This is a genomic window from Flavobacterium notoginsengisoli, assembly GCF_014207905.1.
In the GTDB taxonomy this organism is placed as follows: Bacteria; Bacteroidota; Bacteroidia; order Flavobacteriales; family Flavobacteriaceae; genus Flavobacterium; species Flavobacterium notoginsengisoli_A.
The window spans coordinates 1,159,078-1,389,763 of sequence record NZ_JACHLB010000001.1 but is presented as its reverse complement, the minus strand read 5'-3'; the positions used below and the strand labels follow the sequence as shown (position 1 = coordinate 1,389,763).

The following is a 230,686-nucleotide window of genomic DNA, read 5'->3' as shown; positions in this document are numbered from 1 at the left end:
GGTTGTATCAATCCGAATAGAATTGCTGTAAATATTACTATCTACACACCACCTGTTGTTACTGACGAAACTTTAACTTTATGTCAATTTGAAACCATAACTCTCGATGCTGGAATTTCTGGAATGAACTATTTATGGTCTAATGGGGCAACAACGCAAACTACCGTTGTAAACGCAGGAGGAACTTATACAGTCAATGTAACAAGTCCAGCTCCTGAAAGCTGTACAAGCAGAAAAACTGTTGTAGTCGAAGAACATAAAATTCCGCAAATAGACCGCGTGAATGTTGAAGGAACAAGAGTGATTATTTTTCCTGTAAAGGCTGAGGAATATTTCGAATATTCTGTCGACGGAATTGAATACCATAATTCGAACATTTTCTTTGATGTTCCTGCTGGATTGCACACTGCATACGTAAAAGAAAAAAGCGGTTGCGGAGAACACACTAAACAATTTGTAGTACTTGTTTTTCCTCCTTTCTTTACTCCAAACAATGACACTTATAATGACGTTTGGGAAGTAAGCGGAATGGAACATTATCCGCAAGCACAAGTAACCATTTATGATCGATACGGAAAATTGATAGCAGTGTTAAGCCAATCTAACATGAGTTGGGATGGTACTTCAAATAAAACTCCTCTTCCCTCTTCAGATTATTGGTATGCTTTAAAAGTAGATGATACAATGCCTATTTTACGAGGGCATTTCACTTTAAAAAGATAGAATTTAATTAGAGAATGTGAAAATTAGACAATTAGATAATTTAAAAACAATTTTCTAATTGACACATTAGCTCAGCTTTTTCTTGATTTCATTCAAAATAAAAATGTAGTCTTCGTGTTTTTTCACAAAATCACGATCAGAAACGTCAATAATTAGAACATTTAAATCTGTTTGCGATTTTATATATTCTAAGTACCCGTTATTAATTTTTTCCAAATAAGAAGCTTCTATATTCTGTTCGTAAGCACGGCCTCGTTTTTTAATGTTCTGCAAAAGACGTTCTGTATTCTGATACAAATAAACATACAAATCTGGCTTAGGCATTTCTTTGTAAATGATATCAAAAAGATTTCTGTACAAACGATATTCATCTTCCTGCAAAGTGATTTTGGCAAAAATCAAAGATTTGAAAATATGATAATCGGCAACAATAAAATCTTTAAACAAGTCAAATTGTGCTAAGTCATCTGATAGTTGCTGGTAACGATCAGCTAAAAAAGACATTTCTAAAGGAAAAGCATATCTGTTTTGATCCTTATAAAATTTAGGCAAAAACGGATTATCAGCAAATCTTTCTAAAACTGTTTTCCCGTTAAAATCTTCTGCAATTTTATGAACTAAAGTAGTTTTTCCTGCACCAATATTTCCTTCAAAAGCAATATAATTAAATTGATTTAACGGGATTTCATCAATCGGTCTTTTCAAATCTTGAACTACCGTACAAACGCTTTCATCAGGAGTAATTGCAATCAATTCTAAAATTGTTTTATGCAGAATAGGATGCTTCCAATTTAATTTCAAATCACGAATTGGCAATAAAACAAAATTTCTGTTTTGCATTAAAGGATGTGGAACTTGCAGTTTTTCTGAATCGATAATTTCATTATCAAAAACAATCAAATCGACATCTATAATCCTAGACTGATACCCTTTTTGATTCGATCGGATTCTGCCAAGTTCTTTTTCAACCTTTAAAACCTGATTCAGAATCTTTTGCGCAGATGAATTTGTGTATAAAAGAAGTGCACAATTATAAAAAGCATCACTTTCAAAACCCCACGCAGGAGTTTCGTAAAGTTTGGAAACTTTTACGACAGACCCAACTTTTTGATGGATTAAATCAATACATTTTTGGATGTTTTCTAATTTGTTGCCTTGGTTGCTGCCTATCGATAAAACGACTTGATGCTGTAATTTCATAATTAATGCAAATTAACTAAAACTATTTTAGAATTAACCAATATATTTGTGAAACGAGGTCTGGTTTAATCAAAAATTTTAGATTTCTAATTTGTAACATTTTACCCCTTTTCACGACTTATTAAAAAAATATACACATGAAGTTTTTAGGAAATGTACTTGCCACCGTTATTGGTATTTTTGTATTTATGATGCTCTTCTTTTTTGGAGTAATTTTTATCGGCGCTCTTTTTGGAGGTGACGATACTGTTTCTGTTAAATCTGATTCGGTTATTGAATTGAACTTAAAAGAAATCAACAACGATTACGCCGGAAAATATAAAGATCCTTGGGTAAGCGTCTTCTCAGACAAAAAAGGAATTGGCTTAACCGATGTAATCAATGCTATTGATGCGGCTAAAACCGATGACAATATCAAAGGTATTTCTATTTTAAATGATGAGTCTTCTTTAGGTCTTGCGCAATACAAAGACTTGAGAAATGCTCTTGAAAGATTCAAAAAATCAGGGAAATTTGTTTGGGCTTACGCGAATACGTATTCGCAAAAAGAATATTATTTAAATTCTGTTGCCAATACTATTTACATCAATCCAGCGGGAGATTTAGACTTTAAAGGTCTTTCTTCTGAAGTAATGTTTTTCAAAGATTTTCAGGATAAATCAGGTATTCATATGGAAGTAATTCGCCATGGAAAATACAAAAGTGCTGTTGAACCTTTCTTAGAAAACAAAATGAGCGACGCCAATAGAGAACAAATGACAGCCCTTTTGAACTCTATCTGGACAACGGTTTCAACCGATATTTCGAAAAGCAGAAATATTCCTTTGCCAAAATTAAACGAAATCGCAAACGGTCTTTTAGCTAGAACTCCAGAAATGGCAAAACAACAGCATTTAGTTGATATTATTGCTTACGAAGATGTTTACCACAATGCAATCAGAAAAGCGTTGAAAGTAAGCGGAGATGAAGATTACAACAAAATCTCTATTTCAGATTATACTCAAAACAATGTTACTACAGCTTTAGCTAACACAGCGACTGATCAAATTGCCATTATTTATGCACAAGGCGAAATTGGCAGTGGTGAAGGCGATGTAAATACAATTGGCGAAGGATCAATGCGTCGTTCTTTGCAGGAAGCAAGAAAAAATGACGATGTAAAAGCAATTGTTCTTCGAATTGACAGTCCAGGAGGAAGTGCTCTAACTTCTGATTTGATTTGGAGAGAAATTGAAATTACCAAAAAAGTAAAGCCTGTTGTGGTTTCTATGGGAAATTATGCCGCTTCTGGAGGTTATTACATTGCTTGTAATGCGAATACAATTTTTGCAGAAAACAATACGATTACAGGTTCTATTGGTGTTTTCGGAATGCTTCCAAACTTTAGTCCGCTTGCTAATAAATTAGGAATCAATTCTGAGCAGGTTAAAACACACGAAAATTCAGCAAATTACAGTCCGTTTGTGCCTGTCGATGAGAAATTCAAAGCTTTTACTCTAGAAGGAGTTGAAAAAATATACCACACCTTTGTTACGCATGTGGCTGAAGGAAGAAAAATGACTTTTGAACAAGTTGATGCAATCGCTCAGGGAAGAGTTTGGTCTGGAACAGAAGCCTTAAAATTAGGTTTAGTAGATAAAATCGGTGGATTGAATGATGCCATTGCAGAAGCTGCTCGAATTGCTAAAATAAAATCATACAGCACTCAAAATTATCCAGAATACGAAAAGACTTTTAATGACTTGATTTCTGGATTGCCTTTTGCAAAATCTAAAGAAGCTTTCTTGAAAGAAGAAATCGGAGAAGAAAATTACCTTCTTATTGAACAGGTAAAGAAATTTCAGAAACAAAATGGTGTTCAAGCCATTATGCCTTTCGGAATCAATATTTATTAATTCAATTAAGAAATGAATAAAATAATTCTTTTTTTGACGGTTTTGTTTTTGAGTGCTTTAAATGCTCAAACCAAAAAAGATTTGACTTTTAAGGAAAATCCAGCGGTACTTAAAATCAATAATGACCAAATATTTGGTACATTGACTACGCCAGATTTAACTGGCAAAGTTCCCGTTGCTTTGATTATTGCTGGATCTGGGCCAACAGACAGAAACGGAAATAATCCGATGATGAAAAACAATTCGTTAAAAATGCTGGCCGAGGCTTTGGCTAAAAACGGAATCGCATCATTACGATATGACAAAAGAGCTATTGGAGAAAGTAAAGCTGCTGGTGGTTCAGAAAGCAGTTTGGTTTTTGAAAATTACATTCAAGACGCAAAAAGCTGGATCAATTATTTAAAGCAAGACAAACGTTTTTCTAAAATTATTATAATTGGTCATAGCGAAGGTTCTTTAATAGGAATGGCAGCCAGTGCAAAAGCAGACAAATTTGTTTCGATTGCGGGTGCAGGGGAACCAGCTGATCAGATTATAAAAACGCAGATTGCTGCAAAAAATATGAAACAATTGGACGACATGACTTTTCCTATTATTGATAGTCTAAAAAATGGATTTGAAGTAAAAAAAGTAGATCCAATGCTGAATGCACTTTTCAGACCAAGCGTGCAACCTTATTTAATTTCATGGTTCAAATACAATCCACAGACAGAAATTGCAAAACTCACCATTCCAATTTTAATTTTACAAGGAAACAATGATTTGCAAATTGCGGTTAAAGATGCCGAAAATTTATCTCAAGCCAATAAAAATGCTGAAAAGGTAATTATTGACAAGATGAATCATATGATGAAAATCATTGATGGCGATCAAAATGCAAATATGGCAAGCTATAATAATGAAACACTTCCACTATCGGAAAGACTCGTAGAGAAAATAGTTTCATTTATTAAGAAATAAATAAAATAAACCAGATCTAAAATCCGTTTGAAACTATTTCAAACGGATTTTTTTATTTAACAAAAACAAGTAATATTCTTACAATTTAAGAAAACTTTATCTTCAAACTTTTGTAAAAAAAACTATTTTTGCAAGGTCGATTTTAAGAAGTTAAACCCTCAAATCTAATTATATGCTAAAGAAAGTTTTAAAAATAAGTGCCATTGTCATTGTGGTACTTGTTGCCGCCTTATTTGCCTTACCTTTTTTATTTAAAGATCAGATCAAAGCGAAAATTGTCGAAGCCATTAACGAAAGTGTTGATGCTAAAGTAAGTTTTACAGATGCTGATTTAAGTTTGTTTAAGAATTTCCCAAATGCAACTGTTGGGATTGAAAAATTGGTTATCATAAACAAAGCGCCTTTCGAAGGTGATACTTTGGTTTCGCTTGGCGAATTAAACTTAAAAATGAGCGTTAAAGAACTTTTTAAAGGAAAAGAAGAACCATTAAACATTCAAGGAATTAGTTCAACAAACGGATTAATAAATATCATCTTCAACAAAGATGGTGTCGGAAATTTTGACATTGCATTAAAAGATAAAAAAGAAGATAAGAAAGACGAAGCAAGTAAACCGCTTTCTTTAAAAATCCAAAACTATAAAATCGAGAATTTCACTTTTAGATATATCGATCAAGGTTCTAAAATCAAAATGGTAATTGACAGTTTAAATCATGAAGGAACTGGAGATTTCACCAATTCAAAATTAGATTTGAACACCAAAACGACTGCTAAAGTTTCATTAGACATGGACAAAATGAATTACATGAAAAATGTAAAACTGACTTTAGACGCCATTCTTGGAATTGATTTAGACAAAAGCAAATATACTTTTAAAGAAAATAAAGCTTTAATTAATCAATTGCCTTTGGAGTTTGACGGATTCATTCAAATGGCTGAAAACAAACAGATTTACGATTTGAAATTTAAAACTCCAACTTCTTCTTTTACTAACTTTTTGGGTTTAATTCCTTCTGCGTATGCTTCTAGTTTAGACGGTGTAAAAACGACAGGAGATTTTACTGTAAACGGTTTTGCCAAAGGAGAATTGACTGAGACTACAGTTCCGAAATTTAATGTAGAAATTGCATCAAACAATGCTTCTTTCCAATATCCGAATCTTCCAAAATCGGTTCAAAACATTGTTATTGATACGAAAATCATCAACGAAACTGGAATTTTAAATGATACTTATGTGAATCTAGATAAGTTATCTTTTAGAATTGATCAGGATGTTTTTAACGCTAAAGCGAATATCAAAAACATTACTGTAAATCCGATCATCGATGCAGCATTGAAAGGAACAATCAACTTGGCTAATCTTTCAAAAGCATATCCAATTAAAATGGATAAGCCTTTGGCAGGTATTTTAAAAGCCGATGTTACTACCAATTTTGATATGGCTTCTGTTGAGAAAAGTCAATACCAAAACATAAAAAATGCCGGTACAATGAGTTTGTCAGGATTTAAATATACTGATGAAAATAATAAATCGATGAATATCAGCACCGCTTTAGTTGAGTTCAATCCTAGCAGAATCAACTTAAAACAGTTTGATGCTACAACTGGAAAAAGTGATATTAGTATTAATGGAGTCTTGGAGAACTTCTATGGTTTTATGTTTAAAAAACAAGAACTTAGAGGAAACTTCAACATGAGTTCTAACCAATTGGCAGTTGATGATTTTATGACTGCCGGAGAACCTGCAAAAGCTGAAACTAAAACTGCCGCAAAACCAGCAGAAGCAATGAAAATTCCAGCTTTCTTAAATTGTACTTTAAATGCGAAAGCAACAACAGTTTTATACGACAATTTAAAACTAAAAGATGTTTCTGGAAAACTGCTTATTAAAGATGAAAAAGCAACTTTAGAAAACTTCAAAACGAATATTTTTGGAGGATCTATTGGACTTAACGGAGCAGTTTCTACAAAAGAAAAAGTACCAACTTTTGATATGAATTTAGGTTTCAATCAAGTTGATATTGCGCAGACTTTTACTCAATTGGATATGATGAAAAAAATCGCTCCGATTGCTGGAATTATAAACGGAAAATTGAATTCTACAATTAAATTGAATGGAAATTTGGATGCTAAAGAATTAACTCCAGATTTGAAATCTATTTCTGGAGATTTGATCGGACAATTGCTTTCTACAACTGTAAATTCTCAAAATTCAACTTTACTTAAAGCCTTAAGTTCTAATGTAAAATTTGTTGATTTAAACAAAGTAAATCTAAACGATATTAAAGCAGCTTTGACTTTTGATAATGGAAAAGTAAACATCAAACCTTTTGATATTAAATACCAAGACATTAAAGTAACTGTTGGTGGAACTCACGGTTTTGATCAAACGATGAATTATAATTTAAAATTTGATGTTCCTGCTAAATATTTAGGAACAGAAGCAAATAATTTGATAGCTAAATTATCTCCTGCGGACGCAGCAAAACTGGATAATATTCCGATTAATGCAACTTTAACTGGAAACTTCTCGAATCCTAAAATAAGTACAGATATGAAAACTGCTGTAAATAATTTAACCACACAATTGGTTAATCAGCAGAAAGAAAAACTGACTCAAAAGGGAACTTCGGCACTTACTGATTTAATCAACAAAAACACAAAAGCGAAAGATACAACTCAAGCTGCAAAAGCAGAAAAAGAGCAAAAAACTCAAGAAGTTACCAAAAAAGCAAGTGACTTATTAAATGGTCTTTTTAAGAAAAAGAATCCGTAATTTTTTAAGATCCTAAGGTTCTAAGATACTGAGATTCTAAGTTTTTTAAGCCAAATTAATTGATGAGTAAGCTTCGGAGAAGCAAAATATTTATAGAATAAATAATATACATGTACAATATAAAGCTCCAGCGGAGCGGTACATAATTTTTGATCTATAAATATTTTACCCCGCTGGGGCTTTTTGAAAATCAATATTGTACGAATAAAAAAATCCTGTTCTTTCGAACAGGATTTTCTTTTTATTTATAATTTGAATTCTACTTTTTTAGAACTTCTTTTATCGCTTTTATAAAATCTGGAATACCTAAAACGTTGGTATCTAAACCTACGCTTCCATTTCCGTAAGGTTCGTATTTTTTCATGTTGGAACCTGAAAACAAACCTAAAGTTGGAGCTTTTGAAGCGCTTGACAAATGCATAATTCCACTATCTGCACCAACAAAAACATCTACGTTTGCTAAAACAGAACCAATTTCGCGAACATCTTTACTGTAAAAAGTTGGTGCTTCAAAATTGATTTGAGAAACATTTTCAACTGGTAAAACTTCAAAGATATTTTCGTTTGGAAATTCGTTTTTCAATGCGGTATAAAACTCTGCCCACCAATCAGTACTGTAGCATTTTTCTCCAGTTGCAAAGGTAAATATCGCTATTGTTTTTTTGTTTGGTTCAATGATTTTATCTAAAATTTGTTTGCCAGTTGCTATTTCTTTTTCAGACAATTTTAAATCTAAAAGCGCAATGGGTTCATTTTTATCTTCAAGACCAACTTGGCTTAAAAAATATCTAAAATTATAAACTGGATATTTTGCAATATGTTCGTAATCTTTATGCTGTAAAGCAACACCTTCAGGTAAGTTTCCAAAGAACTTATACTTAGCTGTAGAAAACTTCACGCCAAGTCTTCCTGAAGAAGAATTCTGATCTACATTTATAGCTAGATCATATTTTTGTTTTCTAATTAAAGTCCAAACCTTAAAGTATTTTACCAATTCTTTAAAAGGTTTTTTAGGGAGTGGAATAATTTTATCTACGTTATCGTAATTTTCAAAAACAATTGGAGCAAGAAAACCTTTTACAAAAATATCAATTTTGCATCCAGGAAAAGTTTTAGTTACTTCTTCTACCAAAGGAGTAATCAAAAGCATATTTCCCAATCTGCCGTTCGGTCTGCATATCAAAACTTTTTTAATCTTGCTTTTATCGATTGGTTCGATATTTCTAATGTCTAAATTTCCAACATTCTTGGTTAAATTCTGCATTAGAGAACGCCTTAAAGCGTTGACCTTTTTTTTACTACTCATGTGGTATTTGTTTTGTACTAATTGTTTTTGGAGCTATAATTTGCTTTAGCATTCCAAAGCTATAATTATTCATCAATTAATTAACACAAAACCATGAAATAAATTGTAATTTTTAAATTAAAATAATTTTAATCTAAAAAAAGATAACAATTTAGTAATAAAACCTTACACGCTTATCGTAACTACATATCCTTCGGAACCACGAACATTAAATACAGTTCCGTTTTCAAAAAGTAAATATTGCCCTTTAATTCCAGTTAATTTTCCGCTGAAAGAAGGAGTTTTGTCCAAATTTAAACTGTTTACTTTTGAAGGGTAACTCAAAACTGGATATTGTAAATCGTACAAATCATTTTTTTGAGAGTAAAAATAGTCTTTAACTTCTGATGGAATTAGACTTTCGATTTTAGCTTTTTCTGCAACTAAATCAAAAACTGAAATGTCGTTCTGCAACATTTTTCTCCAATTGGTTTTGTCTGTATAATGATCTTTTAAAGCTACCTCAGTAATTCCTGCCAAATATCGATTTGGAACCTCAACAACAGCAATTGCCTGCGAAGCGCCTTGATCGATCCAACGTGTTGGAACTTGTGTTTTACGAGTTACTCCCACTTTTATTTCGCATGCGGCTGCCAAATAAACAATATGCGGCTGCAATTGAACTTTAGATTCATAATCTAAATCTCTATCAGCAATTCCCAAATGTGCTGTACTCAATTCTGGTCGCATAATCCAATCGCCAACGGCTGGACTAGAGTAAAAGCAATCATAACAAAAACCTTGTCGGTATATTTTTTTCTTTTTACCGCAGTTCAAACACTGATAGCCAATAAAATTAATTTCAATCTCTTTATCTAACAATTGATTGACATTTAAAAAACTATCTTCGAAAACCAAATAATATTGAATTGGACTTCCAAGTTCGGTTTGCATTTTTGTCAGGACACCTTGATATTGCATTCGTATTTTTATTTATTATTGCTGATTTAGACCAATCAAAGAATTAAAATTTTTAGTGTTAAAATTCGACTTATTAGCTAGAATAATTGTTCTAAATCGGATTGTTTTTTACAAAAAAATGTTATTTTTGATATGAAGACAAAGTTACTATTTGTCTCTCGAAATTCAAATTTTATGTTTTTTGTTTTTACGTTAATCGCGTAACTCAAAACCTAAAATCAGTTAACTAAAAACCAAATTCATGCCTTTATCCATAATCAATTCGTTTGCATCTTGGGTTCTTAAACAGAGAATTCATCAAATAGAGCTTTTTTTAAAATACCCAAATGAAGTTCAAGAAGAATTATTGCACAACTTATTGACGGCATCAGAAAATACAATTATCGGAAAACAATATGATTTTGCGAGCATTAATTCCTATCAGACTTTTTCAGAAAGAGTTCCAATCTCGACTTATGAAGAATTACAGCCATTAATTGAACGCACTCGTCTGGGCGAACAAAACGTTTTTTGGGAAACGCCAATTAAATGGTTTGCAAAATCGAGCGGAACCACAAACGCAAAAAGTAAATTTATTCCGGTAAGTAATGAAGCTTTAGAAGATTGTCATTATAAAGGAAGTAAAGATTTATTATGTCTTTATTTGAATAATAATGAAGATTCTGAATTATTTTTGGGAAAAAGTCTTCGCTTGGGCGGAAGCTCGCAGATTTACGAAAACAACAATACTTTCTTTGGAGATTTGTCGGCAATTTTGATTGAAAACATGCCTATTTGGGCAGAATTCAGCAGCACTCCAAGCAGTAAAACTTCGTTAATGAGCGAATGGGAAACCAAAATTGCAGCGATTATTAACGAAACTAAAAATGAAAATGTAACTAGCTTTGCAGGCGTTCCGTCTTGGATGTTGGTTTTAATGAATAAAGTTTTAGAAAATACAGGCAAACAAAACTTATTGGAATTGTGGCCAAATCTTGAAGTTTATTTTCATGGAGGAGTGAGTTTTTCTCCTTATAAAGAACAGTACAAAAAAATTCTGCCAAGTTCAGATTTCAAATATTATGAAATTTACAATGCTTCTGAAGGCTTTTTTGCCATTCAGGATTTGAATTATTCTAGTGATTTATTGTTAATGCTAGACTATGGAATTTTCTACGAATTTATTCCAATGGATACTTATGGAACTCCAGATCAAAAAGTAGTTCGTTTGGCAGATGTCGAATTAAATAAAAATTACGCTATTGTAATCACGACAAATTCTGGTTTATGGCGTTATTTAATTGGTGATACTGTTCGTTTTACATCTTTGAATCCGTATCGAATTCGAGTTACAGGAAGAACCAAACATCATATTAATGTTTTTGGGGAAGAATTAATGGTAGAAAATACCGATCAAGCCATTGCAAAAGCGTGCCAGGTAACACAAACTGAAGTAATTGATTATACGGTTGCTCCTATTTTTATGCAAGACAAAGAAAAAGGTGCACATGAATGGATGATCGAATTCAAGAAAAAACCTGCTGATGTTGGTCTTTTTCAAAAGGTTTTAGATGAAACATTACAAACTTTAAATTCTGATTACGAAGCGAAGCGCTACAACAATATGACTTTAAATCCTTTGGTGATTAATGTTGCTAGAGAAAATCTTTTTTATGACTGGCTAAAAGAAAGAGACAAATTGGGAGGTCAGCATAAGATTCCGAGACTTTCGAACCAGAGAGATTATTTAGAGCAGTTGAAAGAAATGTGTTAAAACTTCCAATACTAAAACTTAATGAATAAACTGTTTGTCTTTTTTTTATTAGTTACTTTTCAAGCATTTTCCCAAAGCAAAAAGGAATGTATTAATGTGATGACTAGCTATGTTAAAAACTACAATACACCAGAATATTCATTTGACTTCGTTGATGACAAACTAAATCCAACTTTAACAAAGGTTCAAACTATAGTTTGTAAAACTAAGGATAAAGAACTTTTAGAAAAATTTCTAGAAATGATTCTAAAAACTTCTGGTTCAGCAAATGAACATCCGGCTGATGTTTTCGGACAAATATTTATTTGCAATCCAGAAATTGTAGAAGAACAATTAAAAGGAAAATTTAAAAACGAAATAATTTTTGACAATCTCAAATTAGGCTTTTTAAACAATACGTTCGATTGGCCTGCAAGCGACAAAAAGAAAAGCTTACAAAACAGAATGAACAAACTAATAAATCAAAAATGAAAACCACCAAATTCAGCGAAATGAGTACAGAAGAACTCATTAAAAATCAGAAAACATTAAAAAGGGTAAATACTATCTTTGCTGTTGTATTATTTATGCTGTTTGCTCTTAATATTTTCATTGTTTTTATGAAAGGATTTAGCGCGATGAATGTTGTTCCGATTGCTTTGTTGCCTATTCTCTTTTTAAATATGAGTAATTTAAAGGAGATTAAGAAGGAATTGGAATCGAGAAAATAACGATGAATAATATTCAATATCCATACTATGCTCTCAAATTATGGATTGATTCATTCATTTTTCTACTTATTTTTAGCGGGATGATAATATTGTTTCTTTTAGCGGACAATCAGCCTTTAGGAATTATTGCAGCACTCATTCTATTAACAATAACAGGTAGACATTTTAGAAAAACAACCAAAAATTTATATCGAAATTTAAAAAAACGACCTGCATTAGAATTGACAGAAGGATATTTATTTGATCACATCAACAATATCAAAATTTACTGGCACAATATTGATAAATTAGGTATAATTACAATTAAAGGAAATACATATGTAAATTTTGTATTGAGAGATAAAACAGAATACTCTAAACAATTAGACGGTTTTCTTTCAAAAATTCTCTTCAAACTTCCTGATCCAGAAGAATTATCTACAAAAATTGAAATAAGCTTAGTTAAAGGGAGAAATGAGGATATCTATAATTCTATTTACAAATTTAGAGAGGCTAAAAAACTCTATAATTTTTAAAACGATAATTCCACTAAACCCGCATGAGGGATAGAAGTGGAAATCCTTTTGTGCCGGGGTTCGGCACAAAAGATTGCAACGGATAGCCCGACCCGCCTTTTTCTGGCGGGACATGCCCAAATAAAAAAACCTCAGCTCTTAATTGAAAGACTGAGGTTTTGTTTTTTAAAAGTTATGTATGTCATTTCGACGAAAGGAGAAATCTCCACAAGTAGCTCCGCAACGAAAAACCAATCTTTGTCGAGTTTCTTGCGAAGATTTCTCCTTCGTCGAAATGACAAAAATGATGTAAAATTGACTTTCTACATCATATCAATATATCGATCGTGATATCCTAAAAGATATAAAACACCGTCAAGTCCTAAACTTGAAATAGAAGTTGAAGCGCTTTCTTTTACTTTTGGTTTGGCGTGGAAAGCGATTCCTAAACCTGCTAAGTTCAACATTGGCAGATCGTTTGCTCCGTCACCAACTGCAATAGTTTGGTTGATGTGAATACCTTCTTTTTCTGCAATTGCCTTTAAGTATTCTGCTTTTTTCTGACCGTCAACAATATCACCGATATATTTTCCAGTTAGTTTACCGTCTTTTATTTCTAATTGATTCGCGTGAACGTAATCTATTCCTAATTCTTTTTGAAGGTATTCTCCAAAATAAGTAAATCCTCCAGAAAGAATTGCGGTTTTATATCCGTAATATTTTAGAGCTTTCATTAAACGATGCGCTCCTTGCGTAATTGGCAAATTGATAGCAACGTTTTGCAAAACTTCTTCACTTAAACCTTCTAACAAAGCCATACGTTTTTTGAAACTTTCGTTGAAATCAATTTCTCCGTTCATTGCAGATTCTGTAATGGCACGTACTTGATCGCCTACTCCATTTAATTCTGCTAGTTCGTCAATAACTTCTGTTTGGATTAAAGTAGAATCCATATCGAAACAAACCAAACGGCGGTTTCTTCTATAAATATTATCTTCTTGGAAAGAAATATCAACATTAAGCGTTCTGGAAATTTCCATGAAACTTGCCGTCATGATGATCTTGTTTACAATTTCGCCTGTTACAGACAATTGAATACAAGAACGCGGATATTCTTCTTTTTCAACAACAGAAGTTCTTCCCGTTAATCGGATAATCGAATCGATATTCAGGTTTTGATCTGACATTATTTGGGTTACGGCAGACAATTGAGAAGCTGCTAGTTTTTCGCCCAAGATATTAATGATGTAACGTTGTTTAGATTGCGATTTTACCCACTTTTCGTAGTCTTCAATAGAAATCGGAATGAATTTCACTTTGATTTCTAATTCGTAAGCTTTAAACAAAAGATCTTTTAAAACAGGTGCAGAAGAAGATCCAGCTTCAATTTCGAACAAAATTCCTAAAGAAAGCGTATCATGAATATCGGCTTGACCGATATCTAATATATTTGCATCGTAAGCTGCTAAAACAGCTGTTAAGCCTGCTGTAACTCCGATTTTATCGTGTCCAGAAACTTTTAATAAAATTATCTCTTTGTCTTCTGCTGCCATTTTATCTTTCTTGATTTTTGAAGCGACAAAAATCGGCAATCTCTTGTTTATAAAAAAGAATAATCATTGTTTTTTTAAAACGAAAAAGCACATTTTCATGTGCTTTTTTGAGTAATTTAACAATTATGCTTTACTATTGAAAGAACTTAACTTTTAAATTATTTCATTGGTTCATTTTTATCGAAACTTACCATCCAGTTTACTCCGAATTTGTCTTTAAACATTCCGAAATAAGAACCCCAGAAAGTATCGTCCATCGCCATTTCTACATGTCCTCCAGCCGAAAGTCCACTAAAGATTTTATCTGCTTCTTCTCTACTTTCTGTGTTTATAGAAATAGAAAAATTATCTCCAAAACCTACATCTCCGTATCTCGGATGACTGTCACTTCCCATTAAAATAGTATTTCCAATTGGAAGCGAAACGTGCATTATGCGATTTAATGCTTCTTCAGAAAGCACTTCTCCTTCTTCTGCCGGAGCATCTTTATATTTTCCCATATATGGAAAATCTCCACCAAAAACTGATTTATAAAACAGGAATGCTTCTTCGCAAGTTCCGTTAAACATTAAATATGGATTTATTGCTGCCATTTTTTTAATTATTAATTGTTAATTATAAATTATTAATGTCTTTGACACTCTATTCCTCAGACAATTGCTTGATTATTTCTAAGCTTTTGGGAAAAGCTTCTTTAAAATAATCGATATGTTTTTCCATTACATCAACCTCAGCTTGAAGATCAACTTGGTCTCCTTTTTGAGTCAAGCGATAGGTTTCCATTGCGCCAACCCATTTCTGAGTTTCTTCGTTTGGCGGAACTTCTTTAAAGTCTTTGAGTTCTCCCATATGCTTAAAAGCCATATACTCATTTGGAATTTTAGTTTCTATTATACTATTCATTCCTTCTCCGGTTGGACCCAAAAAATAAATTTTATCTCCTTCGTTCCAAGTCGTTTCTACATAACTTCCTTCACAAAAAGCGCTTGTCCACTTTCTGTAAGTTTCATCATCCCATAAAACCTTCCAAATCTTTTCTTTAGAAGCTTTTATATCTATATTAAATACTAATTTTTCCATTTTAACTCGGTAATTTACTAAAGTCCATAAATAAAACATTCCAACGATGACCATCCAAATCGGCAAAACCGCAACCATACATCCAGCCTTGACTTTCAGCAGGAGGCGCAAAAACAGTTCCGCCAGCTTCTTTAACTTTTTCTGCTAATTCGTCTACTTCTTCTCTGCTTTCTGCATCAATCGAAATCAGTACTTCAGAACTTGATTCCGTATCTGTAATACCATTTTGTGAAAAGCTAGAAAAAAGCATTTCTTCAAAAAGCATTACCACAAAATGCCCTTCACCTACAACCATACACGTCGAACTTGGCGTGTCGTGCTGTTCATTAAACGAAAAACCAATTTTCCAGAAAAAATCTTTCGCTTTTGCTACATCCTTTACAGGAAGATTCAACCATATTTGTTTTGTCATTTTTTGTTTTTTTTTGTTGGGTTAGATATTTAGTTTTTTCTTTTTTAAACCATATAAGTAATGTAAGTTATTTTAAGTTTTTAATCTTTGAACCTTAGTTATTCTCAACGTAACTTTTAAAATTATCTAGAATTGCCTGCCATCCTGCACGTTGCATTTCTTCTGGATTTTGTGATTCTGGATCGAATTTTTCAATTATCTCAACGCCTTCAGGAGTTTCATTAAACGTGATTTCGGTTTTTCTTCCGTCTCCCATTGTATAATTAATTGCTTGATTTTCTTTCACCAAAGTATATTCTCCTCCAAAATCAAAACTCATGCTTCCGTCTTTTGCAGCCATCGTTGTTGAGAATTTCCCTCCTTCTCTTAAATCATTTTCTGCTCGAGGCGAATGCCATTCTGGAGATGCAAATGCCCATTTTGTGATATGTTCAGGTTTATTCCAGAATTCCCAAACTTTGTCTATTGAAGCGTTTATAGTACTTTTTATTGTTATCATATTATATTTTTAATGGTTACTCTTTTTCAAATTTTACATTTCATTTGGATTATCTGGAATTTGACTTTCATCCATATGAAAAACTTCCCAATGGTGCCCGTCTACATCTAAAAATGTTTTTTGATACATCCATCCATAATCTTGTGACTGCAAATAATCTGTTCCACCAGCTTTAACTGCTTTCTCCATCATTTCATCTACCTGCTCTCTTGTATCTACAGAAATAGCCACAAGAGCTTCACTAGATTTTTTAGGATCGCAAAGCTCCTTTTTTGTAAAAGTTTTATAAAACTCTTCTACCAAAAGCATTACAAATATATTTTCGTCAATAACAATGCAAGCTCCCTTTTCGTTTGTGAATTGTCGATTGGTTGGAAAACCAAGTTCGTTATAAAAAGACACCGCTTTGTTTAAATCTTTTACGGCAAGATTTAAGAAGATTTTTGTTTTCATCTTTATAAAATTACGAATTAATTAAAACAAATTTAATTTTTTAAGATTAGTTTAAAACGACAATAAAAGTCATTTTTAGGGGCATTTAAGACAAAATGATTATTTTTGTTAGGCAGTAAATCTTCAAAAACAATCAAAATCATGAGCAAGAAATTAGGATTAATCGTGCCTCACGACTACAAATTATTAAGTATTGCAGCTATTTTAGAAGTGTTCGAAACAACCAATAAATTGACTTCTGGAAATGAAAAGCCATTCGAAATCATGATTTTTCAATCTAAAGAACAATCGGATCAAGGAAATATATTTGGCTATAATTCTAACGAAATTGAAACCTCTGATATTGTTTTAGATCTCATTTTGATACCCGCTTTTACTACCGACAATATGAGTGAAATGATAAAGAAAAACCGAAATTTCATTCCGTGGTTACAAAAACAGCACAAAGCTGGAGCCGAGTTAGCTAGTTTCTGTACGGGAGCCTTTTTGTTTGCTGCATCAGGTTTATTAAATGAGAAATTGGCAACTACACACGTTGACGCGTGCAGCGCTTTTACCAAAGCATTTCCGATGGTCAAATTAAAAGCAGAAGAAACCTTAACTGCCGACGGGAGTTTGTATACTAGCGGTGGCTCAACCTCAACTTTTCACTTATTGATTCTATTAGTTCAAAAATTCTGTGGCAACGAAATGGCAGTTAATATTGCCAAAATATTCTCTATTGATTTAAACCGCTATAAGCAAAGTTATTTTAGCACTTTCAGACCCAATCATTTGCACAATGATTCTTTGGTTGCTATGCTACAGCAAAAAATAGAAAGTCAGTATCATTCTATAGAAAAACTGGAAGAAATTACTAAAGATATTCCAACGAGCGCTAGAAATATGACACGCCGTTTTAAACAAGTGACAGGAATTCCGCCAATCGAATATCTTCAAAATATAAGAGTTGAAAGTTCGAAGAAATATTTGGAACAAACTCAACTTTCGATTTCAGAAATTATAGAAAAAACGGGATATAATGACCCAAAAGCTTTTAGAAAAGTATTTTATAAAATGGTTGGAATGAAACCAATTGAGTACAGAGAAAAATTTAGAGTGCAGTAGTTTTATCGTAGAGACGCACCGCAGTGCGTCTAACAATTGATTTTAAAATAATTCAAGGTTTAATAATCCACATTAAAACCTTTTTGTTTGTTTTTAAAAGTTCGTCGATTTCTTTCATGCTTTCGTTTGAAACCGCCGGACAGCCCCAACCTTCTGGTGTTCCTTCTGGATAAACTTCATTATCTGAAATAGCGTCCCAAGAATGCAGAACGATGGCTCGACTTCTTGCATTAGAATTTGTTTTGTCTTTTCCTTGCAAAATATAATTGACTTTTATTCCCCATTGACTCACGCCACGATCTAAAACAACATATTTCCCAACCGAAGAACAATGCGAATCAAATTCATTACTAATTTGAGGTTTTTCTTTAGAAGAAGTTCTTCCCCATTGATTATCGCCACAACCATGACTTACCATATAAGATTTAGAAACTGCATTCTTTTTAAAATCGTAAACAAAAAACCTTTTTAGGCCAGAATGCAATCCTAAATCTATTAGAATAAATTTCTTTGTATTGAGATTGTTTGTTTTGCAGTATTGTTGTGCTTCTTTATAATAATTATTGTAATTGATTTCAATTCGAGGTTTTTCTTCTGAAACTGTTTCGGTTTTATTTTGAGAAACAGTTGCAACTTTATTTTCTTTATTACAAGAAAAAATCAGAGCAAGACCAATTATAAAAAGCATTTTTTTCATGTTTAAATTTACATAAAAAGATGAACGAAAATTGAACTTAAAAAGTATAAAAAAAAACCTGCTCAAAAATGAACAGGTTTTAGAAATATACTTTTCAATCTTTAAGAAGCAATTTCCATACGCTTCAATAAGTTTTTACTTAAAGTATGTTCTGCATATTCTTTGTCGATTGTCAAAGTCGTGTCATCTGAAGTTGGCAGTTCATACATTGCATCAGTTAAGATAGCTTCACATAAAGAACGCAATCCACGAGCACCTAGTTTGTATTCTAAAGCTTTGTCTACAATAAAATCTAAAGCTTCGTCTGTAATTGTAAATTCAACATCATCCATTAAAAATAATTTCTGATATTGTTTTATCAAAGCATTTTTAGGTTGTGTTAAAATGGCACGAAGTGTTTCTTTATCCAAAGGATCCATGTGCGTTAAAACTGGTAAACGACCAATAATTTCTGGAATCAATCCGAAATCTTTAATGTCTTTTGGGATAATGTATTGAAGCAAATTATCTTTATCAATATTATCCACATTTTTAGAAGTCGAATAACCAACTGCCTGACGGTTTAAACGTTTTGAAATAATACGTTCTACTCCATCAAAAGCTCCTCCTGCAATAAACAAGATATTTTGAGTATTTACCTCAACAAATTTTTGGTCTGGATGTTTACGCCCTCCTTTTGGCGGTACGTTTACCACTGTTCCTTCCAATAATTTCAATAACGCTTGCTGAACACCTTCTCCAGAAACGTCTCGCGTTATAGATGGGTTATCGCTTTTACGGGCAATTTTATCAATTTCGTCAATAAATACAATTCCTCTTTCGGCTTTAGCTACATCGTAATCTGCAGCTTGCAAAAGACGAGTTAAAATACTTTCAACATCTTCTCCTACATATCCAGCTTCTGTTAATACTGTTGCATCAACAATAGCCAAAGGAACGTCTAACATTTTTGCAATAGTTTTTGCTACCAATGTTTTTCCTGTTCCAGTTTGACCAACCATGATGATGTTACTTTTTTCAATCTCAACTTCATCGTCTAATTGCTGTTGCATTAAACGTTTGTAGTGATTGTAAACGGCAACTGACATCACTTTTTTAGTCTGGTCCTGACCAATAACATATTGATCTAAGAAAGCTCTAATTTCTTTTGGCTTCTTTAAAATTAAATCACCAACTAATTTTGTACTTCCGCTAGATTTTAATTCTTCTAAAACAATTCCGTGCGCTTGTTCAATACATTTATCACAAATGTGTGCATTGATACCAGCTATTAATAAATTAGTTTCTGGCTTCTTTCTTCCACAAAACGAACATTCTAATACTACTTTTGCCATTCTTTATTTAAGTTACTAAGCTGCAAAGATACTAAGTTTCTAAGCTTTTCAATCTAAAACTTAAAAACTTAACTTCTTTACAGCTTAATATTTTAGTTTTTGTTTCAAGTTTCAAGTTTCAGGTTGGCACGTTATCTACGCAACTTGAAACCTGAAACTTGAAACAATTTAAACTTTAAAAATTATCCTCTTCTCAAAACTTCATCAATCATTCCGTATTCTTTTGCTTCGTCAGCAATCATCCAGTAATCACGCTCACTGTCTTTGTGAACTCTTTCGAAAGACTGTCCAGAATGGTGCGAAATGATGTTGTATAATTCATCTTTTAATTTCAACATTTCACGTAAGTTGATTTCCATATCTGTTGCAACACCTTGTGCTCCTCCAGATGGCTGGTGAATCATTACTCTTGAGTGAGGCAATGCAGAACGTTTTCCTGCTGCTCCAGCACATAAAAGAACTGCTCCCATAGAAGCTGCCATTCCTGTACAAATTGTAGCAACATCTGGTTTGATATACTGCATAGTGTCATAAATTCCTAAACCAGCATAAACGCTTCCTCCTGGAGAGTTTAAATAAATTTGAATATCTTTTGATGCATCAGCACTTTCTAAGAACAATAATTGCGCCTGTACAACATTTGCAATCTGGTCATCGATACCTGTTCCTAAAAAGATAATTCTGTCCATCATTAATCTTGAGAAAACGTCTAAAATCGAAACATTTAATTGACGTTCTTCGATAATATTTGGAGTTAAATTCGTCGGCGTCATTGCGCTGATGATTTTATCATAATATAGACTATTTACTCCGTGGTGCTTTGTAGCAAAATTTTTGAATTCTTTACCGTAGTTCATATTTTTAGTTTAAAGTTGAAAAGTCTAAAGTCAGCAAGTGACTTAAACAAATTTAACAAAGTTCGTACCTTTTTACAAAGGATGCCAATTTGTCTTCTTTTTTTAAGATGTTAAGATTCTAAGGTACTAAGATTCTAAGTTTTTTTAAACTTAGAAACGTTTATTTACTTGAAACTTGGAACAAAAAAAAGAACGTCAATAGAAGAAAAACTTCCATTGACGTTCAAATATAATTATTTTTATCTTTCAGTTTCTGTAATAAAATCTTAATTTTTAAAAAGTATACTTCTTAACTTTTGACTTTATAACTTTCAACTTTCAGACTTAAATTTATTCTCCGTAAGACGCAGCGATAAATTCTTCGTAAGTAACCTCTTTAGTTGTTGGGTTAGCTTTTTCTTTGAAGATATCTAACATCTTAGCTGCTACAACTTGCTCAGAAAGTCTTTTTACTTCTTCTTGGTTAGATAAAACTCTAGCCACGATTCCTTGAACTTCTTCGTCAGTTGGGTTTGTTTGACCAAATTGAGCCATTTGTTGTCTGATAGCGTTTGAAGTAAACTCTTTCAAATCTTCAAATGTAATTTGGATATTGCTTTGTGCTAATGCTTTTCCTTCGATTAATTGGAAACGTAAACCTTTTTCAGATCTTGCGTATTCAACCTCTGCTTCTTCAGCAGTTAATTTTTTCTCTCCAACAGTTTGTAACCATTTTTTCAAGAATTCAGCTGGTAAATCGAATTTTGTGTTTTCGATTAAGAAATCTTGAACGTCTAGTAATAATTTTTGGTCTGCTTGTTGTGCGAATTGAGATTCAGCATCTTCTTTAATTTTAGATTTTAAATCTTCTAAAGAAGCTACTTTTCCTTCACCAAAAAGTTTATCAAATAACTCTTGGTTTAATTCAGCTGGCTCAGATCCGTTGATTGCTTCGATAGTGAAGTTTACTTCAACATCTAAACCGTGAACACCTTCGTGACCAACTTTTAAATAATCCATTAATTGGTGATCGTCTTCAAATAAACCTTTTGTGCTTACCGTAACAACATCTCCAACTTTTTTACCTGTGAATTGTTTTTGAGCTTTTTTGCTGAATGCATCAACAGCAATTGTAGTTGTATTGTTGATTCCGTTTGCTTCGCTAGAGAAAGTTCCAGTTAAGTCAGATTTAGCATCAGAAACTTCTTGTGGAATTGCTTTTCCAAATTGTTTTTGGATACGCTCTACTTGTCCGTCGATTAATTTATCGTCTGCAGTAACGATATATTTTACGATATTATTTTTAGCTTCAAGATCAATTTCGAAGTTTGGCACTAAACCAATTTCGTATTCGAAAGTTAATTCTTCAGCATCCCAGTTAAAATCTTCGTTTACTTTTGCAAGAGGAGTTCCTAAAAGGTTTAATCTTTCAGATTGAATATAACGCTCTAAAGCCAAATCAACTACTTTTTTGATCTCTTCTTGCTTAATAGCTTTTCCGTATTGTTTTTCAACAAGATCTTTAGGCACAGCCCCTTTTCTAAATCCTTTTACTTGCGCTAAAGGCATTTTTTCGTTAATTCTTTTTGCTACTTGACCTTTATAATCCATGTGAACAACGTTCATCACAATTGTCTCGTTAACAGCGTCTATTGCTACTCTTTTAATATCCATCTTCTTCTTTAATTTACATAATAAAATTGGGTTGCAAAATTATAAAATTTTTGCAACCCAACCAAGTTTTTAATCTATTGTATTTGAAGCAGTTTTAATCTGCTCTATTTACTTTATTTATCGTCTCCAAGAATTTTGTAAGTGATCGATTGTAGAATCGATAAAATAACACTAAAAATCAATGCCGTCCAGAACGAATCGACAACAAAACCTCCAACGATCTTAGTGCACAACAAAATAATTATAGCGTTGATTACTAACAAAAATAATCCAAGTGTTATAAACGTAACCGGCAAGGTAAGCAACACTAAAATTGGCTTTATAAAAATATTCAGCAATCCTAAAACTACTGCCACGATTACCGCAGTACCAAAACTTGCAACATGAACTCCAGTCAAAATGTGAGATAACAATAGAACCAAAGCAGCGGTAACAAGAAGTCTAAGTAATAAATTCATAATTATTCAGGTTTTAATTTTATTTAAAAATACTAATTTTTTTATCAAATCTGATTATTCTTTTAAAAACTCCGTTGTCATCTCAAAAAACATTTTAGGGTTTTCTGCATGAAGCCAATGACCAGCGTTTGGAATTGTTTCTAATTTTAAATTCGGAAAATGTTTGCGAATTTCATCTAAATCTGAATCCTGAATATAACCCGAATTTCCTCCGCGAATAAACAATGTTGATTTATCAAAAACTAAATTATCGGGAAGAGGTTTTCCTATCGCATCCAAATTATTATTGAAAGCTTCTAAATTAAATCGAAAAGCCAATTGTCCCGGTTCTTTCCAATATAAATTCTTCAACAAAAACTGACGCGTTCCAAAATCAGAAACATATTGCGATACTATTTCTTCAACATCATTTCGGCTTGGTTTTACAGAAAAATCAACAGCATTTAATCCTGCCAAAATATCTTGATGATGCTGTTTGTAAAATCTCGGACCAATATCTGCTACAATTAATTTATCTACAATTTCTGGATGTGTCGTTGCGAAAAGCATTGCCACTTTCCCTCCCATCGAATGTCCTAACATATCAATTCTAGTCAAATTATTAGCTTGGCAATATTCATAAACATCCTGAACCATTGCTTCATAACTCCATTCGTCTGAATGAAAACTGCGCCCGTGATTTCTTAAATCTAAAATATGAACCTGAAATCCAGCTTCCACATATTGACCTGCTAAAGTTTTCCAGTTATCTGACATTCCAAGAAAGCCGTGCATGATGACAAAAGGTTTTCCTTCGCCTTCTATTTTTGAATAAAGCATATTTTATTTTTTATTTGAAAGAATTACTTCAATTTATTTAAATACATATTGACCACATTATCCAAACCAAGGTAAAGTGCTTCTGCAATTAAAGCGTGTCCGATTGAAACCTCTAATAATCCTGGAATATTTTGTTTGAAAAACTGAATATTATCTAAACTTAAATCATGGCCCGCATTAATTCCTAATTCTAATTCATTAGCCAAAATCGCAGCTTTAGTGTAAGGTTCGATTCCTTTTTCGTTACCTAAACCATATTGATGCGCAAAAGATTCTGTATATAACTCAATTCTATCAGTTCCCGTTTTTTTTGCTCCTTCGATCATTTCTAAAACAGGATCAACAAAAATCGAAGTTCTGATTCCGTTTCTCTGAAATTCCTGAATTACTTCTGTCAAATATTCTTGATTTTTAATCGTATCCCAACCTGCAGAAGAAGTAATAGCGCCAATTGCATCTGGAACCAAAGTAACCTGATCTGGCTTGCATTCTAAAACTAAATCAATAAAATTATGCTGAGGATTTCCTTCAATATTATATTCTGTTGTAACAATTGCTTTTAAATCTCGCGCATCCTGATAGCGAATATGGCGCTCGTCTGGACGCGGGTGAATCGTAATTCCTTGCCCACCAAAACGCTGAATATCTGCAGCTACTTTTAATAAATCTGGAACATTTCCTCCACGAGCATTTCTAAGGGTTGCAATTTTATTGATATTTACACTTAACTTTGTCATATAAATAGATAATTAATTCTAGTAACATTATATTTGTTACGACAAAAATACAAAGTAAAACAGAGCGGTTTTCGGTATTTTTTGATTATTTTGCATCTAAATATCTTCAATTGATTTATGACAGAAATTACAAACTATATCACAAACGATTTCAGAGCGATTGATAGTCAGGAAACGATAGCATCGATTCAGGACTTTTTTATCGATGTAAATTTTTCTCATTTCCCGATTTTAGAAGATGGGATTTTTATCGGAAGTATTTCTTCTGATGACGTAGAAACATTTGATGTCGACAAAAAAGCGATTGACTATAAATATACTTTAGAACGTTTTTTTGCTAGAAAATCTATGATTTGGTTAGACGTTTTGGAAGTTTTTTCAAAAAATCATACCAATACAATTCCAGTTCTTGACGAAAATAATACTTATATAGGTTATTACGAAATGGAAGACATCATGAAATTTTTTCAGGAAACTCCATTTTTAAAAGAACCAGGCGCTATTATAATTGTTCAAAAGGGTCTTTTGGATTATTCTATGAGCGAAGTAACTCAAATTGTAGAAAGCAATAATGGTAAAGTTTTGGGCTGTTTTGTATCTGAAGCTGATACCGAAAATGTTCAGATTACCATAAAAATTGGTTTAGGCGCAATAAATGAAATTATTCAGACCTACAGAAGATATGGATACGAAATTATTTCAGAACATCAAGAAGACACTTATATCAATAGTTTAAAAGAGCGTTCAGATTATTTAGACAAATACCTTAATATTTAATTAGATAATTAGTTAATATGTCAATTAGAAAATTTCTATTTTAACTGGCATTGTCTAATTTTCAAATTGCCACATTATCTAATTTAGTAAAGAATGAAAATAGCCATTTACGGACAATATTATCAAAATAGTACGGAACCAATTATAAAAGACATTTTCAAGTTTTTCAATTCCAATAACGTAGAAATGGTAATTGAAGAGAACTTTCTAAAAATGCTTTATGAAAAACAGCTTGTCAAAAAAGAATACAAAACATTTCCTTCTAATTCTGCTTTAGACAACAGTTTCGAAATGCTTATTAGTATTGGAGGTGATGGCACGATTTTGAGAGCCGCTGCTTTTGTTCGTAATTCTGGAGTTCCTTTATTAGGTATAAATGCAGGAAGACTGGGATTTCTTGCCAAAGTGCAAAAAGAAAACATCGACATTTTACTCCAGTATGTTATTGATCAAAATTACACTACGTCTGAGCGTACTTTATTAGGACTAACTGCCGACCCTAAAAATGATGCTTTTGAAGAACTAAATTTTGCAATGAACGAAGTTACCGTAAGTAGAAAAGATACCACTTCGATGATTACTGTAGAAACGTATTTAAATAACGAATATCTCAATTCATATTGGGCAGACGGATTAATTATCTCTACGCCAACTGGTTCTACAGGATATTCTTTAAGTTGCGGCGGACCTATTTTAACTCCAGATGTAAAAAGTTTGGTAATCACGCCAATTGCCCCACATAATTTGACCGCCAGACCACTTGTTATTCCAGACGATACAGAAATTACTTTGCGCGTCACGGGGAGAGAAGATCAATATTTAGTTTCGCTCGACTCTAGGATTTCCTCAGTTAAAAACGAATCTGTTTTAAAAATTAAAAAAACAGATTATAAAATTAAAATGGTCGAAATACCAGGCGAAACTTTCCTAAAAACTTTAAGAAATAAATTGCTCTGGGGAGAGGATAAAAGAAATTAAAATCTTTTCTGAACACCCACTATACGATAATAGCACATTTTCTCGTTCTGCTTGTAGTGAATCATCATTAAATGGCTCTAAATCATATTATAAATTGAAAAAAAAGCACATTTAACCAAAGGAACTTTGATTCGTATTGATAATTATTATATTTGCACGCAATTTTGAATTAAATGAAGAAAATTTTTAATTTATTGTTATGTTTTTTCCCCTTTATTACACTTAATGCTCAAATTAACGAGATAGGTGTTTTTCTTGGTGGAAGTAACTTTGTTGGTGATGTTGGAAAGACAACTTACATTGCCCCAGAAAAACTAGCTTTTGGTGTTCTTTACAAATGGAATAGAAGTCCGAGACACTCTTGGCGTTTCTCTTACACACAATCAAATGTTAGTGGAAATGATTTTAAATCAGACGAAACAGGAAGAAATCAAAGAGGTCGTCGTTTTGATAATGATATAAAAGAACTTTCTGCAGGATTAGAATTTAACTTTTTCGATTTTAATCTACATGATTATCATCCAAAAATAACACCTTATATATTTTCGGGATTAAATTTCTTTCTCTACGACAATCTATATCGCTATGACTCAGCTCCAGACGTAATATATTCTCAAAAAAATGTGCACTCATTTGCTATACCTATTATATTAGGCATAAAATCGAATATAACGCCTCGTCTTATTTTAGCCGCTGAAGCTGGAGTTCGTTATACTTTTACCGATAATATCGACGGAAGCAATCCTAATACAAGTAATACGGATATTTTAAAATTTGGAAATTTAAATAATAATGACTGGTATGTTTTTTCGGGTGTTACCTTAACTTATACCTTTGGAAAAAAACCTTGCTATTGCGCAGAATAAAATGAATTTAGTAGAATCAATAGATCACACAAACTTACCTAAACACCTAGCCATTATAATGGACGGTAACGGACGATGGGCAAAACAGCAAGGCTTTTTGCGCGCGTTTGGCCATGAAAATGGAACAAAATCCGTAAAAGAAATAATCAAAACCACGGCAAAACTGGGAATTGAATATTTAACCCTATACGCTTTTTCTACAGAAAACTGGAATCGCCCAAAATTAGAAGTTCAGGCATTGATGAAAATATTGATTAATTCATTAAAAAAAGAACTAACTACGCTTCAAGAAAACAATATAAGACTAAATGCAATTGGAAATCTTGAGAAATTGCCAAAAACAGCCCAAAAAGAACTTTTGGATGTTATGGAAAAGACCAAAAACAATACGAGATTAACACTAACACTGGCTTTAAGTTACGGATCACGAGAAGAATTGGTAAATGCCGTAAAAATCATCAGCGATAAAGTTAAAAATAATATAATTTCAATAGACACTATTGACGATTCAATTATAAATGAGCATCTTTACACGCAAAATTTACCAGACGTAGATTTATTAATACGAACAAGTGGAGAACATAGAATAAGTAATTTTTTGCTTTGGCAGATCGCTTACGCAGAATTGTATTTTACTAATGTCTTGTGGCCAGACTTTAAAGACCAAGATTTATATGAGGCTATTATTAGTTATCAAAAAAGAGAACGTAGATTTGGAAAAACCAGTGAACAAATTAAATAATTTTTTAGTGTTGCAAAAAAAAATACAAATAGTCCTTACCCTTTTACTTTTGGGTAGTTTTTCACAAATTAAAGCACAAGAGAGAGTTCCTTTTGATCAAGGGAAAAAATATATTCTAGCCAAAGTTTCTGTTGTTGGTAAAATAAGCTTCAACGAGCAAACAGTTGTAACCTTTTCTGGACTTCAGAAAGGTCAGGAAATCACAGTTCCTGGAGAAGAAATTAGTAGTGCAATTAAAAAATTAGGAAAGTTAGGCCTATTTGACGAAATCTCTTTTTACGTTAATAAGGTAGAAAATGATAGTATCTATTTAGACTTAGATATTGTTGAGCTTCCTAAATTAAACGAAGTTAAAATCGTTGGTGTCAAGAAAAGCAAAATTGAAGGCTTAATTAAAGATAACAACCTGACTAAGAACAAAATTGTCAACGAAAACTTAATTACTACGACAAAAAATTACATAGAAAACAAATATAAAAAAGAAGGTTTTTATAACACAAAAGTTACTATAACAAATACTCCCGATACTATAGCTGGAAATCAAGTTAATATGCTTGTCAGGATAGATAAAGGAGACAAAGTTAAAATTAGCAGTATTGATTTCACTGGAAATAAACAACTTACAGGCACTCAATTGCGCGCTGCAATGAAAGATACGAAGCAGAAAAACTTTATTCGTGTATTCAAAGCCTCTAAATTTATTCCAGAAAAATACAAAACTGACTTAGAGAAAGTTATTGCTGCCTATAAAGAAAAAGGATATCGAGATGCACGTATTATCTACGATTCTGTTAAATATAATAAGCAAAAAAACACACTTGCAATTAAAATTAATGTAGAAGAAGGAAACAAATACTACTTCGGAAATATTAAATTCTTAGGAAATACCGTTTATTCAGATCAGCTTTTAAGCCGTTATTTAGGCATTAAAAAAGGAGAAACGTATAATGGAGTTTTATTAGAAAAAAGAATTGCTGACAAGTCAAAACCAGACGCAGAAGACATTACCAACTTATACCAAAACAACGGTTATTTGTTCTCAAACATTAACGCTGTAGAGGTAAAAACGGTTAATGATACTATCGATTTTGAGATTAGAGTTACAGAAGGTCCGATTGCTTATTTCAACAAAATTACTGTTGTTGGAAATGACAAAACAAATGACCATGTTATCTATCGTGAGTTAAGAACAAAACCGGGAGAAAAATATAGTAAAGAACAATTGGTAAGAACTATTCGTGAGATTGGACAATTAGGTTTCTTTGATCCTGAGGCAATTGATCCAAAATTCAAAAATGTTGATGCTGGAGCAGGAACTGTTGATATCGAATATAATGTTGTAGAAAAGGGATCTAGCCAGGTCGAGCTTCAAGGAGGTTACGGTGGTGGAGGGTTCATCGGAACATTAGGACTTTCGTTTAACAACTTCTCCGCAAGAAAACTATTTGATAAGGAAGCTTATAAACCTTTACCAATGGGAGACGGACAAAAAGTAGCACTTCGTTTACAAGGAAGTACCTATTTCCAAACGTATAGTTTATCGTTCTCAGAGCCTTGGTTTGGAGGAAAAAAACCAGTACAATTTAGCTCATCTATTTCATACAGTAAGCAATTTCTTAACAATTACATTACCAGAACTGTTGATAAAAGCAAAAGTTTTAATATTTTTACAGTACAAGTTGGTTTAGCTAAAAGGTTAACTGTTCCTGATGATTACTTCGTATTATCACAATCTGTAAGTTATCAGCATTATGATTTGAACAATTATAATACAGGTTTATTTACATTTGGTAATGGTGCATCAAGAAACTTAGCGTACACTATTGGGCTTTCAAGAAGTAACAAAGGGGTAAATCCAATATTCCCTACTTATGGTTCTGAATTCAGTATTTCTGCTAAGGTTACTCCGCCTTATTCATTGTTTAACGGAATTGATTACGGCGATTTGCAAAACCAAAAAGAGTACAAAACACAATATACTGGAACGTCAACTACCACTGGTATTGACGGACAGGCAATAAATCCAGGCGATTACACTAAGACTGAAACTGTAAACGGTCAATCTGGAACTGTAAGTGTAGGATCTGATTACGCAAGTGCAGACACAGACGTAGCAAAAGTCGATCAAAAGAAATACAATTGGCTGGAGTATTATAAAATTAAGTTTAAAGGAGACTGGTATACTAAAGTATATGGAAAATTGGTCTTAAGAACGCTAACAGAATTTGGATTCTTAGGAGCTTACAATCAAGAAAGAGGTGTAATTCCTTTTGAGCGTTTTTACTTAGGAGGAGATGGTATGGCAAACTACTCAATGGATGGTAGAGAAACTATTCAGTTGCGAGGTTATCCAAACAACTCTTTAACGCCAGTGAATACAGCAGGAGATGCAATTGGGGCAACTATTTACAACAAGTTCTCAATGGAGCTTCGTTACCCAATTACATTAAAAGCGTCGGCTTCTATTTATGCTTTAACATTCTTAGAGGCAGGTTCATCATATGCTAATTTTAAAGATTATAACCCGTTTGATCTAAATCGTTCTGCTGGTGCTGGTTTACGTGTATTCATGCCTGCATTTGGATTATTAGGAATTGACTTTGGTTACGGATTTGATGCGCTTCCAGGACAAACAAAAGCTAACGGTTGGGAAACACACTTTATCATTGGACAACAATTTTAAAGAAATTACGTTTGGTTAAAAATCATCAAATAAAGTTATGTTATGAGAAAACAATTTTTATTTATATTTTTAGCCTTGATTGTAGCAAATACAAGTCAAGCGCAAGGTAAGACGACTAGAATTGGCTACATCGACATGGAATATATTTTAGAAAATGTTTCCGATTATAAAGAAGCTAAATCACAATTAGAGCAAAAAGCTCAAAAGTGGAAACAAGAAGTTGAGGCTAAAAAATTAAATATAAATTCATTAAAGGAAAGTTTAAAGACTGAAAAAGCTTTACTTACCAAAGAATTAATAGAAGAAAGAGAAACTGAGATTAAGTTTCTTGAACAAGAAATGATTGACTATCAGCAGAAACAATTTGGTTCTGATGGTAATTTGATGAGACAAAAAGCAGCTTTAGCAAAACCAATTCAAGATCAGGTTTTTACCGCCGTTCAAGATATTGCAGAAGCTAAAAATTATGATTTTATTTTTGATAAGTCATCAGATTTAACAATGCTTTTTAGCAATAAAAGATTTGATATTAGCGATCAGGTTTTAAGAGTTATAAATCGTTCTGAAAAACGTGAACAGCTTACAAAAAAACAATTAAAAGATCAGGAAGCTAAAGAAAATCTTGAAAATGCAATTGATGAAAATCCAGCAATGGCAGAACGTCAAAAAGCACTTGATGAGAAAAAAGCGGCTAGAGAGAAATTAATTCAGGATAGAAAGTTAGAGCAGGAAGCTAAGAGAAAGGAATATGAAGACAGAAGAAATGCTTTAGCAGCTGAAAGAGAAGCTAAAAAAAATGGCACGGTTTCTGGAACAGCTAAAACAGCAACAGAAACTCAAACCAATACAGAAGCTGCAAAAACAAGCACCACTGCTAAGCCTGCAGCAACCGGAACTGAGCAAACGCCAACCGCTGAGCCAACAATGACAAAAGCAGAAGAAAGACAGATGCTTTACGAACAGCGTAAAAAAGAGTTGGAAGAGAAAAGAAAGAAAATTTTAGAAGAAAGAGAAGCGGCTAAAAAAGCAAAAGAAGCCGAAACACAAAAAACAAATACGACCAATAATTAATTAATATTTTAAAAATGATGAAACAAATCAAAACTTTACTAATTGCTGCAATTCTTATTTTAGGAGCAAGTAACACAATGAACGCGCAAGCGAAGGTAGCTCATGTTGATGTAAGCGAGATCATGTCGAAAATGCCTGCTATGCTAGATGCTCAAAATCAACTGCAAAAATTAAGTGGTACATATGATGCTGAATACAAAAAAATGGTTGACGAGTACCAAGTAAAAATCAAAAAATACGAAGCTGAAGCTGCAACTGTAACTGATGCTGTAAACGGAGATCGTTCTAAAGAAGTTCAAGATATGCAAAAAAGAATTGTTGACTACAGAGACAATGCACAAAAAGAACTACAACAAAAAGAAACTGATATCGTAAAACCTTTAATGGAAAAAGTAAGAGCTTCTATCCAAAAAGTTGGAAAAGCTAAAGGTTTCCAATACGTTTTAGATGGTTCTACTTTATTATTAGCTGATGGTCCAAACATTACTGCTGATGTGAAAAAAGATTTAGGATTCTAAGAAATTCAATCCTCTAAATTAAACTGCTCAATTTTATAATTCGAGCAGTTTTTTTTTACAAAAAATTAAAATTATTCTACTCCATTATTTCTAGATTTGAATTAAATTAGAGTAAAAAATTATATTAAATTTGCTTTATGACAAACAACAATCCTATAGGCGTTTTTGATTCTGGAATTGGAGGAACTTCCATTTGGAGCGCTATTCATGACTTACTTCCTAACGAAAAAACGATTTATCTGGCTGACAGCAAAAATGCTCCTTATGGCCAAAAAAGTAAAGATGAAATTGTTGCCTTGAGTAAAAAAAATGTAGAGTTTTTACTCGATAATAATTGCAAATTAATTGTTGTTGCTTGTAATACTGCTACAACAAATGCAATACGAGAACTACGCGCTGATTACGACATTCCTTTTGTTGGAATTGAACCTGCTATAAAACCTGCAGCAAACAATTCGCAAACTCAAGTAATTGGAATTCTAGCCACAAAAGGAACTTTAAACAGTGAGTTGTTTAACAAAACTGCAGAAATGTTTCAAAACACCACAATTATTGAGCAGGTTGGTTATGGACTTGTACAGTTAATTGAAGATGGAAATCTGTATTCTCCAGAAATGACTCAACTGCTAGAATCTTATTTACAGCCAATGATTGATGCAAATATCGATTATCTTGTTTTAGGTTGTAGCCATTATCCGTATCTAATTCCGCAGATAAAAAAAATTCTCCCAGATCATATTAAAATAATAGATTCAGGAGAAGCTGTTGCTAGACAAACTAAAAATTTGCTTCGTGATAAAGTCGGATTTACAGATAGTTTAGAAAATGATCCCGTTTTCTATGTCAATTCTAATCCTGCTGTTTTAGAATCAATTTTAGATTATAAATATCCCGTTATCCAAAAAGACTTTTAAAGTATTATTCAATCTTTCGCTTGACGAACCAAATTCCGTCTAAAGATAAATTGAGTGATATTTTATGATAATTCTCTTTTATTAAATCATTTGCAATTCTTCCTTTTTGTCCATAAGAATAAGAAATATTTAAAGAAGAGAAAGTGTTCTCGATTGGTAAATTAAGTCCAATAGAAAAAGAAGCATTATTGATACGTTCTTTATTTATTTCAAGATATCCTGTATCGTAACTTATACCAGCAGCATACCCTACTCTATCCCAATATTTTCGGATATTTTTCTTAGCACTATAGGTAAACCCAAGTGCAAAACGATCCTGGTTTACAAAATTTCCGTATAGTTCAGACTGTTTGGTGTCGCTCCAGAAACTTTTCTCATAATCTAAAGTAGCATTCAAATTGTTTTTGAATCTTTTGCTAACTCCAACACCAATTTCAAGAGGCATATAGTAGTCGTCTGTATCTGAAGGCTGTTCAGATTCGATTGTTGTTTCAACTTCATCGGCAATACTGGTTACCGTTTGAATTTTTGATGCCTTTACTCTTGTTGGAGCTTTAAAAGTTGATGCAATTGTAAGTGTAGAATCTATTTTAAATTGCGCTCCTAATGTAGCGCGAACACCACTGTAGTTTGTTTTTTTATTTACTGTTGTAATCGCATCTGAAATTAAAAAAGCACGTTGATCAACTGTGTTTCCAAAAAGTGCCGTTGCAGTTACTCCTAAACTTAATTTTTTTCCAAATCGATAACCGTAGGAGAAATCTAAATTATTTAATCCGCCCGATCCTTGTGCGCTCACATAATAATAATCCTGACTATCAGCGATTGGCAATTTTAAATTTGAAATTTTAAAAACAGAGCTAGAATAAGGCTGAAGCGAAAAACTGAATCCCGAATTTTTAGTTACAGGAAATGCCAAAGCGATATGTGAAAATTGAAAATTATTTCGACTCTCTGTTCTTGAACTACTTTGATAAGTTGTCGCAATTGCTTTTCCTCCAATATCAAAAAGAAAATGATTTTGGTACATAAATCCAAGCGATGCTGGATTCAGATTATTAATAAAACTATCCGAAGGCAATGCCATACCAGAAGAACTGGTTGAAGACAAATAACCAAAATTAGAATCGTACAAACTTCCAACTCCATATAAAGAATAAGGCGAACTGGAAATACTTTGAGAAAACGAAGTCAGCGACATCAAAATGAAGCAGCTCCATAAAGCAATTTTATTTTTCATTTAATATGAGATGTAATAAATTTTCAGCTGAATTTTATTGTTCAAATGTTTTTGATCGCCTAAAACAATTCTATTGACTGATTTAGAAATTGATGGCAAGGTTAATATGAGCGAAGACCTTGAATCTGATTGTTTCAGCATTTCTTTCTGCAGAAAATTTCCGATCGGAATTGTGTATCCGATGTTTTCATTAAACTCGTCACTTTTTTTATTTAATATTCCATAAACTGTAGAATTCGCAGAGTTTACCAATGTCGAGCTTATCCTATTCAAATTATCACCGACATAAACACTTAAAGAATCTGCCAGAGGATATTTCTCGGAATAGGAATTATTTACAGGCTTCAGAACCAATTGCGCATCAACGATAGCTCCATTTGTAGCAATATTTTTGAATTGTTTAATATTCGGAAATTCAATTTTACAAGCTACACCAGTTCCAGATTGAATAAATCCTTGATTATTGGTTAATTTGCTGGATAACTTGCTGCTGGAGACGGGGAGATTTTGAAGAATTGTTCCGGTCCTATCCAAAGAAATCGAATTAAACTGTTTTGCCACATCTGCAATGGTAAAATCAATTATATAAGGCTCTTCATCTGCTTCTGCCTGATACTTTGAATAATACATTCTAACTTTACTTGTAGAAACATTAAAACCAATTACATTGGCAGAATTAGATGTGTCGGGAACTAAAACCAATCCTTTTAGATATTCGGTAAAACTGTCAAAATCTGTAATTTCTCTTTTCTTGATTTTTTGAAAAAGAGCCGACCCAAATTCATCATTCATTCTAATATTAATAGAATCTTTTTCTGTAGGTCTAGGCTTAAAAGATATAGTTCCTAAACTCTGAGAATCGTATGCTAAAGTTGAATTATTGTAAAAATTACTATCATCGGTATTGGGCTTAACTTTTTGAGTTAATCGATGAATATTGAAAGTTTGTACTCTAGTCGTATCTCCGTAATAATAATTATCATATTTCAGAATCATCGAAATTGAGTCGAAAACATAATTTACTGCTTGTGTATCTGAACCAGTATTATTTAGGGCATAAGTAGTTGTTGAAAGCTGAAAATAACTATCAGATTTTACTTTACCAAAAACAGGATCATCATAATTTCCGATTAAAATTCTTGATCGGTTTGATGTTACAAGCGAATCAAAATTAATAGTTGACATTTCTACTGTAACGGTATCAATCATAATAACTTTATTACTTAAGGCCAAATAATCTGAGCCAACAGTAAACTCACCTGTATCCGTATCTGTACCACATGAAAATAGTGTTAGTACAAAAAGCAATATCAATATAAACTTCTGCATAATTTATTTTTTGAGCAAATATAAAATGCAAGCTTTGGTGGCACACTATAACATATACTACCGCCCTTTTTCTCGCTATAAACCGCACAAAATTATCTATGAGCTCTATTGGCTTGCAGAAATTTAATTCAACCTTAAAAAAGCCGATTTTGTCTATCAAAACACGTCATATATATATCTTCTTTTTTTTAAGACGGTCATCCGCCTAATTTTGAGCCAATAAAATAAATAATGAAAGTACGGTTTTTAATTTGTTCTCTTTTTTTGGTTTGTATTGTAAGTACGAAAGCTCAAGAAAATTTTGCCGCTTATGCGAATATCAAAATCGAGCCAACTGAAAAAATAAATTTCAGCGAAACCAACATTGGTGTTTTCTATCAGAAAAAGCTAGGGACAAAAAACAAAATCTCGAATACACTAGAATATTCTAGTCTGAAAGCAAATTATGATTTAAATCAATATGATTTTTATGAAGATCAGGAACGATTCAATCAGATTCAAAACAACTTTCAATATTCGAATCAAATATTAGAAAAAACAAAACTGGGAATCTCGGTTATACCAACAGTAAATTTTCAGGAGAATTTAAATTTTGAAGACATAACCGTCTTAGGAAATCTAGAAGTCGAACAACAATTAAGTTCTAAAATAATGGTAATACTTGGTGCTGGACGAACAACCGTTTTTGGTGCACCAAAAGTCACTCCAATTATTGCTTTTAATTATAATATGAATGAGAAAACAAATTTTAGAATTGGATTTCCAGATTCGAGAATTTCTTACTCAAATAATGACCGAAATAAGTTCAGTTTAACAAATAGTTTTAATGGTAATTTTTATCATTTAGACGAAACAAATAAAGCTGAAAAAGCTGCTCTGTCGCAAATGACATCGGCGTTAGAATACGAAAGAAATGTCTGCAATAATTGGTTTTTGAATTTTAAAGCTGGTTATGATTTTAATAAAAAATACAATTTGTTAGACAGTAGCGACCATAAAGTTTATGACTATAATACTGGAAATGGTTACGTTTTAGGAATAGGGATCAAATACAAACAATAAATATTAAATACACTATGATTAATCTAAAAAAAGGAATTTTATTCACAGCGCTTTTTTCGTGCCTCTTTTTTGTAAGCTGCAGCAATGATGACGATGACGATGATTTAATTGGGAACTGGATAAAAAAATCAGCTTTTGATGGCCCAGCAAGATCTAGTGCTACAAGTTTTGTTATTGGAGACTACGCTTACATTGTTGGCGGTTATACCGGAGATGTCTATTTAAAAGATTTATGGGTTTATAATTCAAATGGAGATTACTGGGAACAAAAAGCAGATTTTGCCGGTGTAGGAAGAAGTTCTGCATCTAGTTTTGCTTTAAACGAAAAAGGCTACGTTGGACTTGGTTATGATGGAACAAATAAATTGAAAGATTTCTTTCAATATGATCCAACTTCTAACAGCTGGACACAAAAAACAGATTTTGGAGGAACAGCTCGTTATGCTGCTGTTGGTTTTCAAGTTGGAGGAAAAGCTTATTTTGGAACAGGTTATGACGGAAATTACCTGAAAGATTTCTATCAATACGATGATCAGGCAAATACTTGGACTCTTGTAAATGGTTTTAGCGGAAACAAAAGACGTAACGCTACCGTTTTTGTAATTGCAGACAAAGCATATTTGGTAACTGGAGTAAACAACGGAACTTATCAAGAAGATTTCTGGGAATTTGATCCTTCAAATGATACTTGGACAAGAAAAAGAGATGTTGATAAAGATACAGACGACGATTACACTTATAACGACGAATATGCAATCGTACGTGCAAATGCTTCAAGTTTTTCTATGAGCGGTTTAGGTTATATTGTCGGTGGAGAAAATATCAAAACAGTTTGGGAATATAATCCAACAACTGATTTATGGGTAGAAAGAACCCCAATGGAAGGTGCAACAAGAACTGACGCTGTTGGTTTTGCAATCAACAATCGTGGTTTTTATATGTTAGGAAGAGTTGGTTCTACTTACTTTGATGATGCATGGGAATTTAAACCATTAGAAGAGCAAAATGACGATGACAACTAAAATTAAACAATTCTTCTGGACTAACATCCAGAAGAATTTACTGCTTTTTGTTATACTGCTTTCTTTTGCCGCTTGCACAAAAAAGGAAGTCTTAACAACGGCAGTTTTTAAAACAAATTCAGGATGGGGATACACCATTGCTTACAAAGAAAAAGTACTGATTAAACAGTCAGTCATTCCAGTAATAACTGATAATAAAAGTTTTGAGACCGAAAACGATGCTCTAAAAGTCGCCGATTTTGTAAAACAAAAACTCAAAAAAAACTTATCTCCAACGGTAACCAAAAATGACTTAATTTTATTAAAAATAAAATTCTAAATGCAGATCGATACCATTAAAAATACTGGCTACAACAAAATCTTATTTCATTGTGCTATATGGATTTTCTTTATTTTGACTTCGTTAATTCAATTTTACGAAAGTCCTTTTAAAATAAATAATGACTTTTATGCTCAATGGTTTACAGGGATTCTATTGTTTTATCTCAACTATTTTTATTTGGTTCCTTCTTATTTGCTGCAAAAAAAATATTGGCTCTATTTTACTTTTGCCCTTCTTCTGATTGCCGTTTTTATGATTGTTAGAATGAATTATTTCATGCCTGAATTTAGACATTTAAGGCCTGGAAACATGATGCCCCCAAGAATAATGCACGACATGCATTTTGTTCCAGGAGGTGGCAGAACGCATCATAGATTTGAAATGAGACAGCCTTTTTTCTTCAAAATTGCTCCGTCGTTTTTCTATATTTTGATTATTACTATTTCTGCCATTATTAGAACACTAACTGAATTTTATAACAATCAACAAAATAAACTGATTGCCGAAACACACAGAACAAATACCGAATTGATTTATCTGCGAAAACAAACCAATCCGCATTTTTTATTCAATTCTTTAAACAGTATTTATTCTTTGGCTCACAAAAAATCTGATTTGGTCCCTGATGCCATCGTGACCTTATCTGAACTTATGCGCTATATGCTGTATGAAACAGATAACAAAACGGTGGCTTTAGAAAAAGAGGTCAATTATATTCAGAATTATATCGAGTTGCAAAAACTGCGATTAAACAACATTGAAGACATTATCATCAATGTACATGGCGATACTAAAAACAAATTTATCGAACCATTATTGCTGATTTCTTTTGTCGAAAATGCTTTCAAATACGGAACCGACTATAAAGGCGCTGCTCACGTAAAAATTAAAATTCTGATTACCGATAACAATCTCGATTTCTGGATTGAAAATTCTATCGAAAATTATGTAAAAGATCCCGAAAACTCAGGAATTGGATTGGTCAATATTCAAAACCGTCTTGATTTGCTTTATCCAAATGCGCATGAATTAACTATTAATCAAGACAGCAATTATTACCGAGTTCATTTGAATTTAAAATTAGACGAAATCAAAACTTCAATACATTAATAAAAACGAATTATAATTCTTTGGTAAAAAACTACTGCTGTTAACGTATAATTTTAATTAGCTGAACCAGTATTTTATGAAAATTTTAAAACTTAATTTACTGGTTTCAAATTACTTTTGAATGCCGAAACAAAATTATAAACCTAATTCTGAAAAAATGAAATGTGTAATTATTGATGATGAACCTCTAGCGGTAGAATTATTGCAGGATTTTGTCAAAAAAGTAGACTCATTAGAACTGATCAATTCTTTTAATAATGCGATTGATGCAGTTTCATTTATCAATCAGAATAATGTTGATTTAATTTTTCTAGACATCCAGATGCCTCATTTTTCTGGAATTGATTTTCTAAACACCATTGAAAAAAAGCCTTTAGTAATTTTTACAACTGCTTATTCTGATTATGCCGTTGAAGGATTTAATCTTGGTGCGGTTGATTATTTGGTAAAACCAATTCCTTTTCATCGTTTTTTAAAAGCGGTTGTTAGAGCACAGCAAATTCTTCAGCCAGTAGCTATTCAAACAAATGCTGAGAACACAAATACACCAGAAATTGAACAAGATTTCATGTTTGTTAGAGCCGAATATGAAAACGTAAAATTAAACTTTGCAGATATTCTCTTTATCGAAGGATTAAAGGATTATGTAAAAATTTATACCACAGATAATAAATTTACTCTAACACTAATAAGTTTGATTAAACTTGAAAACTTACTTTCAAATAAGGGTTTTGCCAGAATTCACAGATCATACATTATCAATATCAAACATGTAAAATCTATTCAAAAAAATAAGGTTTTAATAAGCGATAAGAGAATTCCAATTAGCGAAAGCTACAAGAGCACTTTCTTCGAAAAAATAAATCTATAATTTTTTTAAATTCCAATAAAAAAAAATTCCAAATTCCAAGACTGAGCTCTTTCGGAATTTGGAATTTTTATTTTTGAAATTTTGTTATAATTATTCTTCGTTTTTAAACCAACTCGAATACATTACATAATTATTTGAAATACGCTCAATTTCTCCCGCAAAATCAGACTGATCAATATCTTTCACTTTTTTCGCTGGAACACCCGCATAAATACTTCCTGAAGACACTACAGTGTTTTGTGTTACCACGGCTCCAGCTGCAATAATAGCATTACTTTCAACAACACAATTATCCATAACAATTGCGCCCATTCCAATCAAAACATTATCGTGAATTGTGCAACCGTGTACAATTGCATTATGTCCGATTGAAACATTATTTCCTATAATAGTGGGATGTTTTTGATATGTGCAATGAATAATTGCACCGTCTTGAATGTTTACTTTATTTCCGATTTTAATAAAATGAACATCACCTCGAATAACTGCATTAAACCACACGCTGCAATTTTCTCCAAAGCTTACATCTCCAACTATTGTTGCATTTTCGGCAACATAACAATCTTCTGGAATTGAAGGTGATTTTCCGTTTACAGATTTAATCAGCATAAAATAAAATTTAATTAATTGCCGGACAGTTACAGTCGTAACGTGCTTTTCTACAGAATAAATTAACTCCTAAGGTAATTTGGTGATAGCCTCCTGTGTCAAATTTCACATCTCCTGTTACTTGAGAATAAGTATAAGCAAACATAAAGTTCTTAAAGTTTACTCCGACAATCGGCGTAAAATATTGCAATTTTTGAGATGCGACTCCCGTTCCCGAAAGATATTGTGCACCATCGAAACTTCTTCTATAAGATAATGCCGCCCATAAACTTCCAAAATCCATGTTTTTGTAGGCTTTCATATTCAAATCGAGTGTTTTCTCTTTTGTTTGGTCAAATAATTGAAAAAGAATAGAAGGCTCCCAAGTCCAATTATCATTTTTACCAAAAACATAACCTGCACTCAATAAAAACTTTCTCAGATTATCACTTTCATAATCTGTATATAATTCTCTTCTGGTTTCTAATAATCCCTGAACGGTTGCGTGAGCATAAAAATCCAGATAGTTATAAGAAGCTCCAACATCTACGTTAAAATAAGAATCTTTTTGAATTGAACCGAAAACAGTAGGATCAAAAGTTCCTCCGAATTTAGTTTCATCCAATTGATTTTGTATCAACCCTCCGCTAATTCCAAAAGACAACTGATTTAAATCGACTTCATCTCTAGAAAACATAATATGATGGGCGTAAGTTAGTTTTACACCTTTTTGAGAATGGTACCCATTTTTATCATTAAAAACAATTATACCAGCTCCAGAACGTTCACCCAGTCTTCCGTTAAAACTTAAAGTCTGCAAAGTTGGCGCATCTTCTTGCCCAAACCATTGCTTTCTTGCTGTCAATCTGATTTTAGCACAGTTAGCTGCACCAGCCATTGACGGGTGAATTAAATAATAATTATCAGACAAATAATCTGAATAAACAGGTATTCCTTCTTGAGAATAAGAATAAAAAGTCGTAATGAGAAAAATTAATAAAACCCTGATTTTAAATTTCATAAAGGCAATTTTGTATCCATATAATTTTCACTCCTGCAATTTAACACGATTTCTTTGAGAAGAGTCTTAATTATTTCATTAAAAAATCAAATATAGTTATTAGTAGAAAATAACTTTAGTAAATTTGCAAAAAATATACAATCATGACAAAAATCACTATAAAAGAGACTCAAAATCCGACTATTTTAAAGTTTGAGTTTGAAGACTTTATTACACAGAATCAAAATTTTGAATTCAAAAACATTGATGAAGCTCAAGCTTCTCCTTTAGCTCAGCAATTATTTTACTTACCATTTGTTAAAACTGTTTATATTTCAGGAAATTTTATTGCTATCGAAAGATATAGCATTGTAGATTGGGACGACGTTAAAGATGCTGTAGCAGAGCAAATTAGTGCTTTTGTTGAAAAAGGTGGCGTAATCATTAAAGTTGACGAAAATAAAGCTAAAAAGCAGCCTATTACTGTTTATGGAGAAACTACTCCAAATCCTTCTGCATTAAAATTTGTTGTAAGCAGAATGCTGACTCGCAACGCTGTAGAATACAAAAATATCGACCAAACGGCTTCTTCTCCATTGGCTCAGGAATTATTTAAATTTCCTTATGTAAAAGAAATTTTCATTGACGAAAACTATATTTCTGTCACTAAATATGAAATCAATGACTGGTCTGAAATTACTTTAGAATTAAGAACATTCATTAAGCAATTTATCGAAAATGGAGGAACAGTTTTAGACGAAAGTCTAATTCAAACTGCTACCAAAAATGAAGCTACAAAAGACGAAGCTTTCGACAAATTAGATGTTACTTCTCAGCAAATCATTAATATTTTAGAAGAATATGTAAAACCAGCTGTAGCTGCAGATGGTGGAAACATTGCTTTTGAATCTTATAATGAAGAAGACAAAACGGTAAAAGTACTTTTACAAGGTGCTTGCAGCGGTTGTCCTTCTTCAACTTTCACTTTAAAAAGCGGAATCGAAAATATGTTGAAAAGCATGTTGAATGATGAGGCTATAAAGGTTGAAGCTTCTAATGCTTAATTTTTATAAAAGATAATATTTTAAAAAAGCGTCTCAATGAGACGCTTTTTTATTTTTAATCGCTTAATATCAATTATTTAAAAATAAAAAAACGACAAATTCTATAAAATTAATTAATATTGTAATCTTAACCAATTAATTAAAAACCATGGGATTATCTTCATTTTTTAAAAATTTATTTGGCTCAACAAAAGAGTCTGCCACAGAATTGGCTAATAGTGCTGAAAGTACTTTAGAACATGCAAAAGAAGCCGCTGCGCCTTATATTGAAAAAGCAGAAACTTTTGCAGAAGAAGCTATCGAAAAAGTAAAAGAAGTTTCAGAACCAATTATTGACAGTGCTGCAGAATATGCTGAAAAAGCAAAAGAAACTGTAACAGAATACGCTGAAAAAGCGACTGAAGCAGTAAGCGACGTTATTGATTCTGTAAAAGAAAAAGCAGCCGCTTTAACCAGTGACGACAGTCCAGAAGTTATAACAGAAAATGTAGTTGATGTAAGTGAAATTAGTGACGAAGAAGACGGTAAAGCCTAAACATCATTTTCTAATAATGTAAATATTTCTATATTTGCAGTACCAATTTACCTTCTCTTTGAGAAGGTTTTTTTATTTTAAAAATCATGAACCTTAGCCCAGAACAAGTCAGTAAATACATCTCTAGATTTATTGACATTTTAGTTGATTATTCACCAAAATTAATTTCTGCATTTTTAATCTTATTTGTCGGTCTTTATGCCATCAGATTGATTAATAGAATCATCAAGAAAATAATGATTCAGCGAAATTTAGACCCAACATTAACAAAATTCCTCTCCGATATTTTGTTATGGGCCTTAAGAATCTTATTGTTTGTAACCTTTATTTCTAAGTTAGGTATTGAAACTTCTTCTTTTGTAGCCATCTTAGGAGCAATGGGACTTGCAGTTGGTTTATCATTGCAAGGGTCTCTTTCTAACTTTGCTGGCGGAATGCTGATTATTGTTTTTAAGCCATTTAAAGTTGGAGATACAATAGAAGCGCAAGGAGTAATTGCAACAGTTTTGGAAATTCAGATTTTTGTAACCAAAATGCTTACTGCAAATAACCAAACAGTATTTGTTCCAAACGGTTCACTTTCTAACGGAAATATTATTAATTATTCAATGCAGGGAGAAAGAAGAGCAGATTTAACTTTTGCTATTTCTTATGATTCTGATATTAAAAAAGCAAAGGAAATACTTTTAGATGTTCTGAATAAAAACCCAAAAGTATTAAAGAAGCCTGCTCCAGAAGTTTTTGTAAAAAACCTATCTGCTAGTTCTATCGATTTTGCAGTTCGTCCATGGGCAAAAAATGCCAATTATGGATCTGTTTTTTCTGAAACCTTAGAGAATTGTAAAATAGCATTAGACGAAGCCGGAATCGCAATCCAACCGTACACAATACAGAAATAATTATTGCTTTTTTGGAGGAGCAATCATAAAATCTTTTAAATAATAAGGCTCAAAATAAGCGACATCTACAGTGTCGCTTTTTTGATATTTATCATAACTGATTTTACTCATCGCTTGTGCTGAAGGATATTTTACATCTTCTAAAAAGACAAAATTATCCTTCGTTAAAACAGCTTTACATTTGTCGGCACAATCTCCAACAAAGTAAAGCTTGTCATTATATTCTTGAAATGAATTTTCGTCAATAATCTCCGCTTTAATACCTCTGTCAATTGTCAAATCTGAATTGAAAATGGCACTGTAGACTTCCATTCTGCGTGCATCTAACATCGGAATAATTTTTCCATCGGTAACTTCTGCCTGAGAAGCTAAAGTTTGAAGTGTATCTACAGCAATTAAAGGAATGTTTAAAGCGTAACATAAACCTTTTGCCGCCGAAACACCAATTCTCAACCCAGTGTAAGATCCTGGCCCTTGACTAACAGCAATTGCCACCAGATCCTGAACCGAAATTTCTGCTTTTGCAATTACTTCTTCAATAAAAACATGAAGTTTTTCTGCATGCGAATATCCTTCGTCTGCAAGTTCGTTGCAAGCAATTGTTTTTCCATCTTTTGCGACAGACACAGAACAATTTTTAGTAGCCGTTTCGATGTTGAGAATAAAAGACAAGGTATTAAATTTTAAATATTATTGAATTCTTTTTATTATTTTTTAGGAGCTTCTGCTTTCTTAATTTTTACTTTATCTCCAGAATTAAGATCTTTAGAAACAGTTGTATATGGTCCCGTAATAACTACATCTCCTGCTTTTAATCCAGACATTACTTCAATATTAGTATCGTCTTGAATTCCTGTTTTAATTATTCTTATTTGAGCTTTATCACCCACTTTTACAAAAACGCATTCGAATTTTTTATCATTCTTTGGAGCTGTTTTTTTCTCTTCGTCTGGAGACTCCATTTTAATTTCTTTTACAGCTGCCGTATCAGATTTTACTACAACAGAACTAATTGGCACAGCTAAAACATTTGCTTTTGTTGTTGTAATAATATCAACTGTTGCCGTCATTCCTGGTCTAAATGGAGAATAAGTGCTTGGTTTTCCTTCTAAAAGATCTTGATAAGATTCTTTTAAAATACGAACTTTTACTTTGAAATTAGTTACCTGATCTGAAGTAAGTGTTGTACTAGCAGAGTTAGAAATACTAGTTACAATTCCTTTAAACTTCTTTTTTAAATAGGCATCAACTTCAACATTTGCTTCGTCACCTATTTTAATCTTTACAATATCATTTTCATTTACATCTACTTCAACCTCCATATTGTTAAGATTTGCCACACGCAAAAGTTCTGTTCCCGCCATTTGTTGCGTTCCCAAAACTCTTTCACCTAATTCTACATTCAAAACAGAAATTGTTCCGTCTGCTGGAGAATAAATGGTAGTTCTGCCTAAGTTATCCTTAGCTTCTGTAACAGATGCTGAAGCACTTTGAACATTGTAATAAGCACTTTGTTTTGTGGCTTTGGCAACTTCATAAGTAGAAACCGCTTTGTCCCAATCAGATTTTGATATTACACCTTTGTCGTACAATACTTTATTACGGTCGTAATTTGCTTTTGCTTCTTTAAAACTTGCATCAGATTGCGTTAGACTAGCTTTTGTTCCAGCTAAATTTGCAACAGATCGATCTAAACCTGAGGTATATAAGTCTGGATTTATTTTTACCAATAATTCTCCTTTTTTAACAACCTGTCCTTCTTTTACATTTAATGCTATGATTTCGCCCGAAACCATCGAAGCAATTTTCACTTCAATTTCTGGCTGAATTTTACCTGTTGCCGAAACAGTTTCAACAATTGTTGAAGCCATTACTTTTGAGGTTTCTACTTCTTTTCCTTCATCCTTATTTCCTATTACTCCCGCTTTTGAAAGACCGATTAAAGCTATAATGAGCACTAATGCACCACCTACTAAGAAATAAATTGTTTTTTTTGACATAATAGATTATTTTGTAATAATTGGAACAATTGGAATTCCGAAATAAAATTCAAGTATTTTAATTTTAAACATGTAATCGTATTTTGTTCGAATTACATCAGATTGTGCATTAGTCAATAACGTTTGAGCTTGCGTGAAATCAAATGCATTCATCAAGCCTACATCATATTTTTCTTTAGCAAAATTGTAAGCTTGCTGTCTAGCTTCTAAAGTAACTGTCGCCGCTTCAAAAGTATTTAAAGCTCCTCTTGCATCTGTAAAAGCCGTATAAACGTTACGTTGCAAATCTAAACTTTTTTGTTCTAAATCTATTTTAGATTTTTCTAAACTTACCTTGTTACGCTCGACATTGTTTCTTGCTGAGAAACCATTGAAAATTGGCACAGAAAGCTGGAAACCAAAAGACTGTCCTTTATTATCGTTAAACTGATCAAGTATCGGATCTGCTTTTCCTAACACAGGAACATAATTATCTTGCAAAACAGCCTGATTAGTTCCCTGTACATAACCAATTTGTGATGTTGGGTTTGCAGTATTTGGAACCGATCCTCTTATAACATCAGAATAACTTGCTCTGGTATTAAAGCTGTAAAAAGCACTCAAAGTTGGCTGGTAAGCACCTTTTGCAATTGCTACATTTTTTTCAGCAATTTCTAGATTAGCCTGAGCTAATTTCAATTCTGTTCTGGTCTCTTTGGCTTTGTTGTAAATTTCAACAGGAGATTGAGCTAAAATATTGTTTTCATCTTTAACATTTGTATCATCAACTACATCAAAATCAGCAAACTCTTTTAATTGTAAAAGTTGTGCTAAACTCAATTTTGAAATCAATAAATTATTTTCTGAAACAGCAATATTTTGTTTGTCTGTTGCAACGGTTGCTTTTAAATCGAACAAATCTCCACGAGGAATTGTTCCTGCTTTTACCATTTCTTCAGAACGGGCAAAACGTTTCTCGTCAATAAGCAATTGTTCTTTTTTTACTTTTAAGTCTTCTTTATTAGACAAAATCTGCAAAAATGCACTTGCTACATTCAAAGAAATATCTTCTTGCATTTTCAACAATTGATATTGCGAAGCAACAATAGACAATTTAGCTTTTCTGTAAGCATTTTGATTTTGAAGTCCTTTGTAGATATCAACTCCAGCACTCACTCCAAGTGAAGAATATTGTGTAGTTGAGTTACGCAAAATACCTGTAGTAACATCCTGGTTCAAACCAATATTCCAAGAGTGAGAAGCGTTTCCATTAACAGATGGAAGATAATTTCCTAATGCCGCTTTTTTATCAATGGAAGTGTTTTTTAAATCTAACTCCGATTGTTTAATCGTAATATTATTTTCTAATGCGTAGCGAACACATTCCTCCAAAGTCCATTGTTTTGATTGCGCTTGGCTAGTTAATCCGAAGCCGAATAACATTGCAAAAACTAGACTATTATATTTATTTATTTTCATATTTTTTTAATGAAAGCGCAGTAAACCGAACCACGCAAATTTAACATTTTTTAAAACCAAAAAACCCTTTAAACTTTCAAATTAGCTTATTTTTTTTCTTTGTCCGTTTCGTTAATTAAGCCTTGATTCCAGATTTTTATTTTATCTGTATCTTTTAAACCGCTTTTAACTTGAACATAGATTCCGTCACTAACTCCAAGAACCAAATCTCTTCTTTGAAATTTTTGCGGAGCCGTTTCAATTTCCACATAAGGCTTTTGTGTTTTTTTGTCAAATTGAACCAATGATTCTTTAATAGCCAGAATTTTATCTGCTTTTTCTAAAATAATAGAAGCATTTGCACTCAATCCAGCTCTAATAAAAGTATCGTCTCTATTAATCATTTGTGCTTTTATTTCGAACTGAATTGCGCCATTTTCGGTTACTCCTTTTGGTGCAATGTAATTTAAAACTGCTTCAAATTTTTTGTTTTCGATAGCTCCAATCGTAATTTCAATTGGCATTTTCTCTTTGATTTTTCCAACTTCAGACTCATCGATTTTTCCAATAAAAATCATTCTTCCAACATCTGCAACACTTGCAATTGTTGTTCCTTCGTTAAAGTTATTACTTTCAATCACTTGATTTCCAACTTTTACCGGAACGTCCAAAACCATTCCGTTTACTGTTGAACGAATCAACGTATTGGCATAATTTCCTAATGAAGAAGTTGTTCCTGTTTTCACAATATCCAAACTTTGTTTTGCTGCCAAATAAGTTTGTTTCGCTTGATTGTAAGCAACTTGCGCGGCATCAAAATCGTTTGCAGAAATAACATCTTTTTCAAACAATGTCTTTTGTCTCTTATACAGTTTTTCTTGATTATCTAAAGCTATTTTTGCCGTTGTAACCTGATTCTGAGTACTGCTTACATTAGAAACATTTGCTACAACCCTAATTTTAGCAATCATATCACCAGCTTTGATTTTTTCACCAGCTTTGATATATACTTCTTCAATAATTCCTGAAATGTTTGGTTTGATTAAAACCTCTTCATCAGGCTGAATATTTCCTGTCGCAATGGTATTCTTTACGATAGTTTTAATTTCTGCTTTCTCCGTTTTAAATACAACTGGCGGTTCTTGATTTTTAGCATACAAATAATAAAGTGCGCCAAAAAATACAATTGCAATAAATATTAAAATGGTTACCGTTACTCCTTTTTTCATTTGTTTTTGGTTTAATCGATTTTATTTTGATTGATAATTTTATTCTGTTCTTAAAGCGTCTACTGGCTTCACATTAATTGCCGTTTGAGCTGGAATAAATCCTGCAAGCAAACCTGAACCAACCAATATTAATAAAGCCACAAATACTACTCTTAAATCTACACTCGGATTGGCAAACATGGTGTTTCCGTCGGAGGGCATTGAATCTAAAGCCATATTTAAAAGTGCTATAATTCCTGTGGCGACGGCTATTCCGAGCATTCCAGAAATGATGGTTAAAAATATAGATTCTGATAATATTTGTGCTCTAATATTTCCTGGTGTTGCTCCTAAAGCTCTTCTAATTCCGATTTCCTTTGTTCGTTCTTTAACAACAATAAGCATAATGTTAGAAATTCCGATTACTCCAGAAATCAAAACTAAAGTTCCAACAAAATAAGCAATCACTTTTAGGATATTAAATAGACTTTGTACTTTATTAAATTGCTCATACAAATCAAAATTTCCGACTGCACGTTCATCTGTCGGATTAACTGAGTGTAAAGCTTTTATAATCTCTAAAATTTTTGGCTTTAATTCTGTTATAGAAGATTCGTCTTTTGCTGTTAATGCCATCCAACCAACTTTATCTCCATAGTTAAAAGCCTGCTGAAAAGTAGTAAAGGGAATAAAGATATTCTTTTGTTCTTGTTCGGCATTTCCTCCCTGCTGCTTGGATTTATAAACTCCAACTACCATAAAGTTAATCCCATTAATCTTTATATAAGTCCCTACTGCTTCTTCTTCTTTTCCGTAAAGTTCGCTGATAACACCTTTTCCAATTACCGCAACTTTTCTGCGTTCATTAATATCTTGCTGATTTACAAAACGCCCTTTAATGATATCCATTGGCTGCTGTTTGATCAGTTCAGGATAATCTCCATAAATTGTAAAAGCTGAAGTTTTAGTCCCTCTTACAACATTATTTGTCCCGTTAAAATCTCCAAGCTGATTTCGTGGCGAAACATACAACAAATCTGGAATGGCTTGTTTTAACGCTGCTACATCACTATTCCTAAAATCATAACGACGTGTTTTTGGCAAACCTTTATACGCTTTTGATGTCGTTTGACTCCACATAAACATCGTATTTGTTGCTATTCCATCAAAACCTTTTTTCACACCATTTTCTAGACCATTTCCGGCAGCAAGTAATATTACCAAAATAAAAATACCCCAAAACACTCCAAAAGCAGTCAGTATCGTTCTGAATACATTTGCTGTTAAAGCCTGTAAAATTTCGTCCCAATTATCTTTACTAAACATAATTATTCGTCTCTAAGTGCTACAATAGGTTTAATTTTGGCTGCTCTGTAAGCTGGAAAAAATCCAGCCATTGCTCCTGCAAAAACAAGCAAGATTAAAGTGGTCAATGCCACACTAAAATCTACTTCTGGATTTCTAAAGAATTCACTTTGAACCATTGGCCCAACAAATTCTAACAAAAGTAAGCTACCTAATAAACCAACAAAACCAGCAATTGTTGTAATAAATATTGATTCGTGAAGAATCATTGAAATGATTGAAAATGGCGAAGCTCCAAGCGCTTTTCTAATTCCAATTTCTTTCGTACGTTCTTTCACTATAATAAGCATAATATTACTTACACCCACAACTCCAGCGATAATGGTACAAATACCAACCCACCAGAAAAACAATCTGATATACAAATTCAAGTCATAAAATTGTTTAGCATCTTTAACCGAATTATAAGCACCTATCCCACTATCATCTTCAGGAGCAACCATATTTTTGCTTTTCAGCAGATTTTTCAAATCTTGGGTAAACTTTTCAGATTGCGCTAATGCTTCATCGTAGTTATCTGTCTTTTTTAATGTAAAAAACAGATTGCTAATTTTATCGCCTGCACCAAAAGTTTTCTGAACAGTGGTTAACGGCAAATAAGCACGAGTTTCTTCTCTTTCTCCTCCCGGATCGGTAAAAACTCCAATTACTTTAAAACTAATATTGTTGATTAAAATTTCTTCACCAATAGCATTTTTATCTTTAAGCAAATCGGTTTTTAATTTCATCCCAATAACAGCAACTTTTGCATTACTTTCAATGTCTTTAGCATTTACATAACGCCCTTGAACTATGGTTAAGTTTTCAATTCCGCCATAATCCGGATTCACTCCTCGATACTGATAATTGCCAGATTCTTTTCCGTAAGCAAAAGACTGTCCCCAATAATTCTGTGTCGAAGCTCTTAAATCTAATTTGTCTTCAAATTTTTGAACAGATTGATCGTAATCGCTATTTCGAAATTGAATTTGACGACCAGGATTTAATCCTTTATATTCTTTAGTTGTTGTTCCCGACCAAACCTCAATAATTCCAGCAGCATCACGTTCAAATTGTTTTTCAATTCCGTTCTGGAGACCTTTACCCGCTCCGAGTAAAATCACCAAAATAAAAATTCCCGAAGCCACAGAAATTCCGGTCAAGAATGTTCTTAAACGGTTCTTAGAAATAGCTTCAAATATTTCCTGCCAACGTTCGATATTAAACATAAGACGAAGCTCTAACTTGTTCTACTTTTTTATCGTCAATAATTAGTCCGTCTTTTAGGACCACGTTTCTTTTGCACATTGCGGCAATATCAGGTTCATGTGTAACAATTAGGATTGTTTTTCCTTCATCATTAATTCCTTGAATAAGTTCCATTACTTCATAAGAAGTTTTCGTGTCAAGCGCACCTGTTGGCTCATCCGCCAATAAAACTTTCGGATTTGAAGCAAGTGCTCTAGCTATAGCTACACGTTGTTTCTGTCCTCCAGAAAGCTCACTTGGCAAATGATGCGAATGGCTTCCTAAACCTACTTTTTCTAAATATTTCATTGCAATTTCATAACGCTCTTTCCTTTTTATACCTTGATAGTATAAAGGCATTGCAACGTTATCCAAAGCACTTTTATAATTAATTAAATTAAAAGATTGAAAAACGAAACCTAAGAATTTGTTTCGATATCTTGATGCGATGGTTTCGTTTAATTTTTTAATTGGTGTTTTATCCAAAATATAACTTCCAGAATCTGCCTCATCCAAAATTCCTAAGATATTTAGAAGCGTCGACTTACCAGAACCAGACGAACCCATGATTGCAACTAATTCACCTTCTTCAATATTAAAATTAATACCTTTTAATACATGCAGTTCAGAACTTCCCATTTTGTAGGACTTGTGTAAATCTTTAATTTCAATCATGGTATTGTTAAATTTTTAGACAATAATAACATTTTTATTAAGTAATTTATGATAATAAAAAGTTAATACTTTCGTTACATTTTTGTATAAGACTTCAATCTTTACTAATTGTTACACTTTTTTAAGAAAATATGATTGTTTTTGTAATTTTACTCCAGTATTAAAAATTCATATTAATGAAACTTACTTCGATCATTTCAGTATTTACTGCTCTTATCCTATTTGCAGGCTGTTCATCTTCTCAAAAATTAGAAACATTAAAACCAGAACCAGACGATGCAAGTCCACTGATTTACGATATCACTCCTTCCTTTATCAATCTACCTATTACGATAAAACTAACCGATATTGAAAACCAAACCAATGCCGTTTTAAATGGATTGATTTACGAAGATAATACAATCGATGATGATGATATCGAAATGAAAATCTGGAAACAGGCTCCTATTAAGATTCAAAACGATCCTTCAAATCCAGATAAAAAACTTAAAACAATTTTACCGCTTAAAGCGAACATCAAATATCGTATTGGCACAAAAAAATTAGGTGTGGAATTATATGATATTAGAGAATTTAATCTAAACGGAACCATTACATTGTCTAGCGAAGCTGCCTTGACAAATTGGAAACTTACCACCAAAACTGAATTTAAATCTTTAGATTGGAGCGAAAGTCCAACAATGACCGTTTTTGGTAAAAATATGCCAATTACTTACCTAATAAATCCTGCTATTTCTATTTTTAAAAGTAAATTGGAAAAGAAAATAGATGAAGCCATTGAAAAATCAATGGATTTTAAACCGAATGTTCTTCAAGCTGTTGAAAAAATCTGCACGCCTTTTCAAATGAGCGATACTTATGAGAGCTGGCTTCGAATTGTTCCTATCGAAATTTACTCAACCAACGCTAAACTTAAAAATGATTCCTTTTTATTAGATATGGGAATGAAATGCAATATGGAAACAATTGTTGGCAAACAGCCAGAATCGAAGTTTAATGCCAATAAAATTGTTTTAAAGCCTGTTGCAAAAATTCCAAACCAAATCTCTGCTAATATTGCCGCAATTTCGAGTTATGTTGATGCTTCAAAAATTATGACCAAAAATTTTGCCGGTCAAGAATTTGGATCTGGAAGCAAAAAAGTTACTGTAAAAAATGTATCTATCTGGCACAAAGACGGCAAAATGGTAATTGCATTAGATGTTTTAGGTTCTATAAATGGAACACTTTATCTGAATGGATTTCCACAATACAATCCTAAGACCAAAGAAATTTATTTCGACAAATTAGATTATGTATTAGATACCAAAAGCAAACTAATGAGAACTGCAAATTGGCTTGCTCAAGGATATGTTTTAAGAAAAATGGAGGAAAGCTGTCGATATTCTATTCAGCCAAATTTAGAAGAAGGCAAAAAAAGTATGGCTAGTTATTTAAAGAACTATTCTCCAATGCCTGGTGTTTTTGTAAATGGAAAAATGGAAGATATTCAGTTTGATAAAATCCAGCTAACGAATCAAGCTATAATCGCTTTTATCAAGATAAACGGAACTGTAAATGTTTCTGTGAATGGATTAAAATAAAAAAAGCAGTCTAAAATTTAGACTGCTTTTTTACTTTTAGATTTATACATTTTATAAATCAAATAACCGATTATTACTACCAATAAATAAGGAATTACCATTAAATAAACAATTCCATCATTTACTGCTTCTGCTTTTTTAGCATTTGAATCTCCAGATAAAGCTGCACGACACATGGCGCACTGGGCATTCATTGAAATTCCAATAAAGAAAAAACAAATTCCAAAAAAGAAAGTTTGAAACTTTAATTTAGAACTTCGACCTATATTTTGTTTATTAATTAGCATAATAAGGAGAAATCATTAAAAATACCACAACACCTGTCACAGCAACATAAAGCCAGATTGGAAAAGTGATTTTAGCTATTTTTCTATGTTTATCAAATCGCTGTCCAAGAGCTCTCACGTAAGTAATTAAAACAAGAGGAATAATTGCTATTGAAAGCAAAATATGCGTAATCAGAATAACAAAATATACCAATCGAAGCGATCCCACTTTAGCGCTTTCTAAAACATCCAAAACACCATCATGATTAGAATCTCCAAATTTAGTAGAATCTGCAGTCATGTGATACGCAACATACATAACTAAAAACGCAACAGACAATGCAATTGCAAAAGTCATTAATCTTTCATGAAGTTTTTGTTTGCCATTTTTAATTGCTAAAACAGCCCAAACCAAAACCACAGCCGTGATTCCATTTGTAGTAGCGTAAATGGGAGGTAAAAATGACAATGGCTCAACATCGAATCCAAAATCCTTAAGCTTAACTCCAAATAAAATTGCAACAACAACCGGAATTACAATTGAAACTGCAACGATTAATTTATTATATTTTTTTTCTAAAGAATTATCTTCCATCACTTATTCTGCTAATAAAATTTTAATGTCTTCCTGAATATCGCGTACTCCTTTTTTATCTAAACCGTCATAATAAATATTCGGATTCCCAAATTCGTCTTTTCTACAGCGAATATTTCCATTTTTATCAATCAAAGCAAACAAACCTGAATGTTCAAATCCACCGCTTACTTTATCATTTGCACCTGCATATAAATTGAATCCTTTGTTAGAAAGATCCATAATTACATCTCTATCGCCTGTTAAGAAATTCCAGTTTGAAGATTTTACACCAAGTAATTTTGCATGATCTTTTAAAACTTGTGGCGTATCATGTTTTGGGTCAATTGTCACAGAAACAATACCAAAGTTAGGATTTCCGAAAAATGTCTTTTCAATTTCTAACATACTCATATTCATCTTTGGACAAATTGAAGGACAAGTTGTAAAGAAAAATTCTAATACGTAAACTTTACCTTTGTAGTTTTCATTAGAAATCTTTTGATTGTCTTGATTAGTCAATTCAAATTTTGGAGCTGGACCAATCGTTAAAAGCTTTGTATCTTTTGAAGTTTTAGCTCCAACATTATCCAAGCGATTTCCTTTAACAACATCACCGTTTTTAACTCGGTCAACAATTTTAGGAATTGCGTAAATCCCAAAAATCAAAATGACAAAAGAGATTCCGATATATGATTTATTCTTAAACATTATAAATGAATTTTAAAGTTGCTTTGTAGCGTTATGATTTTTCTTTAAAGCTGCACGGTATTCATAAAGAATTATTTTAAAATCATCCAGCATTTCATTACTCAACTCTGATGGATGAAAAGTATCATAGCCTTCTTTATATTCTTCTTTATCTTTTCTCCCTCTCAGATTACGTTCTTTATCGATGATATAAACATTTGACGTACCAAGATGTTGATCTAATTTTTCTTTTAAGTGAAGCTGATCATAAAACTTTTGAATTTCTTCATTCGATGCAAATACGAAATTCCAGTTTTTAACATCCGTAAAAGGAGATAATGCATCAACGATTTTCTGAGCTTCATTTTCTGTTCCAAGCGGACAAAGAACTACAAATTGAAGATCTTCAAAACCATTATAGCGTTTATATATTTTTTCGTTTAAGTTGAAATAATTCCCTCGATTTTCTAAAATATTTGAACCTGCAAAACCAAGAACAGTAATTTTTTTATCCAATAAGACTTTTTTTCCATTTAGGGATTTCCAATTTCCAAAGTCGGCAACTTTTGGAGTTATTACAGGAAGTGTTGTAAAACTATTTACACCAGAAGCAAAAAATAAATACGCTACAATTGGAAGAACAAAAAGTATAAATAGAACTATATTTTTTTTCATTGTTTTAACGGAAATAATTGAGGTACAAAAATAAAAAAATCCCGATGTTATCGGGACTCTTTTCGAATTAATATCATGTTAAAAATTCCATTTAATAGTAGAATCTTTAAAAACCCCATAAATATAATGTCCTTCTGTTAACAGAATAAACAATAAATATAAAACTAGGAAGATAACAGGAGAAACTACAGACCATCTAAGGCTGCTTTTTTCACCTTCCATGTGCATAAATGCCCATACAATATAGTATGCTTTGAAAACTGTTAGGATATAGAAAATCCAGTTCAATAAATTCAAACCTATAAAATGCGTAAACTCTAATGATTCAGGCTTGTAGATACCTAAAATAACTTCTACTGTAGTTACTACTGAAAGTAATCCAAAAACAAACCAGATTCTTTTTGTATTTGATACGTGCTCGTGTGACATAATAATTAAATTCTAAAATTAAACTAGGTAGAAAACTGTAAATACAAATACCCAAACTAAATCTACGAAGTGCCAGTATAAACCAACTTTCTCTACCATTTCGTAGCTTCTTCTCTTCTCGTAAGTACCTAATAATACATTAAAGAAAATGATGATATTAATGATAACTCCTGAAAATACGTGGAATCCGTGGAAACCAGTAATAAAGAAGAAGAAATCAGCAAATAATTTATTACCGTATTCGTTTCTAATCAAGTTAGCTCCTTCTACAACATATTTAGCGCTCGCTAAGTGTGTTTCAGATTCTTCTCTAGACAAAACTGTTTTTTTCTTTTTATCTGTAAGTTTTTCTGTTCTGATTAATAATTCAGGATGAGCTTTAAATCCAGCTTGAACTTCAGCAACTGTATAAGTTGGAAGTGATTGAGCATCTTCCATAAACCAAGTAGAGTGGCTTCTAGTTAAAGCTTCTCTTTGTTCTGGCAATTTAACTGCAAAATCAGCTAAAGCAACTCTTTTTCCGTCTTTATCAACAAATTGAAGTAAACTTCCTCCAACAGTTTCAACTGCTCCATATTCTCCTTTAATGAAGTTTTTCCATTCCCAAGCTTGAGAACCAACGAAAATAAGACCTCCAATAATAGTTAAGAACATATAAATAGCAACTTTTGTCTTTTTCAATTGGTGTCCTGCATCAACAGCTAAAACCATTGTTACAGATGAAAAGATCAAAATAAAAGTCATTAATGCTACATAATACATTGGAGCCGCAACACCATGCATAAATGGAAAGTGAGTAAACACTTCATCAGCCAAAGGCCAAGTTTCAATAAATTTAAATCTAGAAAAACCGTAAGCTCCTAGAAATCCAGAGAATGTTAAGGCATCTGATACGATAAAAAACCACATCATCATTTTACCATAACTTGATCCTAGTGGCTGGATCTCATGACCGCCTCCCCAAGTTTTTTCGTCGTTGTTTGCAGTAGTAACTGTCGCTCCCATAAAAGATATTCGTTAAAAAGTTCCCAAATTTACGTTTTTTTCTTATTTAAAGAAAAATAAAAATAAAAATAAATACACCCACAATAAGTCTAAAAAGTGCCAATACATCGCACCTAGTTCTATACCAAGAGTTTGAGTCGAATTGTATTTTTGTTTAAAATGATTATAAATTATAATTAAAAGTGAAATTAATCCGCCAGCTAAGTGCAACAAGTGTGTAACCGTTACTACGTAAAGGAAAGTTGTAGTAATTGAACTACCTTGTCCTGTAAAATAATACCCTTGTCCAATGATTTGTTCAAATCCTTGAAATTGAAGTATCACAAACAGAATCCCTAAAGCCAAAGTTCCTAAAAGCAAACTTGTTACTGCGCTTCTATTATCTTTCTGAATGGCTTTTTTTGCCAAATGGAAAGTAACACTACAAGCAATAATCACAGCTGTACTCCAATAAAATGCAGAAGGAAGCTCAAAATTCTTCAACCAGTCTGCTCTTGACTTACTTACTACAAATGCGCTTGTTAATCCAGCAAACATCATAGTCATACTAACCATTGCAAAAAGGAGAATCAGTTTTGCTGATTTTGATTTTCTTGCTTTTTCTTCAGTTGTTGTTATCGTCATTTCCATAACTATCTTAAAAATTTATCTACAATATATACAATCTGCAAAAGCGAAATATAAGAAACACTTACCAACATTAGTGTTCTCGCTGCTTTTGCGGTTCTTAATTGATACAATTTTACAGCATAAAATAGCATCCAAATTCCTAAAAGAAAGACTAAAACTGCTGCAATTGGCGAAATAAGCAATTGTCCCGTAAAACCTAACACTGGTAAAAGTGATGCTATTATCAGCCAAACTGTATACAAAATAACCTGCAATGCAGTTCCTTTATCTTTTCTTCCAGTTGGCAACATAAAAATCCCTGCTTTCTCATAGTCTTCATACAAAAACCATCCAATGGACCAAAAATGTGGAAACTGCCAAAAAAATTGAATTAAAAAGAGTGTTCCTGCTTCAATACCAAATTCTCCTGTAGCAGCAACCCAGCCTAACATGAACGGAATTGCACCAGGAAACGCACCAACAAAAACAGATAACGAAGTAACTGTTTTCAATGGTGTATAAACACTTGTGTACAAGAATATGGAAATAGCAGCAAACATTGCTGACTTTGCATTTATTGTATAAAGTAATGCTATACCAATAATAGTCAGTAGACTAGCCACTAGCAATGCTATTTTAGGACTCATACGTCCTGATGGAACTGGACGATTTTTAGTACGATCCATTAAAGAATCAATATCTTTCTCAATTACCTGATTAAAAGCATTTGATGCTCCAACCATACAATATCCTCCAATAGACAAAACAATCAAAACAGTCCAACTAAATGGATGTTCAGAATCAACACCTAGTAAATATCCTGCTATAGATGAGAACAAAACACTAATAGCCAAGCCGGCTTTAGTAATCTCTTTAAAGTCTAGAAATATTGATTTGATTGATAATGTATTTTTTGCAGCGTTCAATATCGTTGATATTTTTGTATTTTTTTTTGAGTGGTGCAAATGTACAAATTAGATTGTAGAATTTAGACCTATAATTTTAGATTTTTTTCAATAAAACCTTTACAAACCAAGATCTCAACATTCTTTAACACTATTATTTCGAAAAATCTTATTAAAAATCCTAGTAATCAAAATACCAATTAAAAATATCTGATCTCAAACCGATACTAAACCATGTTGTACTTTGTTTAAATGTAGATGCAGTTTCTTGTGTAGGATCAAAATTTCTATAAATAAGACTTCCAAATAATTTCAAATTAGTCATCGGATTAATCAAATAACCTCCCTGAATATCTGCAATAAAAACACTTGTTTTATTTCCCTGCCCAACTTTTACACCAGTATCGTATGGACGGTTTTCATCATAACTTTTATAAATATTTCCACCATAATTATAAGAATCCTCAGCCGTATCAAAATCCAAACCTCTAGTTCCCATTGTGAATTTTGCATCTCCAAAAATTCTACCTTTATGATAGCGTCCAATTAAAATAAGCTCTTTAAAATTACCACCCCACTGATGCCCAACACTTTGATTATTATGCCCATAATTAGTAATCACTGCGCTATGCGAATAAACATAAGGTCTCACATGATTAAACTCCACTTGAATTAATAAATCTTTCACATCAAATGCATTAAAGTATTTTGCCCCAAGCTGAAATCCAAATTTATTTTTCCAGCTCTTATTTCCAGCTCCAACATCAGAAACCGAAAATTCGTCGATCAAAAATTGCGAATATAAATTGATACTGTTGTTCCACTTATATTTTCCTGTAATTCCCAAAAGAGCATTTCCGCTTCTAGAAGAAGAACCGAATTCTACTGCACGGTAAAAAATAATCGGATTTACAAAATTGATATCAAAACCTCTATTATTTGTATCAGTCCAAACTACCGATTCAAAGAAACCTAAATTCAATCTATTCGAAACATTCCAGCTTAAATAATGATTCGCCATAAATTTAGTTGCATATGTTCTATCAACAGTTACATCTGGACGAACATCTTTCAACCACATATAGGTATTAGTATATTTTATCTTCCAAAATTTGGTGTTAATTTTAAAGTAAGGATACGGACTTGCTCCATCTCCCTCTAAAAGAGAACGATAACCGTCTCCAATAAAATTCCTTCCGTAGCCCAATTGCAAATCAAAGATTTTACTTGGCGTGTATGTTATGTTAGCTTCCGCTAAAGGAAAATCATAAGCATCTGTTTTAAAACCTTTTGCAATTCCAATTCCTGGAATTATTGCAGGGTTTCCTCCAGAAGGCTTTATAGATTCTGCATAATCATTAAAATAACCTGCAAATCTTCCTTGGCTTTCAAAAAATGTTGTTGTAAAATTAATTTGTTTACCTAATCCCCCTCTAAAATTCAATGCTCTTGTATTGACGTAAGTATAAGATGCATCAATATCTGAAGCTTTACCCAATTGCAAATCAACAATTGGATTTAAAGAAAACCAATATCCTTCGCCTTGGATCTGAACCATGTTTTCATTCCACCATTTTCTCCCCAACCAACTCGAAACATTTTTCTGCAGAGATTGATTAACTGCTTTCAAATTATAATATTTCGAAACCTCTTCATAAGTATATGGCTTCGAAGCAGTATGATTATTACTTCCAACCTGATTCATTGCACCATCAAATTGGGCGTAATAGCTATGTGAAAATGGAATATTTAAATGACTATCAAATTCTGGATTATTATATTTTTTATAAACAATACTGTCCAATTCTGTCATTGGTTTTTCAATTGGTTTCAAAATCTCTGCCGCCGCCAAAGCTTCGGCAGCAATTTGTTCTGAACTTTTTAAAGGTATGTCAATTGAAATAGTGTATTTGGAATAGGTTGGTTTTCCATTATAAGTTGATGGCTTAATTTTTGGAAACTTTCCAAAAACACGTTTTGCTTCTTCTGATAATTCTTCGCTTGCAGCTGAAACATAAATTACCTTAAACTCACCTGTCGCATCAACCTCGAAAAGAACTTTTACTTCTCCTTTATATTTTTTTTCCTTTAAATTTTCAGGAATTTGAAAATTACTAAAAACAAAATCTTGAACTTCTTTATAGAAACAATTCTCTAATTTTTTGCCATCTAAATTTTCACAATTTAGAAAAACAGGAAACATCTCAGCAGTAAAACTCGGCCGAATTGAAGAATCGCCATTTTGTTGTGCGGAAACATTTAAAAACAAAAAAATTAAACCAAGGGATAGAAAAAACTTATTCACTAAAATACCGGTATTTATTTAATATTGATTTGGGGAAATTTGTCCGTTTGCAATTGCTTTTGCAGCCGAAGTGCCAATTCGCTGCACTCCTAAATTAATCATTTCTACTGCTTCTTCAAACGAACGGACACCACCTGCTGCTTTTACAGGCAAAGGCGATGCATTTTCAAGCATAATAATTATAGACGACGCCGTTGCTCCATTCGGCTGTCCATTTTCTGTTTTGTAAAATCCGGTTGACGATTTAACAAACACAGAAGAAAAATCTTCTTCATCAAAATGAGACACCACGACATTTTTAATCAAAGCAGATAATTGTATGATTTCTTTATCAGTTAAAGCGGCTACTTCAATAATCCATTTTACTGTTTTATTATGAGCCAAACCAATCTGGGTTCCAATTAAGATTTCGTTTTTTACCAAATCTATTTCTCCATTTTTAAAAGCTTCGTAATTACAAACAAAATCTAAATCATCAGCTCCATTTGTAATGGCTTCATTCGCTTCTTTTATCTTGGTTTCTAAGTTTGATTTTCCTTCTGGAAAATCGATTACAGTTCCAACTAACAAAATAGATTTCGCTTCTGCAATCATTTCTTTAGCCATTGCTACAAATTCTGGACGAATCATAACCAATTTAAATTCTTCTTTAATTGCTTCAACGATTACATTTTTAACCACCAAAGCATTTTCTGCATCTGACAAACCTGCCTGAGATGCTGTTTTTAAATACGTAGAATCTAAATATTGTTTTACATTCATAATGATTGAAATTGCAGAAAACCAGCACAAAAGTACATTTTATATTCAAAAAACACAGCTTTTAAAAGGTTGAATTTGCTGTATAAAAAAACCCACCGAAGTGGGTTTTGTATCATATCCTATTGATTTGTCTTCTAAACGCAATTGCCGAAAAAACAGCTACAACCGCGCCAAGTGCATTTGCTAAAATGTCAGAAACATCAGCAGCCCTTGTAACAGTAATGGCATTCTGCAAAATTTCAATTGTAATTCCGAAAAAAACAGAAAAAATAAAGGAAATTAAATACGCTTTAAAATCTTCTGATTCTTTCCCTTTCAATTCTTTTTTGAAAAACAAAATCCAAGAAATTGTAAATCCAAAATGAAAGCAGAAATGTACAATTTTATCAATACTTGGAAAATTAACTACCGGAATATTGCCAGAATCTGTTAGACAAAAATACGCAATAATTCCAGAGCAGATAATTGCCCAAATTAACAGCAGTTGTTTAGGCACCGATCAAATCTTTATAAGCTTCATCAGATAATAACGAATCAATTTCTGATGCATCAGCAATTTTAATTTTAATCATCCATCCTGCTCCGTAAGGATCAGAATTTACAGTTTCTGGAGCACTTTCTAAATCTTCATTAAAAGCAATGATTTCACCTGTTAATGGTAAAAATAAATCTGAAACTGTTTTTACAGCTTCAACAGTTCCAAAAACCTCATCTTTTGAAAGTGTCTGATCTAAAGTTTCTACCTCAACATACACGATATCCCCTAACTCTTTTTGTGCAAAATGAGTAATTCCTACAGTCGCAACATCTCCTTCGATGCTAACCCATTCGTGATCTTTTGTGTACTTTAAATTTGCTGGTATGCTCATAATAGTATGTTTGAAAATTGATAATTTAAAATTTAAGCCACAAATGTAATAATCTTCTAATGAAATCTAGTTTAGAAACCAAAAATTAATTTCCAAAATTATAACGAAGTGTGAAACCTGATCTGATATTCGTTAAAGGAAATGAAGTTGAAATAACTGCTTTCGAAAACGAATGATCATAATAAAATATTGCCGTCAAGTTTTTACTGAAAGCATAATCAGCTGTTAACTTTAATGTCCAAATATTCTGTCCTGCCGCTAGCTGATTATTATCGTAATCTAAATAACGAACCAAGGTTTCATTATTTCTAAATGAAAAATCTGCTTTTATATTAATATCACTTTTGATAATTCCTGTTGGATTATCTGCAAGTCGCGAGGAAATAATTACATCCTTAAAACGATATCCTAACCCAACTACATACTCTATTCCTTTTACTTCTGTCAATAAATTATTATCAAAACTCATTGATAAAGCTCGGTCTTTCTTAATTTCAGTCAACAGTCGAAGCGAGCTTTTCAACTCAAAATCAACTCTAATAAGTGGACTAAACTGTTCTACCAAGTTGACATTCGACATTACTGTTTTATTGTAGAAATTTGAATTTACGTCTTGTCCGTTTGGATTTTCAAGATAATCAAAATTCGACCTAAACTGGCTAACTGTGTAAGAAGCTCTATAATTGTGTTGCAAAGAAAAACGCTTAAAGTGATCTTTAAAATACTTATAACGCATTAATCCATTATATTTTATCGACCAATTTGGAATAGGGAAATTCCTAAAAATGCCTGTTGACACATTGGAAGCGTCACCTCCTGTATAAGCCGCTAAAAATGCAGGAAGCAGTACCGCCTGATTACTTTTGCTATAACCAATTGGATAACCATCATTAGCCTGAATTAATTTTCTTTCGGTATTATTAGGATTCGCAATATTATCTACTGGCACTGAAGTGTCTTCTGGAGGCAGGGTCGAGGCATCGTATCTCGGAATTGGCATTCCTGGCCCATAATGTTCTTCAGCCAAACGATTTGCGATTACTAAACGATTATTCCTAAAATCATCAAAAGCTGCCGATTGCATCTCATTACTAGTTGAAAAAGCTGTTTTTATTAATACTGTCGAAATAGAGAACATCCCATACGTATAAGGAGACAACGGTTGATAACTCAAATTTCCGATAGTATCTCTAACAACACTATATTGTTCTGAAGAATTTTGCGAATAAGAACGATCCATTGACAAATCAACTTTCAAATCAGGAAGAACATCAAGATTAGCAGTTACTTTTAAAAGCTTACTATTTACTTGCGAGAAGTTTTGATTAAAATTTTGATAATCGGTCAACCAGCCATTTTTAGCAGCTTCGTAACGAATATCATCTTGACTACCAAAAACAAATCCTAACGATGGTTTAGACGTTCCAAAGAAACCAACTCCTGGTATATAACCTGGTAAAACCGTTCCGCTGTTTTCAGTATAATTAATTTGAACATTTTTAACACTAGTCAAAACTCCAATTAAACCATCATAAAAAGGGCTTTTGCTTACAGTTGGTTTAGCCGTGTTTACAATTTTCTCTCCTGGTTTTGGCGGTGCAACTGGCTTTGCCTTAGCAGGTTTACCTCCAGGTGTTAAACCTAAATATTTATAAAGCAAATTCATGTTTAACGTTGCCGCAAACGTGTTTGAATTGGCATTCTGAATCGTATTACCTAAATTCCACGTTGTATCATCTTCTACATATTGAGAAAATGCGGTAGAAGATCGCTGCCAGTTATAATCTGCAGTATACGAATAGTTTGCTTTTATAAAACTAAAAATTGGAATTTTATTAATTGGAATATCATAATTTACAATCAACTGTTGCAAATGCTGATTTGGCGTTCCGATATCAAAATAGTCGTCCCAAATATTAAAATCTTCTTTAGGCGTGTTGTCATCATTCAAAAAGTTTCTCACAATATTATTGGAAGCGGCAGTATAATTTAATTTCAATGATTTTGTCAAATTAAATCCAAAACCGTATTGATAATTAAATGCAAAATTCCTTCTATAAAGCGGGTCTAAACCAATTCCTTCTACAGACTCAACCTGTCTGTATTGCTGGCGATTACTTTGTCTTAAAATATTACTGTTAAAAGAAATATTGGATGGTAAATAATTAAAATTTAAATCACTTAACATTTTCCAATAATCACTTTTTTTCATGAATTGGTTGTTTTTAAACGGAACAACTTCTTTAGGCTGGAAAGTATAAGCATAATTAACAGCCGTATTTGATTGTTCATCGTTATAATTTTCCACCTCGTAATCATGTCGTTCTACTTGATTGTAAGATTGTGAGAACGTAAAATTCTCCACATCATAAACGTGAGGTTTTTGTTCTAATGCTCTATCTTTTCGTACTCCGATAAAGTTAATACTCTTACGTTTTGTGTAATCTACAGCACGAGTTCTAATATTATCTTTTTCAGCTGGATCCGTAGTTTCAGCAATTAATTGGCTAAGTTTAATATCTTGATTGAATGGATCATATTCTGGCGTAATAACTTCCTCTCCAATAGCATAATTAAACGGAAGATTAATTCCCCATTTTTTAGGAAGTAATTTTCCTAAATTCATGTTAGTAACAATATTATATTGTTGAATATCTTCTCTATCTCTTTCATTTGCACCTTGTTCCAGAGAACCAAAACCTATTGTGCTCTTTTTTCCAGAAGCAGATAACGTTGCAAAATCAGCCATATTGGTATCTATATTCAATAGAGCCGCCATACCACCTTTGTTCTCAAGATCAGACATACGAAGCTCATTGAACCAAACCTCTCCTTTTATGTTTTTATGTTCAGCTGTACTTTTTACACCGACCATTAAGTTTCGGACCAAACCAAAATTAGGATTTCCTTTTATACCTAATCTCAATTTAGTATCACCATCACCGTCACTTGCATCAGGATCATCATCAGGGTAATAAATACCATTAATATCTCTTTTTGAAGAAGTAGGATCTATCGTCATGGCCTTAATTTTCATTGCTGTTAACAAAGACAATGCAAGATCAATATTATTTTGATCCAACCAAACCTGATCTGGACTAATTGTACAAGATCCACCAGTTGGTGTTACTTTTAATGGAATTTCAATTTGATAGAAATTTTGTGTAAAATCGTTACCGAAACGAATAAATCCAACCATTTCATCATTTTCAAGCTGAGTTTCATAAGGAAGTGATTCTGCATGTAGGAACATTTTCAGTTTCTTGTACTGACGCATATCTACACTCACATTTTTGAAAACAGCTCTCGAGTCACGATATTCTAATCCTGTACCACCAATTCTTACTGCTAAAGATTGTTCATTTTGATTAATAATCGTATTATTATTGTAAAGTTGCTCTCTTTGAACTCCCGGCGGGATAACATAATTTACTGGACATTTTGTTCCATTCTCTTGAATATTAACTGCTGCCACATCAAATTCTGTTCCGTCATCATCAGGAGTTGTATCGTTTGCATCTAGTGTTCCTGTATATCTTCTCCACTCTCCTCGTACCAAATCTAAAGCTCCAAAACGAACCGTCATTTGATCATTAAATCCAGTCATGAACATTCTCATAAAACGAATCGATCTAAAATCGGTAATATTACCAATCGTATTTTTAGGCTGAGAAACTGGAATTTTAAATTGAATCCATCTTGCACGCGTAGTCGATCCGTTTGGCAATTCAACATTTCCGATATCTTCTGGTTCACGAATGTCAGTAATGTAGTTTTCTCCAATCTGCATTCCCGGTCTCATTTCAATGCTATATTCATAATAAGCATTAATAGTACTCATGGTGTTGTCACGATTGATATCTTCAACATCAGGAAGCGTCGTAGAACCGCGATTTGGATCATCTACACTAACTGCTGAGTTATTTTCTGTACCGTTGTAATTTTTATAACGATTTAGAACACCTCCGTCAGTATTTAAATAATACGTATAGTCATCTGCAGCTGGGTCATTTTCAGCAGCATAGTTCGTGTAAACCGCACCTTCTCTAGAACTTGGAAGACCATCTAAACCAACATCTTGATTTTTACGATTTTCCGGATTGGTATCAAATGCATAAATCAAAGATTGAGATGCTGGAACATCTCCCCATTGTGGTTGCGGATTTACCATAATTTGACCTGGCCCTAATCCGTTTTCATATTGCTTTCTTTCGTCTTTTAATATATCTTCCGAAATTTCTCCTAGGTTAAAATAGATTTTTCCTGTATTACTTGCTTGTGCTTCTCCATTTCCTACGTACGGGTCAAGCACCCAAAACTGAATATATTCTACGTTTCCTTGTTCAAAATTTGTTGAATTCAAAGCACGCATAATACCTCCAAAATTTGTAGAAGGATTGGTTAATGAAAAGTCCGGATTATTATTGTAAGGTCCTCTATCTGATGGATAGTATGATAAATCAAGTGTATTTATAACTTGAATTTGTCCTTGAGCGATATCTGTATTCGGATAAAGTTCTCTACTGTAAATTCTTCTTGTTGTATTGAACGACAAATCATCATTTGAAATCCCTGATGGTTTCGATGTGTAAAAGATAGGGTCAATAGTATACCAAGCTAATTTTGCACGTTTAAACCCGTATGCTAATGTATTTGAACCTGCGTTAAAAGTATTATCTGTTGCTGAATTGATAAACGGTGTTGAAGCCAAACTCCAAGCATAAGCAGATCGCATATCTATTGTTGTTTGCGAACCTTCAAAGTCGTCTATGTAAATAGTTGCTTCTCCTTCAAAATCACTAGCTTTTGGGGCGTCTGGTTTTAAAAAGGCAACCTCTCCTCGAATAGAAAGATTAGAAGGAACATCGGTATCGATGTTTGGAAGTTTATTAGCCAATCTTGTCAAAAATGGAACTTCGGTTGCATAATTTCCGTTGAAACCAAAAATAGTATTGTTTACAGATTCTTGTCCGTAACTAGATTTTTGTGTAAAAGGACGTTCTGTCATTTTTAAGAAAGTTCCTCCGACAACGAATTTATCTGAAATTTTATGTTCAACATTTAATCCCATAAATCTTCTGGTCTGCTGTCCGAAGATTGAATTGTTTTCTAAAGAAACTTCAATTGGTGTATTTGAAGCTTGAAGTGAAGCATCTAGAATCTGAACTCTTCCTAATTGATAATCGACACTATAGTCAATTCCTTCAACTAAAACTCTTCCCGCAGCTGTAACAACGACAGATCCTTGAGGAACGTTAAATGCTCCGATAGGAATACCGTTACTACCCGAAGATTTGTATTTTCCTCTTAATAAGAATTTATTTTTATCACTATCTTGTAAAGCACCTGCTTGTGTGCTTCTATACATAGTTCGGAATACATATTTACGCTGATTTGCATTATATGTCGCTGGATCGTTATAGTTTTCTCCTGATCCTGTATTTAATTTTCTAAATAAAAGCTCTCCAAAAGGTTCTTTCGTCGTGAAAATGATTCGGGCATTTTGAACGTCTACAGTTACTCCAGGAACATAATCGAAGAAACCATCTCCTCCAGTCTGTGGATCATTGTTATAATTTAAACGATCTAAATTAAACACATTTAATAAAGGTGTATTTTCTACCACATCATTTGGAGCAGGGTTTGGCGGAAAAGTACTTCCTGTTGCAGGCGTGATATAATTTATTGGTGAAGGATCTGTATAAAGAATGTTTAGTCTAAAATCTTCTTGCTTAATTTGATAAGCTTGTGGAATTTGATAAACGTTTTTCATCATCAAATTCCAAACTGGATTGTTAACGTTTGTCAAACTGCTTTTCAGCATTTTTAAAACTAAACTTTGCGTAACAATTGCTTGATTTCCGTTAGTATTATTTCCTGTAACTAACGTTGCATCTACACCATCACTTCCAAATTCTCCAACTTGGTATACTTTACCTCCAACAGTATATTCAAAAGCAACTGCCAAAATTTCGTCATTTGCTAAACGTTGCTGTAACGAGATATATCCTAATTGTGGATTAAAAGTATATTCTTGAGTGGTTAATTTTCTAGCATTTTCTAAGATTGAATAATCCGTACCTTCTGCTACGTTTGCATTATTAAATCCTGTTTTTGCTGTAACAATTTCTCTAATATTATTATTCAGATAACTGTCTCCTTTGCCAATTGACGCAGGATCATATTTATTATTTGTATTATCTGTTGGAGAATCTAGAGTATTAGGATTAAAAAATCCTGTTGGATTAGTAATTACAACTACTTCATTATCGGGAACTCCTGAAATCTGAGCTTCTCCCAAATCCTGAAGTGCGATAATATTTCTTAAATTGTTATTATTAGTAGTAACTCTGTTTTGCTTATTGGTTACCCAAACTTCAATTCTAGTTACCTGAACTCGGCTATCGATTAAAGGATAATTTCGTAAAGACGCATCATACTTATTTCTAAAATATTGAGACAAGAAGAAATGTCGATCATTATCATAATCTAAAGCAAACAAATCAAAGTTTTGAACTGTTCCTCCACTTTCTGCGACTATACTTTTGGTTTGAGATTTCTGTTCTGAGAAAACTCCCGTAATTGTTGTTTTACCAAATTGCAATTGTGTCTTAACTCCAAATAAACTTTGTGCACCTCGAATCAAGGTACTATTTAATGGCATGCTAACATTACCAACCTCAACTTTCTGAACAATATCATCTTCTGAAGGCGTATAAGCAAGTTTAAATAAGTTTTGAAAAGCAAATGTTGATTGGGTATCGTAATTGGCATTAACTTCAAGACGAGTTCCAATTTTACCCATCAAACTCATACTGATTCTTTGATCGAAGTCGAAAGTAAGACTAGATCTATTTCTTGGAGAGAAAGAAGGATTGTCTTGTTTTGTATACCTTAAACCTAAGTCCATTTCAACTGATCCTGTAGGTTTTACATCTATGGTATTACTTCCAAAGATGCTTTCAAACAAACTTGAATTTACATAATATCTTGGAAGCAAATCTTTCTTGGCCGCTTCTGCGCCAGTTTTTTTACCATCGATTGCATCAGATTTTTTTCTAAAATAATTCCTTCTAGATTCTTTTAGAAGTAGATCTTCATATTCTCTTGGAGTTAAAATCAGCGGATAGTTTATAGAAACGCCCTCTGCCGAATTGGTGTAAATATAACGATCGGTAATAGGATCATATCGGTAAGCCGACATTACACTTGGAGGATCTTCAAGCTCAATTTTACCAACTGAAAACTGAGTTTTAGTTGTATCTTGAGTTGGCGGATTTACCTGCGCACGCAAAACTGTACCACAGAGCAAAACCAGCAACAAAATACAAATTTTACGCATAGAATTCTTTTATATAAAATGAATTTATAAGCTTTTTAAAGCCTTTTTGATGATTGTTTCTACAGTAGCTTCTGGATCTTCTTTTACAATCTTTTCAACTACTTTTTCAGAAGCTTTTCGAACAAAACCTAATACTTCTAGAGCAGATAACGCTTCATCTCGATTTCTATTGTTTTGAACAGCAAAAACTTCGTCCAAATCATATAATTTAACAACTTTATCCTTTAAATCAAGTATAACTCTTTGTGCTGTTTTGTTCCCTATCCCTTTGATAGACTGTATTAAACCAACATCTCCAGATGCAATGGCATTAATAATTTGTTTTGGTTCTATCGACGAAAGCATCGTTCGAGCTATTCCTGCTCCAATTCCTGAAACGGAAATTAGCATTCTGAAAATTTCTCTTTCTGATTTTTCGGCAAAACCATATAAAGTATGCGCATCTTCTTTAATTTGAAGATGCGTATACAGTTTTATATTTTCAGAATTTGGAATTAAGGAGAAGGTATGCAGGGATATATTTACCTGATAACCAACACCTCCACAATCAATTACAACCTCTGTAGGATTTTTTTCTACTAATTTGCCTTGCAAATGTGCTATCATAAATGTAATTTCTTAGTATCAAATATAACAAAAATGCCATAAAACTACGACAAATTTGCCCAATCCTTTTAGAACGCTTATTGTGCTATTTTATTCTTTTTACTTTCTTTTTCTTGCGCATCAATTACTGCAATGGCAGCCATATTGACCATTTCTTCTACGCTTGCACCTAATTGGAAAATGTGAACTGGTTTCCCCATACCCATCATAATTGGTCCAATAGAATTCACTTTGTACAATTCTTTTAACAATTTGTAAGTGATATTTGCAGATTCAAGATTAGGAAAAATCAAAGTATTTACTTTTTTACCAGCCAGTTTTGAGAATGGGAATTTCTCTTCAAGCATTTCTTGATTTAAAGCAAAATCTGCCTGAATCTCTCCATCAACAATCATTTCTGGGTGATTTTTGTGTAAATAAGCAACTGCTTCTCTAACTTTTGAAGCGCTTTCGCTAGTTGAAGAACCAAAGTTTGAGAAAGAAACCATTGCAATAACAGGCTCAATTCCGAACATTCTTGCCGTTTTAGAAGTCATAATTGCAATATTAACCAAATCTTGTGCAGATGGATTAATGTTGATTGCAGTGTCTGATAAAAACATTGGCCCGCGTGAAGTTAGCATCATGTTTGCCGTTGCAATAAGAGATGCATTTTGTGCCTTCGGAATTAATTGCATCATCGGTTTCACAACAGAAGGATAACTCCTTGAATGTCCAGTAACAACAGCATCTGCTTCGCCTTCATTAACCATCATAGCTGCAAAATAGTTTCTTTCGCGCATGAACTTTTCGGCATCTAATTTAGAAACTCCTCTTCGTCCTCTTGTTTCCCAAAATGATTTTGCAAATCGGTTACGTCTTTCTGCTTCTTCATCAGTTTTAGGATCAATGATTTCAAGGTCTGCATCAAAACCTAACTCTTCTTTTAGTTCTAAAATCTGCTCTTTGTTTCCTAATAAAATTGGGAATCCAATTCCATCTTCATAAACAATTTGAGCTGCTTTTAATACATTTAATTGGTCTGCTTCTGCAAAAACAATTTTCTTTGGATCTAATTTTGCACGGTTTGTAATTAAACGCACCATTTTATTATCATTACCCATGCGCTCACGAAGTTTATCTTCATAAGCAACCCAGTCTGTAATAGGATTTTTTGCTACTCCAGATTCCATTGCAGCTTTTGCAACTGCAGGTGCCACAACGGTAATCAATCTAGGATCGAATGGTTTTGGAATAATATATTCTTGTCCGAAACCTAATTTTGTAGCTCCGTAAGCAACGTTAACCTGCTCTGGAACTGGTTCTTTTGCTAAAATGGCCAAAGCTTTTACAGCCGCCATTTTCATTTCTTCGTTAATTTTTCTTGCTCTAACGTCTAACGCTCCTCTAAAAATATATGGAAAACCTAAAACGTTGTTTACCTGATTAGGAAAATCTGAACGTCCTGTCGCCATAATAACATCTTTACGAGTTTCGACAGCAAGATTATAATCGATTTCTGGATTTGGATTTGCCATTGCAAAAACAATTGGGCTTTTTTCCATAGAAAGCAACATTTCTGGAGAAAGAATATTTCCCGAAGAAAGTCCGATGAAAACATCTGCTCCTTTTACAGCTTCTGCCAAATCTATTTTTGCGCCATCAATTGCATATTTCAATTGAAGATCTGAAAGCGAAGGATTATCTTTTGTTAAAAGTCCTTTACTATTAAACATTAAAATGTTTTCAACTTTTACTCCTAAAGAAACATATAAATCTGTACAAGCAATTGCTGCCGATCCTGCTCCTGAAACTACCATTTTTACATCTTCGGCTTTTTTTCCTGCCAATTCTAATGCATTGATTAAAGCTGCAGAAGAAATAATTGCTGTTCCATGCTGGTCATCGTGCATTACTGGAATATCCAATTCTTCGATTAATCTTCTTTCTATTTCAAAAGATTCAGGAGCTTTGATATCCTCAAGATTGATTCCACCAAAAGTTGGAGCAATATTTTTTACAGTTTGAATAAATTCTTCAACATTTTTAGTATCTACTTCAATGTCGAAAACATCAATATCAGAGAAAATTTTAAACAATAAACCTTTTCCTTCCATAACAGGTTTTCCTGCTTCTGGACCAATATCTCCAAGTCCTAAAACTGCTGTACCGTTTGAAATTACGGCTACTAAATTTCCTTTTGCTGTATATTTATAAACGTCTTCAATGTTTTCTGCAATTGCTAAACATGGTTCTGCAACTCCTGGCGAATAAGCCAATGATAAGTCTCTCTGGGTTGCATATTTTTTTGTTGGAACTACCTGAATTTTTCCTGGAGTCGGTTCTGAATGGTACAGTAACGCTTCTCTTTTTTTACTCTCTTTATTCATTATTTTAGCTTTTATTCTAGCTTACAAAGATATAAGTCTTGTTGGAAAAAGGAGTCTTTTTAATACTTTCTTTTCTGAAAATCCATTTTCAGAAATAAAAAAAGTCCAATAGAAATTGGACTCGTTTTAAATTTTTATTGTTTTTATTTCCTTTTTATTGAGAAATATAAGAATTCAAATGCTGAATAGTATCTTTTTGAGTTTCTATAATCGCCTTAACTACATCGCTGATTGAAATTATTCCAACAACTGTTTCATCTTCTACAACTGGCAGGTGTCGTATTCTTTTTTCACTCATCAATTGCATACAATCTTCAAGATTATCTGAAAGTTTTACTGTAAAAACATTACTTTCCATAATCTCATTTACCAAAGTTTCTTTAGAAGATTTATCCTTTAGGACAATTTTACGGGCATAGTCTCTTTCGGACAATATTCCCTTTAAAACTCCATTATCAATAATTAAAATTGCTCCAATATTCTTTTCTCCCATTACCTTTAAGGCATCATAAACCGTTAAATTAGAGAAAATCGAATAGACATTTCTTCCTTTTGCTTTAAGTATTTGATCTACAGTCATAATGAAAAATTTTTAGATTTATAAAGTTAAAACAAAAACAAACACAATCGGCAACGAAATCGATTTTTTAAAACACAACTAATTCATTTTAAACATAATACATCAAAATTCAAAATTTCAAAATTATAACGTAAAGAATGATTTTTTTTAGAATTGTTTTTTGATGAAAATTTGATTTTTTAACGTTTACAAATATTTCAATACCAATTAGTTGAAGTTGTTTATTGGAGAGATATTTTTCTATAAATATTAAAAAAATAAAAACCCTTTTCTGATTATTAAGAAAAGGGTTTTAAAATTTTATAAAAAGTGCATTTTACATGGCAACAATGATAAACTCACTTCGTCTATTTTGCATATGTTCTTTTTCGGTACATTTCACACCATCTGCACATTTATTTACTAATTGTGTTTCTCCATAACCTTTGGCAGTTAATCTGTCTTCACTAATTCCTTTTTGCACTAGCCATTTTTTTGTTGACAACGCTCTCATGTCCGAAAGAATTTGATTGCTTTCTGAAGAAGAACGACTGTCTGTATGAGAACGAATATCAAGTTTCATGTCTGGATATTCTTTTAAAAGATTCACCACTTTCATCAATTGAGGCTCTGAAGTCTTTTTTATGGTCGCTTTTCCTAAATCAAAAAAGTTCATCGGAAGGTTTAAAAGTTTTGCGACATCAACCCCAACTTTCATAGAAGCAAGTTTTACTGGACTAATAGCAACTTTTTTAATTGCAACCGTTTTTGCTGTTAAAGGAACAAATACTTTATTTAATGCAATCATTAAAGTGGTTTGTTGATCTCTTAAAATATTTACAGAAACTTCTTTGGCATTGTAATCTGTTTTTGAAGTTCGAATAGTATATTTTTTACCACATTTTACAGCTGGGAAAACATAATTTCCTTTTTCGTCTGTCGTGATTGTACCAACTGGATCAAATTTTTCGTTGAATAAAGTTAAAGCTGTATTGGCAAGGACTGCATTTGATTCTGAATCGGTTACTGTACCGCTTAAATTCTGTTCGCAAATTAATCTTCTCGTTTCTGTAAATCTATAAATATCATCTAAACCTAAACTGTTTTGTCTGTTTGAAGAAAAATAACCGCTTCTGGTTCTGCTATCAATACTGAAAGCAAAATCATCTTGTTTACTATTTACAGGTTCACCAACGTTTAAAACTTCATCATAAGTTCCGTTTGCTTTTATTCTTGAAGCAAAAATATCCAGACCGCCTAAACCAGGACGCCCGTCTGAAGCAAAATAAAGTTCATTATCTCCAGAAATAAAAGGAAATGTTTCTCTACCTTCTGTATTAATTTCTGGTCCTAAATTTTCTGGTGTTCCAAAAGAACCATCTTCATTAATTGCCACTTTATAAATATCTGATTGACCTAATGTTCCTGGCATATCAGAAGCGAAATACAAGAATTTTTCATCCATGCTTAAAGCAGGATGTGCAGTACTATATTGATCGCTGTTAAAAGGAAGTTCTCTAATGTTCTTCCATTCATCATCAATCAAATCTGCTTTGTATAATTTTAAAAGCGTAACATTTTTATCATTTTGTCCTCTTTTTCCATCCGTGAAATTATTTCTTGTGAAATACATTGTTCTTCCATCTTTTGTAAAAATTGGAGTAGACTCATTGAATTTATCTTTTTTCCTTTTTATAAAAAGTTCCGGTTTTCCAATACTTCCGTCTGGCATTAAAACTGCACTGTATAATCTCGAGAAAGATCTGTTTGTCCATTGAAAATTAGCTTTAACAACTCCTCCTGTATCGCGAGCAGAAGTAAAAATTATTTTGTTGTTATAAACTGTACTTCCATAATCTGAAAAACGAGAATTAACTCCTGCATCTGCTATTTGGAATCTTCCAGAATTTTCTTTTATTATTTCCAGATAATTTTTATCATTTCTAATTAGATCCGATCTTTTTTCTGTTGCAGCTTTTTTATTGAATTTTTCTAAAACTTCATCCGATTTACGATAATTACCCGCAGATTTTAAACATTGTGCATAACGGTAAAAATATTCTGCTTCTTGGTCTTCATTAATTAAAAATAATTGTTCATACCATTTTAAGGCACTTGTCAATTCTCCATTAAAATAATACGAATTTGCCAGACGCTTTACGACTCCTTCGTTATTACTTTCTTTTTCTATTACACTTTCATATGCTTTTATGGCATCCGCGTAAGCGTATTCCTCATATTTTTTATCTGCATATTTTACATTCATATTTGTAAATGGATTTTGAGCATTTACATTTAGAAAGAAGCTACACAGCAAAACGATTAAAATTATTTTTTTAAGTTTCATAGTTTTTATTAAAAGAATCTTGGAGATATCATTTTATTATAATTATTGAAGAAATCGAATCTTAAGAAGATTTCATGAGATCCAGAATTGTACTTTCTCAATTGAGTTGTTTCATGATCGTAACCATATCCTAAATACATTCCTTTTGTCACTTGAAATCCTGCCATCGCACTTACAGAAGCACTCCAACGATAAGCAAGACCTAAAACAAATTTATCATTGAACATGAAATTACCTGAAACATCAACTTGCAATGGAGCTCCTTCAACCATTTTAGTCATTAAGGCTGGTTTGAACTTTACATACTCTAAACGATCTAGATTAAATACGTAACCAGCTATTAAATAATAATTGATTTTTTCTTTAAAAATGGCCACATCTTCAGCATCGTAACGGTTTGTTTCGATAAAATTTGGAACAGATAATCCGACGTAAGCACGGTCTGAATGAAAATAAATTCCGGCACCTACATTTGGCGAGAACTTATTTTTCAGGTTTTGAAACATTTCATCATTTTGATCTTCCATACTCAATTTATTAACATCTAAGTTGAATAGGTTTGCAGTTCCTTTAATACCAAAAGACAAATTCCATGATTCTGAAGTTGGAATTGTATACGATAAATCTGCCGACAAAGTATTTTCATTCGTTGGTCCGATTTGGTCGTTTACCAAAGATACCCCAAGACCTAAATCGCTATTGTTTAAAGGTGTATTTACAGAAAAAGTACTTGTTTTAGGCGCTCCTTCTAATCCAATCCATTGAGTACGATACAATCCGAAAACGCTCATAACTCCTCTTGAACCTGCGTAAGCTGGATTGACTTCGATTGTGTTGTACATATATTGCGTAAACTGTGCATCTTGCTGCGCATTTGACACAATCGAAAAAAACATAAAAAATATGATTAATTTTTTCATTTTTAAAGCTTTAAAAACGGCCTAGCTTTACTAAGCCGTAATCTATATTATTTGTTGATGTATAAGTAACCTGATTCCTGATGTGGCGCTTTAGCATTGTCTTCATATTTCAGGATGTAGAAATAAGTTCCTACTGGCAGTCCATCTGTTTGTTTAATTGTTGAACGTCCGTTAGAATATCCAACAAAAACTCTATCGTTGTTATTATATCCGTCTACACTGAAAACCAATACTCCCCAACGGTTATAAATTTCTACTGTATTATTTGGATAACATTCGATACCTCTAATATAGAATCTCGTATTCTTGTCGTCTCCATTTGGCGAGAAAGCTTTGAATACTTTGATTGCACATCCATCTAATTCTACTACAGTTGGATTATCAGCCGTATTACTTGAATGATCTGATAAATCTTCTACAACAATTCCTTTATCGCTGCTTCCTTGTGCAGTAGCTTGATTTGTTACTTTAGTAAGATTGATATCTTCTTGCGTTATTTTGTAAACTGCTGAGAAATTAGAGCTGTTTGCTTCTCCAACTTCCAAAGTAATTGCTTGTCCAGAAACCACTACTCCTGTTAATGGATCTTTTACTATTACATTTTTAAGCGGAACGTTTCCTGTATTGGTTACTGTAAACGTATACGTAATTGTTTCTCCTGCATTGGCAAAACCACTGTTATTCTCATCATTAAATTCTGCCTTTTTGATAATTGCAATTGCTGGAACTTCAACAAAAACATTTAGAATCGCTGTTGAACAATTTGCTGCATTTGCTTTTTCACAAACTTGATAAGTAATTGAATAATTTCCTCCAGGCGTGTTTGGCTTAACATTTACTGTTCCGTCTGCATTCCATTCAAAATAAGTATTGTTTCCTAATGGTTTGATTGTTACATCCGCTGGATTAATCGGCTGTCCGTTTATTAGATCATTATCTAAAACATTAACAAATTCTAATGCACCGTTAATTCCGTCAGCTGTAACATTATTGTCATCTACTAATGTAATTGCATTTGATGTTGGAGGCGCAGGATCAACACTATTCAACACTGTTACTTTAACTACAGCCTGACTGCAATTTGATGTATTTGCTTTTTCGCAAATTGAATAAGTTAATTCATAAATTCCGTTTGGAGTATTTGCTACAACTGATACTGATCCGTCTGCGTTTAAAACTAAATTTGGATTTGCAACAATGGTAGCTAAAACAACATTTGAAGAAGTTGGTTTCACTCCATTTAATTTATCATTATCTAAAACATTGATTCCGGTATCAGTACCTTTTTTAGCGTCAATTGGTCCTGCAACATCATTATTAGCCTGAATCGTAAATGTTGGATTCGGATTACATCCCGAAGTCGCTGCTGGGTAGGCAACAGAAACAGTTACTGTTGGATTTAATGAAAATTCCATTTTTACTCCGTTTCTAGTTCCTTCAAATCCATCAGTTCCCAATATCCATTGTCCATTATTTAGAACCCATCCCGGCCAATCTACTCCATTTCCATTTCCGTCTACAACAGCACCAGGCCAAATTAGATTTCCGCTCAAATCTAAATTAGATTGTGTTGCTACAACATTATTTGAGCTGTCAATCCATTTTACTGTTAATTTATTATTTGTTGTAAAATTATCTGGTGTAACTGTGTAGTTAACATAAGGAACATTATTTGAACAATAGCTATTAGCAGTTACAGTCATTTTTGGCTCCGTTACCGTTACTTTTACAATATTTGAATTACAGTTTGATGGATTTAATTTTTCACAAATTGTGTATGTTAATTCATAATCTCCTGCAGGTGCATTAGGTGCAAGTATTGCATTTCCGTTTGCATCAACTGTTAAATATCCTTTTGGATCTGCTGTTGTTACTGTAAGATTTACATCTGACGGCACTAATGCATTCCCATCTTTAGTATCGTTTGCAAATACATTAATTAATGTTTGAGAAACATTTACTCCAACCGCAGATGGAACAATATCTTGATTTGCAACAAGATTTCCTCCTGTAACTGGCACAACTATAGTAACCGAATCACAATTTGATGGATTTGTATTTTCGCAGATGCTGTACTCCACATTATAATTTCCTGCCGGCGTATTTGGCGCAACCGAAATCGTATAATCTGGGTTTAATACCAATCCAGCTGGAAGTGTTCCAACAATATTGAATGTAACTTCTCCCGGAGCTGTTCCTACAACTACTGGATTTCCATTTAGTTTATCGTTTGTAATTAATGATATTGTTGTTCCTCCAATATTTCCATTAATTGGAGTTATTGTATCTTCAACTGCATCAATAATTGGCATATCAACAATTACTCTTACTGTATTTGAACTACAATTGCTTGGATTTAATTTCTCACAAATTGTGTATGTTAATTCATAATCTCCCGCTGGTGCGTTAGCTGCTAGAATAGCATTTCCGTTTGCATCAACTGTTAAATATCCTTTTGGATCTGCTGTTGTTACTGTAAGATTTACATCTGACGGCACTAAAGCATTTCCGTTTTTAGTATCATTCGCAAAAACATTGATTAATGTCTGCGGTGCATTTGATGCTATAATTGATGGAATAAAATCTGTATTTGCAACCAATGTTCCATTATTTACTGCAACTTTTGAAATTGCAGTATCACAGTTTGAAGGATTATCGATTTCACAGATACTATATTCAATATTGTAAATTCCTGACGGAGTATTTGCTGCAACAGTTACTGTTCCGTCTGCATTTAATGTCAATCCTGATGGAATATTTACAGCTGTTAGTTTTACTTGACCTGAAACTGTACCAATAACTACTGGATTTCCGTTTAAGGTATCATTATCTATTACCGAATTTGTCGTCGTTCCTCCTACGCTTCCATTGATTGATGGCGATAAAGTTTCTGCTATTGCATTGATAATAAAGGCATCAACCGTTACTCTAACTGTATTTGAGCTACAGTTTCCTGGATTTAATTTTTCACAGATTGTATATGTCAATTCATAGTCTCCTATAGGTGCGTTAGCTCCTAAAGTAACTGTTCCGTCTGGATTCAAGACTAAATATCCTTTTGGATCTGGCGTTGAAGTTGTCAGTGTTACATCTGAAGAATTTAATGGCTGTCCGTTTTTAGTGTCATTATCAAACACACTGCCTGTTAATGTCTGAGGTGCATTTGACGGTTTAACAGAAGGAAGAACATCTGAATTTGCAACTAGAGTTCCATTGTTTACTGCAACTTTTGAAATTGCAGTATCACAATTTGAAGGATTTGTAATTTCACAAATACTATACTCAATATTATAAATTCCTGATGGAGTATTAGCTGCTACAGTTATTGTTCCGTCTGCATTTAATGTTAATCCAACTGGAACATTTACAGCTGTTAATTTTACTTGACCATCTAGTGTACCAATAACAACTGGATTTCCATTTAAGGTATCGTTATCTATTACCGAATTTGCAGTGGTTCCTCCTATACTACCATTGATTGATGGTGTTAACGTTTCTACAACTGCATCGATAATTGGCAAATCAACAGTCACTTTAACGGTGTTTGAACTACAGTTCCCTATATTCAATTTCTCGCAGATTTCATAAGTAACCTCATAATCTCCTGCCGGTGCATTAGGCGCTAATATTGCATTTCCGTTTGCATCAACTGTTAAATAGCCTTTTGGATCTGCTGCAGTCACTGTAAGATTTACATCTGATGGCACCAAAGCATTTCCATTTTTAGTGTCATTTGCAAAAACATTGATTAATGTCTGCGGTGCATTTGTGCTAACTACTGAAGGTACAGAATCTGCATTTGCCACTAAGTTTGCCGCAGTCACAGGTACAACTATTGTAACTGAATCGCAATTTAATGGGTTTGTATTTTCGCAGATGCGGTATTCTACATTATAATTACCTGCCGGTGTATTTGGCGCAACCGTAATGGTATTATCTGGATTTAATGTCAATCCAGCTGGAAGTGTTCCAACAATATTGAACGTAACTTCTCCTGGAGCTGTTCCGACAACTACTGGATTTCCATTTAATTTATCGTTTGCAGTTAATGCAATTGTTGTTCCTCCTATATTTCCATTAATTGGAGTTATCGTATCTACAACAGCATCTATAACTGGTGCTGTAACTGTAACCTGCACTTTATTGGTGCTGCAGTTTCCTGGATTCAGCAGCTCGCAGATTTCATAAGTCACTTCATAATTACCTGCCGGTGCGTTAGGTGCTAATATTGCATTTCCGCTTGCATCAATTGTCACATAGCCTTTTGGATCTGTGCCAGGAGTCAGCTTAACTTCTGACGGATCTAATTTTACTGCGTTTTTAGTGTCATTATCAAAAACATTGATAAGCGTCTGAGGTGCATTTGCTCCAACTACAGAACCTGCATTGTCCAAGTTCGCCGCTAAAACTGCCGCTGTTACCGTAACTGTTGAAGTCACTGTTGAGCAGTTTCCTGCATTTACGTTATCGCAGATTGTATATTCAACATCGTAGCTTCCTTCTTTTACGCCTTTGCCAACCGTTACCGTTCCGTCTGAATTTACCGTTAGACCAGCTGGTGCCGTTCCCGTTAGGGTAACTTCTCCAGGAGCTGTCCCGATAACCGCCTGAACTCCGTTTAGCTTGTCAGATGCGATTAGCGATGAAGTTGTTCCGCCGATGCTTCCGTTAATTGGGCCTAAATTTTCTTTCACTGCAAGGATTACTGGTGCTGTAACCGTAACCTGCACTTTATTGGTGCTGCAGTTTCCTGGATTCAAAAGCTCGCAGATTTCATAAGTCACCTCATAATATCCTGCCGGTGCGTTAGATGCTAATATTGCATTTCCGCTTGCATCAATTGTCACATAGCCTTTCGGATCTGTGCCAGGAGTCAGCTTAACTTCTGATGGATCTAATTTTACTGCGTTTTTAGTGTCATTATCAAAAACATTGATAAGCGTCTGAGGTGCATTTCCTCCAACTACAGAACCTGCATTGTCCAAGTTTGCCGCTAAAACCGCTGCTGTTACCGTAACTGTTGAAGTCACTGTTGAGCAGTTTCCTGCATTTACGTTATCGCAGATTGTATATTCAACATCGTAGCTTCCTTCTTTTACATCTTTGCCAACCGTTACTGTTCCGTCTGAATTTACCGTTAGACCAGCTGGAGCTGTTCCCGTTAGGGTAACTTCTCCAGGAGCCGTTCCGATAACTGCCTGAACTCCGTTTAGCTTGTCAGATGTGATTAGCGATGAAGTTGTTCCTCCAATGCTTCCGTTGATTGGACCTAAGTTTTCTTTCACTGCAAGGATTGCTGGTGCTGTAACCGTAACCTGCACTTTATTGGTGCTGCAGTTTCCTGGATTCAACAGCTCGCAGATTTCATAAGTCACCTCATAATTTCCTGCCGGTGCGTTAGATGCTAATATTGCATTTCCGCTTGCATCAATTGTCACATAGCCTTTCGGATCTGTGCCAGGAGTCAGCTTAACTTCTGATGGATCTAATTTTACTGCGTTTTTAGTGTCATTATCAAAAACATTAATAAGCGTCTGAGGTGCATTTCCTCCAACTACAGAACCTGCATTGTCCAAGTTCGCCACTAAAACTGCCGCTGTTACCGTAACTGTTGAAGTCACTGTTGAGCAGTTTCCTGCATTTACGTTATCGCAGATTGTATATTCAACATCGTAGCTTCCTTCTTTTACCCCTTTTCCAACCGTTACTGTTCCATCTGAATTTACCGTTAGACCAGCTGGAGCCGTTCCTGTTAGGGTAACTTCTCCAGGAGCTGTTCCGATAACCGCCTGAACTCCGTTTAGCTTGTCAGATGCGATTAGCGATGAAGTTGTTCCGCCGATGCTTCCGTTAATTGGGCCTAAATTTTCTTTCACTGCAAGGATTACTGGTGCTGTAACTTTTACTTCTACCGTTGCAGAATTACAATTTGAAGTATTTGCAACTTCACAAATTTTATAATCAAATGAATAAGTTCCTACAGGTGTGTTTGGTTTAACTTTAACTTCTCCTGTTGCAGTATCAAAAGTTAAAACTGAAGGTAAAGTCGAATCTAAACTTAAAATAACTTCATTTCTTACTACTGCATTACAATTAAGCGAATCGTTTGCTAAAACATTTGAAACAGCTGTTCCTCCCTCATACCCATTAATTGAAACTGCATCTTTATTAGCAATAATTGGACCTACAACTTTTACTGTTTGAGTACAAGTTTGAGTGTTTCCTGCTGCATCTGTAGCTGTCCAAGTTACTGTTGTGTTTCCGATTGGAAAACTTGATGGCGCATTGTTTGTTACCGTAACTACTCCACTGCAATTGTCTGATGTAACTGGAGTCCCTAAAGTTACACCAGTTGCTGTACATGAATTTGCATCAGTAGAAACTACAACTGTCGCAGGACAAATAATAGATGGCTTTTGAGTATCATTTACTGTTACTGTCTGTGTACAAGTTTGAGTATTTCCAGCCGCATCTGTAGCTATCCAAGTTACTGTTGTATTTCCAATTGGGAAACTTGAAGGCGCATTATTTGTTACCGTAACTGTTCCGCTACAATTATCAGATGTCACAGGAGTTCCTAGAGTTACTCCTGTCGCTGTACATGAATTTGCATCCGCAGAAACTACAACTGTTGCTGGACAAGTTATTGATGGTTTTTGAGTATCTTTAATAATTACTTTTTGAGTTGCAGTTTCAATGTTTCCATTTCCATCATTGAAACTCCAATTAATAGTATAATTTCCTTGTGCAGAATAAGTCAATGGATCGCTAGTTGTTCCTGTTACAGTCCCTGTACAATTATCTGTTGTTGTAGGAGCTGTTACTGTTGCTGAACATTCTGCTGTAATATCTGCTAAAACTGGTTTTGCAGGTTTTTCAGTATCACTCACTTTTACTGTTGAAGCAGCTGAAGTAGCTTCACATCCTGTAGAAGTATTAGTAACTTTTACTTTATAATCACCATCAGAGTTTACCACTAATGATGATGATGTTTGACCAGAAATTACAACATTATTTTTATACCAAACATAGCTTGGTGAACTTGCATTCGTTGTCGTAGTTAAAGTAGTTGTTAAACAAGCTGTTAATGTGCCTCCAATTGAAATTGTTGGATTTGGATTAGTTGTAATATTAACTACATTACTTTTCACAGTACAATTTGCAGCGTTGGTTGCGATTACATAATAACCGTTTCCTGCATTAAGATTTGTCCAAGTTAATGCAGATCCGTTACCAGATTTGGCACTTTGAATAGCAACATCATTCGAATCAAACAACTGATAATTTACATTATTTACTGAAGTCGATGAAGAAATACTTCCGTTACCACCAGGTGAAACGCAAATTACGCTTCCTGTTAATGCAAGTGCTGTTGGATTTAAAGTTGTCGCAACATTAGCTGTATTACTTGTAGAAGAACATGTAGTTGTTGCATTTGTTCCAATTACATAATAATTAGTCCCAGCAGCAAGATTAGTCCATGTCAAAGCTGATCCGTTACCTGATTTTGCAGATTGAACTGCTACATTGCTTGAATTATATAATTGATAATTTATTCCGTTTGCTGATGTTGAAGAAGTGATCGTTCCGTTTCCTCCTGGCGAAACACAAATGGTGCTTCCTGTTAAAACAAGAGCATCAGGATTTGGATTGGTTGCTACATTTACTGTAGCGCTTGTAGAAGAACATGTAGTTGTTGCATTTCTACCGATAACATAATAACCATTTCCTGCAACAAGATTAGTCCATGTCAATGCAGATCCGTTACCTGATTTTGCAGATTGAACCGCTAAATTACTTGAATTATATAATTGATAATTTATTCCATTTGCTGATGTTGAAGAAGTGATCGTTCCATTTCCTCCTGGTGAAACACAAATTGTACTTCCTGTTAAAGTAAGTACAGCAGGCAAAGCATTTACAGTTACCAAAACAGCATCAGAAAAAACCGCAGAACAATCTCCATTCTGAACAATTGCTCTGAAATAAGTATTTGCTGTTAAGTTTCCTATATTCGCGCTTGTTAATGTTGTTGAAGCAACATTAATATCAGTTCGAGTTGAAAAACCTGAATCTGTCGATTTCTGCCATCTTAAAACAGAACCGTTATTACCGCTAAGCACTAAATTAGCTGGAGAAGTTCCAGAACAAATTGCTGCTACTGATGCAATTGTTCCTCCAACTGAAGCAGCATTTATACTTAATGTAACATCTTTATTAACTGTACTCGTACAGCTTGGTGTTGCGCTTGTTGTAGTAACAGTTGTTACTCTTAATGTTTTACCGTTATTCGCTGCTGTTAAAACTACAGTTTCGAAAAATCCATCTCCAGAAGCATCAGATGTAACACCAGAAACTGATGGTTGTGCAACCCCGTCGATAGAATATGCAATAGTAGACGTAGTGTTTGGTAATAATCCTTTTAAATTGATTCTTGCAGGAGCTCCCTCACAAGTTGTTGCAAATTGTGAAATCGTTCCCAAACTTGGAACTGGACTTATTGTAATTAAAACTGACGTTGAGTTTGCTGCCGTACATGATCCACTTTTTACAACTGCTCTATAATATGTATTTGCAGTAAGTGCTCCCATTTGAGCACTTGTCAAAGTAGCATTTGTAGCACCATTAATATCTGTAAATAAACTATTATTTGTTGATGATTGCCATTGAATTGTTCCTGTATATCCAGTTAAAGTCAAATCTTGAGGAGAAGTTCCAGAACAAATAGTTTGTGCAGAAGAAACCGTTCCTGCCACTGATCCATTCCCTACAGTTACTGTTATTACATTAGAAGCAGTTGGTCCAACTCCACATGAATTGTAAGACCAAACTTTAAAATAATAAGTCTGTCCTGAAGTTAATCCAGTAACATCTACTGAAGTTGAAGAAGAACCTAAATTTCTTCCATCAAAATTTCCTACGTGAGTATTAAAAGTTGAACTGCTAGAAACAGATAATCCATAAGATGTTGCATTTGCTACAGCATTCCAATTTGCTGTAAAACTGTTACATGTTATCGCTGTTGCTGCTGTTGCAGTTGGTGTACTAGCCTGGCCAAAAACAATCGAAACGACATTACTCACATCTTTACAAGTTGCAGAAGAAACCACTCTTCTATAATAAGCTGTAGTACTTGTGCTTGGTGGATCGTAGCTTACAGCTGTTGCTCCCGAAATAGGGCTAAAGTCAATATTATTAGTACTAACCTCCCATTGATAAGTCAACGTTGAAGCTCCTCCACTACTAGTTGAACCGCCTGTTGCAGTTGAACCTGTAATAACGCCCGGATCATTCGGTGCTGTACAAAAAGAACTTGTGGAAGGTGCTGTAATTGTATTATTAGCAATAGCCGTATAAGTATTATATGTTATTGTTGATGAATTAGATGTCTTATCGTAAGTATCATTAAAAGTATAATTTATCTGAACTGGACCTACAACAGTATTGTTTAGCGGAGTAAAAGTGACAGCACCAGTAGAAGAATTATAAGTAAAAGTCCCCTTGTCTGCAACTGTCTTTGAAGTTTGAATTCCAGCCACAGCAGGATCTAAATCAACTGTCGATTTATTAATTGTACCTAAAGTATTTACAGATCCATTATCATTTGCAGTAATATCTCCAGAAGTTGCCGCTAATCCTATACAGCCAGTAAAAGTATCTGCATTAGCAACAGGAGTTAAAAGCGTAGATTTATCAACTGTAATGTTTAGATTTCGGATTTCATGAAAATTATTAGATCCCCCTGTCGAAGAAGAAATTGCAAATTTTAGATTAGAGGGTGCTTCTGTTTTATACTCGTAATTATTTATTATTAGCTCTCTTACAGTGCCGTGTGTTAAGTAAACATCAATAAAAAAACCACCTCCTGATCGTGGTTTTAAAACAACTTCCATTTTTCTAAAACCGGATTTAGAATTGTCCGTAGCATTTCTATCCCCACCTGCAACATTAAAAGAACTTGCTAAATCTGTTGTTTTCACCGAAATTAAATGCGGATACCCAGATGTACCCGTTCCAGCACCTCTTAAAGTAACATTACTAGGCATAACACCTCCTGGCGCTCCACCACTTTTCCCTTCATTATTGGCAGAAAAATTTCCATATTCGTCAATTCCGATACCCAGATACCCTTTAGAAAAACCTGTTTCTGAATTTCGTTGTGCATAACCCAAAGATCCTCCAAAAGCACCTACTGCAACGGGAGAAGCCGTTGCATCAAACAAAATAAAAGCAATACCATCGGCACCGTTTCCACTATGGGTATAGTATTCAAATGTAATAGTCATTCCATACGCAGATGGAAAAGAATACATATCCGAATAAACAATTCCTTTCTGGCTGCCTTGTCTGTTGGTTAATCGCAAATATCCAGAACCATTTGCATCATTATAGCCATCTCTTAAACCAGCTCCACCAGTTAAAAATGCAACTGGTTCACCTCCAAACAAAACACCTGGAGCCGTTGAATTTTTAAATGATTGTGAATAAGGAAATTGGGCCCTAGTTTGAGCCGTGATAAAAAATAATGAAATAACAAAAAACAGTTTAAATAAATTAAACCTTTTAAAAGTAAAGTTACGCATAGACAACTTGAGTTTGTGGAACAGAAAAACAATACACTAAAAAATGGATGATCATTTTTAGCGTATTGGTGAAATACGAAAAATTGAAATAATTGGTTTTCGAAAAATCATTAAAAATCTTGGAATGATTTCTAAATGAACATTGTAGCGCTTGGACCATAGTCATGATAGGTTCAATACACAAAATCGTGTTTTAAGTTTATAAAAATGTAGTTTTGGAAGGACGAAAGTAAATAAATGATGAAGCATCAAATACATTACTCGATAAACTGCACATAAACTCGTCAAAAAGCAATATTTAACAACTGTTGAGTGTTAATTATAACAAAAAAAGATAATAATTTGATAATAAAAAGGTTAGTAGACGTTAAAGAATTGCAAATAAATCATTTCTTACAGAAAATATTGACAATTATTTAATAAATTGTAAGAATTAAAAAATAATCTTTTATTTACAGAAAAAATATTAAATCAATGAATATCAAATAGTTAGTTTTTAAAATATTTTTTAAAAGTATTATTCCAAAAATTTGATATTTCGTTTTAATCCGTCGAATTTTGTTCTTTTAATTGGAGAATTTTTGAAAACAAGTTTAAAGGTTTCTTCTGTTATTTCAATCCAATCTTTTTTACTAAAAGAAAGCAATTCAGGATTAGGATTAAACAACGGTTCTGAATGAGGTTTAGAAAATCTATTCCATGGACAAACATCTTGACAAGTATCGCAGCCAAACATCCATTCATCAAATTTTCCTTTCATTTCATAAGGAAGATTTTCTTTTAATTCGATGGTATAATAAGAAATGCATTTGCTGCCATCAACAATATAAGGCGCAACAATCGCCTGCGTAGGACAAGCGTCTATACAAGCTGTACAAGAACCACAATGGTCTGTAACTGCATGATCATATTCTAAGTCTAAATCTATAATAAGTTCGGCTATGAAGTAAAAAGAACCGACTTTTTGGGTTATTAAATTACTATTTTTTCCGATCCATCCCAGACCGCTTTTTGCTGCCCAAGCCTTATCTAAAACAGGCGCTGAATCAACAAAAGCACGACCAGAAACGTCTCCTATATTTTCTTGAATAGAATGTAGAAACTCTTTTAATTTATCCTTAATAACAAAATGATAATCCTGCCCATAAGCATATTTTGAAATCTTAAAGCTTTCATCATTTTGCTTAACTTCTGGAAAATAGTTTAACAAAAGTGAAACCACACTCTTCCCATCCTCTACTAACAACGTTGGGTCTAATCGTTTATCAAAATGGTTTTCCATATAAGCCATTTGTCCATTCCGATTATTTTTTAACCAGTTTTCTAGTCTTGGTGCTTCCTTTTCGAGAAATCCAGCCTTCGATATTCCACAAGATAAAAAACCAAGTCTTTTGGCTTCTTCCTTTATAAATTTTGAATATTTTTCTTTAGAATTAATCATTATCTTTCAGAAAACACGACTTTAACACCAACAGGTTTTAAGGTAATTAGAGGATTAAAATTGACCTCTGTACTCACAGATTTAATTTTGTATTTTTTAATAATATATGCAATAGCAAGGCCCATTTCGTAAATAGCAAAACCTGCTCCAATACACATTCTTGGTCCAGCTCCAAATGGGTAAAAATATTGCATAGAATGCTTTTTCTCTTCTCCTAAAAAACGCTCAGGATTAAAAATATCGGGATTGTCCCAATACTTTGGATTACGATGCAATTCATAAAAAGAAACACCTATTAGAGTTCCACTTTTTATATTGAACTGCCCCAAACTATCATCTTCAACATTCTGTCTATCTGTAATCCAAGCAGGTGGATATAATCTCATAGATTCATTTAAAACAGCATTGGTATACACCATTTTTTGGAGTTGCTCTATGACATCATCAGTTTGTTCTTCAATTTTACTAATTTCATCAAACACTTTTTGTTGAACATCAGGATGGTTTCCTAATAAGTGCAATGTAAATGTTAAAGCATTTGCTGTAGTTTCATGACCAGCAATAAAAAGAATTTTTATCTCATCAATCAATTGCTCAACAGACATTCCTTCACCAGTATCCTCATAACGAGTTTCAAGTAGCATATTAAGCAAATCATTAATCTCTACTTTTGAAGCGACACGTTCATCAATAATTTCTCTGATAATCCGATTGTTTTCTTCTGCAAGTCCAAGATGCTTCTTGACCTGACCACTTATTGAAAACCACCACGCTTTATGAGGAAGTCTAATTTCTTTTATTAAAAAATTTTGAACTGTTTCAATGATATATTTTATTCTATCTAGTTTTTCTTCTGCTATAGAAAACTGAAACAAAGATTTAGCCACAACATTAAATGCCAATTCACTCATTACAGGAAAAAGATCAATTTCTTTATCAATTTCCACATCATCTAACTCAGCTATAATTGTCGACTTCATGTTCTCGACCAACTGATTCATTTTTTGTTTGTGAAAAGCTGGCTGAATAAGTCTTCTCTGTTTTAACCAAAATTCACCATCAACTGTCAAAAGGCCTTTTCCTAAATATTTAGAAAGATAAACAGATTGAAATTTAGATTTATAATAGTTTTTTTGATTTTTCTGCAATATATATTGAGCCACATTATTATCTCTAGATAGGATAATATGCTGTGATTTTCCAATTCTTATTGAAAAAGAATCGCCAAAAATTTCAAAATATCTTTTATGGTAAGGTATCGGATTTTTACGTACACCTTCTGCATCAACAAAAAATCTAAGAATAGAAAGTTTTGGGGGATAATTATATTTTTCTTGGGTAGACATGAAATCGTAAACTAAAACAAACCACCTTGAATATTAGTATTAATTTTCCCTAGATGTTTATAAGCCTTATCTGTCACTTCTCTACCGCGAGGTGTCCTCATAATGAAACCTTCTTGAATCAAAAATGGTTCGTAAACTTCTTCAATTGTTTCACTGCTCTCGCTGACAGCAGTAGCCAAAGTAGAAAGACCAACAGGACCACCTTTAAATTTATTAATAATCGTTAATAAAATTTTATTATCCATCTCGTCAAGTCCATGCGCGTCAACATTTAATGCTTTCAAAGCATATCTAGATATTTCTAAATCGATAGTTCCGTTTCCTTTAATTTGTGCAAAGTCACGAACTCTACGAAGTAAAGCATTTGCGATACGAGGTGTTCCTCTACTACGACCCGCAATTTCAATTGCAGCATCCAATGCAATTGGCATTTTTAGTATTGAGGCACTTCTTTCAACGATAGTTGTTAAAAGTTCGGTTGTATAATATTGTAATCGTGAAGAAATTCCAAAACGTGCACGCATCGGTGCTGTTAATAATCCAGATCTAGTTGTTGCACCAATCAATGTAAACGGATTCAAATTGATTTGAACAGTCCTTGCATTTGGACCAGATTCTATCATAATATCTATTTTGAAATCTTCCATTGCAGAATATAGATATTCTTCTACTACTGGACTAAGACGATGAATTTCATCAATAAACAAAACATCTCTTTCATCCAGATTAGTTAATAAACCAGCCAAATCACCAGGCTTATCTAAAACAGGACCTGAAGTAATTTTAATACCAACTTGTAATTCATTGGCAAGGATATTTGCTAATGTTGTTTTCCCTAAACCTGGAGGCCCATGAAATAAAGCATGATCAAGTGCTTCACCTCTTTGATTAGCGGCGGCAACAAATACTTTTAAATTTTCTAAAACTTGATCTTGTCCTGCAAAATCATCAAATGATAGCGGACGCAGTCTTTTCTCAAGATCTAATTCTTCCGAATTATACCCTTTTGTAGTAGGATCTAGATTTTCATTCATCTTACAAAGATATAGAAACTAATTAGTTTTGTAAAATTGTAAAACTGAAGGTTTAAAATTTTAACTAATAAAAAAGACCGTCATCTCTGACGGTCTCTTAAAATATTTTTAGTGGTGTAAAACTTCTTCACCTTCTTTCATTGGTACATTTTGAGGAACAAAATCTACATCATGATTTGGGTTACTATAGTCATACGGCCAACGGTATACGTGAGGAATTTCTCCTGGCCAGTTTCCGTGAATATGCTCAACTGGAGTAGTCCACTCTAAAGTTGTAGATTTCCAAGGATTCTGAGTTGCTTTTTTACCGTAGAAAATACTACTAAAGAAGTTATATAAGAACACTAATTGGAATGCACCTCCCACAAGAGCGAATGTTGTAATTAAAACATTCACATTTTGTAAATCATCAAATAATGGGAAGTTAGTATTTGTATAGTAACGTCTTGGTAAACCAGCTAATCCGATAAAGTGCATTGGGAAGAAAACTCCATAAGCACAAACTGCTGTAATCCAGAAGTGAATATAACCTAAGTTTTTGTTTAACATTCTTCCATACATTTTAGGGAACCAGTGGTAAATACCAGCAAACATTCCATAAAGTGCAGAGATACCCATTACTAAGTGAAAGTGAGCAATTACAAAGTAAGTATCGTGAACGTTAATATCTAAAGTACTATCTCCTAAAATGATTCCCGTTAAACCTCCAGTGATGAAAGTTGAAACCATTCCGATAGAGAATAACATTGCAGGGTTGAATTGTAAGTTACCTTTCCATAAAGTTGTAATCCAGTTGAATGCTTTTACAGCAGATGGAATTGCAATCAATAAAGTTGTAAAAGTAAATACAGATCCTAAGAAAGGATTCATCCCAGAAATAAACATGTGGTGACCCCATACAATAGTAGATAAGAACGCAATTGCAAGAACCGACATAATCATCGCTCTGTATCCAAAAATTGGTTTACGAGCATTCGTAGCCATAATTTCAGAAACAAGACCCATCGCTGGTAAGATTACAATATAAACCTCAGGGTGACCTAAGAACCAGAATAAGTGCTCAAACAATACAGGAGAACCTCCTTGGTAGTGTAAAACCTCTCCAGCAATATAGATATCAGACAAGAAGAATGAAGTACCAAAACTTCTATCAAAAATCAATAACAAAGCTGCAGATAACAATACTGGGAACGAGATAACACCGATAATCGCTGTTACAAAAAATGTCCAGATTGTAAGTGGAAGTCTAGTCATAGACATTCCTTTAGTTCTTAAATTAATTACAGTAACGATATAATTTAAAGATCCCATCAAAGAAGACGCGATGAAGATTGCCATAGATACCAACCATAAAGTCATACCTGTTCCAGATCCTGGAATTGCTTGTGGTAATGCACTTAACGGAGGATAAATTGTCCATCCCGCAGATGCTGGTCCAGACTCAACAAATAAAGAACATACCATGATAACTGCTGATAAGAAAAATAACCAGTATGAAATCATATTCATAAATCCTGAAGCCATATCTCGTGCTCCAATTTGAAGAGGAATAAGTAAATTACTAAAAGTACCACTCAAACCTGCCGTTAGTACAAAGAATACCATTATGGTACCGTGAATTGTTACTAAAGCTAAATAAATATCATTTGCCATTACACCATCAGGTGCAAATTTATCTCCTAATAAAACATTAAATATCTTAAAAGACTCTTCTGGCCACGCTAATTGCATTCTAAAAAGCAAAGACATTGCGATACCAATGATTCCCATAATAATACCAGTAATCAAGTATTGTTTAGCAATCATTTTATGATCAATACTAAAAATATATTTAGTAATGAACGTATCTTTATGATGATGTTCGTGCTCGTGATCGTGTCCGTGATCGTGATCGTGCGCTTCTGCTGACATATATGTGTACTTTAAATTTTCTAAATTATATTATTTCATTGCAACTTTAGCTACCGCCGCTTTTACAGTATCAACAACTGCTTTCACAGTATCAATTACTTTAGTAGCACTATCTGTAGCTGGTGCAGTTCCTTCAGCTGGTTTTTCAGCCGCCGCAGCTGCTTTAATATCTTGAGCTAAAGTTGTTTTCTCACTTAACCATTTTTTATAATCCTCAGGAGTATCAACAACAACTTTCATTTGCATATTGTAGTGAGAAGCTCCACAGATTTTATTACATAATAATAAGTAATCAAATGTATAAGGATCTAAAGCTGTACCACCTTTTTTAACTAACTCAACGCTTTTTTCAGCTCTAAGTTTATTAATATGTGCAACTTTTTCAACCATAAATGGTAATTCTCTATATTCTGCTGTAGTATAAGTTGGAACAAAAGCAAATTCAGTAACCATACCTGGCACACAGTTCATTTGAGCTCTAAAGTGAGGGAAATATGCTGAGTGCAAAACGTCTTGAGAACGCATTTTAAAATGAACTTTTTTCCCTTTAGGTATATGTAATTCAGAAACTACAATATCATCTTGAGAGTTTTTATCAGACATATCAACACCTAAAGTATTAACACCTTCAATTAATCTCACGTTTGCTTTACCTAACGTATTATCAGCTCCCGCATATCTTGCAGTCCATTTAAACTGTTGAGCATATAATTCAATTTCAATAACATCTTCATCTTTATCAACAAACATAATGTTATTCCAAGCGTACAATCCATAAAGAATTAAACATGCTAAAACTACAGAAGGAATAATACTCCAGATAGCTTCTAATTTATTACTATCAGCAAAGAATAAAGCCTTTCTGTCTTTATGTCCTCTATTTTTAAAAGAAAACCAATATAATAAACCTTGCGTAATAACTTGAACAGTAAAAATTAAAACCCAAGTAATATTCATTAAATTATCTACTAAAAGTCCATGCTCTGACGCAGGAGTATGAAGTGCTAAATTACCCCATTTTAGTAAACCATAAATAGTAAATATATAAATGAAAGCTAAAAAGCCAAACATAATATATCCCTGAACGTTATTGTCATTATCTGATGCAACCTGAGAATCGTCCGAAGATGCTCCTACTTGCGTAAGATCAAAAATCTTGGTCAATTGCCATAATGCAACTGCTAATAAAACTAAAACTATAATTACCAACAAACTTGTCATCTGTTTACTTCTTTAAATATTAATAATGAAAATGTTTACTTTCTTCAATGAAAGGATTTCTTTTTGCAAGCAAAGGAGATTTAGTTAATGCAGTAAATACAACAAATATAAATAGACCTAAGAAGAAAAGAATCGATGCAATTTCAGGAACTCCAATAAACCACTTATCTCCAACTGTTCCAGGCATAATCATATTAAAGAAATCAACATAATGACCTAATAATATTACAATACCTGCCATTACAACAACCCAGTTAAGACGTTTGAAATCAGTATTAATTAATATTAATAATGGGAAAACAAAGTTCATAACAACCGCTCCAAAGAAAGGAAGGTTATATAATTGAATTCTTGTTACAAAATAAGTTACCTCTTCTGGAATATTAGCGTACCAGATAAGCATAAATTGAGAAAACCATAAATAAGTCCAGAACACACTAATACCAAACATGAATTTAGCTAAATCATGAATATGGCTATTATTTACATATTCTAAATATCCTTTAGATTTTAAATAGATAGTAACTAATGCAATAGTAGTAATACCACTTACGAAGAAAGATGCAAATACATACCAAGCGAACAAAGTACTGAACCAGTGAGGATCGAAAGACATAATCCAATCCCAAGCCATAATTGATTCAGAAACGATAAAGAATACTAAGAATCCTGCAGAAGCTTTGAAATTCTTTTTGTAGTAAAGATCATCATTTGCTTCATCTTGAGCTAAACAGTTTTTTCTAGAAAAATGACGGTAAATATTCCATCCTAATAGAAAGATAAAAGCTCTTATAATCCAGAAAGGGAAATTTAAATATCCAGATTTTCCAGCAATAATTTCATCATAATTAGGGCTACCAGGTTTTGTAACACCTTCACCTAACCAAACAAAAATATGATTAAAATGTAATCCACATAATACTAAAATCACAAAGAAAATTACAGAACCTGCTGGTAAATAAGCAGTAATACCTTGCATAACTCTAAACAAAACTGGAGACCAACCTGCCTGAGCCACTTGTTGGATAGCATAAAAAGCTAAAACTCCCATAGAAAGTAGTAAAAAGAAAATACAAGCTACATATACTGCAGACCAAGGTTTGTTTTGCAATTGGTGCAATACATGTTCTAAATGTTTTTCGTGCTCATTTGCACCAGAAACTTCAGCATGTCCTGCTGCTTTGTGAGCGTCATGCGACGCTTCAGCAGCTTCATGATGACCTGCTTCTTTGTGAGATGCCTCCGCTTTTTCTTCATGTGCAGCACCATGAGAACCATGTTCATCTGCAGCTAGTATTTTTTCAACTTCTTGAATATCTTTTGGTGCACTTAAAAAACCATACCCAATTCCTAATAAACCAACGGCCATTAAGATGATAGAAAAAGTTTTTAATTTACTTGAAAATGTATACATATCTATTACGATCAGTTTGTTCAACAATTATAATTGGCTTTTTAGTTTCAGAACATAGTCAGCAACTAACCAACGTTCGTGAGCACTTAATTGATTTGCATGTGAACCCATTGCATTTAAACCATAAGTCTCAACGTGAAAGATACTTCCTTCAGTGATTTCTCTGTCTTTATAGCTAGGTACTCCAAGAAATTTTTCTCTTTCAACCAATTTACCTTTACCATTACCAGTTGCACCATGGCAGCTGATACAGTAAATTTCGAAAAGTTCTTTTCCTTTTCCAGAATTTCTTTCAATAGAATCCAAAGGAGATTTTAAATTAGCTTTCGCTAATTCGTAACCTGCTGTTGAATTTTCATATTCATAAGGTTCAAAACCTCTATTAATAGTTCCTGCAACAGGAAGCTGTCCTTCTTTTCCTCCTTTAAATATATTTGCTTCTGTATATGGCTCATAAGCCACAGACTCATACATATTTGGGAAATACTGATAGTTCGGTGCCGAATTATTGTGGCAAGATGAAACTAAAATAGTTATACCAACTAAAAGTGTTATTTTATATATCCTTTTCATAGCTACAATTAATTCTTTTCTATTACTTTAACTTCAACAGCTCCAGTTCCTTCAAAGAAAGAAACTAATTCTGTTTCGTTATCATTCACTGCCACTTCCATTAGGAAATGATCATCTGTTGTTCTTACATCTGGATTTTCAGCTTCTTTAAATGGCCATAATCTACTTCTCATGTAAAAAGTAATTACCATTAAGTGGGCTGCAAAAAATACAGTCATCTCAAACATAATTGGCACAAAAGAAGGCATGTTTTGTATAAAACTAAAACTTGGTTTACCTCCAATATCTTGTGGCCAATCGTGAATCATGATATAAGACATCATTGTTGTTGCAACAGAGATACCAACACATCCGTATAAAAAAGCACATATTGCTAATCTTGTTGGTGCTAATCCCATGGCTTTATCCAATCCGTGAACCGGAAATGGAGTAAAAACCTCTTCAATATGATGATGAGCAGCTCTAGTTTTCTTTACTGCATTCATCAAAACGTCATCGTCATTATAAATGGCGTATATAACTTTATTACTCATGATGTGAATCTTTACTGTTTGCTCTTTCTCTAATATAATTATCTCCAGTTCCTTTCAAAATTGTTTTAACCTCTGCCTGAGCAATTACAGGGAATGTTCTAGAGTATAATAAAAACAATACGAAGAAGAAACCAATTGTTCCAATGAAAATTCCAATATCAACAAATGTTGGTGAGAACATTGTCCAAGAAGATGGAAGGTAATCTCTATGTAAAGAAGTAACAATAATTACAAATCTTTCGAACCACATACCGATGTTTACAACAATCGAAATGATGAATGAGAACATGATACTTGTTCTTAATTTTTTGAACCACATGAACTGAGGAGAGAACACGTTACATGTCATCATCGACCAATATGCCCACCAGTAAGGTCCAGTAGCTCTATTTAAGAATGCATATTGCTCATATTCTACTCCTGAATACCAAGCTACGAATAACTCAGTGATATAAGCCACACCTACAATAGATCCAGTAATCATGATAATGATGTTCATTAACTCGATATGTTGTAATGTGATATAAGCTTCAAGATTAGATACTTTTCTCATAACGATCAACAATGTATTTACCATCGCGAATCCAGAGAAAACCGCTCCAGCAACGAAGTACGGAGGGAAAATTGTTGTATGCCATCCAGGAATTACAGAAGTAGCAAAGTCCATAGATACAATTGTGTGTACAGAAAGTACAAGTGGAGTTGCTAAACCAGCTAATACTAAAGATACTTCTTCAAAACGTTGCCAATCTTTTGCTCTACCGCTCCATCCAAAACTTAAGATAGAATAAACTCTCTTGTTAAATGGAGTAATAGCTCTGTCACGTAACATTGCGAAGTCAGGTAATAAACCAGTCCACCAGAAAACTAATGATACTGAAAGATAAGTTGAAATCGCGAATACGTCCCAAAGTAATGGTGAGTTAAAGTTTACCCAAAGAGATCCAAACTGGTTTGGAATAGGTAATACCCAGTATGCTAACCATGGACGTCCCATGTGAATAATTGGAAATAGACCTGCTTGTACTACTGAGAAGATAGTCATTGCTTCTGCAGAACGGTTAATAGCCATTCTCCAACGCTGACGGAAAAGTAATAATACCGCAGAAATTAATGTTCCGGCGTGACCAATACCTACCCACCAAACGAAGTTAGTGATATCCCAAGCCCAACCAACTGTTTTATTTAATCCCCATGTTCCGATACCGGTAGATACGGTGTAAATTATACAACCTAACCCCCAAAGGAAGGCTACTAATGCGATTGTAAATACAATCCACCATTGTTTATTTGCAGGTCCTTCAACAGGCGCTGCCACATCTACAGTTACATCGTGATATGATTTATCACCTATAACTAAAGGTTTTCTAATGGGTGCTTCGTAATGAGACGACATAATCCTTTATATTGTTTCTTAATTAATAATTTTTCTAAGTATTTCTAACTTTTACATGATAGAAAACATTTGGTTTTGTACCCACATGCTCTAATAAGTGATATGCTCTTTCGCTTTCAGCAAGTTTAGCAACTTCACTTTCTTTATCATTTACATCTCCAAAGACCATAGCTCCAGAAGAACAAGCAGCAGAACAAGCACAAGCATTGTTGAACTCATCTTTTGCCACTACTCTACCTTCACGTTTTGCTTGAAGAATTACAGCTTGAGTACTTTGGATACAGAAAGAACATTTTTCCATAACACCACGAGAACGAACATTTACGTCTGGGTTTAATACCATACGTCCTAAATCGTCATTCATATGATAATCGAATTCACTATTCTTGTTATATAAGAACCAGTTGAAACGACGTACTTTATAAGGACAGTTGTTTGCACAGTAACGAGTACCAACACATCTGTTGTAAGCCATGTGGTTTTGACCTTGACGACCGTGAGATGTAGCAGCTACAGGACAAACTGTTTCACAAGGAGCGTGGTTACAGTGCTGACACATTACCGGTTGGAAAGCTACCTGTGGATTATCTCCAGGTTTTTCCATTTCATTAAATGTAGATAATGAACTAGATAAACCAGCAATTCCTTCTTTTCTTTCATTATCACCTTCAAAAGTGCTTTCAGAAGAATAATATCTATCAATACGCAACCAGTGCATGTCACGGCTTCTTCTAACTTCTGCTTTACCTACAACTGGAACGTTGTTTTCAGCGTGACAAGCGATAACACAAGCACCACATCCAGTACAAGCATTTAAGTCGATTGAAAGATTAAAGTGGTGACCAGTTGTACGATCAAATGATTCCCAAAGATCAACTGTTGTCGCTTCCACTTCCTGGTGATCTAAAGATACCATTGGTTTTTCATTCCAATGTTCAGCATCTTCAGTATTAAATATTTTTAAAGTAGTTTCTTTAATGATATCTCCTCTACCCATTAAAGTTTTCTGGCCTTGAACACAAGCAAACTCATGTTCTCCACCAGCTTTAACAATAGAAACAGATTGAACACCATTAAATCCTTTATATAAAGCGTAAGCATTTAAACCTACTTGCATTTCTTCTTTTAGAGAAGCTTTACGTCCATAACCAACAGCTAAACCAATAGTTCCAACTGCTTGACCTGGTTGAACGATAACTGGAACGTTTTCTAATTTAACGCCATCAGCTGTAGTAATTGTAGCATAACTTCCATTTAAACCACCATTTGCAACAATTTCATTTGATAGTCCAAGTTTTTTAGCATCAGCATTTGAAACTGTTACATAGTTATCCCAAGAAACTCTTGTAATTGGATCAGGGAATTCTTGTAACCATGGATTGTTTGCATGTTGTCCATCTCCTAAACCTGTTTTAGTGTACAATACTAATTCGTATTCTCCAGCAGCTTTTGATTTTGCAACTGCATTTGCAGCAGAAGCAGCATCAATAGCACCTCCAGATAAAGCAACAGATCCAAGAACAGCTACACCATCATGCAATACTTTATTCCAAGAAGATCCTGCAGTGTAAGCTCCAGAATTAACTTTTAAATAATCATAAAAAGTACCAGCAGTACCGTTTAATGACAATAAAACATCTTGAAATTGTTTCGTATTGAAAATTGGACGAATAGTTGGCTGTGTTAAACTGTAAGTTCCACTTGTTATCTCCACATCACCCCAAGATTCTAAATAATGAGGAGCTGGAGCAGCAACAGTAACAATTGATGCAGTCTCATCTTCTTTTAATGCAAAAGCAACAGAAGTTTTAACTTTTTTCAATCCAGAAACAAAAGCAGCAGAATCAGCTAATGTATAAACTGGATTTACACCGCTCATAATTAAAGTATGAACACTTCCTGCATTCAAATCTTTAACTAACTGTGCAACAACAGCGTTAGAACCTTTTCTAATTTGTCTTGCTCCAGCAGTACTAAAAGCTTCACTAGCCAATATTTGATTGATAGCTAAAACTAATAATTGAGCATTTTTATCTTCAATTCCAGATACTAAAACTCCTTTTGATCCAGCAGCTTTAAGCTGTTGTGCAGCTTTTACTACTTCAGCTTTAGCGTTTCCTTCTAAAGCAACAGGAATAGAAGCACCTGCAATAATGTTATAAATTTGAACTAAAGCTTGTTTTTGAGCAGCTGTAGTCATTGGAACACGCTTATCAGCAGCGGCTCCAGATAATGTCATGTTTGATTCAAACTGGAAATGACGAGACATTTTTCCGTTTTGAGGAATACGTCCTTTTGCATATCCAGAATCATATCCACCACCTTGCCAGTCTCCTAAGAAATCAGCTCCAACAGATACAATTAAAGAAGCTTTTGAAAAATCGTAATCAACTAAAGCTCTTTGTCCGTATACAGCTTCAAAAGCATCTAAAGCTTCAGATGAAGAAACCGCATCATAAACAACGTGTTTAGCATTTGGATTTTTAGCAATAAACTCAGCAATTAATTTCTCTGTAGATGGACTTGCTAAAGTATTAGTTAACAATACAACTTGACCTCCTTTAGCTTTTGCATCAGCTAAACTTGATTTGATTTTTAAATCAACAGCAGACCAAGTAGAATTTTTACCATCTACTTTTGGCTCTTTCAAACGACCACTATCATACAATCCTAAGATAGACGCATGAATTCTCGCGTTTGCAGCAAATTTAGCTCCTGCAATTGTATTGTTTTCAATTTTAATTGGACGACCCTCACGAGTTTTTACCAAAAGGTTTGCAAAATCAAAACCATCAAAAACGGTAGTTGCATAATAATCTGCAACACCAGGAATGATTTGCTCTGGTTGTAATACATAAGGGATAGACTTGTAAACCGGACCTTCGCAAGCAGCTAAAGTAACAGCTGCAGTACTAAATCCTACGTACTTTAAAAAGTCACGACGTGAAGTTCCAGATGTAGATAAAGCCTCAGCGTTACCTAAAAACTCATCAGTAGGAATTTCTTCAACAAACTCGTTATTTCTAAGCGCCTCAACAATAGAGCTATTTTCTAGCTCCTCAACACTTTTCCAGTATTTTTTGTTTGATGACATTGTATATATATATTAAAATCTTAATAAATCGATTAATAGTGGCATTTACCGCATTCTAAACCTCCCATTTGCGCTGCAGTTAATTTCTCTACACCGTATTTTTTAGAAAGTTCAGCATGAATCTTATCATAGTAAGCATTACCTTCCATCTTAACATCTGTTTTTCTATGGCAATCAACACACCATCCCATTGTTAATTTAGAATATTGCTTCATGATTTCGAATTCCTGTACCGGACCATGACAAGTTTGACATTCAATTCCAGCAACAGAAACGTGTTGTGAGTGATTGAAGTAAACAAAGTCAGGAAGATTGTGAATACGAACCCATTTTACTGGCATTGTTTTTCCAGTATAAGCCTGTTTAGCCTTGTCCCATCCAACAGCATCATATAATTTTTGGATTTGCGCATCGTAGAAAGCTTTACTGTACTCTGGAGTAGCAGTTGTTTCAGCAACCTCAGAAATATTCTTATGACAGTTCATACAAACATTTAAAGAAGGAATACCAGCTGTTTTACTTACACGAGCAGCAGAGTGGCAATACTTACAATTGATTTCGTTATCACCAGCGTGAATTTTATGAGAATAGTGAATTGGCTGAATTGGCTCATAATTTTGATCCACACCTACTTGCATTAAGTAACCGTATACAAAATAACCACTTGCCAAAAGCAAAAAGATAGAAGTAACTAAAACCAAAAATTGATTTTTAACAAAAGCTTTCCAAATTGGATTTCTCGCTTCTTTTGGAGCAACTTCGACACCGTTTTTATTTGCCACTTTAGTTAATACTTTGTTCACCATGAACAACATAACTACTAAAATAGCCATTACAAGAGCAAGAGCTCCTAGAATAATATTATTTGAAATTCCACCACCTTGAACATCTGTACCTGGAGGAGTTGCAGCAGTACCAGTACTTGGAACTGGATCTTTCTTCACTTCAGAAGTATAAGCTATAATGTTATCAATATCACCTTCAGATAACTGAGGAAAAGAAGTCATAACAGATTTGTTATTTTCCTCGAAAAGTTTAACAGCAACAGGATCACCTGACTTAATCATGTCAGAACTGTTATGCACCCACTTGTAAATCCAAGCCATATCATGCTTAGCAGCAACACCCCTTAAAGCAGGACCTGTTGACTTAGCATCTAATTTGTGACATGCAGCGCAATTTGCATTAAAAAGTTCTTTCCCTTTTACTGGATCACCGCCTCCCGCAGCTGGAGCAGCAGCCGCAGCTTCAGGCGCCGCCGGAGCAGCAGCATCTTGAGCAAATGAAGTTAGGGAGAAAATTAACGTCAGCGATAAGCCAAACAGCAATTTTCTTGAGATCGAATTATGGTTACCCACCTTTTTCATATAGTATAAATAATTGTCTACTAATTTTTGGTATGATTTTTTCTGTATTAAAACAGTAAAAACACACACCCTCTTTTAAAACTTGCACAAAAATACGACTTATGAACTATTCTCAAAACCTTAAAATACCCTTAAATATCAATTTATATCAATTCTAAATAATATTAAAATTTTACACTCAAACTTTAAATAGTATTTTTGCATAAAAACCATCACATTATGAGAATTTTAAGTCCTTCAAAAAAAATGTTATTAGCAATTACAACGATTGCTTTTGCACACAATATTAACGCACAAGACCAAAATTTAACATTGAATCAAGACCCTAAATTTGAGCAGTTGTTAAATGAGAAGCGTAAAATTAACACGTCAATAAATACAAACGATACTTATAGAATCCAAATCTTCAGTGGCAAAAGCGACGAAGCAAAAAAAACACTTTCAGATTTTAAAAGAGAAAATTCTAATATCGACGGAACAATAATTTTTAACACGCCAAATTATAAAGTAATAGTTGGCAATTTTAAAACCCGAATTGAGGCAGAAAGAAATTTAGCAGAAATTAAAAAACGATATAAAACTGTTTTCCTTCTTAAACCAGGAAAATAAGAAGTTCTAAAGAACAAAAAAAGCGGGAAACTATCCCGCTTTTTTATTTTTAAAATATACCTGAAGTAACTAATTAACAACCTTTATACCGCTCGCCATAAATCGTATTTCTTCTTTTGGCGTTTTGATTGCATCTATTTCTGCTTTTGATTTTTTAGCATCTTTTGCATAATGTTTTAACTCTTCAACAGAAGTAACTTTTTTCTCCGCTACACCCTCCAAAACAATATTTTTTCCTTTCGCAGCGGTAGGTACAAAAAAAGCATAATCTTTCATCTTAACAAAGAAAGAAGAACCATCTTCTGTCTTAAGACTTACCCAACAACCTCTTTTTGGACACACACCTGTCACCTCGCCTTTTACAATGACATTTTCAATCTTATTATCCTTTTTCAATTTATCATCTAGCTCACGAACCGAAATAGCATTACCCACAGAAGATACCGAAACATCCGTTCCATAATAATCCCCCACCAAAGCATCTCCTTTAGGTGGAGCAGGTTTTTCCACATCTTCTTGACCAAAACAAAAAGAAGAAAAACTTAAAAGCAAAACAACTGAATATATTCCTAATTTCATCTTATATTAATTTAGTTATATCAAAAATAAGATTAAAAGCCCAAAGTAATCACTCCAAACAAATTCTTTAACAAAAAAAGAGTCCCAATTTTCATTGGGACTCTTTATATACTTATTGAATTTTATTTCAATTTCTTTTTAATTGCTACTTCGTGGTAAGCCTCAATAACATCGTTAATCTCGATATCATTAAATCCTTTAATTTGAATACCACAATCATAACCTTTCGTCACCTCTTTTACATCGTCTTTGAAACGTTTTAAAGCAACAAGTTCTCCAGTATGAACTACAACTCCATCTCTAATAACTCTAATCTTAGATGTTCTTAAGATTTTACCATCTGTAACCATACATCCAGCGATAGATCCAACTTTAGAAATTTTGAAAATCTCACGGATTTCAGCATTTCCTAACACCTCTTCTTTCATCTCTGGAGCCAACATTCCTTCCATTGCATCTTTTAAGTCATCAATAGCTGCATAGATAATAGAATAGTAGCGGATATCGATTTCTTCTTTATCTGCAAGTTGTCTTGCATTTCCAGCTGGACGAACGTTAAATCCAATAATGATTGCATCTGACGCAGAAGCCAAGTTTACATCGGTTTCTGTAATCGCACCAACTCCTTTATGAATGATATTAATTTGAACTTCTTCAGTAGAAAGTTTAGAGAACGAATCTGATAATGCTTCAACAGATCCATCAACGTCTCCTTTAAGAATTACATTTAATTCTTTAAACTGACCAAGAGCTATACGACGACCGATTTCATCAAGAGTAATATGTCTTTGTGTACGAACTGACTGTTCACGCATTAATTGAGAACGCTTAGAAGCAATTTGTTTTGCTTCTTTTTCATCTTCAAAAACGTTGAATTTATCACCTGCTGTTGCTGCTCCATCCAAACCTAAAACCGATACTGGAGTCGAAGGACCAGCTGTTAAAACTGTATGCCCTCTTTCATCATGCATCGCTTTAACTTTTCCATGGTGTTTTCCAGCAAGCATGTAATCTCCAATTTTCAATGTTCCTTGTTGAACTAAAATTGTAGAAACATAACCTTTTCCTTTATCAAGGAAAGCCTCTACAACAGTTCCTTGAGCCGCTTTATTTGGATTTGCTTTCAAATCTAAGATTTCAGCTTCTAATAAAACTTTTTCCAGCAATTCTTTAACTCCTGTTCCAACTTTTGCAGAAATATCATGTGATTGAATTTTTCCACCCCAATCTTCAACAAGTAAATTCATACCAGCCAAACGCTCTTTAATTTTATCAACATTAGCATTTGGTTTATCAATTTTATTGATTGCAAATATAATTGGCACTCCCGCAGCTTGTGCGTGAGAAATCGCCTCTTTAGTTTGTGGCATGATATCATCATCCGCCGCTACAACGATAATAGCAATATCCGTAACTTGAGCTCCACGTGCACGCATCGCGGTAAACGCCTCGTGACCCGGTGTATCTAAGAATGCAATTTTTTGTCCATTATCTAAAGTTACTCCATAAGCTCCAATGTGCTGTGTAATACCTCCCGACTCACCAGCAATAACATTTTCTTTACGAATATAATCCAGTAAAGATGTTTTACCGTGATCGACGTGACCCATTACAGTAACGATCGGCGCTCTAGTAACTAAATCTTCTTCTTTATCTTCAACTACCTCGATAGCTTCTTCAATATCAACTGTGATAAATTCAACTTCATAACCGAATTCGTCAGCCACAATTGTTAGAGTTTCAGCATCTAGACGTTGGTTCATGGTAACCATGATTCCAAGAGACATACAAGTTCCAATTACTTTAGTAATCGGCACATCCATCATAATTGCGATTTCACCTACTGTAACGAATTCCGTAACTTTAATTGTTTTACTTCCTTCATCAAGAGCTCTTTGCTCATCATCAGATTTCTGACGGTGTGTTTCTCTTTTATCTCTTCTATATTTTGCCGCTTTAGATTTACCTCCTTTACCTTGAAGTTTTTCAAGAGTTTCTCTAATTTGGTTTTTTACTTCTTCTTCTGTCGGCTCAACTTTAGCTACGATTGCCGGACGGTTTCCTTTTACAAAACCTGGTCTCTGACTTCTGTTAGCATTAAAACCTCCTCCATTATTATTTGGCGTAATTTTGTTTGGATTTGGCGTTCCAGGAGCATTATTATTACCTGTTGCAGGTTTTGGTGCTCCAGGCGTACCAGGTTTAGGAGCAATTCTTTTACGCTTGTTTTTATTTGCGTTATTACCACCTACCCCAGGAGCTCCAGGCTTATTATTTTGAGCTGCTTTAGGATCTTCTTTCTTTTTCTTAGGCTTATTAAATTGAGACAAATCAATTGTCTGCCCAGTAAGAGTAGTTCCTGAAAGCTTTTGATATTGTGTTGTGATAGTTTCTTCTGAAGTATTTGGATCTGTAGACACAATAGGCTCTTGTGCTACTTTAGAAGATTCAGCTTTAACCTCTTTTTTCTCAGTAATAACAGGCTCTTCTTTTTTAGTCTCAGAAACTGGCGGAGTTACAACTGGCTCCGGTTTTACTGTTTCATTTTGAACAGGTTTTTCTGGCTGCACAGGTGCAACAACAGCTTTTGGCTCTTCAGCTTTAACTGTTTCCTCAGAAGGAGTAATCGCAGGTTTTTTTGGATTTAAGTCAATTTTTCCAACTTGCACAGGCCCTGAAACAACCGCTCTCGCTTTAATTATTTCTTGCTGTTTTTGACGCTCTTCTTCTTGTCTGCGTTTGTCTTCAATCTCTTTCTCACGTTCTACACGTAATGCTTCTTTTTCTTTTCTTTTCTCTTCTCCAACCTCTTTAGAAGCCTCTTTATTCCCCTTATCGCCCGCAAATTGGCTTTGAAGGATATTAAATTCGCTATCAGAAATTTTTGCATTTGGATTTGCATCAATAGCAATTCCTTTATCTTTTAGATAATCTACAGCTCTTTCTAACGAAATATTTAATTCCCTTAAAACCTTGTTTATTCTTATTACTCTCTCTTCAGACATATAACCTTTTTATTATTACCTTTTTCGTTGTGTTGTTAGAGCAGATGTTCAGCTATTGACTAACTATCAAACTCTTCTTTTAGTATTTTCATAACATCTAGAATAGTTTCCTCTTCTAAATCTGTTCTTCTTACTAAATCTTCTACATCGTGTTTCAAGATACTTTTTGCAGTATCCAAACCGATTTTTGCAAACTCTTCAATTACCCACTCTTCGATCTCATCTGAGAACTCTGTTAATTCAACATCGTCTTCATCTGCAACAGTACCGGCAACATCTCCTTCACGAATAACATCTAACTCATAACCTGTCAATTGACCAGCTAATTTGATATTGTGACCACCTCTACCGATTGCTTTAGAAACCTCTTCTAATTTCAAGAATACTTCAGCACGTTTGTTATCTTCATCAATTTTGATTGAAGAAACTTTAGCAGGGCTTAAAGCTCTTGTAATAAATAATTGAATATTGTTTGTATAATTGATTACATCAATATTTTCATTTCCTAATTCGCGTACAATTCCGTGAATACGAGAACCTTTCATTCCCACACAAGCTCCAACTGGATCAATTCTATCATCATAAGAATCTACAGCTACTTTTGCTTTTTCACCTGGAATACGAACGACATTTTTAACTGTAATTAGTCCGTCGAAAACCTCTGGAATTTCTTGTTCAAATAATTTTTCTAAAAACTTCTCAGAAGTTCTAGACATGATAATTTGAGGTTTATTTCCTTTTAATTCTACGCTTTCAATAATTCCACGTACATTATCTCCTTTACGGAAGAAATCTGACGGAATTTGTTTTTCTTTTGGAAGTACAATTTCGTTTCCTTCGTCATCTACTAAGATAACTACTCTCGGACGTACGTGATGTACTTCTGCTGTATAAATATCACCGATAATATCTTTAAATTGTTTGTAAAGATTAGTATTATCGTGTTCGTGAATTTTAGATATTAAGTTTTGACGAAGTGCCAAAATAGCTCTTCTTCCTAAATCAATCAATTTAACTTCTTCAGAGACTTCTTCGCCAATTTCAAAATCCGCCTCAATCATTCTTGCTTCGGTCAAGGTAATTTCTTCGTTTTCAAAATCCAGATCTTCATCAGCAACGATTACTCTTCTTCTCCATATCTCCATATCTCCTTTATCAGGATTTATAATAATATCGAAGTTATCATCAGATCCGTATTTTTTCTTCAATGCATTTCTAAACACATCCTCTAAAATTGCCATAAGCGTTACACGATCAATAAGTTTATTATCTTTAAACTCTGAGAATGAATCGATTAATGCTAAATTTTCCATGCGAATTCTTTAATTAAAATTAAAATGTTACTGTAACAACTGCCTCTTTAATTTCTGTATAAGGTATTTGTTGCTCCTTTTGAACTGTTTCTTTTCCTTTTCCTACTTTTTTCGGTTCCCTTGCTTTCCAAGACAAAATTATAAAAACATCGTTAGCTTCTATCAATTCTGCTTCAATTTTTTCAGTATTTGTAGTAACAATCAGCGTTCTACCAATATTTTTCTTGTATTGTCTTATCAATTTCAAAGGCGACCCTATTCCAACTGACGCTACTTCAAGCGAAAAATCCTGTTCTTCACGATCTAGATTATTCTCGATTGCGCGACTAATATCGATACAATCCTGCAGTGCCACTCCATTATCTCCGTCTAAACCAACACTAATTTTGAAAGAATCCGAAACTGCCAAATCAATCAAAAAGATTGATGGCTTTTCCAGAAGAGCTTCTGTAATTAATCCGTTTACTTTTTCTTTGAATGTCATAATTTTATAAAAAGAGGGGACACTTAGTCCCCTCATTATTTAGATTTTAATAAATAACTGTGCAAATATAGTGTTTTTTTTATAAATCAAATAAATTGATTGCTCTAAAAATATTTCTTACCTTTATAAGAGCATTAAAATAGAGAATTATTCATATAATTAACTTCAAAATTATGAAACGAATTTTAGTACCTACCGACTTCTCAGAACATGCAGAAGATGCTTTAAAAGTTGCCTCCCAAATTGCAAAAAAAAATAATTCTGAGATCATCATACTACACATGCTCGAATTACCGCATCAATCCAACGATGCCATCATGGGCGGAATCAGTATTCCTGAAACTATGCTTTTCATGAAAAAAGCAAACGAAATGCTAGACGAAGTTTCTTCAAGATCTTACCTTGACGGAATATCGATAACCGAAGTTGTAAAAATGGACAAACCAATACACGGCATTACACAAATAAGCAAAGATTATGAAGTCGATCTAATCATAATGGGATCACATGGATCTTCTGGCATTGAGGAATTGTTAATTGGCTCTAATACTGAAAAAGTTGTTCGAAATTCTGAAATTCCCGTTTTAATCATCAAGAAAAACATTTCAAATTTCGACGCTGCTAATATTGTTTTTGCATCTGATTTTTCAGAAGAAGCAAAAAAACCTTTTGAAAAACTTTTAAACTTCACCAAATTATTTGATTCAAAACTACACTTAGTAAACATTTGCACACCAAACAGTTTCAAACCTACTCACATTGCCGAAAAAGCAATGAATGATTTTGCATCTCATTTCAACATTAGCAATTACACTACTCAAATTTATAACGACACTAATATTGAAAAAGGAATTATTAATTTTTCTAATAAAATAAATGCTGACATCATTGGAATGTGCACACACGGCAGAACCGGATTCGCTCATTTCTTTAACGGAAGCATAAGTGAAGGATTAGTTAATCATGCCGTTAGACCGGTTATCACACTAAAGATATAAGAGCTATACAATTATAACACAAATAAAAAGCTTCTCAAACGAGAGGCTTTTTTTATTAGCAAAATGAGCTTTTCAACAAAGTAAAATTGAGCTTTTCAACAAAGTCAAACCTCCATTTATTAAAGAAATTTGTCAAATAAAAATTCATTAAAACTTACAACATGAAAACAATAGACAAAATTTACATTAATGGAGAGTTTGTTACTCCAAAAGGAACAGAATATTTTGACCTTATCAGCCCCACAACAAATAAAAAATTAGGAAAAGTACTTTTAGGAAACACTGAAGACACTCAAAAAGCAATTGACGCAGCCAAAATCGCTTTTAAAACTTTTTCAAAAACTACAGCAGAAGAAAGAATTCAATTTCTTAAAAACATCAAAACAGCAATTGAAAAAAGAAAAGATGATTTTATAAATGTTGTAACAGAAGAATACGGAGGAACATTTCAATTCGCATCCAATAGCTTCATTTACATGCAAAAGAGTTTTGACTCTGCGATTCAACTACTAGAAACTTACGATTTCACCAAAACAATGGGAGAATCAGAAGTTCAAATGACTCCAATTGGCGTTGTCGGAATCATTATTCCTTGGAATTCTAGCAATGGTTTTATCTGCAGTAAACTTTCAACCGCAATTGCCGCTGGATGTACAGTTGTAATTAAACCAAGCGAAATGAGTGCTCAACAAACACAATTAATCACAGAATGCTTACATGAAGCCAATCTTCCAAAAGGCGTTTTTAATATTGTAAATGGTTTAGGCGAAGTAGTCGGCAGCGAAATAAGCCGCAATCCCGATATTGCCAAAATATCATTTACAGGCTCAACAAACGTTGGAAAAATCATTGCGAAAGAAGCCGTGAACACGATGAAACGTGTCACACTGGAACTTGGAGGAAAATCTCCGAATATTATTTTAGATGATACTGACTTTTCTAAAGCAATTCCACTTGCAGTTATCGCCGCATTTATGAATAGCGGACAAGCTTGTATTGCAGGAACAAGATTATTAGTTCCAGAAAACAAATTAGAAGAAACCAAAACCATCATTAAAGAAGTCCTTTCAAATACAATTGTAGGCGACCCAAGAAATCCAAACACCGCAGTCGGACCAATGGTAAGCGCAAAACAATTTAATCGCGTTCAAGATTATATTAAAATTGGAATTAACGAAGGTGCAGAAATTTTAACCGGCGGATTAGGAAAACCAGAAGGTTTAGAAAAGGGAAATTTCGTAAAACCAACCGTTTTCATCAATGTAAATAACAAAATGAGAATTGCTCAAGAAGAAATATTTGGACCTGTTTTATCCATCATTACCTACAAAACAGAAGAAGAAGCAATTGAAATTGCCAACGACACTACATACGGACTACAAGCCTATGTAAGCTCTGCCGACGCGGAAAGAGCTCACCGTGTCTCTTCACAAATTAATGCAGGAAGAGTTCAAATAAATGGAATTAGTCACGATCCGATGGCTCCTTTTGGAGGATTTAAACAATCTGGAATTGGCCGTGAATTTGGAGAATTAGGGCTTGAAGCTTATTTAGAACCTAAAGCGTTAATTCAACAAAAATAATTCTGTAGATACGGAAGTCTTTTCTCAAAAAGATTTTCCGGATCTTTTAGTAACTTTACGATATGAGTACAAAAACCAATACAAAACCAAAAATTCTTTACTCCTGCTACTATTCTCGCAGCCGAGAAGGAGAACATTTTATACCTGAACATGTTTTTAGTTACCAGATTTCTGGAGAAATGATTGCTTCTGACAACAAAAACACTTTTCATTCCAAACCAGGAGATTTTCGTTTTAGCAGAAGAAATCATTTAGCAAAATTTACTAAAATACCGCCTGATGGAGGAGAATTTAAAACCATTTCTCTTTTTTTAGATCAAGAAATTCTACGCGAAATCAGTAAAGAATACAACTATACCGCCAGCAAAAAGACCGATTCCGAAGCAATGTTTTCTTTATCTCCGAATCCGCTTTACCATTCTTTCATGGAATCGCTATTATCTTATCTCGAAGTTGAACAGGAAAGCAACGAAGCTTTATTTAATTTAAAAATAAAAGAAGCCGTCCATCTTTTATTAAAAGTCAATCCAGAGCTAAAAGACATTTTATTTGATTTTAATGAGCCCGGCAAAATTGATTTGGAAGCTTTTATGAACAAAAATTTTCATTTCAATGTACAAATGCATCGATTTGCCTATTTAACAGGTCGAAGCTTAGCCACATTCAAAAGAGATTTTCAGAAAGTGTTTCAGGAAACTCCAGGAAAATGGCTTTTAAACAAAAGACTGCAAGAAGCATATTATTTAATCAGCCAAGGAAAACTACCTTCCGAAGTCTACATAGGAGTCGGCTTTGAAGACTTATCTCATTTTTCATTTTCATTTAAAAAGAAATTCGGAATCGTTCCTTCTTCTTTAAATCAAAAATACGTTTCCCGTGGTTGAAACCACGGGCCATATTTAAAACACAAAATCAACAAAGTCCATAATTGACAAAGCTTTGCGAACTTCACGTTCTTATTAGACAAACTTCTTTGATTATACCTTAGCGTTCTTTGCGTTAAAAAAAGAAAATACATCTGAATTCAGAGCATAAAAAAAGCCTCTCATTTCTGAGAGGCTTTTTATGTTGGTCTACTAGGACTCGAACCTAGAAAGACGGCACCAAAAACCGTAGTGTTACCATTACACCATAGACCAGCAGTGCTGTAAAGCGGGTGCAAAATTAAAACTTTATTTAGTTTATGCAAATTTTAAAACAACTTTTTTTGCATAAAAAAAAGTCTCTCATTTCTGAGAGACTTTTTATGTTGGTCTACTAGGACTCGAACCTAGAAAGACGGCACCAAAAACCGTAGTGTTACCATTACACCATAGACCAGCAGTGCTGTAAAGCGAGTGCAAATTTAAGGCTTTATTTAGTTTTCGCAAACTTTTTAACTAAAAAAAATCACTTTTTTAGTTTTTTTTCATTTCAAAACTTTTCGTAACCTCAGAAGCAACTCATACACAACAAATTACTTTTTAAATATAGTTTTATAGAATTTTTTGTTAATGCTCGATTCTTTACATAAAAAAACATTTTCTTTGTAGGATAGAAAACTTTCAAATTTTTAACACCTAAATATGGCACAATTCAATTTCAATAAATGGAATACAATTATTGGTTGGTTTGCATTTGCAATCGCTTTAATTACCTACACATTAACAGTTGAACCTACAATGAGCTTTTGGGATTGCGGAGAATATATTGCTACCGCAGCCAAACTTGAAGTAGGTCACCCACCGGGAGCTCCACTTTTTCAAATGATGGGTGCATTTTTCGCAATGTTTGCAATAGATGCTCAACATGTTGCTCTTATGGTTAATATGATGTCTGTTTTTTCTAGCGCATTTACCATATTATTTATGTTCTGGTCTTCTTCTATGATTTTGAAAAAGATTGTAGCTCGTTTTGCAGAGATTGACCAAAATAACTCGATTGTTATCTTGGGAAGTTCATTTGTTGGTGCTTTGGCCTATACATTTTCTGACAGCTTCTGGTTTAACGCAGTTGAAGCCGAAGTTTATGCAATGGCATCTTTATTAATTGCATTGCTTTTCTGGCTTGGTTTACGTTGGGAGCAAGATATGGACAAACCAAAAGGAAATAAATGGCTTCTTATTATTTCTTTGGTTGTGGGACTTTCATTTGGAGTTCACTTTATGGCTCTTTTAACCATTCCATCAATTGGTTTTTTATACTATTTCAAACACTATGAAAAAGTTACAATAAAGAATTTTATAATTGCTAACCTTGTTGTTGTTGGAATTCTATTGTTCATTTTCATTTTACTTCTTCCTTTAACCATGGCATTTTTCGGAAAAACTGAAATATTCATGGTAAATAGCATGGGATTACCTTTTAATTCAGGAACTATATTTGTTGCTTTAGTATTTATTGCTTTCTTCTATTTTGGATTAAAATACACCAAACAAAAAGGCTTAATATTTTACAACACTATTATATTATGTATTTTATTCATTCTGATTGGTTTCTCAACTTGGTTAATGCTACCAGTTCGTGCAAATGCCAATACAGTTATTAACGAAAATAAACCTTCGGATGCTTCAGAAGTTTTAGCTTATTATAATCGTGAACAATATGGTGCAAATCCATTATTTTATGGACCACAATATACTGAGGTTTATGCAGGACTTGATGCAAAAACGCCATATTTAGACAAAAAACCAAACTACGAAAGAGATTATAAAACTGGCAAATACGTTATTACCAATAACTATAAAAATGCAGAGCAGAATTCTGATGACAACCAAAAGACATTTTTGCCTCGCTTATGGAGCACTGAAACAGCTCATATTCAGAACTACATCAACTTTACAAATCCTCCTAAATTCAAAATCAACCCAAATTATGATTATGATGAAGAATTGGCAAAATATGGAATTGACGCAAGCCAATTAAGTGAAGACGAGTACAATAAAGCGACTGCTCAATTGCGTAATGAAGTTGAAAAAACGGTTTCAGAATTCAGAAAAGCATACGCTCAAAAACAAATTGATAACGAAGGTTATGTTAAATTTTTAAGCAGTTATAAAGATTATTTAATTATCGAAAAGCCTTCTGCTGCAGATAATTTTGGTTTTATGTTTGAATATCAATTCGGTTACATGTACTGGAGATATTTGATGTGGAATTTTGTTGGGCGTCAGAACGATATTCAAGGTAAATATGACAATCTAGACGGAAACTGGATCAGCGGCATCAAGGCTTTAGATTCAATTCATTTAGGTTCTCAAGATAATTTGCCATCAGATGTATTAAACAACAAAGGAAGAAATGCATATTATTTCCTTCCATTTATTTTAGGTTTAATTGGTTTAATGTATCACGCCAATAAAGACCTTAAAAGCTTCTATGTACTTTTGGCTTTATTTTTATTCACAGGAATCGCATTAAAAATATACCTTAACGAAAGACCTTTTGAGCCTCGTGAAAGAGACTACGCACTTGTAGGTTCCTTCTACGTCTTTGCAATCTGGATTGGTTTTGGAGTTTATTCTTTATATGAAAGCTTCCAAAAATATGTCGCTCCAAAAATTGCTGGACCAGTTATTATTGCAGGAAGTTTATTAGCTGCTCCTGTTCTTATGGCTTCTCAAAACTGGGATGATCACGATAGATCTGGCAGATACACGGCTGTTGCAATGGCAAAAGCTTATTTAAGCTCTTGTGACAAAGACGCTATTCTTTTTACAATTGGAGATAATGACACGTTCCCGCTTTGGTATGCACAGGAAATTGAGCATTTTAGAACTGATGTTAAGATTGTAAATACTAGTTTATTTATGACTGATTGGTATATCGATCAGATGAAAGCGAAATCATACGAATCTAATCCACTTCCTATTTCTTTTGAACATAAACAGTATGTTGGAGATAATTTGGATTACACAGCTTATATTCAGAAAATTGATACTCGTTGGAACATCAAAGATTTTATCGATTTTATTAAAAACCCAAAATCGACAGTTGGTTTACAAAATGGGCAAACTATTCACTTTTATCCAACAAATAAAATTAGAGTGAATGTTGACAAAAACGTTATCATTCAAAACAAAATTGTTAATCCTAAATACAACGATTCTATTGTTCCTTATTTAGATATTGATATTAAAGGAAGTGCTTTATACAAAAACCGTTTGATGATGTTGGATATCTTGGCTAATAATAATTGGAAAAGACCGATTTATTTTAGCGGAGGTGCATTTGACGATGAAGATTATTTATGGTTAAAAGACTATTTACAGTTAGATGGAATGGTTTACAAACTGGTTCCTGTAAAAACTACTCCTTCTAAAGATGGAGGTCCGTTAGATATGGGACAAATTGATTCTGAAAAAATGTACAATATTGTAATGAAATGGGATTGGGGAAATAGCAATGGCAACATCTATCACGATCCAGAAACAAGAAGAAACAGTATTACGTACCGTACCAATCTTTCTAGATTAATGAATCAACTTATTGAAGAAGGTAAAATCGACAAAGCTAAAAACGTAATTAATTTAGCGATGACAAAACTGCCTTTAGACAAATATGGCTATTATTCTCTAGTTGAACCTTTTGCGGATGGATATTACAAAGTTGGAGAAACTGCTAAAGCTCAAGATTTGTTAAACAAATTAGTTAAGAAGTATAACGAAAACCTAAACTATTACGGCACGCTAACTCCTTCTGATCAATCTGATTTGGCAATTGATATTATCACAGATATTGAGCGCTACAGAAGTTTATTGCACGTAATGCAAGAAAACAAAGACAATGCTTTTTACAACAAACACAAAGCAACATTTAATACTTATGTAAATGTTTTTGAGCGTTTTGGACGTGAAAAAGAATAATATACGAAATTTTTAACAATTAAAAAAATGCAGCACTGTTTGATAAATAGCGCTGCATTTTTTAATTTTATACATATAATTAAACTCAACTCAAGATGGGCTTTTATTGGGTAAAAACGAATTCATTCATTAAAAGGGTATTTTCTAAATATTGTTGGGACATTCCTAACAACGAAAAGAAAATATACCTAACATTTGATGATGGCCCAACTCCAGAAATCACAGATTGGGTTTTATCAGAATTGAAAAAATTTGATGCAAAAGCTACCTTTTTCTGCATCGGAAAAAACATTAAAGCCAATTTGGCCTTATTCGAAAAACTAATTACAGAAGGCCACTCTATTGGCAACCACACAATGAATCATGTTAATGGATGGAAAATCCACACGAATGATTATATCGAAAACGTAAAAAACTGCGCTGAAGTTCTAGACGAACAAGAAAAAGCACCACGCCGTTTATTATTTCGTCCTCCGTATGGAAAAATCAAAAAAGCACAATCTAAAGTCCTTAGAAAATTAGGCTATAAAATAGTAATGTGGGATGTTTTGAGCGCTGATTTTGATCAAAGCATCACCCCTGAAAAATGTCTGGAAAATGTAACCAAAAATGTAAAATCAGGCAGTGTAATTGTTTTTCATGACAGTATCAAGGCTTCTCCAAATTTGAGATTTGCTTTACCTAGAACGCTTCATTTTTTAAAAGAAAATGGATATAAGTTTGACATTATTCATTAAATAACATCACAAAGAGAAGTTATTTAAACGTTGAATTGATCTTGAACAATTCCGATTATAGTATTCGCGTCAAGTTCTCCAGATTGTCTCCAGATCATTTGTCCATCTTTATAAATCATTAAAGTTGGAAGTCCCTTTATACGAAGTGCTTCTGCCAGTTCCTGATTTTTATCTACATCAATTTTGATCACTTTGGCTTTATCGCCAAGCGCAGCCGCAACATCCTTAATTACAGGATGCATAGAAACTGAAGATTCATTCCAATCGGTGTAAAAATCAATTAACACTGGAACTTGAGCATTTATTAGTTCTCCAAATTTTGACATAAAACCAAAAATTTTAAGTTTTTAAATCTATTAATAGAATTAAATATAATACAAATTTAGCATTTTTAACGAATTAAGCGACATTACGGCCCTTTTTTAGTTCAATAACCGTTATTTCTGGCATAATTCCAACGCGCCCTGGATAAGCATGAAAACCAAATCCGCGGTTAACATAAACGTATCTTCCGAGGTTTTCGTACAATCCTGCCCATTGTTTATAGATATATTGCGCTAAACTCCATTTGAAATATCCTGGAATTTCGATTCCGAATTGCATTCCGTGTGTATGTCCTGCAAAAGTCAGATGAAAATTCTTTGGGTGTTCTTTAATTTCAGCATCCCAATGACTTGGATCATGGCTCATCAAAATTTTAAAATCATCTTGATGCACATTTTCTGAGGCTTTGTTTAAATCTCCAGCTTTCTTAAAATTTACACCCCAGTTTTCTACTCCAATAAGAGCGATTTTATCTGCGCCTTTTTGAATATACGTATGTTCATTCAACATTAATTTGAAACCAATCTGGTCATATAAATTTTTAATAGCCTTAAAATTTTCATCTTTTTCTTTTTCAGAAGGCCAAGTTACATATTCGCCGTAATCGTGATTTCCTAAAACGGCAAACTTTCCGTATTTATAATCTTTTATTCTATTGAAAGTTTCTAGCCAAGGATGCATTTCTTTAGCATGTGTATTTACAATATCTCCTGTAAACAAAATCAAATCCGAATCCTGCTGGTTTATCAGATCAATCGCGTAATTTATTTTTTCATGATTATCAAAACTGCCACTATGAACATCTGAAATTTGGGTAATTTTGAAACCATCAAAAGCATCTGGAAGATCAGGAAAAAATATAGTCTGTTTAAAAACCTTGAAATTATATTTTCCTTCAAAAATTCCATAAATCAAGGATAGAAAAGGAATCGCCGCCAAGCCCAAAGCAATCTGACTTACAAATTTTCTTCTATCTGGCATCATTTCTTTTCTTGGAGTATTATAAATGAAATAATTTAAAATACTTGCCCCTATTCTAAAAATATCCTCACCAAACATCACCAACGTAAGTACGATTTTGGGTACGTAAACCAGCAACATTAAACCCATAGTAAACATGGTCTGTTTGGTTTGTCCAACAGATCGGTCAAATTGCGTAAAAGAATATATGATAAAAAGTAAAAGCAGTAAGCTTATAACTTGATAACTTATTAAAGCCCATCTTACTTTAATTAAAGTTCGGAAAGCTTGATAAGAATAGAACTCAATAAATAAAAAAAGAGCGCATAGAATTACAAAACGAAGGATCATTTGTTATAGTTTTAAGCAAAAGTAACAAAGAAAGAAAATGCTTTTGCTTTTCATTATAAAAAATTTAACGCTATTAAATAGAAAAAGCCGAAAGAAGACTCTTTCGGCTTTTTCACCTACCAACCTTTTTAAAACTATTTAATCTTCAGCATTTATGCTATTTTATTTTGCTTTTGGAGCTTCTGCTTTTACAGCTTCTGCTTTTTTCTCTCCTTTAGCTTTTTTATTTCCTTTTTTATCGTGTTTAGCCACTTTTACTTCTTTTGCTGGCGCTGCCGCTGGAGTTGTTTGTGCGTTTACCATTGAGAATGTTCCTAGAACTGCTACTGCTAAAATTGCTAATTTTTTCATGACTTTAAATTTTATTGATTATTATTATTTCATTATTTATAAGTCAAAGATATAATCGCAAAATGAAGACAAAATGAAGAAAAAGTCTTACAGGAAATTTTAACTTTTAATTAGCTTTTGAAACCATAGTACAAAAGAAGTTCCTTTTCCTATTTCAGATTCTACTTTAATTTCAATATGATGGAAAGAAGCAATACTCTGAGCAATTGCAAGCCCTAATCCCTGCCCTTCTTGATCGGAATTAATTCTGGCAAATCTGCTAAATATTTTTTCTAATTGCGATTCGTCCATTCCGATTCCAGAATCTTTTACTTGTATAAAATAATGTTCATCCACAAAACCATCTTCTATAATGATATTCCCGTTAGGTTTATTGTATTTTATGGCATTTGTAACCAAATTATAAATCAAAATATGAATTAACGTTTTGTTTCCTAAAAAGATAAAACTGTTTTCCATTTTATTCACAAACTGAATTTCTCTGTCATCAATACGATCTTGAAGATCTTCTTGTAAATCGACAACAATTTCCCGAAGATTTATTTCCTCATTGGCTTCATATTGATTATTGTCTATTCTAGAAATCAGCAATAAATTATTAATGATTTTTTTCAGCATATCTAAGGTCTTGAGCGAACCTGCTATTTTATCGAAAGCATTATCGTCTAAAGATTCGTTTTGCAATAAATTTTCTAGTTTATTCTTTAGAAGTGCAATTGGCGTTAGAAGTTCGTGCGAAACATTAGAAATAAACTGTTTTTCTTTTTTGAAAACCTCTGCAATACGATCCATCATTTGGTTTAAAACAAAGTCCAATTCTCTAAAATCGCGAGAAGCGGCTTTTATTGGAGTATGGTCAAATGTTTCTGGTTCGTTTACACGCCTGATTTTGGTATCAATAATTTTATAAAATGGCTTAAGAAGATATTCTATATAAAAAGTGTCTGCTAAAAATGTTATTAGTAGAATTACAACAAAAACAATGAGGATAAAAAAGCGAATGACAAAAGTCAAATCATTTACTTCGCTTAAACTACTTCCAATTTCAAGCTGATAATCTTCTCCTTCATAAGTAAAATGATGTTTCAGAATTCGATATTCACTTTCTTCATTTTCAATTTTACGATACTCGTTTGTAAAAGTTGTTTTCTTCTGACGAGGTTTTATTGGAACACGCGATAAAACCAGAAATTCACTATGAAGAGTTGAGAACTCAGAGAAAGTTTCAGTTGAATCATCTGGATTTTCTATGAAATCGTTGATTTCTTCCTGATTAAGATGTTCAATAAATTTCTTCTTTTTTTCGAGAAGACTATTATTAATATGATGATACACGACATTTTGAACTAAAATCGGCAACATCAGCCACAAAATCACAATGACCAACAATCTTGTCAGTGCGTTAAAAATGGCTAATTGATGTTTTATTTTCACAAGACTATTTTATTCGTTTATACGATAACCAACATTTCGAACCGTTTCAAACCAGTCTATAGGTGCATGTTTATCTAATTTTTTTCTAAGATTTCGAACGTGAACATCGATAAAATTAGAATCGGAATTGACTTCTAGAATATCTCCCCAAATATGTTCTGTAAGCTGAAGACGCGTAATTACACGATTTTTATTCAAAACCAAATATTGAAAAATATCAAATTCTTTTTTGGTTAAATTAATTGGCTGTTCATTAAAACTCACTTTATAATCTTGAAGCTGCAAAACAAAACCATTAATCGTAAGATTGTTCAAAGTAAAACCGTGTATTCTTCTGATAACGGCAAATAATCTGGCACTAAGTTCAGTTAAAGCAAAAGGTTTGGTCAAATAATCGTCGGCGCCAAGATGAAGACCGTTAATTCTGTCGTCTAATTCGCCTCTTGCCGTTAGTACGATAACCGCCATTTTCGATTTTGTTTTTCTAACGGTTTGCAAAACCTCAAATCCATCGCCGTCAGGAAGTCCTAAATCTAGAAGCATTGCATCATAATCGTTACTATTAAATTCTTCTAAAGCATCGGCACAGGTATGCGCAATTTTACAGATATATCCAGCATTACACAAAAAATCATAAACTTCTACTGCGAGTTCTCGATTATCTTCTACAATTAAAATATTCATAACCAAACGTGTTTAAGCACAATTAAAAGTAATCATTTATAAAAAGCCAAATTGTGCGTTATTAAAATATTAACGAAAAAAGCTGACAAATTTCTTTATCAGCTTTTCGCATCTGCATTCTTCATAATTATCCTTCCTGTTTTGCTTTCTTAATACTCTTCAGAAAACAAAACAAAAAACATACTATTTATTCATTTTTGCAGTTTCTGTTTTTGGGGCTTCTGTTTTAGCTTCTGTTTTTTCTGATTTGGCTTTTTTAGAAGATTTGTGTTTAGGATGTTTAGTTGCTTTTACTTCTTTTGCTGCAACTTCTTTTCCTGTTTTTGCTGGAAATGCCTGAACCATTGCACTTGTTCCTAAAACTGCTACTAGTAACATTAATAAATTTCTCATGATTTCTAAGATTTAAGAATTAATAACCTTTTAATTTATAGGTCAAAATTACCTTCGTAAAATGAAGAAAAAATGAAGAAAACACCATTATTAAAGACTTTAACTTGATATTAACGCTTTGTCTTTTTTCTACCATATAAGTTATATAAGTTCATTTAAATATTGAGCGTATAAAATTTAGACGCACTGCGGTGCGTCTCTAAAATGTGCGCCTCCACTAAAATGAACTCATATAACTTATATGGTAAAATTTTTCTTTTTTGATTAATTTTTCAAACCTCAATTGTTTATTTTTACAGACTAATATTTTTTATATGTCGACTCAAAAACGCCTTTTTCTTCTAGATGCTTATGCATTAATTTTTCGTGGTTATTATGCATTTATAAAAAACCCGAGAATCAATTCTAAAGGAATGGATACATCTGCAATTATGGGTTTTATGAACTCGCTTTTGGATGTAATTAAAAGAGAAAAACCAGATCATTTGGCCGTAGCTTTTGATAAAGGCGGAAGCCATGTAAGAACCGAAATGTTTGTTGAATACAAAGCCAATCGCGATGCAACTCCAGAAGCTATCAAGATTGCAGTTCCTTATATTCAAGAATTATTAAGAGCCATGCATATTCCGATTATTGAAGTGGAAGGTTGTGAAGCTGATGACTTAATTGGAACCATCGCAAAACAAGCCGAAAAACAGAATTACAAAGTTTTTATGGTAACTCCTGATAAGGATTTTGCGCAATTGGTTTCTGAGAATATTTTCATGTACAAACCTGCCCGTATGGGTAACGGAATCGAAATTTGGGGAATTCCTGAAGTTCTAGCAAAATTTGAAATCGAAAGACCTGAACAAGTAATCGATTTTCTTGGAATGATGGGCGATGCTGTCGATAATATTCCAGGTTTGCCAGGAGTTGGTGAAGTTACTGCTAAAAAATTCCTGAAAGAATATGGCACTATGGAAAACCTTTTAGCCAATACGGACAAACTAAAAGGCAAAATGAAAGAAAACATTGAAGCCAATAAAGAAAAAGGTATTTTATCTAAAAAACTAGCAACCATTATCTGTGATTGCGATGTTACTTTTAATGAAGACGATTACGAACTTTCTCGTCCAGATATTGAAAAAACAGATGCTATTTTTCAAGAATTGGAATTTAGAAGAATGGCTGAACAATTTGATAATCTGTTTAAAACAGATGGAACTCAAACTACTGCTCCAGAAGTTTCAGACGCAAAATTATACAAGAAACCACAGCCGAAGAATGAAGATCAATTTGATCTTTTTGGCGGAGGAAATACAAATGGAGAAAATGCGGAAATTGAAAGGACTTCATTCTATAATACTTTAGAAAACACAGCGCATTCTTATCAGACCGTTCAAGGTGATTTAGGAGTTAGATTGCTTTTACAAAATTTAGAAAAACAGACCTCTGTTTGTTTTGATACTGAAACAACAGGAATTGATGCGCTCCATGCAGAATTGGTCGGAATGTCTTTTTCTTATGAAAAAGGAAAAGCTTTCTATGTTCCGTTTCCAGAAAGTCAGGAAGAAGCTCAAACTTTGATTAATAAATTTGTTCCATTTTTTGAAAATGAAAACATTGAGAAAATTGGACAAAATTTAAAATACGATTTAAAAATCCTTTCTAATTATGGCGTAACCGTAAAAGGAAAGCTTTTTGACACCATGATTGCGCATTATTTGATTAATCCAGATATGCGTCATAATATGGATATTTTGGCAGAAACATATTTGAAATATTCTCCAAAATCTATTGAAACTTTAATTGGTAAAAAAGGAAAAAATCAGCTTTCTATGCGGGATGTTCCTTTAGAAGACATTAAAGAATATGCTGCCGAAGATGCCGATATTACTTTACAATTAAAAGAAATCTTTACAAACGAATTAGACAAAACCGAAACCAAAAAGCTTTTCGACGAAATCGAAATTCCGTTAGTAAGCGTTTTAGCCGATATGGAAACGGAAGGTATTCGTTTAGATGTTGATTTCTTGAAAGCAATGTCTTCGGAAATGGAAGTTGAAATCAAATCTTTAGAAGAAAAAATATACGAAACTGCGGGCGAGAAATTCAATTTGGCTTCTCCAAAACAATTAGGAGATATTTTATTCGAAAAACTAAAAATTGGCGGAGCAAAACAGAAGAAAACCAAAACGGGTCAGTACGCAACTGGCGAAGAAGTTTTGACTTATTTGGCAAATGACAATCCGATTGTAAAACAGATTTTAGATTGGCGCCAAATGGTAAAACTGCAAAGCACTTATATTTTGGCTTTACCAGAACAAGTTGATAAAAAAACACAGCGCGTTCATACCGATTATATGCAGACGGTTGCTGCGACTGGGCGTTTAAGTTCTAATAATCCGAACTTGCAAAATATTCCGATTCGTACCGAAAGAGGTCGTCAAATTCGTAAAGCTTTTGTGGCTCGCGATGAAAATTACACTTTAATTTCTGCCGATTATTCGCAAATTGAATTACGAATTATTGCCGCTTTAAGTGGCGAAGAAAATATGATTAAAGCTTTCCAAGACGGAGAAGACATTCACAAAGCTACAGCTGCAAAAGTTTTTAATGTGGCGCTAGAAGAAGTTTCTCGTGAACAAAGAAGCAACGCTAAAACCGTAAACTTCGGAATCATATATGGTGTTTCTGCTTTCGGTTTAAGTAGTCAAACTTCGCTATCAAGAAGCGAAAGTGCCGCTTTGATTGATGCTTACTACAAAACATATCCAAGATTAAAATCATACATTTCTGAGCAAGTCGAATTTGCTCGTGAAAAAGGTTATGTACAAACTATTTTAGGCCGTCGTCGTTATTTAAAAGACATTAATTCTGCAAACGCGGTTGTAAGAAGTGCTGCCGAACGAAATGCTGTAAACGCACCAATTCAAGGAAGTGCTGCCGATGTGATTAAAATAGCGATGATTAACATTCATAAAAAACTTCGTGACGAAAACTGGAAATCTAAAATGCTGCTTCAGGTGCATGATGAGCTTGTGTTCGATGTTCATAAAGATGAACTCGAAAAAATCCAGCCTATGATTAAACACGAAATGGAAAATGCCTTTAAAATGTCAGTTCCGTTGGAAGTTGAATTAGGAATGGGTAAAGATTGGTTAGAAGCGCATTGATAGAATTTTAGATTTTAAAATTATAAAAAGCAAGAATGATAGATAACTTCAAACCTCCTATAAAAAGCAGAACAACAGAGGAACTTTTAAATATCGTTGGTTCTCCAAAAAAATGGAATCGTGACGCCGTTTATTTAGCAAAACATGAATTAGCCAATAGAAATGTTGATACTTCAGAAATAGAAAATGCAATTAAAGCTGCTGAAAAAGAAGAAGCAGAAGAAATTTTAAGAAAGGCAAATAAGAGTTACCAAATCTCAGATTTCGTACTCACACCCAAAAGCACATTGCTTGAACTGCTATTTACATGGGAACTAAAAAAAGATGGCTACATTCTAAAAGCTAAACAACAAAAAACATTTAGAATCACACTTATAATTGTCATTCTTTTTGTTTATCTAATTAAATTTATACAAGAAAGCTAAACAAAAAACCCATCAATTATGATGGGTTTTTCTTTTATTTAAACTTTTCTAGTAGACTCTCTTTCTTTCAATTTTGTTTTAATAACAATTGTTTCATATTCTGAAACCGTTCCTTCCGGTTCTTCTAATCTTTCAATTAATCTTTTTGCCGCTACTTCTCCAATTTCAACTCCATGCTGACTTACTGTTGTCAAACTTGGCGATAAACGTCTTGAAGCTAAAATTCCGTCTGCGAAACCAATAATAGATATGTCTTCTGGAACTCTGTATCCTTTTTTCAAACTCACTCTTAAAGCAGCCACAGAGTCATTTTCATCCAAAGCAAAAATTCCGTCAATTTTATGATCAAAAATCCCTTCGATTTTAGCTTTCATATCTTCTTCAGAATCGGTACGAAGAATAATTTTTTCGTTTACAGGAATATTATTGTCTTTTAAAGCTTTCAAATACCCTTCTGTTCTCAATCTTCCGACACTAATATTATCTACAGAAGAAATCAACGCAATATTTTTACATCCTAAATCAATTAAATGTTGAGTAGAATTTATAGCAGAATCAAAATCATCAACTACAACTTTATCACAATCTACTTCATCTGCAATACGATCGAACATTACAATTGGCGTTCCATCATTAATTATTTCAGAAAAATGATTGTAATCTTGAAGTTTTTGCGCTTCTTGAGAAACTGACAAAATGAATCCGTCAATTGTTCCGTTACTTAACATTTCTAACGTATGAACTTCTTTTTCTAGAGATTCATTCGAAATACACGTAATTACATTATATCCTTTTTTATCAGCAACTTTCTCAATACCGCTAAAAACTTTCGCAAAGAAAGAATTTAAAATATTAGGAATAATTACTCCAATCGTTTTTGTTTTACGATTCTTTAAATTAAGACCAATAACATTCGGCTTATAATTTTTGAGTTTGGCATACTCTTTAATCTTAACCTTCGTTTGCTCACTAATTTCCGGGCTGTCATTCAGAGCTTTAGACACTGTTGACACAGAAACACCTAGTTCTTTCGCAATTTGTTTTAGAGTTGCTTTAGCTTTCATCTATACAAAGTTTATGTAATTAATACAAATATAGTAGAATTACCGAAAATAAAACAAAAAACAACTATCAGTCTTTCAAATTATGCCCTCTATTCGAAATAAAATCAAAAAAGCAGATTTTTCTGAAACCGCATCTCCTAAAATTTCGTTAATAACTAAATACCTAAGAACTAAACCAGTGTTGTTAACTATTAAAAAACTTACATTATGAAAAACGAAGTTAAAATTCAGGAAGTTAACCCTTCCCTGGATAGCAGAAGGAGCTTTCTTAAGCTCAGCGGACTAACATTAGTTACCGCAGGTTTAGTTTTAGCTGGATGCAGCGACAATGACAACGATGATAATACAGAAGACACTTCTCTTCCAGGAATTAGAAATGGTGTCTTCGATTTAGGTTCTGGAGATTTTGGCGTTTTAACTTACGCATACGCTCTTGAACAATTAGAAGCCGACTTTTATACCAAAGTTGTTAATGCCAGTAGTTTTAATACTGTTTTCAGCAGCCTTGAACGCGAAGTTCTAACCGACTTGTACCACCACGAAGTCGTTCACAGAGATTTTTTTAAAGCTGCTTTAAATCGAGCACTTCCAGATCCTAGCTCACAATTACTTCCTTCTTTAGCTTTTAATTATGGTTCTTTAAACTTTAATAGTCGTACCGAAGTTCTTGCTACTGCAAAAGCATTAGAAGATACTGGAGTCGCTGCTTATAATGGTGCAGGAAAATTAATTAAAACAGCTGACTATCTATTATTAGCAGGAAAAATTGTTTCTGTAGAAGCAAGACACGCTGCTGCTATACGAAGTTTGATTAATCCGAATTCTAAGGATTTTGCCGGAGATGATATTGTAAATATGTCAACAGGTTTAGACGATGCAAAAGATCCGTCTAAAATACTGCCGATTGCTGCTGGTTTTATTACCACAAAATTCACAGCTAAATACTTGCCTTAATCTTAACCGCTAAAACTTAGAAATTATGAACATTTTAAAATTTATAGAATCCTTTACTGATGACAATTTAATGAATAGTACTGGTTCTCGAAGAGACAGTTTTTCACAGTTTGGGAATATTGGAAAAAATTTAGCCTTAGCTTCAATTCCTTTCGGATTGTCGGCTCTTACCAATAAAGCTTTCGCTAAAGACATAACCGCCACGCCAGCAACTCCTATAGGGGCTTTGCAATTTGCCTTGACTTTAGAATATCTTGAAAATGAATTTTACGCGATGGCTTTAGATTCAGGCGTTATTCCAGCTTCTGAAAATGGTGGACGCGATTTAAAAGTATTCCAGCAAATTGCGGCACACGAATCAGATCACGTAAAATTCTTAATTGCAGGCTTAGGAGGTTCAGCAAGCGCTAACTTTGTACCAAAACCAACTTTTGACTTTACTGTTGGAGGTGCATTTAACCCTTTTGGAGATTACCCAACGTTTTTGGCTTTAGCACAAGCTTTTGAAGACACAGGAGTAAGAGCCTATAAAGGACAAGCGGCCAACTTGATTACAACACCCGATTTATTAACTGCTGCATTGCAAATTCACTCTGTTGAAGCACGTCACGCTTCTGAAGTTAGAAGATTGCGAGGTTTAAAAGGATGGATATCCAACTCAGAAAGAGGCGCAGGTATGCCAGCGGCAACACAAGCTGTTTATGATGGTGAAGGTGTAACTGTTCAGGCAGGATTCAATACTGCGACCGCTTTTGGTGCTGCGGCAGGCTCCGAAGCTTATGATGAACCACTTACGACACAACAAGTAGTTGATATTGCCAATATATTTATTGTATAGTCACTTTTTTTGTAAATATTTAACCGTCTTCACTTTATTGTGGAGACGGTTTTTTTATTCATCAAATAATTAAAAAACAGAACCCCTGATTTTCAGCAGATAAAATATTCTTTCAGGTATTTGGTTTTAAAATAATTAATTGTACTTTTGCATCCCCTTTATTGGGGATGGAATGTTTAATTAAAATAATATTATGGACGCATTAAGCTACAAAACAGTTTCAGCTAGCAAAGCCACTGTAACTAAAGAGTGGATTGTTGTTGACGCTGAAGGTCATAACTTAGGACGTCTTGCTTCTAAAGTTGCAATGATCTTAAGAGGTAAGTACAAGCCAAGTTACACACCGCACGTTGACTGTGGAGATAACGTAATTGTTATCAACTCAGAAAAAATTAACCTTACAGGTACAAAAATGAATGACAAAATTTACATGCGTCATACAGGTTACCCAGGAGGACAAAGAACTTTAACTGCTAAAGTATTACAAGCTAAAAATCCAGCTGCATTAGTAGAAAAAGCTGTAAAAGGTATGTTACCTAAAAACAAATTAGGTGCTGAACTTTTTAGAAATCTAAATGTTGTTGTAGGAGCTGAGCACAAACACGGAGCTCAAAAACCTAGAACTGTTAACCTAAATGATCTTAAGTAATGGGAGTTATTCACAAAATCGGTAGAAGAAAAACCGCTGTTGCACGTGTATACGTTTCTGAGGGAACTGGAAACATCACTGTAAACAAAAAAGAATTCGCAACTTACTTTCCAACTGCAACTTTACAATACAAAGTTTTACAACCGCTTTCTATGACAGAAAACGCTAGTAACTTTGACGTAAAAGTAAACGTTTACGGAGGTGGTACAACTGGTCAGGCAGAAGCTGTAAGAATGGCATTAGCACGCGTAATGTGTGAAGTTAACGCTGAAAACAGAGCTATCCTTAAACCAGAAGGTTTATTAACAAGAGACCCAAGAATGGTTGAACGTAAGAAATTCGGTCAGAAGAAAGCTCGTAAGAGATTCCAATTCTCTAAACGTTAATATTACCTGTCTTGTTCAGATGGGACAAGACATTATCAATTATTTATTGAAATTAAAAAACACAGTTATTGTTGCTCTCCTATCGAGGTAGGATATAGTTTAGCATCTAAATGTATAAAGCCAGAGAAATCGCCATTTATACATTGCTAATCAACAGAACGTAAACTAGTACAAAAATGGCAAACAAAATAGAAGTAAAAGAATTACTAGAAGCAGGTGTTCACTTCGGACACATGACTAGAAAATGGGATCCAAACATGGCTCCTTACATTTATATGGAGCGTAATGGTATTCACATTATCAATCTATATAAAACTGCAGCTAAAATTGAAGAAGCTAACGAAGCTTTGAAAAAAATCGCTGCATCAGGTAGAAAAATCTTATTCGTAGCTACCAAAAAACAAGCTAAAGACATCGTTGCTGATAAAGCAAAAGCTGCAAACATGCCTTACATCACTGAAAGATGGCCAGGTGGAATGCTAACTAACTTCGTAACTATCAGAAAGGCAGTTAAAAAAATGTCTTCTATCGATAAAATGAAGAAAGATGGTACTTTCAACACACTTTCTAAAAAAGAGCGTTTACAAGTTGATCGTCTTAGAGCTAAATTAGAGAAAAACTTAGGTTCAATTGCTGATATGTCTAGACTACCTGCAGCATTGTTCGTAGTAGATATCAAAGCTGAACACATCGCAATAAAAGAAGCTCAAAAATTAAACATTCCAGTTTTCGCAATGGTTGATACGAATTCTGACCCAAGAGAGGTTGATTACGTGATTCCTGCAAATGATGACGCTTCTAAATCAATTGACAAAATTTTATCTTTAGTAACTACTGCTGTAATCGAAGGTCTATCTGACAGAGGTGCAGAAAAAGAAGTTGAAGCTGCTGAAGAAGCTCCTGCTGTTGAAGCTGAAGCTGCTCCTGCAACTGAAGAATAAATCAAAATTTAAATTCCAAATTTTAAATTCCAAAATCCAACCAGAATTAAAAACGTTATGTTGATAATTTATTAAAATTGGAGTTTGGGATTTAAAAGCTGGAATTTTTTACTTTTAAACACATTAAAACTTAAAATATTATGGCAACAATTACTGCTGCAGACGTAAATAAATTAAGACAATCTACAGGTGCTGGAATGATGGACTGTAAAAAAGCCCTAGTTGAAGCTGAAGGAGATTTCGACAAAGCGATCCAAATCCTTAGAGAAAAAGGACAAAAAGTTGCTGCTAACCGTTCTGACCGTGAGTCTTCTGAAGGAGCTGCTGTTTCTTTTATCAATGCAGATAACACTAAAGGAGCTATCCTTACTTTAAACTGCGAAACTGACTTCGTAGGTAAAAATGAAGCGTTCGTTGCTTTAGCTAAAGATTTAGTTGAAAAAGCGATCAACTTCTCTACTAAAGAAGAATTATTAGCTTCTGATTTCAATGGAATTACAGTTGCTGAGAAATTAATCGAGCAAACTGGTGTTATCGGTGAGAAAATCGAAATCGGTGGTTTCGAAATTTTAGAAGGTGCTTTCGTCGGATCTTATGTTCACGTTAACAAAATTGCTGCTTTAACTGCAATTTCTGCTCCAGTTGCAAACGCTGAAGCTTTAACAAAAGATATCTCTATGCAAGTTGCTTCTATGGGAGCTGACACATTATCTTACAAAGATTTTGATCCTGCTTTCGTTGAGTCTGAACTTGCTGCTCGTATTGCTGTAATCGAAAAAGACAATGAAGAAGCAAAACGTTTAGGAAAAACTTTAAAAAATGTTCCTAAATACATCTCTTTCTCTCAATTAACTCCTGAAGTTATCAAACAAGCAGAAGAAGATGCTAAAGCTGAATTAAAAGCTGAAGGAAAACCAGAGCAAATCTGGGACAAAATTCTTCCAGGAAAAGTTCAACGTTTCATTTCTGATAACACTACTTTAGATCAAGAGAAAGCTCTTTTAGATCAAAACTTCATCAAAGATGATAGTAAAAAAGTTGGTGATTATGTTAAAGGATTCAACGTTGAAATCACTGGTTTCAAAAGAGTAACTTTAGGTTAATCTAAATTTCCAATATAACAAAAGCCCGAATATTAATTTATTCGGGCTTTTTTATTGATTTTCGATATAAAAAACTGGACTGAAGTCCAGCTCTACAATATAATTTGTTCCTTTCAGAACTACTAATGAGCTTCTAGCTTAAATACATTTCAATAAAAAAAACCTCGAATAAATAATTATCCGAGGTTTTTGATCAGATTTTCATCTTACTATTTTTTATCCTTAATAGGGAAATTCCTTGCACGCATTAAAGCATCAGATTTTGGAGCTCTTCCTCTAAAATTCTCATATGCTTTTTCCTGATCGATAGTGTTTCCTACACTAAAAACAGTTTCATAAAGTCTTTTAGCCACTTCTTTATCATAAGGTCCTTTTCCTTCTGTAAAAGCTTCCCATGCATCTGCATTGATAACATCTGCCCATAAGTAGCTATAATAACCCGCAGCATAACCATCACTTGAGAAAATATGTCCAAATTGTGGAATACGGTGACGCATTACGATTTCTGAAGGCATATGAAGCGCATCTAAAGTTTCTTTTTCAAATTTATGAGGATCAATAGGCTGTGTAGCTAAATGAAGCTTCATATCAACTAAAGAGCTTGAAATGGTTTCTACAGTAGAAAAACCTTCTCCAAAATTTGATGCTTTTTCAATTCTGTCAACTAAAGCTTGAGGCAATGGCTGATTTGTTTTATAATGTAACGCAAATTTATTTAACACTTCCGGAGTTGACAACCAGTGCTCCAATAACTGAGATGGAAACTCAACATAATCTCTAGCTACAGAAGTTCCTGCTAAACTTGGGTAAGTCACATTGGAACATAAGCCATGCAGTGCGTGTCCAAATTCGTGGAATAAAGTCGAAGCATCTTCCCAAGAAATTAAAATTGGTTCTCCTGGAGCTCCTTTAACAAAATTACAGTTGTTAGAAACAATTGTCAAAACATCTCCTTCAAGTCTCTGTTGATTACGGTATGCATTCATCCATGCACCAGAACGTTTTCCCGCACGAGCATAAGGATCAAAATACCAAAGTCCGACTGTTTTACCAGTTACTTTATTACTCACTTCCCAAACACGAACATCAGGATGGTAAACCGGAACATTTGTAACTTGTTTAAAGTCTAAATTGAACAATTCTCCTGCAACCCAGAACATTCCTTCACGAAGTTTCTCTAATTGCAAATAAGGTTTAACCTCATTTTGATCTAAATCGTATTTTGCTTTTCTAACCTTTTCAGCATAGAAACGATAATCCCAAGGTTGAATTTTGAATTTCCCTCCTTCTGCATCAACGATTTTTTGCATTTCAGCAACATCTTGGTGCACTTTTTCTACCGAAGGCTCCCAAACAGACATCATCAAATCTAAAGTTTTCTGCGGATCTTTTGCCATTTTGTTAGACAAACTCCAATCTGCAAACGTTGGATAACCCAAAAGTTTTGCTTTTTTAGCTCTTAATTCTAAAATAGAAACTAAAGTTGCGTTATTATCATTAGCGTTTCCATTATCTCCACGCTTTACAAAAATATCAAACGCTTTTTCTCTTAAATCTCTACGGGTAGAAAAAGTCAAAAAAGGCTCAATTGACGAACGAGTATTCGCAATGCATCCCATTGCATCTAGTTTTCTTTCTTTAGCTTCAGCAATTGCAGCGTTTTTAACCTCAGTTGGTAAACCATCAAAATCACTTTCCGTTTTTAATGCTAAATATTGATTATGCTCTTCTGCCAATAAATTTTGACTGAAACGAGTAAAAAGCGATGCCAATTCTTTATTAATAGCAGCAACTTTTGCTTTGTCTGTGTCGTTTAATTTTGCTCCCTGGCGCACAAAATTAGTGTAGTAAAGCCAGATTAAACGCTGTTGTTCTCCAGTAAGCTTGTTTTTATCTTTTGAATTATAAACAGCTTCGATTCTAGTAAATAATTTTTTATTCTGATTGATTTTGTCGCTAAATTCAGAAAATTTAGGCGACATTTCTCTATCAATCGCACTGAATTCAGGACTACTTAAGTTAGATCTATAAATCCCGTAAACCGTCATAATTCTTTCGATTGTACTTCCTGAACGCTCTAAAGCAACAATTGTATTATCGAAAGTTGCTGGTTTTGTACTATTGGCAATAGCATCTACTTCATTAAGTTTTTCCTGAATTGCAAATTCAATTGCTGGTTTAAAATCTGATACTTTATACTCATTGAAAGCTGGAACACCTCCGTAAGGTCCTGTCCATTTCTTCAGCAGAGGATTATCAGAATTTGTTTGTGCGTTAGACGCAAAAAAAGTTGTACTCATGATAAAAATTGATAATATTTTTTTCATTCTCATTAAGTTGATTTAATAATAGAACTAGTAATTGTTCCAAAAATAACTAAAAAGAAAACTAAAGGATAATTTTTAACTATTAACTTGACCAAAGTGCAAATTCAAAAAACCACTTTCAGTTAAAAAGGAAATAGTTTAAATTTGAAACATCAATTATTAAATAAACATGTTTAAGACCAGAAAAGAGATTGTTTTTGTAATTCTAGCAGGAATATTTATCACCAATGCTGTTGTAGCAGAACTAATTGGAGGAAAATTAATTCAGATTGGACCTTTTGTAATGAGCATAGGAATTTTACCTTGGCCAATTGTATTTTTAACAACAGATTTAATCAATGAATACTTTGGAGAAAAAGGAGTAAAAAAACTTTCTTTTATAACTGCTTGTTTGATTGCTTATGCTTTTCTGATTTTGTTTATGGCCATTACAATTCCTGCTGCAAAAGGAATTAGCCCTGTAAACGACGAACAATTTCAAGCGGTATTCGGACAAAGTATGTGGATCATTGTGGGAAGTTTAATTGCTTTTATGGCATCTCAGCTCATTGATGTTTGGATTTTTTGGTTTTTCAAGAACAGAACAGGTGAAAAGAAAATTTGGCTTAGAGCGACAGGTTCTACTGTAATTTCGCAATTATTTGATTCGTTCATTGTACTTGGAATTGCTTTTTGGCTTCCAGGAAAAATAGATTTTGATACGTTTATTTCTTCAGGTTTAATCGGATACACTTTTAAATTGGCAATTGCAATTTTGTTGACTCCAGCTATTTACTTAGGGCATCATTTAATTAAAAAATATTTGGATAAAGACAATTTGCAAAAAAACGAGGACCATTTACAATAATGAAAAATTACAAAATATACTTTTTAGTAATTACTACAGGTTGTATTATAGGCTGTTCCAAAAATGCTAAAAAACAAATGTTAGAAGTTACGGATAAGATTTCTAACCAAATTGAAACGATTTCAGAAAACACTATTGAAACTGTAAAACAATATAAAAACACAATTGTAGATAAAATTACTACAGAAGAAATTCAAACCGAAAGCATAACAACCTTAAGTGATAGCATTGCAAAACCTGAAGTCGAAAATGATAAGTTTTTAGGAATTACTTCTTTTAAAAAATTTATGTCGGAATGGAAAACTGGCGAAACTTTAACTCAAAAAGATCTTATAGAAAATCATGATGTTCCTGCCGATGGAATAAAGCTCATCAAAAGCATTACCAAAACTGCTGAGGATGAAATTGAAATAAAATGGAAATCTACTTGGTTTATTGAAACAATTTCTGATGCTAAATTTAAAGATGCCAAAATAAAATTCAAATTTGAAGCCAATAAAATGTACACTTCTGGAAATGCTATTGGAATTAAATACAAAAAGAAAATTTATACCGATTTGATCATAATTGGAACAAAAGCTTACATACCAAGCGTAAAGGGTTATCACTGGAAAATTGGAAAATAAACAAATTTTTCAACATAACTTATTAAATGGTTAAATACACAAAATCAATAACTGAATATCAACAATACAAATAAAAGTAAAAATAAACCTACATTTTTATTTTTTTAACATGTAAATACTTTGTATTTTAGCAACTTGTTTAACAATAAATTTATAAGTAAAATCAAAAAGTTAGCTCTTTTATTTGTTTCAGTTGGTTTATTACTTTCATCATGCAGTAGTAATGATAATGACGAAAATAGCTCTGAAACAAAAGCATCAATCATTGGCAAGTGGGAACTCACAAAACATGGAAACATTTTAAATGGTTCTGAACTTCTTTTAACAATAAGTCCAGATGGCGGATGCAGTAATGACCAAATTGAATTTTTAGAAAATGGAAATTACAAAGAATTACAATATGAATATGCTAATTCAAAATGTAAGGAATACAATAACGACGGAACATGGTCAAAATCAGATAATATCTTAAAAACTAAAGATATACTAAACAATGAATTTACTTATGAGATTTTAAAATTAAATGAAACAACGTTAAGATTAAAAATCACTAAAGGAAATGATAATAGTATTTATGCCCTAACTGAGTTTACAAGAAAGTAAATTATTACAATTAATTATATTAAGTCTCACTTCATTTTGAAATGAGACTTTTTTTTATACTTTTAAGTTGACCAAAAATAATAAAATGGAACCAATAAGATGTGGCTGGTGTTCAGCTAGTGATTTGTACAAAAAATATCATGACGAAGAATGGGGAACTCCAGTCTACGACGACCCTACCATTTTCGAATTTTTAATATTGGAAACTTTTCAAGCAGGTTTAAGTTGGATTACCATTTTAAATAAAAGAGAAAATTTCAAAGCTGCTTTTGACAACTTCGACTATAAAAAAGTTGCCAACTATTCTGAAGATAAAATCGAAGAATTGCTGCAAAATACAGGAATAATTCGTAACAAACTTAAAATAAGATCAGCAGTTACAAACGCTCAGGCTTTTATGAAAATACAAGAAGAGTTTGGAACTTTCTCTCAATACATTTGGAAATTTGTTGACGGAAAACCAATTGACAACAATCCAAAAACATTAAAAGACGTACCTGCCACTACTCCAATTTCTGACGCAATCAGCAAAGATTTAAAAAAACGCGGATTTAAATTTGTAGGTTCAACCGTTATTTACGCTCACATGCAAGCAACAGGAATGGTCAATGATCATGTCGAAAACTGCTTTACTCGGGCTAAGTAGTTTTCAGTCTCAGTCTCAGTTTTCAGTCTCAATTTTCAGTTTTCAAAACTTGAAACATGAAACTTTAAACTTTTAAACAAATTTTTTATTACATTTGCTTCACACTTTAGGGGTGTCTACAAACATGTAGGCTGAGATTTTACCCTCTGAACCTGATCTAGTTCATACTAGCGTAGGGAAAAGTAAGATGACTTCTTAAACGCATTTCTATGCGTTATTGTAGCCATTCCTATCGTGTATCTATACACAAAAACTAAAAGGAATGGAACTAAAAATCAATCAACAAACAAAAAAAATCAATGCCGAATCGCTAAGCATTCAGTCATTGCTCGATCTCGAAATTCCGCACAAACAAAACGGAATCGCCGTTGCTGTTAACAATACTGTTGTTCCAAAAACCAATTGGAACGAATTCCTCATACAAGAAACTGACGAAATTCTGATTATTTCCGCTACTCAAGGCGGTTAATTTTTGAAATTCCAAAAAAGAAAATTCCAAATTCCAATTCATACAAATTGAGAATAGATTCGCTGCAGTCCATAACCTGAAACTTCAAACCTGAAACAAAATCAACAAAAATGAAAGAAGAACAAATATCCAGAACTCCATTTCCAAATTCTAAAAAGGTTTATATCGATGGAGAAATTCATCCCATAAAAGTGGCGATGCGAGAAATTGCATTAAGCGATACCAAACTTTCAAACGGCGGAATTGAAAAAAATACTCCCGTAACTGTTTATGATACCTCCGGTGCATATACTGATCCAAATATTGAAATTAATATTAGAAAAGGATTGCCACGCCTACGCGAAAGTTGGATTCTTGACCGAAATGATGTTGAAATCTTAGAAGAAATAACTTCCGATTACGGACAAAGCCGATTAAAAGATGAAAGTCTGAATCATTTACGATTTGAATATTTACATCAACCAAAACGTGCCAAAAAAGGCGCCAACGTAACTCAGTTATATTACGCCAAACAGGGAATAATTACTCCAGAAATGGAATATATCGCAATCCGTGAAAACCAAAGAATTGAACTTTTAAATGAACAAACTAAAGCTATGCAATGTCAACATGGCGGAAATAGTTTTGGTGCCAATACACCAAAAAACAAAATCACTCCTGAATTTGTACGTTCTGAGGTTGCTTGCGGAAGAGCCATTATTCCAAACAATATCAACCATCCAGAAAGTGAACCTATGATTGTCGGTCGTAATTTCTTGGTAAAAATTAATGCTAATATTGGAAATAGCGCGGTGACTTCGAGCATTGAAGAGGAAGTTGAAAAAGCCGTTTGGGCTTGCCGTTGGGGTGCCGACACCATTATGGATCTTTCTACAGGAAAAAATATTCATGAAACCAGAGAATGGATTATTCGAAACTCTCCAGTTCCAATTGGAACCGTTCCGATTTATCAGGCTTTGGAAAAAGTAAAAGGAATTGCCGAAGATTTAACTTGGGAAATTTTCCGTGATACTTTAATTGAACAAGCCGAACAAGGTGTTTCATACTTTACAATTCACGCTGGAGTTTTACTTCGCTATATTCATCTAACTGCTAATCGTGTTACAGGAATCGTTTCTAGAGGCGGATCAATCATGGCAAAATGGTGTTTATTTCATCATAAAGAAAACTTTTTATACACTCATTTTGAAGAAATCTGCGAAATCATGAAACAATACGATGTCGCTTTTTCTCTTGGAGATGGCTTGCGTCCAGGTTCGATTGCTGATGCTAATGACGCTGCTCAATTTGCTGAATTAGAAACTTTAGGCGAATTGACTAAAATTGCTTGGAAACATGATGTTCAAGTTTTTATCGAAGGTCCTGGTCACGTACCAATGCACATGATTAAAGAAAACATGGACAAACAATTAGAACATTGCCATGAAGCGCCATTTTACACTTTAGGCCCATTAACAACAGATATTGCGCCAGGTTATGACCATATTACTTCTGCAATTGGTGCCGCGATGATTGGATGGTACGGATGCGCCATGTTATGTTATGTAACTCCAAAAGAGCATTTAGGTTTACCAAATAAAAAAGACGTTAAAGACGGCGTCATCACTTATAAAATCTCTGCTCATGCAGCCGACTTGGCAAAAGGTCATCCGGGAGCACAATATCGCGATAATGCATTGAGCAAAGCACGTTTTGAATTTCGTTGGGAAGATCAATTCAACTTGGCCTTAGATCCAGATACTGCAAGAGAATTTCACGACGAAACTCTTCCTGCTGACGGCGCAAAAGTCGCACACTTTTGTTCGATGTGCGGGCCTAAATTCTGCTCTATGAAAATATCACAAGAAATTAGAGATGTCGCTGCTGCAGAAAAAGGAATGCAGGAGAAGTCGGAAGAATTTATTGAACAAGGGAAAGAGATTTATATTTAAGTAAAAAGATAATAGAATCAAGAAGAAAGATATGATTGTGATTACAAATCCTTTTTTTATTGAAGATGAAATTCAAATTCTTCACTCTTTATTAGAAGAAGGTTTGTCGTTACTTCATATTCGGAAACCTGATTTTTCTGAACTGGAAATGGCGCAATTTCTTCATCAAATTAAATTAGAATTTCGAGATAAAATGGTTTTGCACAATCATCATGAATTAGCAGAAGATTTTGGAATTAATAGATTTCATTTTTCTGAAAAAGAAAGAATAAACGATACAGATTATCCTGCAAGGTTTTCAAAACCTTGTAGGTCTAAATCGACTTCAACACATTCTATAAAAGATTTTAATTCTTTAGAAAATAATTTTGATTATGCATTCTTAAGTCCAGTTTTTAAAAGTATTTCAAAAGAAAATTATTCGCCTAAAAAAGACCTTTTCAAAGAAATAAAATCAAGAACAAATTATAAAACAAAAATTGTCGCTTTAGGTGGAATTCATTCAGAAAACATTCAAAAAACACTCGAAAATGGTTTTGATGATATTGCACTTCTTGGAGCTGTTTGGAATAATAAAAATCCTTTAAAAGAATTTAAATCATGTCAGAAGATCGTCCTTTCGCACTTACAATCGCAGGTTTAGACCCATCTGGTGGAGCTGGTATTTTAGCCGACATTAAAACCTTTGAACAGCATAAAGTGAGTGGTTTTGCTATTTCAACCGCAAATACCATTCAAACTGAGAATAAATTTTATGAGATTCAATGGACAGATCTAAGTTTTGTTATTCGTTCCATCGAAACACTTTTTTTAAATTATAAAATAAGTGTAGTTAAAATCGGAATTCTGCCTTCTTTACATGATTTGAATCGAATTGTTTCAACTGTAAAACTTTTTTCTCCTTCAACGAAAATTGTTTGGGATCCTGTTTTAAAATCTACTACTAAATTTGAATTTCTTAACATTAAAGATTATCTGGATTTGAATAAAATCATATCCAAAATTGATTTGATTACGCCCAATTATAATGAAATCGAAATACTTTTTCCTGGAATTATTTCAAAAGATTATTTAAAAGAAAATAAAATCTCAACGAATATTCTTTTAAAAGGCGGACATAATACAAGCGCTCTTGGTACAGATCTTTTATTTCTAAAAGATAAAATTGTGGAGTTGCTTCCATCGAATAAAATATGTTTTGAAAAACATGGTTCCGGCTGTGTTCTTTCATCAGCAATCGCTTCCAATTTAGCTCTGGACCAGACCTTAACTGAAGCTTGCAAAAATGCTAAAAACTACATCGAAAACTATCTTAATTCAACCTCAACCTTAATTGGATACCATTATGTATAACAAACTGCAATACATCTCGCAAGGCAATACTATTGAAGAACAATTGTATAATATTCATCAAGCTCTTGATGCTGGATGCAACTGGGTGCAAATGCGTTTTAAAGACCAATCGTTCAAAGACACTTTTACTTTGGCGGAAGGAGTAAAATCTTTATGCGAAGAATATCTGGCTAATTTTATTGTAAACGACGATTTACATCTTGCCGAACAAATTGCGGCAGATGGTGTCCATCTAGGATTAACCGATACCAAAATTGACGAAGCAAGAGCGATTTTAGGCACAACAAAAATTATTGGAGGAACGGCAAATACATTTGAAGATATCGAAAATCATGTAAAAAATGGTTGCGATTATATTGGTTTAGGGCCTTTTAGATTTACTGCGACTAAAGAAAAACTGAGTCCGATTTTGGGTTTATCCGGTTATTTTGACATTCTACAGAAAATGAAAAAGAATAAAATTGAAATTCCTGTTTATGCCATAGGAGGCATCACTTTAAGAGATGTTAGTCCACTCATGGAAACTGGAATTTACGGAATTGCCATTTCAGGAATTATTACAGAAAGTACCGAAAAGGAAATATTAATTCAACAATTAAACGAAAAATTATATGCAAAAGCCATTGTTTAATATTGGAGATAAGAGCCTCAAATCTCGTTTGTTTTTAGGAACGGGCAAATTTGGTTCTAATAGAGAAATGGAAGAGGCTATTTTGGCTTCGGAAAGCGAATTGGTAACAGTTGCTTTAAAACGTATTGATTTGGAAACTGATACAGATGCTATTTTATCACATTTGAAACATCCAAACATCAATTTACTACCTAATACATCTGGAGCTAGAAATGCTAAAGAGGCCGTTTTTGCAGCACAATTGGCTCGCGAAGCTTTAGAAACCAATTGGGTAAAACTAGAGATTCATCCAGATCCAAAATATTTAATGCCCGATCCAATTGAAACTTTAAAAGCGACAGAAGAATTAGCAAAACTTGGTTTTATTGTTCTGCCTTACATTCACGCTGATCCAGTTTTATGCAAACATCTTGAAAGCGCTGGAACAGCTGCCGTTATGCCTTTGGGTTCTCCAATCGGAAGCAATAAAGGCTTAAAAACCATTGATTTTCTTGAACTAATAATTGAACAAAGTAATGTTCCCGTTATTGTAGACGCAGGAATCGGAGCGCCATCAGATGCCGCTAAAGCAATGGAAATAGGCGCCGATGCTGTTTTGGTTAATACTGCAATAGCTGTCGCAGGAAATCCGAAATTAATGGCTGAGGCTTTTAAAGAAGCTGTTATTGCTGGAAGAAAAGCTTTTCAAGCCCGAATTGCTAATCAGCAGAACTTTGCTTCGGCTTCTAGCCCATTGACTTCTTTTCTGTATGATTAATTTTAAACGCAAAGTTCGCAAGGTTTTTTCGCAAAGCACGCAAAGCTTGGCGAACTTTTAAAGCAAAAAAAAAAGAACTCAAAGCTTAGCGTCCTTTGCGTATTCTTAGCGCACTTTGCGCTAAAAAAACAAAAACAAATGAACACATTCAAATCAACTTTTGAACAATATAACTGGGATGACATTCAAACCAAAATATACCAAACAACATCAAAAGATGTCGAACGAACTTTGGCCAAAACCAAATATAATCTCGACGATTTTTTGATTTTGATCTCTCCTATTGCTCAAAATTATTTAGAACAAATGGCACAAAAATGCCATGAAATTACCAAGAAACGTTTCGGAAAAACAATCCAAATGTACGCTCCATTGTATTTAAGCAACGAATGCCAAAACATCTGCACGTACTGCGGATTTAGTTTAGATAATAAAATCAAAAGGAAAACATTAACAGATTCAGAAATAAAACTAGAAGCTGAAGCTTTAAAAAATATCGGTTTTGATCATGTTTTGCTTGTTACAGGCGAAGCGAATTATACAGTAAACATCAACTATTTTTTGAATGCGATTAACTTGATTAAAAACGATTTCTCGATTATTTCCGTTGAAGTCCAACCACTTTCTTTAGAAGATTATGAACGTTTACATAATGCTGGAGTTTATTCTGTTTTAGTTTATCAGGAAACTTATCATCAGGAAGTTTACAAAAAATACCATACTAAAGGTAAAAAATCAAATTTCGATTATAGATTAGAAACTCCAGACAGAATCGGCACAGCCGGAATTCATAAAATTGGTTTGGGCGTTTTATTGGGTTTGGAAGATTGGCGAACCGACAGTTTTTTTAATGCCTTGCATTTAGATTATCTTCAAAAAAAATATTGGCAGACTAAATATTCGGTTTCTTTTCCTCGTCTTCGCCCTGCTGAAGGCATAATCGAACCTAATTTTATTATGGACGATAAAGACCTAACACAATTAATTTGCGCTTACAGATTGTGGAATGAAGATTTAGAAATTTCAATTTCAACTCGTGAAAACGAAAAATTCAGAAACAATATAATTCCAATTGGTGTTACAAGCATGAGCGCAGGCTCTAAAACAAATCCGGGCGGTTATGTTGTCGATCCGCAATCTTTAGAACAATTCGAGATCAGCGACGAACGTTCGGCAGAAGAAATTTCAAAAATCATTAGAAATAAAGGCTACGAACCCGTTTGGAAAGATTGGGACAAAAGTTTTGGTACAAATTACAATATTTTAAATCCCAAATTCCAATCTAAAATCTAAAATCATCAATCTAAAATTAAAAAATGAGCATTATTCAAGAATTTCTGCGTTACGGCAGACAAACTATTCTTCCCGAAATTGGCGATGAAGGTCAGGAAAAACTAAAAAAAGCAAAGGTTTTAGTGATTGGAGCTGGCGGTTTAGGTTGTCCGATTTTACAATATATTGCTACTGCTGGAGTTGGTTTTATCGGAATTATGGATTTTGACACCATTGAAATTCATAATCTGCATAGACAGATTTTATATACTGAAGATGAGATTGGAAAACCTAAAGCTATTGTCGCACAAAAAGTAGTTTCAAAACTAAATCCGTTGATTGAAGCTGTTGCCATTAATGAAAAACTGACGACAGAAAACGCTTCGGAAATTATAGAACAATTTGATATTGTTGTAGACGGTTCCGATAATTTTTCGACCCGTTATTTGGTAAATGATACCTGTGTTAAATTAAAAAAGACTTTAGTTTATGGAAGTATTTTAAGATTTGAAGGACAAATAGCAGTTTTCAATCATAACGGAAGTAAAAATCTTCGCGATTTATTTCCAGAAATGCCAGATCCTAAAGATGTTCCTAATTGCAATCTGAATGGCGTTTTAGGAACTTTACCTGGAATTATCGGAAATATGATGGCACACGAAACACTGAAATTGATTCTAGAATTGCCTTCATTAAAAAATGAATTGGTAATTTTTAATACTTTAAATTGGAACTTCACAAAATTGAATTTCTAAAAAACTAATTCATCGCCCACACTAATAATCCCTGAATTTAAACTCACAATATTAGTCCCAAATAAAACCGAATTATCTACATTTCTGTATTTACTTAAAGTTTTAAGAGGTTCTTTTTTTACAATTCCTTTTTGCGGATCATTATTAACCATAATACATCTTCCGCAGGGCTTTATATTTTTAAATTGAACTTCTCCAATCTTGAAAGTTTTAAAATCATCTTCTTCGTGAGCATTTTTTGTACTTACAACAATATTTGGACGAAACCTCTTAATTGTGATTTTTTCTTCTAGCTTTTCATTCAAAAAATCAAGACTTTCTGTTCCGATTAATAAATACGGATATCCGTCGGCAAGGCTAACATTGAAGGTTTCTTTTAATTTAGAACTTTCATGTTTTCTGTCGCCATTTTTAATGATTTTCACGAGTTTACATTCAAAACCTAACTTATCGCTAAACCATTTTGATGAATTTTTATTGACTTCGAAAACTTCACTTTTATCGTCCCAAACTTGCGAATCGATTGATTTTTCAAGATGTTCACTAATTAAAAATTCGTGAGTTTCGTCTTCAAAAACAATTTTAATTTTATCTCCTGAAATTTCAGGATAAAACTGACTCATTTTTGGATATTCTCTTTGAGTTACATGTACATTTTCAGCGTTAATAAGCATCCAGCGACGGTCATTTTCAAATCCCATTTCTTCTGCATTGGCACTTTTTAAACTAATGCCTGCCAAACTTTTTACTGGATAAATATAAATTTCTTTTACATTGTAAACTGTGCTCATTTTCATTTACTTTTTAAAATGGACATAAACTCTTCGCGATCAATTTCACGACAACCTAAACTCTCTAAATGAGGATTATAAACCTGACAGTCTAGTAATTTGTACTTTTCTTTTTGCAAATATAAAGCTAAAGCGATAAAAGCAACCTTTGATGCATTTGAAACTTTAGAAAACATACTTTCTCCGCAAAATATATTTCCTTTTCCTAAATCAATTCCGTACAAACCACCAACCAAAGTTTCGTCTTGCCAAACCTCAACAGATTTAGCAATTCCTTCTTCATTTAATTTGCAATAAGCGTCAATCATTTCATTAGAAATCCAAGTTCCATTTTGTCCATCGCGTTTTATTTGTTGGCAATTAGAAATGACTTCTTTAAAATTTTTATTATAAGTAACTTTAAACATTCTTCTATTGAGAATATTTCTCATGCTTTTTGATATTACTAATTCATCAAAAAACAATACCATTCTTGGATCTGGTGCCCACCAAAGAATTGGTTCTCCTTCATTAAACCAAGGAAAAATACCACTTTTGTAAGCCAATTGTAAACGCTCTGAACTTAAATCGCCTCCAATTGCCAAGACACCTTCTTCGTCCGCTTCGGTAACAGGCGGAAAAAATAAATCGTTAAACAGGTAATACATCTTTCTAAAATAATCGATATCAAAAAGTTGAAATAAAAAATTCCAAACTCCAAATTCAGTCGAATGAATTGGAATTTGGAATTTAAAATATTGTAATTTCTAAATTCTTAGAACGGTAAATCGTCTGGTTCGTCTTCGCTTACATTTGTTGCAGGAGCAAAAGTTTGTGCAGTTGGCATTGGCGGTGCTTGAGTTGGCGCTTCGTTACCTACTCTTTCGATTCTCCAACCTTGAATACTATTGAAATATCTTGTTTCTCCTTGTGGATTAACCCACTCTCTTCCTCTTAAATTGATAGAAACTTTTACCGGCTCTCCTTGCTTATAGCTGCTTAATAAATCGCATTTATCTTGTGTAAATTCGATTAAAATATGCTGTGGATACTGCTCATCTGTAGTAACAACCAATTCTCTTTTTTTGAATGATGCACTAACTTGCTGCTCTGGGTTAACCACTTTTACTTTTCCTATAACTTCCATCTTCGTTTATATTAATTATTGTTTCTATTCTTTTTATTTTTTTGCTAAAAGCACTTTCCAAGCCGATTCTACATCACCACTATCTAAGTACTTTTTTGCTTCTAAGTGCACTTTTTTCTGGTCATCAGAGCTTAAAACTCCTTTTACTGAAAAATTTTCCTTCACAAATATACTAACTTCTTCTTTTGTAGGCAAGACTTCAATATTGCCTAATTTTCCTAAATCATTTCCATCAAAAACGTCACTTTGTTTTACAAAATCTGGAATTGCATCTACACCTACTCCTAATGTTGTCAAGGGTTTTGCTACTTCAAAAAGCCCTTGATTGGATCTAGAATACCAATCTTTTCCTAATCTTGAAACCAAATCAATTTTATGCTGATCTATTGCTCCATTTTCGTCTAAAATTGATTCATCGATATGTATTTTTACAACTTCACACAAAATCAAATTTCCTGCTCCTCCTTCAGTTCCTAACGGAATAATTTGCGTTATCTTGCATTCAAACTGAACTGGAGATTCTTTTACTCGATAAGGTTTTACAATATCTGAAGGAATTTGTGTTAAACCAGCTTTTATAAATTCATTTACACCTTCTGCATATTCTGTACTTGCTAATGAAGTTTGCTGAACTATATCGTAATTTACAACATTAATTACAACTTCTCTAGTTTCTTCAGCATTAATCAAAGTGTGTTTTATCGTATTGTCTCGAACACGTCTTGAAGGTGAAAAAACCAAAATTGGCGGATTGGAACTAAATACGTTAAAAAAACTGAAAGGCGACAAATTCGGAATTCCTTTTTTACTTATTGTACTTGCAAAAGCTATTGGCCTTGGACCTACAGCACTTTGTAAATAACCTTGTAATTTTACTGTTGGTATCTCCTTCGGATTGATGCTAATCATAAATTTATCTTTTTAACCAAACCTCATTTTGGTACTTGCAAAAGTATTGAAATCGTTTAACTAGAAGAAATACTTTTGGAGATAAAAACTAAAAATCTTTCAGTATACGCAAAATATAAAATGTGTATATTTCGTTATATTTATACTTCAAAATAATTGATATGTCTTTTTCTGAAAGAACAAATACAACCCGCTGGATTATTATTTCGGTTTGCTTTATTATCATTTCTCTAATTCTTTGGAACACTTACACTTTCTTCCAAATATTTAAAATTGAGGAGCGTTTAAAGATGAAGCTTTTTGTAAATGCTCAAATTACGCTTGTAAATGCTAACGAAAACACCGATGTAGAGCTACCTCTTCAAATTTTCAGCAATAATACTACAATTCCGGGTATTATAATGCTGTATGATAAAGTGGTGAGCGCAAAAAATGTTCCTGACGAAGTGCTTAATGACAAGAAAAAAAGAACGGCTTTTTTGAATAAGTTAAAGGGAGAAAATGAACCTATTACTTTTGAATATGCGCCTGGAAAATATCAGACATTATATTATGGAAATTCAGAATTACTCAATAAACTTAAGTATTATCCGATTGCTTTAGCACTTATTATTTTCTTATGTATTGCCCTGATTTATAATTTTTATAAAAGCACAAAAATGGCGACTCAAAATAAACTTTGGGCAGGAATGGCAAAAGAAACGGCTCATCAAATCGGAACTCCTTTGTCTTCTCTAATTGGTTGGGTCGAGATTTTAAAAACAGAAGAAATCGATCCGTCCATTTCTATAGAAATAGAAAAAGATATTGAGCGCCTGCAAACTATTACAGATCGTTTTTCTAAAATTGGTTCTGTGCCTGTTTTAGGAATTTATGATATTGTTGAAGAAACCAAAAATGCATACGAGTATCTTCAATCTCGATTTTCTAAACAAGTTGCTTTTTCGTTTAAAGCTCCAGAAAATCCAATTTTAGGCATGATTAATCCGACTTTGCATAGCTGGACTATCGAAAATTTGGTTAAAAATGCCATTGATGCGATGAAAGGAAAAGGAACCTTAGATCTTCAAATTGAACAAGACACTCATCATGTAAAAATCAATATTAAAGATTCTGGAACCGGGATTTCTAAAAAACAATTTAAAACCATTTTCGAACCTGGTTTTACCACCAAAAAACGCGGCTGGGGACTAGGACTTTCTCTAACTAAAAGAATTGTAGAAGAATATCACAACGGAAAAATTAAGGTTTTGAATTCAGAAATTGGCAAAGGAACTACGTTTCAGATTTTATTAAATAAAAAAGTGCAGTAAATAATTTTACTGCACTTTTTTATTTATTTTGTCAGACTGAGCGAAGTCGAAGTCTTTATAAATTCGCTTGAATATCTTTTGCTAAAGCTTCAAATTCTTCTTTAGAAAGAGATACTTTATCAATAAAACGCATTTCATCCATATGGTTTAAAGGAATCAAATGTACGTGTGCGTGTGGCACTTCAAGTCCAACAACAGCAATTCCGACTCTTTTGCATGGAACTGTTTTTTCTAAAGCTGCAGCAACTTTTTTAGAAAACTTCATTAAACCTAAATACAGCTCTTCATCCATATCAAAAATCTTATCGATTTCTTGTTTCGGAATACAAAGTGTATGTCCTTTCGCGTTTGGATTTACATCTAAAAATGCTAAAAATTTATCGTCTTCAGCAATTTTATAAGCAGGAATTTCTCCGTTTACTATTTTAGTGAATATTGATGCCATTTTTGTTTATTTGTTTAATCGTTGATTCGTTTAACCGATTAAACAATTAACCGATTAAACAAAAGAAAATTTAGTCTCTCGAAATTTCAAGAATTTCAAATTTCAAAACTCCATTTGGAACTGTAATTTCTGCTACTTCCCCAACAGATTTTCCAAGTAAACCTTTTCCGATAGGAGATGTTACAGAGATTTTTCCTGTTTTTAAATCTGCTTCGCTTTCTGCTACAAGAGTATATTTCATCTCCATTCCGTTACTTTGATTTTTGATTTTCACATTAGATAAAACCAAAACTTTAGAAACGTCTAATTGAGATTCATCAATTAATCGTGCATTTGCATAAACTTCTTCTAGTTTAGCAATTCTCATTTCTAATAAACCCTGTGCTTCTTTTGCTGCATCATATTCCGCATTTTCAGATAAATCTCCTTTATCTCTTGCGTCTGCAATATCTTGAGATGCTTTTGGACGCATTACACTTTTTAAATGCTCCAACTCATCTTTTAATTTTTTTAATCCTTCAGCTGTATAATAAGATACTTTACTCATAACTTCATCGTTTATATAAATACAAAAAATCCCATCGCGACGGGATTTTCTTACCACAAATATACTATTATTTTTAATAGTACATAATTATATGTTAATCATATAGATTTCAAATCTAAATAAATTATTTTTGTTTTAACTAAATCGTATTCAAATAATGAAAAAAATCTGGTTCTTTATCGCTTTTACCGCTGTTTTATTCTCTTGCAGCGACAACAACAGGAGTAACAATAATCCGTACATTCCGAATTATGCTATAAACGTATATCTGGATAGCAATCTTCCAACATATAACAATTTGAAATTTGTAAGTAATCCTGTGTATGTTGCCAACTATGGAGCAAAAGGAATTATTGTAATGAAAACTGGTGAAGGAACTTACACCGCTTTTGATGCCGCATGTCCAAATCAGGCAATTACATCTTGTGCAGCCATGACCATTAGTGGTATTTACGCAGTGTGTTCTTGCGATAAAGTGCAATATAATTTATTTACAGGATTGGGAGGAAAAGAATATCCGATGAAACAGTATCGCGCAGAAGGATCTGGAACTGTGATTCATGTTTACAATTAAAATAAAAAAAAAGCCTGAAAATAGAACTTTCAGGCTTTTTTTATAGGTTTAATTTTATTTAGAACTTCAAACTCAATCCAATCAAGAAATTCCTTCCTGCTTGCGGATAATAGTATGGATAAATATCATACATTGCTCCGTTTGAAATGTATTTTTTATTGAAAATATTATTCACTAAAGCAGTAACTGTAATTGATTTAAATATTGATTTCGGTTTTATCTCATAAGAAGCATTCAAATCGTTTACAAAGTAATCTGCCAATTTTGCTGCGGGAAGCTCAATATTATTCATGAATTGTTCTCCTACATACTTTTGTAGCAATGACAGATATAATCCTTCAATTGGTTTGTAAACAATTACGTTTCCAGCAATAATTTCTGGAGAATAGGCAATTTTTGTTGTTCCGTAATATTCGCCATCAACTGCTAAATCTACATTTTTATTGCTACTTAAAGTAAAGTTTGGTCTAAAAAAGATCTTATCTGTAATAGCAATTGTCGCATCAATTTCGACACCTAAACGATAACTTTTTTCTGAATTGGCACGAATCGGATTTCCAACATCATCTAATGTTCCCGTTAAAATTAATTGATCTTTGTAGGCCATATAATATACATTAGAATTCAATTGTACGATTTCTGAATTGAATCTCCAGCCTAATTCATAATCATTTAATTTTTCTGGTTTCACATTTCCGCCTTCATAATCAGTTCTGTTTGGTTCGCGATTAGCTCTTGCGTATGAAAAGTACAAAGTGCTTTTTTCACTAAAAGCATAGTTCAGACCAGCTTTCGGATTAAAGAAATTGAAATTATCATTTACTAAACCAGTATCTGCACTATTGGCTTTGTAATGTACATTTCTGTATTGCAAATCGCCGTACAAACTCAATTGTTCTGTTAATTGATAATTGGCTTTTGCGAAAATATTACCATCAGTTTTTGTTGAGAAATCATCATAGTAGTGATCTCCTAATTCTGATGTTGAAGCATATCTCGCCCAAATTACTTTTCCAAAATGATCGCCTTCGTATTTATTCCATCCTCCACCTAAGATAACATCTAAACCATCTGTTACATATTTTGCAGAAAAAGTAGTTCCGTAAAAATCGTTGTCTAACCATTTTTGACGTATCAAATCTGTTGTCGTTATTGTTCCAACAGGAGCTAAAGCATATTCAGACATTTCCGCGTCTTCTTTGTAATTTTCAAAATAGCCTTTTCCTTTTGTATAATGAAGTGCAAAATTTGTGCTCCATTTATCAGAAATCGATTCGCTCCAATGTAATTGATAATGATCTTGGTTGTAATTATCGGTTTCATTATCATAATAACGTTTAACACCAAATTCATCCGTGTATTCTCCTGCTGAATTATATCTGCGATTTTCGCTTAATTTTTCGCTATCAATTCCGTTCCAAGATTGATATGTTTTCTGAGTTCCACCAAAAACCAAAGCCTTAATCAAAGTTGTTTTTCCAACATAAGTTCCTTGCAAGAAATACGATTTTAAATCTGCGCTACCACGATCGATATAACCATCTGTTTTTATGGCAGACAAACGACCAGCAATTTCAAAATGATCGTTTAATAAACCAGTACTAAATTTTACTGTATTTTTTAATGTATTGAATGATCCAGCAGAACTTGAGATCTCCCCTGTTGCTTTTCTAGCATAACTATCTGTCAGCATATTTAAACTTGCTCCAAAAGCACCAGCTCCGTTTGTAGAAGTTCCTACACCACGCTGCAATTGAAGGCTTTCTACAGAAGAAGCAAAATCGGGCATGTTTACCCAAAAAGTTCCCTGACTTTCGGCATCGTTGTATGGAATTCCGTTTATGGTAACATTTACACGTGTAGCATCGCTTCCACGTACACGGATTCCTGTATAACCAACACCATTTCCAGCATCGGAAGTTGTTACTACAGATGGAAGATAGTTCATTAAGACTGGAATGTCTTGACCTAAATTTCTGTATTTAATTTCCTTTTTATCCATATTACTAAAACTCACTGGAGTTTTTGAAGTAACACGAACCGCCGAAACTAATACCTCGTCAAGAGAATTTACTTTTGTAGAATCTTTCTGTTGCTGTGCAAAAGAGCAAAGAGCAAAGAATAGAGAAAATGTAGAAAAGACAAATTTGGTTCCGACTTTCTTTTGAGCCTTTGAACCTTTGAACCTTAGTACCTCAGTACCTAAAAAAAAAGTTTTCATTCGTAAAGAATTACGAATAAAAGGGGGAATTATTCTTTTGTTAAATTAATAAATGTGTTTCACGACAAAATAAAGTGTGCACGCTCGATAGTGTCGTTTTTCCCTTAGCAACATTACTCGCTCAGGTTCTTTGGGTATGATCTCAGCTCGTTATTTAGAGCACCCCTTTGAGACAGTGCAAATTTAGTGTTAAAAATTTCAAAAATCAATAGTAACGTCAAAAATCAAAACTCGCAAGTGATTTTTATTATTTTTACTTATAAATTAAGATACTTATATCTGCTTTTTGCAATATAAAGCTTTCGCATTAAATCCTTATATTCATAAATTTCGAAGGAATTAATTTTTACTTTTTTACCTGAAAACAACTGAATTACAGCTTCTTTCCCTTCATGAACATTATAAACAGTTCCGTTTACATTTGGTTTAACTTTATAATCTTTCTCCAAAATTTTATCAATATCTCCTAAGCAAATTGTTTTTTTCAGAAAGAAAAAAGGATATTTAATAATAAGATTAGATGATGTTAGAATTACAATTTTCATTTTTAAAGCTAATGATAAAGACCACAAACAGAAGAAAATGAGTATCGTAAAAAAGGTATAATATAAAACTTCAGCTGTTTTTAAATCTACTGTTGTTGTTGCACGCAACCCTTTAGATCTAGAATTATATAATAAAAAGATTATCCAGCCAAAAAAGGCACCTCCAATAATTCCCCAAAATATTGACATAAAATTTGGCAAAGTTTTAAATAACACTTTTTTCGATTTTGGATTCATTTACTTGAAATATTAAAAAAATGTTTTTTTTAAACTATTTATACTCTCTTCTTAAACAACAAAATCAATCCAAATTTGGCTTTTTACGAGATTGTTTCAAGTCCGAAACATTCTTTTTATCCTTAATTCTTTTTTTAATTACCGATTTTGGAACTTTTGTAGCCTTCCTAACTTTTGGAACATATAATCCTTTTTTGATTATTTCTAAAAATCTTTTAATAACAATTTCTTTGTTTTTAAGCTGGCTTCGATCTTCGTCACAGTTTAAAATTAGAATATTTTCAGAAGTTAATCTTGTCAATAGATTTTCTTTTAAGAGTAATTTTTCTTCATCAGACAATGCTTGAGAAGCATTCAAATCAAAATTCAAAACAATTTTTGACGAAACTTTATTTACGTTTTGCCCACCAGCTCCACTACTTCGAACAGCCTTAAAACTTAATTCTGATATGATTTTTTCTACATTCATATTATTGTGGCTGATGCGCCGCTTTCAATAAATCATTTACCGTTTTTACTGGATTAAAAGTAATTAAAGGAACCGCAACAAAAGCAGTAAGCCAATTTGCCATAGAACCGTTCCATAGTCCAGGCAATTCGTAACTTCTTACGGTATTTCCGTCAACACTTTTTTCTACAATAAATCCAGCATTTTGATCTACAAAACGTAATAAATCGAATTTTTCGTTTTTATAGTTTTTCGTTCCACAAACTAAATCAACTGGATTAAAATGCGTAGCTGCCTCCAAAACTGCAAGCTGTTTTTTATTAACTAAATCTACTTGGGAAGTTTCTACAATTTGCAATGAGGCATTTCCTTTATCGTTAATTACCCAAAAAGGGCCTCCGCCTGGTTCTCCTTCATTTTTTACCATTCCGCAAACTCGAATTGGTCGATCCAATAACTCTTTTATTTTGATTATTTTATTTTCGAATGTAAACTTATTAAAGTCGTCATTCATTGCAATACTCAACTTTTCCTTTAGAAAAACAAGAATCTCTTCTAATTGATTCTCTTTAATTTCATTGCGATCTATAGATTCCAAACATGAGAAAACCCATTCTTGTATTTCAATTAAAACACCTCCTAGTGCTTTTTTATAAAGTGTAATTTCATCAATATGATTTTGAATTACATTATCAATATTTTTAATAAAAATAAGATCAGCATCGAGATTATTCAGGTTTTGAATTAAAGCGCCGTGTCCGCCTGGTCTAAAAATTAGATTACCATTTTTATCTTTTACTAGTTGATTTTTTGCGTCAATAGTAATAGAATCTGTACTTTTATTTTGATATGAATATCCTATATTAATGGTAATTCCCGAAGGTTTTTCTACCTTATCTTTAACTTCAAGAACTGCTTTTTCAAACAAATCTTGATGTATTTCTGAAACCGTAAAATGCAAATGAGATAGATTTTTTGATGACGCATAATGTACACATTCATTCAAATGTTCTTCAATCGGATTAGCAATATGAGTTTTATATAAATGAAACGGCAAAACTGCCTTTGGCTTATTTGCTGAATTAAAATAATCTGGAGATAGTAACAGTTTTATAAAATAATAGTTTTTATAATCTCTTTCTAAACTCTCAAAATCAGGATAAATTGCTCTAAGTTTTTGATCAACTTCTTTGAAAAAAGGAAACTTCTCCATTCCAACAATAAAAATGGCAAGTTCTTTATCATTTTTTCTGTTGATGTAAGCATTTATAGTTTCTTTTTCGATATCAAAATCATTTAGGAAAGCACTCAAAAACTTGTACATTCTGGTAGCAGCGCCAGAAGCGGGAACAAATTTCTTGATTTTAAACTTATCTTTCTGACTATCAAAAATCAATGCTTTTTCTCGAAATTCATTTTCAGAAAAACTTAGAATTCCATCATTAATAGTTGCGGGTCTAATTAAATTACTTTTAGAAATTCCTTTTTTAAAGCTTTCCAATTGTTTTAAAACCGTCTTAAAAGAAATTCCTTGATTGTAAATCTGTACAAAATCTTCAGACGAAAAATCATTCTCTTTAGCCAAAGCCAAATCATTTACAATTGAAACTGCTGTTTTTAAACGGCATTCTTTGTCTCCCGAAAGTGTTATAAAAGGCTTTTTAGTATCTATTAAAGTTTGTTTAAAAACAGAAAAAACTGTTTCTCTTCCGTTTGGAGTATCTCGAATATCATCTTTTTCCCAAGGAACATCAATGTCTGTCAAAAAGAATAAATCGTATTCATGTTTTAATGCTGCTTCATTTAAAAGAGGATCACAAAAACCATAATACATTTCAGAAAAAACTTTGGTTACCATTAAGTTGGTATCGCAAAACAAATATTTATTTGCTTTTTCAAGCTTTTCATTTTCTAGTGCCGTTTGACCGTAGGCAATTGGCATCATATCTTCAGCTACACAGATATGCTTATTTTCTTCCCACTTTTCTTGCAGATAATCGCGTGCAAACTCAGGAACCCATTCGGTTTCGTAGTAATCTGCGAGCTGTTTTGCTAATGTAGTTTTACCTGTACTCTCAGGACCAAATAAAGCAATTTTTATGATAGTTGTTTTTTGCTGTCTAAGATCTTTCTCCATTCTATATAAGCTGAAATAGCCAAAATTGTAAAAATTAAATATTGAAGTGACAGCATCCCTAAACCACGATAAGCATAGAGAGGTACAACAATAATATCACCAATAATCCAAAGTGTCCAGTTTTCTATTTTTTTTCTGGCCATGTACCACATTCCTGCGAAAAAAATTCCTGACGAAATCATATCAACATAGTTGTCTTTATGAATTTCGTAATCAAAATATTTATAAATCCCGAAAACTACAAAAACGGTTACAATAAACAGTAAGATTCCAATTATTTTTTCATTAAAAGTTGTACGAGTAATTGGAAGGTTATCTTCAACCGTTCCACCTTTTGCCCAAACGTACCAACCATAAATGCTCATTATCGAAAAATATCCGTTTATAATCATATCGCCAATATAGCCTGCTATATAGAGCAGATATACCGAGATTACCGTCGCGATCAATCCGGTTGGGTACACCCAAATGTTTTCTTTTTTAGCAAACCAAACGCTTAAAATTCCAAAAACAAAGACTAAAAACTCTAAAGCAATATGCCATAAAGGTGCGTTTTTATAACTATTCAGAAAAAAATCGATCATTTTGTGGTATTTAAAGGCGTTGAGATTTTATTTATAAATCAAAAAAATGACTGTTATTTTCGAAAGCAGTTCCAATAACAACTAAGTCTGCACCGGCGGCGTACGCTTTTTGAATTCCGTGCAAATCTACAATTCCTCCGCCAACAATTACAGGAATTCTGACATTTTGCGCAACTAATTTGATCATTTCTGTCGGAACGGGATGTTTGGCTCCGCTTCCAGCTTCCAAATAAATCAATTGATTTCCTAACAATTCTCCAGCCTGAGCAGTTGCCAGAACTAAATCAAGATTTTCTCTGCTTAAAGGTTTGGTTTTACTTACCCTTGCTACTGCGGTTTCGTTTCCGCTTTCTATCAAAATATAGCCTGTTGAAATGACTTCTAAATTTGTTTTCTTAAGAATTGGTGCTGCTTGAACTTGATATTCTATTAAATAATCTGGATTTCTACCAGATAATAATGATAAAAACAAAATACCATCTGCTTTTGGGGAAATTTGCGAAGGATCTCCAGGGAATAAAATAACTGGAAGATTCGTTTTTTGCTTTAATATCTCAATCAAATCTTCCAAGATTGTATTACGAACAATACTTCCTCCAACAAAAATATGAGTTGCCGGAGACTGATTGATTTTTTCAATTAGCTGCTCTAAATTTTTCAATTCAATTTTATCAGGATCTAAAAGTATTGCCAATAGTTTTTGACCACTATTTTTAGCCTCTAAAATTTGTTGTCGTATAGTGAGTATTTGTTCTTGCATCTTAGGTGTAAAAGTAAAAGTTTTTTAATCTCGTAAAACTATTTTGAATGAATTATATTTGTATTGCGTTTTTTGATAACGTAAATGACACATTATGATTACAGTCGAATTAATAGAAAAATATGGTGCGATTAAAAAAACGTTCGACAAAAATGATCTTGTTTTTGAAGAAGGAAATCTCCCATTGAACTATTATCAAATTATTTCGGGCGAAATCAAAATGAGCAATTATAATGATGATGGCCGTGAATTTATTCAGGGAATATTTTATAGCGGACAATCTTTTGGCGAACCACCATTATTTCTAAATCAAAAATATCCTGCCAACGCCATTGCCGTAGAAAATGCTGAAATTTTTATTCTTCCAAAAGAAAACTTCATGAAACTTTTAGAAGAAAATCCGAAGGTGAGCATTAAAATTATTGAAAATCTTGCACAGCGGCTGTATTACAAATCGGTTATGGCGGCAGAAATATCTACACAAGAACCCGAACATCGGGTATTAAAATTAATTGATCATGGAATTGCTTACTTCAATTTCCAAAAAGACCAAAATGGCTATCTGATTAATTTTACCAGACAGCAAATTGGAGATTTGACTGGTTTACGGGTAGAAACGGTTATTAGAACCATAAAAACTTTGGAGAAAAAAGGCGAATTGAAGATTATTAATCGAAAAGTATATAGATAAAAAAGTTCTTGTTTTATGATTTTAATCATAAAATGCAGTTGAAATGTGGGTGTACCTTTGTCATATAAAAATCTGAATATCATGACACTATATCAAACAACATTCGACATTTTCAATAGAAATTATATGGGTTCTGCTGCAATGGCAGTAATTGGACAAAGCTGTTTAGGAGGCGCTGCAGCAATGTACGTTTTGGCTAACGGAACTTCAATTCCGCAAATGATTCAACTCGCAATCATTGTTTTAACTTGTATCTTTGTAAACACTTCAATTTTGGCACAAATGAAACATAAAGTAGTTTTTAACCTTTTACTTTTAAGTTCAATTTTAAGTGTAGTTTTCATTCTATTAAACACTTTAATTCTGTGAAAAAGCAAATAGAAAATAGAGCTGACGTAGCATTTTTAGTCCATCAGTTCTACGATAAAATAAGAGCCGATGAAGAAATCGGCTTTTATTTTAATGAAATGATTTCTGATTGGGATACACATCTAGAAAAACTAACTGATTTTTGGGAAACCAACCTTTTTGGCGTGCGCAAATACAAAGGAAATCCGCATGCCGTACACAATGAAGTAGACGCTCATTTTGACGAAAAAATAACGGCAAATGAGTTCGGAATCTGGCTAAATCATTGGTTTCAAACTATTGAAGAATATTTTGAAGGCGAAAATGCTGAAATTTTAAAACGTCGCGCTCGTAAAATGAGTACTTTTTTATTTATGAGCATGTTTCAGCACAGGCAAAAAGAAAGTGAGATTTAATATTTTTAGTCAAAGTATGTCATTTCGAGGAACGAGAAATCACACCAGAAGCTCTGCGCAAAGTGAATCGTCAATCTTTGTCGATTTACGACTGTGACTGAAAACTGAGACTGTCAACTATAAATTATTTCTCAAAAGCATACACTAAAGTAAAAGTTCCATCATAATTATCCGATTTGATTTCTTGATAATGTACATCAAAATCTTTAATCAGATCATCAAAATGAAGACTTGCCTGCGTTTGGGTTTCATATAAAGAAAAGTTGTTTACATTAATGTGATCTTTAAAACTTATTCCTTTTTCATTTCTTATTTTAAAGATTGCTTCTTTAGCTCCCCAGATAACGGTAAGTTTTTTTATGTATTCTTCGATAAATTTCGGTTCTAAATAATTGCATTCGTAATCTGTAAATTTATCTGCAATTCTCTGAATTTTATCGCGTTGCAATTCCATATCAATTCCGACCTTTTCATGGCTGATAATTATAGCTGCAAAATGATACGAATGTGTAATTGAGATATGATTATGACAATCAAAATAAGGTTTTCCAAACTCATCATAATGCAGATCTTTATCGGTAAAACCCATTTCCTGAATTAGCATGCGAACACTCAAAAAAGCACGCTGATGCATTTGAGATTTCATTCCGTCTAGTCTGCGCTGTGTTTTTTCTTTCAAGGTCACGCTACTATACAACTCGTCAAAGGATTCTGTTATTTCCCAAATTAAGATTTTAGTAGTTTCGTTGAATTGTATGGTTTGAAATAGAGGCATTTTATAATTGTGAATTGTAAATGGTTAATTGTAAGTTTATGGATGGTAAATTTTAAACCATATAAGTTATTTAAGATGATATAACTGTTGGGTTAAAAAACACATTAGTAAATATAAGCAATTCATAACAAAGGTAATAGTTTCAGAATCTTTTTCAAATGAACTTATATTACTTATATCATTCAAAACGATTCTTAGAGTAACATTCTAGGGATTAAGAAATTAAAGATTTCACAAATCTTATAGAAATTAGTAAAATTCAAAAGCTATTCCTTAAATTTGCAAAAAAATTACAATTATACAAATATACTATAAATGAGTACAACGACTACGCCTTATGTGGCTTACAAAGTAAAAGACATTTCTCTGGCAGCTTGGGGAAGAAAAGAAATTGAACTAGCTGAAGCTGAAATGCCAGGTTTAATGGCACTTCGCGCTGAGTACAAAGACGAACAACCATTAAAAGGTGCTCGTATTGCTGGATGTTTACACATGACAATCCAGACTGCTGTTTTGATCGAAACTTTAATTGCTCTTGGTGCTGAAGTTACTTGGTCTTCTTGTAACATTTTCTCTACTCAAGATCAGGCTGCTGCTGCTATTGCTGCTGCTGGAATTTCAGTTTATGCTTGGAAAGGTCTTGACGAAGAATCATTTGACTGGTGTATTGAGCAAACTTTATTCTTTGGTGAAGACAGAAAACCATTGAACATGATCTTAGATGACGGTGGAGATTTAACTAACATGGTTATTGATCGTTACCCAGAATTAGTTGCAGGAATTAAAGGTCTTTCTGAAGAAACTACAACTGGTGTTCACAGACTTTACGAAAGAGTAAAAGCTGGAACTTTACCAATGCCTGCAATCAATATTAATGACTCTGTTACTAAATCTAAATTTGACAACAAATACGGATGTAAAGAATCTGCTGTAGATGCTGTACGTCGTGCAACTGACTTAATGTTAGCTGGAAAAAGAGTAGTTGTTTGTGGATACGGTGACGTTGGAAAAGGAACTGCTGCTTCTTTCAGAGGTGCTGGTTCTATCGTAACAGTTACTGAAATCGATCCAATTTGTGCTTTACAAGCTGCAATGGACGGTTATGAAGTTAAAAAATTAAACACTGTAATTGCTAATGCTGATATCATCATCACAACTACAGGAAACAAAGATATCGTTCTTGGAGAGCACTTCGAGCAAATGAAAGACAAAACTGTTGTTTGTAACATCGGACACTTCGATAACGAAATCGACATGGCTTGGTTAAACAAAAACCACGGTGCTTCTAAAATCGAAATCAAACCTCAGGTTGACAAATACAACATCAACGGAAAAGATATCATCATCTTGGCCGAAGGTCGTTTAGTAAACCTTGGTTGTGCTACAGGTCACCCAAGTTTTGTAATGAGTAACTCATTTACAAACCAAACTTTAGCTCAAATCGAATTATGGAACAACAGCGCAGCTTACAAAAATGAAGTTTACATGTTACCAAAACATTTAGATGAAAAAGTTGCTGCTTTACACTTAGCTAAATTAGGCGTTGAACTTGAAGTTTTAAGAGAAGATCAAGCTGCTTACATTGGTGTTGAAGTTCAAGGTCCATTCAAACCAGAATACTACAGATACTAATCTAATTTTAGATTTAAGATTGTAGATTTCTGATTTTTAGAAATACATTTCAAACCCTACAGGTTTATAACCTGTAGGGTTTTTTATTGCAATAAATAGTTGTAAATTAAATAAATCAATTTTATTTTTGTAAGAAAATTATTTTTAATTAAGCGCTTATGATTTCAACAAAAGATTTAAGATTAATGCCTAAAAAAGATGATCTACAACAGATCTGTAAAGCAATTTCTGTTTTAGATGCTATTTTTTGGGCTGAATGGGACGGGAGGTTTTACTCATACAACTCAAAATGGTTTGAGAATGAAGAGTTTTTCGAAATGAGAGATGGATGTGGAGATCAAATGATGATTCTTTTTCTTAAAAACAATTGCGTAATAAACGGACTTGCACACGAGTTTTATTCTGGAAGTTCAACAAAAAAAGACTTAACGCAAGGAATGCCAGAAATATATAATGAATTTATTTTCGGAGAACCAGTGTCATCAACTGGAACAAATTTTTGTTTATGGATAAACAATGATGGAGAGTGGCAAAAAGGAAAAATTGATACAAGTAATGATGGCTCAGAAGAACTTTTAAATATTTTTGATGGAAATCCTCAAACTTACATTGATTGGGCAATAGATTATTTTTTTGATGGGACTCAAGATGAAGATGAAGAAGAGGATGATTACAGAGCTAAACCTACTTCATTAGAACCTGTATTTGAAATTTATAAAGGAAAAAAATTAACTAAAGAAATGGTTTTATTACTTGATAAGAATTTCGATGACTGGAAAAGACTTGAAGAAGATCTTAAGGAAATTGATTAAGATTATAATTTTAATTAAAGTTAAATTATAAGAATCTATATTCAAACCTGATAGGGTTTAAAACCTGTCGGGTTTTCTTTTTTAAAGAATATTTCATTTTAAAAAACGTTGTGTATCTTTAAAGTAAAAATATTCTTTATGAATCGTCTTCTTTTTGTTTTCACTTTTCTATTCCTGAATTTTTCTGTATTTGCTCAAAACAATGATATCTGGACTTCATTTCCAAACAAAGACACAACACTTATTGGGTTTAAAGACAAAAATGGAGTAATCAAAATAGAACCTAAATTTACAGGTTTTACAACGGCACAGAAATTCGAAAATATTATTGCTGTTACAGAAGAAAAAAATGGAAAGTGGGAAAGCTATTATTTAACTAAATCTGGAAAAATAGTTGGGCGCGATAGTCTATATATTTTTGACAATGGCCCTGATTGTGAAAACGAAGGTTTTATAAGATTTACAGATCGTAAAACCGATAAAATGGGAATGTTTAATGCTGAAGGAAAAATAATTATTCCAGCGGAATACAGTAATCTGACCAAAGCCAAAAACGGAATGTTCATCGGATTAAAAGATGCTAAAAAAGAAACAGATGGAGAACATTCTTTCTGGAAAGGCGGAAAAGAATTCTTAGTTGATATTCATAATAAAATCTTAGTTGAAAATTTCGCTCACAATGATGATTTGAACTTTTATTCTTTAGAAAAATCAAAAGAACCAAGTAAAGATCCCATAAGAGATAATTTTCTGGGAGTAGATGGACAATATTATTCGTTTATCAATTTTGACAAAGAGTTTAAAGAATGGCTTAAAAACACCTTTTTTAAAAACTTATCCAAAGCCAATTTAGAAAAACATTCTTTTGATAAAATAACCTTTTGGAAAGAACCAAACGGATGGATAAGCGAGCCTAAAACTAAATTCATCAATCAGAATTATACTTATCTGAAATTAAAACTGGAAGAACTCAAAAATCCGAAAACGGATTATTTCATTACTTCAGACGGATTGAATCAGTTTATTTTTGAAACAGAAGAATACGATGTTTATTTCAACAATTGCAACGAATCTAAAGACTGGATTTATCCCGTAAAAAGCATCATTATCAACCCAAAAAACAAAGTCGATTTCAAGCAAGATCATTTGCAGTTTCTACGAACCGAAAACGGCTATAAATTGATCAGCGTTTCTGCTGCAAAAGATAATCTTAAATAATTTTTCTCTTTTCAATAAAAGCTAACTTTGTAAAAAAGTTAGTCATGAAGAATTTTTTGTTTTTATTCATTGCCATTGTATTCGAAATCATCGCCACAACAGCATTAAAAAAGTCTGAAGAATTTACCAAACTGCTTCCAAGCATTATTACAATTATTGGTTATTGCGGTGCATTTTATTGTTTAAGTTTCGCCATTAGAACTATTCCTGTTGGGTTTGCATACGCCATTTGGTCGGGAGTTGGTATCGTTTTAATAACTGCAATTGGAGCAATTTTCTTTAAAGAAATTCCAGATTTACCTGCTATTATCGGACTGAGTTTAATTATAATTGGAGTTGTTGTAATTAACGTTTTTTCTAAAACTACAGCACATTAAGAAATAATGCCACGAAGGCGCAAAGACACAAAGTTTTTTTAATCTTATGGACTTATACTTTACTTAGAGTTACAATATTTTAAAAAAAACTTTGTGTCTTCGTGCCTTTGCGGCAAAAAAACAAAGCAAGTTTCGGATTTTATTCCCGCCAAAACCAATCGATCTTTGTCTTATAAAATTGAATGAAGATGAACACACAGGAAACCATCAATTATAATCGCATTGCAGAGGCTATCGATTATATCAAAGCGAACTTTAAAGATCAGCCTAATCTCGACGAAGTGGCCGAAAAAGTGCATTTGAGTCCGTTTCACTTTCAGAGACTTTTTAGCGATTGGGCAGGAACAAGTCCGAAGAAATTTTTGCAGTATACGAGTTTAGAACACGCTAAAAAATTGCTTAAAGAAAATCAGGCAACTATTTCTGAAACTGCTTACGAAACTGGACTTTCAGGTACAAGCAGACTTCACGATTTATTTGTAAATATCGAAGGCATGACACCAGCAGAATATAAAAACGGCGGAAAAAATCTGGCTATAAATTACAGTTTTGCCGAAAGTCCGTTTGGAAATATTATTGTTGCTTCTACTCAAAAAGGCGTTTGTTTTATGGCTTTCGCCGAAGACGAAGCAAACGGATTTTCTGCTTTAAAAGAAAAATTTCCAAATGCTGACTTTTCAAGAAAATTAGATTTAGTACAACAAAATGCCTTGTTTATTTTTCAAAATGACTGGAGCAAATTATCTGAAATTAAACTTCACTTAAAAGGAACCGATTTCCAGCTAAAGGTTTGGGAAACACTTTTAAAAATCCCTATGGGACAACTTTCTACATACGGAACAATTGCACAACAAATTGAAAAACCTAATGCTTCCAGAGCAGTTGGAACTGCAATTGGAAGTAATCCAGTTGCTTTCTTAATTCCATGCCACCGCGTTATTCAATCTTCTGGAGTTTTTGGCGGTTACATGTGGGGAAATACACGTAAAACAGCTATAATTGGCTGGGAAGGCGCGCAAACAAATCTTCAATTATAATTTATACACAAGTCACATCTGTAGAGACGCACCGCAGTGCGTATACGCAAAGATTATCGACAAAGAAATCCTTTGTTATAAATACAAGACGTTAGACGCACTGCGGTGCGTCTCTACAGATAAACGGTATGAATTATTTATCATTTTTTTTTATTCCTCTAAAAAAATATTATGCAAAATATACAATCCAGAATTGCTTCTCAAAACTGGGAAAGCATCACCGAATCTATGCACGAAAATGGATTCGCTATAATTCCAAATATTCTCAATAACGAAGAATGTGAAGACTTAAAATTCGATTACGATAATCCAATGATATATCGAAAAACAGTTGTAATGGAACGTTATCGATTTGGTTTAGGCGAATACAAATATTTCAATTATCCTCTTCCCGATTTAATTCAGAACATACGGACTTCGATTTATCCAAAACTGGCTCCAATTGCAAATGCATGGATGAAAGCACTAAATATCAATACTTCTTTTCCAAATGAACATCCAGCATTATTGAAGCAATGCCAAGATAACAATCAGCTTAAAGCCACGGTTTTAATTCTAAAATACGGCAAAAGCGGTTTCAATACTTTACATCAGGATTTATATGGCGATGTTTATTTTCCGATTCAAATCGTTCTTTTCCTTTCTCAACCTGATGAAGATTTTACGGGTGGCGAATTCGTATTAACACAACAAACTCCGAGAGCGCAATCTAAAGCTATTGTTTTAAAACCTAAAAAAGGAGATGTTTTAGTTTTTACAACTAATTTCAGACCAATAAAAGGAACGAAAGGTTATTATCGGGTCAATATGAAACATGGCGTGAGTGAGGTTCATTCTGGTGAAAGATATACATTGGGAATAATTTTTCATGATGCCTTATCATAATATAAACGTATAGCAAATCTGTAGAGACGCACCACAATGCGTCTAACGTTATGTTATAATCTATGAGGAACATCTTTGTGTAGACGCACTGCGGTGCGTCTCTACAGAATAAAACATCTAAAAAAATAAATGATAAAACATTGTGAAATTTCAGATTCAGAACTGCGTAATAAAATTAAAAAAGGCGAAATTTGTTTCGGTGGCAACCAAAAATTAAAAATCTACGGAACACTGAAATGTTCTTCTGGAAAAAGAATGAAACGAGAAAATCGTGTTTTCTTTTCTTCAGAAAATGAAGCTAAACAAAGTGGTTTCAGACCTTGCGGACATTGCATGAAACCCGAATATTTAAAATGGAAAAATGGACTTATTTAATCCTCATACAGACGAAAATACCAACTTACTTCCGCAAGACGGAACTGTAAATTACTACGGAAAATTGTTTTCGAGAGAAGAAGCTGATTCCTATCGTGATACTTTATTGGAAACAATTGAATGGAAAAATGACGAAGCCATCATCTTTGGAAAATTAATTTTAACCAAACGAAAAGTAGCTTGGTATGGCGAAAGAGAATTTGAATATACTTATTCCAATACCACAAAAAAAGCGCTTCCGTGGACTCCAGAATTATTAAAATTAAAATCGATTATTGAAGAAAAAACAGGAGAAACATTCAATTCTTGTCTTCTCAATTTGTATCATTCTGGCGAAGAAGGAATGGCTTGGCACAGTGATGGAGAAAAGGATTTAAAGAAAAATGGAGCTATTGGCTCACTAAGTTTTGGTGCCGAACGTAAATTTGCTTTCAAACATAAAGAATCTAAAGAAAAGGTTGCTCTAATTTTAGAACACGGCAGTTTATTAGTCATGAAAGATGAAACACAAACGTACTGGCTTCATCGTTTACCGCCTACAAAAACTACTCAAAAACCACGAGTAAACTTGACTTTTAGAACTATTGTGAAATAAAATTTACTTCTTTTTTGATGCAACATTTTCATACGAACGAATTAATGCATCTTCAAACATTTCTAGTCTAACTCTCGCCAATTCTACGATGGTCCAGCCTTGTTTTCCCCATTTATTTGGGATTGGATAAAAAATCTTTTCGCTTGACGAACAAAAAACAGACTGATCTATTTCGTTTAATTTTAAAACTGCATGATTATTCTTTTCATCAAAAGTGGCAAAAATTTTCTTTTTGATTCGAAAAGAAGTTTTCTCAAAATGAGGTTCTTCTATAGCATCAGGAAATGATAATGCTAAATTTCTAAAGGTTTCAATTGAAATCATATCTCCAATTTTTAAAGTTCAACCTTAAATTTACCAACCTTGATTTAGTCCATTTTTTAAAACCTCATCATATTTTTCTTTATCAAAAGAATACAGATTTGGTGCTTTGTGCGCTACATTACTTTTCTTTTCGTCCAGTTTGGTAAGAATTCCAATATTGGTTATTTTTCTTAAAAAATTTCGACGATCTAGTTTTTTGTCCAAAATAGTCTCATATAATTTCTGAAGCTCCGGAATTGTAAATTTCTCTGGAAGCAAATTATAACCAATTGGCATTAAATTTAATTCTATTCTCAAAGTATCGAGAGCTTTATCTAAAATTTCTCTATGATCTAAAATCAATTCGGGAACTTCTTTGTGATCAATCCATTCTACGACTTCATTTCTCCCTAAAAGGTTTGGAAGAATCTTCGAAAAATCGACCAATGCATAATATCCAATTGTAACAAAACGACGAGTTAGCCATTTTGCTTTTTCTTCTTCGATTTGAAAATATTCTAAAGCTTTCTTGTCAAAATGCTGATGATTACGATTTACTTTACCAAAGGTTGCAAATTGCCTCAAAAATACACCTTCAACGCCTGTTCTACTATTCAATACTGTAATAGCTGCCGTGTCTATATCTTGATCTACGGGAATAAATCCGCCAGGTAAAGACCACTTATTGGCTCTTTCTACTTTTATCAATAAAACTTTAAGCTGATTGTCGTGAAAACCAAAAATCACACAATCTATTGAAAGTCCAGGTTGGTAATTTTCGCTGTTATCTATAATGTCTTTTAACATTCAATTGAGTATAAATCCTTCTTAATAACCTCGCAATTTACTTCATTTTTAGAAATTCGAATCATTTTTCAAAAATTTATAGAAGTGTGTAAATCACAATTTAACTAAAATTTAAAGTCAAATTTAAAAAAAATAATTACATTGCGTCATAATAACACATTAATCATTTTAATTGTTATTTTTTGATTAAAAACCAAGAAAAATAATACAAGCTGGTCCATTTTTCTTCAAAGTGAGTGTAGAAAGTAAAAATGTAGAAGTTATGATTACCAATTCATTAAAAAACATCAATAAAAAAATTAGAACTAAAATCTGGACTTCTTTCGGATTTGTTTCTAAGACCTATCTTTTGGAAGCGTCTTTAAAATATAGCGCAGAACAAGAAAGAATTTTCAACGAAATGTTTGCTGAAACTGACGCCAAAAATAAAAAGGCAAAACAAGAAGCTTTTGACAAAGCCTTGTATGCCTCTTATAAAGGAATTGGCGCTATGGATTTTGTAAATACTGTTTTAAAATAACCTGTTACCCTGTTAATAATTTATAATGTGGCCTCACTTTTTTAGTGAGGCTTTTTTTGTTCAAATTATTATATAAAAAAAGGGACTTTAAAAGTCCCTTTTTTTTTTTAATTTGCTGTTAATTCAAAATCTGATCTTAGTTTAATATCTGCTGATGAAGTTCCGATCATTACTTCGAAATCTCCAGGTTCAGCAACCCATTCTAATTTATTATTGTAGAAAGACAATTTTTCTTTGTCAATTGTAAATTCGATTGTTTTAGATTCTCCTGCATTTAATTTCACTTTTTGGAAATCTTTCAATTCTAAAACTGGTCTTACTACAGATCCAAACTTATCTTTCAAATACAACTGAACTACTTCTTCTCCAGCTACTTTTCCAGTATTTTTCAATTGGAAAGAAACTTTAATAGTCTCATTGCTTTTTATTTTAGTCGAAGATAATTTCAATCCTGAATAATCAAAAGTTGTGTAGCTTAATCCGTATCCAAAAGGAAATTTAGGCGAATTTTTTAAATCAATATAAGCTGAAACATAGTTGGTAGAATTTTCATCTTTTGCTGGTCTTCCTGTGCTAAAGTGATTGTAATAAATTGGCACTTGACCTACTTCTCTTGGGAAAGTCATTGGCAATTTTCCAGATGGATTGTAATCTCCAAAAAGAACATTGGCAATTGCATTTCCAGCTTCAGTTCCTAACCACCAAGTGTATAGAACTGCAGGAACATTGTCGGCTGTCCAATTGAAAACAAGTGGTCTTCCAGCATTTATTAAAACTACAACTGGTTTTCCTGTTGCTTGAATCGCTTTTACTAAATCTTCTTGAACGCCTGGTAAATGAATATCGCTTCGGCTTTTTGCCTCACCGCTCATATCGTGTCTTTCTCCAATACTTAAGATAACAACGTCAGCTTGTTTAGCGGTTGCAACTGCTTCTGCAAAACCATCTTTATTATCGCCCGTAACATCACATCCTTTTGCGTACAATAACTTGGTGTTTTTGCCTACTTTGTTTTGTAAACCGTCCCATTGCGAAACTACCCATTTATCATAATTCACTTCTGGTAATTCTACAGCCCAAAATCCCATATTGGCTTTGTATTCTTTTACCATTGGCCCAATAAAAGCAATTGTTTTAGTACTTTTTGAAAGTGGCAAAGTTTGGTTTTCATTTTTCAATAAAACAATACTTTTTTCAGCCATTTCAAGTGCTGCTTTTCTGTGTTCAGGATTTGATAAAGCTTTCTCTTCTCTCTTCGGATCTGAATATTTGTATGGATCATCAAATAAGCCTAATTCATATTTTTTGCGAAGAATACGTCTTACGGCATCATCAACCAAATCAATAGAAACTCTGCCTTCTTTTACTAATTGCGCTAAGTTGTAACGATATGCATTGCTTTCCATATCCATATCACTTCCAGCTGTAATCGCTGAATAAGCTGCTTCTTTAAGATCTTTAGAATAACCATGAGCAACCATTTCTCCGATTGATCCCCAATCTGAAACTACGAAACCTTGAAAGTTCCATTTTCCTTTTAAAATATCTCTTTGTAAATGTGCGTTTCCAGTTGCTGGAATTCCGTTTATATCATTAAATGAGTTCATGAAAGTTGCAGCTCCAGCGTCTAAAGCGGCTTTAAAAGGAGGCAAATATGTTTCTAAAAGCATTCTTTCGCTCATATCTACAGAGTTGTAATCTCTTCCTCCAACTCCAGCTCCATAAGCTGCAAAGTGTTTTACACAAGCCATAACTGAGTTTAAGTCTCCCAATTTAGCTCCTTGAAAACCTTTTACTCTTGCATAAGCAATTTTAGAACCTAAGTAAGTGTCTTCTCCTGCTCCTTCCATAACGCGCCCCCAACGTGGATCACGACCAATATCAACCATTGGCGCAAATGTCCAATGAATACCGCTTGCTGCCGCCTCTGTAGCAGCAACTCTTGCTCCTAATTCGATAGCGGCTAAATCCCAACTTGCTGCTTCTGCAAGGGGAAGAGGAAAAGTAGTTTTAAATCCGTGAATAACGTCTTGACCAAACAACAAAGGAATTTTAAGTCTTGACTGCATCGCCAATTCTTGATATCCTCTAGTATATTTTGTTCCGATTACATTTAGCATCGAACCAATTAAACCTTGTTTGATTTCGTTTTGTTTGTTCGGATTAATTGTAATTGGCCCAGTTGCTTGATTGTCGCCAGTGTACTGAGTTAACTGACCAATTTTTTCTTCAATTGTCATTTTCTTCAACAAATCATTGACTTTCTGATCTATTGACTGCTGCTGCGCCGAGGCGAAAAGCGAAAGCATAAACAGCGTAATTGTGGTTACTCTTTTCATAGTTTAAGTTTTTACCAAACGTAAGTTGCAACTGCCCCAGCGTTTAGCGTGGTTGTGGTTTGTTGTTGGTTGTATTTAATATTAAAAGTTTCCGGAGCAGCTCCGTCATTTTCTACGATTAAAACGATTTGTCCAGATGGTGTTTTAAATGCCGCATTATATAAATTTCCACTTATATTACTTGCTATTCTTACTGAACCTTCTGGAACAAATTTAGAAGCATGTCCGATAATATAATATCCCACTTCTCTTTTGATATTTTGATTTTGATCGATCATCAAAGCACCTTTGCAAGTTGAACATCCTCCTGGCGTAAAAGGTTTGTAATTTTCATCATTTGCTAACCCCCATGAAAGTGCGTTTTTACTCCAATTACGCATTGAACCAATTACTACATTTTTTACACTCCATTTCAAATCGGTTTCAAAATTAGTTCCTGTTCCTGTATATTGTTCGGTAAAATACAAATCTTTATCGGGAAATGCATTATGAACTGTCGTTAAAGCGCTAATATCTCCTTCATATAAGTGAAAAGCAGAACCTGTTACATATGGATTTGCTTTAGGATCTTTTAAAATCGTTAGCGGATATTCTGGTTTATTACAGTTGTGGTCGTAAACTATAATTTTGGTTTTAATTTTTGCTTTCGCGAAAGCGGGACCTAAATGATTCCCAATAAAATCTGCCTGCTGTTCTGCCAACATTAATAAACTCGGGTTATTTCCTGGGTGTAAAGGCTCATTTTGTGGTGTAATCGCGTCGATAACAATTCCGTGCGATTTCATTGCTTGAATATATTTCACAAAATATTGCGCATATACTTCATAATATTTTGGTTGTAAGCTTCCGCCTTTTGAGCTTCCGTTGTCTTTCATCCAAACTGGAGGCGACCAAGGAGAACCCATTATTTTAATCTTCGGATTTATGGCTAAAATTTCTTTTAAAACCGGAATTACATCGTTTAAATCTGGACCAAGATTAAAGTGCTCCAAATTCATATCGGTTTGTCCTTCTGGCATATCATCATACGAAAAAACTTTTTCATTCAAATCAGATGCTCCAATACTTATTCTTAAATAACTTAACCCAATTGCATCATTTTTTCTAGAAAACAATTCCTGAAGCAATGCTTCTCTTTTTGGTTTGTCTAATTTTATGATTGCTTGAGCGCTTCCTCCTGTTAAAGAAAATCCGAAACCTTCTATGGTTTGGAATTTTTCTGCTGGATTTATTTCAATAGTCTGATTTGAGTTTGTTTCTGAACTAAAAGCTAAATCAGTTTGTTTTTTAAGTTTTGAAGTTTCATCTGTAGTGGTAATCCAAGATGCTACTTTTCCAGAATTAGCTGTTGCATTTTTTGAAGATCCGCAATTTAACTGCATTGCAATAAGAGGCAATAAAAGCAGAATTTGAAGTTTTTTGTTGATGTTTTTCATTTAATCTATTTCTATTAAAACAGGCAAATGATCCGATGGATATTTTAAATCTTTAGAATCACTTAGCACTGCATGTTTTTGAATTGTGAGTCCGCTATTTTTTGATACAAAAATGTAATCCAATAATAATGTTACGGGCTCATTATGTTTAAAATCATTGAACGTTCCTGATGGACCAAAAGGTTTTTCTTTAGAAACATCTTTGGTGTCATTCATCACTTTTTTGATTTCAGCAATTTGTTTTGTTTCTGGTTCTGAGTTAAAATCTCCCATTAAAAAAACAGGATATTTTTTTGTATTTAATGCCTCGATTTTAGATAAAACAAGTTCTACACCTTTTACTCTGGCTACTTCTCCCATGTGATCTAAATGAAGATTAAAAACCCAAAACGTTTTTTTAGTTTTTAAATCTTTAAAAAGTCCGTAAGTACAAACTCTGTTGCAAGCCGCGTCCCAACCTCTTGAAACTACGTCTGGCGTTTCAGACAGCCAAAATGTATTAGATTTTTCTACTTTAAAACGGTCTTTTTTGTAATAAATACAACTTGCTTCTCCCAATCCTCCTTCTTCTCTTCCTATACCAAATCTGTTATAATTTGGCAAAGCCGATGCAATATCTGTTACCTGATTTGGCGTTGCTTCCTGTACTCCAAAAATATCTGGACTGTAAAATTGAATTTGGGAATTAAAATAATCCTTTCGTTTTGGCCATGCATTTTCTCCGTCAGATGCTACATCTAGACGAATATTGTAAGTCATAATTTTTAGGTTTTGACCATAAAATGTATTTCCTGCTAAAAGGAATAGGAATGCTAAAACAAGTTTGTTTATCTTTTTCATGTTAAAAAATTTTAATCCGTAAAGCTAGTTTTTCCTAGACTTTACAGAAAAAAATCTATTTAAAAGTTATGTTAATTAATCTATTGGAAGTGATTATTTTTAAACACATAGAAACATAGTTCTGTAACCGTTGAAAGTCATTTCATTTGCATTAATAAACATAGCAAACTATGTGTTAGAAACTAGTTTCTTTTTATTTTCTATTTCAGATAAAGAAATAACTATGTTTCTATGTATTTATTTTTTAATCACAACAAACAAATCGTTAATTATATACTCTTACATAATCAACTTCATAAGTAGCGCTTTTAAAATTTGGATCTACTGCTCCACCAAAATTTCCTCCCATTGCAAAGTTGATAATAACGAAGAAATTGTTGTTAAAAGGAGTTGTACTTGAGTTTTTATAAGTATAAAACAAGTTATCGTCTACAAAAAATTTGATGCTTTCTGCGCTCCATTCTGCTGCATAAATATGAAATTCTGTTGTTGAATTTGGAGCTGTCGTTGTTTTGGTATCTGGTGTATTTCCCGAACGTCCTGGAGAATGTAGTGAAGAATGAATTACGTTTGGATTATTCCCTACAGATTCTAAAATATCAATTTCTCCACAACCTGGCCACGGTACCGTATCGATATTTGCACCTAGAAGCCAAAATGCTGGCCAAGTTCCACCTCCAACTGGAAGTTTTGCACGAACTTCGGCTCTTCCGTATTTAAACGAAAATTTACCTTTTGTCAGCATTCTTGTCGAAGTGTACTGGCTTCCTTGATAGTTTTCTTTGATTGCCGTAATCTTCAAAAGACCACCTTCAATTTTTACATTTTCAGAACGATTTGTATAATATTGCAATTCATTATTTCCCCAGCCATTACCGTTTCCTAAATCGTAACCCCATTTTGAAGCATCTGGAGCACCGTCAACGTTGAATTCGTCTGACCAGATCACTTTTCTTGCAACAAAAATGTTTACAGTTGTTGAAGTACTGATGAATTTTGAGCCATTGTATGCCGAAACAAGAACTGGATAAGAACTAGTTCCAGACGCTGTAAATTCATATGTAAAATCTCCAGAAGTACTTTCTTTAAGTTCGTTATTAATAAGCACTTTATATTGCGTTGCATTGCTCGCGCTGATGGTTAACTTTACTTTTCCGCTTCCATCTCCATTCGGATTTTCTGCTGTTTTACCTACAACATCAACTTGAACAGAAAGATTGGTTGGGGCAGCATTTGTTGGTATATCTTCACCTGCATCATTACTGCTACTACAAGATTGAAAAACAAACAATAGGATGAGTGTAAATACACCTGCCCTATTTACAAGATTAATCATTTTCATCGTTTATTAATTTAAGTGGTTGAGTTAGTAAACTGATTATCAATATAGATATTTTTCTTCTATTTTTTGATTTTGTTTAAAACAAAATCAAAATAGTTCAAATTAAAGCCGCATTTTTTGAATACGGCTTTAAATATATTTTGTTCTTTCCTTATGAAATTTATTTCCAAGTGTAAGTTCCAACAGATCCAGCTTCTAAAGAAGTCGCAACCCATTTTCCATCATATTTAATGTTGAAAGTTTGAGTTGAATTTCCATCATTTTCTACAATTAAAACTTTAGAACCTGACGGTGTGATAAAAGCTACGTTCTGTAAATCTCCGCCAGAATTACTTTGAATTCTAACTGAGCCCATCGGAACGAATTTAGAAGCGTGCGCAATAATGTAATAAGCAACATTACGCTGATAGCTATCTGTTGAAGTTATTGTAATTGCACCTTTACACATCGTACATCCTCCATCTGTGTGAGGTCCGAAATTTGCATTATTGGCTACATTCCACTCTAACGCATTTTTACTGTAATTTCTAGTTGAACCGATAATTACATTTCTTACATGCCATTTTAAATCGCCACCAAATTGACCTTCAGATGAAGTCCATTGTTCTGTAAAATATACATTTTTAGCAGGATATGCATTGTAAACATTTGTCAATGCACTAATATCTCCGGCATATAAATGAAAAGCCGATCCGTCAACAAAAGGATATGCATCAACATCTGCCAAAACGGCTTTAGGATAATTGGGATTATCGCAATTGTGGTCGTAAGCAATAATTTTCACGTTTAGATTTGCTGCTTTGAAAGCTGGCCCTAAACTGTTTTTAATAAAACTTGCCTGATCTGCAGCAGACATATACATACTTGGATTGTTTCCATCGTGCAAAGGTTCGTTTTGAGGAGTTAAAGCATCAATTGTAATTCCAGCTGCTTTCATTTCCTGAATATATTTCACCAAATATTTAGCATATACATTATAATATTCTGCTTTCAATTTTCCTCCTTTAAAACTAGCTACATCTTTCATCCAAACTGGAGCAGTCCAAGGTGTTGCCAAGATTAAAATTTTAGGATTAATTGCAATGATTTCTTTTAGCATCGCAATTAGATCTTTATTTTTTTCTAAACTAAATTTAGCTAAGTTCAAATCTGTTTCTCCAGCTGCAAGATCGTTATAAGTAAAAGGTGCCGCATCAAGATCTGATGCTCCAACGCTAATTCTTAAATAACTTACTCCAATTGAATTTTCTCCAGTACCAAAAAGTTCCTGCAAAAGAGCAGTTCTTCTTGTTGCATTTAATTGATTGATTACTTCGACACTTCCTCCAGTTAAAGTGTATCCAAAACCGTCAATAGTTTGGAATTTTTGAGAAGCGTTAACTTCAATATTTGTATTAGAATTCACTGTTGTTCCAAATCCTAAAACTCCAGTTTGTTTGGCAAGTAAAGCACTTAAATCACCTTTTGTAAGCCAAAAATCAACATCGTTGGTTGTTGCTGGCGGATTTACAACTGGAGGGTTTACAACCGGAGGATTGTTTTCTACAGCATCATTTGATGAAGAACATTTTACTTGAGCCAAAACAGCTGTCATAAAGAAAAATGCTTTTATGGTATTATTTAAAGTCAATTTCATTTTTAGTGGTTTTTAGTTAGTTGCACAATTAATACACAATAGTCTGTATGGCATGTGGCGGAATAGTAATTGTATTTTTTGAATTTTGAATTTCTAAAGCATAAACAATCTCATTTTCAGATTGGTTCATAACAATAGTAATCAATTGTCCGTCTGCGTTCTTGAAAGAAGTGCTTATCAAAGATTTATCACTTATAGTTTCTATAATTCTTTTGGCATTAGGTCTAATGAACTTTGAAAAATGTCCGATATAATAATACATTGGTGTATAAATTAATTCGTCTTTTGTAGTGTCTGCGTGAATAGGCGCAAAACAGAAATTCCCAACATGATTAGGCCCTCCATTCTGATCTAGAAGAATATTCCAATCTGTCCAAGCAACTGTTCCGTTATTAAAATCATTAATCATGTTGATTCCATAACGCTCTGCATTGCCCCAGAATTGATATTTTGAAGCATCAAATTTTTCGATGCAGCCTTCTGTAAAAATTAAATTTTTGTTTGGAAATGCTTCGTGAACTTTTCCAACAGACTCAAATTGTGGCGGACCACCATTCCAAGTTTCGTACCAGTGAAATCCAATTCCCCAAGCATATTTTGAAACTTCAGGATCTGAGAAAACAAGATTCGCACGTTTTTCCAGCATATCTCCTCTGTTATGATCCCAAATAATAACATTTTTAGATCCTAATCCTTCTTTTTCTAAAGTTGGCCCTAAATGATTTTTAAGAAAATCTCTTTCTGCCTCTGGTGTATAGATACAAGATTCCCAGCTTTGTCTTGCCATAGGTTCATTCTGCACTGTTAATCCCCAGATTGGAATACCTTCTTTTTCGTATGCTTTTATAAATTTTGTGTAATACAATGCCCAAGTAGCAGCAAACTCCGGCAACAAAACGCCGCCGTGCAAAATATCATTATTGTCTTTCATGAAAGCTGGGGGACTCCATGGACTGGCAAATAATGTTAGCTTTCCGCCGGCAGTTTTGATTGCTTTTTTGATTAACGGAATTCTATATTTTCGATCGTGGTTTATATTGAAAGTTTTTAATTCTTTGTCACCTTCAGAAATATAAGTGTAACTATCACTGCTAAAATCGCAACTGTGAATGTTTGTTCTGGCTAAAGAATAACCGATTCCTTTGTTTTTATCGTAATAAGCATTTAAAAATTCCTGCTGTTTTTTAGGTGAAAGTTTAGCAAAAACTTCAGCACTTGCATCTGTGATTGCTCCTCCAATACCCAAAAAAGTCTGATCTGTTTTTTCAGTATTTACAATAATAGATACTGTGGCTTTTTGTTGTGTTGTGTTTTTGTTTGAAATAAAATCATTTGACAATGACAATTTCAAATTGGTTTTTTCGGCAGTAGTAAAAACTTTTATTTTATTGTTTTTTTGTGAAGAAGCATTGTTTGTTTGAGCCGTTGCTTTTGAGGTAAAACAGCTTAATTGCATCAAGATAAAGGCTGATAGAAATATTTGAGTGGTTCTTTTCATATTACTTAAAAAAACAGTTTAAAATTTAAAAGTAAAGAGAAGACTAAAATGGATGATTCAAATTAGTCCTCAACCTTACTTTCCTACAAAATATTAATAAACAAGCGTCTGTATAGCATGCGCTGGAATTTTAACTACCGATTTTTCAGCTCCAATAATCAAATTATAAGTAAGTTCATTGGCTGACTGATTCATAACAATTGTTGCCATTGTTCCGTCAGTATTTAAGAATGATGTACTTAATAAGGCACTTCTGCTAACAGCAGTACTCACGCGAACAGCATTTAAATGAATGAACTTTGAAAAATGTCCGATGTAATAAAAAGATGGCGTATAAATTAATTCGCCAGTTGTTGTATCGGCATGAATAGGTGCAAAACAGAAATTTCCAACGTGATTAGGTCCTCCGTTTTGGTCCAAAAGAATATTCCAGTCCGTCCAAGCAACTGTTCCGTTGTTAAAATCGTGAATCATATTGGTTCCGTAACGTTCTGCATTACCCCAAAATTGATATTTAGCGGCGTCAAATTTTTCGATACATCCTTCAGTAAACATCAGTTTTTTGTCTGGATATGCTTCATTTACTTTACCAACGTTATCAAACATTGGTGCGCCTCCAGACCAAGTTTCGTACCAGTGAAATCCCATTCCCCAAACATATTTTGCTGCTTCAGGATCTGAGTAAATTACATTGGCACGGTAATTCATTAAATCACGGTTATGATCCCAAACGATAATTTTTTTATCGCCTAAGTTTTCTTTTTTCAAAGTTGGCCCTAGATAGTTTTTGATGAAATCTCTTTCGGCTTCAGCCGTATAAATACAAGATTCCCATGTTTGGGTTGCCATTGGTTCGTTTTGAGTAGAAGTTCCCCAAATTGGAATTCCCTCTTTTTCGTAAGCCTTAATAAACTTAGCATAAAAATTAGCCCAAGTTTGATAGTATTCAGGAAGTAAAGTTCCTCCTTTTAATACATTTTTATTGCTCTTCATAAATGCATTTGGAGACCAAGGCGCAACATAAGTTGTCAATTTTCCTCCCGCTTTCTGAATAGCTTGTTTTATTAAAGGAATTCGATATTGTCTATCGTGATCAATAGAAAAAGTTTTCAAATCTTTATCTCCTTCTTCGATATAAGAATAGCTTCCACTGCTAAAATCAGAGCTTTGAATCGTTGTTCTTAGCAAAGAATAGCCAATTCCTTTTTGCTGATCGTAATAGGCATTTAAAAATTCTGCTTGTTTTTCTTTTGAAAGTTTAGCAAATATTTCGGCACTTGCGTCTGTAATAGCGCCTCCAATTCCCATAAAAGTCTGAAACTTTTTAGCTGGTTCTACAAAAACTGAAAATTCAGTTTCCAAAGGTTGTTTTGCTGCAGAAAAAGTCAAATTATCTGTAGATGTTAATCTCAATTTTGAGTTTTCTGCTGTGGTATAAACGGTTATTTTTTTGCCACTAGTTGTAAATTCTTTTTTTGTTTTTGGCTGTTGTGCAATAGCTGCAACGGAAAACAAAAGGCATAAAATCTTTAGACTATTTTTTTTCATTCGCTTCCAATTATTATTGTTTTAATTGAAGTTTTGGAGAAATCTAAAAACTGGTTTTCCACCTTTTAAAGAATTTAAAAAATAGCCCATACTCATAATGATTATGGGCTATTTACAACCAAACTTAAACTTAAACTTAACTTAACTCTTTATTTTCCTCGGAATTCAATTTTTGAAACTGTGATTCCGTCTTTTGTAAACTTATTACCACCACAACGGATAAGTAAATAGATTTTTCCTGTTTCTGTGAATTTAACTGTGTTTGAAACTGTTCCTGTTTTGTCGTTTTTAACACATCCAACAACAGAAAGCATTCCAGAGAAACCTGTTTTTGCACAGCCATCCCAAGTACTTAATCCCATAACTTTGTTGTCTTTGTATTCAACACCAGATGCAGGGAATGATTTACCAGCATATACTTCAAACCAAGTTTCATCAGATCCGCTTGGAGAAGAAACTTTCATATCTATTGTATACTCTTTGTCTTTTACAACATCAATTGCTTGATAAATTCCTTCTTGAGCCCATCCTCCAGGAGAATGAAGTGTAGCGCTGTTATTTGCATAAGACCAAAAAGCAGCACCAGTAGGGCTAAGATTTAAAACTGTCCATTTTGCTTGATCTGCAGCAGTTGCAAAAGAACCACCTTGAACTAAATTTCCTTTTAAAGGATCTGAAGTCGCAACCACAACATCTTTCGAAGCAGTACCTGTAGCACCTCCAGCACCAATCGCAGTATGTGTAATTGTATAAGTACCTGCATCTGGAAGCGAAATTTCTTCTTCCATTTTTCCTGCATAAGCACCTGCTCCTTTATCCCAAATTGATTTTAAAACTCCTTTTGGCTGAGCCACTAACTTATAAGTATTTACTTTTCCTTCAACTGGAGTAATCGTAAACGATGCATCAACAGTTGCTGGGGTTAATCCATTATTATCAATGGAATCATCTGGTTGACAACTCGTAACACTTAATACTGCTGTCATAAAAAACAATGCTAAAAACCCTTGTTTTTTCATTAAATTTATTTTCATATGATATTGTATTAACTGATTAGTAATTAGGATTTTGAACTAGTTTTGTGTTTTCTAAATCTTTTTGTGGAATTGGCCAAATTTCATTTTTACCAGCCACAAATCCGCTAGAAGCAAGTACAGAAGCTGCTTTTCCAGTTCTAACTAAGTCGAACCAACGATGTCCTTCTCCTGCCAATTCTAATCTTCTTTCGTTAGCAATAGCATCTAATGAAACTGGTACAGAAGCCAATCCAACTCTAGCTCTTACCGCATCTAATAAAGCTTGCGCTCTAGCACCTGTTCCGCCTAAAGCTTCTGCTTCCATTAAGTATGTATCAGCTAAACGAATAGCATAAGTATCTTGTTTGTAATTTAAAGCTGCTGCTCCTCCACCTTGAGAAGTATCACCATTTAAAGGCATAAATTTCTTTAAGAAATATCCTGTATCTTGATCTCCAGGAGCATAATCCGCAACACCTGAAGCTTTTAAAGCAAGCAAATCAACAATTGTAGCATCAAAACGCGGATCACCTTTTAGAGCATTGTATAAACTAGGAGTTACTGGATTAAAACTCCATCCTGAGATATAGTCTACAGCTGCTCCCGTTTTTTTAGTATATCCTCTTGGACCAACCATGATGTTAACAGAGTTTCCTTCGTCGTTTCCTCCGCCCCAGAATCCCCAGTCTGCATTACTTTTATCAGTATGCATAATTTCGATAATTGCTTCTGAGTTGAATTTGTTGCTGATAACCCATAAATCTGCAAAGTTGCTAAGCAGTTTATATCCGTACATGCTAGTTCCTCCTGGAGTACCGTTCACATCTGCAAATTCAGCAGCAGCAAGAGAATTTTTTCCTTCGTATAAATAAACTTTACCAAGTAATGCCTGTACAGCTCCTTTAGAAAAACGTCCTCCTTCAGTTGCAACATCAACTGTGTTTGGCAGAACTGCTTTTGCTTCAATTAAATCTTTCTCAATTTGTGCATAAACTTCTTCTGGCTTAGATTGCGTGATTGTGTAAGTTTCAGCTGGTGAAAGTGGCGCTGTAATTAATGGCAAGTTTCTAAAAGTTCTTACTAATTCAAAATAGTAATATCCGCGCATTGCTTTAGCTTCTGCCGCAAAACGAACTTTTTTTGCTTCATCCATTTTTACACCTGGAAGTTTTGCCAATAAAATGTTTGCTCTTGCGATACCTTGAAAGAAATCTCCCCAGAAACTTCTAGGCATATTAATTTTATCAATAGTATAATTATCAAAAGCATGGATTCCGGCTCCATCTCCAGGTCCTCCACCTCCGGCATAGAAATCATCTGAACCTGCATTCATCATACAGATCATGTTTTCGAAACCTTTAGATTGTTTTCCCATGACATCATAAACAGCAACTAAACCAGAAAAAGCTTCTTTTTCATCTTTATAATAGTTGTCTACTAATGGTAGTCCTTTTGGGTCTACTGTTAAAAAGTCTTCACCGCAAGAAGAGCCAAGAAGCAATAATCCTGCTGCGACGAATGAATATCTTATATTTTTAATTTTCATGATTCTTAATTTTAAAATTGTAAATTAACCCCTAACATTAGTGTTCTAGCTTGTGGATAATATCCTTTATCAATACCTAAAACTCCTCCTCCAATTTCTGGATCATAACCAGAATATTTTGTAAATGTCAATAAATTTTCTCCTGTCATGTAAAGTCTTACTTTAGAAAGACCTCCTTTTGAAATAACATCACTTGGCAAGCTATATCCAATTTGAACTGTTTTGATTCTCCAGTAATCTCCATCTTCTAAATAAAAATCTGATGGATTAGAGAAGTTTTTGTTATTATCTACAGAAGATAAAATTGGATAAGAATTAGTAGATCCTTCACCTGTCCAACGTCCTAATGCAGATGTTTGATAGTTTGCATCTGTGATATCAAGACGACGTAATCCTTGGAAAATTTTGTTTCCAATTGCTCCTTGAGTAAAGATTAATAAATCAAAGTTTTTGTAATCTAAATTAATCGTGAAACCATAAGTGTATTTTGGAAGTGGGCTTCCTAGGAAAGTCTTGTCATCATCATCAATTTTACCATCTCCATTATTATCTTTCCATCTGAAATCACCAGGTCTTGCATTTGGTTGGATTAAACCTCCTGCTGCATTTGTATAAGCATTAATTTCTGCTTGATTTTGAAAAATACCTTGTGTTGTATATCCATAAAATGAATTATAAGATTGTCCAACTTGTGTTCTAGTTACTGCACCCATATTTTGGAAAGAAGCATCTCCAGAAATAAACTGAATTCCTCTTCCTAAATTGGTAACTTCATTTTCTAAGTAAGAAATGTTTCCGCTTACGTTTAAGTTTACTTGACCGATTTTTTTGCGGTAAGATAATTCTACGTCAACACCTTTATTTTGCATATCTGCAATGTTTGCAGAAGGTCTTCCTGAGCTACCTACGTGACCAGGCAAATCGACATCTTGTAAGATACCTATAGATTTTTTAACATAAAAATCTGTAGTTAAAGACAAATCATTGAAGAATGTAACATCAAATGCTACGTTTGCTTGTCTAGTTTCTTCCCATTTCAAATCTGGGTTAGCAGGAGCATTCGGGCTATTTCCAATTACAACAGAACCTTGATTTCCGATTGTATAATTTCTACCTGATCCAATTGTAGGTAAGAATTTGAAATCTCCAATAGCATCACTACCTGTAATACCATAACCTCCTCTAAATTTCAATTGTGTTACCACTTTATTTTCTGGCCAGAAGTTTTCTTTAGTTGGTACCCAACCTAAAGAGAACGATGGGAAAACTCCGTATTTGTTGTTTTGACCAAAACGAGAAGAACCATCACGACGTACGATACCAGTAAGTAGGTATTTTTCTTTGTAATCATAGTTTAATCTAGAAAACAATGACGTTACTTTATGCTCGTATCCGTTGTATGCAGAAGCAGTAATATCATCTGTTACAGCACCTGAATTAAATGTTGCTTCGTCAAAATTAGTTGCTGGAAGGTTTTTGTAAGTTACAGTAGATCCAGAAGTAATATTATCAACATAAGCTCCTTGTCCAACTAAGATCGAGAAGTTATGATCACCGATTTGTTTTGTATAAGAAAGTGTGTTTTCAATATTCCATCCAAAACCTTTGTTTGAGTTTCTTGTTAAACTATTGTTTGGATTAATAGTAGAAGAGTTGAAGTAATATACTGGAGTAAAACTTTCAGCTCCCCAATAAGCTAATTTACCTCCTAAAGTAGTTCTAAATTTTAAACCTTTTATAGCTTCTAATTCTAAATATGCATTTCCAACAAAATTGTCAGACCATCCATAATTTCCTAATCTTGTTTGAATATAAGCTAATGGGTTGCTCATCTCTTGAGTTACTTTTGTAGAAATTCCGTAAGGATTTCCATTTGCATCTCTTAAAACATAAGGCAATGTATATGGTGATTGATTTGCGACAGTTGGATCTGTAACAATAGCCGGTGTAGTTGGATCTAAATTGATAGCAGAACTTAAAGGTCCACCATATTCGTTATTTGTATTTCCAATACCTACATTTTTCTCATGAGAATAACCTAAAGTCTGACCAAAAGTTAATCCTTTTACAATTTTATGAGTAGAGTTTAAACGAATGTTTTTTCTGTTGTAGTTAGAAATTTGCGGTGCTACAATACCTTCTTGATCTAACAATCCTAAAGAAACATAGAATGTAGAAACATCATTTCCACCAGACAAGCTTAACTCATGACCTGTTCTTTGAGCATGATCGTTAAAAATTTGATCTTGCCAATTTGTACCTACGCCATAAGAAGATGGATTTTGGTAAGGAAGTGTGTACGGTTTGCTTGGATCTGGCGTATAACCGTTTGCATATCTTTCATTCATTAAAGTAGCATATTCTGTAGCATTTAATAAATCAAGTTTTCTCGCTGCTTCAGAAAAACCAGTGTATCCGTTATAGTTTACACTCATTTTACCAGATCTACCTTTTTTAGTAGTAATAAGAATAACCCCAGCTGCTGCTCTAGCTCCGTAGATTGCTTGAGATGCCGCATCTTTTAAAACCTCCATAGAGGCAATGTCTGATTGATTTAAAAAACCAATTCCTCCCGAGTCAACAATTACACCGTCAACAACCCATAATGGTTCGTTGTTACCGAAAGATGTAATACCCCTAACTCTAATTGTAGAAGAAGATCCAGGTTGTCCTGCATTAGCTGCAATTGTAACCCCAGAAACTCTACCTTGAAGAGATTGCTCTACCCTTGTTATTGGTAAATCTTCAAGATCTGAAGCTTTTACACTAGAAATTGCTCCAGTAACAACAGATTTCTTTTGAGTACCATATCCAACAACGACAACCTCATTTAAAGATTGTGATTCTGGTTTTAATTGAATTGCAATTTTAGTTCTTCCGTTTACAGCTTCAGTTACTGTGGTATAACCAATAAACGTAATTGTTAAAGTTCCGTTTGAAGGCACTTGGATCTGAAATTTTCCGTCGAAGTCAGAAGCCGTTGATTTAGTAGTACCTTTTAATAAAACAGTTGCACCTGGAACAGGCATTCCACTTTCATCATTAATTATTCCATTTACTGTGACATCCTGAGCCACAGCTATAACCGAGAATAATAAAGATGAAATACAAAAAACAAGTAATTTTGTTAATTTCATTTTTCTAAAAATTTTGGTTAATTAATTAGTAATTTGATGCAATACTAAAACTAAATTTTTACTTTTCGCATTTAAAAATCCATACAAAAACACATCAAATTAAAAATTTTAATATTATAAAAACACATCAAAAAATACACAATTAACTGATTTTAAAAGATTTAAAAAAATAAATAATAGTACTAAAGAAAAGTTAATTACAAAAATAAACACTACATCAAAAAAATAAGTTTGTAAATTATTAAGAATCGACCAAACTACAACGTGATAGTAGCGCTACACATACTGTAATCATTTATTATACAAAGGATTACTTATATTTTATCTAAAAAATGGTCATATTGACCAAAACCAAGAATATCATATTTTTATACATTTTTTTTTACATTATTCTCAAACAAAAACATTGAAAGAAAATACTTATTTTACAAAAATTTAAGAGAATTAACTTACTTTTTATTAGTGTAATTGGCAAATTTCACGGTTATTTCAACTGCTGAAAAAGCTAAAAAGCTGGTATTTTAATTATTTCTTAGAATTTTAGAAGATTAAATTGGTAAATGGATGCTATAGCGGAATCGTAGTGACTTAATTTTCGTTTTACTGATAGCAAAGTTTGTTAAAGCACAATAATAGCATTCGAGAGAAAAAACAAAGTCCTTAAAGACTTTATGGCATTAAAATTAGAAACAAGGCGTTGAGAATCTCATATTTAAAAATTGCATTGGCCAAACTCCAAATATTGGCTTAAAATAGCATCCTAAAAAGCATCGGCATTCTATAAAGCATATATTTAAGGATGTTTTTAAAGAGTTTTGCCACACAAATGAAGCAGAATAGAGAAAATACCGTGTAAAAGCCTAAAGAGGCTAATTAAACAATAAATAAGTTTATAAAGACATTAGAAAGAAGTAGATATAAATAGACTTAGAATCTATATAAAAACAATAGCCCATAATCGAAATTATGGGCTATCCAGGCAATAAACTTAACTTAAACTAACCATAGTTTAAATCTTATAGATATTTCATCACATATAATGAAATAAAAAATGTTTGAAAATTCGAAAAAGGAATGTTTTAATCTTCCTTTTTCGAAAATAACTAACATGAAATTATGGTTGAGGAACGAATACAAATGTCCAACCTGTTCCGTATGTCTCACTATTATTTAAATACAATACCATTTTATTAGCCTCAAGACTAACAATAGTGTAAACACCATCTTTGTTACCTGCAGCAGATCCTAACATTGTTGAATTGAATATTGTCAATTGTTTGTTTTTAATATCCAATTTAAATGTTCCTTTTTTCGGAGTTGCAGTTGCTGTTTCGTAATGATTATAGTTAGCAGCTCCATTCAGGTCAAAATGCATTTGACCTTTTGCATCACTTGGCGCACAGCAATCACCGGCATTCCACCAAGCTGTCATAGCACTTTCAGCACTTCCATTCGGAGACATAAACCACCAAAATCTTCCTGATCCTTGCTCTCCATCAAATACCCAAGTTTTACCAGCTACTGTATTAGTTCCTACTAAATCGTACCAATCTTGATCTAAAGGTGTATCTAATTGATTGATCTGAACATCTATAGTTTTAGTAAAAAACTCAGCGCCTAAACTTCCAACAAAAGTAAATGTAGCTTTACCAGGAATAGGATAAACAAAAGTTACTTCGTTTGTCAGTGCTTTATCCAATCCATAATCCCAATACCCAGTTATTCCTGGAGTATTCATACTAAGAGTGATTTTATTTCCTCCCGGTGTGCTTTGAGTTGCGACTAATTCAACTCCAGCAACATCAGTAGAATTCTCTAAATGCTTTTCATCAACTATCGGATCACATGCTGAGAAAGTCAGCATAAAAAGAGCCAATAGAAGGTATATTATTTTATTGATTTTCATAGTTATCTATATTAATATTGTTAAATTTTACCAACCTGGATTTTGTGTATAAACTCCATTAGATAATCTAAGCTCCGTTTCAGGAAGCGAAACCAAACCTTTAGTTTCTGGTCTGTATTTTACACTGTAATTTGCTGAAGTACCAGAATTTCTAACTGGAATAGTGCTATTAAATGCATTATCAACATCTCCCCAACGAATTAAATCAAACCAATGTAAACCTTCAAAAGCAAATTCGTGTAAACGCTCGTCTTTAATTGCTTCTAATGAATATCCAACCGGCCCTAGTTTTGCTCTAGCTCTAACAGCATTTAAACCTCCAGCTGTTTTAGTAATTTCCGAATGCATCAATAAAACATCTGCATAACGCATGTATATAAAGTCTTGCGCATGCATTAACTGCATATCACCATTTGACCAGTTATACAATTGAACAAACATACCTTGAGTTGCCCCACCAGCATTAGGATATTGTAGTGAAATATATTTTTTATTAAAATATCCTGTTTCGTGATCTCCTTTATCACCAGCATAACCAGCTGTTCCTACATCTGCTTTACCAACTTCAAGGATCGAACCTCTTTTTCTTGGATCAAGTTCTGACCAGTTACTGTATAAACTTGGATTTACAGTACACCAACCCCATCCTTCTCCAAATGGCACTAATGAATTACCACGTAATGCAGAAAACAGACACAATCTATTAGTATAAATATTACCATTCGTCCAGCCCCAATCTCCAAAAGAAAAACGCTGTACAAACATAGACTCATAATTACCTGTACCAAAAGTAGGTGCTGCTCCATCTTGGCCAACCCAAGATAAACCTTCAGTAGCTGCCCATGGTAAAACATTATTTCCAGATGCTTTATTCACATAAGAATAAGGCCAAAGATTTCTAAAATCTGACGCTAAAGCATGACCACTATTAGTCATACAATCAGTTAAATAACTTGCCACTTGAGTTGCATTAAGACTTCCTCCTTCTGCTAAAGGCAATTCTTCAGTAGCTTGTTTTTCCATATTTGTCATGTAACCTGTATAGAATAAAAATACACGTCCCATGTAAGCTTCTGCAACCCATTTGTTTGCATGTCCATATCTTGATGTAGGAATACTTGGAAATGGAGTTGCCGGCATTGTTTCAATTGCCTTTTTTAAGTCTGATGCAATCTGAGCAAATGTTTCGCTATATGTATTTCTTGGTCCATCTTTTTTTCCATCAATACTTGTAATCAAAGGCACTCCTCCGAAGAATTTACCTAATCTGAAGTAGAAAAATGCTCTCATAAAATAAGCTTCACCAATGGCTTGCTGCTTAAACTGATCTGCTTCAGCTGGAGTATTAAAATAACTAGTAAAATCTGCTAAAGGTGTTTTTTCGATAATAGCATTTGCTCTCGCAATACCTCTGTAAGATTGAACCCATAAATCTAGATAAGTATCATCTACCGGATCTTCAAAATTATCAACCCATTTTGCTGTTTTATCATCAGGACCTCCGCCCCCTAACATCATATTATCCATTAGGTTGGCAGCAATCTGCTCTTCACTATGTACGTTATTTGTATAAATAGCATTATAAACCCCAGCAGTTGCTTCTTCAATGTCTTTAGGCGTCTTATAGAAAGTCGATAAACTCTTTTCTGTTAAGTTATCGGTATCAAGATAGTCATTACAGCTTGATACAATAAGCACAGACGAAATTGCTAATAAATATTTTATTTTTTTCATTGTAATTGTCTTTATATTAAAAATCTGCACTTAAACCAAACATCACCGTTCTAGCTTGTGGATACAAACCTAAATCAATTCCTGAAGCCCATGGAGTATTTGTATTATCTCCTGACCAACGAACTTCTGGATCCATACCATCATATTTGGTAAATGTGTATAAGTTATTTACAGCAACATAAAACTTAAGATTAGAGATAAATTTGAAGTCTTTTAATACTTCGCTGAAGTTATAACCTACCGTTAAGTTGTTTATTCTTAAGTAATCAGCATTCTGCATAAAAATGTCAGATACAAGTTGCGTATTTCTGTTAGAAGCCGCTCCTAATCTAGGCATTTTATCAGATGTACCTTCTCCATGCCAACGATTAAACACATCAGAAGTATAATTCTGAGCAGGGCTATCAGCAAAAGATCTGTATGACTGCATAACTTGCATACCGAATTTACCTGCCATAGTAGTGTTTAAGTAAACATTTTTATATTCAAAATTCAATTGGATACCTAATTCATAATCAGGATTCGGATTTCCAATATAAGTTTTATCATCTTCGTCAATAACGCCATCATTATTTAAATCTACAAAACGCACATCTCCAGGACGTTGGTCAGAAAAATAAGGTTGTCCACTCGGACCTACATATTCATCAACTTCTTTTTGATTCTGTAAGATACCTGCCGTTTTAAATCCGTAGAAATAACCTAATGGAAGACCTACCATACCTCTAGAAATTTCTCCTGTTCCTTGTGATAATACATTTGAAGGACCATGAAGTATTCCGTCAGCATTAGCAATTCTAGTAACTTTGTTTTTATTGAAAGCTCCACTTACAGTTGCACCGTATTTAAATCCTCCAATTTTATCGCTCCAGTTTACAGAAAACTCAAAACCTTTATTTTCGATATCTCCACCATTGATATATGCAGGTGCAGCTCCATCTGTTCCTCTACCAGCGGCTAAAACCAACCAGTCTTTTGTAGTTTTATTGTACCAGTCCAAAGTAATGTTTAATCTTGAATTCAATAAACTTGCATCAAGACCAAAATCTAACTGTTCTGATGTTTCCCAAGTTAAATCTGGGTTAGTTACCCTAGCTGGGTAAGCTGTTGTTCCAGAAACTGGTTTTGTATCTCCAAAAAAGTATCCAGGAAAAACATAAGAGATATTAGATGAATAATAGAAGTTAGGAATATCTTGATTACCATTTTGCCCCCAGCTTCCTCTTAATTTTAATGAATTAAGCCATGAACTAGTGTTATTCATGAAGTCTTCTTTAGTAATTACCCAACCTGCTGAAACAGAAGGGAAATAACCCCATCTTTTACCATCTGCGAAGTTAGAAGAACCGTCAGAACGTATTGTAGCAGAAAGCAGGTATTTTTCTTTGTAATCATATTGCGCTCTAGCAAAGTATGACATAATACCACCACCTCCAGCAGAAGTATCCATTCCGTTTGTGCTAAGATCATTGAATGTCTTTGGCGTAGTGTTATTTAAGTAAGCATATTTCGGATCTTCTCCAAAATTCAAATTATTTCTTGAACCACTAACGCTATTATTTACTAAGTATTGAACTAGCTCAGTTCCTACTACAGCAGAAATATTGTGGTTTCCAAATTGTTTTTTGTACGAAGCCGTATTAGTCCAAGTTGAGTTTGCACCAATATAAGAATATTGAGAAGCTCCATTAATAAGTTTAGTATAAAGCACTCCTAATCCGTATGTTGGGCTCATAGATCTACCGTATCCAAACCAAGAGTCAATTCCATAAACCGTTTTAAATTTCAAATCTTTAATAGGTTCAACTTCTAAAAATGCATTTCCAATTATTCTATTATCTTTTGGATAGTTGTAATTACTTCTGTAATACATTATAGCCAATGGATTTGTTTGTCCTGTAGAAATTCCATCCAAAGTTGGAGTAAATCCAAATTTATCAATGTTTCTATCAATAGAAGTTTGCCAGTAAGCTGGTTGTAATGGATTCGCAGTTAATGCATTGTGCAAATCGTTTCCATAGATATTACCGTTTGAAACTCCTCTGTTTTCAGAATTAGTATAAGTAACATTCTCTCCAACAGTAATAATAGCGTGACTTTCATTTTTCTTCAATACCATTTGAGTATTTAATCTTGTAGTCAGCCTTTTAAAGCTAGCATCCACTATATCACCTCCAATAATACCTGTTTGATCAAAATAAGAAACCCCTAATGAGTAAGTGATATCTTCGCTTCCACCAGTAATATTAAGAGAGTGATTCATGATAGGAGCATTTTTTTTGCTCATTTCATTAACCCAGTTTGTACCAGTCCATCCATTTTGCAATTTTTCCCAAACTTCATTACCTAATTGCGTTCCAGCACCAGGAAATTGATTATTTAACCATGAATTGTTAGTTAAAACTGCTTTCCAATCTTGGCGTGGCATTCCATCATTTACTCTTCCCTCATCAATAATGTACATGTATTCTTGCGCATTTAAAGGATCAAGGTTTTTGTATGTATTCTGAATACCATAGTAGCTGTCATAAGTAATTCTAGCAGCTCTACCTTTTTTTCCTTTAATGGTAGTAACCAATACAACTCCATTAGCAGCTCTAGATCCGTAGATTGCAGCAGAAGCAGCATCTTTTAATACGTCAATGGATTCAATATCTGAAGGGCTTAAATAGTCAATATTACCAACAGAAACACCGTCTACGATATACAAAGGATTTGAGTTTCCATTCGTACCCAATCCACGAATAGTTACCTTAGTACCGGCTCCAGGCGAACCATTTGTTCTTGTAATACTAATACCAGGAGCAATACCTTGAAGCGCTTCCATCGCAGATCCAGTGTTTAACTCCTTAATCGTTTCTCCCTTAAGATTTGTAGAAGCACCGGTGATAAGACCCTTTTTCTGAGTACCATACCCCACTACAACAACTTCATTCAAGTTTTGAGAAGTTGTACCAAGAACAACGCTCATTTTTGTTCTCCCGTTAATAGCCTCATTTAGTGTATTAAACCCAACAAAACTAATAACTAAAGTACCATTTGAAGGGGCACTGATCTGAAATTTCCCATCAAAATCAGAAGCGGTAGCTTTATTGGTTCCTTTAACTAAAATTGTTGCCCCTGGGACGGGTAACCCACTTTCGTCACTAACGATTCCAGTTACCGTTACATCCTGAGCAAATGCGACAACTGAAAACAATAAAGACGAAACACAAAAAATAAGTAATTTTGTCAATTTCATTTTTCTAAAAATTTTGGTTAATTAATTAGTAATTTAATGCAATTATAATGTTAAATTTTAAGTATAGAGAATTAAAATTCTTTACAAAAACACTTCAAGTTAAATTTTAACACCCTACAAAAACACAACATTTTTTTTTTAATTAACTGATTTATTGTATTTTAGATTTGAGAAAATTTTGTTATAAAAATGTTAATTAAAAAAAACGTATATTACATTAGTTTAACAACAACTAAAACGTTGTAAATTAAAAATAATTTAAAAAAAGAGATTTAAACCGATTGAAAAATCAACAATTTAAATAGAGAATAAAGCATTTTTACTAAAAATACATTTAAAATTTTATGAAATTCACAGTTAGAACTTTTACAATAATATTCGTATTTTTCTTACACATAAAAGGATTTAGTCAAGTAAAAAATATTGGAATTCCAGATATTAAAAATTACAAAAGATCAGAATATAAAGGTGGAACTCAAAACTGGAGCATAGATCAAGATAAAAATGGAAATATTTACTTTGCTAACAATAGCGGTCTAATACAATTTGATGGTTCCAATTGGCATAAATACTCACTCCCAAACAAATCTGAGATACGAAGCTTAAAAATAGATGCTATAGGAAGGATATTTGTAGGTGGAAATAACGAATTTGGATATTTTAAAACGAATGAAAAAGGAATCTTAAAATACCATTCTTTATACAACCTATTAAGTCCTATTGATAAAGAAAACATTAATTTAATCTGGAGAATTCATATTTTTAATGGAGAAATCATATTCCAATCTTTCAGCAAGGTTTTTTTTCTAAAAAATGAAAAGGTTACTACATTAACGGCTCCTCACAAGTTTCAGTTTTCATTTTTAGTAAACAACCGACTTTATTTTCAAGATAAAACTTTAGGATTGCTCGAATACAGAAACAGAAAACTTACCACAATAAAAGGAACGACTATTTTTAATGACAAAGAAATCTGGTCTCTTTTTCCTTTGCCAAATAATCGCATATTATATGCAACTCTAGAAAAGGGATTGTTTGTTTCAGAAAACGGAATCATAAAACCTTGGGCAACTGAGGCCAATGATTTTATCAAAAAAAACACATCTCTTGGAGGATCAATGATCAAAAACAAATTTATCATCCTAAATTCTGTATTAGATGGCGCAATAATCTGTGATTTGAACGGAAAAATAATTCAGCATTTAAACAGACAAAAAGGCATTCAAAATAATACAATTTTAGCCTCATTTATTGATAACAAAAACAATATCTGGCTTGGTCTTGACAATGGTATCACTTTCATAAATGAAAATTCACCTTTTTCTTATTTTGATTATAGCTACAATATTGGAACAGTTTATGCCTCAACAACACATAATGGAAATCTATATGTTGCAACCAACCAAGGATTATTTTACCATCCTTGGGGACAATCTTTTAAAGACAGTCCTTTCTCAAGAGTCGAAGGAACGATTTCTCAAGTTTGGAATATTCAAGTTTTAAACGATGTACTAATTTGTGCAAGTAATAGTGGTGCATTGGTGATACAAAACAATAGGGTTTCGAAAATTTTAGACACAAAAGGATATTTTGGTTTTAAAAAAATTCCCGATCACGAAAACTATATTATAGGAGAAAGTTATAACGGATTTTCAGTATTTAAAAAATCTGCATCAGGATACGATTACCTACATCAAGTAAAAGGTTTTGACGAAACAACCAATAATTTTTCTGTCGAAATAGATGAAAATTATTTATGGCTTAAGAAAAACCCTTTCTTATATCAGGTTAAATTATCAGAAGATTTATTACGCTTTGATTTTATAAAAAAACACGTCAATATATCTGACAAGTATAAAGGAATTAATAGTTTACAAACAATTAATAACAAAGTATATATTCAAGTTCAAAATCATTTCTTTAGATATTCCGTAGAACAAGAGACTTTCTTTGAAGACAAAAAGATCACTAAATTATTCGAGGGAATTCCAACTATAAATACTTTAATTGAAGATCCATCTGGTAGTTTATGGTACGCATTTAATGAATCTTTAGGAGTTTTAGCCAAAAATAAAAATGGAACTTATACTAAAAAACAAGCTATATTTTCAAATTTATCTGGAAACCTCGTAAACAATTATATTTCTGTAAACGCTATTGATCCTCAAAATATATTTATAGGATTAACAGACCGTTTAACTCATTATAATTCTACCATTCCAAACACTTTCATGACAAAACCGAAAGCTTTTATCGAGAGCTTTTCGTATCCAGGCGATACTATTCTAACTGGAAATCTGCCTAAAAACGTAGATTCTTATACTATTCCGTACAAATATAATCGCGTCAAATTTACGTTTGCATCGCCAACCTACGAAAATCAAGAAAATGTAATGTATTCGTATAAACTGGAGCCGTTTGAAGAGAATTGGCGTGGCTGGTCTCAGACGGCTATAAAAGAATATACCAATCTTAGAGAAGGCAATTACGTTATGAAATTAAAGGCCCGAAATAGCTATGGCATAGAATCTAATATTACTGAAGTGGAATTTACAGTGTCTCCACCTTGGTACAGGCATTTTCTAGCTTATCTATTTTACTTAATCCTAGTTTTATTGGGTGCATATTTAATATCTATTCGAATTAAACTAAAGATTAGAAAAAACAGATATTACGAAACAATCGAACAAAGAAGACTATATCTCGAAAGAGAATCTAAAATTAGACACGAACAGCATGATTTGGAGAAAGAAATTGAAAAATTGAAAAATGACAAACTTCAGATCAAAATATTAGCAAAAGATAAAGAGCTAGTAAACAACTCCTTACAAGTTGTAAAAAAGAATAAGATTTTAAATGGTATTATACATAAATTAAAAGATATCGATACTAATATATTAGACGATAATACTAAATCTGAGTTTAGCAAACTCCATAAGAGTATTGTAAAAGAGGTAAATACAGACAAAAGCTGGAAAGATCTTGAAAAACACATCAAGAATGTCCATTTTGAGTTTTTAAAACGATTAAAAGGGCAATATCCAACGATCTCGCCAAGAGAATTGGATTTATCGACTTATTTACTAATGAATATGTCGACAAAGGAAATAGCAGAAATCATGAACATCTCAACTGGAGGTGTTGAGCTTGCTCGTTATCGTCTGAGAAAAAAATTAGGACTGAATAAAAAAGAAAATCTAATTGGTTTTTTAATGACCATCTAAAAGAAAAAAGCATCAGCCGTGGCTGATGCTTTTTTTATGAAATATACTCTAAGGAACGTTCCAAAGCCATTCCTCGTGATCCTTTAATCAGTATTGTGTTTGAATTAAATTCGTAGTTTTTAAGGTATTCTGCAAACAAATCAAAGGTTTCAAAAAACTGAACGTTTTCGTTTGAGATTTTATTCGCATAAAAAGATTTTCCAATCAAAAAGCACAATGCTTGCTTTTGATCAACTAAAGAATCAACTAAAACTTTATGTTCATAAAGGCTTTCGTCACCTAATTCGAACATATCGCCCAGAATCATAATTTTATTCTTTTTATCCAATTGAAGAAAATTAGTAATAGCCACAGCCATACTGCTTGGATTGGCATTATAAGCATCTAAAATAATCTCATTTGAGCCTTTTTGCATCATTTGAGATCTATTATTAGCTGGAATATAATTTTCAATAGCGCTCTTTATATCACTTTCCTGAACTTGAAAATATTTACCTATAGCAACTGCTGCATTAATGTTATTTGAATTGTAAAGTCCTATTAAATGAGATTCTATCTGAAAGTCATTATAATTAATAATTACAAACGGATTTGCCTCAATCCGCTGAATATTTAAATCCGCATTTTGATTATTAACTCCAAATGTAAAAGATTTGATGCCTTTAGATTTCTCAACTTGAATTGGGTCTTCAAGATTAACAAAAACAGTTTTCTGATTTGCAGAAAGATATTGATACATTTCGCTTTTTCCAGCAATAACTCCTTCAACCCCGCCAAAACCCTCTAAATGAGCCTTCCCAAAGTTGGTAATATAACCATAATCTGGCTGTGCAATCTGGCAAAGAAATTCGATTTCTTTTTGATGATTGGCCCCCATTTCAACAATTCCGATTTCCGTTTCTTTTGTAAAAGAAAGCAACGTCAATGGTACACCAATATGATTATTTAAATTTCCAATTGTTGCTTTAGTCTTAAACTTTTTCGATAATACAACATTAATTAATTCTTTGGTAGTTGTTTTTCCGTTACTTCCAGTTAAGGCTACGATTGGCAATGCCAAATGAGAACGATGAAATTTCGCCAGTTCTTGAAGCGTTTCTAAGCTATTTTCAACCAAGATAGTCCTTTCATCAATAAAGTAAGATTCATTATCTATAACAACAAATAAAGCACCTAAATCTAAAGCTTCTTTAGCAAATGTATTAGCATCAAAATTTTCGCCTTTAATTGCAAAAAACATCGAATTCTTTTCAATCTTTCTGGTATCAATAGAAAGCGAACTGCATTGTAAAAACAGGTTATGAATGTCTTGAATATTCATTTATAATTTTTTTAATAGATGATAAAAGTAGAAAAAAAACAATAAAAAAATTCCAAATTCCAGACTGAATATTCAGCTTTTGGAATTTGGAATTTTCTATGTTAGAATTTCTAAAGATTAGTTTCTAGGTGATTTTCTTTTTTCAGCTTTAGAACCTACTCTAGACATTGCACATCTAAATCCGATATAATCAGTTGCCATATCTTGAGGGAAATATCTTCTTTGAGCTGGATCTAACCAGTAAGCTCTATCTCTCCAAGAACCTCCTTTATAAACTCTTACTTTATCATCGATTAAAGTAGTACGTTTACTAGAGTTGTCATATTTTCTAATCATTTTTCCTAAACTATCTGTTGTAACATTATGTTTAGGAGAGTTGTACATTGCTTGATCAGCTTTAGTTCCAGACTCAGAGTCACCAAAATCAAAATATCTAGAAGATTGTTTATCACCATCTCTGTAATTGATATTGTTACTTGTACTGAAATTAGTTCTCAAATATGTTTCTTGATCATCAACTGGCACTTGAGCGATTTCTCCTGGAAGATTTCTCGCAATCACTTTACCATTACTTAAAGTATCATATTTAATAGTAGAAGTTGTAACAATTTCTACTTTACCGTCTTTACCAATTTTGTTTTTAGCATATTGATTTCCTCTGTAGTAGTTAAAATCATTTGCTTCATTATCAATAATAGGTCTGTAAACATCGGCAACCCATTCTGCAACGTTACCTGCCATATCGTATAATCCGAAATCGTTAGGTGCATAGCTTTTTACAGAGTTTGTAATATCTGCTCCGTCATCTGACCATCCTGCAATTCCACCGTAATCACCGTTTCCTTGTTTAAAGTTAGCCAATTGATCTCCTCTATTTTTACGTTTTGCTGAACGAGTATAATCTCCAGACCAAGGATATTTCTTTTGTCCTTTGTAGATGTTATATTCTCTTTGTCCAACATCTGCAGCTGCTGCATATTCCCATTCTGCTTCTGTAGGAAGTCTGTATTCTGGCAAGATGATTCCTGAAGAACGTTGTGCATAAACATTTTTCTCTTCCGGCACAACACCATCTTTACCTGCTTTAGGTCTTCTTCCAGTTTGGTTTTTCTTCAACACGATTTCTTCGCTACCACCACGTGATGTGCTAGGAGACATTAAGTAACCTTCTGTGTTGAATGCATTATCTGCACTAACTTCGTTAGTTTTAGCTCCTTTTTTAAGATAACCATTTTTTTCTAAAACAGCCTCGTTAACACGGTCTGTTCTCCATTTACTAAATTCAACTGCTTGAATCCAGTTAACACCTACTACTGGGTAGTTAGCATAAGATGGGTGTCTTAAATAGTTATTTGTCATCGTTTCGTTATATCCTAAACGATTTCTCCAAACAAGGGTGTCTGGCGATGCTCCTTCGTAAATATTCTTGTAATTTTCTTCTGTCGGTGGAAAAACTTTCTTCAACCACTCTAGGTATTCTAAGTACATACCGTTTGTAACTTCGGTTTCATCCATATAGAATGATTGAACGTGTTGTTGGGTTGGCGTGTTATTCCAATCGTGCATAACATCATCCTGTACTTTACCCATTGTAAACGTACCTCCTTCAACAAAAACCAAACCAGGACCAGCCTGTTGTTTTTTACCTGCATTTCTAGCAGCAGTTCCATTCTGACTATCTACATCCCAACCAGTTGCTCTAGAAGCGTGAGTGGAACTCGATTTTTTGCTACAACTAGCCGTGCCCAACATCAATACCATTGACATCATTAATTGCAAGGCTACAATTTTGTTTACTTTCATACTCATTCTTAGGTGATAAATTTAGGTGTTGCAATATAATAATTAACATTTAATTAGCAACATCCGTTCTCATAATTTTATTTCACTGTTTTTTTACCAGAAAATAACCTATAGTTACGAACGCAAAAATATACTTTTTATTATTACTATAACATGAAATACTATATTTTTACTTACTAAAATATTTTTAAATTAAACCCGTATTTTTGAAGCATGAAACGAGCCTTACAAATATATCTTTTTTTACTACCATTTCTCTGTGTTTCTCAGATAAATGGGACCTTCACAATAGATTGGCAAGGCAAAAAAGAGATGAATTACGGGGAGCAAAAACTCATCATTCCTTATTTTTCTGGCAATAGTTTTCGTTTCGACACAGCTAAGAAAAGCATAACATTAATGCTTAATTTGAACCAATCTCTGTTTTCTAGTTCAAATTCAATACAAATAACAAATGTCTTTTATGAGCAAATTTCTGCAGCTGATTTGGGTGATTTAATCCAAAATAACATCCCAGAAAAGCCAAATGAATCGCTAAAAGTAGTTAGCTCACGTGGAAATCAACAATCTTTTTTAATTCTTTCTCCAATTATTAAAGACGGAAACGGGTTCAAAAAAATTAAATCTTTTTCATATTCTTCTACTGGCTCAACTTCAAAAACTAATAATTCGACACTTACTCAAAAAAACGCCATAATTTCAAATTCTGTATTAGCTTCTGGAGATTGGTATCGTTTTTATGTAGAAAAATCTGGGGTTTACAAAATCTCCAGATCTTTTTTACAAAGCCTTGGTTTTGACCCTTCTAAAGTTGACCCAAGAAGAATTAAAATCTACGGAAATGGAGGAAGAATGCTTCCATTGGCAAATAATATCTATTATCCTGAAGATTTAATTGAAAATGCCATTCAGATTTCTGGAGAAAATGACGGCGTTTTTAACAACGAAGATTTCATCCTTTTTTACGCCGAGGGAGTTGACAATTGGAACACCGAAAGTCAAACCAATATCAATTTATACAGCACAAAATCATATTATTACATTACAAGCGTAGGGAATGAAGGAAAACGAATTCCGAATCTAATTCAACCTACGGGAAATGCAACTTTAGAACTCAACACGTTTGATGACTATCAATCGCATGAAACCGACTTAACAAACATTGCACATTTAGGAAGACAATGGCTCGGAGAATCATTTGACATTAATCAAGAACAGGAATTTTCGTTTAGTTTTCCAAATTTAGAAACTTCTGTTCCCGTTAAAATCGAAATAAATGCCGCTTCTGCCGCTTACACCCCTACTTCATTTACCATTTCTTCCAACGGACAAAACATTGGAAACATCTCTTTTAATGCTTTAATCACCAATTCGGACACTAAATATTACAACGGAAAATTACCTGCAAACACCACTTTTACAGGAACCGACAATATTAAAATCAAACTGAACTACAACAATAATGGCGTTCCTGGATCAAGAGGCTACCTTGATTACATTAATTTAATTGCAAAACGAAGGTTATTAGGCACAGGAAAACAATTTAAATTCCAGTACGACTTAGCTGGCTCCACAATTGGCATTGTAAATTACACGATTGGAAACGCCGCAGCTATTTCGCAAATTTGGGATATTACAGACATATATAATGTATCAAAAATAGACAACGCTGGACAATCTTCTTTTAGTTTTAAAGCAACTCTTGGCGAAGTCAGAAAATATATAGCAGTTGATGCGGCAGATTACTACACACCTTTAAAGGAAAGTCAGTCAAAAATTGCTAATCAAAACCTTAAAGGCACACTATTAAAAAACAACCAAAATAGTTTTCAAGATGTTGATTATGTCATTATAACACCAAAATCATTAAGTTCTCAGGCCGAAAAATTAGCTACTTTTCACCGCACGAATTCTAATTTAGTTGTAAAAGTAATTGCTTTAGAAAACATCTATCAAGAATTCTCTTCAGGCAAACAAGACATTAGCGCTATTAGAAACTGCATTAAATACATTTATGAAAATGCATCTTCACCAGACAAAAGATTAAAATACATCAATCTTTTTGGAGATGCTTCATATGATTATAAAGATCGCGTTACAAATAACACCAACATTGTTCCTATTTATCATTCTTTAAACAGTAACACCGTTGGCGAATCTTCTTTTGCATCTGATGATTTTTTTGGATTAATGGATGCTGATGAAGGAAACATCATTTCTTTTTTCGGAGGAATAGATATCGCCGTAGGAAGAATGCTGGTTTCGGACAATGCGCAGGCAAGCGAAATGGTCAATAAAGTACTAGAATATCACGACATTAAATCTTACGGAAACTGGCGAAATAATTTTGTCTTAATAAGCGACGATTCTGACCAAAGTTCAGATGCAAGCTTACAATCGCGTCAAAATGCTTTGGCAGATGTTATTGCTACAGAAAAACCATTTTTCAATATTGATAAAATATTTTTAGACGCATACACACAAGAAGCTTCTGCGGGAGGCTCTCGCTATCCTAAGGCAAGAACAGACATCTTTGATGCTTTTGAAAAAGGCGCTTTAGTTTTTAATTATTTAGGGCACGGAGGCGAAGACGGCTTAGCAAGTGAACGAATTTGGGAAAAATCGGATGGACAGAATTTAAATAATCAATATAAATATCCATTATTTATAACTATAACCTGCGAATTCTCACGCTTTGACGACCCAACACGACCGACAGCTGGCGAATACACTTTTTGGAACCCAAAAGGAGGTGCTATTTCGATGCTAACAACAATCCGTTCGATTGGACAGTTTAATGCTGAGAATTTTAATGACAGCTTAAGCAAAAACTTGCTGTCTTATGGTTCAAACCAATATAATACAATTGCAGAAACATTGCGAATTTCAAAAAACGAAAACCCAAGTTCTTCTAGCAACGTAATCTTTTATCTAGGCGACCCAGCATTAATGCTCGCAATTCCTAAGCCTCGAATTAATTTAACAAAAGTAAATGATATTGCTATTTCGCAACCAATTCCTGATTTTAAATCACTTTCAAAAATTAAAATTTCAGGAGAAATAACAGATGAAAACAACGCTCTTTTAAGCAATTACAATGGAGAATTAGCCACCGCTATTTTCGATAAGATGATTACATCTTCTACTTTAAACAATGACGGAAATAGTCCTGTTATGCAATTTAAGACTTTAGGAGAAACCATTTTTAGAGGAAATGCTTCTGTAACAAACGGACAATTTGAATTTAGTTTTGTCGTTCCGAGAGACATTAGGATCCCTGTTGATAATGGACGAATTAGTTTTTACTCCAAGAAAAATGAGGCTTTAGAAAATCAAACAGGTTACAATAACGTAATTAAAATTGGAGGAATTAACGAAAATGCGCCTCAGGACAATATAAGTCCAAAAGTTAAGTTATATATGAACGACGAAACTTTTGTATCTGGAGGCATCACAAACGAATCTCCATTCCTTTTAGCTTTCTTAGAAGATGAAAACGGAATTAACACAGCAAGCGGAATCGGGCATGATATTGTAGCAATTTTGGATGGTGACGTAAGTAATCCTTATATTTTAAATGATTATTACCAGACAAAATTAGACGATTACACCAACGGAAATTTACGTTTTCCGTTTAGAAATTTAGCTCCGGGATTACACACTATAAGCTTTACAGCTTGGGATGTTTACAATAACCCTGTAACAAGCGAAATTCAGTTTACAGTTGTAGGAGACGACTCATTAACACTGTCACACGTTCTTAATTACCCAAATCCTTTTTCAACCTACACTCAATTTTGGTTTTCTCACAATAGACCATATGAACCGCTAGACGTACAGGTTCAAGTAATGACTATAACAGGAAAAGTAGTTTGGACCAAAAACCAGACCATCACGACGGAAGGATTTTTATCGCGAGATATAACATGGGACGGAAAAGATGATTTTGGAGACAGAATCGGAAAAGGAGTTTACATTTATAAACTTACTGTAAAATCCAATTTAACAAATAAAAAAGCAGAAAAATACGAAAAGCTTGTCATCCTATAATATTATATATATTTGCACCACCAAAAAAAAAATTTAGTCCCACCAATGAAAAAAACATCACTTTTATTAATCTGTTTTTTTGTTCTTTGCAGTTTACAAGCGCAAGAATCAAGACCTATCGTTACTGGAGTCCCGTTTTTAATGGTCGCAGCAGACGCTAGAGCAGCAGGTTTAGGCGACCAAGGTGTCGCTACTTCTGCAGACGTTTTCTCACAACAATGGAATCCTGCAAAGTATGCGTTTTCAGAAGACGCTCAAGGCCTTTCTATCAGTTACACTCCGTATTTGACAGATCTTGCCAATGACATCTCTTTAGGTCAGCTAACCTATTACAACAAAATCAACGAAAAAAGTGCTTTTGCTACTAGTTTTCGTTATTTCGGTTTTGGAGGAATTGAATTAAGATACACAGGAGATCCAAATGAAGCAGTAAGAGAAGTTAGTCCAAATGAATTTGCACTAGATGGATCTTACTCTTTAAAATTAAGCGAGAAATTCTCAATGGCAGTTGGAGCTCGTTTTATCAACTCTAATTTAAAAGTCGCATCTGAAGAAGTAGATGCAAGAGCAGCAAAATCTTTCGCAGTCGATGTTGCAGCTTTTTACCAATCTGAAGAAATTGCTTATCAAGATTTTAATGGAAGATGGAGAGCGGGAGTTAACTTTCAGAATTTAGGTCCAAAAATAAGCTACGACAATGATGATATGAGTTCTAATTTTTTACCTGCTAATTTAAGAGTGGGTGGAGGATTTGATTTCATTTTCGACGAATACAACAAACTTACTGTAAGTGCTGAACTTACAAAACTTTTAGTTCCAACCCCTCCAGGTATCGGAACCCCAGTTGACGGAAATGGAGATGGTGATTATGATGATCCAGAAGACATTTCGCAACAGCAAGCAACCAATAATGGATACCAAAAATACAATGACATTGGTTGGTTCGAAGGAATATTTAAATCATTTGGAGATGCACCAGGCGGATTCAAAGAAGAAATGAAAGAGGTTACATACAGCCTTGGAGCCGAATACATGTATCAAGATTCGTTCGCAATGCGTTTAGGTTATTACCACGAAAGCCCTGAAAAAGGAGCAAAACAATTTTTCTCTTTAGGAGCAGGATTTAAATATAATATCATGAAAATTGATGTTTCTTACCTGTTCTCAGCATCGAAAATAAAAAATCCTTTAGAAAACACGCTTCGTTTCTCTTTAACGTTTAACTTTGGAGATAAATACGAAACGTACTAAAGACCGAGATAAAATAAAAACAACTTAATCCAAATTCCTAAATAATGGGAATTTGGATTTTTTTTCCTCAATAAAAAATGAAAGAAATAAGCATAACAACTTCATTTACAATATTTGAAAACCTAAATGAACTTCCAAGCGATATTCAAGAGTTAATGAATCAAGCTGTTGAAATCAGAAAAAAAGCCTACGCTCCTTATTCTAAGTTTAAAGTTGGAGCCGCTTTACTTCTAGACAATGGAAAAGTTATATTAGGTTCTAATCAAGAAAATGCCGCTTATCCTTCTGGGCTTTGCGCGGAAAGAACAGCAATATTTTACGCTGGAAGTGCTTATCCTGAAGCAAAAATCTTAAAAATGGCTATTACAGCAGCCTCAGACACCAATCAAACTACTGCTCCTATCCCGCCTTGTGGTTCTTGCCGACAATCGATTGCAGAATATGAGATAAAACAAGAAACACCTATTGAAATTTATTTTATGGGCGAAATTGGCGAAGTTTATAAATCGTCATCATTAAAAAATTTGCTCCCATTAATGTTTGATAAAAAGTTCTTGTAAAAAAAAAGCCAAAAAGTATCGTTTAAATTTTAGTTCTTAAATGTAATGTCTTATTTTTGCATCCCGAGCTTTCGGGCGCAAATTTGTGGGAGGAAACTATTTTGCGTTACAGGCAACAATAATCGATAACACAAACAACTTTAGCAAAAGAAAGAATTCAGATGAAAGAAGTTACAAAAGAGGTATATTTAAAGTGGTATGAAGACATGCTACTTTGGAGAAAGTTTGAAGACAAACTTGCAGCATTATACATTCAACAAAAAGTTAGAGGTTTTCTACACTTATATAATGGTCAGGAAGCTGTATTAGCGGGTGCACTGCACGCTATGGACTTGACTAAAGACAAAATGATTACTGCTTACAGAAACCACGTTCAGCCAATCGGTATGGGCGTTGATCCAAGAAATGTAATGGCTGAGCTTTTAGGAAAAGCAACAGGAACTTCTAAAGGTATGGGAGGTTCTATGCACATTTTCTCTAAAGAGCACGGTTTTTACGGTGGTCACGGAATTGTAGGTGCTCAAATTCCTGTGGGAGCTGGTATTGCTTTCGCAGACAAATATTTCAACACTGGTGGTGTTACCATGACTTACTTTGGTGATGGAGCTGCTAGACAAGGTTCTCTTCACGAAGCTTTCAACATGGCTATGTTATGGAAACTTCCAGTTGTATTTATCGTTGAAAACAACGGTTATGCAATGGGAACTTCTGTAGAAAGAACAGCAAACCACACTGACATCTGGAAATTAGGTTTAGGTTATGAAATGCCTTGTGGACCTGTTGACGGAATGAACCCAGTAAAAGTTGCCGAAGCAATGCACGAAGCTATCGAAAGAGCACGTCGCGGAGACGGACCAACTTTCCTTGAAATGAAAACGTACCGTTACAGAGGACACTCTATGTCTGATGCACAATTATACCGTTCTAAAGAAGAGGTTGAAGAGTACAAAAAAATCGACCCAATTACACAAGTACTTGATGTAATTATGGATCAAAAATATGCTACTGCAGAAGAAATCGAAGTAATTGACCAAAGAGTTAAAGACTTAGTTGAAGAATGTGCGAAATTCGCTGAAGAATCTCCATATCCAGACTTACAACAATTATACGATGTAGTATACGCACAAGAAGACTATCCATTTACACCTCATAAATTATAAGAATTATGGCAATTAAAGTAACAATGCCTCGTTTGAGCGATACAATGACGGAAGGAACGGTAGCAACTTGGCTTAAAAAAGTAGGCGACAAAGTAAGCGAAGGTGATATCTTAGCTGAAATCGAAACAGACAAAGCAACAATGGAGTTCGAATCTTTTAACGAAGGAACTCTTTTACATATCGGAATTCAAGAAGGAGAAACTGCTCCTGTTGATTCATTATTAGCAATCATTGGTAAAGAAGGAGAAGATATCTCTGCTCTTTTAGCTGGTGGTGATGCTCCTGCTGCCGAAGCTCCAAAAGCGGATGCTCCAGCTGCTGAAGCAAAAACTGAAACTGCTGCTCCTGCAAAAGCAGCTGAATTACCAAAAGGTGTTATAGTAGTAACTATGCCACGTTTAAGTGATACAATGACTGAAGGTACAGTAGCAACTTGGTTGAAAAAAGTGGGCGATACTGTAGCGGAAGGAGATATTTTAGCAGAAATTGAAACAGACAAAGCAACTATGGAGTTTGAGTCTTTCAATGCTGGAACATTATTATACATCGGAATTCAAGAAGGAAGCACTGCTCCTGTTGATAGTTTATTAGCTATCATCGGACCTGCAGGAACTGACATTTCTGGAGTTGCTGATAACTTTACTGCTGGTGGCGCCGCAACTGCAAGTGCTCCTGCTGCTGAAGAAACAAAAGCTGCTGCTCCTGCTGCTGCACAAGCTACAGAAGCTGTTGCTGAAACTTCTTCAAACGGAGGAAGAATTTTAGCTTCTCCATTAGCTAAGAAAATCGCTTCTGACAAAGGAATCTCTTTAAATCAAGTTAAAGGAACTGGAGAAAATGGACGTATCGTAAAAAGCGATATCGAAAACTTTACTCCATCTGCTCAAGCACAAACTGCTGCTTCTGCTCCTGCTGCTAAACAAGAAGCATCTGCTCCTGCCGCACCAAAAGTATTCGTTCCTGCTGGTGAAGTTTACACAGAAGAGATTAAAAACTCTCAAATGCGTAAAATCATTGCAAAACGTCTTTCTGAATCTTTATTCACTGCTCCTCACTACAACTTAGTGATCGAAGTAAGCATGGACGAAGCAATGCAAGCTAGAGCTGCTATAAACAGCGTTCCGGATACAAAAGTATCTTTCAACGATATGGTAATCAAAGCTTGTGCTTTAGCATTGAAAAAGCATCCAAAAATAAACTCTACTTGGAAAGAAGATGCTATCATCATCAACCACCACGTAAATATTGGTGTTGCCGTAGCAGTTGAAGACGGATTAGTAGTTCCTGTATTGAAATTTACTGATGCTATGAGCTTATCTCAAATTGGCGGTTCAGTTAGAGATCTTGCCGGAAGAGCTAAAAACAAAAAATTGGGACCACAAGAAATGGAAGGAAGTACTTTTACAGTATCTAACCTTGGTATGTTTGGTATTACTGAATTCAATTCTATCATCAACCAGCCAAACTCTGCAATCCTTTCTGTAGGTGCAATCGTTGAGAAACCAGTAGTTAAAAACGGCCAAATCGTAGTTGGAAACACAATGATGCTATCATTAGCTTGTGACCACAGAACAATTGACGGTGCAACTGGCGCTCAGTTCTTACAAACATTAAAACAATACATCGAAAGCCCAGTTACAATGTTGGCGTAATCGTTGTTAATTTTATAATTAAATCCCGTTTTGTTTATTCAAAACGGGATTTTTTGTTTAATTTTCATCCTCAAATTCAAAACCTCACAAAATGAAGAAACTAATTCTTGTCGCTTTATTTCTGACAGCAATTGCTTGCCAGAAAAAAGAGCAAACAGAAAAAGCAGTAGCTGTTACAGACGAACACAGCTATTCTAAACCCGAACTTGCCGTTGCAAAACATCTTGACCTTGATATCAAAGTTGATTTTGATACGCAAACTATTTCAGGAAAAGCATCTTGGACAATTGACAATATCAGTAAAGGAAATGAAATTATTTTCGACGAAAACACTTTAAATATTACCAAAGTTACACTTGGCGATGATGAAAAAGAAACCAAATTTGAGCTTGGAAAAGACGTTGAATTTCACGGAAAACCACTTCATATTACTATCGAGCCAAATACGACCAAAGTAAACATTTACTACAGTACTACTAAAGATGCCGTAGCTTTACAATGGCTGAAACCAGAACAAACAGCCGACAAAAAGAAACCTTTCTTATTTTCTCAAGGAGAAAGTGTTTGGTCAAGAACTTGGATTCCTTGTCAGGATTCGCCGGGAATTCGTTTTACTTATAATGCAAAAGTTACAGTTCCTAAAGATTTATTAGCGGTTATGAGCGCTGTAAATCCGCAGAAGAAAAATGATACCGGAGTTTATACTTTTAAACAAGACAAAGCGATTCCTTCTTATTTAATGGCAATTGCGGTTGGAGATATCGAATTTCAAGCAATTGACAACAGAACAGGAGTTTATGCTGAACCATCAGTTTTAAAAAGTGCCGCTTATGAATTTGCTGAATTAGGAAAAATGGTAAATGCGGCGGAAAAATTATACGGCCCATACAGATGGGGACGCTATGATGTTTTGGTTTTACCTCCAAGTTTCCCTTATGGCGGAATGGAGAATCCGAACTTGACTTTCTTAACTCCGGGAGTAATTGCTGGAGATCGTTCGCTGACAAGCTTGTTAGCCCACGAATTAGGACACAGCTGGAGCGGAAATTTAGTTACAAATGCTACTTGGGACGATATTTGGCTAAACGAAGGTTTTACAACTTATGTCGAACACAGAATTGGCGAGGCTATTTTTGGAAAGAAAGAATTTGATATGCAGAATGTTATCACCAACAAAGAATTGACTGATAATGTTGCGGAATATGGAGACACAAATCCAGATACAAGATTAAAAGTGAGTTTAACTGGCAGAAATCCTGACGACGGAATCAGTCAAATTCCTTATGTGAAAGGATATGCTTTTTTAAGAGTTATTGAAAATGCTGTCGGACGCGATAAATTCGATCCGTTTATTAAGAATTATTTTGATTCTCATGCTTTCCAATCTATCACAACAGAAGATTTTGTAAAGTATTTAAATGATAATCTTATCAAAGGAGACAAAGCTTTAGCTGATAAAATCCAATTAGACAACTGGATTTACAAACCAGGAATTCCGTCGAATATTCTTCCGGTAAGTTCTCCAGAATTTGATGCAATTGACGCAATTCAAAAAAGCTGGAGAGAAACTGGAGTTGCAGGTTTGAGCAAAAAAATCACAACTACTGCCGAAAAACAGCATTTTATTGATCATTTGCCAACTGATATTACAGCGAAAGAAATGGAAGCGATTGACAAAGAATTCAACTTTACAAAAGGCGGCAATTTCATCATTAAACGTCAATGGTTTGTACAGGCAATTCGTCATCAGTATAAAGTTGCTGATCCTGCGATTGAGCAATTCTTAATTGGAATCAGTAGAACAGGTTCTGTTATGATGCTTTATAAAGAAATGGCTAAAACTCCGGAAGGGAAGGTTTGGGCTAAAAAAGTATTTGATAAAGCGAAATCTGGTTATCATGCGACTACTATCCAGGCTGTTGAAGGGGTTTTGAAATAAACTTTTCAAGAATATAATTTTAAAATAGGTTGTTCCCAAAAGGAACAACCTATTTTTTTTCGTTTTGTTTGTCATTTCGATGGAGGAGACTCGAGCGATAGTGAACAGGCGAAGCAAATCGCACTAGAAATTCCGCAAAACAATCAACACAATCTTGTCATTTCGAGGAACGAGAAATCTCCACAAGTAGCTCGGCAAAGATTGGCGATTCTGATTGCGGAGTTACTTTCGGAGATTTCTCGTTCCTCGAAATGACAAACTGGAAGGAAAATTAGACAGAACAACTCCAATCTTTGCCGAGCTACTTGCGAAGATTTCTCCTCCGTCGAAATGACAAACTAAACGAAAACATTCTTTTGAAAACGAGTGCCCTAGCCCAGATTGAAGTGGAAAGCCCGGAACTGCAAACCTTGATTTTTCTTGCCAGAAAACAGCGACCAACGGAAGCTCGTTTTATGGCTTAGAAAAATCAAGGTTTGCAGTGAGGACTTGAAACGGAAAGCTGGATTAGCTCCTGAAAAAAATACCAGGGAAAATTGTCCATCACATAGCGTGCTTTCTCCATGTTTTAAAATCTGTAATCGTTGCAACTTTGTAATGTCAAAAGACAACAACTCATAATAACATTAAAAATTAAATACAATGGCACGATTAACAGCATTAAACCTAGAAGAAGTAACAGGAAAAACTAAAGATTTATTCAACGCAGTTCAGGCAAAATTAGGCGTTGTACCAAACATGATGAGAACAATGGGAAATTCTCCAGCGGTTTTGGAAGGATATTTGAATTTGAGTGGCGCTTTGAGCCACGGAAAATTAAGCGCTAAAACAGGAGAATTAATTGCCTTGGCAGTTTCAGAAAGCAACTCTTGTGATTACTGTTTAGCAGCTCACACTTTTATTGGAGAAAAATTATTAAAAGCAGATCCAGTAGCTTTACACGCAGCAAGAACAGGAAATTCTACTGATGCAAAGACAGAAGCGATTTTACAATTAGCAAAAACATTAATCAGTAAAGGAGGCTTAGTAAATGACGAAGATGTAAACAAAGCTAAAAACGCTGGAGTTTCTGATGCAGAAATTGCCGAAACTGTTGCACATACAGCTTTGAACGTATTAACAAACTACTTTAACAATTTAGCGAATACTGAAATTGATTTTCCTGCAGTATAATTAAACAGCACTTTCACAATAACAAAAAACAATGTATAAAGATAGCTCTGAATTTATTTGAGAGCTATCTTTATATTTCCAAAAATGAAATAAATTTATGAGTTCTCAAAATGTTTTCACTTTAATCAATCCGCAGAATGGGAATTTGGCTTTTAAAATTCTTCCTTTTGATGATAACAGCCACTTTGACCATTTACAGCGCAATAATTACTACTCTTTAATTTGGGTAACAAAAGGAAAAGGCAAAGTAAAAGCCGATTTTGCAGAGCATCATTTTGAAGAAAACTCACTTCTTGCCTTTTCTCCTTATCAACCGTTTATGCTTTGTGTGAATGAGTCGATTGAAGGAATTGCAATTCATTTTCATCCTGATTTTTATTGCATTCATATGCATCAAAAAGAGGTTTCCTGCAATGGCGTTTTGTTCAATAATATTTATCAGCCACCGTATGTTCAGGTTACAGAACAAGCAGAACAGACTTTTAAAATGGTGATTGAACAAATGAAAGCTGAAATTCAGAATGCTGAATTGGCGCAGTACGAATTATTGATTTCATATTTAAAAATCTTTTTAATCACAGCTTCAAGATTAAAAACAGAACAATTGGAAGAAATGAAATCGGTTCCAGATTCTAAAGAACCTTTGATTCTCCAAAATCTAAAAGATGCTATAGAGCTTAATTTCAAAACCAAACATTCGGCTGGAAATTATGCTGATTTATTGAATATTTCTCCAAAAGCATTAGCGAAATTGTCTAAGAATTATTTCAATAAAACTTTAACCGATTTGATTTCGGAAAGAATTATTATTGAAGCCAAAAGAGAACTTTATTTGACCAACAAAACGGTAAAAGAAATTGCGTACGAATTAGGTTATGATGACGAACATTATTTCAGTCGTTTCTTTAAAACGAATGCCGATGTTTCTCCTCAAATGTATCGCGAAACTGTTGGTTTTGGTAAAATGGACACTTAGTTTAGAGTTTTCAGTTTTCAGTCACAGTTTTCAGCAATTACAGACCTGAAAACTGTGACTGAAAACTGTGACTATTTATTTTTCGCTTCAATCCATTTTGACATATACATCGTGCTTTTAAAAGCGTGATGCTGAAGCATATTTCCCATAAAATTATGTAAACGATGACTTTCAGAATCTATCAAAAGTGAATTTACCACTGAAATCAATTGAGCTGAATAATTGCTTTTTTGATAGCATCCATTAATAATTGTAATTCCGTTTTTCTGGGCTTGTTTCCAAAGATTCTCATCTTGATATAATGCAATTGCTTTTTTTGAGAATTCCTCTGGATTATCTTCAATAAAACCATTCCAAGGTAAATTGGCATGCATGGCTTCTGAACCAATCGATGTTGTCGCGCTCGGCGTTCCGCATTGCATGGCTTCTAATAATTTTCCTTTCAGACCCGCTCCAAAACGAATTGGCGCCAAAACAATTCTTGATTTTTTTACAATTTCATTGGCATCTTCAGCTCTTCCCATAATAAAAAAGCCATTTTTCGGCTGATGCAATTGCAATACTTTTTGTGAAGGATATGCGCCATAAACTTCTAAAACGGCTTCTGGAAAATTCTTTTTTAACGAAGGCCAAACGGCTTCTTTTAAATATTGAACCGTATTCCAATTCGGTTCATGAAGAAAATTTCCGATGAAAACAAAATTTTTTCGCTCTTCAAAAGAAGGTAATTTCTGCAACTCTTCTTCATCCATTTTTTCAACTAAAAAAGGAAGATAAAACAGTAAAGTTTCATTGATTTTGAAAACATTTTTTAGAATATCCATTTCAAATTCAGAAATAATTAAAGACACATCGCAACGTAAAATACTGGCGATTTCTCGTTTTGCAACTTCTTCAGATAACAAATCAATAAGTTCAAAATTTATGTTTTCTTTAAACGCTTTTTGTCGCGCTGTTCGCAGACAATGCAAATCTTCCGTATCAAGAATTCTTATTGCTTTGGGGCAGTTTTCAATCACTCTCCATCCAAATTGTTCTTCGATCATAAAGCGATCAAATAAGACAACATCTGGATTTAATTCTTTTATAAAGCCATCAAAACTCGAAGAATTCAGTTCGATGTTTCTTTTTATTACTCCAAATTCAGCTAAATCAACCATAAAATCGCTATCCTGAGCCGCGCTCGCAAATGTAATTTCAAATCCATTTTCTTTGAAAATAGAAATCAACTGCATCATTCTTCCGCCTGCCGCAGAAGACTTTGGCTCGGGCCAGACAAACCCAATAATTAAAAGTTTTTTTAGCTGATTCATTCTAATTGGTTTCAACTTACAAAATAATGCTTTTTTCCGCGGATTTGCACCCAATTTCCTGAAATTCGGTCGTAAAAAAACACTAATTTTGCAAAATCTAAATGCCTGGAAATTATGTTAGGATTAAAATTAGCTACAGACCCTCGCTGGGTAAATATCGTTGAATCAAATATCGAAGAAATTTTAACGGATCACGCCTGGTGTGAACAAAAAGCGGCTTCAAATGCCATTAGCATCGTTACTTACAATTCTGAAATTGAAGAATTGGTAACAGAAATGTTAGTTATTGCTAGAGAAGAACTGGAACATTTTCAAATGGTTCACGACATTATAAAACAGCGCGGACTTACTTTAGGGCGTGAGCGTAAAGACCATTATGTAAATGAACTTTTTAAATTCATGAAAAAAGACGGAAGCCGAAGAGATGCGCTTTGCGACAGATTATTATTTTCTGCTATGATTGAAGCGAGAAGTTGTGAGCGTTTTAAAGTGCTTTCTGAAAATATTCAGGATAAGGAATTGGCTAAATTCTACCGCGATTTAATGATTTCTGAGGCTGGTCATTATACAACATTTTTAGGATTCGCCAGAAAATATCAAGACAATATCGATATTGATAAAAGATGGAAAGAATGGATTGAATATGAAGGTTCCATCATTACCAATTATGGTAAAAATGAAACCGTACACGGCTAATTTATACTCGTTTTTTGACTTTATTTTTATACTCTAATACAACAATTCGTTATGCAAAAAAGTAAATCCAGATCAATCGTATTTAAAATTGCGAAGTATTTCGGAATCACTTTCGCTGTTCTTTTAGGATTACTATTTTTAACGCCTATCGTTTTTGAAGATCAGATTAAGGAACAGATTAAAAAAACTGCTAATGAAAGATTAAGTGCAGAGCTTAATTATTCTGATGTTTCTGTTTCGTTTTTCCGCCATTTTCCTTCGCTAACGCTTACACTAGACAATTTAAGTCTTAATGGTTCGGCTCCGTATAAAAACGAAAAATTTATTACTGCAAAAGAGGTTTCTTTTGGGATTAACGTTGCTAGTTTGATTTTCAGCAAGTCGGTAAAAATTGATCAGATTTATTTGTCTGATTCTTTTATCAATGTAAAAGTGAATCCAAACGGAGAAGCCAATTACAATATTTACAAATCGCAGGAACAGGCTTCAAAATCGAAAGACAGCAGTGATACCGCATTAAAACTAGAACGAATTGAAATCTTAAACAGTAAAATTGTTTACGACGATAAATCGACAAAAGTGCATTTTGATGCCTTTGGATTTAATTATTTAGGAAAAGGAGATTTAAACAAAGCTGTTTTTGATTTGTATTCTAAAGCTAAAATCGAAAAATTAAATATCGTTTATGAGGACGAACCTTATTTAATGAACAAAAAAATTGATGCCGATTTGATTACAAAAGTAAACATCAACTCGCTTTCGTTCTTTTTCCAGCAGAACAATTTAAAAATCAATCAGCTTTTGGTAGATTTTAAAGGAAAATTTGACATCCTGAAAGATGGTTACAATATGGATTTTGTAATTAAATCGGATAACAGCAAATTGTACGACGTTTTTACAGCTTTCCCGCCAAAATACATTACCTGGCTGGCTCAAACTGAATTAAAAGGAAACACCAATCTTCTTTTTACTTTAAAGGGAAAATATATTGCATCGCAAAATATAGCTCCGGATTTAAATTTGGACGTAAAAATAAACGACGGATTTGTCAATTATAACAAAAGCGCCTTTCCGGTTTCTAACCTTAATTTAGACATTAAAACTAAAGTTCCGTCTTTAAATCCGGACTTAGTAATTGTTGATGCTCAAAATTTATCTTTAAACATTAATCAGGATTATTTGAAATCGAAGTTTATGGTTAAAGGTGTAAATACTCCGGATATCAACGGTGATTTTAAAGCTAAAATTGATCTTGAAAAACTAGTGAATGCTCTGGGAATTCCAGATATAAAACTAAAAGGATCTTTAGCCAGCGACATCAAAACAAACGGAGTTTTTGACCAAAAGAATAAACGTTTTCCTGTAACCAATGGTACAATCAACTTGGAAAATGGATATTTAAAAACACCTTATTATCCAAATCCGATTACGAATATCATAATCAAATCTAAAATTGAGAATCAAAAAGGAACTTTCCAGGATTTGAAAGTCAATTTAAAACCAACTCAATTTACTTTTGAAGGAAAACCAGTTTTTGTTGAAGCTGACTTAAGCAATTTTGATGATTTAACTTATGATGTAAAAGCAAAGGGTGAATTGGATGTTAATCGAATTTACAAAGTTTTCTCACAGAAAGGACTTGATCTGGATGGTTTCGTAAAAGCCGACGTCGTTTTAAAAGGAAAACAAAGCGATGCCGAAAAAGGACATTACAGCAAATTGCACAATAAAGGAACACTTGAACTGAGAAATATCGGTATCACATCTGAATATCTACCTAAAAAATTCATCATAAAAGAAGGAATTTTCAAAATCAATCAGGATAAAATGTATTTCAATAACTTTTTAGCCTCATACGGCCAATCTGATTTTACAATGAATGGCTATCTTCAAAATGTCTTTAATTACGCAACAACAAATACAGGCGTTTTAAGAGGTTCTTTCAAATCTGCATCACGCTATATTAATGTTGATGAATTTATGTCAGAAACAAGTTCTGAAACTTCTGTAACACAAACTTCAACCCCGAAAACGGAAACAAAACCAGAAAACACACAAACTGGAGTAATTATCATTCCAACAAATTTAAATCTGAACTTTACTGCTAACGCTCAAAAAGTAAATTTTGACAAATTAAAACTTCAAAACGCTGTTGGAAATTTAAGCATGAAAAAAGGCAAACTAACAATGCAGAATACAGGTTTCGACCTTATTGGTTGCAAAGTTACAATGAATGCCAATTATCAAGCTGTAACAACTAAAAAAGCTAATTTTGATTATGCTATCAAGGCAACTGATTTTGATATTAAAAGAGCATATAACGAAATTGACGTTTTCAGAAAAATGGCCAGTGCAGCCGAAAAAGCACAAGGAATTGTTTCTTTGGATTATCAGCTAAAAGGCCGCTTAAATGCTAATATGGAGCCTGTTTACCCTTCACTTGTGGGAGGCGGAACACTTTCTGTAAAAGATGTGAAAGTTCGCGGATTGAAAATGTTTAATGCCGTAAGCAAGCAGACAAATTCGGAATCTATGAAAAATCCAGATCTTTCGAAAGTAGATATAAAAACTACAGTTAAAAACAATATTATAACTGTAGACCGTTTTAAATTTAAATTTGCAGGCTTCAGGCCTAGAATTGAAGGAACAACTAGCCTTGATGGAAAACTGAACTTAAAAATGCGTTTAGGATTGCCTCCATTTGGGATTTTCGGAATTCCGTTAACAGTTACCGGAACTCAAGATAATCCTAAGGTAAAAGTTGGACGTAAGACCGAGGATTTGAAAGAAACTGAAGATACTGAGGAATAAAATTTCAAACTAAAAACTCCAAATTACAAATTCCAAATCGTGTTTCAACATATAACCTTTGTCAAAGTTTTAAACTTTGACAAAGGTTTTTTTTTGCACAATCTGTCATGGCGAGGAACGAGGCAACCTCACTAATAAAAAGACCTCTAATTTGATTAGAATGTGAGATTGCTTCGTTTCTCGCAAAGATCAATCTTTATGGAGCTTCTTGTGAAGATCCCTCGTTCCTCGGGACGACAATATTGTGATTATCCCTTCTTAAAATTTTAAACTATAATAAAAAACAAAAAACCCGATCTTTTCAGAACGGGTTTTTTATAAAAAGTAATCTATGATTATTATGCCTCGAATGGGATAATAGATACATAAGATTTGTTATCTCTTTTCTTTTGGAACTTAACAACTCCTGCTACTCTTGCGTGTAGTGTGTGATCTTTACTGATGTAAACATTTTCACCTGGATTGTGTTTTGAACCTCTTTGTCTAACGATGATGTTCCCAGCAATAGCAGCTTGTCCACCATAAATCTTAACGCCTAGACGTTTTGATTCTGATTCTCTACCATTCTTCGAACTACCGACACCTTTCTTGTGAGCCATGACGTATGAGTTTAAATATTGTTATTATTCTTTAGTAGCTTCTTTTTTTGCTTTTGGAGCTGCCTTTTTTGCTTTTGGAGCTTCTACTTCTTCAGTAGCTGCTTCTTCTGCTACAACCGCTTTTTTAGCTGCTGCTTTTTTAGTTCCTCCTGCTGCAGTAATACCTTCAATTACAATTTGTGTAAGATATTGTCTGTGACCATTTCTCTTTTTGTATCCTTTTCTTCTTTTCTTTTTGAAAACGATAACTTTATCACCTTTTAAGTGTTGTAACACTTTAGCTTCTACTGAAGCACCTTCTATAGCTGGGGCGCCTAAAGTTACATTTCCGTTATCATCTAATAAAAGAACTTTGTCAAAAGAAACTTTTGAACCTTCTTCGTTAGCTAAACGGTGAACATAAACCTTTAAGTCTTTGCTTACTTTAAATTGTTGCCCTGCTATCTCTACGATTGCATACATATCAAATTGATTTATTGAATTTTAAGGTTGCAAATATACAACTAATAATTTACTATGCAACCTATAGCTGCAAAAATATTTTATCCATAAAAAATACTGGTTTTCAAGCCTTTTATCATAATATTTCCGTTTTATTTAAAGTAAAAGATTGTTAAAATAATCGGAATTTGAAAACAAAACTGCAATACGTAATTAAAAAAAACTATTTTTGATGTAACTAAAATCAACTCTGACCTACCTACTCTTTGTTTGATATATAAAATTATTAATCTTTATGAAAAAATCAATAATGATGTTAAGTGCTGCATTAATGCTTGGCGGAGTAGCTCATGCTCAAAAAGTAGCTTTTGAAGAATACAATTTAGATAATGGCCTGCATGTCATTTTGCACAATGACCCATCGGCACCCGTTGTTATTACATCTGTAATGTATCACGTCGGATCAAAAGACGAACGCCCAGACAGAACGGGATTTGCACACTTTTTTGAACATTTATTATTTGAAGGAACACAAAATATAAAGCGTGGCGAATGGATGAAAATAGTTACTGCAAACGGGGGTGTTAATAATGCAAATACTTCTGATGATAGAACCTATTATTACGAAGTTTTCCCTTCCAACAGTTTAGAGCTTGGTTTATGGATGGAATCAGAAAGGCTAATGCATCCTATTATTAACAAGGTTGGTGTTGACACTCAAAATGAAGTTGTAAAAGAAGAAAAGAGAATGCGTTATGACAACCAACCATATGGAAATATCCTGGCAGAGGTTAAGAAAAACATGTTCAAAAATCATCCGTACAGATGGACAACTATCGGATCTATGAAAGATTTGGACGCGGCAACTTTAGAAGAATTTCAAGCTTTCAATAAAAAATTCTATACTCCAAACAATGCGGTTTTAGTTGTTGCTGGAGATTTTGACAAAGCAAAAACCAAAGAATGGATTCAGAAGTATTTTGGACCAATTCCAAGAGGCGAAGAAGTTAAAAAACAAACTTTTACTGAGGAACCAATCACACAGACGATTAAAGCAACTTATGAAGACCCAAACATTCAGATTCCTATGGTTGTGGCTTCATACAGAACACCTTCTATGAAAACTAGAGATGCGAGAGTTTTAGATTTAATTTCTTCTTATTTGAGCGATGGAAAAAGTTCTAAACTTTACAAAAAAATCGTTGACGATAAAAAAATGGCCTTACAAATCGGTGCGGTAGGTTTTAGCCAAGAAGATTACGGAACCTATATATTATACGGATTGCCAATGGCTCCAAATACAACAGCCGATATTTTAAAAGAAATGGATGAAGAGATCGTAAAAATTCAAACTGATCTAATTTCCGAAAAAGATTACGAAAAACTACAAAACAAATTCGATAATAATTATGTGAATGCAAATTCAAGTGTAGAAGGAATTGCAGAAAACCTAGCTTCATATTATTTGCTTTACGGAGATGTTAATTTAATCAACACCGAAATAGACATTTATCATTCTATTACAAGAGAAGAAATTAGGGAAGTTGCCAAGAAATACCTTAATCCGAATCAGCGCTTAATTTTAGATTACATTCCTACCAACAAATCTCAAAACTAAGAATATCGAATCATGAAAACAATATATACTTTTTTAATCCTTTTATTCGTAACTGGAATTATGCAAGCACAAGATCGTCCACAACCCAAACCAGGAAATGCCCCAGTAGTCAACATCAAAAAACCGCAGACTTTCGTTTTATCAAACGGAATGAAGGTTTTAGTTGTTGAAAACCATAAATTACCTAGAGTAAGCTTTACTTTAACTTTAGATAACGCACCATTTACTGAAGGCAACAAAAAAGGAGTTGACGAATTAACAAGCAGTTTAATCGGAAACGGAACAAAAAAAACAACCAAAGAAGCTTTTAATGAAGAAATTGATTTTTACGGAGCTAATATCAACTTTACTTCGCAAGGAGCTTACGCAAGTGCGTTATCAAAATATTCTGGACGAGTTTTAGAACTTTTAGCAGAAGGTGCTTTGCAACCAAATTTTACTCAAACAGAATTTGACAAAGAAAAAGCAAAACTTTTAGAAGGTTTAAAAGCTGACGAAAAAAGCGTTCCTGCAATCTCAAACAGAGTTGTTGATGTTTTAGCATTCGGAAAAAATCACCCGACAGGAGAATATCTTTCGGAAGAAACGGTAAAAAATGTAACATTAGAAGATGTTCAAAACAATTACAAAACGTATTTTGTTCCAGAAAATGCCTATTTAGTTGTTATCGGTGATGTAAAATTTAAGGAAGTAAAAAGTTCTGTAGAAAAATTATTCAAAGACTGGAAAAAACAAGCCGCTCCTAAAAACAGCTACCCAGATCCTGTGAATGTTGCAAACCTTCAAATTGATTTTGTTGATGTTCCAAATGCAGTTCAATCTGAAATTTCGTTAGTAAATACAGTTAATTTAAAAATGAGCGATCCTGATTTCTTCCCTGCCGTAATTGCTAATCAAATTTTAGGAGGAGATTTCAACAGCTATTTAAACATGAATTTACGTGAACAGCACGCTTGGACTTACGGAGCAAACTCAAGCATTGGAAGCGGAAAATATGTAACAAAATTTAAGGCTTCTTCTGCCGTAAGAAATACTGTTACAGATAGCGCTGTTGTTCAGTTTATAAAAGAGATCAAACGCATTCGTACAGAAAGAGTTGATCCAGAAGTTTTACGAAATGTAAAAGCAGGTTATATCGGAAGATTTGTAATGCAGGTTGAAAAACCACAGGCTGTAGCACGTTATGCCTTAAACATTGAAACAGAAAAACTTCCAGCTGATTTCTACGAAAAATATATTCAAACAATCAACAACGTTACAGCAGACGATATTTATCGCGTTGCAAACAAATATTTCCTTTTGGACAATATGCGAATTGTAATAGTTGGAAAAGGTTCTGATGTTATTTCTAGTCTAGAAAAACTAAATATTCCTATTTCTTATTTCGATAAATTCGGAAACCCAGTCGAAAAACCTTCTACAAAAAAAGAAGCTCCAAAGGATATAACTGCAAAAACGGTTTTCGAAAACTACATCAAAGCAATTGGTGGAGAAAAAGCTGTTACCGCAGTTAAAACACTTTACATGGATGGTTCAACAACTATTCCGCAAGCTCCTACTCCATTGACTTTTACATCTAAATTAGATTCTAAAGGAAAAATGATGGTTTCTCTTTCTATGGGAACTATGAATTTAATGAAACAAGTTGTAAATGAAAAAGGAGCTTACGTAGAACAGCAAGGTCAAAGAAAAAATCTTGAAGGCGCAGATTTAGCAGAAATGAAAGCCAACGCAACTCCATTTGAAGAATTACAGCTGGCTAAAAGAGCAGATTTAAAAGTTGAAGGAATAGAACCTATTAACGGAAATGATGCTTATGTAATTAAAGATGGCAAAACAACTTACTATTACGACGTTAAATCTGGTTTAAAAACAGCAGAATCTAAAGTTCGCGAACAGGGCGGAAAATCAACTACACAAATCACTAATTTTGGTGATTATAAAGAAGTAAAAGGCGTTAAAGTTCCTTTTAATCTAGTTCAGAATGTTGGTTTTGAATTAGACATCAAAATGTCTGATATTAAGATTAATGAAGGAGTTTCTGAGAAAGATTTTTTGTAGAAGATACTAAGGTTCTGAGATACTAAGATACTAAGATTTTTGAAGGCTTTGTCAAAGTTTAAAACTTTGACAAAGCTTTTTTTTATTTCATAACTTTTTTTGTCAGGCTGAGCGAAGTCGAAGCCCCGTTTCAATTAGCACTCCCTTTGACTTTGCTCAGGGTGACATGTATCATACTTTATTTCTTAGCCGACAAATAAACACCAATCAAAATAACAAAAGCTCCAACAGACTGAATTGGCGTAAGCATTTCATTATCCAAAAGTCCCCAAAAGAATGCCACAATCGGAATTAAATACGTTACCGATGTTGCAAATACAGGTGATGAAATTTGAATTAATTTAAAGAAAAGCACATTTGCGATTCCCGTCCCTAAAACCCCTAAAATCATTACAAATAAAATAGAATGCTGGGTTTCTTCGGCATGAAAAGTTTGACTAATATTTGTTGTGCTCAAAACCATTAAAGCCGGCAAGAATAAAACAGCAAAATTTCCTGTTGTAATGCTAAGTGAGTTTAAGTCATGCAAGTATTTTTTAATTAAATTTACATTGATGGCATAACTAAGCGTTGCAATTACTACTAAAAGAACATATAAATAATTTTGAGTGCCAGAAGTAGAATCTCCGCTTAAAACCAAAAGCAAACAACCAATCAAACCAATAAAAACGCCAAAAACTTGACGCTTCTGAAATTGAATACCAAATGCGACAATTCCTAAAACTAATGTATTTAAAGGTGTAAGCGAATTTAAAATTGCTACAATTGAGCTATTAACTTGAGTTTCGGCAATGGCAAAAAGATAGGCTGGCATAAAAGTTCCGAAAAACGAGGTGATTGCAACATATTTCCATTGGCGACGGGAAATTTTTCTTAAACTATTAAATCCCACTATTAACAAAAACAACGCCGCAAAGATGATTCTGAATGATCCGACCTGAATAGCAGTTAACCCAACCAATCCTTTTTTTATCAAAATAAAAGAACTTCCCCAAATTAGAGAAAGAATTGTTAAATAAATCCACTTTAGCTGTTTTGTTTCCATAAATTGCATTTTACTGCAAATTTGTAATTATTTTGCGAACTGACCGCTGTCTTTTTACTAATTTTGCAAGAAAGAAATCGCAATTTAAAATTTATATATAATGAAAATTTCAAAAATATTAATCTCTGCCACAATCGCTGGTTTAGTATTTGTTGGCTGTAAAAAAGAAGAAGACAAAAGCCTTCAGGTTGTAAATGCAGAAAAAAGTGCTCCAAAAGAACACAAACCAATTGCTGCTGAAAACCTACAAACTGCAAGTTTTACAATCGAAGGAATGACTTGTGCTGTTGGATGCGCTAAAACAATCGAAGAAGAATTAGCAAATCTTGACGGAGTTGAAAAAGCAACAGTTGATTTTGACAAAAAAACAGCAACGGTAAGTTTTGACAAAACAATCCAAAACTCAGAATCTTTGACAAAAGTGGTTCAAGAAACTGGAGACGGAAAAACATATAAAGTTTCGAATTTTAAGTCTTAACTTTAAAACTTAGTCATAAAAAAAGGAATCCAATTGGATTCCTTTTTTTATTTCCATTTCAATGTTTCCATTAAACGCTGCATATCATTTTTCACATAACTTGCCGCCGGCATAATCGAATCAAAATTTGGTTTTGCATAAAAATATACAGAACCTATTAAAAAGTGTTTCGTACTGTCTGTAACGTAAAATTGTGAATTCGTAGCTGCATTTCCATCAACTTGATAAAACATTCCGTAAACCTTTTTCTGCGGATTTAAATACGGTTGTTCTAAAATATCATCAGCTTTGATAACGTGCTCGTAAGTCAGTTTTTGAGCATCTCGCAATAACTTATCAATATTATTATTTACGGGTTTATACGTCAAATAGATTGTGGCTTTCATTTTAGGATAATTAATTGCAAATCCGCATTCTTTTTCTCCTTTAATAATTGCCGATTCATTCATTTCAAAAGTGAAAGGACAATTGTTTTCAAAATTCACATATTTTGCTTCTGGATAATCTAATCTTAGATAACTTGCCGGTTTTGGCAAAACATCATTTTTACAGCTTATAACTGTAAGTGCAAGCAAAATTGCAGCTATTGAAAGTATTCTATTTAACATTCTAATTTATGGTTACTTTTATTTGTTTTACACGCTTTTTGTCAACGGTTTCAACGGTGAAAATACAGTTTTCAAAAGGCACTTTCTGATCTTTTTTCGGAAAATTACCTAAAATCTCCAAAATAAATCCAGCTAATGTTTCGGCTTCTCCTTTATGAGATTCAAAAACATCTTCATCAACATCTACAATTCTGTAGAAATCTTTAAGGTTAATTTTTCCCTCAAAAAGGAAATTATTTTCGTCAATCTGTGAGAAATTCAGGTTTTCATCGTCAAACTCATCACTTATATCGCCCACAATTTCTTCAATTACATCTTCTAAGGAAACCAATCCTGAAGTTCCGCCATATTCATCAACTACAATTGCTAAGTGGCTTTTTAAACTTTGAAAATCCTTCAACAGATTATCCAGCTTTTTATTCTCAGGAACAAAGAACGCTTCTCTTATCAAAGATGCCCAATCAAATTCTTCTTTATCAATATGAGGCAATAAATCTTTCACAAAAAGAACTCCTTCAATCTGATCAATGTTATCACGATAAACTGGAATTCTAGAAAAACCTGTTTCAATTATTTTAGGATAAATCTCAGCAAAAGTCTCTGATATTTCTAATGCAAAAATATCAATTCTTGGGCTCATTACTTGCTTTGTGTCGGTATTTCCGAAAGAAACAATTCCTTCTAAAATTTTTTGTTCTTCTGTAGAAGTCCCTTCAGAATCTGTCAATTCCAAAGCCTGAGACAGCTGATTGATTGAGAAATTATTCTTTTGTTTTCCTAATTTATCTTGCAAATATAGAGTAAGCGCTCGCATTGGCAAACTTATTGGCGAAAGTACTTTATCTAAAAACGCTAATGGATAAGCAACTCCTTTTGCAAAACGCACACTATTTCGGCTTGCGTAAACTTTCGGAAGCACTTCGCCAAATAGCAATATTAGAAAAGTGACTAAGATAACTTCTAATGTAAACTTTAAAGCGACAGAACTAACATTGGCAAAAATATTTGGCCCCATGTAAGCAAACAAGATAACAACGCCAATGTTGAAAAAATTATTTGCAACCAGTAAAGTTGCCAGAAGTTTTTTAGGTTTATCTAATAAATTGGATATAATTTTTCCTTTAGCCAAATTATCATTTAAAGTATCATCGATATCTTTTTGAGATAAAGAAAAAAGAGCAACTTCAGCACCTGAAACGATAGCTGAGAGAAATAACAAAATAAAGATTGAGACGGAACCAATTATAAAATTAGCGTCAAAATTTGTAGTAAAAAGTAAACTGGGCTCTGGGTCCAAATTGCATAAAATTAGTTAAACATCTTAGAAAGGCAAGTCATTAATAGGAAGCCCCTCATTTGCAGCATCAAAGTTAGTGTTTTTTGCTGGTTCTGTATCTTGATTTTGTCTGGTATGTGCAGTTTCTTTTTTGGTAGTCAAGAAAGTAAACTCTGTCACCTGAATTTCTGTTGTATATTTTGTTGTACCATCTTCAGCCTGCCATTGACGAGATTTTATTCTTCCTTCAACATAAATTTTATCTCCTTTCGAAAGATATTTTTCGCAGATTTCTGCTGCTTTATTACGAACAACCAAATTATGCCATTCGGTCGAAGTAATTTTTTCGTTGGTTGTTTTGTTGATATAAACTTCATTAGTAGCCAGCTGAAACCGTCCGATACAGTTTCCTCCATCAAAATAATGCATCTTTACATCATCTCCCAAATGGCCAATAAGCATCACTTTATTTAATGTTCCGTTCATAGTTTAGGTGGTATTTCTACCAAAGATACATTTTTTTAGCAATTTATTTCTTGCTTTTCTATAAAATTATAAATCACGATAGGAAAAGGAAAAGTCTTCAGTTTTTCAGTATCGATTCCGTTTTCGATTTTCTCTTTTATTTTTATTTTCCAGAACTGTATATGTAGGTGCTGGTGCGAAAGTTTATGCACAACTGTAGATTCTTGACAATCTTCTATACCTATTATAGTATAGTTCGTAAAAATTTCTTCTTTTGCTTTTTTTGAAACTATTTCAAAATCGACGATAGATTCTGTTTCTAAAAGTGGAAATTCATAAAGATTATGCCAGATTCCTTTTGCCGTTCTTTTATGTATTATTGTATTTCCTGAAGCATCTTCTAGAATCAGATAATTAAAATAGCGATTGGTTACTTTTATCTTTTTAGATTTTATAGGAAGTATATTTACTTTACCTTTTTGCAATGCTGCACAACTTTCATTAAAATCACAAATAGAACAATCTGGACTTTTAGGCACGCACTGCAAAGCACCAAATTCCATTATAGCCTGATTAAAAATCGCTGGATTATCTTTTGGCATTAATTCTTGAGCCAAAGCCGCAAACTCTTTTTTAGTAGCAGGCAGCGCAATATCAGATTCAATATCAAAATAACGCGATAATACTCGAAATACATTTCCGTCGACAACCGGAACCACTTCATTATAAGAAAAAGAAGCAATTGCAGCCGCCGTGTACTCACCAACTCCTTTAAGTTTTAAAAGTTCCTTGTATGAATTTGGAAAAACACCATTTAGATCATTACTTATAAATTGAGCCGTTTTATGAAGATTTCGAGCCCTTGAATAATACCCCAAACCTTGCCAAAGTTTTAAAATTTTCTCTTCTGAAGCATCTGCTAAATGTTTTACAGTAGGAAATTCCTTAGTAAAAGAGAAAAAATAAGGCATTCCTTGCGCAACTCTTGTCTGCTGAAGCATAATTTCTGAGAGCCAAATCTGGTACGGATCGACTGTTTTTCGCCACGGCAAATCACGCTTGTTTCGTAAATACCATTTTATCAATATGTTATGAAAATCCATTGCAAAATACTTAGAATACAAAAGTAAATGTTTATGTAATTAAAATTTAACGAATTAGCTTGATTAATTATTTTTTTAATTCCTATATTTGCAAACTCAAAAAAATAGTACACCATTTATAAAATAAAATAGGAAAGAAAATGACGAAAGCAGATATCGTAGCGAAAATTTCAGAGAAATTAGGTCTTGAAAAAGGAGACGTTCAAGCAACAGTTGAAACTTTTATGGAAGAAGTTAAAACTTCTTTAGAAACTGGAGACAATGTATACCTAAGAGGTTTTGGTAGTTTTATCGTAAAAACTAGAGCTGAAAAGACTGGAAGAAACATTTCTAAAAACACTACAATTAAAATTCCAGCACACAACATTCCTGCGTTTAAACCTGCAAAAGTTTTTGTAGAAGGAGTTAAAACAAACAACGAAGCAAAATAATATTAATTAACATAAATCAGACACGATATGCCAAGTGGTAAAAAAAGAAAGAGACATAAGGTAGCGACTCACAAACGTAAGAAAAGAGCGAGAGCTAACCGTCACAAAAAGAAAAAGTAGTTTTAAACTACTTTTTTCTTTTTAAACGTTCATTGAAATTTGGGAAATTTCAAAAATTCCAAAAAAGAAAATCCAAAATCCAGAAATTAAGGCTTCAATGCCGATTTTGATTGGAATTTGGAATTTAAAAATTGAAATTTAACTTTTCCCTCCGGGTTAATACCTGTTAAAAATATTGTTTAATCCATCTGTAGATAAGATTTTAGATTTTAGATTTCAGATTTTAGATTTTTATAAGTCTATATTCTTTTTTCTTTCTTCTATTTTCTGAAAAAACAGATAAAAATTTACAGTGTGAATAAAGAATTAATCATTAGATCTAGTTCTGAAGCAGTAGATTTTGCCTTATTAAAAGATGGAAAACTAATTGAATTACACAAAGAAGAAGAAAAAAGCAACTTTCAGGTTGGTGATATTTTTATTGCCAAAATCAGAAAACCAGTTGCTGGACTTAACGCTGCTTTTGTGAATGTAGGTTTCGAAAAAGATGCCTTTTTACATTATCACGATTTGGGTCCAAATCTAGCTTCTCAGCTGAAATTCATAAAACTTGTAAGCGCAGGTAAATTAAAAGATTTCTCCCTAAAAACCTTTCAGTTTGAGAAAGAGATTGACAAAGATGGCATCATTACTGATATTTTAAGTGCCAATCAATCTGTCTTAGTTCAAGTAGTTAAAGAACCTATATCGACCAAAGGCCCAAGAATAAGTGCTGAGCTTTCTCTTGCCGGAAGATTTATCGTTCTAGTTCCTTTTTCTGATCGTGTTTCTATTTCTCAAAAAATAGAAGACAAAAAAGAAAAGGATCGTCTAAAAAAACTTGTTCTATCGATCAAACCTAAAGGATTTGGTGTTATTGTTCGTACAGTAGCCGAAGGCAAAAACGTAGCCGAATTAGAAAAAGATTTGCAGAACCTGCTTGGCAGATGGTCTGCAATGTGTAAAAAATTACCAACTGCTCATCATCCATCAAAAGTATTAGGAGAGCTTAACAGAGCTTCTTCGATATTAAGAGATGTATTCAACGATACCTTCAGCGGTATTCAAATAGATGATGAAGAGTTGTACCATCAAACGAAGGAATATCTGCAAGAAATTGCACCTTCAAAACAATCAATTGTCAAGTTTTATCAATCAAATGACACTCCGATTTTTGAGAAATACAATATAGAGAGACAAATCAAAACTTCATTTGGCCGAACTGTTTCCATGAGCAAAGGTGCTTACCTAATCATAGAACACACTGAAGCGTTGCACGTTATAGACGTAAACAGCGGAAACCGTTCCAACAAGGCGACCAACCAAGAAGACACAGCCATGGAAGTAAATATGATTGCCGCAGCAGAAATCGCAAGACAATTACGTCTTCGAGATATGGGCGGAATCATAGTAGTTGATTTTATCGATATGTCTAATCCTGAAAACAGGAAAGTTTTGTTCGACTTCTTGCGAGAAGAAATGAGCGACGATAAAGCAAAGCATAAAATATTACCGCCAAGTAAATTTGGACTTGTCCAGATTACTAGACAGCGCGTAAGACCAGAAGTTAATATCAAAACCAGAGAAGAAGATCCTGACAAAATTAATGGCGAAATTGAAGCGCCAATATTAATAATTGACAAGATCGCCGCTGATTTAGAAAGACTTTTAAAAACCCACAATAAAGTTGTGCTTAACACACATCCGTTTGTGGCTGCATACCTCAGCAAAGGTTTTCCATCATTACGTTCAAAATGGTTTTTTGAACATAAGAAATGGGTGAAAATCATACCTCGTGACGCTTACACGTACTTAGAATACCATTTCTACGATAAAAAGGGAAATGTTATTACAGAATAAAAAACAAAACCGCCTTTCGAAAGATTGGCGGTTTTTTTATGGCTTTTTTTAGCTATTTTTTTTCCGCCACGAATTCACGAATTTTTTTCAAATGTTTCTGAAAACCGATGTCACCTACTCACAAAATCAAAGTTTTGGAATTTGGGATTTAAAAAATTGGAATTTGCTTTTAAAATTTATTCCCTCACAATTTCAATTTTTCTTCTAATTTCATTTCCGGAAGCATCTACAACTGTAATATAATGCGTTCCTGTAGTTGGAGTTATAGGTAGTTCATGAAAAGTTTTGGTAGTTGCTTTGTAGACATCATCTATATACCAAAATAATTCTTTATCTCTTTCAGAATAAGCTACTTTTAAAATTACAGGCTGAACGTTACTATTGAAATCTTTCGTCAAATAAATTTTGCTGTTTGCCTTCGGATAAATAAAATCCATTGTTGTAGTCTGTGTTCCTTCACAACCTTCTTTAAACGGAGGCAATGGTAAATATTCTATATGCTGGCTTTTGTAATACCAAGCCATAACAGGAGGCAGTACAAACCAGTTTTTGGTTACTATGTTATCTATATTTTCACAACTGCTGTTAACCTGAAACTGCTCCGTTTTATCTAAATGAATCGTTCTATGATACGGACAAACTTTAGTCGATTTTCCCTTTTTAGTAACCCATTGTTTTATTTTCGGGCAATTGTCTTTTGCTAAATATCCACTTAATCGGCAAACCTCAACTTCTGCTAAATCTTTGTAAGGTGTATCAAACCATCTTTGTCTTGGCAGTAAATTAAAAACATCAAATAAGATTGGTGCGGCACTAGTTACACCTGTTAAAGTTGGTCTTCCCTCTCCTGTTGCATTTCCTACCCAAATTCCAACCACATATCTTGAATTGGTTCCAATTGCCCATGCGTCGCGATTTCCGAAACTTGTTCCAGTTTTCCACGCAATTTTCAATGAACTATCATAAAATTTCCACGCTTCGTCTCCTTCAGGTCTGTTAACCTCTTCCATCGCGTTGTAAGTCAGCCAAATTGACCCAGCACCCAAAATATTCTTCTGATCGGTTTCGGAGCCAAAATCAGGTTTGAAATCATTTTTGTAATTGAGTTCTGTAAACTCATTTGTTCTGTATTTCGCCTGATGTTTTGTAAAATAATTTAAGGTTGAAGATAAATTAGCATAGGTTCTGCATAAATCCCAAAGATTACTTTCGGCACCTCCTAAAATAAGCGACAAACCATAATGATCAGGTGTTTTGTTAATGTTCTTTAACTTGAATTTCTGCAATTCTTCATAAAATTTATTTACAGTAAATTCCTGAAGCATTAAAACTGCCGGAATGTTTAGCGAACGAGATAAAGCACGATGCGCAGGAACCGCTCCGTCAAAAGTCAAATTAAAATTCTGCGGTGTATAACCCGAAATTTGTGTGGGAATATCTGCCACTAATGTATTCGGTAATAGTTCGCCATCATCCAACATTGCCCCATATAAAAGCGGTTTCAAAATACTTCCCGTACTTCTTGGCGCATCAATAATATCGACATCTTTTTGGTGATCTTTATCTGTGGGAGAATTGCCAACATAACTCATCACATTTCTGTTCTGAACATCAATTACCAAAATGGCCAGATTATGTACTTCATTCTGCTTGTATTGATTGTAATAATACCTCGCAATCTGATTGACACGATTTTGCAAAGCGTAATCAATCGTGGTTTTTACTCTCGTTCCTTCTTCATTTTTTGCTACTCTCTGCAACAAATGTGGTGCAATCTGTGGCAAATCATACGGTTTTTGAGGCAGAGGTTCTTCTATTGAAAGCTCATAAGTCTGCTTATCAATAATACCTTCCTGATGTAGTTTTAATAAAAGTCGGTTTCGTTTATTCAGTAATTTTATTTGATTTTTTCCCGGATAAATTAAACTTGGTGCATTAGGCAAAACCGCCAAAACTGCATTTTCTGCCCAAGATAATTGATTGGATCGCACTCCAAAATAGCGCCACGAAGCCATTTCCAATCCAACAACGTTTCCTCCAAATGGTGCATGTGCAGCGTACATTTCAAGAATTTCGTTTTTAGAATAACCTAATTCTAATCTTGTCGCCAGAATGATTTCGATTATTTTTTCAAAATAAGTTCTGTTTTTTCCTTTTCGGGAAAGTCGAATAACCTGTTGTGTCAATGTACTTCCGCCTCGAACTACTTTTCCTGCTTTTCTATTTTGTTTAAAAGCATTGATCATTGCTCCCGGATTAAATCCCGGATGTTTGTAGAAATACTCGTCTTCAAAATACACAATGCATTTTTTGAATTTGTCTGGAACGCTATCCTGAGCAGGAAAACGCCATTGTCCGTCGTGGGCAATTTTAGCTCCAAGCAATTCTCCTTCTTTACTTTCAATAACAGTTGAATATGGTTCTTTGAATAAAGTTCGGGGTATCGAAAAATAGTAAATCAGCAAGAGCAAAAATGCAATTGCTGATTTTATTTTGTTTCTTTTTATCCAGTTTATAATGCGTTGAAGAAACGCTTTTAATTTATTTTTCAATGCTAATTATTTTACCGCAAAGGCGCAAAGATTTACGCAAAGTTCGCAAAGTTTTTTTGCCACAGATTACACGGATTAAAAGGATTTTTTTTCATTCGCCACGAATTCACAAATTAATTTGTCATAATTTAAATTCGTGAATTCGTGGCTAACAATTTTACTTCACAACCTCAACCCAGAATCCTTTTGTTCTAGCTAAGAAAGTATTATCATACATTGCTTCACATTGTAAGCCAGGTAAATAATAATTTCCTAAATACGATGCGTTCAACAATATTCTGAAAACTTTTGTTTCTCTGCTTGCCAGACTAAAATAGAAATTTGTTCTGTCGTCACGAATATCAATATAATCGGCAATATTGTTTACAGCGTCTCCGTAATCTGTAAAACGGGTATTTACAATTTCGAATCCTGAAGGCAGAATCTGAGATAAAGCAACATTCTGAACCCTTTCATTACGCTGGTTTTTAATCGTAACCTCAGCGATAAATTCAGTTCCCTGATTTATTTTGGACACATTGATTACGCTACCTTTTCTATTTTTGAATACAATACTTGCCGAAACATCATTTTGTGTTGCGTTTTCTTGTCCGACTGGAAGAATTCCTGTGTTCAGCACACGAACATAAACCGTATTATTTTTATTGTTTTTCAACGTAATACTGTTTGTCCCACTTGCAGCAGATAAACTGCGGTCAGCAACTGTTTTTTGAGTGTTTATACTTTCTCCTTTACCATTTTTACTGAACTGGATATTGATTCCTTTTGGTCCGTTGTTTATCGCAAATTTCGACATTGCATATAAACAATAAGCTGTTGTCTGCGTACTCATCCATTGATTAGCCGACATTTCTTTGGCCAGTTTTGAAGCCATTACAAATGCTTTTTGTTGTTGACCTAAAAGCAACATCGTCTCCAAAGCCATTGCTCTGTTTCTTTCGCTTGAACCATAATAGTAATAATTATAACCATCAGAGCCATCGATATTGGTGCGCAGCAATAAATTCTGTCCAGCCGATTTTTGACCTGCCAAAACATAAGCCGCTGCTAAGCGAAGCATACTTTCGTTTGAAATACCTTTTGTTTCTCTCAATCTGTTCATCGATGATAAATCGGCATTTCCTGCTAAAGCCAAAGTATATAATCGATAGGCTTGTGCTAGATCATTTCCGTATTTTGGTTCAAAACGCCATTGTTTTGCTTCTTTTTGCTGATATGACAACCATTTTGATTTGAAATTAATTGGCAGTACATATCCTTTTTTCTCTGCTTCAATTAAGAAATGTCCAGCATACGAAGTTCCCCAATCGTCTGGAACTGCATTTCCTTGCCAGTAAGGCAATCCGCCATTTGATAATTGGAAATTTCCTAATCTCGCGATTCCGGCTGCGATATTTTTCTGAATTAAATCTTTGCGTTTCGCATCAATATCAGCAACATCACTTAAGAACAATTGCGGGAAAACAGAAGAAGTTGTCTGTTCTACACAACCATGCGGGTACTGAATCAAAAACTGTAGTCTTCCATTCAGATTCATCGAAGGCATAGACGAAACTTCCAGTCTAGCTTTATTACTTCCTGCCACACCAAAGGTTTTCCAGGAAAGTGTCTTAGAACTGTTTGGCCCTAAAACCACATCAGTAAAAGTACTTGTAACCGGATTTGGATTAGTCATATCAATTTCAACATCATACGTTGATTTCTCACTTCCTGATGTTGCGACAACCTGTACTTTTGCAATTCCAGTTGTGGCACCTACTACCAAATTAAAATAAGCCATTTTTTCATCAGGCTGTGCAAAATTCAGTTTCTGAACGGCACTTCCTGCCACTTTCAATCCGTTGCTTGTTTTTAGCTGAATCGTTACATTTTTAATTTTGCTTTCAGTTGCAAAAACCGTAACCGGAAGTGTCACTTTTTCTGATGGCGAAATTTTTCTTGGCAACGAAGCCAATACCATCAATGGACTCTTAACCTGCGTTGCTTTTTCTGCACTTCCGTAAGCACTTGTAGCTGCATCTCCAGCAACCACCATAGTTCGAACAGATCCAATATATTTTGGAAGTTTTAATTGATGCGCCTTTGTTTCTCCTTTTCCTAATTTAAATGGCCCATAATACAATACCACTGGTTTAAAGCGGTTGGCTTTTTTCGCTTTTCCTCCACCTAAATCCTGATCTCCTCCAATACTGAAAATCTGATTTATTTTTCCGCCATATGCACCAATAACGTCATCGTAAACATCCCAAGTTTTTACGCCCAAAGCTTCACGAACATAGAAACTGTCCCATACATTTGGTGTTTTGAAACGGGTTAAATCTAGAAGTCCTTCATCGACAACTGCGATTGTGTATGTCATTTCTTTCCCTGATTTCTCTCCAACTTTAACAGTAAAAGGTTGTTCTGGCCTCAATACGTCTGGC

191 protein-coding genes, 2 tRNA genes and 1 riboswitch (2 of these 194 running past the window's edge) are annotated in these 230,686 nt (G+C 33.4%); of the genes, 82 read left to right on the top strand and 111 right to left on the bottom strand.

What is annotated here, in order from left to right:
* Window positions 1–723: the 3' portion of a T9SS type B sorting domain-containing protein gene (locus HNP35_RS05925; RefSeq protein ID WP_246453338.1), read on the top strand. It extends 2,247 nt beyond the left edge of the window; 723 of the gene's 2,970 nt are visible here — the last part of the coding sequence; its start codon lies beyond the left edge, outside the window; it ends in the stop codon at window positions 721–723.
* Between the two features lie 66 nt (window positions 724–789).
* On the opposite strand, the gene folK is transcribed toward HNP35_RS05925, so the two are convergent.
* On the bottom strand, window positions 790–1,923 hold the full coding sequence (folK, locus tag HNP35_RS05920; protein ID WP_184157760.1) for a 2-amino-4-hydroxy-6-hydroxymethyldihydropteridine diphosphokinase: 1,134 nt from the start codon (window positions 1,921–1,923) through the stop codon (window positions 790–792).
* Between the two features lie 137 nt (window positions 1,924–2,060).
* On the opposite strand from folK, the gene sppA reads away from it, so the two are divergent.
* The 3 genes from sppA (at window position 2,061) to HNP35_RS05905 (ending at window position 7,554) form a co-directional block, all read left to right on the top strand.
* The gene (sppA, locus tag HNP35_RS05915; protein WP_184157761.1) at window positions 2,061–3,818 is read left to right on the top strand and encodes a signal peptide peptidase SppA; all 1,758 of its coding nucleotides are present in this window, start codon (window positions 2,061–2,063) and stop codon (window positions 3,816–3,818) included.
* A gap of 12 nt (window positions 3,819–3,830) precedes the next feature.
* Window positions 3,831–4,778 (top strand): alpha/beta hydrolase family protein, encoded by a 948-nt coding sequence (locus HNP35_RS05910; RefSeq protein ID WP_184157762.1) that lies wholly within the window; start codon window positions 3,831–3,833, stop codon window positions 4,776–4,778.
* Between the two features lie 172 nt (window positions 4,779–4,950).
* Window positions 4,951–7,554, top strand: a complete 2,604-nt coding sequence (locus tag HNP35_RS05905) for an AsmA-like C-terminal region-containing protein (protein ID WP_184157763.1) — start codon at window positions 4,951–4,953, stop codon at window positions 7,552–7,554.
* Window positions 7,555–7,813: 259 nt separating this feature from the next.
* Here HNP35_RS05905 and HNP35_RS05900 read toward each other — a convergent pair whose 3' ends face one another.
* Window positions 7,814–8,860 carry a glycosyltransferase family 9 protein gene (locus HNP35_RS05900; RefSeq protein WP_184157764.1) on the bottom strand — a complete coding sequence of 349 codons (1,047 nt, stop codon included), beginning with the start codon at window positions 8,858–8,860 and terminating at the stop codon, window positions 7,814–7,816.
* A 165-nt stretch (window positions 8,861–9,025) separates the two neighbouring features.
* Window positions 9,026–9,820 carry a DUF2797 domain-containing protein gene (locus tag HNP35_RS05895; protein ID WP_184157765.1) on the bottom strand — a complete coding sequence of 265 codons (795 nt, stop codon included), beginning with the start codon at window positions 9,818–9,820 and terminating at the stop codon, window positions 9,026–9,028.
* Between the two features lie 241 nt (window positions 9,821–10,061).
* Between HNP35_RS05895 and HNP35_RS05890 the strand changes: the two genes are divergently transcribed.
* The 4 genes from HNP35_RS05890 to HNP35_RS05875 are packed head-to-tail and all read left to right on the top strand — an operon-like array spanning window position 10,062 to window position 12,798.
* Entirely contained in the window at window positions 10,062–11,573 is a 1,512-nt protein-coding gene (locus tag HNP35_RS05890; protein ID WP_184157766.1) for a GH3 auxin-responsive promoter family protein, read from the top strand.
* Between the two features lie 21 nt (window positions 11,574–11,594).
* Window positions 11,595–12,044 (top strand): hypothetical protein, encoded by a 450-nt coding sequence (locus HNP35_RS05885; RefSeq protein WP_184157767.1) that lies wholly within the window; start codon window positions 11,595–11,597, stop codon window positions 12,042–12,044.
* On the top strand, window positions 12,041–12,283 hold the full coding sequence (locus HNP35_RS05880) for a redox-active disulfide protein 2 (protein ID WP_184157768.1): 243 nt from the start codon (window positions 12,041–12,043) through the stop codon (window positions 12,281–12,283). The genes HNP35_RS05885 and HNP35_RS05880 overlap by 4 nt, the downstream gene beginning before the upstream one ends.
* Window positions 12,284–12,285: 2 nt before the next feature.
* A complete protein-coding gene (locus HNP35_RS05875; RefSeq protein WP_184157769.1) occupies window positions 12,286–12,798 on the top strand; it encodes a hypothetical protein in 513 nt (170 codons plus the stop codon).
* A gap of 302 nt (window positions 12,799–13,100) precedes the next feature.
* Here the strand turns inward: HNP35_RS05875 and serB are convergent, their stop codons facing one another.
* The 6 genes from serB to HNP35_RS05845 all read right to left on the bottom strand — a co-directional run bounded on the left by serB (window position 13,101) and on the right by HNP35_RS05845 (window position 16,774).
* Complete coding sequence (serB, locus tag HNP35_RS05870) at window positions 13,101–14,330, bottom strand: phosphoserine phosphatase SerB (RefSeq protein ID WP_184157770.1); 1,230 nt, start codon at window positions 14,328–14,330, stop codon at window positions 13,101–13,103.
* Between the two features lie 158 nt (window positions 14,331–14,488).
* Window positions 14,489–14,923, bottom strand: a complete 435-nt coding sequence (locus tag HNP35_RS05865) for a VOC family protein (RefSeq protein WP_184157771.1) — start codon at window positions 14,921–14,923, stop codon at window positions 14,489–14,491.
* A gap of 49 nt (window positions 14,924–14,972) precedes the next feature.
* Window positions 14,973–15,410, bottom strand: a complete 438-nt coding sequence (locus HNP35_RS05860; RefSeq protein WP_184157772.1) for an SRPBCC domain-containing protein — start codon at window positions 15,408–15,410, stop codon at window positions 14,973–14,975.
* A 1-nt stretch (window position 15,411) separates the two neighbouring features.
* A complete protein-coding gene (locus tag HNP35_RS05855) occupies window positions 15,412–15,822 on the bottom strand; it encodes a VOC family protein (RefSeq protein WP_184157773.1) in 411 nt (136 codons plus the stop codon).
* Between the two features lie 94 nt (window positions 15,823–15,916).
* Complete coding sequence (locus HNP35_RS05850) at window positions 15,917–16,321, bottom strand: SRPBCC family protein (protein ID WP_184157774.1); 405 nt, start codon at window positions 16,319–16,321, stop codon at window positions 15,917–15,919.
* 33 nt (window positions 16,322–16,354) lie between these two features.
* Complete coding sequence (locus HNP35_RS05845; protein ID WP_184157775.1) at window positions 16,355–16,774, bottom strand: VOC family protein; 420 nt, start codon at window positions 16,772–16,774, stop codon at window positions 16,355–16,357.
* 141 nt (window positions 16,775–16,915) lie between these two features.
* On the opposite strand from HNP35_RS05845, the gene HNP35_RS05840 reads away from it, so the two are divergent.
* Window positions 16,916–17,881 carry a GlxA family transcriptional regulator gene (locus HNP35_RS05840; protein ID WP_184157776.1) on the top strand — a complete coding sequence of 322 codons (966 nt, stop codon included), beginning with the start codon at window positions 16,916–16,918 and terminating at the stop codon, window positions 17,879–17,881.
* Between the two features lie 52 nt (window positions 17,882–17,933).
* Here the strand turns inward: HNP35_RS05840 and HNP35_RS05835 are convergent, their stop codons facing one another.
* The 7 genes from HNP35_RS05835 to HNP35_RS05805 all read right to left on the bottom strand — a co-directional run bounded on the left by HNP35_RS05835 (window position 17,934) and on the right by HNP35_RS05805 (window position 24,436).
* Window positions 17,934–18,569 (bottom strand): murein L,D-transpeptidase catalytic domain-containing protein, encoded by a 636-nt coding sequence (locus tag HNP35_RS05835; RefSeq protein WP_246453336.1) that lies wholly within the window; start codon window positions 18,567–18,569, stop codon window positions 17,934–17,936.
* 110 nt (window positions 18,570–18,679) lie between these two features.
* The gene (clpX, locus tag HNP35_RS05830) at window positions 18,680–19,912 is read right to left on the bottom strand and encodes an ATP-dependent Clp protease ATP-binding subunit ClpX (RefSeq protein WP_184157778.1); all 1,233 of its coding nucleotides are present in this window, start codon (window positions 19,910–19,912) and stop codon (window positions 18,680–18,682) included.
* Between the two features lie 182 nt (window positions 19,913–20,094).
* A complete protein-coding gene (clpP, locus tag HNP35_RS05825; RefSeq protein ID WP_184157779.1) occupies window positions 20,095–20,769 on the bottom strand; it encodes an ATP-dependent Clp endopeptidase proteolytic subunit ClpP in 675 nt (224 codons plus the stop codon).
* 330 nt (window positions 20,770–21,099) lie between these two features.
* Window positions 21,100–22,422 (bottom strand): trigger factor, encoded by a 1,323-nt coding sequence (locus tag HNP35_RS05820; RefSeq protein ID WP_184157780.1) that lies wholly within the window; start codon window positions 22,420–22,422, stop codon window positions 21,100–21,102.
* Between the two features lie 113 nt (window positions 22,423–22,535).
* Window positions 22,536–22,880 carry a phage holin family protein gene (locus HNP35_RS05815; RefSeq protein WP_184157781.1) on the bottom strand — a complete coding sequence of 115 codons (345 nt, stop codon included), beginning with the start codon at window positions 22,878–22,880 and terminating at the stop codon, window positions 22,536–22,538.
* Window positions 22,881–22,934: 54 nt separating this feature from the next.
* The gene (locus HNP35_RS05810; protein WP_184157782.1) at window positions 22,935–23,699 is read right to left on the bottom strand and encodes an alpha/beta fold hydrolase; all 765 of its coding nucleotides are present in this window, start codon (window positions 23,697–23,699) and stop codon (window positions 22,935–22,937) included.
* 23 nt (window positions 23,700–23,722) lie between these two features.
* Window positions 23,723–24,436 (bottom strand): pyridoxine 5'-phosphate synthase, encoded by a 714-nt coding sequence (locus HNP35_RS05805; protein ID WP_184157783.1) that lies wholly within the window; start codon window positions 24,434–24,436, stop codon window positions 23,723–23,725.
* 117 nt (window positions 24,437–24,553) lie between these two features.
* Between HNP35_RS05805 and HNP35_RS05800 the strand changes: the two genes are divergently transcribed.
* The 8 genes from HNP35_RS05800 (at window position 24,554) to murI (ending at window position 32,985) form a co-directional block, all read left to right on the top strand.
* A complete protein-coding gene (locus HNP35_RS05800) occupies window positions 24,554–25,213 on the top strand; it encodes a CBS domain-containing protein (RefSeq protein ID WP_184157784.1) in 660 nt (219 codons plus the stop codon).
* Window positions 25,214–25,306: 93 nt separating this feature from the next.
* Window positions 25,307–26,191 carry an NAD kinase gene (locus HNP35_RS05795; protein ID WP_184157785.1) on the top strand — a complete coding sequence of 295 codons (885 nt, stop codon included), beginning with the start codon at window positions 25,307–25,309 and terminating at the stop codon, window positions 26,189–26,191.
* Between the two features lie 173 nt (window positions 26,192–26,364).
* Window positions 26,365–27,057, top strand: coding sequence for a DUF6089 family protein (locus HNP35_RS05790; RefSeq protein WP_184157786.1), 693 nt, complete (start codon window positions 26,365–26,367; stop codon window positions 27,055–27,057).
* Between the two features lies 1 nt (window position 27,058).
* Window positions 27,059–27,799, top strand: a complete 741-nt coding sequence (locus HNP35_RS05785; protein ID WP_184159693.1) for an isoprenyl transferase — start codon at window positions 27,059–27,061, stop codon at window positions 27,797–27,799.
* Window positions 27,732–30,482, top strand: coding sequence for a BamA/OMP85 family outer membrane protein (locus HNP35_RS05780; RefSeq protein ID WP_184157787.1), 2,751 nt, complete (start codon window positions 27,732–27,734; stop codon window positions 30,480–30,482). The genes HNP35_RS05785 and HNP35_RS05780 overlap by 68 nt, the downstream gene beginning before the upstream one ends.
* A gap of 42 nt (window positions 30,483–30,524) precedes the next feature.
* On the top strand, window positions 30,525–31,553 hold the full coding sequence (locus HNP35_RS05775) for an OmpH family outer membrane protein (protein WP_184157788.1): 1,029 nt from the start codon (window positions 30,525–30,527) through the stop codon (window positions 31,551–31,553).
* Window positions 31,554–31,567: 14 nt separating this feature from the next.
* Window positions 31,568–32,071 (top strand): OmpH family outer membrane protein, encoded by a 504-nt coding sequence (locus tag HNP35_RS05770; protein WP_230712146.1) that lies wholly within the window; start codon window positions 31,568–31,570, stop codon window positions 32,069–32,071.
* Between the two features lie 137 nt (window positions 32,072–32,208).
* A complete protein-coding gene (murI, locus tag HNP35_RS05765) occupies window positions 32,209–32,985 on the top strand; it encodes a glutamate racemase (RefSeq protein ID WP_184157789.1) in 777 nt (258 codons plus the stop codon).
* Window positions 32,986–32,989: 4 nt separating this feature from the next.
* Here the strand turns inward: murI and HNP35_RS05760 are convergent, their stop codons facing one another.
* Both HNP35_RS05760 and HNP35_RS05755 read right to left on the bottom strand, forming a co-directional pair.
* Window positions 32,990–34,225, bottom strand: coding sequence for an aromatic hydrocarbon degradation protein (locus HNP35_RS05760; protein WP_184157790.1), 1,236 nt, complete (start codon window positions 34,223–34,225; stop codon window positions 32,990–32,992).
* Window positions 34,226–35,554 carry a DUF4270 family protein gene (locus HNP35_RS05755; protein ID WP_184157791.1) on the bottom strand — a complete coding sequence of 443 codons (1,329 nt, stop codon included), beginning with the start codon at window positions 35,552–35,554 and terminating at the stop codon, window positions 34,226–34,228.
* 231 nt (window positions 35,555–35,785) lie between these two features.
* Between HNP35_RS05755 and HNP35_RS05750 the strand changes: the two genes are divergently transcribed.
* The 5 genes from HNP35_RS05750 to HNP35_RS05730 all read left to right on the top strand — a co-directional run bounded on the left by HNP35_RS05750 (window position 35,786) and on the right by HNP35_RS05730 (window position 39,941).
* Window positions 35,786–36,616 (top strand): DUF6268 family outer membrane beta-barrel protein, encoded by an 831-nt coding sequence (locus HNP35_RS05750; protein ID WP_184157792.1) that lies wholly within the window; start codon window positions 35,786–35,788, stop codon window positions 36,614–36,616.
* Between the two features lie 14 nt (window positions 36,617–36,630).
* The gene (locus HNP35_RS05745; protein WP_184157793.1) at window positions 36,631–37,638 is read left to right on the top strand and encodes a Kelch repeat-containing protein; all 1,008 of its coding nucleotides are present in this window, start codon (window positions 36,631–36,633) and stop codon (window positions 37,636–37,638) included.
* Window positions 37,628–37,957 (top strand): DUF4907 domain-containing protein, encoded by a 330-nt coding sequence (locus tag HNP35_RS05740; RefSeq protein WP_246453334.1) that lies wholly within the window; start codon window positions 37,628–37,630, stop codon window positions 37,955–37,957. Before HNP35_RS05745 ends, HNP35_RS05740 begins: the two co-directional genes overlap by 11 nt.
* A complete protein-coding gene (locus HNP35_RS05735; RefSeq protein WP_184157795.1) occupies window positions 37,958–39,070 on the top strand; it encodes a sensor histidine kinase in 1,113 nt (370 codons plus the stop codon). It abuts the gene before it with no gap.
* Between the two features lie 157 nt (window positions 39,071–39,227).
* Window positions 39,228–39,941 (top strand): LytR/AlgR family response regulator transcription factor, encoded by a 714-nt coding sequence (locus HNP35_RS05730; RefSeq protein ID WP_184159697.1) that lies wholly within the window; start codon window positions 39,228–39,230, stop codon window positions 39,939–39,941.
* Between the two features lie 90 nt (window positions 39,942–40,031).
* Here HNP35_RS05730 and HNP35_RS05725 read toward each other — a convergent pair whose 3' ends face one another.
* Window positions 40,032–40,550, bottom strand: coding sequence for a gamma carbonic anhydrase family protein (locus tag HNP35_RS05725; RefSeq protein WP_184157796.1), 519 nt, complete (start codon window positions 40,548–40,550; stop codon window positions 40,032–40,034).
* A 10-nt stretch (window positions 40,551–40,560) separates the two neighbouring features.
* Window positions 40,561–41,550 (bottom strand): PorP/SprF family type IX secretion system membrane protein, encoded by a 990-nt coding sequence (locus tag HNP35_RS05720; protein WP_184157797.1) that lies wholly within the window; start codon window positions 41,548–41,550, stop codon window positions 40,561–40,563.
* Window positions 41,551–41,693: 143 nt separating this feature from the next.
* Here HNP35_RS05720 and HNP35_RS05715 point away from each other — a divergent pair, with 143 nt between their 5' ends.
* The 3 genes from HNP35_RS05715 (at window position 41,694) to HNP35_RS05705 (ending at window position 44,027) form a co-directional block, all read left to right on the top strand.
* The gene (locus HNP35_RS05715) at window positions 41,694–42,593 is read left to right on the top strand and encodes a NifU family protein (RefSeq protein ID WP_184157798.1); all 900 of its coding nucleotides are present in this window, start codon (window positions 41,694–41,696) and stop codon (window positions 42,591–42,593) included.
* A 148-nt stretch (window positions 42,594–42,741) separates the two neighbouring features.
* Complete coding sequence (locus HNP35_RS05710) at window positions 42,742–43,128, top strand: YtxH domain-containing protein (protein WP_184157799.1); 387 nt, start codon at window positions 42,742–42,744, stop codon at window positions 43,126–43,128.
* An 86-nt stretch (window positions 43,129–43,214) separates the two neighbouring features.
* Complete coding sequence (locus tag HNP35_RS05705; protein WP_184157800.1) at window positions 43,215–44,027, top strand: mechanosensitive ion channel family protein; 813 nt, start codon at window positions 43,215–43,217, stop codon at window positions 44,025–44,027.
* Here HNP35_RS05705 and tsaB read toward each other — a convergent pair whose 3' ends face one another.
* The 7 genes from tsaB to HNP35_RS05670 all read right to left on the bottom strand — a co-directional run bounded on the left by tsaB (window position 44,028) and on the right by HNP35_RS05670 (window position 51,939).
* Window positions 44,028–44,699, bottom strand: a complete 672-nt coding sequence (tsaB, locus tag HNP35_RS05700; protein ID WP_184157801.1) for a tRNA (adenosine(37)-N6)-threonylcarbamoyltransferase complex dimerization subunit type 1 TsaB — start codon at window positions 44,697–44,699, stop codon at window positions 44,028–44,030.
* 35 nt (window positions 44,700–44,734) lie between these two features.
* A complete protein-coding gene (locus tag HNP35_RS05695; RefSeq protein ID WP_184157802.1) occupies window positions 44,735–46,027 on the bottom strand; it encodes an efflux RND transporter periplasmic adaptor subunit in 1,293 nt (430 codons plus the stop codon).
* Between the two features lie 6 nt (window positions 46,028–46,033).
* Window positions 46,034–47,485 (bottom strand): TolC family protein, encoded by a 1,452-nt coding sequence (locus tag HNP35_RS05690; RefSeq protein ID WP_184157803.1) that lies wholly within the window; start codon window positions 47,483–47,485, stop codon window positions 46,034–46,036.
* Window positions 47,486–47,571: 86 nt separating this feature from the next.
* The gene (locus HNP35_RS05685) at window positions 47,572–48,693 is read right to left on the bottom strand and encodes an efflux RND transporter periplasmic adaptor subunit (protein ID WP_184157804.1); all 1,122 of its coding nucleotides are present in this window, start codon (window positions 48,691–48,693) and stop codon (window positions 47,572–47,574) included.
* A gap of 39 nt (window positions 48,694–48,732) precedes the next feature.
* Entirely contained in the window at window positions 48,733–49,998 is a 1,266-nt protein-coding gene (locus HNP35_RS05680) for an ABC transporter permease (protein ID WP_184157805.1), read from the bottom strand.
* Window positions 49,999–50,000: 2 nt separating this feature from the next.
* Complete coding sequence (locus tag HNP35_RS05675; RefSeq protein WP_184157806.1) at window positions 50,001–51,245, bottom strand: ABC transporter permease; 1,245 nt, start codon at window positions 51,243–51,245, stop codon at window positions 50,001–50,003.
* Window positions 51,238–51,939 carry an ABC transporter ATP-binding protein gene (locus tag HNP35_RS05670; protein ID WP_184157807.1) on the bottom strand — a complete coding sequence of 234 codons (702 nt, stop codon included), beginning with the start codon at window positions 51,937–51,939 and terminating at the stop codon, window positions 51,238–51,240. Before HNP35_RS05670 ends, HNP35_RS05675 begins: the two co-directional genes overlap by 8 nt.
* 176 nt (window positions 51,940–52,115) lie before the next feature.
* Here HNP35_RS05670 and HNP35_RS05665 point away from each other — a divergent pair, with 176 nt between their 5' ends.
* A complete protein-coding gene (locus HNP35_RS05665; RefSeq protein ID WP_184157808.1) occupies window positions 52,116–53,522 on the top strand; it encodes a DUF4403 family protein in 1,407 nt (468 codons plus the stop codon).
* A 17-nt stretch (window positions 53,523–53,539) separates the two neighbouring features.
* Here the strand turns inward: HNP35_RS05665 and HNP35_RS05660 are convergent, their stop codons facing one another.
* From HNP35_RS05660 to HNP35_RS05515, 30 genes are all read right to left on the bottom strand, one after another.
* Complete coding sequence (locus HNP35_RS05660) at window positions 53,540–53,716, bottom strand: hypothetical protein (RefSeq protein WP_411268041.1); 177 nt, start codon at window positions 53,714–53,716, stop codon at window positions 53,540–53,542.
* An 82-nt stretch (window positions 53,717–53,798) separates the two neighbouring features.
* The gene (locus HNP35_RS05655; protein WP_184157810.1) at window positions 53,799–54,383 is read right to left on the bottom strand and encodes a DUF420 domain-containing protein; all 585 of its coding nucleotides are present in this window, start codon (window positions 54,381–54,383) and stop codon (window positions 53,799–53,801) included.
* A 3-nt stretch (window positions 54,384–54,386) separates the two neighbouring features.
* On the bottom strand, window positions 54,387–55,073 hold the full coding sequence (locus tag HNP35_RS05650; protein WP_184157811.1) for an SCO family protein: 687 nt from the start codon (window positions 55,071–55,073) through the stop codon (window positions 54,387–54,389).
* Between the two features lie 12 nt (window positions 55,074–55,085).
* Complete coding sequence (locus HNP35_RS05645) at window positions 55,086–55,727, bottom strand: hypothetical protein (RefSeq protein WP_184157812.1); 642 nt, start codon at window positions 55,725–55,727, stop codon at window positions 55,086–55,088.
* Between the two features lie 78 nt (window positions 55,728–55,805).
* Window positions 55,806–56,156, bottom strand: a complete 351-nt coding sequence (locus HNP35_RS05640) for a cytochrome C oxidase subunit IV family protein (RefSeq protein WP_184157813.1) — start codon at window positions 56,154–56,156, stop codon at window positions 55,806–55,808.
* Between the two features lie 18 nt (window positions 56,157–56,174).
* A complete protein-coding gene (locus tag HNP35_RS05635; RefSeq protein ID WP_184157814.1) occupies window positions 56,175–57,161 on the bottom strand; it encodes a cytochrome c oxidase subunit 3 in 987 nt (328 codons plus the stop codon).
* Window positions 57,162–57,203: 42 nt separating this feature from the next.
* Complete coding sequence (locus HNP35_RS05630; RefSeq protein ID WP_184157815.1) at window positions 57,204–57,791, bottom strand: cytochrome c oxidase subunit 3; 588 nt, start codon at window positions 57,789–57,791, stop codon at window positions 57,204–57,206.
* Window positions 57,792–57,793: 2 nt separating this feature from the next.
* A complete protein-coding gene (gene cyoE / locus HNP35_RS05625; protein WP_184157816.1) occupies window positions 57,794–58,696 on the bottom strand; it encodes a heme o synthase in 903 nt (300 codons plus the stop codon).
* A 160-nt stretch (window positions 58,697–58,856) separates the two neighbouring features.
* On the bottom strand, window positions 58,857–60,980 hold the full coding sequence (locus HNP35_RS05620; RefSeq protein ID WP_184157817.1) for an energy transducer TonB: 2,124 nt from the start codon (window positions 60,978–60,980) through the stop codon (window positions 58,857–58,859).
* 18 nt (window positions 60,981–60,998) lie between these two features.
* Entirely contained in the window at window positions 60,999–61,742 is a 744-nt protein-coding gene (gene deoC, locus HNP35_RS05615) for a deoxyribose-phosphate aldolase (protein WP_184157818.1), read from the bottom strand.
* A 112-nt stretch (window positions 61,743–61,854) separates the two neighbouring features.
* On the bottom strand, window positions 61,855–62,238 hold the full coding sequence (locus HNP35_RS05610; protein WP_184157819.1) for a VanZ family protein: 384 nt from the start codon (window positions 62,236–62,238) through the stop codon (window positions 61,855–61,857).
* Window positions 62,231–62,611 (bottom strand): glycine cleavage system protein GcvH, encoded by a 381-nt coding sequence (gene gcvH / locus HNP35_RS05605; protein ID WP_144215462.1) that lies wholly within the window; start codon window positions 62,609–62,611, stop codon window positions 62,231–62,233. Before gcvH ends, HNP35_RS05610 begins: the two co-directional genes overlap by 8 nt.
* An 85-nt stretch (window positions 62,612–62,696) precedes the next feature.
* Window positions 62,697–69,953 carry a cell surface protein SprA gene (gene sprA / locus HNP35_RS05600; RefSeq protein WP_184157820.1) on the bottom strand — a complete coding sequence of 2,419 codons (7,257 nt, stop codon included), beginning with the start codon at window positions 69,951–69,953 and terminating at the stop codon, window positions 62,697–62,699.
* Window positions 69,954–69,977: 24 nt separating this feature from the next.
* A complete protein-coding gene (gene ruvA / locus HNP35_RS05595; RefSeq protein ID WP_184157821.1) occupies window positions 69,978–70,559 on the bottom strand; it encodes a Holliday junction branch migration protein RuvA in 582 nt (193 codons plus the stop codon).
* Between the two features lie 77 nt (window positions 70,560–70,636).
* Window positions 70,637–72,928, bottom strand: coding sequence for an NADP-dependent malic enzyme (locus HNP35_RS05590; RefSeq protein ID WP_184157822.1), 2,292 nt, complete (start codon window positions 72,926–72,928; stop codon window positions 70,637–70,639).
* A gap of 154 nt (window positions 72,929–73,082) precedes the next feature.
* Window positions 73,083–73,508, bottom strand: a complete 426-nt coding sequence (locus HNP35_RS05585) for a CBS domain-containing protein (RefSeq protein ID WP_184157823.1) — start codon at window positions 73,506–73,508, stop codon at window positions 73,083–73,085.
* Between the two features lie 316 nt (window positions 73,509–73,824).
* Entirely contained in the window at window positions 73,825–75,834 is a 2,010-nt protein-coding gene (locus HNP35_RS05580; RefSeq protein WP_184157824.1) for an OmpA family protein, read from the bottom strand.
* A gap of 8 nt (window positions 75,835–75,842) precedes the next feature.
* Window positions 75,843–76,754, bottom strand: coding sequence for a PorP/SprF family type IX secretion system membrane protein (locus tag HNP35_RS05575; protein WP_184157825.1), 912 nt, complete (start codon window positions 76,752–76,754; stop codon window positions 75,843–75,845).
* A 47-nt stretch (window positions 76,755–76,801) separates the two neighbouring features.
* Window positions 76,802–87,337: a gliding motility-associated C-terminal domain-containing protein gene (locus HNP35_RS05570; protein WP_184157826.1), complete on the bottom strand. Its 10,536-nt coding sequence runs from the start codon at window positions 87,335–87,337 to the stop codon at window positions 76,802–76,804.
* Between the two features lie 517 nt (window positions 87,338–87,854).
* The gene (gene queG / locus HNP35_RS05565; protein WP_184157827.1) at window positions 87,855–88,778 is read right to left on the bottom strand and encodes a tRNA epoxyqueuosine(34) reductase QueG; all 924 of its coding nucleotides are present in this window, start codon (window positions 88,776–88,778) and stop codon (window positions 87,855–87,857) included.
* Window positions 88,778–90,124: a cytochrome P450 gene (locus tag HNP35_RS05560; protein WP_184157828.1), complete on the bottom strand. Its 1,347-nt coding sequence runs from the start codon at window positions 90,122–90,124 to the stop codon at window positions 88,778–88,780. Before HNP35_RS05560 ends, queG begins: the two co-directional genes overlap by 1 nt.
* A gap of 11 nt (window positions 90,125–90,135) precedes the next feature.
* On the bottom strand, window positions 90,136–91,158 hold the full coding sequence (gene ruvB, locus HNP35_RS05555; protein WP_184157829.1) for a Holliday junction branch migration DNA helicase RuvB: 1,023 nt from the start codon (window positions 91,156–91,158) through the stop codon (window positions 90,136–90,138).
* 108 nt (window positions 91,159–91,266) lie between these two features.
* Window positions 91,267–93,069, bottom strand: a complete 1,803-nt coding sequence (locus HNP35_RS05550; RefSeq protein ID WP_184157830.1) for a cytochrome c oxidase subunit I — start codon at window positions 93,067–93,069, stop codon at window positions 91,267–91,269.
* A gap of 30 nt (window positions 93,070–93,099) precedes the next feature.
* Window positions 93,100–94,290, bottom strand: coding sequence for a cytochrome c oxidase subunit II (locus HNP35_RS05545; protein ID WP_184157831.1), 1,191 nt, complete (start codon window positions 94,288–94,290; stop codon window positions 93,100–93,102).
* Between the two features lie 19 nt (window positions 94,291–94,309).
* Window positions 94,310–95,704, bottom strand: a complete 1,395-nt coding sequence (locus HNP35_RS05540; RefSeq protein WP_184157832.1) for a quinol:cytochrome C oxidoreductase — start codon at window positions 95,702–95,704, stop codon at window positions 94,310–94,312.
* A 27-nt stretch (window positions 95,705–95,731) separates the two neighbouring features.
* Window positions 95,732–96,277, bottom strand: coding sequence for a c-type cytochrome (locus tag HNP35_RS05535; protein WP_116753349.1), 546 nt, complete (start codon window positions 96,275–96,277; stop codon window positions 95,732–95,734).
* Between the two features lie 8 nt (window positions 96,278–96,285).
* Window positions 96,286–96,810 carry a DUF3341 domain-containing protein gene (locus tag HNP35_RS05530; protein WP_184157833.1) on the bottom strand — a complete coding sequence of 175 codons (525 nt, stop codon included), beginning with the start codon at window positions 96,808–96,810 and terminating at the stop codon, window positions 96,286–96,288.
* Window positions 96,803–98,206, bottom strand: a complete 1,404-nt coding sequence (nrfD, locus tag HNP35_RS05525; protein ID WP_109191792.1) for an NrfD/PsrC family molybdoenzyme membrane anchor subunit — start codon at window positions 98,204–98,206, stop codon at window positions 96,803–96,805. Before nrfD ends, HNP35_RS05530 begins: the two co-directional genes overlap by 8 nt.
* Window positions 98,207–98,240: 34 nt before the next feature.
* Window positions 98,241–101,300, bottom strand: a complete 3,060-nt coding sequence (locus HNP35_RS05520) for a TAT-variant-translocated molybdopterin oxidoreductase (RefSeq protein ID WP_184157834.1) — start codon at window positions 101,298–101,300, stop codon at window positions 98,241–98,243.
* 32 nt (window positions 101,301–101,332) lie between these two features.
* Window positions 101,333–102,667, bottom strand: coding sequence for a c-type cytochrome (locus HNP35_RS05515; protein ID WP_184157835.1), 1,335 nt, complete (start codon window positions 102,665–102,667; stop codon window positions 101,333–101,335).
* A 219-nt stretch (window positions 102,668–102,886) separates the two neighbouring features.
* Between HNP35_RS05515 and HNP35_RS05510 the strand changes: the two genes are divergently transcribed.
* A complete protein-coding gene (locus HNP35_RS05510) occupies window positions 102,887–103,276 on the top strand; it encodes an SPOR domain-containing protein (RefSeq protein ID WP_184157836.1) in 390 nt (129 codons plus the stop codon).
* A 69-nt stretch (window positions 103,277–103,345) separates the two neighbouring features.
* On the opposite strand, the gene HNP35_RS05505 is transcribed toward HNP35_RS05510, so the two are convergent.
* From HNP35_RS05505 to rimP, 4 genes are all read right to left on the bottom strand, one after another.
* Entirely contained in the window at window positions 103,346–103,855 is a 510-nt protein-coding gene (locus HNP35_RS05505) for a DUF4920 domain-containing protein (protein WP_184157837.1), read from the bottom strand.
* A 122-nt stretch (window positions 103,856–103,977) separates the two neighbouring features.
* Complete coding sequence (gene infB, locus HNP35_RS05500; protein WP_184157838.1) at window positions 103,978–106,860, bottom strand: translation initiation factor IF-2; 2,883 nt, start codon at window positions 106,858–106,860, stop codon at window positions 103,978–103,980.
* A 59-nt stretch (window positions 106,861–106,919) separates the two neighbouring features.
* Complete coding sequence (gene nusA / locus HNP35_RS05495) at window positions 106,920–108,173, bottom strand: transcription termination factor NusA (RefSeq protein WP_144215481.1); 1,254 nt, start codon at window positions 108,171–108,173, stop codon at window positions 106,920–106,922.
* 19 nt (window positions 108,174–108,192) lie between these two features.
* Window positions 108,193–108,657, bottom strand: coding sequence for a ribosome assembly cofactor RimP (gene rimP / locus HNP35_RS05490; RefSeq protein ID WP_184157839.1), 465 nt, complete (start codon window positions 108,655–108,657; stop codon window positions 108,193–108,195).
* A gap of 173 nt (window positions 108,658–108,830) precedes the next feature.
* Between rimP and HNP35_RS05485 the strand changes: the two genes are divergently transcribed.
* The 3 genes from HNP35_RS05485 to HNP35_RS05475 all read left to right on the top strand — a co-directional run bounded on the left by HNP35_RS05485 (window position 108,831) and on the right by HNP35_RS05475 (window position 112,122).
* On the top strand, window positions 108,831–109,655 hold the full coding sequence (locus HNP35_RS05485) for a universal stress protein (RefSeq protein ID WP_184157840.1): 825 nt from the start codon (window positions 108,831–108,833) through the stop codon (window positions 109,653–109,655).
* A 161-nt stretch (window positions 109,656–109,816) separates the two neighbouring features.
* A complete protein-coding gene (locus HNP35_RS05480; protein WP_184157841.1) occupies window positions 109,817–111,238 on the top strand; it encodes an aldehyde dehydrogenase family protein in 1,422 nt (473 codons plus the stop codon).
* A 62-nt stretch (window positions 111,239–111,300) separates the two neighbouring features.
* Entirely contained in the window at window positions 111,301–112,122 is an 822-nt protein-coding gene (locus HNP35_RS05475; protein WP_184157842.1) for an AraC family transcriptional regulator, read from the top strand.
* Window positions 112,123–112,306: 184 nt separating this feature from the next.
* On the opposite strand, the gene HNP35_RS05470 is transcribed toward HNP35_RS05475, so the two are convergent.
* Window positions 112,307–112,377 (bottom strand) — tRNA-Gln (locus HNP35_RS05470).
* A 110-nt stretch (window positions 112,378–112,487) separates the two neighbouring features.
* Window positions 112,488–112,558 (bottom strand) — tRNA-Gln (locus HNP35_RS05465).
* A 245-nt stretch (window positions 112,559–112,803) separates the two neighbouring features.
* Here HNP35_RS05465 and HNP35_RS05460 point away from each other — a divergent pair.
* Both HNP35_RS05460 and HNP35_RS05455 read left to right on the top strand, forming a co-directional pair.
* Complete coding sequence (locus HNP35_RS05460) at window positions 112,804–116,082, top strand: glycosyltransferase family 117 protein (protein ID WP_184157843.1); 3,279 nt, start codon at window positions 112,804–112,806, stop codon at window positions 116,080–116,082.
* Between the two features lie 95 nt (window positions 116,083–116,177).
* Window positions 116,178–116,819: a polysaccharide deacetylase family protein gene (locus HNP35_RS05455; RefSeq protein ID WP_184157844.1), complete on the top strand. Its 642-nt coding sequence runs from the start codon at window positions 116,178–116,180 to the stop codon at window positions 116,817–116,819.
* Between the two features lie 23 nt (window positions 116,820–116,842).
* Here the strand turns inward: HNP35_RS05455 and HNP35_RS05450 are convergent, their stop codons facing one another.
* From HNP35_RS05450 to HNP35_RS05425, 6 genes are all read right to left on the bottom strand, one after another.
* Window positions 116,843–117,145, bottom strand: a complete 303-nt coding sequence (locus tag HNP35_RS05450; RefSeq protein WP_184157845.1) for a thioredoxin family protein — start codon at window positions 117,143–117,145, stop codon at window positions 116,843–116,845.
* Between the two features lie 73 nt (window positions 117,146–117,218).
* The gene (locus HNP35_RS05445) at window positions 117,219–118,454 is read right to left on the bottom strand and encodes a metallophosphoesterase (protein ID WP_184157846.1); all 1,236 of its coding nucleotides are present in this window, start codon (window positions 118,452–118,454) and stop codon (window positions 117,219–117,221) included.
* A 162-nt stretch (window positions 118,455–118,616) separates the two neighbouring features.
* Entirely contained in the window at window positions 118,617–118,805 is a 189-nt protein-coding gene (locus tag HNP35_RS05440; protein WP_184157847.1) for a hypothetical protein, read from the bottom strand.
* A 99-nt stretch (window positions 118,806–118,904) separates the two neighbouring features.
* Window positions 118,905–120,239, bottom strand: coding sequence for a sensor histidine kinase (locus HNP35_RS05435; protein ID WP_317618000.1), 1,335 nt, complete (start codon window positions 120,237–120,239; stop codon window positions 118,905–118,907).
* A 9-nt stretch (window positions 120,240–120,248) separates the two neighbouring features.
* Window positions 120,249–120,923 (bottom strand): response regulator transcription factor, encoded by a 675-nt coding sequence (locus HNP35_RS05430; protein WP_184157848.1) that lies wholly within the window; start codon window positions 120,921–120,923, stop codon window positions 120,249–120,251.
* A 183-nt stretch (window positions 120,924–121,106) separates the two neighbouring features.
* Entirely contained in the window at window positions 121,107–121,316 is a 210-nt protein-coding gene (locus HNP35_RS05425) for a hypothetical protein (protein ID WP_184157849.1), read from the bottom strand.
* A gap of 314 nt (window positions 121,317–121,630) precedes the next feature.
* Between HNP35_RS05425 and polA the strand changes: the two genes are divergently transcribed.
* Together polA and HNP35_RS05415 are read left to right on the top strand one after the other, a co-directional pair.
* Window positions 121,631–124,474 carry a DNA polymerase I gene (gene polA, locus HNP35_RS05420; protein ID WP_184157850.1) on the top strand — a complete coding sequence of 948 codons (2,844 nt, stop codon included), beginning with the start codon at window positions 121,631–121,633 and terminating at the stop codon, window positions 124,472–124,474.
* A 35-nt stretch (window positions 124,475–124,509) separates the two neighbouring features.
* Window positions 124,510–124,899 carry a hypothetical protein gene (locus tag HNP35_RS05415; protein ID WP_184157851.1) on the top strand — a complete coding sequence of 130 codons (390 nt, stop codon included), beginning with the start codon at window positions 124,510–124,512 and terminating at the stop codon, window positions 124,897–124,899.
* 38 nt (window positions 124,900–124,937) lie between these two features.
* On the opposite strand, the gene HNP35_RS05410 is transcribed toward HNP35_RS05415, so the two are convergent.
* On the bottom strand, window positions 124,938–125,963 hold the full coding sequence (locus HNP35_RS05410) for a LacI family DNA-binding transcriptional regulator (RefSeq protein ID WP_184157852.1): 1,026 nt from the start codon (window positions 125,961–125,963) through the stop codon (window positions 124,938–124,940).
* 207 nt (window positions 125,964–126,170) lie between these two features.
* On the opposite strand from HNP35_RS05410, the gene HNP35_RS05405 reads away from it, so the two are divergent.
* The 6 genes from HNP35_RS05405 (at window position 126,171) to tsf (ending at window position 130,834) form a co-directional block, all read left to right on the top strand.
* On the top strand, window positions 126,171–126,917 hold the full coding sequence (locus tag HNP35_RS05405; RefSeq protein ID WP_184157853.1) for a ferritin-like domain-containing protein: 747 nt from the start codon (window positions 126,171–126,173) through the stop codon (window positions 126,915–126,917).
* 25 nt (window positions 126,918–126,942) lie between these two features.
* Window positions 126,943–127,755 carry a ferritin-like domain-containing protein gene (locus tag HNP35_RS05400; protein WP_184157854.1) on the top strand — a complete coding sequence of 271 codons (813 nt, stop codon included), beginning with the start codon at window positions 126,943–126,945 and terminating at the stop codon, window positions 127,753–127,755.
* A 193-nt stretch (window positions 127,756–127,948) separates the two neighbouring features.
* Window positions 127,949–128,404, top strand: a complete 456-nt coding sequence (rplM, locus tag HNP35_RS05395) for a 50S ribosomal protein L13 (RefSeq protein WP_111379262.1) — start codon at window positions 127,949–127,951, stop codon at window positions 128,402–128,404.
* Window positions 128,404–128,790, top strand: a complete 387-nt coding sequence (rpsI, locus tag HNP35_RS05390) for a 30S ribosomal protein S9 (protein WP_008466792.1) — start codon at window positions 128,404–128,406, stop codon at window positions 128,788–128,790. Before rplM ends, rpsI begins: the two co-directional genes overlap by 1 nt.
* A gap of 176 nt (window positions 128,791–128,966) precedes the next feature.
* Window positions 128,967–129,731, top strand: coding sequence for a 30S ribosomal protein S2 (rpsB, locus tag HNP35_RS05385; protein WP_095927954.1), 765 nt, complete (start codon window positions 128,967–128,969; stop codon window positions 129,729–129,731).
* A gap of 140 nt (window positions 129,732–129,871) precedes the next feature.
* A complete protein-coding gene (gene tsf / locus HNP35_RS05380) occupies window positions 129,872–130,834 on the top strand; it encodes a translation elongation factor Ts (protein WP_026728620.1) in 963 nt (320 codons plus the stop codon).
* Between the two features lie 209 nt (window positions 130,835–131,043).
* Here the strand turns inward: tsf and HNP35_RS05375 are convergent, their stop codons facing one another.
* A complete protein-coding gene (locus HNP35_RS05375; protein WP_184157855.1) occupies window positions 131,044–133,161 on the bottom strand; it encodes a M3 family metallopeptidase in 2,118 nt (705 codons plus the stop codon).
* Between the two features lie 169 nt (window positions 133,162–133,330).
* Here HNP35_RS05375 and HNP35_RS05370 point away from each other — a divergent pair, with 169 nt between their 5' ends.
* From HNP35_RS05370 to HNP35_RS05315, 12 genes are all read left to right on the top strand, one after another.
* Complete coding sequence (locus HNP35_RS05370) at window positions 133,331–134,008, top strand: queuosine precursor transporter (protein ID WP_184157856.1); 678 nt, start codon at window positions 133,331–133,333, stop codon at window positions 134,006–134,008.
* The gene (locus HNP35_RS05365) at window positions 134,008–134,634 is read left to right on the top strand and encodes a hypothetical protein (RefSeq protein ID WP_184157857.1); all 627 of its coding nucleotides are present in this window, start codon (window positions 134,008–134,010) and stop codon (window positions 134,632–134,634) included. The genes HNP35_RS05370 and HNP35_RS05365 overlap by 1 nt, the downstream gene beginning before the upstream one ends.
* Window positions 134,635–134,754: 120 nt before the next feature.
* A complete protein-coding gene (locus HNP35_RS05360; RefSeq protein WP_184157858.1) occupies window positions 134,755–135,237 on the top strand; it encodes a lipocalin family protein in 483 nt (160 codons plus the stop codon).
* Window positions 135,238–135,322: 85 nt separating this feature from the next.
* Complete coding sequence (locus tag HNP35_RS05355) at window positions 135,323–135,883, top strand: DNA-3-methyladenine glycosylase I (protein ID WP_184157859.1); 561 nt, start codon at window positions 135,323–135,325, stop codon at window positions 135,881–135,883.
* A gap of 98 nt (window positions 135,884–135,981) precedes the next feature.
* A riboswitch (TPP riboswitch) is annotated at window positions 135,982–136,079 on the top strand.
* A gap of 66 nt (window positions 136,080–136,145) precedes the next feature.
* Window positions 136,146–136,352 carry a sulfur carrier protein ThiS gene (gene thiS / locus HNP35_RS05350; protein WP_184157860.1) on the top strand — a complete coding sequence of 69 codons (207 nt, stop codon included), beginning with the start codon at window positions 136,146–136,148 and terminating at the stop codon, window positions 136,350–136,352.
* Between the two features lie 110 nt (window positions 136,353–136,462).
* The gene (gene thiC / locus HNP35_RS05345; RefSeq protein ID WP_184157861.1) at window positions 136,463–138,283 is read left to right on the top strand and encodes a phosphomethylpyrimidine synthase ThiC; all 1,821 of its coding nucleotides are present in this window, start codon (window positions 136,463–136,465) and stop codon (window positions 138,281–138,283) included.
* Between the two features lie 31 nt (window positions 138,284–138,314).
* Window positions 138,315–138,926, top strand: a complete 612-nt coding sequence (locus HNP35_RS05340) for a thiamine phosphate synthase (protein ID WP_184157862.1) — start codon at window positions 138,315–138,317, stop codon at window positions 138,924–138,926.
* Entirely contained in the window at window positions 138,884–139,636 is a 753-nt protein-coding gene (locus HNP35_RS05335) for a hydroxymethylpyrimidine/phosphomethylpyrimidine kinase (protein WP_184157863.1), read from the top strand. Before HNP35_RS05340 ends, HNP35_RS05335 begins: the two co-directional genes overlap by 43 nt.
* Window positions 139,629–140,267, top strand: coding sequence for a thiamine phosphate synthase (locus tag HNP35_RS05330; protein WP_184157864.1), 639 nt, complete (start codon window positions 139,629–139,631; stop codon window positions 140,265–140,267). Before HNP35_RS05335 ends, HNP35_RS05330 begins: the two co-directional genes overlap by 8 nt.
* Window positions 140,248–141,024: a thiazole synthase gene (locus HNP35_RS05325; protein ID WP_281383330.1), complete on the top strand. Its 777-nt coding sequence runs from the start codon at window positions 140,248–140,250 to the stop codon at window positions 141,022–141,024. Before HNP35_RS05330 ends, HNP35_RS05325 begins: the two co-directional genes overlap by 20 nt.
* A gap of 138 nt (window positions 141,025–141,162) precedes the next feature.
* Window positions 141,163–142,317, top strand: coding sequence for a 2-iminoacetate synthase ThiH (gene thiH / locus HNP35_RS05320; RefSeq protein WP_184157865.1), 1,155 nt, complete (start codon window positions 141,163–141,165; stop codon window positions 142,315–142,317).
* Between the two features lie 23 nt (window positions 142,318–142,340).
* Window positions 142,341–143,051, top strand: a complete 711-nt coding sequence (locus tag HNP35_RS05315; RefSeq protein WP_184157866.1) for a HesA/MoeB/ThiF family protein — start codon at window positions 142,341–142,343, stop codon at window positions 143,049–143,051.
* On the opposite strand, the gene HNP35_RS05310 is transcribed toward HNP35_RS05315, so the two are convergent.
* From HNP35_RS05310 to HNP35_RS05295, 4 genes are all read right to left on the bottom strand, one after another.
* On the bottom strand, window positions 143,048–143,842 hold the full coding sequence (locus HNP35_RS05310; RefSeq protein WP_184157867.1) for an MOSC domain-containing protein: 795 nt from the start codon (window positions 143,840–143,842) through the stop codon (window positions 143,048–143,050). The genes HNP35_RS05315 and HNP35_RS05310 overlap by 4 nt on opposite strands.
* A gap of 2 nt (window positions 143,843–143,844) precedes the next feature.
* Complete coding sequence (gene aat / locus HNP35_RS05305; RefSeq protein ID WP_184157868.1) at window positions 143,845–144,489, bottom strand: leucyl/phenylalanyl-tRNA--protein transferase; 645 nt, start codon at window positions 144,487–144,489, stop codon at window positions 143,845–143,847.
* Window positions 144,490–144,596: 107 nt separating this feature from the next.
* Entirely contained in the window at window positions 144,597–144,968 is a 372-nt protein-coding gene (locus HNP35_RS05300) for a DUF3127 domain-containing protein (RefSeq protein ID WP_115888273.1), read from the bottom strand.
* Window positions 144,969–145,001: 33 nt separating this feature from the next.
* Window positions 145,002–145,877: a flavin reductase family protein gene (locus HNP35_RS05295; protein ID WP_184157869.1), complete on the bottom strand. Its 876-nt coding sequence runs from the start codon at window positions 145,875–145,877 to the stop codon at window positions 145,002–145,004.
* A gap of 161 nt (window positions 145,878–146,038) precedes the next feature.
* Between HNP35_RS05295 and HNP35_RS05290 the strand changes: the two genes are divergently transcribed.
* Window positions 146,039–147,190: a sensor histidine kinase gene (locus tag HNP35_RS05290; RefSeq protein WP_184157870.1), complete on the top strand. Its 1,152-nt coding sequence runs from the start codon at window positions 146,039–146,041 to the stop codon at window positions 147,188–147,190.
* Between the two features lie 55 nt (window positions 147,191–147,245).
* Here the strand turns inward: HNP35_RS05290 and HNP35_RS05285 are convergent, their stop codons facing one another.
* Both HNP35_RS05285 and greA read right to left on the bottom strand, forming a co-directional pair.
* A complete protein-coding gene (locus HNP35_RS05285) occupies window positions 147,246–147,635 on the bottom strand; it encodes an HIT family protein (RefSeq protein WP_184157871.1) in 390 nt (129 codons plus the stop codon).
* Window positions 147,636–147,705: 70 nt separating this feature from the next.
* A complete protein-coding gene (gene greA, locus HNP35_RS05280; protein ID WP_026728641.1) occupies window positions 147,706–148,182 on the bottom strand; it encodes a transcription elongation factor GreA in 477 nt (158 codons plus the stop codon).
* A gap of 157 nt (window positions 148,183–148,339) precedes the next feature.
* Here greA and HNP35_RS05275 point away from each other — a divergent pair, with 157 nt between their 5' ends.
* Window positions 148,340–148,756, top strand: a complete 417-nt coding sequence (locus HNP35_RS05275; RefSeq protein ID WP_184157872.1) for a hypothetical protein — start codon at window positions 148,340–148,342, stop codon at window positions 148,754–148,756.
* A 58-nt stretch (window positions 148,757–148,814) separates the two neighbouring features.
* On the opposite strand, the gene HNP35_RS05270 is transcribed toward HNP35_RS05275, so the two are convergent.
* The 6 genes from HNP35_RS05270 to HNP35_RS05245 form a co-directional block, all read right to left on the bottom strand.
* On the bottom strand, window positions 148,815–150,977 hold the full coding sequence (locus tag HNP35_RS05270; protein ID WP_184157873.1) for a TonB-dependent receptor: 2,163 nt from the start codon (window positions 150,975–150,977) through the stop codon (window positions 148,815–148,817).
* Window positions 150,978–151,234: 257 nt separating this feature from the next.
* Entirely contained in the window at window positions 151,235–151,711 is a 477-nt protein-coding gene (locus HNP35_RS05265; RefSeq protein WP_184157874.1) for a hypothetical protein, read from the bottom strand.
* A 112-nt stretch (window positions 151,712–151,823) separates the two neighbouring features.
* Entirely contained in the window at window positions 151,824–152,228 is a 405-nt protein-coding gene (arfB, locus tag HNP35_RS05260) for an alternative ribosome rescue aminoacyl-tRNA hydrolase ArfB (protein WP_184157875.1), read from the bottom strand.
* A 1-nt stretch (window position 152,229) separates the two neighbouring features.
* On the bottom strand, window positions 152,230–154,344 hold the full coding sequence (locus HNP35_RS05255) for a DUF4301 family protein (protein ID WP_184157876.1): 2,115 nt from the start codon (window positions 154,342–154,344) through the stop codon (window positions 152,230–152,232).
* Window positions 154,305–154,928 (bottom strand): nicotinamide riboside transporter PnuC, encoded by a 624-nt coding sequence (gene pnuC, locus HNP35_RS05250; RefSeq protein WP_184157877.1) that lies wholly within the window; start codon window positions 154,926–154,928, stop codon window positions 154,305–154,307. Before pnuC ends, HNP35_RS05255 begins: the two co-directional genes overlap by 40 nt.
* A 31-nt stretch (window positions 154,929–154,959) precedes the next feature.
* Entirely contained in the window at window positions 154,960–155,688 is a 729-nt protein-coding gene (locus HNP35_RS05245; protein ID WP_184157878.1) for a geranylgeranylglyceryl/heptaprenylglyceryl phosphate synthase, read from the bottom strand.
* A 94-nt stretch (window positions 155,689–155,782) separates the two neighbouring features.
* On the opposite strand from HNP35_RS05245, the gene HNP35_RS05240 reads away from it, so the two are divergent.
* From HNP35_RS05240 to HNP35_RS05230, 3 genes are all read left to right on the top strand, one after another.
* Window positions 155,783–156,379 (top strand): Crp/Fnr family transcriptional regulator, encoded by a 597-nt coding sequence (locus HNP35_RS05240; protein WP_184157879.1) that lies wholly within the window; start codon window positions 155,783–155,785, stop codon window positions 156,377–156,379.
* Between the two features lie 81 nt (window positions 156,380–156,460).
* Entirely contained in the window at window positions 156,461–156,748 is a 288-nt protein-coding gene (locus tag HNP35_RS05235) for a hypothetical protein (protein WP_184157880.1), read from the top strand.
* On the top strand, window positions 156,745–157,143 hold the full coding sequence (locus tag HNP35_RS05230; RefSeq protein ID WP_184157881.1) for a group III truncated hemoglobin: 399 nt from the start codon (window positions 156,745–156,747) through the stop codon (window positions 157,141–157,143). Before HNP35_RS05235 ends, HNP35_RS05230 begins: the two co-directional genes overlap by 4 nt.
* Before the next feature lie 124 nt (window positions 157,144–157,267).
* Here HNP35_RS05230 and HNP35_RS05225 read toward each other — a convergent pair whose 3' ends face one another.
* On the bottom strand, window positions 157,268–157,918 hold the full coding sequence (locus HNP35_RS05225) for a 4'-phosphopantetheinyl transferase family protein (RefSeq protein ID WP_184157882.1): 651 nt from the start codon (window positions 157,916–157,918) through the stop codon (window positions 157,268–157,270).
* A gap of 315 nt (window positions 157,919–158,233) precedes the next feature.
* Here HNP35_RS05225 and ahcY point away from each other — a divergent pair, with 315 nt between their 5' ends.
* The 8 genes from ahcY (at window position 158,234) to HNP35_RS05185 (ending at window position 164,849) form a co-directional block, all read left to right on the top strand.
* On the top strand, window positions 158,234–159,550 hold the full coding sequence (gene ahcY, locus HNP35_RS05220) for an adenosylhomocysteinase (protein ID WP_184157883.1): 1,317 nt from the start codon (window positions 158,234–158,236) through the stop codon (window positions 159,548–159,550).
* A gap of 158 nt (window positions 159,551–159,708) precedes the next feature.
* A complete protein-coding gene (locus HNP35_RS05215) occupies window positions 159,709–160,362 on the top strand; it encodes a hypothetical protein (RefSeq protein ID WP_184157884.1) in 654 nt (217 codons plus the stop codon).
* 138 nt (window positions 160,363–160,500) lie between these two features.
* Window positions 160,501–161,580: a hypothetical protein gene (locus HNP35_RS05210; RefSeq protein WP_184157885.1), complete on the top strand. Its 1,080-nt coding sequence runs from the start codon at window positions 160,501–160,503 to the stop codon at window positions 161,578–161,580.
* Window positions 161,581–161,624: 44 nt separating this feature from the next.
* Window positions 161,625–161,957 (top strand): DMT family transporter, encoded by a 333-nt coding sequence (locus tag HNP35_RS05205; RefSeq protein WP_184157886.1) that lies wholly within the window; start codon window positions 161,625–161,627, stop codon window positions 161,955–161,957.
* Between the two features lie 188 nt (window positions 161,958–162,145).
* The gene (locus HNP35_RS05200; protein ID WP_184159703.1) at window positions 162,146–162,994 is read left to right on the top strand and encodes a bifunctional helix-turn-helix domain-containing protein/methylated-DNA--[protein]-cysteine S-methyltransferase; all 849 of its coding nucleotides are present in this window, start codon (window positions 162,146–162,148) and stop codon (window positions 162,992–162,994) included.
* Window positions 162,995–163,165: 171 nt separating this feature from the next.
* Window positions 163,166–163,879 carry a 2OG-Fe(II) oxygenase gene (locus HNP35_RS05195; RefSeq protein ID WP_184157887.1) on the top strand — a complete coding sequence of 238 codons (714 nt, stop codon included), beginning with the start codon at window positions 163,166–163,168 and terminating at the stop codon, window positions 163,877–163,879.
* 129 nt (window positions 163,880–164,008) lie between these two features.
* Complete coding sequence (locus HNP35_RS05190) at window positions 164,009–164,254, top strand: Ada metal-binding domain-containing protein (RefSeq protein WP_184157888.1); 246 nt, start codon at window positions 164,009–164,011, stop codon at window positions 164,252–164,254.
* Window positions 164,241–164,849, top strand: coding sequence for an alpha-ketoglutarate-dependent dioxygenase AlkB family protein (locus tag HNP35_RS05185; protein ID WP_184157889.1), 609 nt, complete (start codon window positions 164,241–164,243; stop codon window positions 164,847–164,849). The genes HNP35_RS05190 and HNP35_RS05185 overlap by 14 nt, the downstream gene beginning before the upstream one ends.
* Window positions 164,850–164,852: 3 nt before the next feature.
* Here the strand turns inward: HNP35_RS05185 and HNP35_RS05180 are convergent, their stop codons facing one another.
* The gene (locus HNP35_RS05180) at window positions 164,853–165,173 is read right to left on the bottom strand and encodes an MmcQ/YjbR family DNA-binding protein (protein WP_184157890.1); all 321 of its coding nucleotides are present in this window, start codon (window positions 165,171–165,173) and stop codon (window positions 164,853–164,855) included.
* Window positions 165,174–165,203: 30 nt separating this feature from the next.
* Window positions 165,204–165,959 (bottom strand): NUDIX hydrolase, encoded by a 756-nt coding sequence (locus tag HNP35_RS05175; protein WP_184157891.1) that lies wholly within the window; start codon window positions 165,957–165,959, stop codon window positions 165,204–165,206.
* Between the two features lie 262 nt (window positions 165,960–166,221).
* Here HNP35_RS05175 and HNP35_RS05170 point away from each other — a divergent pair, with 262 nt between their 5' ends.
* Window positions 166,222–166,479 (top strand): hypothetical protein, encoded by a 258-nt coding sequence (locus tag HNP35_RS05170; protein WP_184157892.1) that lies wholly within the window; start codon window positions 166,222–166,224, stop codon window positions 166,477–166,479.
* Window positions 166,480–166,586: 107 nt separating this feature from the next.
* On the opposite strand, the gene HNP35_RS05165 is transcribed toward HNP35_RS05170, so the two are convergent.
* From HNP35_RS05165 to HNP35_RS05105, 13 genes are all read right to left on the bottom strand, one after another.
* The gene (locus HNP35_RS05165) at window positions 166,587–168,818 is read right to left on the bottom strand and encodes a glycoside hydrolase family 3 N-terminal domain-containing protein (RefSeq protein WP_184157893.1); all 2,232 of its coding nucleotides are present in this window, start codon (window positions 168,816–168,818) and stop codon (window positions 166,587–166,589) included.
* Window positions 168,819–168,829: 11 nt separating this feature from the next.
* A complete protein-coding gene (locus HNP35_RS05160) occupies window positions 168,830–170,254 on the bottom strand; it encodes a glycoside hydrolase family 30 protein (RefSeq protein ID WP_184157894.1) in 1,425 nt (474 codons plus the stop codon).
* Window positions 170,255–171,094, bottom strand: a complete 840-nt coding sequence (locus tag HNP35_RS05155) for an endonuclease/exonuclease/phosphatase family protein (protein WP_184157895.1) — start codon at window positions 171,092–171,094, stop codon at window positions 170,255–170,257.
* Window positions 171,095–171,359: 265 nt separating this feature from the next.
* Window positions 171,360–172,436 (bottom strand): glycoside hydrolase family 16 protein, encoded by a 1,077-nt coding sequence (locus HNP35_RS05150; RefSeq protein ID WP_184157896.1) that lies wholly within the window; start codon window positions 172,434–172,436, stop codon window positions 171,360–171,362.
* 160 nt (window positions 172,437–172,596) lie between these two features.
* Window positions 172,597–174,072 carry a glycoside hydrolase family 30 protein gene (locus tag HNP35_RS05145; protein WP_184157897.1) on the bottom strand — a complete coding sequence of 492 codons (1,476 nt, stop codon included), beginning with the start codon at window positions 174,070–174,072 and terminating at the stop codon, window positions 172,597–172,599.
* Window positions 174,073–174,100: 28 nt separating this feature from the next.
* Window positions 174,101–175,570 (bottom strand): glycoside hydrolase family 30 protein, encoded by a 1,470-nt coding sequence (locus tag HNP35_RS05140; RefSeq protein ID WP_184157898.1) that lies wholly within the window; start codon window positions 175,568–175,570, stop codon window positions 174,101–174,103.
* Between the two features lie 93 nt (window positions 175,571–175,663).
* Window positions 175,664–177,118 (bottom strand): glycoside hydrolase family 30 protein, encoded by a 1,455-nt coding sequence (locus tag HNP35_RS05135; protein WP_184157899.1) that lies wholly within the window; start codon window positions 177,116–177,118, stop codon window positions 175,664–175,666.
* A gap of 149 nt (window positions 177,119–177,267) precedes the next feature.
* The gene (locus tag HNP35_RS05130; RefSeq protein ID WP_184157900.1) at window positions 177,268–178,152 is read right to left on the bottom strand and encodes a hypothetical protein; all 885 of its coding nucleotides are present in this window, start codon (window positions 178,150–178,152) and stop codon (window positions 177,268–177,270) included.
* Between the two features lie 19 nt (window positions 178,153–178,171).
* Window positions 178,172–179,680, bottom strand: coding sequence for a RagB/SusD family nutrient uptake outer membrane protein (locus tag HNP35_RS05125; protein WP_184157901.1), 1,509 nt, complete (start codon window positions 179,678–179,680; stop codon window positions 178,172–178,174).
* Window positions 179,681–179,691: 11 nt separating this feature from the next.
* The gene (locus tag HNP35_RS05120) at window positions 179,692–182,817 is read right to left on the bottom strand and encodes a SusC/RagA family TonB-linked outer membrane protein (RefSeq protein WP_184157902.1); all 3,126 of its coding nucleotides are present in this window, start codon (window positions 182,815–182,817) and stop codon (window positions 179,692–179,694) included.
* Window positions 182,818–183,931: 1,114 nt separating this feature from the next.
* A complete protein-coding gene (locus tag HNP35_RS05115) occupies window positions 183,932–184,723 on the bottom strand; it encodes a hypothetical protein (RefSeq protein ID WP_184157903.1) in 792 nt (263 codons plus the stop codon).
* Between the two features lie 27 nt (window positions 184,724–184,750).
* Complete coding sequence (locus tag HNP35_RS05110) at window positions 184,751–186,457, bottom strand: RagB/SusD family nutrient uptake outer membrane protein (RefSeq protein WP_184157904.1); 1,707 nt, start codon at window positions 186,455–186,457, stop codon at window positions 184,751–184,753.
* 16 nt (window positions 186,458–186,473) lie between these two features.
* The gene (locus tag HNP35_RS05105; RefSeq protein WP_184157905.1) at window positions 186,474–189,698 is read right to left on the bottom strand and encodes a SusC/RagA family TonB-linked outer membrane protein; all 3,225 of its coding nucleotides are present in this window, start codon (window positions 189,696–189,698) and stop codon (window positions 186,474–186,476) included.
* A 344-nt stretch (window positions 189,699–190,042) separates the two neighbouring features.
* Here HNP35_RS05105 and HNP35_RS05100 point away from each other — a divergent pair, with 344 nt between their 5' ends.
* Entirely contained in the window at window positions 190,043–192,922 is a 2,880-nt protein-coding gene (locus tag HNP35_RS05100) for a helix-turn-helix and ligand-binding sensor domain-containing protein (protein ID WP_184157906.1), read from the top strand.
* Between the two features lie 34 nt (window positions 192,923–192,956).
* Here the strand turns inward: HNP35_RS05100 and HNP35_RS05095 are convergent, their stop codons facing one another.
* Together HNP35_RS05095 and gldJ are read right to left on the bottom strand one after the other, a co-directional pair.
* Window positions 192,957–194,243, bottom strand: coding sequence for a UDP-N-acetylmuramoyl-tripeptide--D-alanyl-D-alanine ligase (locus tag HNP35_RS05095; RefSeq protein ID WP_184157907.1), 1,287 nt, complete (start codon window positions 194,241–194,243; stop codon window positions 192,957–192,959).
* Window positions 194,244–194,360: 117 nt separating this feature from the next.
* Complete coding sequence (gene gldJ, locus HNP35_RS05090; RefSeq protein ID WP_184159705.1) at window positions 194,361–196,046, bottom strand: gliding motility lipoprotein GldJ; 1,686 nt, start codon at window positions 196,044–196,046, stop codon at window positions 194,361–194,363.
* Between the two features lie 213 nt (window positions 196,047–196,259).
* On the opposite strand from gldJ, the gene porU reads away from it, so the two are divergent.
* The 8 genes from porU (at window position 196,260) to HNP35_RS05050 (ending at window position 208,807) form a co-directional block, all read left to right on the top strand.
* Window positions 196,260–200,096 (top strand): type IX secretion system sortase PorU, encoded by a 3,837-nt coding sequence (porU, locus tag HNP35_RS05085; protein WP_184157908.1) that lies wholly within the window; start codon window positions 196,260–196,262, stop codon window positions 200,094–200,096.
* 45 nt (window positions 200,097–200,141) lie between these two features.
* Entirely contained in the window at window positions 200,142–201,347 is a 1,206-nt protein-coding gene (porV, locus tag HNP35_RS05080; protein WP_184157909.1) for a type IX secretion system outer membrane channel protein PorV, read from the top strand.
* A gap of 77 nt (window positions 201,348–201,424) precedes the next feature.
* Window positions 201,425–201,907 (top strand): cytidine deaminase, encoded by a 483-nt coding sequence (gene cdd / locus HNP35_RS05075; protein WP_184157910.1) that lies wholly within the window; start codon window positions 201,425–201,427, stop codon window positions 201,905–201,907.
* A gap of 161 nt (window positions 201,908–202,068) precedes the next feature.
* A complete protein-coding gene (pdhA, locus tag HNP35_RS05070) occupies window positions 202,069–203,067 on the top strand; it encodes a pyruvate dehydrogenase (acetyl-transferring) E1 component subunit alpha (RefSeq protein WP_184157911.1) in 999 nt (332 codons plus the stop codon).
* Window positions 203,068–203,072: 5 nt separating this feature from the next.
* Window positions 203,073–204,719, top strand: a complete 1,647-nt coding sequence (locus HNP35_RS05065) for a pyruvate dehydrogenase complex dihydrolipoamide acetyltransferase (RefSeq protein WP_184157912.1) — start codon at window positions 203,073–203,075, stop codon at window positions 204,717–204,719.
* Window positions 204,720–204,810: 91 nt separating this feature from the next.
* On the top strand, window positions 204,811–206,658 hold the full coding sequence (locus HNP35_RS05060) for a hydrolase/aminopeptidase (protein ID WP_184157913.1): 1,848 nt from the start codon (window positions 204,811–204,813) through the stop codon (window positions 206,656–206,658).
* A gap of 642 nt (window positions 206,659–207,300) precedes the next feature.
* Window positions 207,301–207,831 (top strand): carboxymuconolactone decarboxylase family protein, encoded by a 531-nt coding sequence (locus tag HNP35_RS05055; protein WP_184157914.1) that lies wholly within the window; start codon window positions 207,301–207,303, stop codon window positions 207,829–207,831.
* Between the two features lie 97 nt (window positions 207,832–207,928).
* The gene (locus HNP35_RS05050) at window positions 207,929–208,807 is read left to right on the top strand and encodes a helix-turn-helix domain-containing protein (RefSeq protein ID WP_184157915.1); all 879 of its coding nucleotides are present in this window, start codon (window positions 207,929–207,931) and stop codon (window positions 208,805–208,807) included.
* 71 nt (window positions 208,808–208,878) lie between these two features.
* Here HNP35_RS05050 and HNP35_RS05045 read toward each other — a convergent pair whose 3' ends face one another.
* Entirely contained in the window at window positions 208,879–210,120 is a 1,242-nt protein-coding gene (locus HNP35_RS05045) for a glycosyltransferase family 4 protein (RefSeq protein WP_184157916.1), read from the bottom strand.
* Window positions 210,121–210,234: 114 nt separating this feature from the next.
* On the opposite strand from HNP35_RS05045, the gene HNP35_RS05040 reads away from it, so the two are divergent.
* Window positions 210,235–210,816, top strand: a complete 582-nt coding sequence (locus HNP35_RS05040) for a tRNA-(ms[2]io[6]A)-hydroxylase (protein ID WP_184157917.1) — start codon at window positions 210,235–210,237, stop codon at window positions 210,814–210,816.
* 51 nt (window positions 210,817–210,867) lie between these two features.
* Window positions 210,868–213,627 (top strand): AsmA-like C-terminal region-containing protein, encoded by a 2,760-nt coding sequence (locus HNP35_RS05035; RefSeq protein ID WP_184157918.1) that lies wholly within the window; start codon window positions 210,868–210,870, stop codon window positions 213,625–213,627.
* Between the two features lie 338 nt (window positions 213,628–213,965).
* Here HNP35_RS05035 and rpmA read toward each other — a convergent pair whose 3' ends face one another.
* Window positions 213,966–214,226, bottom strand: coding sequence for a 50S ribosomal protein L27 (rpmA, locus tag HNP35_RS05030; RefSeq protein WP_012023622.1), 261 nt, complete (start codon window positions 214,224–214,226; stop codon window positions 213,966–213,968).
* Window positions 214,227–214,250: 24 nt separating this feature from the next.
* Window positions 214,251–214,688 carry a 50S ribosomal protein L21 gene (gene rplU / locus HNP35_RS05025; RefSeq protein WP_073412831.1) on the bottom strand — a complete coding sequence of 146 codons (438 nt, stop codon included), beginning with the start codon at window positions 214,686–214,688 and terminating at the stop codon, window positions 214,251–214,253.
* A gap of 274 nt (window positions 214,689–214,962) precedes the next feature.
* Here rplU and HNP35_RS05020 point away from each other — a divergent pair, with 274 nt between their 5' ends.
* Window positions 214,963–216,285 carry a M16 family metallopeptidase gene (locus HNP35_RS05020; protein WP_184157919.1) on the top strand — a complete coding sequence of 441 codons (1,323 nt, stop codon included), beginning with the start codon at window positions 214,963–214,965 and terminating at the stop codon, window positions 216,283–216,285.
* A 12-nt stretch (window positions 216,286–216,297) separates the two neighbouring features.
* Complete coding sequence (locus HNP35_RS05015) at window positions 216,298–218,346, top strand: insulinase family protein (protein ID WP_246453331.1); 2,049 nt, start codon at window positions 216,298–216,300, stop codon at window positions 218,344–218,346.
* A gap of 178 nt (window positions 218,347–218,524) precedes the next feature.
* Here the strand turns inward: HNP35_RS05015 and HNP35_RS05010 are convergent, their stop codons facing one another.
* The gene (locus tag HNP35_RS05010) at window positions 218,525–219,391 is read right to left on the bottom strand and encodes a DMT family transporter (protein WP_184157920.1); all 867 of its coding nucleotides are present in this window, start codon (window positions 219,389–219,391) and stop codon (window positions 218,525–218,527) included.
* Between the two features lie 100 nt (window positions 219,392–219,491).
* Between HNP35_RS05010 and HNP35_RS05005 the strand changes: the two genes are divergently transcribed.
* The gene (locus tag HNP35_RS05005; RefSeq protein ID WP_184157921.1) at window positions 219,492–219,869 is read left to right on the top strand and encodes a heavy-metal-associated domain-containing protein; all 378 of its coding nucleotides are present in this window, start codon (window positions 219,492–219,494) and stop codon (window positions 219,867–219,869) included.
* A gap of 47 nt (window positions 219,870–219,916) precedes the next feature.
* Here HNP35_RS05005 and gldD read toward each other — a convergent pair whose 3' ends face one another.
* Genes gldD through mutY form a run of 4 tightly spaced genes read right to left on the bottom strand, consistent with a single transcriptional unit; the run spans window position 219,917 to window position 223,321 of the window.
* The gene (gene gldD / locus HNP35_RS05000) at window positions 219,917–220,477 is read right to left on the bottom strand and encodes a gliding motility lipoprotein GldD (RefSeq protein ID WP_184157922.1); all 561 of its coding nucleotides are present in this window, start codon (window positions 220,475–220,477) and stop codon (window positions 219,917–219,919) included.
* 1 nt (window position 220,478) lies between these two features.
* The gene (locus HNP35_RS04995; protein WP_184157923.1) at window positions 220,479–221,774 is read right to left on the bottom strand and encodes a gliding motility-associated protein GldE; all 1,296 of its coding nucleotides are present in this window, start codon (window positions 221,772–221,774) and stop codon (window positions 220,479–220,481) included.
* 24 nt (window positions 221,775–221,798) lie between these two features.
* Window positions 221,799–222,239, bottom strand: coding sequence for a single-stranded DNA-binding protein (locus HNP35_RS04990; RefSeq protein WP_184157924.1), 441 nt, complete (start codon window positions 222,237–222,239; stop codon window positions 221,799–221,801).
* Between the two features lie 35 nt (window positions 222,240–222,274).
* Window positions 222,275–223,321: an A/G-specific adenine glycosylase gene (gene mutY, locus HNP35_RS04985; RefSeq protein ID WP_184157925.1), complete on the bottom strand. Its 1,047-nt coding sequence runs from the start codon at window positions 223,319–223,321 to the stop codon at window positions 222,275–222,277.
* Between the two features lie 140 nt (window positions 223,322–223,461).
* On the opposite strand from mutY, the gene HNP35_RS04980 reads away from it, so the two are divergent.
* Both HNP35_RS04980 and HNP35_RS04975 read left to right on the top strand, forming a co-directional pair.
* Entirely contained in the window at window positions 223,462–223,752 is a 291-nt protein-coding gene (locus HNP35_RS04980) for an HU family DNA-binding protein (RefSeq protein ID WP_007805026.1), read from the top strand.
* 414 nt (window positions 223,753–224,166) lie between these two features.
* Window positions 224,167–225,711, top strand: a complete 1,545-nt coding sequence (locus tag HNP35_RS04975) for an Rne/Rng family ribonuclease (protein ID WP_184157926.1) — start codon at window positions 224,167–224,169, stop codon at window positions 225,709–225,711.
* A 176-nt stretch (window positions 225,712–225,887) separates the two neighbouring features.
* On the opposite strand, the gene pbpC is transcribed toward HNP35_RS04975, so the two are convergent.
* Both pbpC and HNP35_RS04965 read right to left on the bottom strand, forming a co-directional pair.
* On the bottom strand, window positions 225,888–228,263 hold the full coding sequence (gene pbpC / locus HNP35_RS04970; RefSeq protein ID WP_184157927.1) for a penicillin-binding protein 1C: 2,376 nt from the start codon (window positions 228,261–228,263) through the stop codon (window positions 225,888–225,890).
* Window positions 228,264–228,420: 157 nt separating this feature from the next.
* Window positions 228,421–230,686: the 3' end of an MG2 domain-containing protein gene (locus HNP35_RS04965; RefSeq protein ID WP_184157928.1), read on the bottom strand. 3,419 nt of this gene lie beyond the right edge of the window; only the last 2,266 of its 5,685 coding nucleotides appear in the window; its start codon lies off the right edge, out of view; it ends in the stop codon at window positions 228,421–228,423.

What these genes read in the sequence shown, in the direction of transcription:
- folK (WP_184157760.1), bottom strand. Translation starts at nt 1,923, where the DNA reads ATGAAATTACAGCATCAAGTCGTTTTATCGATAGGCAGCAACCAAGGC.
- sppA (WP_184157761.1), top strand. Translation starts at nt 2,061, where the DNA reads ATGAAGTTTTTAGGAAATGTACTTGCCACCGTTATTGGTATTTTTGTA.
- HNP35_RS05910 (WP_184157762.1), top strand. Translation starts at nt 3,831, where the DNA reads ATGAATAAAATAATTCTTTTTTTGACGGTTTTGTTTTTGAGTGCTTTA.
- HNP35_RS05905 (WP_184157763.1), top strand. Translation starts at nt 4,951, where the DNA reads ATGCTAAAGAAAGTTTTAAAAATAAGTGCCATTGTCATTGTGGTACTT.
- HNP35_RS05900 (WP_184157764.1), bottom strand. Translation starts at nt 8,860, where the DNA reads ATGAGTAGTAAAAAAAAGGTCAACGCTTTAAGGCGTTCTCTAATGCAG.
- HNP35_RS05895 (WP_184157765.1), bottom strand. Translation starts at nt 9,820, where the DNA reads ATGCAATATCAAGGTGTCCTGACAAAAATGCAAACCGAACTTGGAAGT.
- HNP35_RS05890 (WP_184157766.1), top strand. Translation starts at nt 10,062, where the DNA reads ATGCCTTTATCCATAATCAATTCGTTTGCATCTTGGGTTCTTAAACAG.
- HNP35_RS05885 (WP_184157767.1), top strand. Translation starts at nt 11,595, where the DNA reads ATGAATAAACTGTTTGTCTTTTTTTTATTAGTTACTTTTCAAGCATTT.
- HNP35_RS05880 (WP_184157768.1), top strand. Translation starts at nt 12,041, where the DNA reads ATGAAAACCACCAAATTCAGCGAAATGAGTACAGAAGAACTCATTAAA.
- HNP35_RS05875 (WP_184157769.1), top strand. Translation starts at nt 12,286, where the DNA reads ATGAATAATATTCAATATCCATACTATGCTCTCAAATTATGGATTGAT.
- serB (WP_184157770.1), bottom strand. Translation starts at nt 14,330, where the DNA reads ATGGCAGCAGAAGACAAAGAGATAATTTTATTAAAAGTTTCTGGACAC.
- HNP35_RS05865 (WP_184157771.1), bottom strand. Translation starts at nt 14,923, where the DNA reads ATGGCAGCAATAAATCCATATTTAATGTTTAACGGAACTTGCGAAGAA.
- HNP35_RS05860 (WP_184157772.1), bottom strand. Translation starts at nt 15,410, where the DNA reads ATGGAAAAATTAGTATTTAATATAGATATAAAAGCTTCTAAAGAAAAG.
- HNP35_RS05855 (WP_184157773.1), bottom strand. Translation starts at nt 15,822, where the DNA reads ATGACAAAACAAATATGGTTGAATCTTCCTGTAAAGGATGTAGCAAAA.
- HNP35_RS05850 (WP_184157774.1), bottom strand. Translation starts at nt 16,321, where the DNA reads ATGATAACAATAAAAAGTACTATAAACGCTTCAATAGACAAAGTTTGG.
- HNP35_RS05845 (WP_184157775.1), bottom strand. Translation starts at nt 16,774, where the DNA reads ATGAAAACAAAAATCTTCTTAAATCTTGCCGTAAAAGATTTAAACAAA.
- HNP35_RS05840 (WP_184157776.1), top strand. Translation starts at nt 16,916, where the DNA reads ATGAGCAAGAAATTAGGATTAATCGTGCCTCACGACTACAAATTATTA.
- HNP35_RS05835 (WP_246453336.1), bottom strand. Translation starts at nt 18,569, where the DNA reads ATGCTTTTTATAATTGGTCTTGCTCTGATTTTTTCTTGTAATAAAGAA.
- clpX (WP_184157778.1), bottom strand. Translation starts at nt 19,912, where the DNA reads ATGGCAAAAGTAGTATTAGAATGTTCGTTTTGTGGAAGAAAGAAGCCA.
- clpP (WP_184157779.1), bottom strand. Translation starts at nt 20,769, where the DNA reads ATGAACTACGGTAAAGAATTCAAAAATTTTGCTACAAAGCACCACGGA.
- HNP35_RS05820 (WP_184157780.1), bottom strand. Translation starts at nt 22,422, where the DNA reads ATGGATATTAAAAGAGTAGCAATAGACGCTGTTAACGAGACAATTGTG.
- HNP35_RS05815 (WP_184157781.1), bottom strand. Translation starts at nt 22,880, where the DNA reads ATGAATTTATTACTTAGACTTCTTGTTACCGCTGCTTTGGTTCTATTG.
- HNP35_RS05810 (WP_184157782.1), bottom strand. Translation starts at nt 23,699, where the DNA reads ATGCTTTATTCAAAAATAGAAGGCGAAGGAAAACCTTTTGTCATCATG.
- HNP35_RS05805 (WP_184157783.1), bottom strand. Translation starts at nt 24,436, where the DNA reads ATGACAAAGTTAAGTGTAAATATCAATAAAATTGCAACCCTTAGAAAT.
- HNP35_RS05800 (WP_184157784.1), top strand. Translation starts at nt 24,554, where the DNA reads ATGACAGAAATTACAAACTATATCACAAACGATTTCAGAGCGATTGAT.
- HNP35_RS05795 (WP_184157785.1), top strand. Translation starts at nt 25,307, where the DNA reads ATGAAAATAGCCATTTACGGACAATATTATCAAAATAGTACGGAACCA.
- HNP35_RS05790 (WP_184157786.1), top strand. Translation starts at nt 26,365, where the DNA reads ATGAAGAAAATTTTTAATTTATTGTTATGTTTTTTCCCCTTTATTACA.
- HNP35_RS05785 (WP_184159693.1), top strand. Translation starts at nt 27,059, where the DNA reads ATGAATTTAGTAGAATCAATAGATCACACAAACTTACCTAAACACCTA.
- HNP35_RS05780 (WP_184157787.1), top strand. Translation starts at nt 27,732, where the DNA reads ATGAGGCTATTATTAGTTATCAAAAAAGAGAACGTAGATTTGGAAAAA.
- HNP35_RS05775 (WP_184157788.1), top strand. Translation starts at nt 30,525, where the DNA reads ATGAGAAAACAATTTTTATTTATATTTTTAGCCTTGATTGTAGCAAAT.
- HNP35_RS05770 (WP_230712146.1), top strand. Translation starts at nt 31,568, where the DNA reads ATGATGAAACAAATCAAAACTTTACTAATTGCTGCAATTCTTATTTTA.
- murI (WP_184157789.1), top strand. Translation starts at nt 32,209, where the DNA reads ATGACAAACAACAATCCTATAGGCGTTTTTGATTCTGGAATTGGAGGA.
- HNP35_RS05760 (WP_184157790.1), bottom strand. Translation starts at nt 34,225, where the DNA reads ATGAAAAATAAAATTGCTTTATGGAGCTGCTTCATTTTGATGTCGCTG.
- HNP35_RS05755 (WP_184157791.1), bottom strand. Translation starts at nt 35,554, where the DNA reads ATGCAGAAGTTTATATTGATATTGCTTTTTGTACTAACACTATTTTCA.
- HNP35_RS05750 (WP_184157792.1), top strand. Translation starts at nt 35,786, where the DNA reads ATGAAAGTACGGTTTTTAATTTGTTCTCTTTTTTTGGTTTGTATTGTA.
- HNP35_RS05745 (WP_184157793.1), top strand. Translation starts at nt 36,631, where the DNA reads ATGATTAATCTAAAAAAAGGAATTTTATTCACAGCGCTTTTTTCGTGC.
- HNP35_RS05740 (WP_246453334.1), top strand. Translation starts at nt 37,628, where the DNA reads ATGACAACTAAAATTAAACAATTCTTCTGGACTAACATCCAGAAGAAT.
- HNP35_RS05735 (WP_184157795.1), top strand. Translation starts at nt 37,958, where the DNA reads ATGCAGATCGATACCATTAAAAATACTGGCTACAACAAAATCTTATTT.
- HNP35_RS05730 (WP_184159697.1), top strand. Translation starts at nt 39,228, where the DNA reads ATGAAATGTGTAATTATTGATGATGAACCTCTAGCGGTAGAATTATTG.
- HNP35_RS05725 (WP_184157796.1), bottom strand. Translation starts at nt 40,550, where the DNA reads ATGCTGATTAAATCTGTAAACGGAAAATCACCTTCAATTCCAGAAGAT.
- HNP35_RS05720 (WP_184157797.1), bottom strand. Translation starts at nt 41,550, where the DNA reads ATGAAATTTAAAATCAGGGTTTTATTAATTTTTCTCATTACGACTTTT.
- HNP35_RS05715 (WP_184157798.1), top strand. Translation starts at nt 41,694, where the DNA reads ATGACAAAAATCACTATAAAAGAGACTCAAAATCCGACTATTTTAAAG.
- HNP35_RS05710 (WP_184157799.1), top strand. Translation starts at nt 42,742, where the DNA reads ATGGGATTATCTTCATTTTTTAAAAATTTATTTGGCTCAACAAAAGAG.
- HNP35_RS05705 (WP_184157800.1), top strand. Translation starts at nt 43,215, where the DNA reads ATGAACCTTAGCCCAGAACAAGTCAGTAAATACATCTCTAGATTTATT.
- HNP35_RS05695 (WP_184157802.1), bottom strand. Translation starts at nt 46,027, where the DNA reads ATGTCAAAAAAAACAATTTATTTCTTAGTAGGTGGTGCATTAGTGCTC.
- HNP35_RS05690 (WP_184157803.1), bottom strand. Translation starts at nt 47,485, where the DNA reads ATGAAAATAAATAAATATAATAGTCTAGTTTTTGCAATGTTATTCGGC.
- HNP35_RS05685 (WP_184157804.1), bottom strand. Translation starts at nt 48,693, where the DNA reads ATGAAAAAAGGAGTAACGGTAACCATTTTAATATTTATTGCAATTGTA.
- HNP35_RS05680 (WP_184157805.1), bottom strand. Translation starts at nt 49,998, where the DNA reads ATGTTTAGTAAAGATAATTGGGACGAAATTTTACAGGCTTTAACAGCA.
- HNP35_RS05675 (WP_184157806.1), bottom strand. Translation starts at nt 51,245, where the DNA reads ATGTTTAATATCGAACGTTGGCAGGAAATATTTGAAGCTATTTCTAAG.
- HNP35_RS05670 (WP_184157807.1), bottom strand. Translation starts at nt 51,939, where the DNA reads ATGATTGAAATTAAAGATTTACACAAGTCCTACAAAATGGGAAGTTCT.
- HNP35_RS05665 (WP_184157808.1), top strand. Translation starts at nt 52,116, where the DNA reads ATGAAACTTACTTCGATCATTTCAGTATTTACTGCTCTTATCCTATTT.
- HNP35_RS05660 (WP_411268041.1), bottom strand. Translation starts at nt 53,716, where the DNA reads ATGAATGCCCAGTGCGCCATGTGTCGTGCAGCTTTATCTGGAGATTCA.
- HNP35_RS05655 (WP_184157810.1), bottom strand. Translation starts at nt 54,383, where the DNA reads ATGGAAGATAATTCTTTAGAAAAAAAATATAATAAATTAATCGTTGCA.
- HNP35_RS05650 (WP_184157811.1), bottom strand. Translation starts at nt 55,073, where the DNA reads ATGTTTAAGAATAAATCATATATCGGAATCTCTTTTGTCATTTTGATT.
- HNP35_RS05645 (WP_184157812.1), bottom strand. Translation starts at nt 55,727, where the DNA reads ATGAAAAAAAATATAGTTCTATTTATACTTTTTGTTCTTCCAATTGTA.
- HNP35_RS05640 (WP_184157813.1), bottom strand. Translation starts at nt 56,156, where the DNA reads ATGTCACACGAGCACGTATCAAATACAAAAAGAATCTGGTTTGTTTTT.
- HNP35_RS05635 (WP_184157814.1), bottom strand. Translation starts at nt 57,161, where the DNA reads ATGGGAGCGACAGTTACTACTGCAAACAACGACGAAAAAACTTGGGGA.
- HNP35_RS05630 (WP_184157815.1), bottom strand. Translation starts at nt 57,791, where the DNA reads ATGGAAATGACGATAACAACAACTGAAGAAAAAGCAAGAAAATCAAAA.
- deoC (WP_184157818.1), bottom strand. Translation starts at nt 61,742, where the DNA reads ATGAATGTAAAACAATATTTAGATTCTACGTATTTAAAAACAGCATCT.
- gcvH (WP_144215462.1), bottom strand. Translation starts at nt 62,611, where the DNA reads ATGAGCATACCAGCAAATTTAAAGTACACAAAAGATCACGAATGGGTT.
- sprA (WP_184157820.1), bottom strand. Translation starts at nt 69,953, where the DNA reads ATGCGTAAAATTTGTATTTTGTTGCTGGTTTTGCTCTGTGGTACAGTT.
- ruvA (WP_184157821.1), bottom strand. Translation starts at nt 70,559, where the DNA reads ATGATAGCACATTTGCAAGGCAAATTAGTAGAAAAAAATCCTACAGAG.
- HNP35_RS05590 (WP_184157822.1), bottom strand. Translation starts at nt 72,928, where the DNA reads ATGAATAAAGAGAGTAAAAAAAGAGAAGCGTTACTGTACCATTCAGAA.
- HNP35_RS05585 (WP_184157823.1), bottom strand. Translation starts at nt 73,508, where the DNA reads ATGACTGTAGATCAAATACTTAAAGCAAAAGGAAGAAATGTCTATTCG.
- HNP35_RS05580 (WP_184157824.1), bottom strand. Translation starts at nt 75,834, where the DNA reads ATGAAACTTAAAAAAATAATTTTAATCGTTTTGCTGTGTAGCTTCTTT.
- HNP35_RS05575 (WP_184157825.1), bottom strand. Translation starts at nt 76,754, where the DNA reads ATGAAAAAATTAATCATATTTTTTATGTTTTTTTCGATTGTGTCAAAT.
- HNP35_RS05570 (WP_184157826.1), bottom strand. Translation starts at nt 87,337, where the DNA reads ATGCGTAACTTTACTTTTAAAAGGTTTAATTTATTTAAACTGTTTTTT.
- queG (WP_184157827.1), bottom strand. Translation starts at nt 88,778, where the DNA reads ATGATTAATTCTAAAGAAAAATATTCAAAATTTATAAAGGAAGAAGCC.
- HNP35_RS05560 (WP_184157828.1), bottom strand. Translation starts at nt 90,124, where the DNA reads ATGTCTACCCAAGAAAAATATAATTATCCCCCAAAACTTTCTATTCTT.
- ruvB (WP_184157829.1), bottom strand. Translation starts at nt 91,158, where the DNA reads ATGAATGAAAATCTAGATCCTACTACAAAAGGGTATAATTCGGAAGAA.
- HNP35_RS05550 (WP_184157830.1), bottom strand. Translation starts at nt 93,069, where the DNA reads ATGTCAGCAGAAGCGCACGATCACGATCACGGACACGATCACGAGCAC.
- HNP35_RS05545 (WP_184157831.1), bottom strand. Translation starts at nt 94,290, where the DNA reads ATGACAAGTTTGTTGGTAATTATAGTTTTAGTTTTATTAGCAGTTGCA.
- HNP35_RS05540 (WP_184157832.1), bottom strand. Translation starts at nt 95,704, where the DNA reads ATGTATACATTTTCAAGTAAATTAAAAACTTTTTCTATCATCTTAATG.
- HNP35_RS05535 (WP_116753349.1), bottom strand. Translation starts at nt 96,277, where the DNA reads ATGAAAAGGATATATAAAATAACACTTTTAGTTGGTATAACTATTTTA.
- HNP35_RS05530 (WP_184157833.1), bottom strand. Translation starts at nt 96,810, where the DNA reads ATGAGTAATAAAGTTATATACGCCATTTATAATGACGATGACGTTTTG.
- nrfD (WP_109191792.1), bottom strand. Translation starts at nt 98,206, where the DNA reads ATGTCGTCTCATTACGAAGCACCCATTAGAAAACCTTTAGTTATAGGT.
- HNP35_RS05520 (WP_184157834.1), bottom strand. Translation starts at nt 101,300, where the DNA reads ATGTCATCAAACAAAAAATACTGGAAAAGTGTTGAGGAGCTAGAAAAT.
- HNP35_RS05515 (WP_184157835.1), bottom strand. Translation starts at nt 102,667, where the DNA reads ATGAAAAAGGTGGGTAACCATAATTCGATCTCAAGAAAATTGCTGTTT.
- HNP35_RS05510 (WP_184157836.1), top strand. Translation starts at nt 102,887, where the DNA reads ATGAGAATTTTAAGTCCTTCAAAAAAAATGTTATTAGCAATTACAACG.
- HNP35_RS05505 (WP_184157837.1), bottom strand. Translation starts at nt 103,855, where the DNA reads ATGAAATTAGGAATATATTCAGTTGTTTTGCTTTTAAGTTTTTCTTCT.
- infB (WP_184157838.1), bottom strand. Translation starts at nt 106,860, where the DNA reads ATGTCTGAAGAGAGAGTAATAAGAATAAACAAGGTTTTAAGGGAATTA.
- nusA (WP_144215481.1), bottom strand. Translation starts at nt 108,173, where the DNA reads ATGGAAAATTTAGCATTAATCGATTCATTCTCAGAGTTTAAAGATAAT.
- rimP (WP_184157839.1), bottom strand. Translation starts at nt 108,657, where the DNA reads ATGACATTCAAAGAAAAAGTAAACGGATTAATTACAGAAGCTCTTCTG.
- HNP35_RS05485 (WP_184157840.1), top strand. Translation starts at nt 108,831, where the DNA reads ATGAAACGAATTTTAGTACCTACCGACTTCTCAGAACATGCAGAAGAT.
- HNP35_RS05480 (WP_184157841.1), top strand. Translation starts at nt 109,817, where the DNA reads ATGAAAACAATAGACAAAATTTACATTAATGGAGAGTTTGTTACTCCA.
- HNP35_RS05475 (WP_184157842.1), top strand. Translation starts at nt 111,301, where the DNA reads ATGAGTACAAAAACCAATACAAAACCAAAAATTCTTTACTCCTGCTAC.
- HNP35_RS05460 (WP_184157843.1), top strand. Translation starts at nt 112,804, where the DNA reads ATGGCACAATTCAATTTCAATAAATGGAATACAATTATTGGTTGGTTT.
- HNP35_RS05455 (WP_184157844.1), top strand. Translation starts at nt 116,178, where the DNA reads ATGGGCTTTTATTGGGTAAAAACGAATTCATTCATTAAAAGGGTATTT.
- HNP35_RS05450 (WP_184157845.1), bottom strand. Translation starts at nt 117,145, where the DNA reads ATGTCAAAATTTGGAGAACTAATAAATGCTCAAGTTCCAGTGTTAATT.
- HNP35_RS05445 (WP_184157846.1), bottom strand. Translation starts at nt 118,454, where the DNA reads ATGATCCTTCGTTTTGTAATTCTATGCGCTCTTTTTTTATTTATTGAG.
- HNP35_RS05440 (WP_184157847.1), bottom strand. Translation starts at nt 118,805, where the DNA reads ATGAAAAAATTAGCAATTTTAGCAGTAGCAGTTCTAGGAACATTCTCA.
- HNP35_RS05430 (WP_184157848.1), bottom strand. Translation starts at nt 120,923, where the DNA reads ATGAATATTTTAATTGTAGAAGATAATCGAGAACTCGCAGTAGAAGTT.
- HNP35_RS05425 (WP_184157849.1), bottom strand. Translation starts at nt 121,316, where the DNA reads ATGAGAAATTTATTAATGTTACTAGTAGCAGTTTTAGGAACAAGTGCA.
- polA (WP_184157850.1), top strand. Translation starts at nt 121,631, where the DNA reads ATGTCGACTCAAAAACGCCTTTTTCTTCTAGATGCTTATGCATTAATT.
- HNP35_RS05415 (WP_184157851.1), top strand. Translation starts at nt 124,510, where the DNA reads ATGATAGATAACTTCAAACCTCCTATAAAAAGCAGAACAACAGAGGAA.
- HNP35_RS05410 (WP_184157852.1), bottom strand. Translation starts at nt 125,963, where the DNA reads ATGAAAGCTAAAGCAACTCTAAAACAAATTGCGAAAGAACTAGGTGTT.
- HNP35_RS05405 (WP_184157853.1), top strand. Translation starts at nt 126,171, where the DNA reads ATGAAAAACGAAGTTAAAATTCAGGAAGTTAACCCTTCCCTGGATAGC.
- HNP35_RS05400 (WP_184157854.1), top strand. Translation starts at nt 126,943, where the DNA reads ATGAACATTTTAAAATTTATAGAATCCTTTACTGATGACAATTTAATG.
- rplM (WP_111379262.1), top strand. Translation starts at nt 127,949, where the DNA reads ATGGACGCATTAAGCTACAAAACAGTTTCAGCTAGCAAAGCCACTGTA.
- rpsI (WP_008466792.1), top strand. Translation starts at nt 128,404, where the DNA reads ATGGGAGTTATTCACAAAATCGGTAGAAGAAAAACCGCTGTTGCACGT.
- rpsB (WP_095927954.1), top strand. Translation starts at nt 128,967, where the DNA reads ATGGCAAACAAAATAGAAGTAAAAGAATTACTAGAAGCAGGTGTTCAC.
- tsf (WP_026728620.1), top strand. Translation starts at nt 129,872, where the DNA reads ATGGCAACAATTACTGCTGCAGACGTAAATAAATTAAGACAATCTACA.
- HNP35_RS05375 (WP_184157855.1), bottom strand. Translation starts at nt 133,161, where the DNA reads ATGAAAAAAATATTATCAATTTTTATCATGAGTACAACTTTTTTTGCG.
- HNP35_RS05370 (WP_184157856.1), top strand. Translation starts at nt 133,331, where the DNA reads ATGTTTAAGACCAGAAAAGAGATTGTTTTTGTAATTCTAGCAGGAATA.
- HNP35_RS05365 (WP_184157857.1), top strand. Translation starts at nt 134,008, where the DNA reads ATGAAAAATTACAAAATATACTTTTTAGTAATTACTACAGGTTGTATT.
- HNP35_RS05355 (WP_184157859.1), top strand. Translation starts at nt 135,323, where the DNA reads ATGGAACCAATAAGATGTGGCTGGTGTTCAGCTAGTGATTTGTACAAA.
- thiS (WP_184157860.1), top strand. Translation starts at nt 136,146, where the DNA reads ATGGAACTAAAAATCAATCAACAAACAAAAAAAATCAATGCCGAATCG.
- thiC (WP_184157861.1), top strand. Translation starts at nt 136,463, where the DNA reads ATGAAAGAAGAACAAATATCCAGAACTCCATTTCCAAATTCTAAAAAG.
- HNP35_RS05340 (WP_184157862.1), top strand. Translation starts at nt 138,315, where the DNA reads ATGATTGTGATTACAAATCCTTTTTTTATTGAAGATGAAATTCAAATT.
- HNP35_RS05335 (WP_184157863.1), top strand. Translation starts at nt 138,884, where the DNA reads ATGTCAGAAGATCGTCCTTTCGCACTTACAATCGCAGGTTTAGACCCA.
- HNP35_RS05330 (WP_184157864.1), top strand. Translation starts at nt 139,629, where the DNA reads ATGTATAACAAACTGCAATACATCTCGCAAGGCAATACTATTGAAGAA.
- HNP35_RS05325 (WP_281383330.1), top strand. Translation starts at nt 140,248, where the DNA reads ATGCAAAAGCCATTGTTTAATATTGGAGATAAGAGCCTCAAATCTCGT.
- thiH (WP_184157865.1), top strand. Translation starts at nt 141,163, where the DNA reads ATGAACACATTCAAATCAACTTTTGAACAATATAACTGGGATGACATT.
- HNP35_RS05315 (WP_184157866.1), top strand. Translation starts at nt 142,341, where the DNA reads ATGAGCATTATTCAAGAATTTCTGCGTTACGGCAGACAAACTATTCTT.
- HNP35_RS05310 (WP_184157867.1), bottom strand. Translation starts at nt 143,842, where the DNA reads ATGAGCACAGTTTACAATGTAAAAGAAATTTATATTTATCCAGTAAAA.
- aat (WP_184157868.1), bottom strand. Translation starts at nt 144,489, where the DNA reads ATGTATTACCTGTTTAACGATTTATTTTTTCCGCCTGTTACCGAAGCG.
- HNP35_RS05300 (WP_115888273.1), bottom strand. Translation starts at nt 144,968, where the DNA reads ATGGAAGTTATAGGAAAAGTAAAAGTGGTTAACCCAGAGCAGCAAGTT.
- HNP35_RS05295 (WP_184157869.1), bottom strand. Translation starts at nt 145,877, where the DNA reads ATGATTAGCATCAATCCGAAGGAGATACCAACAGTAAAATTACAAGGT.
- HNP35_RS05290 (WP_184157870.1), top strand. Translation starts at nt 146,039, where the DNA reads ATGTCTTTTTCTGAAAGAACAAATACAACCCGCTGGATTATTATTTCG.
- HNP35_RS05285 (WP_184157871.1), bottom strand. Translation starts at nt 147,635, where the DNA reads ATGGCATCAATATTCACTAAAATAGTAAACGGAGAAATTCCTGCTTAT.
- greA (WP_026728641.1), bottom strand. Translation starts at nt 148,182, where the DNA reads ATGAGTAAAGTATCTTATTATACAGCTGAAGGATTAAAAAAATTAAAA.
- HNP35_RS05275 (WP_184157872.1), top strand. Translation starts at nt 148,340, where the DNA reads ATGAAAAAAATCTGGTTCTTTATCGCTTTTACCGCTGTTTTATTCTCT.
- HNP35_RS05270 (WP_184157873.1), bottom strand. Translation starts at nt 150,977, where the DNA reads ATGAAAACTTTTTTTTTAGGTACTGAGGTACTAAGGTTCAAAGGTTCA.
- HNP35_RS05265 (WP_184157874.1), bottom strand. Translation starts at nt 151,711, where the DNA reads ATGTCAATATTTTGGGGAATTATTGGAGGTGCCTTTTTTGGCTGGATA.
- arfB (WP_184157875.1), bottom strand. Translation starts at nt 152,228, where the DNA reads ATGAATGTAGAAAAAATCATATCAGAATTAAGTTTTAAGGCTGTTCGA.
- HNP35_RS05255 (WP_184157876.1), bottom strand. Translation starts at nt 154,344, where the DNA reads ATGGAGAAAGATCTTAGACAGCAAAAAACAACTATCATAAAAATTGCT.
- pnuC (WP_184157877.1), bottom strand. Translation starts at nt 154,928, where the DNA reads ATGATCGATTTTTTTCTGAATAGTTATAAAAACGCACCTTTATGGCAT.
- HNP35_RS05245 (WP_184157878.1), bottom strand. Translation starts at nt 155,688, where the DNA reads ATGCAAGAACAAATACTCACTATACGACAACAAATTTTAGAGGCTAAA.
- HNP35_RS05240 (WP_184157879.1), top strand. Translation starts at nt 155,783, where the DNA reads ATGATTACAGTCGAATTAATAGAAAAATATGGTGCGATTAAAAAAACG.
- HNP35_RS05235 (WP_184157880.1), top strand. Translation starts at nt 156,461, where the DNA reads ATGACACTATATCAAACAACATTCGACATTTTCAATAGAAATTATATG.
- HNP35_RS05225 (WP_184157882.1), bottom strand. Translation starts at nt 157,918, where the DNA reads ATGCCTCTATTTCAAACCATACAATTCAACGAAACTACTAAAATCTTA.
- ahcY (WP_184157883.1), top strand. Translation starts at nt 158,234, where the DNA reads ATGAGTACAACGACTACGCCTTATGTGGCTTACAAAGTAAAAGACATT.
- HNP35_RS05215 (WP_184157884.1), top strand. Translation starts at nt 159,709, where the DNA reads ATGATTTCAACAAAAGATTTAAGATTAATGCCTAAAAAAGATGATCTA.
- HNP35_RS05210 (WP_184157885.1), top strand. Translation starts at nt 160,501, where the DNA reads ATGAATCGTCTTCTTTTTGTTTTCACTTTTCTATTCCTGAATTTTTCT.
- HNP35_RS05205 (WP_184157886.1), top strand. Translation starts at nt 161,625, where the DNA reads ATGAAGAATTTTTTGTTTTTATTCATTGCCATTGTATTCGAAATCATC.
- HNP35_RS05200 (WP_184159703.1), top strand. Translation starts at nt 162,146, where the DNA reads ATGAACACACAGGAAACCATCAATTATAATCGCATTGCAGAGGCTATC.
- HNP35_RS05195 (WP_184157887.1), top strand. Translation starts at nt 163,166, where the DNA reads ATGCAAAATATACAATCCAGAATTGCTTCTCAAAACTGGGAAAGCATC.
- HNP35_RS05190 (WP_184157888.1), top strand. Translation starts at nt 164,009, where the DNA reads ATGATAAAACATTGTGAAATTTCAGATTCAGAACTGCGTAATAAAATT.
- HNP35_RS05185 (WP_184157889.1), top strand. Translation starts at nt 164,241, where the DNA reads ATGGACTTATTTAATCCTCATACAGACGAAAATACCAACTTACTTCCG.
- HNP35_RS05180 (WP_184157890.1), bottom strand. Translation starts at nt 165,173, where the DNA reads ATGATTTCAATTGAAACCTTTAGAAATTTAGCATTATCATTTCCTGAT.
- HNP35_RS05175 (WP_184157891.1), bottom strand. Translation starts at nt 165,959, where the DNA reads ATGTTAAAAGACATTATAGATAACAGCGAAAATTACCAACCTGGACTT.
- HNP35_RS05170 (WP_184157892.1), top strand. Translation starts at nt 166,222, where the DNA reads ATGATTACCAATTCATTAAAAAACATCAATAAAAAAATTAGAACTAAA.
- HNP35_RS05165 (WP_184157893.1), bottom strand. Translation starts at nt 168,818, where the DNA reads ATGAAAAGAGTAACCACAATTACGCTGTTTATGCTTTCGCTTTTCGCC.
- HNP35_RS05160 (WP_184157894.1), bottom strand. Translation starts at nt 170,254, where the DNA reads ATGAAAAACATCAACAAAAAACTTCAAATTCTGCTTTTATTGCCTCTT.
- HNP35_RS05155 (WP_184157895.1), bottom strand. Translation starts at nt 171,094, where the DNA reads ATGAAAAAGATAAACAAACTTGTTTTAGCATTCCTATTCCTTTTAGCA.
- HNP35_RS05150 (WP_184157896.1), bottom strand. Translation starts at nt 172,436, where the DNA reads ATGAAAATGATTAATCTTGTAAATAGGGCAGGTGTATTTACACTCATC.
- HNP35_RS05145 (WP_184157897.1), bottom strand. Translation starts at nt 174,072, where the DNA reads ATGAAATTGACTTTAAATAATACCATAAAAGCATTTTTCTTTATGACA.
- HNP35_RS05140 (WP_184157898.1), bottom strand. Translation starts at nt 175,570, where the DNA reads ATGAAAAGAACCACTCAAATATTTCTATCAGCCTTTATCTTGATGCAA.
- HNP35_RS05135 (WP_184157899.1), bottom strand. Translation starts at nt 177,118, where the DNA reads ATGAAAAAAAATAGTCTAAAGATTTTATGCCTTTTGTTTTCCGTTGCA.
- HNP35_RS05130 (WP_184157900.1), bottom strand. Translation starts at nt 178,152, where the DNA reads ATGAAAATAAATTTAATGAAAAAACAAGGGTTTTTAGCATTGTTTTTT.
- HNP35_RS05125 (WP_184157901.1), bottom strand. Translation starts at nt 179,680, where the DNA reads ATGAAAATTAAAAATATAAGATATTCATTCGTCGCAGCAGGATTATTG.
- HNP35_RS05120 (WP_184157902.1), bottom strand. Translation starts at nt 182,817, where the DNA reads ATGAAATTAACAAAATTACTTGTTTTTTGTATTTCATCTTTATTATTC.
- HNP35_RS05115 (WP_184157903.1), bottom strand. Translation starts at nt 184,723, where the DNA reads ATGAAAATCAATAAAATAATATACCTTCTATTGGCTCTTTTTATGCTG.
- HNP35_RS05110 (WP_184157904.1), bottom strand. Translation starts at nt 186,457, where the DNA reads ATGAAAAAAATAAAATATTTATTAGCAATTTCGTCTGTGCTTATTGTA.
- HNP35_RS05105 (WP_184157905.1), bottom strand. Translation starts at nt 189,698, where the DNA reads ATGAAATTGACAAAATTACTTATTTTTTGTGTTTCGTCTTTATTGTTT.
- HNP35_RS05100 (WP_184157906.1), top strand. Translation starts at nt 190,043, where the DNA reads ATGAAATTCACAGTTAGAACTTTTACAATAATATTCGTATTTTTCTTA.
- HNP35_RS05095 (WP_184157907.1), bottom strand. Translation starts at nt 194,243, where the DNA reads ATGAATATTCAAGACATTCATAACCTGTTTTTACAATGCAGTTCGCTT.
- gldJ (WP_184159705.1), bottom strand. Translation starts at nt 196,046, where the DNA reads ATGAAAGTAAACAAAATTGTAGCCTTGCAATTAATGATGTCAATGGTA.
- porU (WP_184157908.1), top strand. Translation starts at nt 196,260, where the DNA reads ATGAAACGAGCCTTACAAATATATCTTTTTTTACTACCATTTCTCTGT.
- porV (WP_184157909.1), top strand. Translation starts at nt 200,142, where the DNA reads ATGAAAAAAACATCACTTTTATTAATCTGTTTTTTTGTTCTTTGCAGT.
- cdd (WP_184157910.1), top strand. Translation starts at nt 201,425, where the DNA reads ATGAAAGAAATAAGCATAACAACTTCATTTACAATATTTGAAAACCTA.
- pdhA (WP_184157911.1), top strand. Translation starts at nt 202,069, where the DNA reads ATGAAAGAAGTTACAAAAGAGGTATATTTAAAGTGGTATGAAGACATG.
- HNP35_RS05065 (WP_184157912.1), top strand. Translation starts at nt 203,073, where the DNA reads ATGGCAATTAAAGTAACAATGCCTCGTTTGAGCGATACAATGACGGAA.
- HNP35_RS05060 (WP_184157913.1), top strand. Translation starts at nt 204,811, where the DNA reads ATGAAGAAACTAATTCTTGTCGCTTTATTTCTGACAGCAATTGCTTGC.
- HNP35_RS05055 (WP_184157914.1), top strand. Translation starts at nt 207,301, where the DNA reads ATGGCACGATTAACAGCATTAAACCTAGAAGAAGTAACAGGAAAAACT.
- HNP35_RS05050 (WP_184157915.1), top strand. Translation starts at nt 207,929, where the DNA reads ATGAGTTCTCAAAATGTTTTCACTTTAATCAATCCGCAGAATGGGAAT.
- HNP35_RS05045 (WP_184157916.1), bottom strand. Translation starts at nt 210,120, where the DNA reads ATGAATCAGCTAAAAAAACTTTTAATTATTGGGTTTGTCTGGCCCGAG.
- HNP35_RS05040 (WP_184157917.1), top strand. Translation starts at nt 210,235, where the DNA reads ATGTTAGGATTAAAATTAGCTACAGACCCTCGCTGGGTAAATATCGTT.
- HNP35_RS05035 (WP_184157918.1), top strand. Translation starts at nt 210,868, where the DNA reads ATGCAAAAAAGTAAATCCAGATCAATCGTATTTAAAATTGCGAAGTAT.
- rpmA (WP_012023622.1), bottom strand. Translation starts at nt 214,226, where the DNA reads ATGGCTCACAAGAAAGGTGTCGGTAGTTCGAAGAATGGTAGAGAATCA.
- rplU (WP_073412831.1), bottom strand. Translation starts at nt 214,688, where the DNA reads ATGTATGCAATCGTAGAGATAGCAGGGCAACAATTTAAAGTAAGCAAA.
- HNP35_RS05020 (WP_184157919.1), top strand. Translation starts at nt 214,963, where the DNA reads ATGAAAAAATCAATAATGATGTTAAGTGCTGCATTAATGCTTGGCGGA.
- HNP35_RS05015 (WP_246453331.1), top strand. Translation starts at nt 216,298, where the DNA reads ATGAAAACAATATATACTTTTTTAATCCTTTTATTCGTAACTGGAATT.
- HNP35_RS05010 (WP_184157920.1), bottom strand. Translation starts at nt 219,391, where the DNA reads ATGGAAACAAAACAGCTAAAGTGGATTTATTTAACAATTCTTTCTCTA.
- HNP35_RS05005 (WP_184157921.1), top strand. Translation starts at nt 219,492, where the DNA reads ATGAAAATTTCAAAAATATTAATCTCTGCCACAATCGCTGGTTTAGTA.
- gldD (WP_184157922.1), bottom strand. Translation starts at nt 220,477, where the DNA reads ATGTTAAATAGAATACTTTCAATAGCTGCAATTTTGCTTGCACTTACA.
- HNP35_RS04990 (WP_184157924.1), bottom strand. Translation starts at nt 222,239, where the DNA reads ATGAACGGAACATTAAATAAAGTGATGCTTATTGGCCATTTGGGAGAT.
- mutY (WP_184157925.1), bottom strand. Translation starts at nt 223,321, where the DNA reads ATGGATTTTCATAACATATTGATAAAATGGTATTTACGAAACAAGCGT.
- HNP35_RS04980 (WP_007805026.1), top strand. Translation starts at nt 223,462, where the DNA reads ATGACGAAAGCAGATATCGTAGCGAAAATTTCAGAGAAATTAGGTCTT.